191 protein-coding genes, 4 tRNA genes and 2 riboswitches (1 of these 197 cut by a window edge) are annotated in these 230,686 nt (G+C 37.1%); of the genes, 127 read left to right on the top strand and 68 right to left on the bottom strand.

Going from position 1 to position 230,686, the window contains the following annotated elements:
- From P278_RS10780 to murI, 5 genes are all read left to right on the top strand, one after another.
- A protein-coding gene (locus P278_RS10780; RefSeq protein ID WP_038266473.1) for an isoprenyl transferase crosses the window boundary here: on the top strand, positions 1-708 show its 3' portion. It extends 36 nt beyond the left edge of the window; only the last 708 of its 744 coding nucleotides appear in the window; the start codon falls outside the window, past its left edge; it ends in the stop codon at positions 706-708.
- Positions 709-715: 7 nt separating this feature from the next.
- Positions 716-3,301 carry a BamA/OMP85 family outer membrane protein gene (locus tag P278_RS10775; protein ID WP_082436138.1) on the top strand — a complete coding sequence of 862 codons (2,586 nt, stop codon included), beginning with the start codon at positions 716-718 and terminating at the stop codon, positions 3,299-3,301.
- Between the two features lie 110 nt (positions 3,302-3,411).
- Entirely contained in the window at positions 3,412-4,230 is an 819-nt protein-coding gene (locus P278_RS10770; RefSeq protein ID WP_038266470.1) for an OmpH family outer membrane protein, read from the top strand.
- 56 nt (positions 4,231-4,286) lie between these two features.
- Positions 4,287-4,793 carry an OmpH family outer membrane protein gene (locus tag P278_RS10765; RefSeq protein ID WP_038266468.1) on the top strand — a complete coding sequence of 169 codons (507 nt, stop codon included), beginning with the start codon at positions 4,287-4,289 and terminating at the stop codon, positions 4,791-4,793.
- A gap of 72 nt (positions 4,794-4,865) precedes the next feature.
- Positions 4,866-5,651: a glutamate racemase gene (gene murI, locus P278_RS10760; protein ID WP_038266466.1), complete on the top strand. Its 786-nt coding sequence runs from the start codon at positions 4,866-4,868 to the stop codon at positions 5,649-5,651.
- Here the strand turns inward: murI and P278_RS10755 are convergent.
- From P278_RS10755 to P278_RS10720, 8 genes are all read right to left on the bottom strand, one after another.
- Positions 5,648-6,502, bottom strand: a complete 855-nt coding sequence (locus P278_RS10755) for a fructosamine kinase family protein (RefSeq protein ID WP_051413524.1) — start codon at positions 6,500-6,502, stop codon at positions 5,648-5,650. The genes murI and P278_RS10755 overlap by 4 nt on opposite strands.
- Positions 6,503-6,527: 25 nt before the next feature.
- Positions 6,528-7,013: a dihydrofolate reductase gene (locus P278_RS10750; RefSeq protein WP_038266463.1), complete on the bottom strand. Its 486-nt coding sequence runs from the start codon at positions 7,011-7,013 to the stop codon at positions 6,528-6,530.
- Complete coding sequence (locus P278_RS10745; RefSeq protein ID WP_038266461.1) at positions 7,010-7,396, bottom strand: 2TM domain-containing protein; 387 nt, start codon at positions 7,394-7,396, stop codon at positions 7,010-7,012. The genes P278_RS10750 and P278_RS10745 overlap by 4 nt, the downstream gene beginning before the upstream one ends.
- Positions 7,397-7,478: 82 nt before the next feature.
- On the bottom strand, positions 7,479-8,303 hold the full coding sequence (locus tag P278_RS10740; protein ID WP_038266458.1) for a thymidylate synthase: 825 nt from the start codon (positions 8,301-8,303) through the stop codon (positions 7,479-7,481).
- 132 nt (positions 8,304-8,435) lie between these two features.
- The gene (locus tag P278_RS10735; RefSeq protein WP_038266456.1) at positions 8,436-10,130 is read right to left on the bottom strand and encodes a nucleoside transporter C-terminal domain-containing protein; all 1,695 of its coding nucleotides are present in this window, start codon (positions 10,128-10,130) and stop codon (positions 8,436-8,438) included.
- Positions 10,131-10,139: 9 nt separating this feature from the next.
- Positions 10,140-10,763: a bifunctional nuclease family protein gene (locus tag P278_RS10730; RefSeq protein ID WP_038266454.1), complete on the bottom strand. Its 624-nt coding sequence runs from the start codon at positions 10,761-10,763 to the stop codon at positions 10,140-10,142.
- An 89-nt stretch (positions 10,764-10,852) separates the two neighbouring features.
- Positions 10,853-11,821 (bottom strand): electron transfer flavoprotein subunit alpha/FixB family protein, encoded by a 969-nt coding sequence (locus P278_RS10725; protein ID WP_038266577.1) that lies wholly within the window; start codon positions 11,819-11,821, stop codon positions 10,853-10,855.
- 75 nt (positions 11,822-11,896) lie between these two features.
- The gene (locus tag P278_RS10720) at positions 11,897-12,643 is read right to left on the bottom strand and encodes an electron transfer flavoprotein subunit beta/FixA family protein (protein ID WP_038266451.1); all 747 of its coding nucleotides are present in this window, start codon (positions 12,641-12,643) and stop codon (positions 11,897-11,899) included.
- Positions 12,644-12,811: 168 nt separating this feature from the next.
- Between P278_RS10720 and P278_RS10715 the strand changes: the two genes are divergently transcribed.
- The 4 genes from P278_RS10715 (at position 12,812) to P278_RS10700 (ending at position 19,542) form a co-directional block, all read left to right on the top strand.
- Positions 12,812-13,789 carry a pyruvate dehydrogenase complex E1 component subunit beta gene (locus P278_RS10715; RefSeq protein WP_038266449.1) on the top strand — a complete coding sequence of 326 codons (978 nt, stop codon included), beginning with the start codon at positions 12,812-12,814 and terminating at the stop codon, positions 13,787-13,789.
- A gap of 65 nt (positions 13,790-13,854) precedes the next feature.
- On the top strand, positions 13,855-16,347 hold the full coding sequence (locus tag P278_RS10710) for a DUF5686 and carboxypeptidase-like regulatory domain-containing protein (protein WP_038266447.1): 2,493 nt from the start codon (positions 13,855-13,857) through the stop codon (positions 16,345-16,347).
- A 113-nt stretch (positions 16,348-16,460) separates the two neighbouring features.
- Positions 16,461-16,988, top strand: a complete 528-nt coding sequence (locus P278_RS10705; RefSeq protein WP_038266444.1) for an inorganic diphosphatase — start codon at positions 16,461-16,463, stop codon at positions 16,986-16,988.
- A 112-nt stretch (positions 16,989-17,100) separates the two neighbouring features.
- Positions 17,101-19,542, top strand: a complete 2,442-nt coding sequence (locus P278_RS10700; protein WP_038266442.1) for a sodium-translocating pyrophosphatase — start codon at positions 17,101-17,103, stop codon at positions 19,540-19,542.
- Positions 19,543-19,769: 227 nt separating this feature from the next.
- On the opposite strand, the gene P278_RS10695 is transcribed toward P278_RS10700, so the two are convergent.
- Positions 19,770-20,387: a deoxynucleoside kinase gene (locus tag P278_RS10695; protein WP_038266439.1), complete on the bottom strand. Its 618-nt coding sequence runs from the start codon at positions 20,385-20,387 to the stop codon at positions 19,770-19,772.
- A 365-nt stretch (positions 20,388-20,752) separates the two neighbouring features.
- Here P278_RS10695 and metK point away from each other — a divergent pair, with 365 nt between their 5' ends.
- From metK to P278_RS10625, 14 genes are all read left to right on the top strand, one after another.
- On the top strand, positions 20,753-22,009 hold the full coding sequence (gene metK, locus P278_RS10690; protein WP_038266437.1) for a methionine adenosyltransferase: 1,257 nt from the start codon (positions 20,753-20,755) through the stop codon (positions 22,007-22,009).
- A 222-nt stretch (positions 22,010-22,231) separates the two neighbouring features.
- Positions 22,232-23,503 (top strand): O-acetylhomoserine aminocarboxypropyltransferase/cysteine synthase family protein, encoded by a 1,272-nt coding sequence (locus P278_RS10685; protein WP_038266436.1) that lies wholly within the window; start codon positions 22,232-22,234, stop codon positions 23,501-23,503.
- An 86-nt stretch (positions 23,504-23,589) separates the two neighbouring features.
- Positions 23,590-23,702, top strand: a riboswitch (SAM riboswitch).
- A 73-nt stretch (positions 23,703-23,775) separates the two neighbouring features.
- Entirely contained in the window at positions 23,776-27,171 is a 3,396-nt protein-coding gene (gene thrA / locus P278_RS10680) for a bifunctional aspartate kinase/homoserine dehydrogenase I (RefSeq protein ID WP_038266575.1), read from the top strand.
- Complete coding sequence (locus P278_RS10675; RefSeq protein WP_038266432.1) at positions 27,168-28,337, top strand: O-succinylhomoserine sulfhydrylase; 1,170 nt, start codon at positions 27,168-27,170, stop codon at positions 28,335-28,337. Before thrA ends, P278_RS10675 begins: the two co-directional genes overlap by 4 nt.
- 84 nt (positions 28,338-28,421) lie before the next feature.
- Complete coding sequence (locus P278_RS10670; RefSeq protein WP_038266430.1) at positions 28,422-30,512, top strand: HEPN domain-containing protein; 2,091 nt, start codon at positions 28,422-28,424, stop codon at positions 30,510-30,512.
- Entirely contained in the window at positions 30,496-31,281 is a 786-nt protein-coding gene (gene cobA / locus P278_RS10665) for a uroporphyrinogen-III C-methyltransferase (protein WP_038266428.1), read from the top strand. Before P278_RS10670 ends, cobA begins: the two co-directional genes overlap by 17 nt.
- 11 nt (positions 31,282-31,292) lie before the next feature.
- Positions 31,293-31,889 (top strand): precorrin-2 dehydrogenase/sirohydrochlorin ferrochelatase family protein, encoded by a 597-nt coding sequence (locus P278_RS10660; RefSeq protein ID WP_038266423.1) that lies wholly within the window; start codon positions 31,293-31,295, stop codon positions 31,887-31,889.
- Positions 31,890-31,902: 13 nt separating this feature from the next.
- Positions 31,903-32,958 (top strand): NAD(P)/FAD-dependent oxidoreductase, encoded by a 1,056-nt coding sequence (locus P278_RS10655; RefSeq protein ID WP_038266421.1) that lies wholly within the window; start codon positions 31,903-31,905, stop codon positions 32,956-32,958.
- A 144-nt stretch (positions 32,959-33,102) separates the two neighbouring features.
- Positions 33,103-33,223: riboswitch (SAM riboswitch) on the top strand.
- A 131-nt stretch (positions 33,224-33,354) separates the two neighbouring features.
- Positions 33,355-34,356: a homocysteine S-methyltransferase family protein gene (locus tag P278_RS10650; protein WP_038266418.1), complete on the top strand. Its 1,002-nt coding sequence runs from the start codon at positions 33,355-33,357 to the stop codon at positions 34,354-34,356.
- A complete protein-coding gene (gene metH / locus P278_RS10645) occupies positions 34,356-37,034 on the top strand; it encodes a methionine synthase (protein WP_038266415.1) in 2,679 nt (892 codons plus the stop codon). The genes P278_RS10650 and metH overlap by 1 nt, the downstream gene beginning before the upstream one ends.
- A gap of 2 nt (positions 37,035-37,036) precedes the next feature.
- Positions 37,037-37,282 carry a hypothetical protein gene (locus P278_RS10640; RefSeq protein WP_038266573.1) on the top strand — a complete coding sequence of 82 codons (246 nt, stop codon included), beginning with the start codon at positions 37,037-37,039 and terminating at the stop codon, positions 37,280-37,282.
- Positions 37,279-38,235, top strand: coding sequence for a methylenetetrahydrofolate reductase [NAD(P)H] (metF, locus tag P278_RS10635; protein ID WP_038266412.1), 957 nt, complete (start codon positions 37,279-37,281; stop codon positions 38,233-38,235). The genes P278_RS10640 and metF overlap by 4 nt, the downstream gene beginning before the upstream one ends.
- 106 nt (positions 38,236-38,341) lie before the next feature.
- A complete protein-coding gene (locus tag P278_RS10630) occupies positions 38,342-39,436 on the top strand; it encodes an acyloxyacyl hydrolase (protein ID WP_038266410.1) in 1,095 nt (364 codons plus the stop codon).
- Between the two features lie 12 nt (positions 39,437-39,448).
- Positions 39,449-40,195, top strand: coding sequence for a head GIN domain-containing protein (locus P278_RS10625; protein WP_038266407.1), 747 nt, complete (start codon positions 39,449-39,451; stop codon positions 40,193-40,195).
- 359 nt (positions 40,196-40,554) lie between these two features.
- Here the strand turns inward: P278_RS10625 and P278_RS10620 are convergent, their stop codons facing one another.
- The 3 genes from P278_RS10620 to pncB all read right to left on the bottom strand — a co-directional run bounded on the left by P278_RS10620 (position 40,555) and on the right by pncB (position 43,207).
- A complete protein-coding gene (locus P278_RS10620; RefSeq protein WP_038266404.1) occupies positions 40,555-40,941 on the bottom strand; it encodes a group I truncated hemoglobin in 387 nt (128 codons plus the stop codon).
- A 120-nt stretch (positions 40,942-41,061) separates the two neighbouring features.
- Positions 41,062-41,955 carry a gliding motility-associated ABC transporter ATP-binding subunit GldA gene (gene gldA, locus P278_RS10615; protein ID WP_038266402.1) on the bottom strand — a complete coding sequence of 298 codons (894 nt, stop codon included), beginning with the start codon at positions 41,953-41,955 and terminating at the stop codon, positions 41,062-41,064.
- Positions 41,956-42,016: 61 nt separating this feature from the next.
- Complete coding sequence (pncB, locus tag P278_RS10610) at positions 42,017-43,207, bottom strand: nicotinate phosphoribosyltransferase (RefSeq protein WP_038266400.1); 1,191 nt, start codon at positions 43,205-43,207, stop codon at positions 42,017-42,019.
- Positions 43,208-43,609: 402 nt separating this feature from the next.
- On the opposite strand from pncB, the gene P278_RS10605 reads away from it, so the two are divergent.
- The 17 genes from P278_RS10605 to dnaG all read left to right on the top strand — a co-directional run bounded on the left by P278_RS10605 (position 43,610) and on the right by dnaG (position 62,677).
- Positions 43,610-44,437 (top strand): prephenate dehydratase, encoded by an 828-nt coding sequence (locus P278_RS10605; RefSeq protein ID WP_038266398.1) that lies wholly within the window; start codon positions 43,610-43,612, stop codon positions 44,435-44,437.
- The gene (locus P278_RS10600) at positions 44,434-45,579 is read left to right on the top strand and encodes a pyridoxal phosphate-dependent aminotransferase (protein WP_038266396.1); all 1,146 of its coding nucleotides are present in this window, start codon (positions 44,434-44,436) and stop codon (positions 45,577-45,579) included. The genes P278_RS10605 and P278_RS10600 overlap by 4 nt, the downstream gene beginning before the upstream one ends.
- 24 nt (positions 45,580-45,603) lie before the next feature.
- Complete coding sequence (locus P278_RS10595) at positions 45,604-46,464, top strand: prephenate dehydrogenase (protein ID WP_038266393.1); 861 nt, start codon at positions 45,604-45,606, stop codon at positions 46,462-46,464.
- 17 nt (positions 46,465-46,481) lie between these two features.
- A complete protein-coding gene (locus P278_RS10590) occupies positions 46,482-47,564 on the top strand; it encodes a bifunctional 3-deoxy-7-phosphoheptulonate synthase/chorismate mutase type II (protein ID WP_038266391.1) in 1,083 nt (360 codons plus the stop codon).
- A 76-nt stretch (positions 47,565-47,640) separates the two neighbouring features.
- Positions 47,641-48,591, top strand: coding sequence for a ribosome small subunit-dependent GTPase A (gene rsgA / locus P278_RS10585; RefSeq protein ID WP_038266388.1), 951 nt, complete (start codon positions 47,641-47,643; stop codon positions 48,589-48,591).
- 27 nt (positions 48,592-48,618) lie between these two features.
- Positions 48,619-49,071: a D-aminoacyl-tRNA deacylase gene (gene dtd, locus P278_RS10580; protein ID WP_038266386.1), complete on the top strand. Its 453-nt coding sequence runs from the start codon at positions 48,619-48,621 to the stop codon at positions 49,069-49,071.
- 80 nt (positions 49,072-49,151) lie between these two features.
- Positions 49,152-51,068: a DUF3857 domain-containing protein gene (locus P278_RS10575; protein WP_038266383.1), complete on the top strand. Its 1,917-nt coding sequence runs from the start codon at positions 49,152-49,154 to the stop codon at positions 51,066-51,068.
- 20 nt (positions 51,069-51,088) lie between these two features.
- A complete protein-coding gene (locus tag P278_RS10570) occupies positions 51,089-53,101 on the top strand; it encodes a DUF3857 domain-containing protein (RefSeq protein WP_038266381.1) in 2,013 nt (670 codons plus the stop codon).
- Between the two features lie 2 nt (positions 53,102-53,103).
- A complete protein-coding gene (locus P278_RS10565; protein ID WP_038266378.1) occupies positions 53,104-53,430 on the top strand; it encodes a nucleotide pyrophosphohydrolase in 327 nt (108 codons plus the stop codon).
- A gap of 72 nt (positions 53,431-53,502) precedes the next feature.
- Positions 53,503-54,735: a 3-phosphoshikimate 1-carboxyvinyltransferase gene (locus tag P278_RS10560; RefSeq protein WP_038266375.1), complete on the top strand. Its 1,233-nt coding sequence runs from the start codon at positions 53,503-53,505 to the stop codon at positions 54,733-54,735.
- A gap of 85 nt (positions 54,736-54,820) precedes the next feature.
- Complete coding sequence (queA, locus tag P278_RS10555; RefSeq protein ID WP_038266373.1) at positions 54,821-55,870, top strand: tRNA preQ1(34) S-adenosylmethionine ribosyltransferase-isomerase QueA; 1,050 nt, start codon at positions 54,821-54,823, stop codon at positions 55,868-55,870.
- Positions 55,871-55,993: 123 nt separating this feature from the next.
- Positions 55,994-57,034 carry a 23S rRNA (adenine(2503)-C(2))-methyltransferase RlmN gene (rlmN, locus tag P278_RS10550; protein ID WP_038266570.1) on the top strand — a complete coding sequence of 347 codons (1,041 nt, stop codon included), beginning with the start codon at positions 55,994-55,996 and terminating at the stop codon, positions 57,032-57,034.
- Between the two features lie 74 nt (positions 57,035-57,108).
- A complete protein-coding gene (locus P278_RS10545) occupies positions 57,109-58,086 on the top strand; it encodes a polyprenyl synthetase family protein (protein ID WP_038266370.1) in 978 nt (325 codons plus the stop codon).
- Between the two features lie 114 nt (positions 58,087-58,200).
- Positions 58,201-58,788 carry an RNA polymerase sigma factor gene (locus tag P278_RS10540; RefSeq protein ID WP_394331293.1) on the top strand — a complete coding sequence of 196 codons (588 nt, stop codon included), beginning with the start codon at positions 58,201-58,203 and terminating at the stop codon, positions 58,786-58,788.
- Entirely contained in the window at positions 58,769-59,491 is a 723-nt protein-coding gene (locus tag P278_RS10535) for a hypothetical protein (RefSeq protein ID WP_152973929.1), read from the top strand. Before P278_RS10540 ends, P278_RS10535 begins: the two co-directional genes overlap by 20 nt.
- Positions 59,492-59,520: 29 nt before the next feature.
- Positions 59,521-60,624, top strand: coding sequence for a porin family protein (locus tag P278_RS10530; protein ID WP_038266366.1), 1,104 nt, complete (start codon positions 59,521-59,523; stop codon positions 60,622-60,624).
- A gap of 79 nt (positions 60,625-60,703) precedes the next feature.
- Positions 60,704-62,677, top strand: coding sequence for a DNA primase (gene dnaG / locus P278_RS10525; protein WP_038266364.1), 1,974 nt, complete (start codon positions 60,704-60,706; stop codon positions 62,675-62,677).
- Positions 62,678-62,682: 5 nt separating this feature from the next.
- Here the strand turns inward: dnaG and P278_RS10520 are convergent, their stop codons facing one another.
- Together P278_RS10520 and nadE are read right to left on the bottom strand one after the other, a co-directional pair.
- Entirely contained in the window at positions 62,683-63,312 is a 630-nt protein-coding gene (locus P278_RS10520) for a response regulator (protein ID WP_038266361.1), read from the bottom strand.
- A 163-nt stretch (positions 63,313-63,475) separates the two neighbouring features.
- Positions 63,476-64,267 (bottom strand): NAD(+) synthase, encoded by a 792-nt coding sequence (gene nadE, locus P278_RS10515; protein WP_038266359.1) that lies wholly within the window; start codon positions 64,265-64,267, stop codon positions 63,476-63,478.
- Positions 64,268-64,359: 92 nt separating this feature from the next.
- Here nadE and gldB point away from each other — a divergent pair, with 92 nt between their 5' ends.
- The 3 genes from gldB to P278_RS10500 are packed head-to-tail and all read left to right on the top strand — an operon-like array spanning position 64,360 to position 66,174.
- Positions 64,360-65,316 carry a gliding motility lipoprotein GldB gene (gene gldB / locus P278_RS10510; RefSeq protein WP_038266356.1) on the top strand — a complete coding sequence of 319 codons (957 nt, stop codon included), beginning with the start codon at positions 64,360-64,362 and terminating at the stop codon, positions 65,314-65,316.
- Positions 65,316-65,651, top strand: a complete 336-nt coding sequence (gene gldC, locus P278_RS10505; protein ID WP_038266354.1) for a gliding motility protein GldC — start codon at positions 65,316-65,318, stop codon at positions 65,649-65,651. Before gldB ends, gldC begins: the two co-directional genes overlap by 1 nt.
- A 58-nt stretch (positions 65,652-65,709) precedes the next feature.
- Entirely contained in the window at positions 65,710-66,174 is a 465-nt protein-coding gene (locus P278_RS10500) for a DUF4252 domain-containing protein (protein ID WP_038266351.1), read from the top strand.
- Here the strand turns inward: P278_RS10500 and yihA are convergent.
- Entirely contained in the window at positions 66,171-66,779 is a 609-nt protein-coding gene (yihA, locus tag P278_RS10495) for a ribosome biogenesis GTP-binding protein YihA/YsxC (RefSeq protein WP_038266350.1), read from the bottom strand. The genes P278_RS10500 and yihA overlap by 4 nt on opposite strands.
- Positions 66,780-66,782: 3 nt before the next feature.
- Positions 66,783-67,547, bottom strand: coding sequence for an alpha/beta fold hydrolase (locus P278_RS10490; protein ID WP_038266349.1), 765 nt, complete (start codon positions 67,545-67,547; stop codon positions 66,783-66,785).
- Between the two features lie 279 nt (positions 67,548-67,826).
- Here P278_RS10490 and mraZ point away from each other — a divergent pair, with 279 nt between their 5' ends.
- The 15 genes from mraZ (at position 67,827) to P278_RS10415 (ending at position 83,963) form a co-directional block, all read left to right on the top strand.
- Positions 67,827-68,294 (top strand): division/cell wall cluster transcriptional repressor MraZ, encoded by a 468-nt coding sequence (gene mraZ / locus P278_RS10485; protein WP_038266348.1) that lies wholly within the window; start codon positions 67,827-67,829, stop codon positions 68,292-68,294.
- On the top strand, positions 68,275-69,177 hold the full coding sequence (gene rsmH / locus P278_RS10480) for a 16S rRNA (cytosine(1402)-N(4))-methyltransferase RsmH (protein ID WP_038266347.1): 903 nt from the start codon (positions 68,275-68,277) through the stop codon (positions 69,175-69,177). The genes mraZ and rsmH overlap by 20 nt, the downstream gene beginning before the upstream one ends.
- The gene (locus tag P278_RS10475; protein WP_038266345.1) at positions 69,174-69,488 is read left to right on the top strand and encodes an FtsL-like putative cell division protein; all 315 of its coding nucleotides are present in this window, start codon (positions 69,174-69,176) and stop codon (positions 69,486-69,488) included. Before rsmH ends, P278_RS10475 begins: the two co-directional genes overlap by 4 nt.
- 1 nt (position 69,489) lies before the next feature.
- Positions 69,490-71,487, top strand: a complete 1,998-nt coding sequence (locus P278_RS10470; protein ID WP_038266344.1) for a penicillin-binding protein — start codon at positions 69,490-69,492, stop codon at positions 71,485-71,487.
- Positions 71,484-72,947 (top strand): UDP-N-acetylmuramoyl-L-alanyl-D-glutamate--2,6-diaminopimelate ligase, encoded by a 1,464-nt coding sequence (locus P278_RS10465; RefSeq protein WP_038266342.1) that lies wholly within the window; start codon positions 71,484-71,486, stop codon positions 72,945-72,947. Before P278_RS10470 ends, P278_RS10465 begins: the two co-directional genes overlap by 4 nt.
- Before the next feature lie 5 nt (positions 72,948-72,952).
- A complete protein-coding gene (mraY, locus tag P278_RS10460) occupies positions 72,953-74,191 on the top strand; it encodes a phospho-N-acetylmuramoyl-pentapeptide-transferase (protein WP_038266340.1) in 1,239 nt (412 codons plus the stop codon).
- 1 nt (position 74,192) lies between these two features.
- The gene (gene murD / locus P278_RS10455; protein ID WP_038266338.1) at positions 74,193-75,527 is read left to right on the top strand and encodes a UDP-N-acetylmuramoyl-L-alanine--D-glutamate ligase; all 1,335 of its coding nucleotides are present in this window, start codon (positions 74,193-74,195) and stop codon (positions 75,525-75,527) included.
- A 36-nt stretch (positions 75,528-75,563) separates the two neighbouring features.
- The gene (locus P278_RS10450) at positions 75,564-76,781 is read left to right on the top strand and encodes an FtsW/RodA/SpoVE family cell cycle protein (protein WP_038266335.1); all 1,218 of its coding nucleotides are present in this window, start codon (positions 75,564-75,566) and stop codon (positions 76,779-76,781) included.
- Complete coding sequence (murG, locus tag P278_RS10445; RefSeq protein WP_038266332.1) at positions 76,768-77,862, top strand: undecaprenyldiphospho-muramoylpentapeptide beta-N-acetylglucosaminyltransferase; 1,095 nt, start codon at positions 76,768-76,770, stop codon at positions 77,860-77,862. The genes P278_RS10450 and murG overlap by 14 nt, the downstream gene beginning before the upstream one ends.
- 19 nt (positions 77,863-77,881) lie before the next feature.
- On the top strand, positions 77,882-79,228 hold the full coding sequence (gene murC / locus P278_RS10440; RefSeq protein WP_038266330.1) for a UDP-N-acetylmuramate--L-alanine ligase: 1,347 nt from the start codon (positions 77,882-77,884) through the stop codon (positions 79,226-79,228).
- Positions 79,225-79,941 carry a cell division protein FtsQ/DivIB gene (locus P278_RS10435; RefSeq protein WP_038266328.1) on the top strand — a complete coding sequence of 239 codons (717 nt, stop codon included), beginning with the start codon at positions 79,225-79,227 and terminating at the stop codon, positions 79,939-79,941. The genes murC and P278_RS10435 overlap by 4 nt, the downstream gene beginning before the upstream one ends.
- 3 nt (positions 79,942-79,944) lie before the next feature.
- The gene (gene ftsA / locus P278_RS10430) at positions 79,945-81,291 is read left to right on the top strand and encodes a cell division protein FtsA (protein WP_038266326.1); all 1,347 of its coding nucleotides are present in this window, start codon (positions 79,945-79,947) and stop codon (positions 81,289-81,291) included.
- Positions 81,292-81,312: 21 nt separating this feature from the next.
- Positions 81,313-83,262, top strand: a complete 1,950-nt coding sequence (gene ftsZ, locus P278_RS10425) for a cell division protein FtsZ (protein ID WP_038266323.1) — start codon at positions 81,313-81,315, stop codon at positions 83,260-83,262.
- 141 nt (positions 83,263-83,403) lie between these two features.
- Entirely contained in the window at positions 83,404-83,853 is a 450-nt protein-coding gene (locus P278_RS10420) for a GatB/YqeY domain-containing protein (RefSeq protein WP_038266321.1), read from the top strand.
- Between the two features lie 36 nt (positions 83,854-83,889).
- A tRNA-Arg gene (locus P278_RS10415) sits at positions 83,890-83,963 on the top strand.
- A 1,052-nt stretch (positions 83,964-85,015) separates the two neighbouring features.
- Here P278_RS10415 and P278_RS10405 read toward each other — a convergent pair.
- A complete protein-coding gene (locus P278_RS10405) occupies positions 85,016-87,316 on the bottom strand; it encodes an FdhF/YdeP family oxidoreductase (RefSeq protein WP_038266566.1) in 2,301 nt (766 codons plus the stop codon).
- A 206-nt stretch (positions 87,317-87,522) separates the two neighbouring features.
- Positions 87,523-88,692: a DKNYY domain-containing protein gene (locus P278_RS10400; protein WP_082436136.1), complete on the bottom strand. Its 1,170-nt coding sequence runs from the start codon at positions 88,690-88,692 to the stop codon at positions 87,523-87,525.
- A 223-nt stretch (positions 88,693-88,915) separates the two neighbouring features.
- Between P278_RS10400 and P278_RS10390 the strand changes: the two genes are divergently transcribed.
- The 12 genes from P278_RS10390 to P278_RS10335 all read left to right on the top strand — a co-directional run bounded on the left by P278_RS10390 (position 88,916) and on the right by P278_RS10335 (position 107,237).
- Positions 88,916-91,702, top strand: a complete 2,787-nt coding sequence (locus tag P278_RS10390) for a M16 family metallopeptidase (RefSeq protein WP_051413522.1) — start codon at positions 88,916-88,918, stop codon at positions 91,700-91,702.
- Between the two features lie 10 nt (positions 91,703-91,712).
- Positions 91,713-92,159 carry a protein-disulfide reductase DsbD domain-containing protein gene (locus P278_RS10385; RefSeq protein WP_038266311.1) on the top strand — a complete coding sequence of 149 codons (447 nt, stop codon included), beginning with the start codon at positions 91,713-91,715 and terminating at the stop codon, positions 92,157-92,159.
- A gap of 246 nt (positions 92,160-92,405) precedes the next feature.
- Positions 92,406-92,969 (top strand): RNA polymerase sigma-70 factor, encoded by a 564-nt coding sequence (locus tag P278_RS10380; protein WP_082436135.1) that lies wholly within the window; start codon positions 92,406-92,408, stop codon positions 92,967-92,969.
- 82 nt (positions 92,970-93,051) lie between these two features.
- Entirely contained in the window at positions 93,052-94,269 is a 1,218-nt protein-coding gene (locus P278_RS10375) for a FecR family protein (RefSeq protein WP_082436134.1), read from the top strand.
- A gap of 95 nt (positions 94,270-94,364) precedes the next feature.
- Positions 94,365-97,748, top strand: coding sequence for a SusC/RagA family TonB-linked outer membrane protein (locus P278_RS10370; RefSeq protein ID WP_038266304.1), 3,384 nt, complete (start codon positions 94,365-94,367; stop codon positions 97,746-97,748).
- 11 nt (positions 97,749-97,759) lie between these two features.
- The gene (locus P278_RS10365) at positions 97,760-99,184 is read left to right on the top strand and encodes a RagB/SusD family nutrient uptake outer membrane protein (RefSeq protein ID WP_038266302.1); all 1,425 of its coding nucleotides are present in this window, start codon (positions 97,760-97,762) and stop codon (positions 99,182-99,184) included.
- A gap of 12 nt (positions 99,185-99,196) precedes the next feature.
- Positions 99,197-99,964, top strand: coding sequence for a DUF4843 domain-containing protein (locus P278_RS10360; RefSeq protein ID WP_038266299.1), 768 nt, complete (start codon positions 99,197-99,199; stop codon positions 99,962-99,964).
- 12 nt (positions 99,965-99,976) lie between these two features.
- Positions 99,977-101,467 carry a PKD-like family lipoprotein gene (locus P278_RS10355; RefSeq protein ID WP_038266297.1) on the top strand — a complete coding sequence of 497 codons (1,491 nt, stop codon included), beginning with the start codon at positions 99,977-99,979 and terminating at the stop codon, positions 101,465-101,467.
- Positions 101,468-101,619: 152 nt separating this feature from the next.
- Entirely contained in the window at positions 101,620-102,843 is a 1,224-nt protein-coding gene (locus P278_RS10350; protein WP_082436133.1) for a thioredoxin family protein, read from the top strand.
- A gap of 7 nt (positions 102,844-102,850) precedes the next feature.
- Positions 102,851-104,236: a TlpA family protein disulfide reductase gene (locus tag P278_RS10345; RefSeq protein ID WP_051413519.1), complete on the top strand. Its 1,386-nt coding sequence runs from the start codon at positions 102,851-102,853 to the stop codon at positions 104,234-104,236.
- A gap of 102 nt (positions 104,237-104,338) precedes the next feature.
- A complete protein-coding gene (locus P278_RS10340) occupies positions 104,339-105,817 on the top strand; it encodes an aspartyl protease family protein (protein WP_038266292.1) in 1,479 nt (492 codons plus the stop codon).
- 10 nt (positions 105,818-105,827) lie between these two features.
- Positions 105,828-107,237 (top strand): TlpA disulfide reductase family protein, encoded by a 1,410-nt coding sequence (locus tag P278_RS10335; RefSeq protein WP_051413516.1) that lies wholly within the window; start codon positions 105,828-105,830, stop codon positions 107,235-107,237.
- Between the two features lie 81 nt (positions 107,238-107,318).
- Here the strand turns inward: P278_RS10335 and P278_RS10330 are convergent, their stop codons facing one another.
- The 7 genes from P278_RS10330 to P278_RS16515 form a co-directional block, all read right to left on the bottom strand.
- A complete protein-coding gene (locus tag P278_RS10330) occupies positions 107,319-107,813 on the bottom strand; it encodes a DUF192 domain-containing protein (protein ID WP_038266290.1) in 495 nt (164 codons plus the stop codon).
- A 4-nt stretch (positions 107,814-107,817) separates the two neighbouring features.
- Positions 107,818-108,672: a prolipoprotein diacylglyceryl transferase gene (lgt, locus tag P278_RS10325; protein ID WP_038266288.1), complete on the bottom strand. Its 855-nt coding sequence runs from the start codon at positions 108,670-108,672 to the stop codon at positions 107,818-107,820.
- A gap of 99 nt (positions 108,673-108,771) precedes the next feature.
- The gene (yidD, locus tag P278_RS10320; RefSeq protein ID WP_038266286.1) at positions 108,772-109,014 is read right to left on the bottom strand and encodes a membrane protein insertion efficiency factor YidD; all 243 of its coding nucleotides are present in this window, start codon (positions 109,012-109,014) and stop codon (positions 108,772-108,774) included.
- Between the two features lie 48 nt (positions 109,015-109,062).
- A complete protein-coding gene (cysS, locus tag P278_RS10315) occupies positions 109,063-110,547 on the bottom strand; it encodes a cysteine--tRNA ligase (RefSeq protein WP_038266284.1) in 1,485 nt (494 codons plus the stop codon).
- A gap of 121 nt (positions 110,548-110,668) precedes the next feature.
- Positions 110,669-111,349 carry a GTP cyclohydrolase I FolE gene (folE, locus tag P278_RS10310; RefSeq protein WP_038266282.1) on the bottom strand — a complete coding sequence of 227 codons (681 nt, stop codon included), beginning with the start codon at positions 111,347-111,349 and terminating at the stop codon, positions 110,669-110,671.
- 220 nt (positions 111,350-111,569) lie between these two features.
- A complete protein-coding gene (locus P278_RS10305) occupies positions 111,570-113,096 on the bottom strand; it encodes an OmpP1/FadL family transporter (RefSeq protein ID WP_038266280.1) in 1,527 nt (508 codons plus the stop codon).
- Between the two features lie 36 nt (positions 113,097-113,132).
- A complete protein-coding gene (locus tag P278_RS16515) occupies positions 113,133-114,299 on the bottom strand; it encodes a hypothetical protein (RefSeq protein WP_152973928.1) in 1,167 nt (388 codons plus the stop codon).
- Between the two features lie 101 nt (positions 114,300-114,400).
- On the opposite strand from P278_RS16515, the gene proS reads away from it, so the two are divergent.
- The 4 genes from proS (at position 114,401) to rpsT (ending at position 116,506) form a co-directional block, all read left to right on the top strand.
- A complete protein-coding gene (gene proS, locus P278_RS10285) occupies positions 114,401-115,879 on the top strand; it encodes a proline--tRNA ligase (RefSeq protein ID WP_038266270.1) in 1,479 nt (492 codons plus the stop codon).
- Between the two features lie 80 nt (positions 115,880-115,959).
- A tRNA-Glu gene (locus P278_RS10280) sits at positions 115,960-116,031 on the top strand.
- 79 nt (positions 116,032-116,110) lie between these two features.
- Positions 116,111-116,182 (top strand) — tRNA-Glu (locus P278_RS10275).
- Positions 116,183-116,251: 69 nt separating this feature from the next.
- Entirely contained in the window at positions 116,252-116,506 is a 255-nt protein-coding gene (gene rpsT, locus P278_RS10270; RefSeq protein WP_038266267.1) for a 30S ribosomal protein S20, read from the top strand.
- A gap of 927 nt (positions 116,507-117,433) precedes the next feature.
- Here the strand turns inward: rpsT and rho are convergent.
- The gene (rho, locus tag P278_RS10265; RefSeq protein ID WP_038266264.1) at positions 117,434-119,140 is read right to left on the bottom strand and encodes a transcription termination factor Rho; all 1,707 of its coding nucleotides are present in this window, start codon (positions 119,138-119,140) and stop codon (positions 117,434-117,436) included.
- Between the two features lie 188 nt (positions 119,141-119,328).
- On the opposite strand from rho, the gene P278_RS10260 reads away from it, so the two are divergent.
- Positions 119,329-119,739 carry a DUF4293 domain-containing protein gene (locus P278_RS10260; RefSeq protein ID WP_038266262.1) on the top strand — a complete coding sequence of 137 codons (411 nt, stop codon included), beginning with the start codon at positions 119,329-119,331 and terminating at the stop codon, positions 119,737-119,739.
- A gap of 57 nt (positions 119,740-119,796) precedes the next feature.
- Here P278_RS10260 and P278_RS10255 read toward each other — a convergent pair whose 3' ends face one another.
- Positions 119,797-120,294, bottom strand: a complete 498-nt coding sequence (locus tag P278_RS10255) for a metallophosphoesterase family protein (RefSeq protein ID WP_038266259.1) — start codon at positions 120,292-120,294, stop codon at positions 119,797-119,799.
- 143 nt (positions 120,295-120,437) lie between these two features.
- Here P278_RS10255 and truA point away from each other — a divergent pair, with 143 nt between their 5' ends.
- Both truA and P278_RS10245 read left to right on the top strand, forming a co-directional pair.
- Positions 120,438-121,181, top strand: a complete 744-nt coding sequence (truA, locus tag P278_RS10250; protein WP_038266256.1) for a tRNA pseudouridine(38-40) synthase TruA — start codon at positions 120,438-120,440, stop codon at positions 121,179-121,181.
- Positions 121,182-121,184: 3 nt separating this feature from the next.
- Positions 121,185-122,951 (top strand): ABC transporter ATP-binding protein, encoded by a 1,767-nt coding sequence (locus tag P278_RS10245; RefSeq protein WP_038266254.1) that lies wholly within the window; start codon positions 121,185-121,187, stop codon positions 122,949-122,951.
- Here the strand turns inward: P278_RS10245 and cdaA are convergent.
- Together cdaA and folP are read right to left on the bottom strand one after the other, a co-directional pair.
- Positions 122,948-123,733: a diadenylate cyclase CdaA gene (cdaA, locus tag P278_RS10240; protein WP_038266251.1), complete on the bottom strand. Its 786-nt coding sequence runs from the start codon at positions 123,731-123,733 to the stop codon at positions 122,948-122,950. The genes P278_RS10245 and cdaA overlap by 4 nt on opposite strands.
- A gap of 69 nt (positions 123,734-123,802) precedes the next feature.
- On the bottom strand, positions 123,803-124,627 hold the full coding sequence (gene folP, locus P278_RS10235; RefSeq protein ID WP_038266248.1) for a dihydropteroate synthase: 825 nt from the start codon (positions 124,625-124,627) through the stop codon (positions 123,803-123,805).
- Positions 124,628-124,916: 289 nt separating this feature from the next.
- Between folP and P278_RS10230 the strand changes: the two genes are divergently transcribed.
- The 5 genes from P278_RS10230 to tpiA all read left to right on the top strand — a co-directional run bounded on the left by P278_RS10230 (position 124,917) and on the right by tpiA (position 129,069).
- Positions 124,917-125,462, top strand: a complete 546-nt coding sequence (locus P278_RS10230; RefSeq protein ID WP_038266245.1) for a DUF1599 domain-containing protein — start codon at positions 124,917-124,919, stop codon at positions 125,460-125,462.
- A 102-nt stretch (positions 125,463-125,564) separates the two neighbouring features.
- On the top strand, positions 125,565-126,662 hold the full coding sequence (locus P278_RS10225) for a BT_3928 family protein (protein ID WP_038266243.1): 1,098 nt from the start codon (positions 125,565-125,567) through the stop codon (positions 126,660-126,662).
- A 5-nt stretch (positions 126,663-126,667) separates the two neighbouring features.
- The gene (locus tag P278_RS10220) at positions 126,668-127,741 is read left to right on the top strand and encodes an ABC transporter permease (RefSeq protein ID WP_038266240.1); all 1,074 of its coding nucleotides are present in this window, start codon (positions 126,668-126,670) and stop codon (positions 127,739-127,741) included.
- A gap of 75 nt (positions 127,742-127,816) precedes the next feature.
- Positions 127,817-128,323 carry a TlpA family protein disulfide reductase gene (locus P278_RS10215; RefSeq protein WP_038266239.1) on the top strand — a complete coding sequence of 169 codons (507 nt, stop codon included), beginning with the start codon at positions 127,817-127,819 and terminating at the stop codon, positions 128,321-128,323.
- Positions 128,320-129,069, top strand: a complete 750-nt coding sequence (gene tpiA / locus P278_RS10210; RefSeq protein WP_038266237.1) for a triose-phosphate isomerase — start codon at positions 128,320-128,322, stop codon at positions 129,067-129,069. Before P278_RS10215 ends, tpiA begins: the two co-directional genes overlap by 4 nt.
- 171 nt (positions 129,070-129,240) lie before the next feature.
- Here tpiA and P278_RS10205 read toward each other — a convergent pair whose 3' ends face one another.
- Positions 129,241-130,020, bottom strand: a complete 780-nt coding sequence (locus P278_RS10205; protein WP_038266234.1) for a slipin family protein — start codon at positions 130,018-130,020, stop codon at positions 129,241-129,243.
- 171 nt (positions 130,021-130,191) lie between these two features.
- Between P278_RS10205 and prmA the strand changes: the two genes are divergently transcribed.
- Positions 130,192-131,022 carry a 50S ribosomal protein L11 methyltransferase gene (prmA, locus tag P278_RS10200; RefSeq protein ID WP_038266231.1) on the top strand — a complete coding sequence of 277 codons (831 nt, stop codon included), beginning with the start codon at positions 130,192-130,194 and terminating at the stop codon, positions 131,020-131,022.
- Between the two features lie 18 nt (positions 131,023-131,040).
- Positions 131,041-131,316 carry an ATP-dependent Clp protease adaptor ClpS gene (locus P278_RS10195; protein ID WP_038266229.1) on the top strand — a complete coding sequence of 92 codons (276 nt, stop codon included), beginning with the start codon at positions 131,041-131,043 and terminating at the stop codon, positions 131,314-131,316.
- Positions 131,317-131,347: 31 nt separating this feature from the next.
- Here P278_RS10195 and P278_RS10190 read toward each other — a convergent pair whose 3' ends face one another.
- The 3 genes from P278_RS10190 to P278_RS10180 form a co-directional block, all read right to left on the bottom strand.
- The gene (locus P278_RS10190) at positions 131,348-131,956 is read right to left on the bottom strand and encodes a class I SAM-dependent methyltransferase (RefSeq protein WP_038266225.1); all 609 of its coding nucleotides are present in this window, start codon (positions 131,954-131,956) and stop codon (positions 131,348-131,350) included.
- A 2-nt stretch (positions 131,957-131,958) separates the two neighbouring features.
- Positions 131,959-133,362, bottom strand: a complete 1,404-nt coding sequence (locus tag P278_RS10185) for an MBL fold metallo-hydrolase (protein WP_038266223.1) — start codon at positions 133,360-133,362, stop codon at positions 131,959-131,961.
- 69 nt (positions 133,363-133,431) lie between these two features.
- On the bottom strand, positions 133,432-134,229 hold the full coding sequence (locus tag P278_RS10180; protein WP_038266221.1) for a sulfite exporter TauE/SafE family protein: 798 nt from the start codon (positions 134,227-134,229) through the stop codon (positions 133,432-133,434).
- A 258-nt stretch (positions 134,230-134,487) separates the two neighbouring features.
- Here P278_RS10180 and P278_RS10175 point away from each other — a divergent pair.
- The 10 genes from P278_RS10175 (at position 134,488) to P278_RS10140 (ending at position 141,094) form a co-directional block, all read left to right on the top strand.
- A tRNA-Arg gene (locus tag P278_RS10175) sits at positions 134,488-134,561 on the top strand.
- A gap of 524 nt (positions 134,562-135,085) precedes the next feature.
- A complete protein-coding gene (locus P278_RS16430) occupies positions 135,086-135,349 on the top strand; it encodes a DUF1493 family protein (RefSeq protein WP_082436132.1) in 264 nt (87 codons plus the stop codon).
- A gap of 158 nt (positions 135,350-135,507) precedes the next feature.
- Positions 135,508-135,750, top strand: a complete 243-nt coding sequence (locus P278_RS10170) for a hypothetical protein (RefSeq protein ID WP_152973927.1) — start codon at positions 135,508-135,510, stop codon at positions 135,748-135,750.
- Positions 135,751-135,806: 56 nt separating this feature from the next.
- Positions 135,807-136,991, top strand: a complete 1,185-nt coding sequence (locus P278_RS10165) for an RHS repeat domain-containing protein (RefSeq protein ID WP_051413515.1) — start codon at positions 135,807-135,809, stop codon at positions 136,989-136,991.
- Positions 136,975-137,448, top strand: coding sequence for a hypothetical protein (locus tag P278_RS10160; RefSeq protein ID WP_038266215.1), 474 nt, complete (start codon positions 136,975-136,977; stop codon positions 137,446-137,448). Before P278_RS10165 ends, P278_RS10160 begins: the two co-directional genes overlap by 17 nt.
- An 83-nt stretch (positions 137,449-137,531) precedes the next feature.
- Positions 137,532-137,663: a hypothetical protein gene (locus P278_RS16840; RefSeq protein WP_262507901.1), complete on the top strand. Its 132-nt coding sequence runs from the start codon at positions 137,532-137,534 to the stop codon at positions 137,661-137,663.
- Between the two features lie 252 nt (positions 137,664-137,915).
- Positions 137,916-138,479 (top strand): REP-associated tyrosine transposase, encoded by a 564-nt coding sequence (locus P278_RS10155; protein ID WP_038266212.1) that lies wholly within the window; start codon positions 137,916-137,918, stop codon positions 138,477-138,479.
- 358 nt (positions 138,480-138,837) lie between these two features.
- Positions 138,838-139,968, top strand: coding sequence for a saccharopine dehydrogenase family protein (locus P278_RS10150; RefSeq protein ID WP_038266210.1), 1,131 nt, complete (start codon positions 138,838-138,840; stop codon positions 139,966-139,968).
- A 191-nt stretch (positions 139,969-140,159) separates the two neighbouring features.
- Entirely contained in the window at positions 140,160-140,600 is a 441-nt protein-coding gene (locus P278_RS10145) for an Hsp20/alpha crystallin family protein (RefSeq protein WP_038266207.1), read from the top strand.
- A gap of 53 nt (positions 140,601-140,653) precedes the next feature.
- The gene (locus tag P278_RS10140) at positions 140,654-141,094 is read left to right on the top strand and encodes a hypothetical protein (protein WP_038266204.1); all 441 of its coding nucleotides are present in this window, start codon (positions 140,654-140,656) and stop codon (positions 141,092-141,094) included.
- 47 nt (positions 141,095-141,141) lie between these two features.
- On the opposite strand, the gene P278_RS10135 is transcribed toward P278_RS10140, so the two are convergent.
- Positions 141,142-141,441 carry an HPF/RaiA family ribosome-associated protein gene (locus P278_RS10135; protein ID WP_038266202.1) on the bottom strand — a complete coding sequence of 100 codons (300 nt, stop codon included), beginning with the start codon at positions 141,439-141,441 and terminating at the stop codon, positions 141,142-141,144.
- Positions 141,442-141,680: 239 nt separating this feature from the next.
- Positions 141,681-142,064: a hypothetical protein gene (locus P278_RS10130; RefSeq protein ID WP_038266199.1), complete on the bottom strand. Its 384-nt coding sequence runs from the start codon at positions 142,062-142,064 to the stop codon at positions 141,681-141,683.
- 146 nt (positions 142,065-142,210) lie between these two features.
- On the opposite strand from P278_RS10130, the gene P278_RS10125 reads away from it, so the two are divergent.
- From P278_RS10125 to P278_RS10115, 3 genes are read left to right on the top strand one after another with little or no spacing between them, the layout of a single operon-like run.
- Entirely contained in the window at positions 142,211-142,993 is a 783-nt protein-coding gene (locus P278_RS10125) for an MlaE family ABC transporter permease (RefSeq protein ID WP_082436131.1), read from the top strand.
- Positions 142,990-143,775, top strand: a complete 786-nt coding sequence (locus P278_RS10120; protein WP_051413514.1) for an ABC transporter ATP-binding protein — start codon at positions 142,990-142,992, stop codon at positions 143,773-143,775. The genes P278_RS10125 and P278_RS10120 overlap by 4 nt, the downstream gene beginning before the upstream one ends.
- Before the next feature lie 6 nt (positions 143,776-143,781).
- Positions 143,782-144,759: an MlaD family protein gene (locus P278_RS10115; protein ID WP_038266195.1), complete on the top strand. Its 978-nt coding sequence runs from the start codon at positions 143,782-143,784 to the stop codon at positions 144,757-144,759.
- Between the two features lie 5 nt (positions 144,760-144,764).
- Here P278_RS10115 and P278_RS10110 read toward each other — a convergent pair whose 3' ends face one another.
- The 5 genes from P278_RS10110 to P278_RS10090 form a co-directional block, all read right to left on the bottom strand.
- Complete coding sequence (locus P278_RS10110; protein ID WP_038266193.1) at positions 144,765-145,130, bottom strand: arsenate reductase family protein; 366 nt, start codon at positions 145,128-145,130, stop codon at positions 144,765-144,767.
- Positions 145,131-145,147: 17 nt separating this feature from the next.
- Complete coding sequence (locus P278_RS10105; protein WP_038266191.1) at positions 145,148-145,597, bottom strand: hypothetical protein; 450 nt, start codon at positions 145,595-145,597, stop codon at positions 145,148-145,150.
- A gap of 86 nt (positions 145,598-145,683) precedes the next feature.
- Positions 145,684-146,358 (bottom strand): ABC transporter ATP-binding protein, encoded by a 675-nt coding sequence (locus P278_RS10100; protein WP_038266188.1) that lies wholly within the window; start codon positions 146,356-146,358, stop codon positions 145,684-145,686.
- A gap of 11 nt (positions 146,359-146,369) precedes the next feature.
- Entirely contained in the window at positions 146,370-147,632 is a 1,263-nt protein-coding gene (locus tag P278_RS10095; protein ID WP_038266185.1) for an ABC transporter permease, read from the bottom strand.
- Positions 147,629-148,708 (bottom strand): efflux RND transporter periplasmic adaptor subunit, encoded by a 1,080-nt coding sequence (locus P278_RS10090; RefSeq protein ID WP_038266183.1) that lies wholly within the window; start codon positions 148,706-148,708, stop codon positions 147,629-147,631. Before P278_RS10090 ends, P278_RS10095 begins: the two co-directional genes overlap by 4 nt.
- 133 nt (positions 148,709-148,841) lie before the next feature.
- Here P278_RS10090 and P278_RS10085 point away from each other — a divergent pair, with 133 nt between their 5' ends.
- The 4 genes from P278_RS10085 to P278_RS10070 all read left to right on the top strand — a co-directional run bounded on the left by P278_RS10085 (position 148,842) and on the right by P278_RS10070 (position 153,012).
- Positions 148,842-149,678, top strand: a complete 837-nt coding sequence (locus tag P278_RS10085) for a universal stress protein (protein ID WP_038266182.1) — start codon at positions 148,842-148,844, stop codon at positions 149,676-149,678.
- Positions 149,679-149,788: 110 nt separating this feature from the next.
- The gene (locus tag P278_RS10080; protein WP_038266179.1) at positions 149,789-151,021 is read left to right on the top strand and encodes a PAS domain-containing sensor histidine kinase; all 1,233 of its coding nucleotides are present in this window, start codon (positions 149,789-149,791) and stop codon (positions 151,019-151,021) included.
- 5 nt (positions 151,022-151,026) lie between these two features.
- Entirely contained in the window at positions 151,027-152,076 is a 1,050-nt protein-coding gene (locus P278_RS10075) for a response regulator (RefSeq protein ID WP_038266177.1), read from the top strand.
- 84 nt (positions 152,077-152,160) lie between these two features.
- Positions 152,161-153,012, top strand: a complete 852-nt coding sequence (locus P278_RS10070) for a universal stress protein (RefSeq protein WP_038266173.1) — start codon at positions 152,161-152,163, stop codon at positions 153,010-153,012.
- Positions 153,013-153,160: 148 nt separating this feature from the next.
- On the opposite strand, the gene P278_RS10065 is transcribed toward P278_RS10070, so the two are convergent.
- Positions 153,161-153,610 (bottom strand): DUF2267 domain-containing protein, encoded by a 450-nt coding sequence (locus tag P278_RS10065; protein ID WP_038266169.1) that lies wholly within the window; start codon positions 153,608-153,610, stop codon positions 153,161-153,163.
- Positions 153,611-153,779: 169 nt separating this feature from the next.
- Here P278_RS10065 and P278_RS10060 point away from each other — a divergent pair, with 169 nt between their 5' ends.
- Together P278_RS10060 and P278_RS10055 are read left to right on the top strand one after the other, a co-directional pair.
- Positions 153,780-154,640, top strand: coding sequence for a universal stress protein (locus P278_RS10060; protein WP_038266550.1), 861 nt, complete (start codon positions 153,780-153,782; stop codon positions 154,638-154,640).
- A 207-nt stretch (positions 154,641-154,847) separates the two neighbouring features.
- A complete protein-coding gene (locus tag P278_RS10055) occupies positions 154,848-156,938 on the top strand; it encodes a thioredoxin domain-containing protein (protein WP_038266167.1) in 2,091 nt (696 codons plus the stop codon).
- Positions 156,939-157,002: 64 nt separating this feature from the next.
- Here P278_RS10055 and P278_RS10050 read toward each other — a convergent pair whose 3' ends face one another.
- The 10 genes from P278_RS10050 to P278_RS10005 all read right to left on the bottom strand — a co-directional run bounded on the left by P278_RS10050 (position 157,003) and on the right by P278_RS10005 (position 172,560).
- Positions 157,003-160,350 (bottom strand): VCBS repeat-containing protein, encoded by a 3,348-nt coding sequence (locus P278_RS10050; RefSeq protein ID WP_038266165.1) that lies wholly within the window; start codon positions 160,348-160,350, stop codon positions 157,003-157,005.
- 94 nt (positions 160,351-160,444) lie between these two features.
- A complete protein-coding gene (locus P278_RS10045; RefSeq protein WP_038266163.1) occupies positions 160,445-162,019 on the bottom strand; it encodes a RagB/SusD family nutrient uptake outer membrane protein in 1,575 nt (524 codons plus the stop codon).
- Between the two features lie 10 nt (positions 162,020-162,029).
- Positions 162,030-165,116: a SusC/RagA family TonB-linked outer membrane protein gene (locus P278_RS10040; RefSeq protein WP_038266161.1), complete on the bottom strand. Its 3,087-nt coding sequence runs from the start codon at positions 165,114-165,116 to the stop codon at positions 162,030-162,032.
- A gap of 199 nt (positions 165,117-165,315) precedes the next feature.
- The gene (agaR, locus tag P278_RS10035; RefSeq protein ID WP_038266158.1) at positions 165,316-166,107 is read right to left on the bottom strand and encodes a transcriptional repressor AgaR; all 792 of its coding nucleotides are present in this window, start codon (positions 166,105-166,107) and stop codon (positions 165,316-165,318) included.
- A 155-nt stretch (positions 166,108-166,262) separates the two neighbouring features.
- Positions 166,263-167,675 (bottom strand): Gfo/Idh/MocA family protein, encoded by a 1,413-nt coding sequence (locus tag P278_RS10030; protein ID WP_038266155.1) that lies wholly within the window; start codon positions 167,673-167,675, stop codon positions 166,263-166,265.
- 8 nt (positions 167,676-167,683) lie between these two features.
- Positions 167,684-168,691 (bottom strand): amidohydrolase family protein, encoded by a 1,008-nt coding sequence (locus P278_RS10025; protein ID WP_038266151.1) that lies wholly within the window; start codon positions 168,689-168,691, stop codon positions 167,684-167,686.
- A 7-nt stretch (positions 168,692-168,698) separates the two neighbouring features.
- Positions 168,699-169,523 (bottom strand): class II fructose-bisphosphate aldolase, encoded by an 825-nt coding sequence (locus P278_RS10020; protein ID WP_038266149.1) that lies wholly within the window; start codon positions 169,521-169,523, stop codon positions 168,699-168,701.
- A gap of 6 nt (positions 169,524-169,529) precedes the next feature.
- Positions 169,530-170,474, bottom strand: coding sequence for a carbohydrate kinase family protein (locus P278_RS10015; RefSeq protein ID WP_038266146.1), 945 nt, complete (start codon positions 170,472-170,474; stop codon positions 169,530-169,532).
- Positions 170,467-171,390, bottom strand: a complete 924-nt coding sequence (locus tag P278_RS10010; RefSeq protein ID WP_038266144.1) for a 1-phosphofructokinase family hexose kinase — start codon at positions 171,388-171,390, stop codon at positions 170,467-170,469. Before P278_RS10010 ends, P278_RS10015 begins: the two co-directional genes overlap by 8 nt.
- Before the next feature lie 3 nt (positions 171,391-171,393).
- The gene (locus tag P278_RS10005) at positions 171,394-172,560 is read right to left on the bottom strand and encodes an SIS domain-containing protein (RefSeq protein WP_235444279.1); all 1,167 of its coding nucleotides are present in this window, start codon (positions 172,558-172,560) and stop codon (positions 171,394-171,396) included.
- 158 nt (positions 172,561-172,718) lie between these two features.
- Between P278_RS10005 and P278_RS10000 the strand changes: the two genes are divergently transcribed.
- The 14 genes from P278_RS10000 (at position 172,719) to P278_RS09935 (ending at position 199,918) form a co-directional block, all read left to right on the top strand.
- Entirely contained in the window at positions 172,719-175,325 is a 2,607-nt protein-coding gene (locus tag P278_RS10000; protein WP_038266139.1) for an alkaline phosphatase D family protein, read from the top strand.
- A gap of 173 nt (positions 175,326-175,498) precedes the next feature.
- Positions 175,499-177,337, top strand: a complete 1,839-nt coding sequence (locus tag P278_RS09995) for a sodium:solute symporter family protein (RefSeq protein ID WP_038266136.1) — start codon at positions 175,499-175,501, stop codon at positions 177,335-177,337.
- A 248-nt stretch (positions 177,338-177,585) separates the two neighbouring features.
- Positions 177,586-180,771, top strand: coding sequence for a SusC/RagA family TonB-linked outer membrane protein (locus P278_RS09990; protein ID WP_082436130.1), 3,186 nt, complete (start codon positions 177,586-177,588; stop codon positions 180,769-180,771).
- Between the two features lie 11 nt (positions 180,772-180,782).
- The gene (locus P278_RS09985) at positions 180,783-182,330 is read left to right on the top strand and encodes a RagB/SusD family nutrient uptake outer membrane protein (RefSeq protein WP_038266129.1); all 1,548 of its coding nucleotides are present in this window, start codon (positions 180,783-180,785) and stop codon (positions 182,328-182,330) included.
- 21 nt (positions 182,331-182,351) lie between these two features.
- Positions 182,352-183,011 carry a fasciclin domain-containing protein gene (locus P278_RS09980; protein WP_038266126.1) on the top strand — a complete coding sequence of 220 codons (660 nt, stop codon included), beginning with the start codon at positions 182,352-182,354 and terminating at the stop codon, positions 183,009-183,011.
- A 41-nt stretch (positions 183,012-183,052) separates the two neighbouring features.
- Entirely contained in the window at positions 183,053-184,138 is a 1,086-nt protein-coding gene (locus P278_RS09975) for a DUF5007 domain-containing protein (RefSeq protein WP_139226627.1), read from the top strand.
- A 58-nt stretch (positions 184,139-184,196) separates the two neighbouring features.
- Complete coding sequence (locus tag P278_RS09970) at positions 184,197-185,519, top strand: hypothetical protein (protein WP_055725818.1); 1,323 nt, start codon at positions 184,197-184,199, stop codon at positions 185,517-185,519.
- Positions 185,520-185,923: 404 nt separating this feature from the next.
- The gene (locus P278_RS09965) at positions 185,924-188,848 is read left to right on the top strand and encodes a SusC/RagA family TonB-linked outer membrane protein (RefSeq protein ID WP_038266120.1); all 2,925 of its coding nucleotides are present in this window, start codon (positions 185,924-185,926) and stop codon (positions 188,846-188,848) included.
- A gap of 18 nt (positions 188,849-188,866) precedes the next feature.
- Positions 188,867-190,516, top strand: coding sequence for a RagB/SusD family nutrient uptake outer membrane protein (locus P278_RS09960; RefSeq protein WP_038266118.1), 1,650 nt, complete (start codon positions 188,867-188,869; stop codon positions 190,514-190,516).
- A gap of 104 nt (positions 190,517-190,620) precedes the next feature.
- Positions 190,621-192,423 (top strand): DUF3472 domain-containing protein, encoded by a 1,803-nt coding sequence (locus tag P278_RS09955; RefSeq protein ID WP_082436129.1) that lies wholly within the window; start codon positions 190,621-190,623, stop codon positions 192,421-192,423.
- Between the two features lie 217 nt (positions 192,424-192,640).
- A complete protein-coding gene (locus P278_RS09950) occupies positions 192,641-194,227 on the top strand; it encodes an arylsulfatase (protein ID WP_082436139.1) in 1,587 nt (528 codons plus the stop codon).
- 24 nt (positions 194,228-194,251) lie between these two features.
- A complete protein-coding gene (locus P278_RS09945; protein WP_051413512.1) occupies positions 194,252-195,859 on the top strand; it encodes a beta-N-acetylhexosaminidase in 1,608 nt (535 codons plus the stop codon).
- 13 nt (positions 195,860-195,872) lie between these two features.
- A complete protein-coding gene (locus P278_RS09940; protein WP_038266115.1) occupies positions 195,873-199,238 on the top strand; it encodes a glycoside hydrolase family 2 TIM barrel-domain containing protein in 3,366 nt (1,121 codons plus the stop codon).
- Positions 199,239-199,486: 248 nt separating this feature from the next.
- Complete coding sequence (locus P278_RS09935) at positions 199,487-199,918, top strand: CBS domain-containing protein (protein WP_038266112.1); 432 nt, start codon at positions 199,487-199,489, stop codon at positions 199,916-199,918.
- A gap of 11 nt (positions 199,919-199,929) precedes the next feature.
- Here P278_RS09935 and P278_RS09930 read toward each other — a convergent pair whose 3' ends face one another.
- The 8 genes from P278_RS09930 to tamL all read right to left on the bottom strand — a co-directional run bounded on the left by P278_RS09930 (position 199,930) and on the right by tamL (position 210,973).
- The gene (locus P278_RS09930) at positions 199,930-200,907 is read right to left on the bottom strand and encodes a YpdA family putative bacillithiol disulfide reductase (RefSeq protein ID WP_038266109.1); all 978 of its coding nucleotides are present in this window, start codon (positions 200,905-200,907) and stop codon (positions 199,930-199,932) included.
- Positions 200,907-201,566 (bottom strand): ribulose-phosphate 3-epimerase, encoded by a 660-nt coding sequence (gene rpe / locus P278_RS09925; protein WP_038266107.1) that lies wholly within the window; start codon positions 201,564-201,566, stop codon positions 200,907-200,909. The genes P278_RS09930 and rpe overlap by 1 nt, the downstream gene beginning before the upstream one ends.
- 916 nt (positions 201,567-202,482) lie before the next feature.
- Positions 202,483-203,346: a sigma-70 family RNA polymerase sigma factor gene (locus P278_RS09920; protein ID WP_038266105.1), complete on the bottom strand. Its 864-nt coding sequence runs from the start codon at positions 203,344-203,346 to the stop codon at positions 202,483-202,485.
- A gap of 203 nt (positions 203,347-203,549) precedes the next feature.
- Positions 203,550-205,694: a polyribonucleotide nucleotidyltransferase gene (locus P278_RS09915; RefSeq protein ID WP_038266102.1), complete on the bottom strand. Its 2,145-nt coding sequence runs from the start codon at positions 205,692-205,694 to the stop codon at positions 203,550-203,552.
- 189 nt (positions 205,695-205,883) lie between these two features.
- Positions 205,884-206,153 (bottom strand): 30S ribosomal protein S15, encoded by a 270-nt coding sequence (gene rpsO / locus P278_RS09910; protein ID WP_038266100.1) that lies wholly within the window; start codon positions 206,151-206,153, stop codon positions 205,884-205,886.
- 212 nt (positions 206,154-206,365) lie between these two features.
- On the bottom strand, positions 206,366-207,223 hold the full coding sequence (gene accD / locus P278_RS09905; RefSeq protein WP_038266097.1) for an acetyl-CoA carboxylase, carboxyltransferase subunit beta: 858 nt from the start codon (positions 207,221-207,223) through the stop codon (positions 206,366-206,368).
- 81 nt (positions 207,224-207,304) lie between these two features.
- The gene (gene fbaA / locus P278_RS09900) at positions 207,305-208,372 is read right to left on the bottom strand and encodes a class II fructose-bisphosphate aldolase (protein WP_038266093.1); all 1,068 of its coding nucleotides are present in this window, start codon (positions 208,370-208,372) and stop codon (positions 207,305-207,307) included.
- 60 nt (positions 208,373-208,432) lie between these two features.
- Positions 208,433-210,973 carry a translocation and assembly module lipoprotein TamL gene (gene tamL / locus P278_RS09895; RefSeq protein ID WP_038266540.1) on the bottom strand — a complete coding sequence of 847 codons (2,541 nt, stop codon included), beginning with the start codon at positions 210,971-210,973 and terminating at the stop codon, positions 208,433-208,435.
- 148 nt (positions 210,974-211,121) lie between these two features.
- Here tamL and P278_RS09890 point away from each other — a divergent pair, with 148 nt between their 5' ends.
- Entirely contained in the window at positions 211,122-211,853 is a 732-nt protein-coding gene (locus P278_RS09890; protein ID WP_038266091.1) for a TrmH family RNA methyltransferase, read from the top strand.
- Here the strand turns inward: P278_RS09890 and porT are convergent, their stop codons facing one another.
- Both porT and ubiE read right to left on the bottom strand, forming a co-directional pair.
- Positions 211,854-212,558 (bottom strand): type IX secretion/gliding motility protein PorT/SprT, encoded by a 705-nt coding sequence (porT, locus tag P278_RS09885; RefSeq protein WP_038266089.1) that lies wholly within the window; start codon positions 212,556-212,558, stop codon positions 211,854-211,856.
- A gap of 108 nt (positions 212,559-212,666) precedes the next feature.
- Positions 212,667-213,395, bottom strand: coding sequence for a bifunctional demethylmenaquinone methyltransferase/2-methoxy-6-polyprenyl-1,4-benzoquinol methylase UbiE (gene ubiE / locus P278_RS09880; protein ID WP_038266086.1), 729 nt, complete (start codon positions 213,393-213,395; stop codon positions 212,667-212,669).
- Between the two features lie 177 nt (positions 213,396-213,572).
- Between ubiE and trkA the strand changes: the two genes are divergently transcribed.
- Positions 213,573-214,922, top strand: a complete 1,350-nt coding sequence (gene trkA / locus P278_RS09875; RefSeq protein WP_038266083.1) for a Trk system potassium transporter TrkA — start codon at positions 213,573-213,575, stop codon at positions 214,920-214,922.
- 9 nt (positions 214,923-214,931) lie between these two features.
- Entirely contained in the window at positions 214,932-216,428 is a 1,497-nt protein-coding gene (locus P278_RS09870) for a TrkH family potassium uptake protein (protein WP_235444278.1), read from the top strand.
- Positions 216,429-216,516: 88 nt separating this feature from the next.
- Here the strand turns inward: P278_RS09870 and P278_RS09865 are convergent, their stop codons facing one another.
- A complete protein-coding gene (locus tag P278_RS09865; RefSeq protein WP_038266081.1) occupies positions 216,517-217,704 on the bottom strand; it encodes a pyridoxal phosphate-dependent aminotransferase in 1,188 nt (395 codons plus the stop codon).
- Positions 217,705-217,735: 31 nt separating this feature from the next.
- Positions 217,736-218,836, bottom strand: coding sequence for a fatty acid desaturase family protein (locus P278_RS09860; RefSeq protein WP_038266078.1), 1,101 nt, complete (start codon positions 218,834-218,836; stop codon positions 217,736-217,738).
- A gap of 177 nt (positions 218,837-219,013) precedes the next feature.
- Between P278_RS09860 and rsmG the strand changes: the two genes are divergently transcribed.
- Positions 219,014-219,646, top strand: a complete 633-nt coding sequence (rsmG, locus tag P278_RS09855) for a 16S rRNA (guanine(527)-N(7))-methyltransferase RsmG (RefSeq protein WP_038266076.1) — start codon at positions 219,014-219,016, stop codon at positions 219,644-219,646.
- A gap of 3 nt (positions 219,647-219,649) precedes the next feature.
- On the opposite strand, the gene P278_RS09850 is transcribed toward rsmG, so the two are convergent.
- The 5 genes from P278_RS09850 to P278_RS09830 all read right to left on the bottom strand — a co-directional run bounded on the left by P278_RS09850 (position 219,650) and on the right by P278_RS09830 (position 224,542).
- Complete coding sequence (locus tag P278_RS09850; RefSeq protein WP_038266073.1) at positions 219,650-219,925, bottom strand: hypothetical protein; 276 nt, start codon at positions 219,923-219,925, stop codon at positions 219,650-219,652.
- A 153-nt stretch (positions 219,926-220,078) separates the two neighbouring features.
- Complete coding sequence (pruA, locus tag P278_RS09845; RefSeq protein WP_038266071.1) at positions 220,079-221,707, bottom strand: L-glutamate gamma-semialdehyde dehydrogenase; 1,629 nt, start codon at positions 221,705-221,707, stop codon at positions 220,079-220,081.
- Between the two features lie 90 nt (positions 221,708-221,797).
- Positions 221,798-222,184 (bottom strand): Co2+/Mg2+ efflux protein ApaG, encoded by a 387-nt coding sequence (gene apaG / locus P278_RS09840; RefSeq protein ID WP_038266536.1) that lies wholly within the window; start codon positions 222,182-222,184, stop codon positions 221,798-221,800.
- A 4-nt stretch (positions 222,185-222,188) separates the two neighbouring features.
- Positions 222,189-223,295 (bottom strand): DUF3667 domain-containing protein, encoded by a 1,107-nt coding sequence (locus tag P278_RS09835; RefSeq protein ID WP_038266068.1) that lies wholly within the window; start codon positions 223,293-223,295, stop codon positions 222,189-222,191.
- A complete protein-coding gene (locus P278_RS09830) occupies positions 223,292-224,542 on the bottom strand; it encodes a type IX secretion system plug protein (protein WP_038266065.1) in 1,251 nt (416 codons plus the stop codon). Before P278_RS09830 ends, P278_RS09835 begins: the two co-directional genes overlap by 4 nt.
- A gap of 157 nt (positions 224,543-224,699) precedes the next feature.
- On the opposite strand from P278_RS09830, the gene P278_RS09825 reads away from it, so the two are divergent.
- Genes P278_RS09825 through nqrF form a run of 6 tightly spaced genes read left to right on the top strand, consistent with a single transcriptional unit; the run spans position 224,700 to position 230,625 of the window.
- Complete coding sequence (locus P278_RS09825) at positions 224,700-226,043, top strand: Na(+)-translocating NADH-quinone reductase subunit A (RefSeq protein ID WP_038266062.1); 1,344 nt, start codon at positions 224,700-224,702, stop codon at positions 226,041-226,043.
- 14 nt (positions 226,044-226,057) lie between these two features.
- Positions 226,058-227,215, top strand: a complete 1,158-nt coding sequence (locus tag P278_RS09820; protein ID WP_038266060.1) for an NADH:ubiquinone reductase (Na(+)-transporting) subunit B — start codon at positions 226,058-226,060, stop codon at positions 227,213-227,215.
- A 2-nt stretch (positions 227,216-227,217) separates the two neighbouring features.
- The gene (nqrC, locus tag P278_RS09815; RefSeq protein WP_038266057.1) at positions 227,218-227,940 is read left to right on the top strand and encodes an NADH:ubiquinone reductase (Na(+)-transporting) subunit C; all 723 of its coding nucleotides are present in this window, start codon (positions 227,218-227,220) and stop codon (positions 227,938-227,940) included.
- A 5-nt stretch (positions 227,941-227,945) separates the two neighbouring features.
- Positions 227,946-228,668: an NADH:ubiquinone reductase (Na(+)-transporting) subunit D gene (locus P278_RS09810; protein WP_038266056.1), complete on the top strand. Its 723-nt coding sequence runs from the start codon at positions 227,946-227,948 to the stop codon at positions 228,666-228,668.
- Between the two features lie 28 nt (positions 228,669-228,696).
- Positions 228,697-229,311, top strand: a complete 615-nt coding sequence (nqrE, locus tag P278_RS09805) for an NADH:ubiquinone reductase (Na(+)-transporting) subunit E (protein WP_038266055.1) — start codon at positions 228,697-228,699, stop codon at positions 229,309-229,311.
- 21 nt (positions 229,312-229,332) lie between these two features.
- Positions 229,333-230,625 (top strand): NADH:ubiquinone reductase (Na(+)-transporting) subunit F, encoded by a 1,293-nt coding sequence (gene nqrF, locus P278_RS09800; RefSeq protein ID WP_038266052.1) that lies wholly within the window; start codon positions 229,333-229,335, stop codon positions 230,623-230,625.
- The last annotated feature ends 61 nt before the right edge of the window (positions 230,626-230,686 follow it).

Below are 230,686 nucleotides of genomic sequence, written 5' to 3'. Positions count from 1 at the left end.
CCAAAACATATAGCCATTATCATGGATGGTAATGGTAGGTGGGCTAAGCAACGAGGTAAGCTTCGTGTGTTTGGTCATGAAAGAGGTACAAAAAGTGTTAGGGAAGTGGTTGAAGGTTGCGCCGAATTAGGTGTCGACTGCCTTACACTATATGCATTTTCTACAGAAAACTGGAATCGACCAAAGGTTGAAGTTCGGACATTGATGAAATTACTGGTAAGTGCTCTCAAAAAGGAGTACAAAAATCTTAAGAAAAATAAAATACAGTTAAATGCTATTGGCGACCTTAACGCCTTACCTTCAAGTACCAAAAAGGAGCTCTTGGAGGTTATAGAGAAAACCAAGAATAATACAGGTTTAAAGCTTACTTTAGCATTGAGTTATGGGTCTAGGGAAGAACTTAAAACGGCTGTTAAAAGTATTGCGGATAAAGTTAAAAATAATATAATTTCTTTAGAAAAAATTGATGAATCCGTTATAAATAATCATCTTTATACGCATAATTTGCCAGATGTTGATTTACTTATTCGAACTAGCGGAGAGCAGCGGATAAGTAATTTTTTATTATGGCAAATCGCCTATGCAGAATTGTATTTTACAGATACACTGTGGCCTGATTTTAATAAACAACAATTGTTTGAAGCTATTATCAATTATCAAAATAGAGAGAGAAGATTTGGAAAAATTAGTGAGCAACTTAACAACTAATATTAGTATGTTCAAAAGGTATTTAGGGGTACTTTTACTTTTTGGAGTAGTATTTTTTAATAGCGCAACCGCTCAAGAGACAAGTTTAGATAAAGGGAAAAAGTATATTCTCGGTGGTTTGGAAGTAACTGGAGTTAAAAGTTACAATGAGCAAACCGTCGTGACTTTTACTGGATTGCAGATAGGGCAGGAAATTACTGTTCCTGGTGAGGAAATTAGTAAAGTAATTACCAAACTATGGAACCTGAACCTCTTTAGTGATATTAGTTTTTTCATTACAAGAGTAGAGGGAGAGAAAGTTTTTTTAGAACTTCAGATAGAAGAGCTACCTACCTTATCGGATGTTAAGATTACAGGCTTAAAAAAGAAAAAAACAGACGATATTGTAAAGGAGGCCGAGCTTAAAAAAGGTAAAAAGGTTACGGAAAGCTTTATCGCCAACACTAAAAATTATCTTCTTAATAAATATAAGAAACAAGGATACTTGAATACTAAGGTCCTTATCAATACAGTTCCTGACACTTCGGAGGCAAATGCTGTAAAAATGATTGTTAATATCGATACCGATGAAAAGGTAAAGGTGAAGAATATTGAGTTTCTCGGTAATGAAAAGCTGAAAGACAATCAGCTTAAAAAAGCCATGAAAAATACCAAAGAGAAGCAATTTGGAAGGTTTTGGAAAAAGTCGAAATTTATACCTGAGGATTACGATACTGATTTAAGCACCTTAATTGATGCTTACAAGGAAAAAGGGTATAGAGATGCGAGAGTTCTGGAAGACTCGGTTGTTTATAATGATGATCATACCATTGATATTAAAATTTCAGTGGAAGAAGGTGATCGCTATTACTTTGGTGATATCGACTTTGTAGGGAATGCAGCCTATACTGATAATGATTTATCAAGGGTTTTAGGTATTAAAAAAGGTGATGTATATAACGGAGTTTTGTTACGTGAAAGAATAGCGGATGAAACAAAACCCGACGGAAATGATATTACGAATTATTATCAAAATACCGGATACCTTTTCTCAAGAATAAATCCTGTAGAGGTTTCGGCTCAAAATGATACTATTGATTTTGAGATAAGAATTATTGAAGGAAAACCTGCCTACTTTAATAATGTAACCGTAACAGGAAACGAAAGAACGAATGATCATGTTATCTATCGTAACTTACGTACCAGACCGGGCCAATTGTATAGAAAAGAAAATGTGTTCAGAACTATTCGAGAGCTAGGTGCACTTGGGTATTTTGATGCAGAGCAGTTATCTCCTAACATTATAAACCCTGATCCTGATGCAGGTACTGTTGATATTCAATACGGCGTAGTTGAGGCAGGTTCAAGTCAGATAGAGCTTCAAGGTGGTTACGGTGGAGGTGGTTTTATCGGAACCTTAGGATTGCGATTTAACAACTTCTCAATTAAGAACTTATTTAATAAGGATGCTTATAAGCCAGTTCCTATGGGAGATGGTCAGACCTTAGCTCTAAGACTTCAGGCAAGTAAATTCTATCAAACTTATAGTTTCTCTTTCATCGAGCCATGGTTAGGAGGGAAAAAGCCAGTGCAGTTTTCAACTTCATTGTCTCGAACTTTACAGTTCCGTCCAACTGCTGATTATAGAGATGCAGATAAAGATCAAAGATTTGTTATTACCGGTATCAATGTAGGTATGGCAAAAAGACTTGAATGGCCAGATGATACATTCCAGTTATCTCACGCATTGTCTTATCAACATTATGATATCCAAAATTATGCTGTTGGAGGATTGTTCCCTTTTAGTAATGGTACTTCGCAACAGTTAGCTTATACGGTAGCACTTTCAAGAGATAATACATTTACCAACCCAATATTTCCAATGGGAGGGTCTAAATTTGTAATTAGTGCCAAGTTCTCACCTCCTTATTCATTATTTAATGGAGTTGATTATGCGAATCTTGAGAACGATCCGGATTATAAATTGAAGGATGCTAATGGTAATTTTATCGATGCAGAAGGAAATCCTGTTGCTAGTGTAGATGATGCTGCAGCTGATGAAGCTAAAATAGGGCAAGAAAAGTTAAAGTGGTTAGAGTTCTACAAGGTGAAATTTCAAGGAGACTGGTATAAACAACTGGTAGGTCAACTTGTGTTAAGAACCAATGCCGAATTCGGTTTCCTGGGTGCTTACAATCAGGAAAGAGGAGTGGTTCCATTTGAACGATTTTTCGTTGGGGGAGATGGTTTAGGAAATTATGCTTTAGATGGAAGAGAGAATGTACAGCTGAGAGGGTATCCTAATAACTCCTTGTCAAATAGAGATGGATCGACCATTTTTAATAAGTTTTCAATGGAATTACGTTATCCAATAACACTTAAACAAACCGCTTCAATTTATACATTAGGATTTTTAGAGGCAGGTAATGCCTTTGATTCATTCGATGAATATAGTCCTTTTGATATTAAAAGATCGGCGGGTCTCGGGGTGCGTATATTTATGCCTGCCTTTGGATTGTTAGGAATTGATTTTGCTTATGGATTCGATCCGATATATGGTGGAAACACCGCAAACGGATGGGAGACACACTTTATCATTGGGCAACAATTTTAATTTTGGCACGGTATTTTCTATGTAAGATATCATGATCAATAATTAAACGTAAAATTTTTTGTCATATCGATAGAGTTATTACTTTTAAGGTTGATAAAAAAAATTAACGGATGAAAATAAAAGTTCTTTACATATTGTTCTTTATTTCGGTATTCGCTTTGCATGCGCAAAAAGGGGTTCGACTGGGGTATATAGATATGAATTATATCCTGGAGAATGTCGAAGAATATCAGGAGGCTAATAAGCAGTTGGAGAAAAAGGTTCTCAAATGGAAGCGCGAGGTAGAAGATCAGAAAAGAACCATAGCGCAGATGCGTGCTGATTTAAATGCCGAAAAGGTGCTGTTGACTAAAGAGTTGGTAGAAGAGCGTGAGATTGAGATTGATGCTTTGGAGTCAGAGATGATCAAGTATCAGCAAGACCGTTTTGGTCCTGGCGGTGATATGATCATGCAACGAAGCCAATTGGCTCAACCTATTCAAGATCAGGTTTTCAATGCTATTCAGGACATAGCAAAAAAACGAAATTATGATTTTGTTTTTGATAAATCAGCAGATGTTGTGATGCTCTATTCTAATAAAGCCTACGATATAAGTGATATGGTGCTTACGAGTATAGATCGCAATAGAAAAAGAGGTGGTGTTGCAAATAAAAGCGAGCCGGAAACCGAATTGAAGAAGTTTGAAGAAGATCAGGAGCAAGAGCCTACAGAAGCTCAAAAAGCTGCAGAGGCTAAAAAGAAAGAAGCACTTTCTGATCGTGAAAAACGAAAACTAGAAATAGAAGCGGAGCGACAAGCCCGTCTTAAGGATATAGAAGAAAGAAAAAAGGCATACGAAGCCAGAAGAAAAAAAATATTAGAGGAACGTCAGAAGTTGAGAGATAGCTTACGGCGTACAACTCAAAAACAGAAAGATTCGATAAATTAGGATAAACGAAGAGGAAACATTTATTAACACTTAAACAAAAACAATTAAGAGAGACTATGAAACATTTAAAATCATTTTTAGTTGCAATTGCATTGATTGGTGCGGTAAGTTTTGCAAATGCACAGAGTAAAGTTGCACATATTAATGTTCAGCAACTAATGAGCGAAATGCCGGAATTTAAGGCTGCTCAGGCGGAGCTTAAAAAATTAGAAGATAACTACAAAGCAGATTTAACTTCTTCATATACAGAATTGCAAAATAAAATTAAGCAGTATAGTGGCGAAGTTAAGACAAAGACTGAACAAGAGAATGCTGCAAGACAGCAAGAGGTTCAGGGGCTTCAGGCGAACATTGCTAAAGCGGAGCAAGTAGCCCAACAAGAATTGCAAAAGAAGCAAATGGAATTATATGAGCCATTACTTAAGAAGGCTAACGACGCCATCCAAAAAGTGGCTAAGGCTCAAGGATTCGAATATGTTTTTGATGCTTCACCTGGTACGGGTATCATCCTAGCTGATGGTAAAGACCTATTACCAGAAGTAAAGAAGGAATTAGGATTCTAATAGAAACATCCCTTAGATAATAATTTGTTTAAAACCGTCGGTCAACTCCGACGGTTTTTTATTTTTGTAAGTATGAATAAAGGGCCAATTGGTATTTTTGATTCGGGAGTTGGAGGGACAACCATATGGAGGGAGATTAATAAATTACTTCCTCATGAGTCTACTGTCTATGTTGCAGACAGTACCAATGCTCCCTATGGTGAGCTCTCTAAAGATGAGATGCGCGATTTAAGTATCCGAATTACGGACTTCCTATTGGCTCAGGGCTGTAAAATAATAGTGGTGGCGTGTAATACCGTTACTACAAATGCAATTACTTACCTTAGAGAACAATACAATGTGCCTTTTATAGGTATCGAGCCAGCAATTAAACTGGCAGCCTTAAATACCCGATCCAAAATAGTTGGAGTTTTAGCAACTAAGGGAACCTTGACGAGTGAGTTGTTTCATAAAACATCGGGAATCCATGCAAATGGTATTACTGTAATAGAGCAAGAAGGAGAAGGCTTGGTTGAGTTAATAGAGACTGGTAAATTAGATTCAGAAGAACTTAAGAGCTTGCTTCATGCTTATGTGGATCCAATGGTTAAATCTGGTGCTGATTCACTTGTTTTGGGGTGTACGCATTATCCCTACCTCATTCCCCTTTTAAAACGTATAATTCCTTCATCTGTAAATATTGTTGATTCAGGACCCGCCGTTGCCAGACAAACAAAGTCGGTGCTTCAGAAAAACCATCTTTTAAATACCTCGAATTTAAAAGCGACAAATGTGTTTTATACTACCGGAGATGTTGATGTGCTATCTGCTTTTGTTAAGGATGCCAAGGATGCTAGTGTTCGTAAATTAGAGCTTTAAGCGTACTTATTTAATATATGGAGTACTGATGAATAATAGCTTGAGCCGAACAAATTCAGGTGTACTAGAAGGTAGTACAGTTGCCAAATATCTAATCGTTTTTGCCAACCTTTTTCTAAGGGATATATTTCCTGATAACTCTCAAAAAGATGTGCTTCAAAACCACCAAATAAATGCATCATGGCAATATCAGTTTCTCTGTGCATATAACAAATGGCAGGGTCTATCAGGCATGGTTTTCCTTCCAGATCAATTAGGAAATTACCATTCCAAAGATCTCCATGAACTAAGGCAGGTTTTTCATGGGGTATAAGATTTTCTAACTCTTTGTAAAAAGAGTCTGAGTTTTTGAACTCATAACCATTTGTTTTGGCTAAACGTATTTGTGGATCAATGCGCTGAGTGATATAGAATTCATGAATACTGATAAACCGATCATTATGTTGTTTTAGGCTTCCAATATAATTGTCTGAAGAGAAGCCAAAAGTTTCTCTACTGTTATGATGGAGTTGAGCAAGCTGATGTCCAAAGATTTCCCAGAAATAAGGAGCTTTACGACCTTGTGGGATGTATTCCATAATTAAGAAAGAAGCTCCGCCTCCTTGGCCTGTAAAAGAACTTTTGGGTACCCGTATAGTATTGGTGTTTTCAAGTGTTTTTAATCCTATTTTCTCGGCCTCAAACATACCGGGGTAATTCTGGGCACTGTTTATCTTTACAACATAATCATCAGAATCCGTTTTAATAAAAAAGGTGTTATTGATGTCGCCACCATGTAATTGTTTAGAAAATTTGATTTCTGTTTCCAGTAATATTTCTATGGTGTCTCGAACGTCAGGTAAATTAAACACTACACAGCTATTTTTAATAGAAGGTTTATTTTATTCGTTCATAAGTTAGGTAGGTGAATGCAAACCCATGTTTGTCGTCTTTACCATGGTATTCGCTTCTTGTTAATTTCCAGGAATTAAGATCTATTTCCGGGAAATAGGTGTCTGCTTCAAATTCATCATGTACCCTGGTAAGTTCAATTTTGTCAGCCACTGACATGCTTAGTTTGTATATTTCTCCTCCACCTATAATGAATGGGGTTTCGTCGTTTTTTGAGATTTCTAATGCCTTCTCCAGCGAATTAACCACAATACATCCTTTTGGATTGTAGTCGGACTGTCTGGTAATAACGATGTGGGTGCGATTAGGAAGTGGTTTAGGGAAACTTTCAAAAGTTTTTCTTCCCATAATAATATGATGACCCGTTGTGAGTTGTTTGAATCGTTTGAAATCGTCTGGGAGGTGCCAGACCAGATCGTTGTCTTTTCCTAAAGCGTTGTTTTCTGCAGCAGCAGCAATAATGGTGATCATTCGTCGGTTGAATTTTTGTTTGGTTCTGATTTGAGATCTATTTTAACTTCCTGTTCTAGTTGGGCTATTTTTTCTTTTTGTTTTTTTACCAGTTTCTCGCGCTGCGTTCTTTCCCAATCTTTCCCCATGAATTTGCTGGTGAAGAATACATTGATAAAATGAATTACAAGTAAAAAACTCCAGGCAACGATTACCCATACAAACCAGTTTTTTTCTGGTCGAATGTTTAAAAACTTATTGATGATAATAGCAAATAAACTGCCGACTAAAAAAACTATGAAATGATAGTACAGTCTCTTTTTTTGTCGAATTCTTTTTTGAGCATTTTCAACCAACTCATGTTGTTCAACATCAAATGAGGTTTTTTTCTTTTTAAAAAGCATGTCTTAAATATTGTGTAACTCAAATTTAAGGCTTTTTAAAGGATTTTAATCTTTTCTGTATGAAAATAATCGCATACCCGTATTAAATGGCGACTTTTGCCTTAATATGAGGATGAGGGTCGTAATCCTCTAATGTGAAATCTTCAAAAGTAAAGTCAAAGATGCTTTTAATGTTTTTGTTTAATACCATTTTTGGTAAGGCTCTGGGGTTTCTGGAAAGTTGTAGTTTTACCTGTTCTAAATGATTGTTGTAAATATGGGCATCACCGAAGGTATGAATAAACTCCCCTGCTTCATAGCCACAAACCTGTGCCATCATTAGTGTAAGTAAAGCATAAGACGCAATATTAAATGGTACACCAAGGAAGATATCTGCACTACGTTGGTATAACTGACAAGAAAGCTTTCCGTCAGCCACGTAAAATTGAAAAAATGCATGACATGGTGGTAGGGCAGCTTTGCCATTCGCAACATTTTCAGCAAAAGAAACCGTAGTGTCAGGCAAAACACTGGGATTCCACGCCGAAACAAGCATTCTTCTGCTGTTAGGATTGCTTTTAAGTGTTTCTATTATTTCAGAAATTTGATCGATTTCTTCGCTATTCCAGTTGCGCCATTGATGACCATATACAGGTCCCAGGTCTCCGTTTTCATCAGCCCATTCATTCCATATACGAACACCATTATCCTGAAGGTACTTGATGTTCGTGTCTCCCTTTAAAAACCAGAGTAATTCATGAATAATTGATTTTAAATGAAGCTTTTTAGTGGTAACCATCGGAAATCCTTCACTGAGGTCAAATCGCATTTGATAGCCAAAAACGCTAAGGGTGCCAGTGCCTGTCCTATCACCTTTTTGGTTTCCGTTTTCGAGGACATGTTTCAGTAAATCGTGATATTGCTTCATAGTATAAAAGGTAATGAATAATCTTTAAAAGACGTGTAAAAGGGACTTAGAATCCACATGACGAAAATATAAAAAGGAGCTAAAAAATAAATTGAGATTCCTTTAAATTTATTAAAAGGTTATTAACTTATTTTACCCAATGATCATACCCGCAATTGTTGCCGATAGCAGAGAGGCTAAAGTACCTCCAAGAACGGCCTTCATGCCAAATTCAGAAAGCGTTTTACGCTGACCCGGGGCCAAAGAGCCGATACCTCCTATTTGAATACCTATGGATGCAAAGTTTGCGAATCCACATAGCATATAGGTTGCCATTATAATGGATTTGTTATATGTGAAATGCAGTGATGATGTAGCGTTTTTAAGTTCGGCAAGCTGAACATAACCTACAAATTCACTGGCCGCAAGTTTAATACCCAATAATTGACCCATGAGCATCATATCTTCTTTAGCGACCCCAATGATCCACATTAGCGGTGCAAATACAAATCCAAGAATCGATTCCAAAGAGAATGATTCATATGGTGTATGCTGTGCAAGTAATAAGTTGAGGGTAGTCCAGGAGCCAACTTTTCCCAAAACATAATTGATCATTGCTATAAATGCTATAAATACAAGAAGCATAGCCCCTACATTGGCGGCTAACTTTAATCCTTCTGTGGTTCCGTTAGCGATAGCATCCAATACATTGGCACCAATTTTATCTGACGAAACTTCTACATCTGTGTTTGGTTTTTCCTGTTGCGGGTAAAGTATTTTAGATACAACAATAGCCCCGGGGGCAGCCATTACAGAGGCAGCCAATAGGTGCTTTGCATAAACGAGTCTTAGGGCAGGATCATCGCCACCTAAAAATCCAATATATGCTGCTAGTACCCCTCCGGCAACAGTAGCCATTCCGCCGACCATAACTAAAAGTATCTCCGATCGCGTCATCCTTTCTAAATACGCTTTAATCATTAAAGGAGCTTCTGTTTGTCCAAGAAATATGTTTCCTGCTACAGAAAGACTTTCCGCCCCAGAAATACCCAGTAGTTTTGTTAGAACCCAAGCCATACCGCGAACCACTATTTGAATGATTCCGAAATAGAATAGTACCGAAGTTAAAGCAGAGAAGAATATGATTGTGGGTAATACCTGAAACAAAAAGATGAACCCAAAACTATCAACATTCATCATGTCGCCTAATAGAAATTCGCTGCCTGCCTTGGTAAAGTCTAATATTAATACAAATATCTGTCCAACAAATTCGAATGCTTTTTTAATAAAAGACACTTTGAGTACCCCTATCGCCAGGAGTAACTGAGAAGCGAGACCGATAGAAACCGTTTTCCAATTGATGGACCTTCGATTGCTGCTAAATAAAAAAGCAATACATATTAATACAAACATCCCCAAAGCTCCTCTGAGAAATCCATTTAAGGTAAAGCCTTCGCTTGGTAAAATAGAGCTGGAAACAAGAGGTTGATTGTTCTTTTTATTGGTGAATTTATATAAGGTGTTTTTTTCTTTTAAAACAAGGGTGGAATCCGTGAGATTGTCAATTTTGAAGGTTCTGACAGTGTCATTTGGTTTTTCGTAATATAAGATCAAAAGTTTGTTTTGATGCAGGTAATTACCTGAGGCAGTCAAATTGTTTTGAGCTTTCAGAGAATAATTAAAGGTCCCGTCTCCAAGGTTCAATGAGTCTTCCTTATGAATATCAAAAAGCTGAATGTCAGATGATGCTCTGGTAATTGATTCAAATTGCCAATTCTTTTCAATTTCCTGAGCTTTTATGCCAAAAACAGAAAATAAAATGACTATACAGATTAATATTTTCTTCATGGTGGAAGCTTATTTCTTTTCGCGCTTAGAGATTTCATCTCTGATCTTTGCTGCCTTTTCGTAGTCTTCATTGGCAACAGCGCTATCTAACAGGTCGTAAAGTTCTTTTAAGGTGTGTTTCTTGTATGATTCACCTGAACTGGCTGGTTTGCTTTCTCCGGAAAGTATTTCATCAACAACAATACTCTCTTCCTTTTCCTCTTCTTTTTCTTTAGACGAGAATTTTAGGTAGATTCCAGCTTTATCCAGTATGTTTTTATAAGTGAATATTGGAGCGTTAAACCTTAAGGCCAGCGCAATAGCATCGCTAGTGCGTGCGTCGATAATTTCTTCGATTTGATCTCTTTCGCAAATGATACTGGAATAAAAAACGCCATCTACCAATTTGTGGATGATAACCTGTTTAATTACAATTTCAAAACGGTCAGCGAAATTTTTAAAAAGGTCATGAGTTAACGGTCTTGGCGGTTTAATTTCTTTTTCCAGAGCTATAGCAATGGATTGTGCTTCGAAGGCCCCTATAACAATGGGCAGTTTTCGTTCGCCATCAACTTCATTCAGAATCAGAGCATAAGCTCCATTCTGTGTCTGACTGTATGAAATTCCTTTTATTGTAAGCTTAACTAGACTCATATACCGCTATAAAATATCAAGGGCTGCCTGAATTTGGGCTATTTCCCCCCTAATTCAGGCAGCCCTTGAGGGGCACAATTTAGTAAAAATTATGCGTTATTAGCCTTAAATTCTTTCAATTTTTCAATGAGTTCTGGAACTACTTCAAAAGCATCACCAACGATGCCATAGTCGGCAGCTTTAAAGAAAGGAGCTTCTGGGTCATTGTTAATTACAACTTTGACTTTAGAAGCATTAATTCCCGCTAAATGCTGAATAGCTCCCGAAATCCCGACGGCAATGTAAAGATTAGAAGCAACTGGTTTACCAGTTTGGCCAACGTGTTCTTCATGTGGTCTCCATCCCATATCAGATACTGGCTTAGAACAAGCAGTAGCTGCGCCAAGAACTTCGGCCAAATCTTCAATCATTCCCCAGTTTTCAGGTCCTTTGAGTCCTCGTCCTCCAGACACAACAATTTCGGCATCTGCTATAGTGACTTTCCCTGTTGCTTTGTCAACAGCTTCAACTTTAATGCTGAAATCATCTTCATTCAATGTTGGGTCAAATGCTTCTACTGTTGCAACACCTTCACCCTCCTTAAGTCCAAAAGAGTTTTTTGCGAGTCCAATCAATTTAATATCTGAAGTTATTTCGGTGATATTAAAAGCTTTATTAGTAAATGCTGTACGCTTTACCTTAAAAGGAGAGATGCTTTCCGGAAGAGCAACGACGTTAGACGCATATCCTGCATTTAGGCTAATGGCCAGTACAGGTGCTAAATACTTGTCATTTGCACTGGAGTTAAGAATAACCACCTTTGCTTCTTCTTTGGTTGCAGCTTGTTGCAAGACATCGGCATAAGCTTTAACATTGAAGTTGGATAGCTTTTCGTTTTTAACAGAAAGTACTTTGTCTACACCATACTTCGATAGTTCAGAAGTGTCATCAACATTTATGGCTACTGCTGTAACGGTGGATCCAAGTTTTTCAGCTACCTCTTTGGCATAAGAAGCAGATTCAAAAGCTATTTTTTTAAATTTTCCGTTTTCAGATTCGGTATATACTAAAACTGACATATGTTTTTTATGTTTACTTGTTGGTTTCAACAAGATGTTTTTAACTAGTTTTAAATGGGAAGCTAAATAATAGCATTAAATTACTTTAGCTTCATTGTGTAATAGGTTAACCAATTCATCCACATTGTCTGGTGAAATAAGTTTTACTTCGCCTTTAGGAGCAGGCTTTTCAAATTGAACAGCTTTAGTTTCCTGATTCGCTTCAACAGGTTCTAATACAGTTAACTGTTTTTTTCTGGCCATCATGATCCCTCTCATATTTGGAATGCGAAGATCACTTTCTTCAACAAGCCCTTTTTGGGCGCCAATTACAAGGGGTAAGCTAGTTTTAAGAGTTTCTTTTCCTCCATCAATTTCACGGGTAGCGGTTGCAGTTTCTCCATTCACTTCTAGACCAATGCAAGTGTTAATAAAATTTGCATGGGTTAAAGAAGCAAGCATGCCTGGTACCATACCTCCATTGTAGTCGATAGATTCTCTACCGGCAATTATTAGGTCGTAATCTCCATCTTCAACAACTTTTGCAAGTTGTTTGGCTACAAAGAAACCATCGGTAGCTTCGGCGTTTACTCTAATGGCTTCGTCGGCACCTATAGCTAATGCTTTTCTTAATGTTGGTTCAGTTTCTGAACCGCCAACATTAACCACAGTAACAGAAGCGCCCTGTTTTTCTTTAAACCAAATGGCTCTAGTTAATCCGAATTCATCATTTGGATTGATGACAAATTGAACACCATTGGTGTCAAATTTCGTGTTGTCCTCAGTAAAATTAATTTTGGATGTGGTATCCGGTACGTGACTGATGCACACTAATATTTTCATATTCTAGATGTTTTGTTTTAATTAGAGTGCTACGAAGATACTGATATTTTTCACAATATGCTATGCGTGCATAGTAAATATTTCACAAAAAGATGTTTATGTACTTCATACATAATTGCTATTTTTGCTATCCGTTTTGAATACGAATTAAGGTAATAAGAGATATTCATGAGAACAATTCAATTTAGACAAGCCATTGCGGAGGCAATGAGCGAAGAAATGCGTCGCGATGAGTCCATATATTTAATGGGTGAGGAAGTTGCTGAATATAATGGTGCTTACAAAGCCTCTAAAGGGATGCTTGATGAATTTGGTGCCAAAAGAGTTATTGATACCCCAATCGCTGAATTGGGTTTTGCAGGTATTGGTGTAGGTTCAGCAATGAACGGGTTAAGACCAATAGTTGAGTTTATGACCTTTAACTTTTCTTTGGTAGGTATTGATCAAATCATAAACAATGCGGCTAAAATGCGTCAGATGTCAGGAGGTCAGTTCAATATTCCTATCGTTTTTCGAGGGCCTACAGCTTCAGCTGGTCAGTTGGCTGCTACCCACTCTCAGGCATTTGAAAGTTGGTATGCTAATTGCCCGGGACTTAAGGTGGTTGTTCCTTCTAATCCTTATGATGCCAAAGGTTTGTTGAAGTCAGCTATCAGAGATGACGATCCGGTTATTTTTATGGAGTCTGAGCAAATGTATGGGGATAAAGGAGAGGTGCCGGAAGGAGAATACACCCTGCCAATTGGTGTGGCAGATATCAAAAGAGAGGGTAGTGATGTAACTATTGTTTCTTTTGGTAAAATAATTAAAGAAGCTTACATCGCTGCGGATGAATTAGAAAAAGAAGGAATCAGTTGTGAAATTATAGATTTGAGAACTGTACGTCCCTTAGATCATGATACGATCCTTAATTCTGTTAAAAAGACAAATCGTCTTGTTGTGTTGGAAGAGGCCTGGCCTTTTGGTAATGTGGCAACCGAAATTACATACATCGTTCAGGAAAAGGCTTTTGACTTTTTAGATGCGCCTATCATAAAATTAAATACCGCTGATACACCAGCTCCATATTCGCCGGTGTTATTAGAAGAGTGGTTGCCAAATTCAAATGATGTTATCAAAGCTGTTAAAAAGGTTTTGTATAAATAAATTCTTAAATTTTTCGTTATAAAACTTCACTAGGCTATCTTCGCTTGGTGGAGTTTTTTTTGTTTATGAAAAAGTTATTTACCCTGATCGTATTTATGCTCTCTTTTTCTACCTGGTCGCAAACTAAGGTAGAGGGGATTGTCGTAGATGAAAATGACAATCCTATTGCATTTGCTAACGTGATGTTTAAAAACTCTACGGAGGGAACTATCACCAACGATAATGGAAGGTTTTATTTGGAATCAGATACACGATACAAGGTGTTGGTGGTTTCTTTATTGGGGTATACACCTCAGGAAATTGAACTTACTAAATCAATAAATTATAACCTGAGTGTTACCTTAGTGGAAGGGGAGCAGCTCGATGAAGTAGTTCTGTATGTCGGGAAGCAATCTAAAAAGAATAACCCCGCTGTAGAGATCTTGAAGAAAATATGGGCCAAAAAGCGGGAGAATGGACTCTACAAATTTGATCAGTATGCATACGATAAATATGAGAAAATTGAGTTCGATTTAAATACCATTGACTCCTCTGTTATTAAAAGTAAGCTTTTTAAGGGGATGGAGTTTATTTTTGACCATACTGATACATCGAGTGTTACAGGTAAAACCTATCTGCCAATGTTCATCAATGAATCATTTTATAAGGTTTATGGTGATAACAAGCTTAAAAAGGAGAAAGAAGAGTTGTTAGGTAATAAGAATTCAGGGTTTAATACCAATCAGACTATAATAGCCTATGTTAATGACCTTTATTCTGAATATAATATTTACGACAACTATCTCCAGTTATTTGATAAGAGCTTCGTAAGTCCGCTATCCAAAACAGGTGTAGATACATATAATTATGTGTTGGCAGACAGTGCTTATCTAGGAAAGAAATGGTGCTATAAAATTATTTATTACCCCAGAAGAAAAAATGAACTAACCTTTAAAGGTCAGTTTTGGGTAAATGATACTACTTACGCTGTGAAAGAGATTGATATGCAAGCTACAAAAAGCGCTAATATCAACTGGGTAAAGGAAATGTATATTGAGCAGGAATACGAGGTTGTAAACGATTCTGTGTTTTTGCTCAAACGTGATTACATGTTGACAGATTTTAGTATCAACAAAAAAGAAAAATCAAGAGGAGTTTATGGAAGGAGGACAACCGTTTATGATAATCATGTGTTTGACGATGAAAAACCCAAAAGTTTTTACGATAAGAAAATAGATCCGTTCAATCCTCTTGTTTACGATAGAGAAGATGAATTTTGGGAAAATAACAGACTCGAAGTTTTGAATGAAGATGAAAAGGGTATTTATAAAATGCTTGATACCTTGACTACAGTGCCAAAATTCAAGCAACTTTATAAGGCGGCTGAGGTCTTGGCATCTGGTTATTTTGAATTTGACAAGCTTAATTTCGATTATGGGCCGCTTTATTCTACATATGGGTATAACCCCGCAGAAGGTATACGTGTTCGGGTTGGTGGGCGCACTTATAAAACTGCAAACGATCAGTTTAGGCTTCAGGGATATACTGCCTATGGATTGAATGATAGGAAGTTTAAATATGGTATTTCTGCCAAATGGCTGATCGATAGAAAAAACAGGATCATACTTTCTGCGGGTACGAGACGCGATGTAGAACAGATAGGCGTTAACTTGACGAATACTAACGATGTTTTAGGTAGAAGTTTTGCCTCCTCTGCTTTATTTACGGCCGGGGCAAATGATAAACTCACTAATATAAATCTTACCACTGCAGGTTTGGAGTTTGAGATTTTTAAAAATTTAAAATTACGAGGAGGAAGTTCTTTCAGAACAATGAGATCGGCACTTCCGGAAGATTTTAGTTTGAGTTATGTCGACCTTGATGCGCCCGAAGGTGTGTCAGATGTTACAAGGCAATTTGAGACATATCTGACCTTAGATTATCAGCCCGGAAGGGAAACCATTGGCTATGGAGTGGAACGTAGAGACCAAAACGATGACTATGCACATTTATTCGTTAATTATTCGTTGGGGGTTAAGGGAATTTTGGATAGTGATTTTAATTATGAGAAGGTTCAGTTTTATTACAGAAAACCATGGATGATTGGAGGTTTCGGTCGACTTCAGACCATTTTTGAAGCAGGGAAGGTGTTTGGAGAGGTTCCTTTGAGCCTGCTGGATGTTGTGCCGGGGAATCAAACATACTTCTCTATTTTTAATACCTTTCCTAATCTTAATTTTTATGAGTTTGTTACTGACACCTACACCTCTGTGCATTTGGAACACAATTTCAATGGACGTATATTCTCACGGATACCTTTGATTCGAGATTTGAATCTTAGAGAATTAGTAGGTGTTCGTGGTGTATGGGGGGATTTGTCTGAAGAAAACAAATTATTGAATACTCCTGCTAATATACCTTTGATAGCACCTAATGATAAGATTTATTGGGAATATTCTTTTGGTATAGGCAATATATTTAAAGTTTTTCGAATCGATTTTAACTTCAGAGGAAACTACTTTGATTTACCTGAAGCTCGGAGATTCAGTGTAACAGGTTCATTTGGCTTTGAATTTTAATAATGGGTTACTTTTGCGTTAAATCATTAATTAAACAATAACTTAGCAATAGTATTAGTTGTGATTTATTGGAGGATGCGCTACCTTTGCACGCCTTAAATAGATATAGAGAAATGAGTGCAGCAAAATTGAAATCATTTGATGTTTTAGTAGAAATTCCTAAAGGAAGTAGAAATAAATACGAATACGATTTTGAATTGAAGAAGGTTCGTTACGACCGTATGATCTTTTCTTCAATGCATTATCCTGCGGATTATGGGTTTATTCCCAGAACTTTAGCTTTAGACGGAGATCCATTAGATGTTTTAGTGTTACTTACGGAGCCAACATTTCCTGGTTGTGTAATCGAGGTAAAACCTTTAGGAGTTTTCCATATGGCTGATGAAAAAGGTCCTGATGAAAAGGTTATTTGTGTGCCAATTTCAGATCCGATTTGGAATAAACTAGATGATTTAAGTGATATTAATCCACATCTTGTAAAAGAAATTGAACACTTTTTTCAGGTATATAAAGATCTGGAACATAAAAAAGTTGATGTTGAAGGATGGGGTGATGTTAACGAAGCTTGGGCTATTATAGACAAGTGTATTGATAGATATGAAGAGAGTATTCATAAAGAAGCAGGAGATTTTGTAGTATAAAACTCTTAAGAATCAATTATATAAAAAGCACTTCCAATTCGGAGGTGCTTTTTTTTATCTCCTTTATTTTCCTATTTTTAGTGAAAATAACAATAACCAATACTTAAATTTCATGGAAAAACTTATTTACTTTTTACCGCTGGCCGGAGTTTTAGGCTTGCTCTTTATGGCCTTCAAATCTTCATGGGTTTCTAAACAAGAAGTAGGGACCGAAAAAATGGCAAGAATTGCTAAAAACATTTCTGATGGTGCAATGGCATTCTTAAAAGCGGAATATAAGGTTTTGGCAATATTTGTACTGGCGGTAGCAGTACTTTTATTTTTTAAAGGACAATCGGATGTAGATTCAACGCCACTTGTTGCAGTTTCATTCATAGTTGGAGCCTTTTTATCAGCATTGGCAGGTTTTATAGGGATGAAGATAGCTACAAAAGCAAATGTGAGAACTACCAATGCAGCAAGAAGCTCTTTAAATGAAGCTCTTGAAGTGGCTTTTTCAGGAGGAGCAGTAATGGGGCTTGGCGTAGTTTCATTAGGTGTTATAGGGTTAAGTGTCCTTTTTATGATTTTTGGTAATATATACTCAATAGATAATGGTAATGGATTGACTTTGGTCTTAAATGTAATTTCTGGATTCTCCCTTGGAGCTTCATCAATAGCGCTTTTTGCACGTGTGGGTGGTGGTATTTACACCAAGGCAGCTGATGTTGGTGCAGATCTTGTTGGTAAGGTGGAAGCAGGAATTCCAGAAGATCATCCGCTTAATCCGGCAACTATTGCGGATAATGTTGGTGATAATGTTGGTGATGTCGCTGGGATGGGTGCAGATTTATTTGAATCTTTTGTTGGGTCTATTATAGCCGCGATGGTTTTAGGAGGTGCTTATTTTGGGATTGCTGAATTTTCGGACTTTAGACTTGGGGCAGTCTACCTGCCACTTGCTCTAGCCGCTTCAGGGATCATAGTGTCTGTAATTGGAACCTTTTTTGTTAAGGTTAAAGAGGGAGGTGATCCGCAAAAAGCTTTGAATGTCGGAGAATTTTTATCTGCTGGTATTATGATTGTGGTTTCTTATTTGTTAATCACAACGCTTTTGCCTGAAACATGGTCATTTAAAGGGAAGGATTTTAACTCGATCGGTGTGTTTATCGCAACTATTGTTGGACTCGTTGCCGGCTTGGGTGTGGGTAAAATTACTGAATATTATACTGGTACCGGAACTAAACCTGTTAAAGGAATAGTAGATCAGTCTGTAACTGGTGCCGCGACGAATATCATTGCTGGTCTTGGAGTAGGAATGATGTCTACCGCTGTACCAATCCTTTTGATAGCAGCAGCTATTATATTGTCATTTCATTTTGCCGGACTCTATGGTATTGCTATTGCTGCAGTGGGTATGTTATCGAATACAGGCATACAGCTTGCTGTTGATGCCTATGGCCCTATATCTGACAACGCGGGGGGGATTGCAGAAATGGCTGAGTTGCCAGCTGAAGTTCGTGAACGTACTGATAAATTAGATGCGGTAGGTAATACTACTGCTGCAATAGGAAAAGGTTTTGCCATTGCTTCTGCAGCATTAACCGCCTTGGCCTTATTCTCCGCTTTTATGCAGCAAGCCAAGATTTCAAGTATTGATATATCTCAGTCCACCGTTATGGCTGGATTGTTTGTTGGAGGAATGTTGCCTTTTGTTTTTTCGGCACTATCAATGGGTGCCGTAGGTAAAGCTGCGATGTCTATGATTCAGGAAGTAAGAAGACAGTTTAATGATATACCTGCCTTAAAAGATGCATTGGCCATAATGAAAAAATATGATGGTGATATGTCTAAGGCAACTGAAGAAGATAAGAAAGTATTCGATAAAGCGGACGGTGTGGCCGAATATCAGAAATGTGTGGAGATTTCAACCAAAGCATCTATTAAAGAAATGGTATTGCCAGGTGTATTGGCTGTATTTACCCCTGTACTGGTAGGATTTGTTGGAGGAGCTGAAATGTTAGGTGGATTACTTGCAGGAGTGACGGTTACAGGTGTTTTGATGGCAATCTTTCAGTCAAATGCCGGAGGTGCGTGGGATAACGCTAAAAAAATGTTTGAAGGTGGAGTAGATATACAAGGGGAGACCTATCAAAAAGGATCAGAACCTCATAAGGCAGCTGTAGTAGGAGATACAGTTGGAGATCCCTTTAAAGATACTTCCGGTCCTTCTCTTAATATTTTAATTAAATTAATGTCTGTGGCGGCACTGGTAATAGCTCCAAGTATTGCAGTGGTAGGAGATGATGCCGCGGCTATGACATCCGAAGCAAAAGAAATAGTAGTTACTGTTAATGAAGATAACAGTTTAAATACTGCCGAGGAGAGTAAGATCGTTAGGGTGGAAATAACAAAGGGCGAAGATGGTATGGCTAAAGCGGTCATAAAAACTTCGTTAACCAAAGATGGTGAAACGGTAACGGAGGAGGAGATTATTGAAGGTACAAATAGTGAAGTGGAAGCCAGGCTAAAAGAACTAGACAATGGTAAGGTGAAAATAAAAGAGAAATTATAATTTCGTTAACACAAACCAAAAGAACTTAAAAGAACCATATTAACGTATGGTTCTTTTTGTATTTAATTGTGTTATTTTATTGATAATCAATTATATAATTGCTATATTTGAGATAGGGTATACCAATATGAATGTTAATATAATATATTGGATTGTCCGAAAAGATTTGGGGTAGTTAAAGGACTAAAAGTATGATTAGAATAATGATATTTTTAGTCCTTTATTTTTTACTCAAATAATCCATGCAATTCTGCATCTATTCTATTTATGATATTTCCCAGGTCTTCCGGGTTGTCTACGAAGTTTACGTTGTCTACATCAATTACAAGAAGTTTGCCTCTGTCATATCCATGAACCCATGCCTCATATCTTTCATTTAATCTACTGAGATAGTCTATAGAAATCGAGTTTTCAAACTCTCTCCCACGATTATGGATTTGACTGACAAGGTTGGGTATCGAACTTCTGAGATAGATTAACAAATCCGGTGGTTGTACTAAACTTTCCATCAATTCAAAAAGTTCTTTGTAGTTTTTATAATCCCGGTTAGTCATTAGACCCATTGCATGCAGGTTAGGGGCAAAAATATGTGCGTCTTCATAAATAGTTCGGTCCTGAATCACTTTTTTCCCACTTTCTCTTATTTGAAGTACTTGACGAAAACGGCTATTCAAAAAGTAGATTTGAAGGTTAAAACTCCAACGCTCCATTTTAGTGTAAAAGTCATCAAGGTATGGGTTGTCTACCACATCTTCGAAATGAGGGTCCCATTTGAAGTGTTTTGCTAACAATTTCGTTAAGGTAGTTTTTCCAGCACCTATATTTCCGGCAATAGCAACATGCATCTTATTTGTTTTTAATTACTTCGATAAAAATCCTTTGAATTTTATTCGTCACGTAAATATACAAGATATCCCCATTAGCCGAAAAAATCTTTTAAGAACATTATAAGAAAGAATGATAGGGCGTTGATATTCTTGATTTTACCATTGTTTTTTTATATCAAATTTTCAAAAAATCAGAAGTTTGTTTTTCAGTTAAATACAAATCGTTACATTTGCAGTCGATTAGGAAACGAGGAAGGATTTGACTGATTGCAACCTCAAAAAAAAATGCTAAAGCAGTTACTTCCGAAAAATAGTATCGGTTTAGAAACTTCTTCAGTATTTATGCATCGTCGATTCCATCGATAATTTTTAAATGTAACATTATGGCGTATTTATTTACATCCGAATCTGTAAGTGAAGGACACCCGGATAAAATAGCTGATCAGATAAGTGATGCATTACTCGATAATTTCTTAGCATTTGATGCTGAGAGTAAGGTGGCATGTGAAACTTTGGTTACAACTGGACAGGTAGTTCTGGCAGGAGAAGTTAAAAGTGATACTTATTTGGACCTTCAAAGTATTACACGCGAAGTGATTAATGGTATTGGTTACACTAAAGGAGAGTATCAGTTTAGTGGTGATTCTTGTGGGGTTATTTCTCTAATACATGAACAATCTCAAGATATTAATCAAGGTGTAGACAGGGCTTCTAAAGAAGAGCAAGGGGCTGGAGATCAGGGGATGATGTTCGGTTATGCTACAAATGAAACTGAGAATTACATGCCATTGGCATTAGATATTTCACATAAGATCCTTCAGGAACTTGCTAAGTTGAGACGCGAGAATAATGAAATCACCTATTTACGTCCTGATGCCAAAGCACAGGTGACGATTGAGTATTCCGACGATAATGTTCCAAAGCGAATAGATACAATCGTAGTTTCAACCCAGCACGATGCTTTTGATCAAGATGATGAAAAGATGTTAGCTGTCATAAAGAACGATATCGTAAATATTTTAATTCCAAGAGTGATAGCCTTATTACCGGAAGGCCTTCAGAAGTTATTTAATGATGATATAAATTATCACATCAATCCGACCGGTAAATTTGTTATTGGAGGGCCACATGGTGATACAGGGCTTACGGGAAGAAAGATAATTGTTGATACCTATGGTGGTAAGGGAGCACATGGAGGAGGAGCCTTTAGTGGTAAGGATCCAAGTAAAGTAGACAGAAGTGCAGCTTATGCCTCACGTCATATAGCAAAAAATCTGGTAGCCGCAGGAGTTGCAGATGAAGTATTGGTTCAAGTGAGTTATGCTATTGGGGTGGTGGAGCCAACATCAATTTTTATAAACACCTATGGTACGGCTAAAGTGGATCTAAGTGATGGGGAAATTGCTCAAAAGGTAAAGGAGCTTTTTGATATGAGACCATATGCAATAGAAGAACGATTAAAATTGAGGAACCCTATCTATTTCGAAACGGCAGCATATGGTCACTTAGGGAAAGAGCCTAAAACCGTTAAAAAGGTTTTTGAATCACCTTATAATGGGCGTATAGAAAAAGAAGTTGAGTTATTTACCTGGGAGAAATTAGATCATGTAGATCAAATTAAAAAGGTTTTTGGTTTATAACATTAATGGCTGTTTTTGTGTAAGTAGCCGGAATTAAATTTATTAATATTAATTTTAGTCAAAAGAAGTTTCAAATGAAATCAATAATTAACATGATGCCAATGATGATGTGGAAGTTTTCCGCAAGGGTGACTGTTATGTGATTTCTAGATATAACAATAGTTCAGGCCCTTGCTTTTGCAAGGGCTTTTTTTTTGTAAAATAATAATTAATTCAAATAAAATGAGTACAAGATTTTCAACCAATTCATTACATGCAGGATACGATGTAAATGAGAACCGCACGTCAAGAGCAGTGCCAATTTATCAAACAACATCATATGTTTTTAAGGATACAGATCATGCAGCTAATTTGTTCAACCTATCGGAACCAGGGTTTATTTATACCCGTTTAAATAATCCGACTAATGATGTTCTTGAAAAGCGTTTAGCTGCTTTGGAAGGCGGAATAGGTGCAGTGGTAACCTCTTCGGGTACTGCCGCCACATTTACAGCTTTACTTAGTATATTAAAAGCAGGAGACCATATTGTGGCTTCAAATAGCCTGTATGGCGGAACTTATAATTTTTTAAACGTAACATTGCCTAGATTAGGTATAAATACATCCTTTGTAGATCCCTCTGACCCGGAAAATTTCAGAAAAGCCATCGCAGATAATACAAGGGTGGTGTTTGCTGAATCCTTAGGGAATCCAAAATTGGACGTTCTGGATTTAAAGGCTATAGGAGAGGTGGCCCGGGAAGCTGAGGTTCCTTTTATTGTAGATAATACCGTGCCAACCCCATATCTTCTGAATCCTATTGCATATGGAGCGAATATTGTTATTCACTCGCTTACTAAATATCTAACAGGGAATGGAACTTCTTTAGGAGGGGTTATTATCGATGCAGGGAATTTTAATTGGGCTAATGGTAAATTTCCCGAATTCACCGAGCCATCACCAGGTTACCACGGATTAGTATATCACGATGTTTTAAAGGAAGCAGCTTTTATAGCTAAGGTCAGGATAGAAGGATTGAGAGATTATGGAACCACCTTAAGTCCATATAATGCTTTTCAGACTTTGCAAGGATTGGAAACCCTCGAAATTAGGGTTAAAAAACATAGTGAAAATGCTTTGGAGTTAAGTGAATGGTTGCAAAAGCATGAAAAAGTGGAATGGGTTAATTATCCGGGATTAAAGTCTAGCTCTTATTTTGAACTGGCAAATCAATATTTGCCTAAAGGGCAAAGTGGTCTCGTGACTTTTGGCTTAAAAGGAGGTTTTGAATCTGCGAAGAAGGTGGTAGATGGTGTAAAGATATTTTCTTTGTTAGCTAATTTCGGAGATGCAAAATCTTTAATTATCCACCCGGCAAGTACAACTCACCAACAGTTGGACGAGTCAGAACAAGAGTCTACAGGAGTTACTTTAGATTTAATAAGGATATCCGTAGGCTTAGAAGATATTGAAGATCTTAAAGCAGATTTAGAACAGGCCTTTGCTCATATATAATATACCAAATAATATAACTAATGTATTGGCTATTTTAAGAATAATACGTTTCTTTGCATTTCAAAAGTTCAACGACTTACTGAGAAATGTTATCAAGAAAGGTGGAGGGATTAGACCCAAAGAAACCTTAGCAACCCTTTGACTTGTCAGAGAAGGTGCTGCATTCTACCTCAAATTACAACTTGAGGATAGATAACAATAAGAATTTTCTTTTGTGATTTTCTACACCTTTCTTTTTAACCTTTTTCGAAGTCAATAAAATATAATTGACCTTGGATAATAATTTATTACAACTTCAGATAAATAATTTTACGACCGAAAGTGGATCAAGTCAAGAGTTGACTTTGTCATATCAAATATTTGGTCAGCCATTGCATACTGCTCCTGTGGTGTTAGTAAATCATGCGCTTACAGGAAACTCTAATGTTTCCGGAAAAACGGGGTGGTGGAAAGAATTAATAGGAGAAGGTAAATGTATAGATACTAATGAGTATACCCTGCTTTCATTTAACATTCCGGGTAATGGATACGATGGATTTACGATAGATGAATATAAGGATTTCGTGGCACGGGATATCGCGAAGATCTTCTTGTCTGGTCTTGAGATTTTAGGAATTGAAAAACTTTATGCACTCATCGGAGGTTCGCTTGGAGGAGGAATCGCATGGGAAATGGCTGTTTTAAATCCAGATATAACGGAGCACCTAATCCCGGTGGCGAGTGACTGGAAATCTACGGATTGGCTGATCGCGAATTGTCAAATTCAAGAACGTATACTGCTTAATTCTAAAGATCCGGTGCATGATGCAAGAATGCATGCAATGTTGTGTTATCGAACCCCGGAATCATTCAAAGAGCGTTTTCATAGAACAACTAATGATGAATTGCAGGTTTTTAATGTAGAAAGTTGGTTAATGCATCATGGGAAAAAGTTACAGGAAAGATTTCAGGTGTCAGCATATCTTTTGATGAATCAACTTTTAAAAACAATAGATGTTTCAAGAGGAAGAAAAGAGTTGTATCATATTTTGGAAACAATCAAAGCGAATATCCATATTATAGGGGTCGATTCAGATCAGTTTTTTACTCCTGAGGAGAATAGAGAAACCTACAAGCACTTAGCTCAGGCGAAACCAAATGTTGTATATAGTGAGATCCATTCTTTACATGGTCATGACGCTTTTCTAATTGAGCATGAGCAATTGGAAGAAATATTAAGTCCGGTTTTTCAAAAAGGTAAGAAAAGTAATGGGATAAAAGTGCTGAAATTTGGTGGTAAATCATTGGCTAATGGAGAGGGAATCAATAATGTCTTAAATATATTAGAATCCAAAATTCAAAATAATGACCGTATTGCAGTGGTGGTTTCAGCTAGAGGTAGCGCCACCGACGATTTGGAAAATATTTTGAATCGAGCAGCTCAAAATACCGATTATAAGCATCTTCTGGAGGCATTCAAAGCGTATCAAAAGGCAGATTATACTGTAGATTTTAGTAAAGAATTTTCAGAATTAGAAAAGGTCTTTGAAGGAGTAAGATTGTTAGGTGATTATAGTGATAAAATTAAAGATCATGTGCTTTCTCAGGGAGAATTATTATCAGCAAAACTCATTACACATCTTTTAAGTGAAAAGGGGATTAAAGCTGTTTTTACGGATAGCCGTGATCTAATAAAAACAGACAATAAGTTTGGTAACGCTCAACCAATACATAATGTGTCAAAAGAAAATGTAGTAGATTATTTTTCGAAGAATGGTAATTCAATACATATTGTAACAGGATTTATTGGGAGTACATTAAACAATGAAACGACAACGTTGGGGAGAAATGGCAGTAATTATTCTGCTTCCTTAATAGCCAATTTTTTAAATGCAGATGAACTGCAAAATTATACCCATGTAGACGGTATTTTTACGGCGAATCCAGATATGGTTAAAAATGCTGAGCAAATAGAGCAGCTTTCCTATAATGAAGCGAATGAACTGGCAAATTTTGGTGCAAACATCTTGCACGCCAAAACGATCATTCCATTGATAGAAAAAAATATCCCACTGAGAATATTAAATACCTTCAATAAAAATAGTAAAGGAACTTTAATAACAGCAACCCCAAGTCAAAAAGGTATTAAATCACTTTCAGTTTTAGATAATGTTGCATTATTGAATCTGGAGGGTAGAGGTCTTTTAGGGAAGTCTGGTGTTGATGCAAGGATTTTCAAGGCATTGGGAGATGCAGGAATTAGCGTAAGTATAATTGCTCAAGGCTCGTCTGAAAGAGGCATAGGTCTGGTGATAAACGCGGAAAAGGCAGAGGCTGCCAAAAATGCGCTGGAGAGAGAATTTGAAATAGATTTTCACTCGAATGATGTTAGTAAAATATCCTACACGGATGAAGTAGCAGTGATTTCTATTGTTGGACAGGATCTGAGTACTTTTCATAAGCCGTATAATACCTTGATTAAAAATAACATTGTTCCTATTTTATTTAATAATACTGTTACAGGTAAAAATGTGAGTCTTGTAGTAAGTCAAAATGATTTGCACAAAGCTATCAATGTGATGCATGGTGAAATCTTTGGTATATCCAAGAAAGTAAATATCGCTGTATTTGGTCATGGTACCGTAGGAGGAACATTGATAGATCAGGTATTAGCATCTAAAGCTTCTATCGAAGAAAGAAAAAATGTGAACTTAAACATTTTTGCAGTTGCAAATTCTCGAAAAGTTTTGTTTGCAGAAGAAGGAGTTGATGAAAATTGGGAAACAGCCTTGAAACTATCTGAGGTTCCATCGAGCGTTGATGCGATAGTCGATTTTGCCAGAGAACACCACTTAGAGAACCTAATAGCTGTTGATAATACTGCAAATAAGGATTTTGTGGGGCATTATATTGAGTTGGTAGAAAATGGTTTCGACCTGGTATCATCCAATAAAATTGCCAATACTTTAGGGTATGAGTTTTATAAGGAATTAAGAGTAAAATTAGACGAAAGACAAAAGCAGTATTTGTATGAGACAAATGTTGGAGCAGGACTTCCTTTAATTGATACCATACGAATTTTACATTTATCAGGAGAAAATATTACGCGTATAAGAGGCGTGTTCTCAGGAACTTTAAGTTTCTTGTTTAATACTTTTTCTTCTAAAGATAAACCGTTTAGCGAAGTATTAAAACAAGCGATTGATAGTGGTTTTACAGAACCGGACCCTAGAGAAGATCTTAATGGAAATGACGTGGGTAGGAAATTATTAATACTTGCCAGAGAACTTGATTTGCAAAACGAGTTTACCGATGTAAATATCCAAAATTTAGTTCCTGAAGAAATAAGAGAGGGAGGAGTTGAAGATTTCCTAGGGAATTTAAATGCTTTTGATGCTCCTTATAAAAGTATTAAAGAAAGCCAAAAAGAAGGACATGTGCTTCGATATGTAGGTGACCTGCATGGTGATCTACAGCAAGATAAAGGAGTGCTCGATGTAAAATTAACATCCGTCCCTGCAAATAGTGCTTTGGGGCAGGTGAGTGGAGCAGATTCTATTTTTGAAATTTATACAGAATCATATGGAGACCGACCTATCGTTATTCAGGGAGCAGGTGCAGGAGCCGCTGTTACAGCCCGAGGAGTGTTTGGCGATATTTTAAAACTAACCGAAAAAAATAACTCATGAGTAAGAATCATTTTGAAACAGATGCAGTAAGAACACAGCTTAATAGATCTGAATTTTTAGAGCACTCAGTGCCAATGTACGTAACTTCAAGCTTTGTTTTTGAAGATGCAGAAGATATGAGGGCTTCTTTTTCTGAAGAAAAGCAAAGAAACATTTATAGTCGTTTCACCAATCCAAATACCTCTGAGTTCGTAGAGAAGATTTGTAAGATGGAAGGAGCGGAGGCGGGTTATGCATTTGCTACGGGAATGGCTGCTGTTTTTTCTACGTTCGCTGCATTGTTGGATAGTGGTGATCATATAGTTTCTGCACGTTCGGTATTTGGTTCAACCCATACCTTGTTTACTAAATACCTTCCAAAATGGAATATAGAAACATCCTATTTTAAGGTTAATGAGCCTGATAAAATAGAAAGCTTGATTAAACCAAATACAAAGATTCTTTTCGCTGAGTCACCAACAAATCCTGCGGTTGATGTTCTTGATCTTGAGTATTTGGGTGAAATAGCTAAAAAACACAATCTAATATTAGTAATCGATAACTGTTTTGCTACGCCATACTTACAACAACCAATTGAGTTTGGTGCAGATATCGTTATACACTCGGCTACCAAGCTTATTGACGGACAGGGTAGAGTGCTTGGAGGAGTTGCCGTGGGGCGTCAGGACTTAATTCGTGAAATTTATCTTTTTAGTAGAAACACAGGACCGGCCATGTCTCCTTTTAATGCATGGGTCCTGTCAAAGAGTTTGGAAACACTGGCAGTACGTGTAGAAAAGCATTGCCAGAATGCAGTTAAACTGGCGGAATTCTTGGATAAACATGATAAAGTAAACTTTGTTAAGTATCCATTTCTTAAATCACATCCGCAGTATGAGGTTGCCAGGAAACAAATGAAGCTTGGAGGGAATATTGTAGCCTTTGAAATAAAAGGAGGAATTGAAGCCGGACGTAAATTTTTAAATAATATAAAAATGTGTTCGCTCTCTGCTAACCTTGGAGATACCAGAACGATTGTAACGCACCCTGCCTCAACAACGCATAGTAAGTTGAGTGAGGATGACAGAATGGAAGTCGGTATATCTGATGGTTTGGTGCGTGTTTCAGTTGGTTTGGAACATGTTGATGATGTTATAAAAGACATTTCACAGGCCCTAAGTAGTTAAATATCCAAAAAAAAGTATGCTTATCTCAAAAAAAGGTATACTTTTGCCAATAAATCTATTAACCTATAGACTAAGTAGAGTATTATGCAGAGCTTTAGAACTGAGATAGAAAACCCAATAGTGGAGAAGGATATAATCGAATTAGAAAAGAAGATTCGATTGTTTAAAGAAGGAAAAGTTGATGAAGAACGTTTCCGTAGTTTAAGATTAGCACGTGGTGTTTACGGGCAAAGACAGGAAGGGGTTCAAATGATTCGTATTAAGCTACCTTATGGAAAGGTTACAGGAGATCAGTTGCATAGAATTGCTGATGTTTCAGATGAATATTCCACAGGTCGACTGCATATAACCACACGTCAGGATATTCAAATCCATTATGTGAGTTTAGATAGAACTCCTGAACTATGGGCTGATTTAGAAAAGAGTGATGTAACTTTAAGAGAGGCATGTGGTAATACTGTCCGTAACGTAACTGCAAGTGAAGCGGCTGGTATTGATACAGATGAACCATTTGATGTATCCCCCTATGCACATGCTGTATTCCAGTTTTTCTTAAGGAATCCGGTTTGCCAGGAAATGGGACGTAAGTTTAAAATGAGTTTTTCTTCTTCTGATAAAGACACGGCATTAAGCTATATTCATGACCTTGGGTTTATTCCTAAATTGAAAGATGGAGTAAGAGGTTTTAAAGTTTTATTAGGTGGAGGATTAGGTTCTCAGCCACGTCATGCTGATGTCATTTACGATTTTATAGAAGTTGAGCAGATTGTTCCTCTGATAGAAAGTGTTTTAAGAATTTTTGATCGCCATGGAGAAAGAGCAAGAAGGATGAAGGCGAGAATGAAATTTCTTATAAAAGATATAGGGTTGGAAAGTTTTCTTCAATTAGTGGATGAAGAAAGGAAAGCCTTAGCATATCAATCCTATCCAATTGAAACTTCAGGTTTTGACTTGGATCTTTCAAAGGTTGGATTGAAGGTGCCAAATGTAAACATTGCAGATGTTGCGCCATATGAAGAATGGTTAAAAACTAATGTGATTCCTCAAAAGCAAGAAGGGTTTTATGCTATAGGAGTCAAGGTTAAATTAGGAGATTTCTATACCGATAAGGCAAGAAAGTTAGCTGATTTGGTAAAAGAATACGCAGGGGATGAAATCAGATTAACATTGCGACAGGATATTCTAATCCGTCATGTTCGGAAAGAATTACTGCCTTTCTTCTACTCTGAGCTACAAGAGCTGGGATTTACAGAGTTGGGTTATAATTCTACATTAGATATAACCGCTTGCCCCGGAACGGATACCTGTAATTTGGGAATTGCCAGTAGTACCGGTATAGCAGTTGAGTTAGAGCGTGTATTAAAAGATGAATATCCTGAATATGTAAACAATCAGGATGTAACGATTAAGATTAGTGGGTGTATGAATGCCTGTGGTCAGCACAATATGGCTCATATCGGATTTCAAGGAATGTCGATTAAGGCTAATAAACTAGTCGCTCCGGCTTTACAGATTTTGTTAGGTGGAGGAGTTCTTGGAGATGGTAAAGGACGTTTTGCTGATAAAGTAATTAAAGTTCCATCTAAGAGAGGTCCGGATGCATTGAGATTTATACTCGATAATTATAAGTCGAACGCTGAAGAAAATGAAGATTTCCTTAAGTATTACGATCGTCAAGGTGAAAAATATTTTTATGAGCTGTTAAAGCCATTATCTGATACAACCAATCTTACTGAAGATGATTTTATTGATTGGGGGCACGATGAGGAATATGTGAAAGCAGTTGGAGTAGGAGAATGTGCCGGAGTGGTTATCGATTTGGTTGCAACACTTTTATTTGAAAGTGAAGAAAAAAATAATAGCGCAGAAGAATCCTTAGCACAAGGGCGATGGGCAGATAGTATTTATCACGCCTATACAGCAATAGTTAATACTGCTAAAGCACTTTTAGTTGCGGAAGGTTTAAATACCAATTCTCAGGCAAGTATAATAAAACAGTTTGATGAAGTTTTTGTGGAAACAGGAAAGTTTGCTATTGATGGCTCATTTTCAGGATTGGCATATCAAATCAAGAAAAATGAACCAACACAACACTTTGCTGAATCATATTTAAAAGATTCAAAAGCATTTTATCATAAAGCAGATCAATTTAGAAAACATGAAGTGGAATCATAAAGTGCCAAAATTAACAGTAGTTGGGGCAGGACCAGGAGATGCAGATTTGATTACTTTAAAAGGAATTAAAGCGTTACAAAGTGCAGACGTGGTGTTATACGATGCTCTGGTGAATAAAGAATTGTTAGATCATGCACCACATGCAGAGCAAATATTTGTGGGTAAACGAAAAGGATGTTATACATACGGGCAAGATCAAATAAATGAGTTGATAGTAGCAAGAGGACATTCTCACGGACACGTGGTTCGTCTTAAAGGAGGAGATCCATTTGTTTTTGGACGTGGAGCTGAAGAAATGGAATATGCCGCCCTACATGGGTTGATTACCGAATTTGTACCTGGTATTTCGTCTTCTTTAGCGGTGCCAGGCTATCAAAATGTACCCCTGACCAAAAGAGGGAGTTCAGAAAGTTTTTGGGTAATTACCGGTACGACTAAAGATCATAAAATATCTGGAGATGTAGAGCTCGCTGCAAAATCAACTGCAACGGTGGTAATCCTTATGGGAATGGGGAAGCTGGCAGAAATTGTAAAGCTTTTTAAACAAGAGGGTAAACATGAGTTGCCAGTAGCTATTATTCAAAACGGAACAACCCCAGAAGAAAAGGTAGGTGTTGGTACTGTAAATACAATTGAAACCATTGTTAAAGATCAAAATTTGGCAAATCCGGCAATTATTGTTCTGGGTTCTGTGGTAAATCACCGTGAACAAATTTTATCCTTACAAGAGAAAATTAATATAGAATCGTCGTTTGTAGCGGCATCGTAAATCTGAGAATTATGGAAAGAAATGAATTGTATCCGGTTTTTCTTAAAGTGAACGCCTTGAACACCTTGATCGTGGGCGGTGGAAATGTAGCCTTAGAAAAATTAACTTTCATGCTAAAATCTAGCCCAAATGCTCAGATTACAATGGTTGCGCCAATATTCAGGCCGGATATTATTGCGCTTTCAGAAAAACATGGAATCAGGATTATAGAAGATGTTTATGACGCTAAATACTTGATAGGTAATCATGTCGTGATTGCGACCACCGATGATATTGATGTAAATGTTCAGGTGTATTACGATTGTAAGGAACGCAGCATTTTAGTGAATGTAGCAGATAATCCGCCTTATTGTGACTTCTATATGGGAGGTATTGTAACCAAAGGGAATGTCAAAATAGCGATTTCAACAAATGGTCAATCCCCCACAACGGCAAAAAGATTACGCCAGTTTTTTGAAGATGTAATTCCTGATGATGTTGACCAATTAGTTCAAAACCTTAACAGGTATCGGGATACCTTAAAAGGAAACTTTGAAGAGAAAGTAAAACAATTAAATGAAGTCACTAAAAGTTTAGTGTCAAGAAAAAAAATAAAAACTCAATTATAAAAATAAGCCAGAAATGATTAAAACAGATATACTAATTATAGGCGCGGGACCAACAGGATTATTTACCGTATTTGAGGCAGGATTATTAAAGTTGAAATGTCACTTAATTGATGCATTACCACAACCAGGAGGCCAATGCGCAGAGATATACCCAAAAAAGCCAATTTATGATATTCCCGCTTTTCCAGAGATTTTGGCGGGAGATTTAGTAACGAATCTTCTGGAGCAAATCAAGCCATTTGAGCCAACGTATACCCTTGGTGAACGTGCTGACACAATTGATAAATTAGACGACGGAACTTTTATTGTTACCACCAATAAAGGAACTAAGCATCATGCTCCGGTAGTGGTAATTGCGGGAGGTTTAGGGTCTTTTGAGCCTAGAAAGCCCCAGCTTGATAATATAGCAGACTTTGAAGATAAAGGAGTGGCATACATTATAAAAGACCCGGAAGTTTACAGAGATAAAAAGGTGCTAATTGCCGGAGGAGGAGATTCTGCTCTTGATTGGTCTATATTCCTTGCCGATGTAGCTTCAGAGGTGTATTTGGTGCATAGAAGAAATGAATTTAGAGGAGCTTTAGATTCCGTTGAAAAAGTTGGAGAACTTTCTAAAAGAGGAAAAATAGAAGTTATCACAGAAGCTGAGGTTACGAAATTACATGGGGATGATCAATTAGAAGCGGTGACCGTTAAGCATAAATCAAATGGTGAATCGCATATTGCCGTAGATAACTTTATTCCTTTATTCGGGCTATCACCTAAACTAGGACCAATTGCCAATTGGGGATTAGAGATAGAAAAGAATGCTATTAAAGTAGATAATGCATATGATTATGCAACGAACATTCCTGGAATTTATGCCGTAGGCGATGTTAACACCTACCCGGGAAAATTAAAATTAATATTATCAGGTTTCCATGAGGCAGCTATTATGTGTCAGAGTGCCTACCAGCGAATTTTTCCCGATAAGCGCTACGTGATGAAATATACCACTGTTGGAGGCGTTAAAGGATTCGATGGTTCAGTCAAAGAAGCCAAAAAAGAAGTAGTGAAAAGTATTGTTTAATCCACCTTTGTTTTAAATACTTGATCCGGGCGTCAATTTGTGAAATAACACTTAAAGGCGTTCGGATTTCTTTTTCTTATATGCGGAGGTTTGCAGAAAAAACAAATGTGTGTATCTTTGCACCCAAAGTTCATTAAAATGATGTTGTTATCAAGAAAGGTGAAGGGATTAGACCCGTTGAAACCTTAGCAACCCTCTATCCAAGTAGAGAAGGTGCTACGTTCTACCCATATGTTTGAAGATTCATACAGGGGAAAGATAACCAAGCAAATTCTTCGAATTAAGCTTACCTTTCTTTTAACAATCACTATAATAACTTAAAAATGCTGTTTTAATCTGAAAAATGATTAAAAACACGCTGTATTAAAGAAAAAAGGAAGCTTAAAATAGCTGGCGATGAGAGATATTAGAAAAGAACTCGAAAAAAGAATATTGGTAATGGATGGTGCTATGGGTACAATGCTCCAGCAATATAAATTTACCGAAGAAGATTTTCGAGGAGAACGATTTAAAGACTTTGCCTATCCGGTTCAGGGAAACAATGATTTGTTATCATTAACCCAACCTAAGGCGATTGCAGAGGTACATGCGGCTTATTTCGAAGTTGGAGCGGACATTGTAGAAACCAATACATTCTCATCTACAACCATAGCCATGGCAGATTATCATATGGAAGATCTGGCTTATGAACTAAATTTTGAGTCAGCTAGGATAGCCAAAGAGGTTGCAGAGGAGTTTACCCGTAAAAATCCTGAAAAGCCAAGATTTGTAGCAGGTGCTATGGGGCCTACTAATAAAACGGCAAGCATGTCACCGGATGTAAACGATCCCGGTTTTCGTGCTATTACTTTCGATCAGCTACGAATAGCTTATAAAGAACAAGCTGAAGGATTAATAGAAGGAGGATCCGATGTGTTATTGATAGAAACTGTTTTTGATACTTTAAATGCAAAAGCAGCGTTGTTTGCGATTGAAGAGGTAAAGGAAGCCAAAGGAGTAGATATACCAATTATGGTAAGTGGAACGATAACAGATGCTTCCGGAAGAACCCTATCTGGACAAACACCTGAAGCTTTTTTAGTATCAATCTCTCATATCCCACTGTTAAGTGTTGGTTTTAACTGTGCTTTGGGAGCAGATCAATTACTACCGTATGTTAAACAACTAGCACAAAATACACCATTTTATATTTCAGCTTACCCAAATGCCGGGCTACCCAACCATTTTGGAGAGTATGACCAAACAGCTGAAGAGATGCAAGCATTGATTAAAACCTATCTCGATGAGCACGTTGTGAACATTATTGGTGGGTGTTGTGGGACTACTCCCGATCATATCAAATTAATAGCAGACGCAGTAAAAGAATATAAACCTCGTAAAATAGCTGAATTAGTTTAATGGAGGCAAGCGAAAAGAGATATTTGAAACTTTCAGGACTGGAACCCTTAGTGGTTACTCCAGAAAGTAACTTTATAAATGTAGGAGAACGAACCAATGTAACAGGTTCGAGACGTTTTCTTCGTTTAATTAAAGAAGAGAAGTACGATGAAGCTTTGGAAGTGGCCCGATCTCAAGTAGAAGGAGGTGCCCAAATAGTAGATGTAAATATGGATGAAGGAATGTTGGATGGTGTTTATGCCATGACCACATTTCTGAATTTAATGGCTGCAGAACCAGATATCGCAAGAGTGCCCGTAATGATCGATAGTTCAAAATGGGAAATTATTGAGGCGGGACTAAAAGTGGTTCAGGGAAAAAGTATCGTAAACTCTATTAGCTTAAAGGAAGGAGAAGAAGAGTTTATACAAAGAGCCAAACAAATTAAAAGATACGGGGCCGCAGTAATTGTTATGGCGTTTGATGAGGTAGGACAAGCAGATACCTACGAAAGACGTATCGAAATATGTAAACGGTCGTATGATGTCCTGGTCGAAAAGGTTAACTTTCCGCCGGAAGATATCATTTTCGATCCTAATATTTTTCCTGTAGCTACAGGAATGGACGAACACCGAAAAAATGCCATTGATTTTTTTAGAGCTACTAAATGGATTCGTGAAAATTTACCGCATGCCCACGTTAGCGGAGGGGTTAGTAATGTGTCCTTTTCATTTAGAGGGAATAATGCAGTTCGGGAAGCTATGCATTCTGCATTTCTATATCATGCCATAAAAAATGGAATGGATATGGGGATTGTAAATCCACAAATGCTGGAGGTTTATGACGATATTCCTGAAGACCTTTTAGAGCGTGTTGAAGATGTTTTACTCGATAGAAGGGATGATGCTACCGAACGGTTAATGGCCTTCGCTGAAACCGTTAAAGGAAATGGTAAAGTAGCTGAAAAACAAAATCAGGAATGGCGTGATGGAGCCCTGCAAGACAGGATTACCCATGCGCTTGTTAAGGGTATTGATGAATTTATCGAAATAGATGTTGAAGAAGCCCGACAAAATGTAAACAGACCTATTGAAGTTATTGAAGGCCATTTGATGAATGGTATGAACGTCGTGGGAGATCTTTTTGGAAGTGGTAAAATGTTTTTGCCACAGGTAGTTAAATCAGCCAGAGTGATGAAGAAAGCTGTAGCTTATTTGTTGCCATATATAGAAGCCCAAAAAGATGGTAATTCACGTTCAGCCGGAAAAGTTTTAATGGCTACAGTGAAAGGAGATGTTCATGATATCGGAAAAAATATAGTGAGTGTAGTATTAGGATGTAACAATTATGAAGTTGTTGATCTGGGAGTAATGGTTCCACCAGAGAAAATCATTCAGACCGCTATTGATGAAAATGTAGATATTATAGGGCTTAGCGGATTAATAACCCCTTCTCTGGATGAGATGGTCTATCTGGCAAAAGAGCTAGAGAAACAAAATATTAGCATACCAATTATGATTGGTGGAGCTACCACCTCTCGTGCACATACCGCGGTTAAAATAGCTCCGGAATACTCGAAAACGGTTGTTCATGTTAATGACGCATCCAGAGCGGTAACCGTCGCAGGGAATTTAGTAAATCCTAGACTGTTGGCACCATATGCTGTGTCAGTTAGAGCGGAATATGATAAATTAAGAGAAGGCTTTTTAAATAGATCTAAAAAGAAAACCTTTTTAGCCATAAATGACGCCAGAAAAAATAAGTATAAAGTTGAGTGGGAAAAATATACCCCCAATAAACCCAACTTTACAGGGGTGAAAACCATTGAGGTTTCTATAGATGAATTAGAAAAATACATTGATTGGACTCCTTTTTTCCGTTCTTGGGATTTACACGGTAAATATCCTGCAATCCTGGAGGATGGAGTGGTAGGAGAACAAGCCCGTTCATTGTTCAGTGATGCTAAAGAAATGTTTGCTAAAATCAAATCAGAAAAATGGTTGAAGGCAACGGGAGTGCTGGGAATCTTTCCCGCCAATCAGATAAATGATGATGACATTGAAATTTATAATGAAAATGGAAATGTTATTGGAAAGTTTCTAACTCTTAGACAACAATCGCAAAAAACAAAGGGAGCTCCGAACATTGCATTGGCAGACTTTATTGCGCCTAAAGATTCAGGTAAAACAGATTATGTTGGGGCTTTTTGTGTTACTACAGGGTTTGGAGTCGATGAAATTGCCAAAAAATATGAGGAAGCTTTAGATGATTATAGCTCTATAATGATAAAAGCATTGGCCGACCGATGCGCCGAAGCTTTTGCAGAGTATCTTCATGAAAGAGTTAGAAAGGAAATTTGGGGATATGATGCAGGTGAAGAATTGTCGAATGAAGAACTTATTAAAGAATCCTATGCAGGGATTCGTCCTGCTCCTGGTTATCCGGCTTGTCCCGATCACCTGGAGAAAAAGACTATCTGGGAATTGCTGGATGTAGAAAAGAATACCGGGGTTATCTTAACAGATAGTTTGGCTATGTGGCCCGCCTCTTCGGTGTCAGGTTATTATTTTGCGAATCCGGAAAGTAAATATTTTGGTTTAGGAAAAATTAAGCAGGATCAGGTCGAAGATTATGCCGAACGAAGAGATATAAGTATTGAAGAAGCAAACAAATGGCTGAATCCAAATATAGCAGATTAGAAATGGAATCAAGATTTATCGAACTTAGCTTAGGAAGTCATATCATTGTTCATGGCTATGATCAGTTAAATAAAGAAATAACTGAGAATGTGGAAACTGAAGTGTTTTCAAAAAAATTAGTGGCAATATCCAGAATTAAGTCGGTAAGTGAAAAATATATTTTAACAGATTACCTTGGAGGCAGATGGATTTATTGGGAGTACGAAGAAGATTTTGAAGAGGTAAAGAAACTATTATTGCAAAAATGAAAGTTACAGAACACATAGAAAGAGCGAACGGAAAAACGCTTTTTTCATTCGAAATTATTCCCCCTCAGAAAGGGAGTAACATCAACGAATTGTATAAAAATATTGATCCCCTTATGGAGTTCAATCCTCCCTTTATAGATGTTACTACTTCCAGAGAGGAATTTGTTTATATAGATAAAGGAGATGGACTGTTAGATCGTAAAATAACCAGAAGACGACCGGGAACCCTGGGTATCTGTGCTGCGATTAAGCATAAATATGAGGTTGACACGATACCTCATTTATTATGTGGGGGGTTTACAAAAGAGGAAACAGAATACATGCTGATTGACTGCCAGTATCTGGGAATAAACAATGTAATGGCGCTAAGAGGAGATGCAATGAAACATCAGCGTTATTTCGAACCTACCGCCGGAGGACATCCTTATGCTGTCGATTTAGTGCATCAGATTCACAATTTGAGGTGCGGTCAGTATCTTCACGAAACCCTGGAAGAAGGAGACAGAGCAAATTTTTGTGTCGGAGTTGCCGGGTATCCGGAGAAACATTTAGAAGCTCCGTCAATGGATTTTGACCTCAAAAAACTTAAAGAAAAAGTAGACGCAGGTGCAGATTATGTAGTAACCCAGATGTTTTTTGACAATCAAAAGTTCTTTGAGTTTTTAGAGCGGGCTAAAGATTATGGAATCAATGTGCCTATTATACCCGGACTTAAACCAATCGCTGTAAAACGTCATTTACAACTATTACCGCAGGTATTTAAAATAGACTTGCCAGATGCGCTTATTGAAGCTGTAGATAGTTGCAAAAGCAACAAAGAGGTTCGTCAGGTCGGTATCGAATGGGCCATTCAACAATCTCGAGAATTAAAAGAAGCAGGGGTGCCTGTGCTTCACTATTATTCTATGGGTAAATCTGATAATATAAAAGCAATCGCAGAAGCTGTTTTTTAATTTAAGTCAGGGCAAAAATAATTATATCAAAGAAGTAGCGTTATCTCTGCTATGAAAGTTTTTCTTACCAAGAAAATAAAATTATTTTTGCCTCTGATTTTTAGACATGCATAAAAAAATAGTAATACTTCTTCTTTTATTTATCTCAGCCCTTAATGCTCAGGATCGTGAGCAAGAGGCTTCATTCATAGATGTAAATTACTTTACAGGGAATATAGCCCTTCATAATACCGATATCCAGCACTTAATAACAGGACATCCTGAAGGCTTTATTGTAGGATGGAACAAAAAGACCTTCGGTGAAAAAAACTGGGAACAGCACTATAACTATCCGGATTACGGAATCTCTTATTCATATCAGGATTTTAAAAATGAAAATTTGGGTCAGAGCCATGGATTGTATGCACACTATAATTTCTATTTCCTGAACCGAAATTTTATGATCCGCGTAGGACAAGGTCTGGCCTATGCCACGGATCCTTATGATAAAGAAGAAAACTTCAGAAATGTAGCCTTTGGCTCCAGGATATTGAGCAGCACTTATTTAATGCTTAATTATAAAAAAGAACGCATTTTTGATAATGTCGGACTCCAGGTAGGAGCCTCATTACTTCATCATTCAAACGCGAACATTAAGGCGCCTAATACCAGTGTAAACTCCATAGCTTTTAATGTGGGGTTAAATTATAGACTCGATAATAATTCACCTCGTTTAATTGACGATAATTTAAGTAATAAGTTTAAAGAGCGTGTGCGTGTAAATTTTGTGTTTCGAACAGGACTCAATGAAAGCGATCAGGTGCATAGTGGTCAGTTTCCGTTTTATGTATTTTCAGTATATGCCGATAAAAGACTGAACCGTAAAAGCGCTATTCAACTGGGAACCGACGTTTTTTATTCTAATTTTCTAAAACAATATATAAGATATAGGGCAGCAGCCTCTCCGCATTGGGGAATAACCGAAGACGATGATTATAAAAGAGCAGGAGTGTTTATCGGTCATGAGCTGTTTATTAATAAGATTTCAGTGCTAACCCAATTCGGTTACTATACCTACTATCCTGTTGAATTCGAAGGACGTTTGTATCAAAGAGTTGGGCTAAAATATTATCTTGGCAAAAAAATATTTGGGGCACTTACCTTAAAAACCCATGCTGCAAAAGCTGAAGCTCTGGAGTTTGGACTTGGTTATAGATTTTAATGTATTGGCTGTATGAAGAGACTTTTCGTAATTTGTTTACTAATATTCATTTCATGTAATAATGAAAATGCTTCTGATTGTTTTCAAACAGCAGGTACGCTGGTAAAAGAAATTAGAGAAGTTCCTGTTTTTGATAAAATATTGGTTTTGGAGGGAGTGACTCTTGTGGTTAAAATGGGAGATGAACATAAAGTTGAGGTCGAATCTGGCAAGAACCTGATCAATGATATTAATGTTCATGTTGACGAGGGTAAATTGATACTGGCAGATCATAACTCGTGCAATTATGTAAGAGATTATGATAAAACGAAAATTTATGTGACCGTTCCGGATTTAAAAGAAATCAGAAATGCAAGCCAGTTCACCGTTTATTCTGATGGAGTATGGGAGTTCTCAAATTTATTGTTGATATCAGAGCAGTACAGTACAGGAAATTATCAATCTGTTGGTGATTTTGATATCGATATTAATATGGAAACACTCAGATTAAATTTTTCCAATCTTTCCAACTGTTATGCAAGAGGTCATGTTCAGAATCTCGAATTGAGATACACGGCAGGAAACGGCAGATTTGAGGGGGCTGAGCTTATTGCAGAAAATGTTTCTGTTTACCATAGAGGAACGAACGATGTGCTTGTTAATCCTGTCCAAAGTTTAAAAGGACAAATCATCAGTTATGGCGATGTCAGGTCTTTTAATAAACCTCCGATTGTCGAAGTAGAGGAAGTTTTTAAAGGACGACTTATTTTCGAAGATTAGACCAGGAATCGATTGGCGATAAAATATCAGCTTCAAATTCAAGGTGAAGGGGTCAGGGTTTTTTATATACTTCAAGCTGATTTTGAAGGAAGCCATCCCAAGGGCTGTTTTTAATGGAGGCAAAGACTAATGTTAAATACTCTAGGCCCGGTGCAAAGGCATAGATAAGCCATAGATAAAGCATAGATAAGGCATGGTTAAAGTATATTCAGAACCTATTTGATAGTATGTGGTAGTTGAAAACTCTAAATCCGGATTGATTGAAAACGATATTCAGCCCGATCAGTAGAATAAGTACTTGTAATCAATTCCCTGATCAAAATATTTCTACCAGAAATTACTTTTAAAACTATCGAAGATTATACTCCAATGATTTGTTCCCTCAATGAATAGATGATGGCTAAAACATCCTTTTTAGTCGGTTCATCAATGTTGTGTTTTTCAAGAGCACCCATAATATCATCCATTACGGCTAAATATTCACCTTTGCTAATATTCATACCTTTATGAGCTTTTAACATATCCATGCCCTTGTAATCAATATTTCCACCAGCACCTGCGGCAAAAAAATCGATTAAGTGTTGACGGACTTGTTTAAAGTGATTGGGATCTTCAAGTAGTGGCGTAAACCTTGATTTTACAGTTGGATTCGTCATGTGCGCATCAACAGCGTCATCAACGATAGCTTCAATGCCTTTGAGTTCTCCTAAACGATGATAAAGAGAGTTTTTGTTTGCTGATTCCATAAGATTGATTGGTTTTTAAGGTTATAATGGAAACACAGCATAAACCCTGGCTAAGTATGAATGGTAGTATTCTAATTTCTACTCCTAAAAATACAAAAAATAAGATTATACTTTTTATTTTTAAGAGGTTAGTTCTTTGAATAACGTTTCCAAGCTTCTGTGTTTATGGTTTAATTGAAGGGTTTTTAAACCATTATCATGCGCAAAATCAAATACTACAGAACGCATGTCTCGATCTGATTTGAAATGAAGCTCATACGAAAAGCCGGCAATGTTATGAACATGTGTAATATTAGGTAATTCTTTGAGTAAAACTTCCTCCACGCGGTAATCAAACTCAACAAATATAATTTGTTGCTTGTCGTCATTTAACTGAGCTAGATTTTTATCTGCAACGATCTGTCCTTTATTAATAACGATTACCCGGTCACATATCGCCTCCACCTCTTGCATGATATGTGTAGAGAGTAAAACAGTTTTATCCTTTCCTGCACTTTTTATGAGTTCGCGAATTTCAACCAGTTGATTAGGGTCAAGTCCGGTAGTCGGTTCATCCAATATTAAAACTTCGGGGTTGTGCAACATGGCTGTAGCTAATCCCACTCTTTGTCGATACCCCTTAGAAAGCTGATCTATTTTTTTATGCGCTTCAGGAGTTAATCCGGTTAGAGAAATGATCTCATCAATACGATCTTTATTAACCTTGTAAATATCCGCATTGAAAGCAAGATATTCTTTAACATACATATCGAGATAAAGAGGATTGTGCTCAGGTAGATACCCTATACTTTTTTGAACCTTCTTTGTATCCTTATTAATATCGTATCCGTTTATTGAAGCTTCACCTTTGCTTGGTTTTAAGTAGGTGGTAAGGATCTTCATCATTGTTGACTTTCCAGCACCATTCGGACCTAGAAATCCAACGATCTCTCCTTTGTTGATGGTAAAGGAAACCTCATTAAGCGCTTTTTGCTCTCCGTACGTTTTGGTAATATTAGATACAACTATTGACATAATTTTATTTTGCTCAAAAATAATAAAATAGACCAGTTCAATAAACGAAGTCTTTTATTCTTTAGTCTTTTATTCGAAGCAATTCTTTGGCTAATGATATCATTTTTTCTTCACCAGTATGTTTATTTGGTTCGTCAGAAAGCTTTACCGTTGGAATCCATTCGTTATCATTAGTAAGCACATCAGTAAGTTTAATGACAATATTCATAGGCTTCAGTCCGACATCATTGGTAAGGTTGGTTCCTATACCAAAAGAGATGCCTATTTTACCTTTGCATGAATGAGTAATGGTTTCGACCTTTTCAGGATTTAAACTATCCGAAAAGATGATGTATTTGTACATAGGGTTGATACCATGTTTTTTGTAGTGAGCGATTGTTTTTTCTGCAAATTCGACAGGATCTCCACTATCGTGACGGACTCCATCAAACAGTTTGGCGAATTTTGTATCGAACTGTTTAAAGAAAACATCCGTAGTATAAGTGTCAGACAAAGCAACCCCCAAATCACCTCTGTAAACATCTACCCAATGTTCTAAGGAAAGTGCATTGGCCATTTTAAATCCATATTCTGCCGCATGAAACATAAACCATTCATGGGCATGCGTTCCGATTGGTTTTACCTTATAGAGCATAGCCATATGAACATTACTGCTACCTATAAAGCTCTTTCCTTTATAAGTAGATAACGTATGCATCACTTCGCGATGGGTCCGGTATGAGTGTCTCCTACGTGTTCCGAATTCAGCAAAAGTAACCCCTAACTCATTATAGAGCCTGATTTTCTCTAGCGTATTACTGATAACTCTTTCTTTCGGCCATCGTTCTTGCTCTGTTAGCTCATAATATAATTCACAGATTAAAGAAAGTAATGGCACTTCCCATAAAATAGTTCGATACCAATACCCGGAAACATAAACTTCAAGATCTTCACCTGTTTGTTTAATAGTCACTTCCGAGGGATCGAATCGATATCCTTCGAGAAAATCTATATATGCAGGGTTAAAGTAATGACATGTGTCTGTTAGAAATAACTTTTCATCTCTGGTTAGTTGTAATTTAGCCATGTTGTCCACAGCGCTCCTCAAGGCATGACCAAATCCTTTTGGAAATTTATGTTCTCCGCGATTTATGAATTTATATTTGGCCTTTACCTCAGGAAAAAGTTTCACAACCGCACATTGCATTGTAAACTTGTAGAAGTCGTTATCTAATATAGAGTTGAAAATAGCGTAATTATTTTCATCAATCATAATAGTAAGTCTTGTAATTTTTCTGAAAGGTAATTGATTAATATTATAAATGGAAGAGGTTTATTAAATAAGTACCAGCCTGTTCTTGGTAGTATGGTCCCTCAAAATATTCATTTTAAAATTCATGAATATCTGTGATATTTTATTCGAATTTCAAAAAAAAAGTAAGGAAAATATGTTTTTTTCAAAAAAATAAAGGTTAGAGGTTTTATATTTCAAATTAATATTTACATTAGCGTCAGATTTAAGACAAACAAATGATTACAACGACTTATAACTGGAACTTTTTTTATTTCTTCTTTTATTTCTTTAAGAGAGGAACGGGACTGTTATAGGTATAAGTGAAAACAATATAATATAAAGTCCCGAGCAATCGGGACTTTTTTTTTACAGAAAATTTAAATGAATAATAAGGTAGCAATACAAGGGATTAAGGGTTCTTTTCACCATTTGGTGGCACAAGAGTATTTTCATGAAGATATTGAAGTTCATGAATGTCTCTCGTTTGATAAATTGGTAGAAAGCCTTTTAGATAAGACTTGTAATATGGCTGTTATGGCTATTGAAAACTCTATAGCGGGCTCCATCATTCCTAACTATGCACTCATCGATGCGAATCAATTGCATGTAATAGGAGAATATTATATCAATATTCATCAAAACCTGATGGCATTGAATGGTCAGAGGATTGAAGATATTACAGAGGTTTATTCACATCCCATGGCATTGTTGCAAACGAAAGAATTTTTTAAACAATATCCTCATATTAAACTAATTGAGGATGCTGATACTGCCGAGGTTGCCCAACGCATTCACGAAAATCAATTAAAAGGTGTTGGTGCGGTAGCCAGCTATGCAGCCGCTAAGCTATATGACTTAAATATATTAGGATCAGAAATACAAACGATCAAGAATAATGCTACGCGCTTTGTAATAGTGCAAACAAAGAATTCGGCTATTCCCGAGGAAGATATAAATAAGGCCTCTTTAAAATTCGAACTGGATCACAAAAGAGGAAGTTTGGCTACCATATTAAATGTGATGAGTGATTGTAGAATGAATTTAACGAAGATACAATCCCTACCAATTATTGAAACTCCCTGGAAGTACTCATTTTTTGTAGATGTTACTTTCGATAAATATTCAGATTTTGTAAAAGCAAAGTCTGTTTTAGAAATAATGGCGGAGCATTTTAAGGTGCTTGGCGAATATAAAAATGCTAGAATATGATTCAGAGTGCAAAAAGACTAGAAACCGTTCAGGAGTACTATTTCTCAAAAAAATTACGAGAAGTAAATGGTCTAATAGCTGAAGGTAAACCAATTATTAACATGGGAATTGGAAGTCCTGACATGGCTCCTGCCAAAGAGGTTTTAGAGGCCTTGACCACCTCATTGACCGATCCCAAAGCGCATCAATATCAAAGCTATGTTGGATTACCTGAATTACGCAAGGCAATAGCTGATTTTTATAAGAGGCATTTTAAAGTTGATGTTGAATATAATACTGAAATTTTACCCTTATTGGGATCAAAAGAAGGTATTATGCATATTAGCATGGCCTTCTTGAATGAAGGAGATGAAGTGCTGATTCCTAATCCCGGATATCCGACGTACACTTCAGTTACGAAATTGGTGGGTGGAGTGCCAAATTATTACGATCTTAGAGAGGAAAATGATTGGCTTCCGGATATAGAAGCTTTAGAAGCTCAAGATTTATCTAAGGTGAAGTTAATGTGGTTAAATTATCCACATATGCCAACCGGTGCCAAGGGTAATTTAGAAATGTTTAAAAAATTAGTGTCTTTTGCTAAACGCAATGATATTCTTTTGGTAAATGACAATCCATATAGTTTTGTACTTAATACCGATCAAATCAGTATTTTAAATATTGAAGGAGCTAAAGACGTTGCTCTTGAATTGAATTCATTAAGTAAGACCTTTAATATGGCAGGATGGAGAATTGGATTTGTTTTAGGTAGCCAAGAACATATTCAAGCCGTGATCAAGGTAAAAAGTAATATGGATAGTGGTATGTTTTACAGTTTACAAAAAGGAGCTGTTAAAGCATTAGAGCTATCAAATGATTGGTATGATAGAATTAATGAACAATACCAGAAAAGAAGAGAGCTCATCTATGAATTAGCCGATAGGCTGGATTGCGAGTATGACAGAAATGCTGTAGGAATGTTTGTGTGGGCAAAGGTTCCGGATCATGTTGAATCAGTAGAGGCTTTTATAGATGAAGTGCTATACAATCAAAGTATATTTATCACTCCCGGAAGCATTTTTGGTAGCAATGGAGATCGATTTATTCGTTTTTCTTTATGCGTGCCTGAGGATAAAATAAAAGAGGCAATCAATAGGTTTTAGTTTTAAAACCAAAAAAGAATAAAAATGAATGTATTTATAATAGGCTTGGGACTCATAGGCGGATCAATGGCAATTGATATTAAAAAGACCAATCCATCGGTTAAGATGTTTGGGGTTGATGCTGATAAAAGCCATGTGGAACAAGCTTTAGACCTTGGCATTATTGATGAGGGCGCTGAAATGATTGACCTGACAGCGGCCGACGTGGTAATTGTTTCCATACCGGTAAATGCTGCTATTAAGGTTGTGCCTGAGGTTTTGGACATCGTAAATGATGAAACCTTGGTTTTTGATGTAGGTTCTACTAAGTCGTTAATTTGTAGTGAGGTGGCAAGTCATCCTAAGAGAAGAAATTTTTTAGCCACGCATCCAATTGCAGGTACCGAATTTTCAGGACCAACAGCCGCAATAGCAGATTTGTTTAAGGGCAAAACGAATATTGTTTGTGAGGTTGAGAAAACCGCTTTTAAGTTGCAAGAACGAGCCATGAAGATTTTTTACGAATTAGGAATGAGGATTCGCTACATGGAACCAAAAGCACACGATAAACATATAGCGTATGTTTCTCACCTATCACACATTAGTTCTTTTATGCTGGGAAAGACAGTAATAGAAAAAGAAAAGAACGAACGTGATATTTTTGACATGGCTGGGAGTGGATTTGAAAGTACGGTAAGGTTAGCCAAAAGTTCACCAGCTATGTGGACTCCTATTTTTGAACACAATAAGGAGAACGTCATTGAAACCCTGGAAGAATATATTAATAACCTCCAGAGGTTTAAAGAATTAATGGAGCAAGATAATTTTTCTTCAATTTATGAAGAGATGCAGAATACCAATAGAATTAAAGAAATATTAGCAGGAATATCAATCAAGACAAATTAAATTAGAAAATTTAAAAAATGGAAAATTCAAAGGAGTTAAGAACGTGGTTAGATGATCTCGGATTAGATCACCCACTGGTAATTGCAGGGCCATGTAGCGCAGAAACAGAAGAACAGGTGTTGAAAATAGCACATCAATTAAAAGATACTGATGTGAATTATTTTAGAGCAGGTATTTGGAAGCCACGCACACGTCCTGGAAATTTTGAAGGAGTAGGAGCTCTCGGACTTAACTGGTTGAAGAAAGTAAAAGAAGAAACTGGAATGAAAACTGCTACAGAGGTAGCAAATGCAAATCACGTTGAACTTGCTTTAGAAGCAGATGTTGATCTTTTATGGATCGGTGCAAGATCTACAGTGAGTCCTTTTATTGTTCAGGAAATAGCGGATGCTTTACAAGGAACAGATAAAGTGGTCTTGGTAAAGAATCCAGTGAATCCAGATCTTTCATTGTGGTTAGGAGGGATCGAACGTCTTTATAAAAGTGATATTAAAAGATTAGGAGTAATTCACAGAGGGTTCTCTACTTATGAAAAAACAAAGTACAGAAATATTCCGGAATGGCAATTAGCAATTGAATTACAAAATAAATTCCCAGACCTCCCACTTATTTGTGACCCTTCACATATTAGTGGTAAGAGAGATTTGATTTTTGATGTTTCTCAGACTGCATTAGATTTAAATTATGACGGCCTGATGATTGAGACTCATTTCGATCCGGATAATGCATGGAGTGATGCTGCTCAACAGGTTACTCCTGAAAGCCTGGTGCAGATTATGAAAGATCTAAAGATTAGAAAAGAAACTGATGCAGAGGCTGAATATAATAACAAGTTGAATCAACTGCGTGCACAAATTGATGTTATTGATAATTCTATTATAGATACCTTAGGTAAGCGAATGAAGGTAGCAGATGAGATTGGTGCATTGAAGAAACAAAAGAATGTTGCTGTACTTCAGTCTAAACGTTGGAATGAAATTCTTGGCAATATGATTTTAGAAGGTGAACAAAGAGGATTAAGTGAAGAATTCGTCTTAAAAATGTTTAAGGCTATTCACCAGGAATCGATCAACCATCAGGAAAAGATTTTGAAATCTTAAATAAAAGGAAGCCCTGAAAAGGGCTTTTTTTATTTTATTGGCGGAGATTTACTTATTTTGCCATAAAATAGCTTTAATGACAGGAACGGTTTATAAATCTACCGGTAGCTGGTATACAGTGAAAACTTCAACAGGAGAAGTTTATGAATGCCGTATAAAGGGGAAATTCAGGATTCAAGGGATTAAAAGTACAAATCCGGTAGCAGTAGGTGATGTGGTGGAATTTGATCTGGAGACTATCGGTGACGACAAAATTGGCGTTATCAAAGAAATCCATGACCGCGAAAACTACATCGTCCGTAAATCTGTAAACCTTTCCAAACGAACCCATGTTATTGCAGCAAATATCGATCAGGTATTTTTAATTGTTACAGTCAGTAACCCTGTTACCTATACATCATTTATAGATAGATTCTTAGTGACAGCTGAGGCCTATGATATTAAAGCCATTTTATTATTTAATAAAATAGATACCTATTCGGATGAAGATAAGGCACAAGCCGGGTATTTAACCGAAATATATCGCAAGATTGGATATGAGTGTTTAGGGGTTTCCGCCAGAACAGGGGAAAATGTCGATAAGGTTAAAGAAATGATGAACGGAAAAACTTCCATGTTCTCAGGTCATTCCGGCGTTGGGAAATCCACTTTAGTCAATAAAATTGAGTCTGGTTTAAATATAAAAACTGCAGAAATTTCAGAGTATCATCAACAAGGTCAGCACACAACCACATTTGCAGAAATGTACGACTTGAGCTTTGATGCTCGTATTATTGATACCCCTGGTATCAGAGGTTTTGGAGTGGTTGATATGGATAAGGATGAAATAGGAGATTATTTCCCTGAGTTTTTTGCTTTAAAAGGCAATTGTAAGTTCAATAATTGTTTGCATGTCGATGAACCAAAATGTGCTGTTAAAGAAGCTTTGGAGAAGGATGAAGTCTCGTGGTCTCGATATAGAAGTTATTTACAGTTGCTGGAAGGGGATGACGAACCCTATCGTACTGATATTTATGGGGAGGAGTAATAATAACCGTTTAAATTTTATATTGTAATGCGAGCAGTAATTCAACGTGTCAATGAAGCTAGTGTCACTATAAATGGTGCAGTGAAATCCGCAATAGATAAAGGGGTGCTCATTTTGTTAGGGATTGAGGAGGAAGATGGTAAAGATGATATAGAATGGCTTTCCAGAAAAATATCGAACCTTAGAATTTATAATGATGAGAATGGTGTAATGAATCGATCGCTAATTGATGAAGGAGGGGATGCCATTGTGGTTAGTCAGTTTACTTTGCATGCATCAACAAAAAAAGGCAACAGGCCCTCCTATATTAAAGCAGCTAAGCCTAATGTTGCAATTCCAGTTTATGAAGCTTTTGTGACTCATCTTGAAAAGGATTTGAATAAAAAAGTTGGAACAGGTGAATTTGGAGCCGATATGAAAGTGGCTCTTATTAATGACGGACCGGTAACCATAATCATAGACACCAAGAATAAAGAGTAAGGTTCAAGGCTGTAGGAATTTCTTCTTTTTTAGATAATTTTGGTTATATTTAACACGATTTTAAGATAAATCTGTTAAGTATGTTTAGGAAAATTCTTCCTTTTTGTTTTTTTATATTCGTAGGTCTTACCGCTTTATGGGCGCAACAAAGTAAGTATTATCAGGCCAGTACAATTCCGTTATCGCTTAAAAAAGAAGCCAATGCGGTCATTCGATTTTCTGAGATGAAAATAGAACTCGAATCCCAGAATTTAATGAATGTTAAAGGTAAAAGAATTGTTGCCGTTTTAAATAAATTAGGTAACAATGATTTAGGAGTGTATTTATATTATGATGATAATGTTAAAATCAAAAATATAAAAGCAGTCATTTTTGACGCATTCGGAAATGAAATTAAAACAATAAAACAAAAGCATTTTAAAGACGTAAGCGCAGTAAGTGGAGGTACCTTATATTCAGATTCCAGAGTGTTATATTTAGAATATACTCCAGTGTCATTTCCTTTTACTGTTGCCTACGAATATGAATACGAAACATCCAATACGGCTTTTATTCCAACATGGAGTCCTTTGGAAGGCTTTAGAGTAAGTACTGAATTAAGTACCATAGCAATTACGGACCCGACAGGTTTAGGATTAAGGGCAAAGGAGAAAAACTTTCCTGACTTTCCTGGAATTGAAAATCAATCTACTGAAGAAACAATTACGTATACAGCAAAAAACTTGCAAGCTGTCGAATATGAAGAATTTAGCCCGTCATTGAGGTCTTATAAACCTCAAGTGTTATTCGCAATATCTAAACTTCATTTGGAGGGAGTAGATGGAGAAGTTCACAATTGGGCAGATATGGGAAAATGGCAATATGATAATTTGCTTGTCGGAACGGATGAATTGCCGGAAGATACAGTCAATAAAATGAAGGCTCTAACGGCAGACCTGAAGGACCCGCTTGAGAAAGCCAAGGTTGTCTATCAGTATATGCAGGAGAATACAAGGTATATAAGTGTTCAAGTGGGTATTGGAGGGTGGAGGCCAATAAAGGCAGAAATAGTTGATAAGGTTAAATATGGAGACTGTAAAGGATTAACAAATTACACAAGAGCTCTTTTAAAGGCGGTAGGAGTAAAGTCTTATTATGCCGTTGTTTATGCCGGATCTGATAAGAGAGGGATGGAAGAAAATTTTGCTTCCATGCAGGGAAATCACGTCATACTCAATATTCCTTCGGACAATGGAGATGTCTGGCTTGAATGCACTAGTCAGATACATCCTTTTGGATTTTTAGGTGATTTTACAGATAACCGAGACGTTCTGGTGGTAACTGATGAAGGTGGGGTTATCAAGCGAACACATGCCTATAAGGACGATAGCAACCATCAACAGATATATGCGGAATATAAATTAGATGAAACAGGGAGTATTAGTGGTGAAGTTTTAATTAAAACTAGTGGAATACAATACGATCAGCATTTTGTTATTAACGATTATTCGAAGGACGAAATTGAAGAACATTACAAAAGTTATTGGAGTAATATCAATAATTTAAACATTGAAAGTTTTAATCTTGAAAATGAAAAAAGCAATATCAAGTTCATCGAAAAAATTCAAATATCCGCTACGAAATATGCCTCCTTGGCAGGTGAAAGGATGATTTTTGCACCAAATGCTTTCAATAAACTAAGTAATATTCCAAACAGGTATAGAAACAGAAAAATGCCGCTGGAGATTGATAGAGGATTTTTTGATGAGGATGAATTTAGTGTTCATTTACCAGAGGGATATGAAATAGAGGCAATGGCCGAAAGTAAATCAATAGAAAATGAATTTGGAATCTATAAGGTAGATCTTATAAAGAATGGCGATAATTCTATTAAATTAAAACGTAGTTTGATCATTCATGAAGGTAAGTATTCGAAAGAAAAGTATGCTGCATTTCGTGAATTTTTAATGAATATAAATAAACACGATAATGCCAAAATTGTTTTAATCAAAAGTTAACCGCTACCAAATAAATCATTATGAAATTTAAAATTACAATTGTTTTAATCTTAACCTCATTCTATTTTTCAACAGCACAGGATTTTGATTTTGGAAAAGTTTCCAAAGAGGAAATTCTGGAAAAAGTTCATCCTGGAGATTCTTCAGCTCCAGCAGCTATTTTATTTAAAAAAGGACGTTTAACCATGGAGTATGATAATGGATGGTATTATAATTTAGAAGTAGAGGCCAGAGTTAAAATATACACAAAAGAGGGGTATAGTTATGCTACAATGGCTGTGCCATTATATGCAGGTAAAAACCGTTCAAATGATGAAGAGATGAGAAGCCTGAAGGCAATTACATACAATTTGGAAAATGGCAAAGTAACGGATGAAAAAATGAAGAAAAGTGGTGAGTTTTTAGAAGAAGTTAATGATTATTGGAATCAAAAAAAGTTTACCCTGCCTAATGTTAAGGAAGGTTCGGTGATAGAATATAAATATCGAATTCGCTCTCCGTATATTCATAGTTTGCCTGAATGGAAGTTTCAGTATGATATACCTGTTAATCATATAGTGTATAAGACTGAAATTCCCGAATATTTAGGGTATAAAGAATTTAATAAAGGATATTTTGCTATTAAACGTAACACAACAGCTTTTAAGAAAACGATGAGCATGAGGTATCAGTATAGTGAGCCAGGGAAAGTGACAACGAGTGCGCATAAAACTCAAACATCTAATTTAGAGGTTTTGTGTAACATTACTGAATATGAGGGAACTTCAGTGCCAAAGTTAAAAGATGAGAATTACGTAAATAACATAGATAATTACAGAAGTGCTGTAAAACATGAGCTGGCTTATACCAAAATGCCTAGTTCACCAATTGAGTACTTTAACCAAACCTGGGAGCACGTTACAAAAACGATATATGAATCATCAAACTTTGGCGGACAGTTGGTGAAATCAGGTTATTTTGAAAATGATATTCAAGACTTGGTTAAGGAAGTTCAAAACCCTATGGAAAAGGTAGCATTAATTTACAACTATGTTAAACAAATAATGAATTGGAATCAATACACCGGCGTGTATTGTAGCGATGGAGTTAAAAAGGCATATAGTACAAAAACTGGTAATGTGGCGGAGATTAATTTAATGCTTACTGCAATGTTGCGTTCCCAGGGTGTCAATGCGAATCCGGTCTTGGTAAGTACACGAAATCATGGAGTTCCTTTTTTTCCAACGAAAGATGGATTCAACTATGTCATTTGTGCCATTGAAATAGATAACTCTTTAATTTTGTTAGACGGTACAAGTAAGTATAGTGGGCCAAATATACTCCCTGAAAAGACCTTGAATTGGTTTGGAAGATTGGTAAGAGAAAATGGTAGTTCAGCAGAGGTGAATCTCATGCCTTCGAGCCCTTCTAAATCCTTAGTGAATATGATGGTTGATTTAAATGAGGATGGTACTTTGAAAGGAAAATATAGAAGACAACTTACCAAACATAGAGCCTTGACTTATCGTCAAGTCTATTCTATTATGGCAGAAGACGAATATGTAGAAAACATTGAAAATGCTTTTGAAGGTATTGTTGTCGAAAACCATGAAGTGAAAAACATGGAAGATCTTTCTAAACCAATCGTTGAAAGTATTGATTTTAAAAAGGAAGGTTCTGCAGATGTAATAGGTGATAAAATATACTTCTCTCCACTGTTTTTCTTTACCCGTAAGGAAAACCCGTTCAAACTGGAAAAAAGAGAATTTCCAATTGATTTTTCGTACCCAAAATCAAATCGGTATATGGTAAATATAAATATCCCGGAGGGGTATAAAATTGAATCTTATCCCGAACCAATGATTTTAAAGTTGCCAGAGGATTTGGGAATGTTTAAATTCGTTACGAAAATATCTCAGAATGTAATTCAATTAAGTATTAGTACCGATATTAATAGTGCAATAATTAGTTCGGTATATTATGATACAATTAAGGAGTTTTATAAGCAATTAGTTGCAAAGCAAACGGAAAAAATAGTGTTGACTAAAGTATAATCATGAATATTAAGGATTCTCAATTAGCCGTAGATCAGTGGATAAAAAAACACGGAGTTCGTTATTTTAACGAATTGACAAATATGGCACAACTAACTGAAGAGGTGGGCGAAGTAGCAAGAATAATTGCTAGACGATATGGAGAGCAAAGTGAAAAAGAGAGCGATAAGGAAAAGGATTTAGGAGAGGAACTGGCCGATGTGGTTTTTGTGGTGCTGTGTTTGGCAAACCAAACCGGGATTGATCTTCAAGAGGCCTTTGATAAAAAAATGGATCATAAAAGCAGACGCGATCACGATCGACACCATAGTAACGAAAAGCTTAAATAATGTTATTTAAAGATTCCCGCAATTGCGGGAATCTTTTTTAAATTTACACCTTATTTAATAAATAGTTTTAAAGTGAATTTACACCTTCATTCTTCGGTAACCAAGCTAATAGAAAATATAGAGATAACGGGGTCTAAAAGCGAAAGTAACAGGGCATTACTATTACAGGCTTTATATCCGGCATTGCACATAGAAAATATATCTAATTCAGATGATTCTGAAGTAATGCAAAAGGGATTGAAAATTTTAAATGGGGAGGTAGATATTCACCATGCAGGAACAGCTATGCGCTTTTTAACTACATTTTTTGCTACCCAAGAAGGTAGAGAGGTGGTGCTTACAGGTTCTCAACGTATGAAAGAACGTCCAATTAAAATTTTAGTGGATGCCTTAAAACAATTAAATGCTTCTATCGAGTATACTGACAATGATGGTTATCCACCATTAAAAATAGTGGGAAAAAACCTTTCAGCTAATAAAGTAACCATGGCGGCCAATGTGAGCAGTCAATATATATCTTCGATATTGCTTTCAGCGCCGTTTCTTCAAAACGGTATTATTTTGGAGCTTGAAGGTAAGATAACCTCTGTGCCTTATATAAATATGACCTTAGGATTACTGAGTCAAATTGGAGTGACCTCTACTTTTGAAGGAAATGTAATCAAGGTTGAACCTATTGCTGATATAGAAAAAGCCAAGACAATTGTTGTTGAGTCTGATTGGAGTTCAGCCTCGTATTTCTATAGTATAATCGCTTTGTGTGATGTAGGATCAACCATTAAACTTTCCAGTTACAAAAAAGACAGTCTTCAGGGAGATTCGGTTTTAGCAGAGATTTATAAAGATTTTGGAGTGGCTACTACCTTTGAAGATAATACAATTAGTATAACCAAAGAGAGAGCGGTAGCCAGGGATACTTCCATTCAAATAGACTTAAGTAATGCCCCGGATATAGCACAAACAATAGCTGTGACTTCTTTTGGATTAGGGATCGCATGCGATTTAAGTGGATTGCATACCCTTAAAATTAAGGAAACAGATAGACTGGAAGCTTTAAAAGCGGAGCTTGGTAAGTTAGGCGCAGAAATTGAAGTTACGGATAAGGAGTTGCATCTTAAGCCTTCTGATTATATCAATCCTGATATAGCTATTGATACCTATAACGATCATAGAATGGCTATGGCATTTGCACCATTGGCATTAAAAACTTCTATCATTATAAACGATGCAGAAGTGGTGTCTAAATCATACCCGGATTTCTGGAATGATATGAAGAAATTACATTTTAATTTAAAGGAATTATAAGCCTAAATTAGAATTAATTGCCTATTTCCTTGACAACCCCTGTTTTAGGATTGTATATTTGCAGGCTTAAAAAATACTTTTTTAGATGAAATTATCTCATTTTAACTTTGATCTTCCGAAAGATTTGTTGGCTGAGTATCCATCAGAATCGAGAGATGAAGCTCGCTTAATGGTGGTGCACCGAGAAACAGGAGAAATTGAACATAAACTTTTCAAAGACCTTATCGACTATTTCGACGAAGGGGATGTTATGGTGCTTAATAATACCAAAGTATTTCCTGCTCGTTTGTTTGGTAATAAAGAGAAAACAGGTGCGCGTATCGAAGTGTTTTTGTTAAGAGAACTGAATGCAGATCAGCGTTTATGGGATGTTTTGGTTGACCCGGCAAGGAAAATCAGAATCGGAAATAAATTATATTTTGGTGAAGATGAAAGCCTTGTTGCAGAAGTGATTGATAATACTACATCAAGAGGTAGAACCCTTCGTTTTTTATATGATGGTTCTTATGATGAGTTTAGACAAAAGCTTAGTGAATTAGGGGAAACTCCATTGCCAAAATATATCAAAAGAGATGTTGAGCCAGAGGATGAAGAGCGTTATCAGACGATTTATGCAAAGCATGAAGGAGCAGTAGCTGCACCAACGGCTGGACTACACTTTTCAAAGCACTTGCTGAAACGTTTAGAGATTAAAGGAATTGATTTTGCGGAAGTAACCTTACATGTTGGCCTGGGAACTTTCAACCCTGTTGAGGTTGAAGATCTTTCTAAGCATAAAATGGACAGTGAAGAGCTTTATATCGATGATAAATCTGTTGATACTGTTAACAGTGCAAAAGCTAAAAAACATAAAGTATGTGCCGTTGGGACAACCGTAATGCGAGGTCTGGAAAGCTCAGTTTCTTCGGAAAGAACTTTGAATACATTTCAAGGTTGGACTAACAAGTTTATATTCCCTCCTTATGAGTTTAGCATTGCGGATTGTATGATCACAAACTTTCATACACCGAAATCAACATTGTTAATGATGGTTTCAGCATTCGCAGGGCACGACCTTATGATGAAGGCCTATAAAGAAGCGGTAAAAGAAAAATATAAATTTTATTCATACGGAGACGCAATGCTGATTTTGTAATCCCTCAGGATAATTGAAAATATCGTAGGGTCCTGCTGAAAAGCAGGACCCTATTTTATATATAAAAGGAGGTATTTTAATAATTCGTATTTTATTAGATATCTTCACTATTTTTGCAATATGATGGAAGTAACTAAAAAAGATATAAGAGCACTTACCAAAGAAGAACTAAGAGCGTTTTTTGTTTCCAACGGAGATAAGGCTTTTAGAGGAAATCAGGTATACGAGTGGTTGTGGAATAAGGCAGCTCATTCTTTTGAAGATATGACCAGTATTTCCATAGAAACTCGTAAAATGCTGAATGATAACTTCGTAATTAATCATGTGAAAGTAGATCATATGCAGCGAAGTAATGATGGTACCATTAAAAATGCTGTAAAGCTTTATGATGGATTGATCGTAGAATCGGTTCTTATTCCTGCAGCAACTCGTACCACCGCATGTGTTTCAAGTCAGGTAGGTTGTAGTTTGGATTGTAAATTCTGCGCCACAGCAAGGCTTAAACGTATGCGAAATTTAAATCCTGATGAAATATATGATCAAGTCGTAGCTATAGATAATCAGAGTCGTTTGTATTATAACAGGCCTTTGTCAAATATAGTATTCATGGGAATGGGAGAACCACTTATGAATTATAAGAATGTTATTAAGGCTATAGATAAAATCACATCCCCGGAGGGGTTAGGAATGTCACCCCGAAGAATTACGGTTTCAACCTCAGGTGTCCCCAAAATGATCAAAAAACTTGCTGATGATGAGGTTAAATTCAAATTAGCTGTTTCGTTGCATGCAGCCTTAGATGATGTTCGAACCTCTATAATGCCATTCAATGAAAAGTTTCCGCTGGATGATCTAAGGGAGGCCTTGGAATACTGGTATGCGAAAACAAAAAGTAGAATCACATATGAATACGTGATTTGGAAAGGTATTAATGATTTACGTAAGGATGCAGAAGCTTTAGTCCGTTTCTGTAGGTTTGCACCATCTAAAGTTAATTTGATCGAGTATAATCCTATTGGAGATGATCAATTTAAGCAGGCTGGTAATGATGCAATAAGTATGTATCAGGATCTGCTTGAGCGAAACGGAATAACTGTTACCGTTCGAAGATCTAGAGGTAAAGATATAGATGCTGCATGTGGGCAATTAGCGAATAAATCTTAATGAAGTTGTTCCTAATTATTCAAGCGAATTTTTTGCTAATATTTTTTTAGTAAATACTATCTTTGAAACCGCGAATGAAGATAGTAGAGCAAATTAAATCACCAATAAGAGAGGAAATGGAACTTTTCGAGAAAAAGTTCTACGATTCTATGTCCTCAAAAGTAGCCCTCCTAAACCGTATTACCCATTATATAGTTAATCGAAAAGGGAAACAAATGCGTCCAATGTTTGTTTTTCTGGTTTCCAAATTAGTTTCAGGTGGTAAGGTCAATGAACGAACCTATAGAGGTGCATCTGTTATTGAATTGATTCACACAGCTACTTTGGTACATGACGATGTTGTTGATGATGCAAATCTTAGAAGAGGTTTCTTTTCAATCAATGCTCTTTGGAAAAATAAGATTGCAGTATTGGTTGGGGACTACTTATTGTCAAAGGGGTTGTTACTTTCTATAGATAACAATGATTTTGATCTGCTCAAAATTATTTCCGTGGCCGTTCGTGAAATGAGCGAAGGTGAGTTACTTCAAATAGAGAAAGCGCGTCGACTGGATATCACAGAAGAGGTTTACTACCAAATTATTCGCCAAAAAACAGCAACGCTTATCGCAGCGTGTTGTAGTCTGGGAGCCTGCTCTGTAAAACCAGATTCTGATGACGTTGAGCGTATGCGTAAGTTTGGTGAGCTTATTGGAATGGCATTTCAGATAAAAGATGATTTGTTTGATTATACCGACGGGCCAATAGGTAAACCTACTGGCATTGATATTAAAGAGCAAAAAATGACGCTCCCCCTGATATTTGCCTTGAATAATTGTACTAAGAAGGAAAAGGACTGGTTAATTAATTCGGTAAAAAATCATAATAAGAATAAGAAAAGAGTAAAAGAGGTCATTAGCTTTGTTAAGAGTAATGGTGGACTTGAATATGCTGAAAAAAAGATGATTGAATTTAAAGAAGAAGCATTGTCTTTGTTGGAGCAATATGAAGAATCAAACTATAAAGAATCTCTTAAGCTAATGGTAAATTACGTTATAGAGCGTAAAAAATAATTTCTTTCCCCCAATTTTAAATCCTCAACCTACACTTTGGTTTTGTTTTTGAAAAAAAATAGTTGTCAGGCAACCTTTTTAATTTTAGATGCGTCTATGTAAATAGAAACACCAATGAAACAGATCTTGAAGGTCATACAGCTTCATACCAACGAAAATAAACTTATAAAACGAAGTATAAGAGGAGATAGGGAAGCGCAACATAAACTATATGTGCGTTATGCACCGAAGATGCTATCCGTTTGTCGCTTTTATATAAAAGATATTCATTTCGCTGAAGACACCATGATCCAAGCGTTTTGTAAAGTTTTTACAAATCTTGAATCATATAGGAATGAAGGAAGTTTTGAAGGCTGGATTCGTAAGATTATGGTCCGAGAGTGCCTGTCATTTTTAAGAAGTAAGAATAGGGTGTTGTTTCTTGAAAACGAAAGTATTTATTCAGACAGTGAATGTGTTCAGGATAATTATCAGCAATTAATTGATGCTGAAGATATTCAACTAATGATAGATGCATTGCCAGATGGATATAAAATGGTTTTTCTCCTTTTCGCTGTCGAAGGATACTCGCATAAAGAAATAGCTGAAAAACTGGCTATCAAAGAGAGTACTTCAAAATCTCAGTTATTTAAGGCAAGGAAAATGTTACAGGAAAGAATTAATGAATTTAAAAATCAAGAATATGAAACGCAATCATCTTGATGAACATATAAAAAAGTCGCTGGAAGAGCGATCCATTGAACCTAGTGAAAGAGCATTGAGCAGGTTGAATGAAATGTTAGACGCAGAACAAACAGTAGTTCCATCAAAGAAGAGAGCTTACTATTGGGTAGCTGCATTATTAGTAGTGGCACTTTTAAGTAGTGTGTTTTTGTTTAAACCTACAACAGAAGAAGGTGCTATAGAAGTTGTTGATGTTACTGAAGATGTACCTGCAGGAACAGATTCGGCAAATGAAAAGATGAAAGAGGTTCCCGTTAAAGAAAGTGAATTTGTGGTCGTTGACACTAAGGATGGCAAATCACCAATTGAGCGTAAAAATCAAAAATTAAAATCTAATCCAAGAGTTCCAAACAAAATAATTGACACCTCCAAAGAACTAGTTGTAGCTGTTGAATATGAACAATCTGAAGAGGATAAAAAAGTAGATGAGGTGGTTTCAAAAATTCTAGCAAAGAGTGAAAATAATGAAGTTACCGATGCAGAACTTGAAGCTTTGTTAATGCAGGCTCAGAAAGATATACGCAAAAATCATATAATAAAACATACAGATAGCCTAAGCGCAATGGCACTTCTACTTGAAGCCGAGACTGAATTAGATCAATCTTTTAAGGAGAAAGTCTTCGATGCCTTAAAAGAAAGTTTCGTGAAAGTAAAAACAGCTGTCGCTGAGCGAAATCAGTAGTTCATTCATCAATCAAAATTTTATAAATCATGAGTAGGATTATAGTTTATATCGCGATAGCGATACTAGTGAGTAGTGTTCAGAAATTATCAGGACAAGTTAAATCTGATAGTACAAAAACAGAATACATAACAAAAAAAATTGAACTGCTTGAGTTTCAAAAGGAGCAAATAGTAAAAGCAGAAAAGGAAAAGTTGAAATTAGAAGTACAGCGTATTTCTGATTTGGAAAGTAAAGGGAAGATATCTAAGGAGCTAGCGCAAAAGGAAAAAGAAGCAGCAGCTAAAACCGCAGCCTTGAATATAAAAAACAAAACTGCTATTATAGATAATAAAATTGCCTTGCTAAAAAGAGGGGAGGAGCCAACTGCTGATGTGATTAAGGAAAAAGAAGATGAGGACTACTCGGTAGTATTTAGTGTTGGAGATGATATTGATGGATATTATCAGGGATGGCTCAATATTAAGTGTAAAGAGGGGTGTGAAAGAGTTTACGATAGACGTACCTATTCTGATTTAATAGTGGCTTTTGGATTAAATCATTCATTAATCGATGGTATTTCGTTTAATGATAGTCCAAACAAAGTAGGAGGGAGTAAGTTTTTTGAATTAGGGTGGCAATGGAAAACTCGAGTGTTTAAAAATAGCAACGCGGTTCGTTTTAGTTATGGAATCTCATATCAATCTAACGGTATTAAAGCGGATGATAATCAGTACTTTGTTAAAAATGGAGATTTAACGGAATTAGAAAACTTTGATGGCGATGTAAGAAAGGCAAAATTAAGAATGGATAATCTCGTTGTGCCATTGTATTTAGAGTTTGGTCCCTCGAAGCGTATAGATCGTGAAGATTATTTTAGATATTCAACCCGTCACAAGTTTGTATTTGGTATTGGAGGATATGCAGGATTGAATTTGAGTACCCGACAAAAACTTAAATTCACTACAGATGGTGATAAATCAAAAGAGAAAATAAAGGATAATTACAATACTGAAAACTTTATATACGGTATAGCGGGGTACATTGGTGTGGGTGATATTTCTTTATACGCGAAATACGATTTGAACTCCATGTTTAAAGATCCGAATACAGATCAGCATAATATTTCACTTGGATTACGTTTAGAACTTTAGTCCTTCAGCATTATTCATTACTTTTGATTCCCGTTTTTTTAAGCGGGAATTATTATTTTTATGCAAAACAGTCAGGGATTTGATTTCTAAAGAAACCATAGATAAAGTATTTGAAACTGCTCGATTAGAGGAGGTAATAGGTGATTTTGTTCAATTGAAAAAATCGGGTGCTAATTTTAAAGGATTAAGCCCGTTCACCGATGAACGAACGCCAAGTTTTATGGTCTCTCCTGTAAAACAAATTTGGAAGGACTTTAGTAGTGGAAAAGGGGGGAATGTTGTTTCCTTTTTAATGGAGCATGAACATTTCACCTATCCGGAGGCCGTTAAATATCTTGCTAAAAAGTACAATATTGAGGTAGAAGAGACTGAACTTTCCAGTGAGGATAAGGAGCAGGCTAATGAGCGTGAAAGTATGTATTTGGTTTCTGAATTTGCACAAAAGTATTTTGCAGAAACTTTATGGGAGTCAGAATTGGGAAAAGCTATTGGCCTGACTTATTTTAAGGAAAGGGGATTTAGAAGCGATACCATTAAAAAGTTCCAGTTGGGGTACTCACTGGATGAATGGGAAGCTTTTACCAAAGAAGCCCTGGACAATGGTTATAAAATTGATTATCTCGAAAAAACGGGTCTTACAATAGTCAAAGGAGATAAGAAGTTTGATCGATTTAAGGGCAGGGTGATGTTTCCTATTCATTCGATGAGTGGAAGAGTGCTAGGATTTGGAGGTAGAATACTAACCAATGATAAAAAGGCCGCTAAGTACTTGAATTCTCCTGAGAGTGATATCTATCATAAGAGTAAGGTTCTTTATGGGTTATATCAAGCGAAACAGGCAATAGCCAAAGAAGATAATTGCTATTTGGTAGAAGGGTATACAGATGTTATTCAATTTAATCAAACGGGGATTGAAAATGTAGTATCCTCTAGTGGAACTGCATTGACCCCCGAGCAAATAAGGTTAATTAATAGATTAACTAAAAATATAACCGTTCTTTTTGATGGTGATGCTGCGGGATTAAGAGCTTCTTTAAGAGGTATTGATCTTATTTTAGAGCAGGGGATGAATGTAAAGGTCTGTACCTTCCCGGAGGGTGAAGACCCAGACAGCTTTGCTCGTAAAAATGCTTTGGAGGACCTAAGCTTATACCTTCAGGAAAATGCTCAGGATTTTATTCAATTCAAAGCTTCTATACTTGTAAAAGACGCAAAAGGAGATCCTGTTAAAAAGGCTGATACCATTCGAGACATTGTGAATAGTATCGCAAAAATCCCGGATAGAATTCAGCGAGAAGTGTATATACAGGAATGTTCACGTATTATGGATATTTCTGAAGATGTACTATTTAATACTTTGGCGCAAATTGGAAAGCATGAGTTGCGGGAAGCGGGAAAACAGCATAGGCAAAAGCAGAAACAAAAAGCTTTTGATGTTGTAAGGAACGATGAAGATAAGAATGTAAAGAAAGTTGATTTTCAACAGGAACTAGAAAGGCAAATCATTCAGTTGTTACTGTTGTATGGGACGAAGACAGAAGAGTTTGAGGATTTGTTGCTAAAAGAGAATGAGAAGGGAGAGTTAGTTTTAGAACCTGAGGTACATAGTGTAAAGGTATTTGAGAAAATATATGTCGATCTTCAGCAAGATGAAGTTGAACTTACAAATCCTATATTCAAGGTTATTTTTGAAGAATTGGTTGTTCATTTAAGTCAGGGAGAAGAAGATTTTAGTGTTGATTCTTTTATTAGTCACGCGGAGCCTCAAGTCGCTTCGGAAATCACCTCGATTTTAATGGAGGACGAAAAGTATATGTTGCACAATTGGGAGCGTAAAGATATTCTGGTGAAGGGTAAAACAGCTTCATTATCTCAGTTGGTGACAGAGACAATTCTTAACCTACGGTGCCATTTGATTGAAAAGAGGGTAGAGCAACTCCAGGATGCCACAAAACAAAAAATTGATGGTAACAATCATGATGTTTTAGAGGAAATCATGAGCTACCATCAATTAAGAATGTTACTGTCAAGAAAACTCAACAGGGTATTGTAATTAGATTAGTAGAGTTCTAATGCTTTAGCTTGTTGTAGTAAATCAACTAAGTTGTCAACATTAAGTTTACGCATTAAGCGAGCTTTATAGGTACTTACCGTCTTTTCATTAAGCCCCAGTTCTTGTGCGACAAATTTATTTCGCTTTCCTGCAGCTAGAAGTTTAAGTACTTCAATTTCTCGGGTAGAAAGCTTTCTGAAAAACCTTCTTGGTTTGTTGGTGCTCTCGTCAAAAGCCAGTCTTTGCGCAAGTTCGTTGGTGATGAACATACCGTTATTAGAAACTTTTGAAATAGCCTCATAAAGCAAATCTGTATCAGCATCTTTTGATAAGTATCCATAGGCACCTGCCTTAATAGTGCTCAAAGCATATACATCTTCTGGTTGAGAGCTAAACATTAAGGTTTTTGTGTTCGGATACTCCTGTTTGATTTTTCTGAGGGCTGTTATACCATTTACTTCTGGTATATCCATCTCCATCAGAACAATATCTGCTTGCTTTTTAGACAAGAATTCAAAAAGCTCGCTGGTCGAGCTAACATTGCCGACGATTTTAACGTCTTTATGTTCGCCCAAAACAGCCTCAATACCTTTTTGAATGATAGGATGGTTGTCAGCCACTAAAACTTTAATCATAATAATTTTGTTTAAGGGTTAGATTTTAGCAACCGTACATAATAGGTCAAGCGTAAAGATGTAGAAAACACTTTAGCTATTGTCGGCTTGGGGGTATAATATGTAAAGATAGTTAATAAAATTCTCACTGCAAAATTTACACTTGAAACAATCTTCGAAATGACTATTCTTTTAGATGAAGAGGTATTTCGCAAACTGGAATAGGAATCATTTTGTGTTTATTAGTAGTGTTATACTTAATATAGATTTCAAAAACTTCTCGCTGTCTACCTTCAAATTCTGATGGATTCCTACCTTCTTTATCCATTTTCATTGCCCATTCAAGTTCGGGGTATGAAGCGCCTATCTGATCTTCATCTGTTCGGTTGTCGCCCCATAGTCCATCAGTAGGTGCAGCGTCTATAATTTCTTGATTAATTCCCAGTTCTTTGGCAATTGCATATACCTCAGTTTTTAATAGATCAGCAATTGGACTTAGGTCTACACCTCCATCACCATATTTTGTGAAAAATCCGACGCCAAAATCTTCAACCTTATTACCGGTACCTGCAACTAACAGTTTTTCCAACGCTGCGAAGTAATAAAGGGCTGACATTCGAAGGCGAGCTCTCGTGTTGGCAAGTGCTAAAAACCTTTCCTCCTCCTCTTCCACTTGTGGGAAAGCATTAACCATTGAGTCAAAGACGTTAGTTAAATTAACTTGCTCCATCTTAATGTGGTCAAAGTTAGCCTTTAGCCAATCAATATGATTTAATGCTCGGGTAACTTGTTTAGGGGATTGATGAATCGGCATTTCAAGACATAGTACCTTTAAACCTGTTTTAGCACATAGGGTTGAAGTGACAGCAGAATCGATCCCTCCCGATATCCCTATGACAAATCCATTCATTCCTGAATTATCGGCATATGTTTTAAGCCAATTTACTATGTAATCAATCACCTCCTGGGTTTTCATAATATCAAGTTTACATTAACTTTGCACGCAAATTTAACTTATTCACGCAATTATCAAAATATATTGTAGCTTAAGCTCGTTAATTTGTATCAATGAAGAAATTTTTAAGCGTTTTTTTTGCAATTTATGCAGTAGGTTGCAGCCCGGAGAATAATAAAGAGGCAGAAATATCGAAGATAGATGTTTCGTTTGAGGTGGAAAGGTTTGATAAAGTACTTTCCAAATCAGATCTTTCCGATCTTCCAGAATTGAAGAAGGAGTACCCGATGTTTTTTCCTGATAGTTACCCTGATAGTGTCTGGCAACAACGTTTTAAGGATGCGTTGCAGAGGGATCTTATAGTTGAAACGGTGAAGATTTATGAGAATTTCGATAAGGAAGCATTAGCTTTAAAATCGTTATTCCAACATGCTAAATATTATTTTGATGATTTTATCGTTCCCAAGATAATTACCCTGACCACTGAAGTTGATTATCGCAACAGTATAATTTATTCTGATACGTTATTGCTGATTGGTTTAGATAATTATTTGGGTAGTGAACATAAGTTTTATCAAGGAATCCAAGCGTACATAAAGGATGATTTTGATAGAAGTGCTATTGTGGTAGATGCCGCGTCAAAAATTGCCCGAAGTCAGCTGGCCTTACCTTCTGATCGAACCTTCTTATCGACGATGATCCTGTATGGAAAAGAACTGTTTTTAAAGGATCTTTTAATTCCTTCAAAAACAGATGCTGAAAAAATAAAATATTCTCCAGCAGAATTTAATTGGGCTAAAGAAAACGAGGAATACATTTGGAGGCATTTTGTAGAGAATAATATGCTGTTCTCCGCAGATCAATCGTTAAAAATTCGATTTATAGAACCAGCGCCATTTTCTAAGTTTTATTTATCATTTGATGCTGAATCTCCAGGTCGAATAGGTCAATTTATTGGTTGGCAAATTGTTCGTTCGTATATGGAAAACAATGACGTATCTTTGCAGCGAATGTTGCAGGCATCAACTGAAGAAATTTTTAATAATTCAAGATATAAACCAGGTAAATAATGGGAAAAAATCACACATCTAATATAAATTTAAAAGTAGAATTAGACGAAAACAGAATTCCTGAAAAGCTGCAGTGGACCGCTGAAGATGGAGGTGTTTCAGAGGAAGAAGCAAAAGCTTTATTATTGTCGGTATGGGATAGTGAAAAGAAGGAAACCTTAAGAATAGATTTGTGGACGAAAGAAATGACCGTTGACGAAATGAAAATATTCTTTCATCAAACTCTTTTGGGGATGTCTGACACTTTTTATCGCGCAACTCAAGATGAGAAAATGACAGCAACCATGAAGGATTTTTGTGAGTATTTTGCAGAGAAGTTGGAAATAAAAAAATAAAACTGTTACAAAATCAGCTTTGACTCGTCTTTTATGTAGAACCAATTATAAAAGAATTATGAGAAAGCTGATTTTTGTTTTTGTTGTCCTGATCGTTTTTGCTTCTTGCGGTGTAAAGACACCATATGATACCTTCAGGGAGGAAAATCAAGACGACGTTGTGTTTTCCTTAGGGGCATCCAGATTTTTGACACATCTTTTTATGGATAAAGATGATTTGGATGAATATAAGCAGATAGTAGATGGTGTGTCTAAATATAGAGTAATGGTGTTCGATAGAAGGGCAAAAGGTCTTAATAAGCGTTTTGATGATTTTGTTTCTAAAAAAGGGTATGAACAACTGTTTTATTTAAAAGATGACGGAACCCTGGTTAACTTATACCTGTACAATCGATTTGGCAAAACCAAAGAGGTGATTTTCAGAGTTCATGATGGAGACGATTTGGTGGTCATCAGCGCAGAAGGAAAAGATATTAAAATAGGGAATATTCAAAAAGAACTCAATAAGGTAGTTCGGAATTAAGAGCCTTTAAGTTCGTTGTTTATGTTTTCTATGTAGTTTAAAACATCATCTCTTCCCGCACCTGAAGAAGAAGAGGTGATGAAATGATTTGGGGCTTCTTCCCAAGCATCTTCTGTGAGTTTTTGAAGATAATTTTCAGCATTTCTTTTGATGGCTCCGGGTTTTAATTTATCAGCTTTTGTGAAAATAATGGAGAACGGAATGCCATGTTCTCCAAGCCATTGCATGAACTCTACATCTACCTTTTGTGGTGAATGTCTAACATCAATTAAAACAAAAGCCGAGACCAGTTGTTTTCTCTTTTCGAAATACTCCACTATGAATTTCTGAAACTTACTTTTGACGGATTTCGAAACTTTTGCATAACCATATCCGGGAAGGTCAACCAAAAACCATGAATTGTTAATTTTGAAATGGTTGATGAGTTGAGTTTTCCCAGGTTTCCCCGATGTTTTTGCCAGGCTCTTTCGTTGTACTAACATGTTGATTAGTGACGATTTACCTACATTGGAACGGCCAATAAATGCATATTCCGGGATGAGGTCCTTTGGGCATTTATCAACATTAGTATTGCTAATAACAAACTCAGCCGATTTGATATCCATTATCTAAAAGTTTCTTTTTTGTAACCAGTGTTCCAGTATATCGTTAAAGTCATTTGGATGTTCCATCATTGGAGCATGACCACATTCGTCAATCCAATAGAGGTCGGAATCAGGTAATAACTCATGAAATTCAACGGCTACATTTGGAGGTGTAACATTGTCCTGCTTTCCCCAAATTATACAAGTTGGTGTATGCATGTGAGGTAAGTCCTTGGCCATGTTGTGTCTTATGGCGCTTTTGGCAATAGCCAGAGTCTTAATAAGTTTGTTACGATCATTAACGGTTTCGAAAACTTCATCAACGATTTCCTTGGTAGCTACCTTTGGATCGTAAAAAACATCTTCGCTTTTCTTCTTGATAAACTCATAGTCACCTCTTTTAGGGTAACCATCACCCATTGCGTTTTCATATAATCCTGAGCTGCCGGTAATGACAAGGGCTTTCACTTTTTGAGGGTAAAGTTTGGTGTGTAGAAGGCCAATATGACCTCCTAGGGAGTTTCCAAGTAATATAACCTCGTCAAGTTGTTTAAATTCAATGAATTGTTCTAAATATTTTGCAAAGCTCTTAACGTTAGTTTTTATAAGAGACATGCTGTAAATGGGTAATTCCGGGATAAGAACCTTGTATCCTCTTTTTGAAAAATATTCTGTAACGCCATTGAAGTTGCTTAGCCCTCCCATTAAACCATGTAGAATAATCATTGGGGTGCCTTCGCCAACCTCTAAATAACTGAATTTTCCTTCTTTCTTAATATCGTGAACCATAGTGGTTATTTGCATTTCCTGAGAAACAAATATAGGGATTTCGATATTATATCAATCAAAAATTAAAAATAGCTGTAAAATCAGATTTTAAGAGGAAAAATATTAAAGAAAAATCTTGTTAAATAGTGTCTTTGTCGACTTTTTAATGTGTTGATAGTCTATGTTTTAGTGCGTTTTATCTAGTATTGGACAAAATTTATTAACAAAGTGGTAGAAAGTGGTAAAAAGTGGTAAATAAATCTTTATATTTGAACATTGAAGGGAAAACTGTATTCAGTAATGATCAATTTCATCGGAACATATGAGTGTAAGGCAGATGCAAAAGGAAGAGTGATGCTTCCTGTTGCATTAAAGGGACAATTGTCTCCCGTCTTACAGCAGGGTTTTGTGTTGAAGCGATCCGTTTTTCAGCCTTGTCTTGAGTTGTATCCGATGGAGCAGTGGAATTTACTGATGCAAAAAATGAACAAACTTAATCGCTTCGTTAAGAAAAACAATGATTTTATAAGACGTTTTACTGCCGGTGTAAAGATGGTAGAAGTAGATAACACAGGTAGGTTGCTGATCCCGAAAGACTTGGTTGGATTTGCAGAAATTCAGAAAGAAGTTGTGCTTTCTTCTGCTATCAACATAGTTGAGATTTGGGATAAAAATAAGTATGAACAGGCTATTGATGATGCTGCAATTGATTTTGCTGATTTGGCCGAAGAAGTTATGGGAGGAGACAATGAACAAGAGTTATCATAATCCGGTTTTATTAAATGAGACTGTTGACGGTCTGGCTATCAGAGAGGATGGCGTTTATGTGGATGTCACTTTTGGTGGTGGAGGTCATTCCTGTGAGATATTGAAAAGGTTGGGGCCGAATGGAAAGCTGTATGCTTTTGATCAGGATGAGGATGCTTTAGCAAATGCCATTGATGATGATAGATTTGTATTGATCAATGAGAATTTTAGATATATAAAAAGGTTCTTAAGGTTTTATGGAGTTAAACAGGTAGACGGGATTCTTGGAGATTTTGGGGTTTCATCACATCAGTTCGATGAAGCCGAAAGAGGTTTTTCTACTCGCTTTGATGCTGATTTGGATATGAGGATGAGTAAAAAGAATGCCTTGTCAGCATATGATGTGGTTAATGAATATGAGCAAAAAGAACTAAGGATGGTTTTGAGTTTATATGGAGAATTAAGGAATGCTCCTAAGATAGCCAGGTTAATTGCAGAGGCAAGAGAAAAATCACCTATCGAAACAACAAGTCAGTTAAAAGAGGTTTTAAAAAGTTTGTTGCCTAAGCATAAAGAACAAAAGATTTTGGCTCAGATTTATCAGGCGATACGAATTGAGGTTAATCAGGAGGTTGAGGTGTTGAAGGAATTTTTATTGCAAACACCAGAATTACTACCTGAGGGCGGAAGGCTTAGTTTGATCAGTTATCATTCATTAGAAGATAGGTTGGTGAAACGATTTATAAGAAGTGGGATGTTTGAAGGAGAGCCGGAAAAGGATATGTATGGTAATATAGATGTGCCATTTAAAAAGGTTGGAAAGCTGATTATTCCATCAGCCGATGAGATTAAAGAAAATAACAGGGCAAGAAGCGCAAAATTGAGAATTGCTGAACGCATATGAAGAAAAAAATTCAGGAAATATTAAAAGGTGAATTTTTAGTGAGCGATGATGCCGCTAAGAACTGGAAGTTTATTCTTTTTGCTTCTATTCTTGCTGTGGTCATGATTACAAGTTCACACAATGCCGACAAGAAGGTTTTTGCTTTAAACGAATTAAGTAAAGAGGTTCTTGAACTTAGAAGCGAGTTTGTTGACGTAAGAGAAAAAGTTCAGCAAATGCGTTTAGAGAGTAATGTGACGCAACAATTAAGTGAGAAAGGTTTGTATCCATCAACTATCGCCCCTAAAAAAATAAAAGTAGTTAGTCAATAATATGCCAACAACAGAGAAGCACATATTAAATAGGTTATATGTTATAGCAGGGCTCATTTTTGTCTTTGCTGTTGCGGTTGTTGTAAAGTTGGTTTCGATTCAAACTGTCGATGGGGATAAGTATCGTGAACTAGCCAGTGAACGAACGGTAAAGAATTTTACCATTGAGCCTAATCGAGGGAATTTGTATTCTGATGACGGTAGTTTGTTGGCGACCTCGGTAGCTAAATATGATATAAGGTTTGATGCCCTGGCTCCAAATTCTGAAAATTTCGAGAAACACATTAAGCCGTTGTCTGATTCTATGTCTGTTATGTTTGGTAAAAGTTCGAGTTATTACCAGAATTTATTCAGAAAAGCGAGGGCCACTAAGAACAGGTACATGTTATTATCAAGAAACCTTGGGTATACAGATTACATAAGAGTAAAAAGTTTTCCATTATTTAATCTGGGGCCTTATAAGGGAGGTATTATAGTTGAGCAAGAAACAAAAAGAGAATATCCGTTAGGTAAAATAGCTAAACGAAGTATTGGTTATGACCGTTTGTCTAATCCAGTTGGGCTTGAGGGTGCTTTCAATCAATACCTCGAAGGTAAAGAAGGGCACCGTCTTAAGCAAAAGATAGCCAAAGGGCAGTGGAAACCAATTACTGATTATAATGAAGTGGAACCGCAGGATGGTTATGATGTGGTTTCTACCATTGATGTGAATATACAAGATATAGCCCATCACGCTTTATTGGCGCAATTGGAAAAATATAAGGCCGATCATGGGTGTGTGGTGGTGATGGATGTTGAAAGTGGTGAGGTGAAGGCTATTTCAAATTTAGGCCGTACCGAAAATGGAAAGTATTATGAAAAGCTAAATTATGCTGTCGGAGAATCACATGAGCCAGGTTCAACATTCAAATTGATGTCAGTAATTGCTGCTTTGGAAGATAAAGTGGTAGATACAAATTATGTCGTGGATACGGAAAAAGGAATACTAACCTTTTACAATCGATATAAAGTAAGAGATTCGAAATGGGGAGGGTACGGAAAGATTAGTCTTTCAGAGGCCTTTGAGCGTTCTTCTAACACGGGAATTGTTAAGGTTATTGATAAGTTTTATGGGGATGATCCTAAGCGTTTTGTAAATCGTCTTTATAATATGAGGCTTAATGAGCCTTTAGGTTTGGCAATTAAGGGGGAAGGAGAACCGTTTATTCCGCATCCAAATGATAAGGAACGATGGAGTGGTATTGCCTTACCATGGATGGCTTATGGTTATGGGGTTCAAATGACACCTTTGCAAATTTTAACTTTTTATAATGCAATCGCTAACAATGGAGTGATGGTAAAGCCGCGTTTGATCAAGGAAGTTAAGGAGTGGAATCGTACGGTGATGAAGTTTGATAAAGAGGTGATCAATTCTTCTATATGTTCTCAGGAAACTATCGACAAGGTGAAGGCTTTATTGAAAAACGTGGTCGAGAAGGATCATGGAACAGGTCATAAGTTATACTCACCAAACTTTTCTATGGCGGGAAAAACGGGTACGGCTCAAAAGAATTATGCAGCAAAGGATCGTCAGAAACTGCAGTACATTTCAAGTTTTGCTGGTTTCTTCCCGGCTGATGGCCCAAAATACTCTTGTATTGTAGTAATTCATGAGCCTGATAAAAGTGTTGGTATATACGGAGCGGATGTATCCGGGCCTGTGTTTAAAAGAGTAGCTCAGAAGATTTATACGGATTCGCCAGTAATTGATACGGTAAAGGATTTAGAGAAACCCAATCCTTCGGTGGAGGAAAAGTACCGTGCTTATTATTCGAAAGTACAGAATCATAGCAATATTATTCCTGATGTTGAGGGAATGAGCGGTATGGATGCGGTTTCAATACTTGAAAACCTGGGAGTTAAAGTGAAGGTGGTAGGGAACGGTAAAGTAAGAAAACAATCCGTTAAGAGCGGATCGAAAATAAATAAAGGACAAACTATAGTATTGCAACTTTCATGATGCAGTTAAAAGACATATTGTATAAAGTAAACTTGAATGCGGTTACTGGTAATACTACTGTAGCCATTAATCAGGTGCATTTTGATTCCCGAAAGGTATCTCTTAACGATGTGTTTGTGGCCGTAAAAGGAACTGTCGTTGATGGGCATGATTATATAGAACAGGCTACCAATAATGGGGCTATTGCTATAGTGTGTGAAAAACTGCCAAAAAGCGTAGTTAACGGAGTAACCTATATTGAGGTAGATGATGCACAAAGTGCACTGGCGTTAATTGCTGCTAATTTTTATGGTAATCCTTCACACGATTTAAAATTAGTTGGAATTACCGGCACCAATGGTAAGACAACGATATCAACCTTGTTATATCAGTTGTTTAAGAAAGCCGGTTATAAGGTGGGCTTGCTTTCTACGGTTAAGATTTTAGTCGATAATAAGGAGTTTAAGGCGACGCATACTACACCAGATTCATTGACCATCAATAGCTATTTAAAAATGATGGCTGATGCCGGAGTTGAGTTTTGTTTTATGGAAGTGAGTTCCCATGGAATTCATCAGAAAAGGACAGAAGGGCTTGAGTTTGCCGGTGGTGTGTTTACCAACTTGTCACATGATCATTTGGATTATCACAGTTCATTTGCGGAATACAGGGATGTTAAAAAGACATTTTTTGATCAGTTGTCTAAATCAGCATTCGCTATAACGAATGTAGATGATAAGAACGGACTGGTAATGTTGCAAAATACAAAGGCTGAAAAGTTCACCTATGCCCTTAAAAATTATGCGGATTATAAAGCTCAGATTTTAGAGAATCAGTTCGATGGATTGTTGTTGAAAATTGAGGGTAATGAAGTGTGGACAAAATTAATAGGAAACTTTAATGCCTATAATCTATTGGCGATTTACGCAACGGCCAGGCAATTAGGTCTTGAGCAAATAGATATTTTGCGTTACCTGAGCGAGCTGGAAAGTGTTAGTGGAAGGTTCCAATATGTTGTATCTCCTTCAAAAATAACAGCTATTGTTGATTATGCTCATACCCCGGATGCCTTGAAAAATGTATTGGAAACCATCAATAGTATACGAACCAAGAATGAAGAATTAATTACGGTTGTTGGTTGTGGCGGTGATAGAGATAAAACCAAGCGTCCGGTGATGGCGAATATTGCGTCAACCCTCAGTAGTAAGGTGATTTTTACTTCAGATAATCCTCGTACGGAAGATCCTGTGCTTATTATTGAGGATATGGAAAAGGGAGTTTCTCCAGAGAATTATAAAAAGACAATGTCAATTACAGATAGGAAACAAGCTATAAAAACAGCATGTCAACTGGCCAATTCGAAAGATATTATTCTAATAGCAGGAAAAGGGCATGAAACCTATCAAGAGGTAAACGGAAAGCGAACGGATTTCGACGATTTTAAAATTGTAAAAGAACTATTAAACCAATTAAATAAATAACATAAATGCTTTATTACCTGTTTCAATTCTTAGAAGATAATTACCAGATACCTGGGGCTGGACTATTTCAGTTTATAACCTTCAGGGCAGCCATGGCGGTTATCTTGTCATTATTGATATCAACAATATATGGTAAGCGCATTATCAACTATTTAAGAAGAAAGCAAGTTGGGGAAACCGTTAGAGAGCTTGGTTTAGAAGGTCAGACAGAGAAGGCTGGGACACCAACAATGGGTGGTATTATAATTATTTTGGCAACCTTAATACCGGTGTTATTATTCGCAGCTTTAGATAATATATATATCATTTTACTCATTGTTGCCACAGTTTGGATGGGTGCAATTGGTTTCGTGGATGATTACATTAAAATCTTTAAAAAAGATAAGGAAGGGTTAAAAGGCCGGTTTAAGATTCTGGGTCAGATAGGCTTGGGTATTATAGTAGGGGTTACCCTGTATTTTCATCCCGATGTAACCATTAAGGAGAAGTTAAAAGATATGCAGCCAACGCGACCTGAGTTTGTGGTTCAGGAAGACCAGCAGCATTTCTTCAAAGAGGAAGAGAAGTCTACAAAAACTACGATTCCTATGTTTAAGAATAATGAGTTTGACTATTCTGAATTGATTGCCTGGGCAGGAGATAATTATAAGAGTTATGCATGGATCATTTTTATTCCGTTGGTGATCTTAATTGTAACCGCAGTGTCAAACGGGGCAAACCTTACCGATGGAATTGATGGTTTGGCAGCGGGTTCATCGGCAATAATAGTACTCACCTTAGGAATATTTGCCTGGGTTTCTGGTAATATAATATTCTCAGATTATCTGAATATTATGTACATCCCCAGGGCAGGAGAAATTACGGTCTTTATAGCTGCCTTTGTTGGTGGGCTTGTAGGATTCTTGTGGTATAATGCCTATCCAGCTCAAGTTTTTATGGGTGACACAGGTAGTTTAACCATTGGAGGAATCATTGCTGTTATAGCCATTGCCATTAGAAAAGAGTTATTGATACCGATTTTATGTGGGATTTTTTTAGCGGAAAATCTTTCGGTGGTCTTGCAGGTTAGTTATTTCAAGTTTACCAAAAAGAAATATGGAGAGGGAAGAAGGATTTTTCTAATGTCTCCTTTGCATCATCATTATCAAAAGAAGGGGTATCATGAGAGTAAGATAGTGACCAGATTTTGGATTGTTGGAATTGTATTGGCGATCGTTACCATTGTAACGTTAAAGGTGAGATAGTATGAAGCGATTGGTTGTTTTAGGAGGAGGTGAAAGTGGTGTTGGAACAGCCATCTTGGGTGTAAAAGAAAATTATGAAGTTTTTGTTTCTGATAGCGGAAACATCAAAGAGAAATATAAAAACGTTCTTAGAAATCTTGAGATAGACTGGGAAGAAGGTCAGCATACAGAAAGTAAGATTTTAAATGCTGATTTGGTAATGAAGAGTCCGGGTATTCCTGATCATGTCCCATTGGTTAAGAAGTTGAAACAAAAAGGGATTTCTGTAATCTCAGAAATTGAATTTGCATCAGCATACACCAGGGGAGTGGTGGTTGCTATTACAGGTAGCAACGGTAAAACAACAACCACCGAACTCACGTATCACGTGCTTCATAATGGTGGGTTAGATGTAATAAAAGCCGGGAATATAGGTGATAGCTTTGCTCAGATCGTGGCAGAAAATGATCATAAACATTACGTGTTGGAAGTGAGTAGTTTTCAGCTCGATGGAATTAGCAATTTTAAGCCACACATTGCTGTAATTACCAATATTACTCCAGACCATTTAGATCGATATGATTATCAATTCGAAAATTACATTGCCTCAAAATTTAGAATAGCAATGAATCAGACGGAAGATGATTATCTGATTTACGATGCAGACGATGAGGTAATCATAGGGTGGTTAGAGAAACATCCGGTAAAATCAAGATTGTTGCCATTTTCACTTGAGAAAGAATTCGAAAATGGCGCTTATATAAAGAATAACGAATTAGTAGTAACAATAGATAATAACCTATTTAGTATGTCAACAGATACTTTAGCCCTAGAAGGTAAACATAATGTAAAGAATACCATGGCAGCATCAGCTGTAGCACAATTGTTAAAAATAAGAAAGACGACCATAAGAGAGAGTATGCAAAACTTTCAGGGGGTTGAACATCGATTGGAAAAGGTTTTAAAAATAGGAAACGTTCAGTATATCAATGATTCCAAGGCTACTAATGTGAACTCTACATTTTATGCATTAGATAGTGTAAAGTCACCGGTGGTTTGGATTGTTGGAGGACAGGATAAAGGAAATGATTATACCCCATTAATGCCTTTGGTTCGTGAAAAAGTAAAGGCCATTGTGTGTTTAGGGGTTGATAATACTAAAATCAAGGATTTCTTTGGGAATGTTGTAGAGGTTATGGTGGAAACCACTGCTATGGAAGAGGCTGTAAAGATTGCAAATAAGATATCGGAGCAGGGTGATGCTGTTCTATTGTCTCCTGCTTGTGCGAGTTTTGACTTGTTTGAAAGCTACGAAGACAGAGGAAGACAATTTAAAGAAGCCGTAAGAAAACTATAGAAGAGATTTATACGTACAAAGTAAGGAAGTTTATTTATGCAGCAATTGTTTAAAAATATAAAAGGTGATAAAGCTATATGGGCAGTAGTATGTCTTTTGGCGTTATTTTCTTTCTTGCCAATTTATAGTGCAAGTACCAACCTGGTTTACGTTGTGGGTAATGGTACCACTATAGGGCATTTGATTAAGCATGCTGCTCTGTTGTTTATCGGGTTGTTTATAATCTACGGTGTTCATAAAATTCCTTACAGGTATTTTAGGGCTTTGTCGATTATTGCTATGCCGGTAGTGATTTTGTTGTTACTGATTACCCTTGCCCAGGGAACTACTATAGGAGGGGCAAATGCCAGTAGATGGATTCGAATTCCGTTCGTAGGTATTAGTTTTCAGACATCTACATTAGCTGCCCTTGTGTTGCTAATACATGTGGCTCGATACCTTACCAAAATAAAAGATAAAAAAGTTGCTTTTAAGGAGACATTATTGCCTTTATGGTTGCCGGTATTTGTTGTTTTAAGCTTAATTTTGCCGGCCAATTTTTCGACCACTGCTATCATTTTCGGAATGGTGATGTTGTTGTGTTTTATAGGAGGGTATCCTTTAAAGTATTTGATGAGTATTATTGGTGCAGGCGTAGTGTGTCTGGCATTGTTTGTTTTAACAGCAAAGGCTTTCCCCGGATTATTTCCTAATCGTGTTGACACCTGGATTAGTCGTGTGGAGAGTTTTATGGATGATGCGGATACCGAGTCTGATTATCAAATTGAAAAAGCTAAAATAGCCATTGCTACAGGAGGTGTTGTTGGATTAGGAGCAGGAAAAAGTGTTATGAAAAACTTTTTGCCTCAAAGTACATCCGACTTTATTTATGCCATCATTGTCGAAGAGTATGGATTGGTCGGGGCATTGACTTTAGTGTTTTTGTATTTGCTCTTGTTGTTTAGGATTGTGGTTGTAGCCCATAAGGCTGAAGATGTTTTTGGAAAATTGTTGGTTTTAGCCGTCGGCCTGCCAATTATATTTCAGGCGTTTATTAACATGGCAGTAGCGGTTGAGTTATTTCCTGTTACCGGGCAAACGCTTCCGCTGATCAGTAGTGGGGGTACATCAATTTGGATGACCTGTCTGGCTATAGGTGTCATTTTAAGTGTAAGTGCGAAGAGAGAAGAAGAAGTTGTTGAAGCAAGTGCGAAAGCAACTCAAAAAAATAAAGTAGAAGAAAACCCATTAGAAGTATTAAGTGAGCAATTATAAGTTCATATTATCCGGAGGAGGAACAGGAGGACATATTTATCCTGCCATTGCCATTGCTAACGAACTAAAAAGTCGTTATCCCAATGCAGAATTTCTGTTTGTTGGTGCAAAAGATAAAATGGAAATGGAAAAAGTTCCTCAGGCTGGTTATAAAATTAAGGGCTTGTGGATATCAGGGCTTCAGCGAAAATTGACTTTTAAAAACCTGATGTTTCCAATCAAGTTAATCAATAGTATGATTGAGGCCAGAAAAATAGTCAGGACTTTTAAGCCGGATATGGCTATTGGAACCGGAGGGTTTGCCAGCGGTCCTTTGCTTAAAGTGGCTTCTTCAGAAGGGGTGAAATGTGTTATTCAAGAGCAGAATTCCTATCCGGGAATTACAAATAAATTGTTAGCTCCGAAAGTGGAGAAGGTGTTTGTGGCATATGATGACCTTGATCGATTTTTTCCTAAAGATAAAATTGTAAAAACAGGAAACCCGGTAAGGCAAGACCTTTTGGGTGTTGATGATAATAAGGAAGCCGGATTAAAGTTGTTTGATCTGGATGCACATAAAAAGACCTTGTTGGTTTTAGGTGGAAGTTTAGGAGCTCGAAGAATCAATCAGTTGATAGAACGAGAACTGGAATTCTTCAAAGCTCATGATATTCAGGTTATTTGGCAATGCGGAAGGTTTTATTATGAAGAATACAAGCATTATGAGAGTGAAAGTGTAAAGGTGTTGGCTTTTTTAAATGAAATGGATAAGGCCTATGGTGCAGCCGATGTTATCATATCGAGAGCAGGGGCAAGTTCTGTTTCTGAACTATGTATTGTAGGGAAGCCGGTCATTTTTATTCCTTCTCCCAATGTGGCTGAAGATCATCAAACAAAGAATGCAAAATCGGTAGCTGATAAAGGAGGGGCGTTACTTATCAATGAGAAGGATTTAGATAACGAATTTCAACAGGGGTTTAAGGCACTGATTACGTCTAAGGATCGAATGGAGGAGTTAGGGGTGAATATAAAGAAATTGGCTTTGCCAGATGCTACAAAGCATATAGTAGACGAGATTGAAATTATTTTGAATAAAAATTAATAGCTCTTTTTAGGGAGAAATGAATATAAATAATATACATAACATCTATTTTCTGGGTATCGGAGGTATCGGTATGTCTGGGTTGGCTCGTTATTTCAAAGTTTTAGGGAAAAACGTGGCAGGTTACGACAAAACACCGAGTAAGATAACTGATGGTCTCAGAGAGGTTGGTATAGCTGTTTATTTTGAAGATGAACTAAGTAAGATTCCTGAGGCATTCAAAGAGGTTGAAAATACTTTGGTGGTGTATACACCTGCAGTTCCAAAGGACAATGTACAATATCAGTTTTTTGAAACATCGGGTATAGCTATAAAAAAGCGAGCAGAAGTGTTAGGGATTATCACTAAGGATACATTTTGTTATGCAGTGGCAGGCACGCATGGTAAGACTACGACCTCTGCTATATTGGCTCATATTTTGAAAGAATCAGGTCAGGATATAACGGCTTTTTTAGGAGGTGTCTCGGAAAATTTCAATAGTAATTTTATAATTGACGGTACAGATGTAAGCGTTGTTGAAGCTGATGAATTTGACCGATCGTTTTTGAGTCTCTCTCCCGACGTAGCCTGCATTACCTCAATCGATGCAGATCATTTGGATATATATGGCGAGGCTGCAGAATTGGAAAGGACTTTTAAGGAGTTTACAACAAAATTAAAGCCTGGAGGTAAGCTTATTGTAAGGAATGGATTGTCATTGCAAGGACTTACCTATGGTATAGAAGACGAATCAGATTATTGTATACGAAATATAAGAATTCAAAACGCGACCTACTGTTTTGATATGGTGACTCCTAAGGGAGAATTTTTTGATGTAAAGTTTAACAAGCCAGGACAACACAACTTGTTGAACGCATTAGCAGCTTTCGCGATGGCGGTCGAATCTGGTAACCCCACCAGCCGCCTCGTTGAAGCGCTAAGTACTTTTAAAGGTGTTGAAAGAAGGTTTTCATATCAGATTAAGAGCGAGAACCTGGTTTATGTTGATGACTATGCGCATCATCCTACAGAAATTGAGGCTGTATTTCAGGCCGTAAAGGAAATGTATCCAAATGAAGAGACTTTGGTCATTTTTCAGCCTCATTTATTCAGTAGGACTAAAGATTTTGCAGATGATTTTGGAAGGGTGCTTTCGAAATTCAGTGAAGTCGCATTATTGGATATTTATCCAGCCAGAGAAAAGCCAATCGATGGAGTGACATCAGACTGGTTGCTTGGGAAAATAGCTAATAAAAACAAAAAGAAAATTACAAAAGAAGAAATTATAGGTACCGTAAAAGCTTCTAAAGCAAAGGTTGTTTTAACGCTGGGAGCTGGCGATATAGGGCAAGAAGTAGCAAATTTAAAAGCTGCATTATTAGTATGAAAGTAAAGTGGATACATATCAAATTACCACTGCTGCTATTATTGGTGGTGTTTCTGTTCAGTTTTACTGCCAATCGAAATGCTGCCAGAAAAATGTCTGGAGTAGAAATAGAATTTGCCGATTCCAATCAGCTTTTTATAACCTATGAAATGGTTAATAAGTTGTTAATACAAAATCGGGCAGACACTTCGGGTGTACGAAAAGATGAACTAGATTTGAATATATTGGAGCAAGCCCTAATCTCCAATGACATGATTCAAAACGCTCATGTATATCTTACTGTGAACGGGCAACTTGGTGCTAAAGTTAAGCAACGAAAACCAATTGCTCGCGTAAATACCACTGTGCCCTTTTATATCGATTCAGAAGGAAAACCGATGCCATTATCCGGCGTGTTTTCGGCAAGAGTTCCGATTATAACAGGCGATGTTAATAAAAATGATTTAGACGAAACCTTTGAGTTGAGCGAATATATACAGAATGATACATTTTTAAAGAAGCATGTTGTAGGTATTCATAAAACAGGAAAGAGTTTTGAATTGGAACTGAGGGTAGATGAATTTGTGGTAAAGTTAGGAGACTTAGAGAATTTGGATAAAAAGTTTTTCAATTTCAAGGCGTTTTATCAGAAAGCAATAAAAGACAAATCATTGTCAGAGTATGAGGCAGTGAATTTGAAGTTTAATAATCAGGTAGTGTGCACCAAAAAGTAGGATATGGAAGTTACTAGATACGCTGTAGGACTGGATATAGGGACCACTAAGATAGTTGCCATGGTTGGACGATTAAACGACTATGGTAAGGTAGAGATATTGGGTATAGGAAGATCTAAAAGCTTGGGAGTACACAGAGGTGTAGTGAATAATATAACGCAGACCATTCAGTCTATACAACAAGCCGTACATGAGGCAGAAAGTGCCTCCGGGGTTAAGATTGGTGAAGTGGTTGTGGGTATTGCAGGACAGCATATAAGAAGTTTACAACACAGTGATTATATCACCAGGGCTGATGCAGAAGAGGTTATCAAAGATGAGGATTTAGACAGACTGTGTAACCAGGTTTATAAGCTGGTTATGTTGCCGGGAGAAGAGATTATTCATGTGCTTCCTCAAGAATACAAGGTTGACGGACAGAGTGAGATAAAGGAGCCGATCGGAATGTATGGAGGCAGGCTGGAAGCTAATTTCCATGTCGTTGTAGGTCAGGTATCTTCGATTCGGAATATTGGCAGATGTGTGAAGAATGCCGGTTTAGAGCTGGGAGGAATAACTCTTGAACCAATGGCTTCGGCTGATGCTGTATTGAGTCAGGAAGAAAAAGAAGCTGGGGTAGCCTTGATCGATATTGGTGGAGGTACGACCGATTTGGCCATTTTTAAAGATGGCATTATTCGTCATACAGCAGTAATACCTTTTGGTGGTAATGTAATCACTGAAGATATAAAGGAAGGTTGTTCGATCATAGAGAAACAGGCGGAGTTACTTAAAATAAAGTTTGGTTCTGCATGGCCGGGAGAGAATAAGGACAATGAAATTGTTTCCATTCCGGGCTTAAGAGGCAGAGAGCCAAAAGAGATCACTCTAAAGAACCTTTCAAAAATAATTCATGCCCGTGTAGTTGAAATCGTAGAGCAGATTTATGCTGAGATAAAGAGCTATGGTCATGAAGAACAGAAGAAGAAATTAATAGCCGGTATAGTTTTAACCGGAGGAGGAAGCCAATTAAAGCATTTGAAGCAATTGGTGGAATATATAACAGGAATGGATACCCGAATCGGATATCCAAACGAACACTTAGCTGGTGATTCAGATGCCGAAGTCGCAAGTCCGGTATATGCAACTGCTGTTGGTTTAGTTATGAATGCATTAAAACAACAGCAAAGAAGAATTATACCTGAGGCAGCTCCGGAAGTTAAGGAAGTACTATCTGAAACGCCAGAAGAAGAAAACAACGAACAGACCGAACCAAGCGAACCGCAAGTTTCGACCCCTTCGAGTCCTAAGAAGTCATTTTTAGAGAAGTGGTCAGAAAAGTTAAAAGATTTTTTAGACAACGCAGAGTAAACAAACCAGTAAAAGAGTATTATGAGCAACAATAAAGATTTTGGAAACATTTCATTCGATTTGCCAAAAAATCAGAGCAACGTTATAAAAGTGATCGGTGTTGGTGGTGGTGGAAGCAACGCAATTAATTACATGTTCCAGCAAGGGATTAATGGGGTTGATTTCGTAGTGTGTAATACCGATTCACAGGCCCTGGAAAACAGTTCAGTCCCTAATAGAATTCAATTAGGAGTCTCTTTAACTGAAGGCTTGGGAGCTGGTGCGAATCCTGAAATTGGAGAACAAGCGGCTATTGAAAGCCTTGAAGATATTAAGACCATGTTGGATAAGAATACCAAAATGGTTTTTATTACCGCCGGAATGGGTGGTGGAACGGGTACTGGAGCAGCTCCAATCATTGCTAAAATGGCAAAGGATATGGATGTGCTTACCGTAGGAATTGTGACTATTCCTTTTCAGTTTGAAGGAAAGATGCGTAATGAACAGGCTCATAGAGGTGTAGAGAATTTACGTGCGAGTGTTGATTCACTTATTGTGATCAATAATAACAAACTAAGAGAGGTCTATGGAAACCTTGGTTTCAAAGCTGGTTTCTCAAAGGCAGATGAAGTCTTGGCAACTGCTGCCCGAGGTATAGCCGAGGTAATTACTCATCACTATACACAAAATATTGACCTACGTGATGCTAAAACCGTGTTGGCTAATAGTGGATCTGCGATCATGGGATCAGCTACCGCAGTCGGAGGTAACCGTGCTCAGGATGCCATCATGAATGCGCTGGACTCTCCGTTATTAAATGATAATAAGATTACAGGTGCAAAGAATGTATTGTTGCTTATTGTTTCTGGTTCTGAAGAGATTACTCTTGATGAAATAGGAGAGATCAATGATCATATTCAGGCTGAAGCTGGAAACAGTGCAAATATTATTATGGGTGTCGGTGAAGATGATGCATTGGGTGATTCAATCTCTGTTACTGTTATTGCCACTGGTTTTAATGCAGAACAACAACATGAGATTGTAAATGTAGAAGCCAAGAAAATTATTCACACCTTGGAAGATGAGCAAAAGGCTGAGCAAAACCTTTCTGCAAAGTCAACAATGGCATCTGTAGCGAAGCTTCCTTTAAACGAAGAGCTTAAGAGCGAAGTCCCAAAAGAAAAGAAGGTGGTTCGTCACACTTTAGTCGATGAGGAAGCCGAAATGGAGTTAATCCCGACGTCAGAACTCATTAAAAATATTGATGTTTCATACGAAGAGGTAAAGGCAGAAGAGGAGGACTTTGTAATTATCGATACTACAGCTAAAATAAGAGATATTGAGGTTATAGACCCTGAAGTTTTAAAAGTTGAAGATGAAAAACAGCAAACTACGTTGTTGTTTGATATGCCGGTAGAGGAAGAAGAGGTAAGTTCAACGCAGGAGAATGTGGTTACCTTTAATTTGGATGACGAGATTTCGGATGATGTCAGAGATTATGAGGTGAAGGATTACGTAGAGGTAGTTCCTGTAACCGAACATTCAGAAAATGGTGAAAAGCGTTATAGTCTGGATGATTACATGCAGATGGAGGACAAGTTAAACAAGGCAAAACCTCAAAATGAAAAAGCAGTAGTAAAAGAAGAAGAACTGATTATTGAGAAAAAGGTTGTTGTTAACAAGGAGGTAAAAGAGCAACCGGTGGAAGATAAACCTGCCACCAATGTCGATCCTTTTAACAGTCCGATTGAGGAAACTTTGAAAAAACGTGTTGAGGAGCGCAAGAAGAAACTAAAAGATTTTAATTATAAGTTTCACCATAATAATTCTAAGATTGAAGAGATCGAGAAAGAACCTGCGTATAAGCGTATGGGTGTTGAGTTAGAAGATAAGCAACACGAAGATCCTTCCCGTATGTCAATCGGTGTAGATAGTAATGATGAGACACAATTAAGGTCTAATAATTCATTTTTACATGATAATGTAGATTAAAGAATAACACAACCCGTAGTCTATATTGATTAATAGCATATTCATACTTAGCCTACGTTTTGTTAAATTACCCGGAACCATAGTCAATGGTTTCGGGTTATTTTTTTATATTCGCATACCTTTTTTAAATGGGATACTGTTATGAGTTTACAAAGTAACATAATGACTGAAATGAAGGCTGCCATGAAAGCGAAAGATCAGGTGGCTTTAGAAGCTTTAAGAGCTGTTAAATCTGCTTTATTATTAGCGAAGACAGAAGCAGGAGCAGGGGATGAATTATCGGAAGATGAGGAGATAAAGCTTTTGCAGAAATTAGTAAAACAACGTAAGGACAGTGCTGCTATTTTTATTGAGCAGGGCAGAGAAGATCTTGCTGAACCGGAATTAGCGCAAGCGGCTGTGATAGAGAAGTTTTTACCAGAGCAATTATCAACCGACGAAATTGCTAAGATTGTTGACGATATTATTGCTAAAACCGGAGCTGAAGGCATGAAAGACATGGGGAAAGTAATGGGAATGGCGTCAAAAGAAATGGCTGGTAAAGCTGATGGAAAGGCAATTTCAACGATAGTTAAACAAAAATTAGCCTAATAAAAGAATTAGAATCCTGTAAACACAGGAATTCTTGGCCCCGTAGTTCAACTGGATAGAATATCAGATTTCGGCTCTGAGGGTTGGGGGTTCGAATCCTCCCGGGGTCACTACAAGCAACAGGTCCGGTAACGCAAGTTACCGGATTTTTTATTTCCGGATAAATCCAAACGAAGTTTGGGGATTAAGCAGGAAATGAAAAAGGTAAAGCGCCAGCTTTGCCGACCTGTTATTTGCAAAGGGGAGCGTTATGAGGATCACGGAGTAATCCATTTGAAGTTTGGAGATTTAGCAGGAAATGAAAAAAGTAAAGCGCCAGCTTTGCCGACCTGTTATTTGCAAAGGGGAGCGTTATGAGGATCACGGAGTAATGCATTTGAAGTTTGGAGATTTAGCAGGAAATGAAAAAGGTAAAGCGCCAGCTTTGCCGACCTGTTATTTGCGAAGGGGAGGATAAAGAGGATCACGGAGTAATGCATTTGAAGTTCGGAGATTTAGCAGGAAATGAAAAAAGTAAAGCGCCAGCTTTGCCGACCTGTTATTTGCGAAGGGGAGCGTTATGAGGATCACGGAGTAATGCATTTGAAGTTCGGAGATTTAGCAGGAAATGAAAAAAGTAAAGCGCCAGCTTTGCCGACCTGTTATTTGCAAAGGGGAGCGTTATGAGGATCACGGAGTAATCCATTTGAAGTTTAGGGATTTAGCAGGAAATGAAAAAGGTAAAGCGCGAGCTTTGCCGACCTGTTATTTGCAAAGGGGAGCGTTATGAGGATCACGGAGTAATCCGAATTGTTGCCGTGTGAATAATCGATATCAATTATAATTACCTTGTTTGATCAAACCTCCTGAAACAAAACGTACTAAAATATATTGATTTAGACCTGCTCATACTTTATCCATACTTTAACCATGCCTCAACCATACTTAAACTATGGGCTATCTGAGGGGTAAATAGGAAGTTTTTAGGTGTCGAGTCGCAATAGAATAACTCTTTTATATCATTTTGTACCCATTTGTACGACGCGGCAAAAAGTTGCAAAAACGGCTAAAAAAGACCTTTGTTCTCGAAGTTCTTGGGAGAAATCAGAAGTGCAATCAGAGTATTTATAACATTTAGATTTATAAGGTAAATCACTACTAATCAAGTTTAAATTTTCTAAAATCACTCACTTCGCTCCACTCTCACTTTTATAGATTTGCTAATATGCTGTCTACTCCTCGGATCAAATTCGTCATGTGGTATTAAAACATTGGTTTCGGGATAATAGGCGCCAATATTTCCTTTAGGTATTTTATAAGGAACCACCAAAAACTGTTTAGCAGTCCTTGTTTTACCATGGTAGGTACTGTAAATATTTATAATGTCTTGAGCCTTAAGGTTTTTTTCAAGCATGTCTTCCTGATTCATGAAAACCACACGGCGTTCATTGTAAATGCCTCGATAACGATCGTTTAAACCGTAAATAGTGGTGTTGAATTGATCGTGAGCCCGGAAGGTCATCAGTAATAATTCGTCTTTTTCTAATCGATGTTCCGACAATGTGTTTATCGTGAGTTTGGCCTTTCCCTGTGGTAACATACTGAAATCGCGAATACGTGCATTATTGGGCAGGTAGTATCCAAAGCCTTTAGAACGTTCACTTGTGTTTTCAAAGCCCTTTACAGTTTTATCAATAGCATCACGTATGAGGTTATAGTCCTGTCCCATGGCCTTCCAATTCACGGCATGATTCCCATTAAAATAGGTGTGCGCTATGGAAGCGATAATTTCCGGTTCACTTTTTATAGCCCCCGAAGCAGGCTTCAGTAGGCCTCTGCTTTGTCGGACCTTTCCGGTGCTGCTTTCCATAGTAAGGAATTGGAGTTGACCATTCTGATAGTCTTTTTCAGACCTTCCATAGGTAGGTAAGATTAATGCTGTCTGTCCGGTAATCAAATGACTTCGGTTTAATTTAGTGCTTATTTGTACCGTCAGCTGGCAATTTTGAATGGCCTGTGCGGTATATTCCGTGTCGGCGGCAGCCATGGCGAAGTTACCTCCCAAACACATAAAAACCTTTGCTTCTTTACGATGCATGGCGCTGATGGCAGCGGCTACATCATAGCCTTTTGTTGTTGGTGGAGCGAACCCCAGATGCTTTTGAATCCGCTGATTAAATTCTCTATTAACAAAGTGCATGATGCCGACACTGCGGTCTCCCTGAACATTACTATGTCCCCGAACCGGAAAAGTACCTGCTGAAGGTTTTCCGATAGCACCTTTGAGGAGAAGGAGGTTGACGAACTCCTGTATGGTTTCCACTCCATTTTTGTGCTGGGTAAGACCCATCGCCCAGCAAACTATAATTTTTGATTTTGAAGCCAGGAGGGCTACGGTTTTATCTATATCGTTTTCTGAAACTCCTGTACGAGCAAGTAGTTTTGAGGAGTCGTATTTGTTCAGGTCCTCCATAAGTTCCTGATAACCGTTTGTGTATTGCTCGATAAATTCCAGATCAAATACATTACCTTTCAGTGTTTCAATGGCCACTAGTTTTTTTAGAATCAGTTTTACCAGGGCGATATCTTCATTGACTTTAACCGGGAGGTGGATATCCGCAATGGGAGTTCCGCTTCCCAACATGTCACTAATGTTTTGAGGGTTTTTAAAGTTTACCAAGCCTAATTCTTCTAACGGATTAATACTTATAACTGATCCCCCGTTATTTTTACATTTTTCAAGAGCGGCTAACATTCTCGGATGGTTGGTGCCCGGGTTTTGTCCGACTGTTAAAACGACTTCTGCCTCGTGCAGATCTTCGAGGGTTGTCGATCCTTTACCGATACCCAGGGTATTGGAAAGTGCGACTCCTGAAGCTTCGTGGCACATATTAGAGCAGTCAGGCATATTATTAGTGCCAAAAGCGCGAGCGAACATTCCATAAAGAAAAGCTGCTTCGTTGCTCGAGCGACCGGAGGTATAAAAAATGGCTTCATCCGGATTGTTTAATTCATGCAGTTCTTTTGCTATGATTTTATAGGCATTTTCCCAGCTTATGCTTTCGTAATGCAAAGAATCAGGGCGAAGTAGTAAAGGTTCTGTAATACGGCCTAATTTATTGAGTTCAAAATCTGTTAGTTGAGATAATTCTTCAACCGAGTGGGATGCGAAAAAATCGGCATTTATGTGTTGTGTGGTCGCTTCATCCGCTAATGCTTTTGCGCCATTTTCGCAATATTCAGCTACTTTCGAAGGTTTTAATGGTACTGGCCAGGCACAACTCGGACAGCGAAAACCATCTTCCTGGTTCATTTTCATTAGGGCCGTAGTGGCACGAATAATACCCATCTCCTTAAAAGTGTGATTTAATGCTTCTTTAACTCCTAAAAATCCAGCGGAAGAACTAAGAGGTTCTTTGATTTGTATGCCTGAAAATTTGATTTTTCCTGTATAAGAAATATTTCTTTTAACCCCATTTTTCATGACCTTGATAAGTTTCTTTGTTGCTTTTAAATTTTTAAACATGCCGAAATAAGTGCATGATTTAGTAGGTGAATTGTTTTACTTAACACCTTAAATTACCACTTTTTTAGATAACAATATAAAAATTGCGATCTCTTATCCCGGTACGCTTTGATTATGATGTAGGGGTAGTTTAGTGAATATACCCCATAACGATGCCTCAAGGTTTATTTTTCCAGAAGGATTTCATCTCCCCGATAGGTGTGGTTTTTATCTCTGTACAATAAAGAATGTTTGTTTTCTGAGGGGCCAAAAGTTGTTACGTCAGCTTCCTTCAGTGGCTTTCCGTAAGCGAAAATTTGGTCTTTATCCTTTGCGTATATTTTGTTTTCAAAAACTTCAAAGGTGTTAGTGTCAGCTGACTCCATAAGAGTTCCATAGTAAAAAACGTGGTTTTTGTCTTTGGTATATGGATGTTCGATAATTTCAAATGTGCCTGCATCCGCCTTGTCAATAAGAACACCATCGTACACCACTTTTGAGTCAAATATCAGATATTGATCCATTAAAATTCTCAAGTCCTTAAGGCTTTGATATGGGATAGTGCTAAGGGAATCGGTGATTTTCTGATTTTGATATTCCTGAAAGTCATAAACAGCATTTTTATCAGCTATATATCTGTCATTGATGACAATGGTTGAAGCAGGATCTGCCGAGGTAATCGATAAGAGTTGATAGCTTTTTAGTGCATATACACTGTCTTTGTCCTTAGCAAAATTGCTGTTAAGGATGGTGAAAGTAGGATAATCTACTGCTACCGGCTTGTGATTGTAGAAATAATGTGCATTATCTTTTGCCCAATTGTGATCTATCCGAGTGAATGTTTTTGGATCGGCATCGGTTATTTTCCACAGATGTTTATTTTCTTGATTCGCATCTCTGAAAGCAAAGGATGAATAACTGAAGGCAACATAAACATTGTTTTTGTCAAAGCACAAGTAATCGTCATCGCTTACCCGGAAGGAGGCTGTATCCACTTCGTTATCAATGATGTGGTACTTAAAATATAAATGATTTTTGTCCTTGCCAAAATCCCGGCCAATAACGCTGAAGCTGTTAACATCGGCATTCAGTTTAGTGTTGCCCAATTCGAACCAATTTCCCATCGGACTATAACAGATATCCTTTTTCGTCTTTGAATAGTAATAAGAGTCGGAAACAGATTTGTCAACGGGGCCGGAGAAAGGACTGCAAGCTTGCGCCAGAATTGAAATGCAAAATAGCCATAACTGTGCAAGAGGTGTATGTTGGGAGCGTGTAAACTTTTTAATTGCAAAATTCAAAATAAGAATGAATGCAGTTAATGATAAATACGGGTGGTTTGTTATGAAAGTCATATCGCAAATATAATAAGTAATCTTAATCTTACGTATGTGCTAGATTAAATCTTAAGAAGGTGTTTGATTAAAATTATTTAATGCCGAGGTATGTCTTGTTATTATAGTTTGGGGATTAGGCTGTTGAATTAATAAAAACGTTAAATAAATGTCAAAATGATATTTTGGTTACACCCTTTTTAGCATTTATATTGTTCTATAGGTATTAAAAACATTAAAACTTATGAGAACATTTACCTTAGGATTATTCATGCTATTCATTGTGTTTAGTATTCCTGTTCAATCCCAGGATGTTGTTCCGTTTGATACTTCGATACGTAAAGGAGTGTTGTCTAACGGAATGCATTATTATATTAAGCATAATGAAGAGCCAAAAGAGCGGGCCTCTTTTTATTTTGCACAGAATGTAGGATCGGTATTGGAGAAAGAGACGCAACGTGGATTAGCGCATTTTTTAGAGCATATGGCTTTTAATGGAACGGAACATTATCCGGAAAAAACCATGCTTGAATATTTAGAGAAGAATGGTATAAAATTCGGATCTGAAATTAATGCATTTACTTCATTTGATAAAACCGTTTATAATATAAGCAAGGTACCAGTAACCAACCCCAGGCTCATCGATTCTACATTATTGGTTTTGCATGATTGGTCTGGAAATTTGTCGTTGACTGATGAAGAAATAGATGCTGAAAGAGGTGTTATTAATGAAGAGTGGAGAACCAGAAACACACCAGGTTTTAGAGTTTCTGAGCGCATCTGGACCGAGGCCGTTCTGGCTGGGTCGGTATATAGCAAGAGAATGCCGATAGGATTAATGTCGGTTGTAAATAATTTTGAGTATGATGAATTGAGAGATTATTACAAGCGATGGTATCGACCAGATCAGCAAGCGGTTATTGTTGTAGGAGATATCGATGTGGATGAAATGGAAGCCAGGATAAAGACATTATTTTCTACCATTCCACTTAAAAAGAACTTGCCGGTACGACCTGAATTTGATATTGAATTTGATGGTGGAACAAAATTTATGACCTCTACAGATAAGGAAATAGGCACTGTTGGGATTCAGTTTTACGTTCGAAATAAAGCTAAAGACCTGAAGGAGTTTGAATATGTCGATAACGGAATTAAAAAAAGTCTTGTATCATATATATTGAATAACAGGTATAGAGAAATGACGGTTAAACCTGAATGTCCTGCATTAAGTGCAGGTTATTCATATTCGAATTTCGTAAGACCTTTGGATATTCTAGGCTTGAGTATACAGCCAAAAACCGGAAAGGAGCTCGAAAGCTTTGAATTCGCACTCACAGAATTGTTAAGGTTTGTAAAGTTTGGAGCAACGGAGAGCGAATTGGAAAGAGCTAAAAAATCTATAAAGAACAGCCAGTTATCGAGATTAAAAAATAAGGATAAAATTAGTAGTGATTCTTATGCTAATAGTATTTACAGCTATTTCTTCAGCAAAGATCCAATGCCGGATATTGATTGGAGTGTTAATTATTTGGTGGAACGGTTAGCGACTATTTCTAATGAAGATCTTATTAATCATGTGGCTTCTCAATATAAAAAGGAAGATCTTGTTATAGCGGTTACCGGTCCGGAAGATAAAGAATACCCGACCAGAGAAGCCTTTCTTGAAGTTTATGAAAAGGTGCATAAGTCTGATTTAAGTCCTTTTAAGGATACAACTTCAGATGAACCTTTAATAGCAGAAGATTTAAAAGAACAAGCGGTTGTAAAAACTGAAAAGCTTTCAGGAATTGATGCTAATATGTACACCCTTTCAAATGGGGCGAAGGTGGTAATTTATCCTACCACTTATGATAAAGATGTCATTTACATTAAAGGGTATAGTCCTGGAGGAACGTCGTTGTTAGATAAGGAAATGCTTCCTTCTTCTAACGCAGTAACCTACGTGGCTTCTCAATCCGGATTAGGAAACTTCAATAAAATAGATTTAGGTAAGAAATTGGCCGGTACCAATACATCTCTGGGCATGGGCTTGGGTGAGTTGTCAGAATCAGTATCCGGACGTAGTACCAAATCAGATATTGAAGTGTTATTTAAGAAGTTGTATTTAAGTTTTGAAGCACCTCGGTTTGAGCAAGAAGCTTTTGACCTGGCGATAGAAAGATTTAAAAAAGGGATTGAGCAAAAGAAAAAGAATAAGAAGAGTACTTTGCAGGATTCAATTTCTTTGGCATTATCAAACCACAATGAGAGAACATTGATTTTCGATGAAGAACTTTTAACTGAAATTAACTTCAATAAAATACAGGAGATATATAAGGACCGATTTAATGGTGTCGACGATTTTACCTTTGTTTTTGTTGGAGATATAGATGAAGCTCATGTTTTAAAACTAGCACAAAAATATATCGGTAATATTAAAGCTTCGGGAGCAAAAGAATCTTATGTAGATCATGAATATAATCCTGCAAAAGGAAAAACCACTGTTAGAGTGAAGGAAGATATGGAGACTCCACAAACCACAGTAAGGGTTATTTTTAACGGAGAACTTTCTTATAATCTTAAAAATGGATTGGTCGTGAATATGGTAGGTGAATTATTAAAGAAAAGCTGTCATGAAGTCATTAGAGAAGAAGAGGGAGGCAGTTATGGAGTTGGAGCCTCGGGAAGTTTAACAGATATTCCGGATGAAAGGTATACCGTAAGTGTAGGTTTTGATTGTAACCCTGATAAGACTGATCAGTTAATAGCAGTCGTTTACGATGAATTAGAAAAAATGACTACTGCAGTGAATTTGGACGACCTGAATGAGGTTAAAAAGTCTTTGATCAAATCAAGAACAGAGGCGGTTAATAATAATGGATACTGGATGAATGTGATCACTTCTAATGTCTTTTATGGAAGAAAAGTATATTCACTTGATGAATATATTGCTTTGGTCAATGCTATAACCGAAAAGGATATTAAGAAAGCGGCTGGAACCATTGTTAAAAAATCTGATATTGTGGAAGGGGTATTGGTGCCTAAAAATTAAATCTTAAAAAATGAAAAAGTATATATTTCTATTGCTTGTATTTATTGGGCTGGGGGCTCAGGCTCAAATACATGAACCGGTAAAATGGTCTGCATCGATCGAAAAAATAAGTAATACTGAAGCCTATTTAGTTGCTACAGCAACTATTGAAAAAGGGTGGCATTTATATTCACAGGATGTACCTGATGGTGGACCGGTTGCAACAAGCTTTGAGTTTGATACTTCATCAAAGAAATTTAAGTTAATTGGTGAGACCGAAGAAGGAGAGGGTCATGTTGTAGATGATAAGATCTTCGAAATGAAAATTAAATACTTTGATAACAAAGCTGTTTTCAAACAAAAAATTAAGTTTCCCCCAAACCTTAAAATTAAAATCACCGGAGGGGTGGCGTTTATGGTATGTGATGATGCTAATTGTTTACCACCAACTACTGAAGAATTAGAGTTTAGTTTATAGTTTTTTTGATTAGTTAATGAGGCCCGGATGTATTCCGGGCTTTTTTTTATGAGTGCAATTTATTTAAATTAAAGTGTTGTTATGAGAATAATACAGTCGTTTGTATTTGTTTAGGTGGTGTTGGTGGGTGATGGGGTGGATTTTATATAAATAATTGTTGAATTTTAACATTTCAGCCTCGGTTTTACAAAAAGATAATTTATATTTAACGCCGTTTTAAAAAATTAGTAATCAAAGCGTTAAACAATCATTAAGCCCAAGACGGAACATATTAAGATTACTGCCGGTTCTTATAAAGAAATATTTTACAGCTTCTATCCGAGGTTGCTTTCATTTTGTGAGAAGTATGTAAAAGACACTTATGCTGCTGAAGAAATAGTAGAAGAGTGTATGCTTTATTTATGGGAACGCAAAGGAGATATGAATAAGATTGACGATTTAAAATCTTATTTATATACCATGGTGAAGCACAAGTCTTATGCTTATTTAAAGCAAACCCAAAAAGTCGTGTCTTTGGATGCTTATAAAGATGATGCTTTGAGTCAGGAAGATGCTTATATTATAGAAGAAGAAGTGCATGCGATATTAATATCAGCACTTGAAAAGCTGCCGGAAAGATGTAGAAAAGTATTTGAGTTATCTTGTTTGGAAGGGTTGAAATATAAGGATATCGCAGAAGACATGGATATTTCTGTCAATACTGTAAAATCCCAACGCGCCAGAGCTATTGAATTATTAAAAATACAATTAAAAGACCACCCAGTTCTCTTAGGATATTTGGCTTTTTTGTTAAAAAATCAAATTTTTTAAGATTTCTTTCCACCCACTTTACATGTTTTTTACTCATAGAGTTAAATGATGTGAAAATAACATGTTTTAAAAGAACTTGTTAATGCCCAATATGAATAATACATACAGATCTAATTATACCATTGCCGAACTTATCTCTAAGTCGATAACCGGAACTTTGAACCCAGATGAAGAGCAGGATTTAAACGAATGGTTAAAAACTAAAGAAAATAAAGATTTATTCGATAGAATTTCTAACGCAGATGCTATTAGTGAAAAGGAGGAGTTCTACAAGAGGATAGATCGCCATAAGGTTTATGACAGGTTATCATCTAAGATCAGTCAGAATGAACAACGCAAACGCAGAAGAAAGATCATTAATCTTGCTAAGTATGCTGCTGTTTTTGTTGGACTGATAGCGATTTCGACCCTGTGGTACAATCATAAGTTACAACAAGATATCCTTGTTACTGAGAAGACGTTGTCTGAGATAAAACCAGGTTATGAAAAAGCCACCTTAGTATTAGGAGATGGTCAAACAATTGAATTGGAGTCTTTTCAAAATCAACAGATACAATCGAGTGGAAGCGCAAAAATTCAAAACCTTAATAATGTTTTGGCTTATGAGGCTTCAGCTGTCGGATCCGGTAAAAAAGAGGTGAGAAAAAATACCCTGCATGTACCGACCGGAGGTATTTATACGCTAAAACTTCCTGATGGGACCATGGTGTGGCTCAACTCAAACTCTTCCATTACTTATCCGGAGGCTTTTGTTGAAGATAAAAGGGAAGTGGAGTTACAAGGAGAAGCCTATTTTGAGGTTGTTAAGGACGCAAAGGAGTTTATAGTGAAGACGAATCATCAGGATGTAACGGTGTTGGGTACTTCATTTAATGTGAGTGCTTATCGGGACGATGTTTTTTTTGCCACCACATTAGTAGAGGGAAGTGTTCGCTTGCAATCTGAAAAAACCAAGCCTGTACTGCTTAAGCCAAGTGAGCGAGCGGTTTATCATTTTGATGAAGAAAAAGAGATTGAGGTACAGCGGGTTGATGTACGATATTATACCTCCTGGAAGAATGGTAAGTTCTATTTTGAGCACCAGTCTTTGGGTGAGATTCTTAAAAAGGTTGGGAGATGGTATGGCTTTGATGTAAAGTTTGACGACCCTGAGTTAGAAAAAATATCTTTTACCGGCGTGGCCTTAAAAAGTAATGATGTTCAGGATCTTTTGCAAATGATAAGTAAGACCGCAAGGGTTGAGTATAGTGCAGTAAAAACAGAAAATGGAAAATATGAAATTATAATATCAAAAAAATAACAATGAAAAAACCGGCTAGTGTTGCCGCACAAACCGGTTTGTCTTGTTAGTTAACTAGTACTCTTAAATAATTAATCAACTAAACACGTAAATGTATGAAAAAAAATCTATCGTGGGAAACCCATGGGTTTCTCCAGCGGTATGAGCGACAAATTGTTTGGATTATGAAGCGATCGCTATTTATGTTCTGTATTCTTTTTTTGAATTTTACCGCTTTTGCCTTTTCGCAAAAAGTAACTATTAACTTAGGGAGTGTGACGCTCCACGAAGCATTAAAAGAGATTGGCAAGAAAACAAATGTAGACTTTTTCTATAGTGAGGAAGAGCTCGATGCCAACCGAAAAGTATATGTGAGTTTTAAGGATGAAGACCTATCGAATGTTGTTTCTACTTTAATTGGTGAGAACTTTAAATTAGAAAAACAGGGAGAAGGCCTATACTTAATTATTCCTAAAGAAGTATCTGATTTTCAAGATCAATTTATCGTAAATGGGGTGGTTACGGATGAGAATAACCAACCGATGCCCGGAGTAACTATCATGGTAAAGGGTACCAGGGTTGGTACCAGTACTGACTTTGATGGTAAATTCCGAATCAGGGTAGCCGAAGAAAATACCTTGACTTTGAGTTTTGTGGGGTATTTAAAGCAGGAAATTGTAATTAAAGACGATAAGGATCTCAAGATTCAGCTGAAACCTGATGTAGCCGAGTTAGACGCTGTTGTTGTTACGGGTATTGTGGAGCGTAAAAAGGAAACGTTTACCGGTACTGTAAATACCATTACAGGGGATGAAATCAGAGAGATCGGTAATTTGAACATTATTGAAAGCGTTAAAACTTTAGACCCTTCTTTTATTGTTTTAGAAAATAACCTTCAGGGTTCGAATCCTAATATATTACCAACCATTGAAGTTCGGGGTAAAACCAGTGTATCTACAGATGATTTAAGAGATTCTTATGGAGCAGACCCTAACAGCCCGTTATTTGTACTGGATGGTTTCGAAACGAGTCTTCGCAGAATTATGGATTTGGACATGAACCGTGTGGCTTCTATTACGATCTTAAAAGATGCAGCTTCTACAGCCTTATACGGTTCTAAAGCAGCAAACGGAGTAGTGGTTGTTGAAACGAAGCGACCTAAAGAGGGAAAGTTACAGGTGAACTATATTGGGGATTATAATATACAGTTTCCGGATCTTTCTGATTATAACCTGATGAATGCCGAGGAAAAATTGGAGTTTGAAAGGCTGTCAGGAAGATGGACTTCATCATTACCGGAATTGGAGAACCAAATTCGAATGGATACGCTGTATGCAGAGAAATTAGCTGAGGTACGCAGAGGGGTTAACACCTATTGGTTAAGTGAACCAACTCAAACAGCTATATCCCAAAAACACTCTGTTTATGTAAGTGGAGGAACTGATGAAATCAGGTTTAATACAGGGGTTAGTTACAGAGCTGCTGAAGGTGTAATGAAGGGTTCAGGGAGAGATACCTGGAATGCGAATGTGGATCTCACCTATAGAAAAGGGAAGTGGAACGTTTCTAACAGGTTATATCTTGGTGGGTATGATGCAAGAGAATCTAACTATGGTTCTTTTAGAAATTTCGCGGAAGCCAATCCTTATTACCGGAAGTATGATGAGTTTGGTGAAATCACGCGTTATTTTGAAAGTGTAAGAGTTAAGGATTTTTATGGATTTAATGTGGTGAATCCACTTTATTACTCTACGCTCAACAGTAAAGACGAAACGAATAATTTTAATATTACCAATAACTTTGGGATCAACTATGATATCAGCTCGGTATTGCGTTTTCAGGGACAACTACAGATCAATAAGGTTATGGTTGATCAGGAAGTTTTTGTAGATCCGGAAGATCCGATATTTGACGATGTTAACTTTTTTGAAAGAGGAGAATATCGAAGAAGCCAGGTGAATAGTTTTGGTTACCGAGCTAATGCCGGCGTAGTGTATCACGATCTGTGGGGTGAGAAACACATGATTAACGGGAATGTGCGATTTGATATTGAAGAGCAGAATAATGAAGCTTACAATACTACCACTGTAGGTTTCCCTGCAGGTTCTAATGGAAATCCGGGATTTGCCTTTAGTTACAAGCCAGATTCAAAACCGGGATATAATATCACAAAATACAGACGTAATAACATTTTAGGATCGGTAAACTATGCATATGATAATAGATTTTTGCTAGATGCAACATACCGTATAGATGGGTCTACTGCCTTCGGTTCTAATGAGAAATATAGTCCTTTCTGGTCTGTAGGAGCAGGTTGGAATTTGCATAATGAAATGAAGGTAAAGAGTGATGTTTTAAACTTGTTCAGAGTAAGACAAACGCTCGGATATACCGGAAATCAGAATTTGGGAAGTATTGCTTCTACCTCTATATATACGTATTTGAATAGAGTCAATGGTTTCGGAACGGGCTTAGGGTTAACAACCTTGGCTAATCCTGATTTAGAATGGCAACGTACCTATGACACCAACTTAGGGATCGACTTAGCTATGTTTAAAAATCGTTTTGATGCCCAGTTTAATATCTATACTAAAAAATCTGAACCATTGGTGGTTCCGGTCGATCTGGCTTCTTCAACAGGCTTAGTTTCATATCCTTTAAATGTAGGTCGCTTAGATGTTAATGGTCTTGAGGTAATTGCCGGATATAAGGTAATTAACGATTTGGAAAATCGTATTACCTGGAGGTTAAGAGCTACTGCCGCTATGGTTAATATGGAATATGGCGGATTTGATAATACCTTAAGAAGTTTAAATGACCAGGCGGTAGCTGATGGTGAAGAAAGTTTTCTGGAAGACAAACCATTGAATGAAGAATCTCTGAGAAGGTATAGAGATGGATACAGTCCTGATGATATTTGGGCGGTACCTTCATTAGGGATTGATCCGGCTTCTGGTCGTGAAGTGTTCCTAAAGAAAAACGGACAAACAACCTATGAATATGACAATGATGATGCAGTGGTAGTAGGAACCTCTCGTCCGGATGTGGAAGGAGTAATTTCCAGTTACTTTAACATTAAAGACTTTAGTTTTAACTTAAATGTTAGATACCGATTTGGAGGTCAGAATTTTAATAATGCACTTTATCAGAAGGTAGAGAATATATCAGTTCGCGATATCACCCTGAACCAGGATAGACGTGCATTGTATGACAGATGGCAACAGCCGGGAGATATCAGTCAGTTCAAGGCAATTGGTCTTACTGGTTATACGCCAATTTCATCGCGATTTGTTCAGGATGAAAACGTACTTATCGGAGAATCTATTAATGTAGGATACAGAGCGAGTAATAAGAAGTGGTTAAGCGCTATTGGGATTAGGACCTTACGTCTGAATGCTTATATGAATGATATTTTCAGAATATCTTCGATTCAGGCAGAAAGAGGAATTGATTATCCATTTGCTCGTAGCGTTTCATTTAGTATTAATGCAATGTTTTAAAAATTTAGTTCATGAAAAAATACATATATAATATAGCATCGATATTGTGTTTGGGACTCGCGGTAGTTTCATGTAGCGATTATCTTGATGTAGAACCGGAAGATAAACTAGTTGAAGAACAGGTGTATGGTGATGAGACCAATATAAAAAGTGTTTTGAATGGCGTTTATCTCGAATTGACAGATGGAAACTTATATGGTGAAAGCCTTACCATGTCTCATTTAGAAGTCCTGGCTCAGAATTTCAATGCTGATGATGGTCATGACTGGGCGAATGTTTACGCTACCTATCAGTACGACCAGGAAAGAGTGATGCGAAAATTTGATGTCATCTGGAGTGCCATGTACCAGGGTATTTTAAATTTAAATGACCTTATTGAGAATTTAGAAGAATATAAGACACTTGATCCCAGAAAAGAAGCCATCGTAAAAGGAGAGGCTTATGGATTAAGAGCATTATTGCATTTTGATTTACTTCGTTTATTCGGACCTGTTTATATGGAAAACCCGGAAGGAATGGCGATTCCTTATTATATGAAGGCTGAAGCAGTCAATGGAGAAATCCTGGCAGCAAACGAGGTGATTACAAAAGTAATTCAGGATTTGGCCATGGCTGAAGAATTGTTAATGAATGATGCTATTAATCCTGAGGGGGCTTCAGAAATTGAAGAGCATTTTTATGCAGGAAACAGAAACCTGAGACTCAATTATTTTGCTGTAAAAGCGCTTCAGGCCCGTGTGCATTTATATGCAGGAAATACAGCAGAAGCAAATACTGCTGCTAAGTATGTTATTGAAAATGGAGCGGCTGAATTTGAATGGGCAAAACCGGAAGAGATTTTAACCAACGATGACCCGGATAGAAACTTTTCATCAGAGGTGATTTTCGCCTTGCAGAATACGAATCTGTATTCTATTTCCAGAGATTTGTTTGGGGAGTCGAATAGAGATTCCGATATATTATTCACCAGGACTGCCAGAATCAATGAGATGTATGAGTCTAATATTAACGATTACCGATACAGATCTTTCTATGAATTAAGAGAGGAAAAAACGTATCCGATTTTTGTAAAGTATGAGGACGTAGAAGATAGCAGAATGCCATTCCGATTCATGCAACCTATGATACGTATTTCTGAAATGTATTATATCGCTGCTGAAACAGAAACCGATTCGCAACAAGCCCTTAACTATCTTAATACGGTTAGAGTGAACAGAGGGCTACCTGAGTTAGCAGAAGGGGTAGAATTAGCAGAAGAAATTAAGAAAGAATACAGAAAAGAATTCATTGGAGAGGGACAGCTATTTTATTACTATAAACGTACCAATGCAATAACGATCCCAAATGGATCTTCCGATCAGACTTCTAATACTGTTAGTATGGGGCCGGAGCAATATGTGGTGCCACTACCTTACTCAGAAATTAATTACCAGTAAAACTTAAGTGCAATGAAAACGATTTTAAATTATTTAGTAGTTATAGTTGTATTTGTGAGTGCAATCTCTTGTAGTGAAGATGCCATAGATACTTATAAAGGGAAAGATAGTATTTATTTTACCTGGGCTGTTGATGGACTCAAATCAGGTTCGATTGTTACCTATATGGATAGCACGGGTTATTCTTTTGCCTTCGACCCAATAGATGTGCAAAGTGTGGTTTATAAACTGCCAGTTTCCGTTCAGGGAAATGTGTCTGATAAAGATAGAGTTATAAATGTAAAAGTAAGTGAAGCATCTACTGCTGTGGAAGGCACGCATTTTGAGCTTCCGGAACAAGTTATATTTCACGCGAATCAGGCTGTAGATTCAATCCCATTAACCTTATTCAGATCACCAGATTTAAAGATAGATACCCTTCGGGTTGTTTTGGAATTGCTTCCAAATGAAAACTTTGATATCGATATGAAGAATAAGGTGACCGATGAATTAACTCAGGAAAAAAGGGATTTTACGGTTTTTGAGCTGGCTGCCGATGATATATTTAAAACTCCTTCGTATTGGTTTGAAACTTACCTGGGAACTTACACCCTTAAAAAAGCTGATTTGATGCAAGAGCTTTTAGGGATCCCTTACGATTTTTACGAAAGTAGGGATGCACTGCAATATATATTCTATCATGCCAAGTTTATGAAACGATATTTAGAGGAGAAGAAGGCTGCGGGTGAAACAATTTATGAAGAAGATGGAACCGAAATGCAAATGGGTAAATATGCTTAATTACAAAAAGTTATGAGAAGATATTTAAAAACAAAATACATTTTAGGCCTTGTACTAGTCTTATTTTTAAGTGCTTGTGCTGAAGATCTGGGTAATTATGATTATTCGGAGATCAATGAAGTGACCATTAACGGAATAGAAAGCGAGTATGAAGCTTTAACCGGAGAACCGTTTAAAATAACTACTGAACTTCAGTTTACCCTTGATAGTGATGTTGATGATCAGAATTATGAATATAAATGGAGTGCCATCAATCCTAGTTTAGTGCCGGCCGATCAGGAAGAATTCCTGTTAGGTGATACGAAAAACTTAGACGTAACCTCTTTAAAGCTTACTCCTGGTGAGTATAGTGGGTATTTCCGCGTCACCGACAAGGAAACAGGCGTGTATTGGGTGAAAAAGTTTAAAATTACCGTTAAGACCACGATCTATGAAGGGTGGTTGGCGATGAGTGATGTTAATGGAGCGGCAAGACTTGATATGTTGTCGTATATAGATAACCAGTATAAATTTATTCCGGATGTTTTAGATTATGTAGGTTCTGAACTTACCCTTAAAGGGGCACCTGAGAATGTGTATTGTTTCCCATACGATGCTCAAAAATACGGTATTTATCTAACCAGTAGCGAAACTGGTACGACCAAGATTGATCCGGATACATTTGGATGGGCTCTTGAAGATTACTTATCTTTTGAAATGTTGTCTAATGTTCCTACAGATTTTAAAGCAGATTTTATTGAAGAAGTGGGGAGTTGGTCAAGCTTGATGCATAGTGATGGTAATTTCTATTACTGGTTTAGAATTTACAGATGGAATTATGATCTTCCTATTAATATCGTGAACGGTGAAACGCAATATTTTGAGGCGGCACCATTCCTTGGAGCTGCAGATGGGTATGGATCTGATGTACTTTACGATAATACCAATAAGCGTTTCGTAAGACACCCGTATAATACGAAGGAATGTTATGAAATGGCTGATGGTTCATACTTTAGTTACCATACCGGTAACAAGGAGTTAGTTTACATGAAAAGGACTGATTATAATGGAGGAGAGGTTTTTGCACTTTTGAAAGATCCGGATAACAACGATCTTTTCCTTGCGAGAATGGCATCCCGACGTTGGAATTCTGTGATATCTCAGGTAGGTTATGATCAGATTCCGGCTGAAATAGCTGCTGATATGGTAAATGCAGATAATTATGCCATCGATCCTACGTTTGGATATATCTTCTATAATGTGGGGAGTAAACTCTATCAATATGACTTAGGTTTAAAAACGTCTAAACTTATGTTGGATAAGGGAGCAAACGATATTTCATTGGTTACCTATATAAAGAGGTCTCCGGTTTCGAAAAAGTTAATTGTGGCTAGCTATGATGCTGGGGCTGCTAATGGTACTATGGAAATTTATAGTGTTCCTGCAGTTAACGGTGATCTTACTTTGGAGCAGTCATATGAAGGCTTCGGAAAAATAGTGAGTCTTTCTTATCGTCAGCGATAATAGATATAAAATTAAGAGAGAAGGTAAAACCTTCTCTCTTAATTAATAATACGGTTCTTTAAAGATATCCTCGTTATTTAGGATTGTTAGTATAAGCTGCTTTTGAAAAAGTGGACAGGAACGTCCATGTCTAAATTATAACACTGAATCAAATGAAAATATTAAAGGAGTCATATGGTATTTGCTTTATAATGATGTTGTTATCATCAATGTTGAGTGCCCAAACCAAATTTTTTACCGGATCTTTTACGGAGTTAATGGCTAAAGCTCAAGATGAAAATAAGCCTGTTTTTATCGATCTGTATTTTACGGGATGTATGCCCTGTAAGCAGATGGATGAGAATGTGTTTCCAAAGGAATCTGTAGCTAAACTATTAAACGAAGATTTTATAGCTTATAAAATCAATGTGTTTAAAGAAGGTGAAAAGGAATTAGGTTTAAAAATGATGAAGAAATTTGCGATTACCGGATTTCCTAGTTTTTTAATACTGTCGCCAAAAGGTCAAACGATTAATGTGTTTGGCGGGTTTCAGGGAGAAGATAATCTGACCGGATTTTTAAATCAAGCTTTGATAGATTATCATGCAGGTAAATACCTGGTCTATTCAAATTCTTTCGAAATAAATTATCCTTCATTTTATAAGGGGTTTTTTGAAACAAAAAAGCTGACAGTTTCTCAGGCAGAATTAAATCAATTCCTCGAAGAACATGAAGATCATATGGATGAGATTTCTTTTTTGATCATGATGAAGTTTGTAAGAGAAGGGGCTTTCGCCAAGTTTTACCTCGATCATTTAATCGAATTTGCAGCCATGTATGGAAATACCAGGGTAGGAATGAGTACCCTGCAAAAGGTGTCTTATGCGAAAACTTATGCTGCCAACTCAGGGGATATGAAGTTTTACGAAAACTTTTTAAGTAATGTAAAAACATTAATGCCTGAAGATAAATGGCAAGGGCTTAGTGTGAAACAATATTACCTGCCACTGTATGAAGAAACCGAAAATATAGACTGGCTATTGTTGAAGCTTCAGAATTCAGATAGCCATTGGGTGGAGATAAGTAATGCCTGCGGAGCTTTAATCAATACGTATAAAAGTGATCAAAAAGTCTTGAAAGAATTGCTAAAACTTTATCAAGGGAGTAAGGTTGATAGGTATAGTCAGGGAGATCGATATAAAATGGCTGCGATTTGGTTATATCTAGGTGATTATAAGCAAGCGAAGGAGCACTTAGAAGGTATTGAAGAGTATCGGAGTTCTTTTGGTTTAAATGAGGACAATATTGAAGAACTACGCTTGGCTATAGCTGAGAAGGCTCAGGAAACCTTTGAAGTAAAAGCTGTAAAGGATTTTAAACCGTTTAATTTTAATTAATAAGGCAATGAAAAAACAATTATTTGCACTGTTTATTTTGGTATCAGTGCTAACAGGGTGTTCGAAGAATGATAAGGTAAAGATATCAGGGGAGTATAGCACCTCAAAGGCTGATGAAGAAATTGAAGAAATCTTTATTTATGAGGTTCAGGCAGGAAAGTTTACTCCGATGGATACCATAGCACTGAAAGAAGGCAAATTCACCTACGAATATGCGCTATCGGAACCGGGGGTTTATGCAATTGGGGAGCGCTATCCAAAGGATAAGATATATTTAATGCCTGGAGATATCTTAAGTGCTCAGTTTGGAAAGGAGTTCAAAATTACAGCTTCTAATAATCCGAAGGTTCACGAACACTTTACCAAATGGCAAGAAGAAAATACAGCCGTATTTAAAACTCCTGGTTTTAGGTTGTCTTCGTTTGAGGAGAAGTTGAAGACCGTAAAAAACTTTTTCAAAACATCAGATTCTTTGAGTACAAATCTTCCGGAAAGTAAGGAATATAGCGAGTACTTTACTACGATGATGCCTTTGGAAAGGGATTGGTTTTTATTGCATATATGGATGAATCCACAAGGGATTTATCCTGCAAAAAATGAACTTCCAGAAGAGTATAATGGACTTTATAAGGACGATAAATATAAAAACGTTGTCTTGAGCAACTTTTACAATGGCCATAATCTATCATTAAATTATTTGAGGTATGCCTTTATTTACAAATATGATTATCGTAATAATCGGTCTACATTAGATTATGATACTGTTTATGCAAATGAGTTAAAGGCGCTTCATGATCCTCAAATAATTTCAGCACTGGCATTAGAGGAATTGGTAAACAGAAAGTTATTCGGAGAGATATTTTTCAATAAAGAGAAGATCTATGGTCCTTTAGTTTCATCCGAATCAGACTTGAAAACGCTGGAGCAATATAAAGAAGAGCAAATAAATCCTTACCTGCCGGGAGTAAAAGCTCCAGATTTTGTATTTATTGATAGTAGTGGTAAGGAAGCCACATTAGAAAGTTTTAAAGGAAAACCCATCCTTATCGATGTTTGGGCCACCTGGTGTAAACCATGTAAATATGAGGCTCCATTTTTTGCTAAGCTATATGATCAATATAAAGATGACTTCCACTTTATGGGAGTGTCTATTGATAAGGATAAACCAGCCTGGGAGAAATTCATAAAAGACCCAAAAAACCCACATGGTTGGTTACAACTATATGCAGGAGGAGAATGGTATACAAAGAATAAGTCCTTTTTTGATTTCTATCAAATCGCCGGAATACCGCGATTTATTTTGATCGATAGTGAAGGGAACTTATTAATGTATGATGCTTACAGGCCTTCTAGTGAAGATTTAGAGAAGAAATTAAAGAGTTTAAAGGTGTAACATTTTTTAATTATTTGAATTAGTCAGAGTTAGTAATTAGCACAATACCAGGGGTACGTTGCACCACCTTTTAAACCCCTGGTATCTTCTTAAAAAAATATCATGAAACATATATTTTGGATTTTCCTGCTTGGAATGCAATGTGCCCTTGGGCAAACCAGTGGCACAGCGCCATGGCGTCAGACCCTCAATGCATTCGAAAAGGGCTTTAAACTTAAGAGTTTTAATGAAATTAAACCCTTATTGAGTGCGGAGTTTAGTATTGGGGTATATCAAAACCCTACCACCGATCCGATGCTAAAAAGTATTGTTGAAAATTATTTTCAATTAGATTCCTTGCAGCTGATAAGCAATACGCTTTCGAATGGCTTGTATAAGGTTAAAGCGAAGTATTTCTTTAAAGGTCAAAAGGATTATGCTTCTTACATAGTTTTTGATAAAGACGGTAAAATACAATATACAGATTTGTTCGACCAGCTATACAAGGTGAATCGTTATGAGAAATCTGAGATGGTAGCCAAAGTTCCTTTTGAGATAATAAATGGAGCGATCGCTGTAAAAGCCAGATTCAATGATAGTTCGGAAGAATTCACCATGCTTTTCGATACCGGAGCTGATGGAATTGCCCTTACTGAGGAGATGGCCGAAAAAGTAAATATAAAGAATGTCGTAAATCGTTCTACTTCTGTGGTAGGAGCATCTGCCCAGGTAAAGTATTCTAAAGGTAATATTATGCAGCTTGGAGGTGTTTCCATAGACAAGCAAAACCTTGTGGTTTTTCCAACGATCAGAAAGGGATTTGATGGTTTATTCGGAGGAAATTTATTGGCAAGGTTTATTACTAAGGTGAATTTCGATACTCAGGAAATAGAACTCTATAGCCTCGGCGAATTTAATGGCCAGGGAACGGCATTAAAGATTGATTATTCCGGGATGCTTCCGGTTATTAGAACAGAAGTGTCATTAGCGAATGGCAAGGCTATAAGTGGGGAATATGTATTTGATACGGGAGCCGGGTACAACATAATCTCTTTTGGACCATTTAGTCATCAACATGGACTATATCAAGAAGTAAAAGCAGACTACTACTCAACTAATTTTAGTTTTGGACACCAATCCAGGATCAAGTTGGGGAACTTTTCTAAAATAGCGTTGGGTACATATGTATTTAATAATGTTCAGGGAGCAGTACAGGAATACGATGAAACCAATAAAGAGTGGGCTAGTCATGATGGTTCAGTAGGGTTTGAAATCATCAGAAGGTTTAATTTCACTATTGATGTTCTCCATAACCTCATTTACCTCGAACCCAACCAAGGATACCATCAGCCTTTTGGGTTTACTATATCAGGAGTCAATATCTTATTTAAGGATGAGGAGATGGTTGTGAATTCAGTAGTGCGCGGATCGAAAGCAGAAAGACAAGGAATAAAAAGCGGGGCATTGGTTCATACTATTAATGGAAATTCTGCTGCAGAATTGATGGAGGCTGATAAAATGAATGCCTTAAAAAATAGTGAGCCTAATCCTGTCACCTTTAATATTACACAGGATGATAATTCAAAACAGATAACACTTTAAACCAATAATTATGAATAGAAGAATTTTATTTACCTGGTTGTTTGCGATACTTATAACACACCTTAGCATTGCTAAAAACAAATCAGACATTGTTACTATTGAGGGGCACTTTAATTTTGACGTAAAGCAAAAGGAGGTTGTGTTAAACCATGTGGTAGACGGTCAGCCGGAAACCCATACCAGTACACTAATAAACGAAGAGGGGGTTTTTGCATTTTCGCTACCTGTTACTACCCCGGGCTTTTATTATATTGAATATGGTCAAAATAATGCTAGAAACAGAGAACAGTTAATCAGGTTGTATCTCGAACCAGGCCTGCAAATTCAAATTGCGATTGATGAGTCTGATTACGAATTAAAAGGAAAAAGAATAGGGCACAACAAACTAGTGCAAAAAGCTAATGAAATTAACGATGTCTTTGCTCAGTTTAATTTGTTATCCGTGCTTAAAACTTACAAGGATTTTTATCCTTTTGTTGAGAATGAAGGATTGAAAATGGTGAATGATTTTAAAAATAGTATCAACACCAAAGACGAAGAGTTCAATGAATTTTTGAAACTTGCTGTTCAGGTCGATTTTGAGCGAGAGTTGTTTCACTTTTTTAGATTGCCACGAGTAAGTCATCCGAAAGGTGATGAGAAACCGGAGGCTTATGCTCACATAGTTACGGATGGAGTGAAGTTTTCTGATAAAGATATTTTAAGATTAGGAAACGGATTGAGTTATATACATGATTACTTTTTCTATTACAACTTTCTTCATTTAAAGAAGCGAATTGCCAAGGTGGATATTATTAAAACCAACCTGGAAGCCATTTCGGACGCCAGGATTAAAGAAGTTTATGCTTTGGAAGAGCTTAAAAGATTAAGGTTGAATGAAGAAGAGTACAAGGTTGTTATACCGCCTTTATATCAATACTTAACTTCTGAAAAAAGTAAGGCATATTTGCTCGAATATGAGAAGGTATTGCATAAAGAAGTGGGTCAGCCAGGTTTTGAATTTACGTATCACGATATCGAAGGTAACCCGGTTTCATTCTCTGATTTCAGGGGGAAGTATGTTTACATTGATGTATGGGCTACATGGTGTGGACCTTGTAAAAAAGAAATTCCATTTCTAAAAGAAATTGAACACGATTACAAGGATAAGGATATTGTATTCATGAGTATTTCAGTAGATGCTATTAAAGACAAGCAGAAGTGGAAGGATTTCGTTAAAAACGAATCTTTAGGGGGTGTTCAATTAATGGCCGATAAAGCTTTTAAATCGGGTATTGCCCAGAATTATGAAATAAATGCCATTCCAAGATTTTTGTTGTTCGATAAAGAAGGTAAAATTATATCAACAAACGCTTCAAGACCCTCAAACCCTTTGCTTAGGAAACAATTAGATCGTCTACTTGGTGTCAGTACCAAGTAATTTCCAACCATAGCTGTTTTTGAACGCCATCTATAGTTATAGATGGCGTTCTTTATTCAATATGTTTAGTTTGAATAGTTGTTAGTCTCGGGTGAATTTGATGTGATTACCTTCCTTTAATCCCCATTGATCTACAAGACCCGCATTAACTTCTAATACGTATTGGGCAGGAGCTTTTGAAGGCAGAGAGGTTTCATCTTTAGGTTTCGCATCCTTAATAATACTGACGATTTTAAGATCTTTGTTAAGGTAAATGATGTCCAGTGAAATGAGGGTATTTCTCATATAAAAAGAACGGGGTTCTTCATCCTTAAAAATAAAGAGCATGGCTTGTTTTTCTTGCATGCTTTGTCTGTACATTAAGCCTGTTTGCCGCTCATATTCATTCTCTGCTATTTCAATATCTATATTATCTACCAAAAGGGAGTCGTTATCATAAATTTGAAGGGTTCCCTCTTTGGTGAAAGTGATTTCGTCCGAAATTATTTTTTTGTCTTCGGCCTTTTTACATTGATAGGTAATACCTCCAATGAGAAAGGAGGCAGATACAATATAAAGGGTTCTTCTGATGTTCATATTCTTAAACTATTTTTTTGTTGGCACGCATCATCATAAAGATACCAAGTGCTATAAATGGAATACTTAGCCACTGTCCTGTCGATAAAATATTTCCTAAAGAAGACTCGAATCCACCCTGACTTTCCTTAACGAATTCAACAAAGAATCGAACCGTCCATAGAAGCACTAAGAAAGTTCCGAACAAATACCCGGGCTTATCTTTTTTATCAGTTTTCCAGTAGAGGTAGTATAATATGCTGAACACAAAGATATACCCAAAAGATTCATAAAGTTGAGCAGGATGTCTTGGAAAATCTTCCCCGAGTTTTTCGAAGATGATACCGAAGTTAGAATTCGTTGGTTTCCCTACGATTTCAGAATTAAAAAAGTTTCCAAGCCTTACAAAAATAGCACCACAGGCTACAGGAATTACAACCCTGTCTAATATCCACATGATGGACTTATACTGATACTTTCTTCGGTATAAAAACATTCCTACAATGATGCCGATAGCGGCACCATGACTGGCTAATCCTCTAAACCCGGTAAATTCATAGCCTTCAATGAAACCAAATATGCTTTTGCCCGGTGCTTCCCGGATAGGGAGTAATATTTCAACCATGTGGTCTTTATAATAATCCCAGCTGTAGAAAAATACTTCACCAAGCCTTGCTCCTAGCAACGTAGCCACGACCACATAAATGAATAAGGTGTCTAAATATTCCAAAGGAACCTTTTCATTGTTATAGATCTTTTTCATTATATAATAGCCTAACGAAAAAGCGATCACAAACATTAAACTGTAATAGTGTATGGCAATGGGGCCAATTTGGAACAATACATCATCGGCATTCCAGGTAAAACTTAGAAAGTGCATATAGGTTAAATTTCAGTTTATGTAGTAAATATAGGTATTTTGGTTGGAAAATTTTTGGGATTTGAAATAAGTGCAGAACAAAATCTCATAGTGTTAATTTCAGTGCTTATGTTTTTTTTCCGGAACCGGATCATAACCACTTCCTCCCCAGGGATTACAACTTAATATTCTTTTGGTAGCCATCCACCCTCCTTTAAATAAACCATGGATTTTTAATGCCTCCAGGGTATATTGAGAACAGGTGGGAGTATAGCGACAGGCAGCAGGAGTTAATGGAGAAATAACTACCTGATAAAACCGTACCAAAAAAATAAAAGGTGCTATGAGAATTTTTTTCAACATAAGTATTGCCTGAAAATCGTTTGCCTAACTTTCCGGCCAACAGTCCTGTTAATTGACCGTAAAGGTTGTTCCGTCTTTACCGTCTTTCAGCTGAACTCCTAAAGCCGCTAATTCGTCTCTTATTTTATCTGAGGTAGCAAAATCCTTATTGGCGCGAGCTTCAGCTCTTAAGTTAATTAGCAAGTCTACTACTCCTGATAATTTATCAGATTGATCGTCTCCGGTTTCTGCTATATCCTGTAAGCCAAGAATATCAAATGTAAAAGCATTTATCCTTTCTTTGAAAAGCTTCAGATCTTCAGCTGTAATTTGTTCTTTCCCCTCTTTGATGAGATTAATATGCCTCACAGCCTCAAATAACTGAGCGATGAGAATAGGGGTGTTAAAATCATCATTCATGGCCTGATAGCAGGAGTCTATCCATTCCTGAACGTTTAAATCAGACTGATCACCAGTAGGCAATTGATCCAGGAAGCTGATAGCCTCCATTAAGCGGTTAAAACCTTTTTCAGAGGCAAGTAATGCGTCATTACTAAAATCCAGAATGCTTCTGTAATGCGCTTGTAATATAAAAAAGCGGGCTACAGTTGGACTAAAGGCCTTGCTAAGGATATTATTATCACCGCTAAAAATTTCATTTGGCAGGATGTTGTTACCTGTCGACTTAGCCATTTTTTTTCCGTTAAGCGTAAGCATATTGGCATGCATCCAGTAGTTTACCGGTGAGGTGCCTTTGGCTGCTTTATTTTGTGCAATTTCACATTCGTGATGCGGGAATTTTAAATCCATTCCCCCGCCATGAATGTCAAAATGTTCACCAAGATATTTGGTGCTCATGGCTGTGCATTCCAGATGCCATCCGGGGAAACCATCACTCCATGGTGAAGGCCAACGCATGATGTGCTGAGGTTCTGCCTTTTTCCATAACGCAAAGTCCTGAGGGTTCTTCTTATCCGTTTGTCCGGCAGTCTCTCTCGTGTTGTGAATAAGATCTTCGATCTTCCTGCCACTGAGTTCACCATAGTGATCGGATTCATTGAATTTTAAAACATCAAAATAAACAGAACCATTTACTTCGTAAGCAAAACCATTGTTTATAATGTCTTTAATGATTTCAATTTGTTCTATGATATGGCCGGTAGCTGTTGGTTCAATACTAGGTGGAAGGAAATTGAATTTATTCAGGATGTTATGGAAATCAACAGTATAGCGTTGTACCACTTCCATAGGCTCCAGTTGTTCCAACCGTGCTTTTTTTGCAATTCGATCTTCTCCTTCGTCTGCATCGTTTTCTAAATGTCCGGCATCGGTAATATTACGGACATAGCGTACCTTATATCCAAGATGTTTCAGGTAGCGATAGATCATGTCGAAAGACATAAAGGTTCTGACATTACCTAAGTGCACATTGCTATATACCGTTGGGCCGCACACATACATTCCAACATAACCTTCATTGATAGGCTTGAAGACTTCTTTTTTACCGGAAAGTGAATTGTATATTTTAAGCTCGTTTTTTTGGTATAATTGCATTGTTTATGTCTTTATCGGATTTGATCTGTTAAATAGCTTCTTTTAATAAATGAGACGATGAGGAGGTGAGTCCTTATCGCCTTAAGTTTATATTTTCAAGAAGTGAATTTAATTATAAAAATTAAAATTCAGTATCTAATTTGATGTAATCTAAAAATTCTCTTCGAACAGCCGGGTCTTTAAACTTACCGCCAAATTCTGCAGTAACAGTACTACTTTCAATATCTCTGATACCTCTTGAATTTACACAAAGGTGTTTTGCGTCAACAACACAGGCAACATCTTTAGTGTTCAATACTTTTTGTAGTTCCTGAACAATTTGCATGGTCATTCTTTCCTGAACTTGCGGGCGCTTTGCAAAATAGTCAACGATACGATTCATTTTAGAAAGTCCAACAACTTTCCCGTTAGAAATGTAACCGACATGGGCTCTGCCCACAATAGGGAGTAGGTGATGCTCGCAGGTAGAGTAAACGGTAATGTTTTTTTCTACCAGCATTTCACCGTACTTATATTTGTTTTCAAATGTCGATGCATTTGGCTTCTTTTGAGGATGTAATCCTCCAAATATTTCTTGAACAAACATTTTAGCTACCCTTCTTGGTGTTCCTCTAAGACTGTCATCTGTAAGGTCTAAACCAAGAGTTTCCATAATACTATAAACATCCTGTTCTATGCGTTCTATTTTTTCACTGTCTGATAGGTCAAAAGCATCATCTCTCAATGGCGTTTCTGCCGAAGACATAGCATGTTCGTTGCCAAACTCTTCATACTGCTCTTCTAGTGCTTTATCTATTTTCATTCACTAAAGTTTAATGCCTTAAAAGGCTGTTTTCTTAATTTTCAACCAGTTACTTTTATAAAGTGCTGGCAAAGATACATATTTATAGTGTTAGTAGGTAATGATTGCGAATCCTTGCAAATTATTTTAGTAATTAATTAACGGAATCATCAAAAAAGCCAGGAAAATAAACATTTTCCTGGCTTTTTTAATCCCGATTTTATGATCGGGAAATGATGTTTTAAAGTTTAATTGTTGCCGAAAGAGTTACATTTGTTGATTCTTTGTCTAACCGTGTGGTGTTGGTTAGCCCTGTATCGTAAAGCTGATAGTCATATTCTCTTTGTAGCTGACTAAACCCGGCATCAAAACTTACGGCCCCGAAATTATATCCCAAACCTAATGAATAGCCGGTTAGGTCTCCAACCGTGTTCCCGGACTTATACGGACTTTCCTCAAATTGATAACCGGCTCTTAAACTCAATCTGCTAATTCTGTATTCACCCCCCAGTCTAAAGGAAGAAACTCCTTTAAGGTTATTGGAGATTCGAGTGTTTTCATTTGCGAAATAAGGATCTTGAGTTGGTTTTAGTTTGGCACGAGACATGTCTTGATAGCTATAATCAAGGCTAAGCAAACCGTGTTTTCCAAAAACCATGGCAAGGCTTCCGGTATACTTCGAAGGAAGTTGTACATCATAATCAGGAAATACAAAAATGACTCTTGGGTCGACGGTAATATATTCGAGGTTATTATCGATGTACACATCGGTTTCTACATATTGTTGTAGTTCATCTGTAAGATTATACCAGGTAGGAGATTGGTAGCTCAGTCCGACACGCACCATGTCGTTTAGTTTGGCTATGGCACCTACGTTGAAAGAAAAAGCATTTCCAAAAGTGCGCAATAAATTTTCAAAGTAAACACTTTGTAAGTTGCTATTGGTGTTATATCCGTCTTCATACAACCAATTGTAACGCTCTCTGTCAATATTATAGAAGTTAAGATTTGCCCCCAGGTATATGTTGTCATTGAACATGGTAGCCATGTTAGCCGTGAATTTGCTGTCTGCGCTTCTTCTGCTTGAATAGTATTCCTGGTTTACATTGGTGTAATTGGCATTACTGAAATAGGAGGTGTTATTCGGGTCGTTTTCATCGACACTATTAACGATATAACCTTCATATCCTAAAAGACCTTGCAGCGCCGGATATCCCAGATTCGGATCCGAGCCAATTTCGTAATAGGCATCTGAAACGGATTCGCCAGGCAAGGCACTGATTTCATCCAGGTAAAACCCATTGGCGTTGTTCAAAAAGTATTGATCGATCGATTGATTGCTTAACCCATTTGAAAAGAACTCGGTGTCTCCGTTATTTAAGTATTCATAATTGAATGCTAATGCTAGTTTATTCCAATTGCTATTCGCCTGAGTGCTATTGAAAACCATAACACCACCGATTTGATTAAGTCTGAAATCATTTTCAGTGCTTTCGTTAAAGGTGTTGAAATAGCCGCTTCGAATTTTGTTATTATAGCTGGTTCCGGAAAAGGTGACGGCTCCATGGTTGAAAACTGCAGAACCTGCAGGATTAATATTGAGGCTCGAAAGATCTCCTCCAAGGGCTCCAAAGGCGCCACTCATACTCTGATAACGAGCAGATCCGTTGAGCGTGGTTGTTCCGTAGTCTACTACATCATTAATATTTTGAGCAGACCCCATCCAGGCGGTTGCACAAACCGCGAATAGTGTTGTTATTTTTTTCATAATTAAATGATTGAGTTCAAAAGTTTAGATTGATTATTAACGGCCTCCGCCTCGGCGACCACCACTACTTCTTCCTCCTCCGCTACTTCTGGAGGAACTTCCGCTGCTGCTTCGTACACTACCGCTGCTTCTTGAAGAAGAAGATCGGCTAGGAGTATAGCTGCTGCCTGATCGTCTGGAAGATGACGTCGGAGCCGAATAAGTACGACTGCTGGAAGAAGACCTGTTCGAATAATTACCTGAACTTCTGTTGGTTCCTGTACTGTTTCGATATACCCTTGAACGATTGCTAGGAACATAGCCATCTGTTCTTCTTGATGAAGTTCTGTCTACTCCAACGCGTGAAGAATTGCGATATCCTCGTGTATTGATAGCAGATCGATCGACACTTCTTCGGTTTACACTTGATCTGTCAGTACTACGTCTGTTACTCGTTGTGTATTCTCTGGAAGAGGCTCCTCTTCTTATGTTTCTTGAGTTAATGTCAGAGGTTCTGGTACGTCGGGTGTCATAGGAACTACGACGTGTACCGCTATATGCATAGGTTCTTCCGTATGGATAGTTGCCATGGTAGTAATTTGGGTAGTATGGGTAATAGGGATAATAACCACCCCAGCCCCAGGTCCAGCCACCATACCAGCCGCCATACCATCCACCGTAGTATGGACCCCAGTATCCGCCCCAGTATCCACCCCATGGGTAATACCAGTCCCAGTAATAATTGTTCCAGTAATAATTGTTCCAGCCATATCCGTAGCCATAACCCCAACCCCAATATGGAGATCCCCAGTAATCATTGTAAACATTAATAGAGATGTCGTCTGGTTCATCTCCCCATCCTGCCTGGGCGTATTTATAAGTTAAATTGTTACCGTCAGAATAATCTAAAGAATCATTAGGATCTCTACTTGCATAACTATCAATATCAGTAAAGATTTCACTTTCTGCTCTTTGGTTTTGAATGTATTCAAGTTGCTCACCTGTTCGTTGAAAGTAATTTTCGTAGTTAGTGATGCTGACATCTTCATTTCTGGAATTATTGGCCTCTTCAGTTTGTTGGTAAGCGCTGGAAGAGGTACCGTAAATGCCGTCATTGTTATAATATGAAGCTTCCTGGTACGAACCACATGAATATAGCAATAACGCAGCCATAACAGCTCCAAAGGGTAAGCCTATTTTTTTTAGTGTGATCTGCGTTCTCATCATTGCAAATTTTTATTGTTGAACATAACAAAAATAGTTAGTTTTGCCAAACTATTCTTTTTATTAATCTAAGTCGCAAGATTTGTGCCAAACTTCCATATATGAGTAAAAAGTTAACGAAACGTAGTGAAGATTATTCTAAATGGTATAATGAATTAGTAGTTAAAGCGGATTTAGCTGAAAATTCAGGAGTTAGAGGGTGTATGGTTATTAAGCCGTATGGATATGCCATTTGGGAAAATATGCAAGCGGAACTCGATAGAATGTTTAAAGAAACGGGGCATGAGAATGCTTATTTTCCTTTATTCGTTCCTAAAAGTCTTTTTGAAGCAGAAGAAAAAAATGCAGAGGGATTTGCAAAGGAATGTGCAATTGTAACTCACTACAGGTTAAAAAATGATCCTGATAAGGAAGGGAAGTTGATGGTAGATCCTGAGGCTAAACTTGAAGAAGAGTTAATTGTCAGACCGACCAGTGAAGCGATCATCTGGAATACTTATAAGAATTGGATACAATCGTACAGAGATCTTCCGATTATGATCAATCAATGGGCAAATGTCGTTCGTTGGGAAATGCGTACGCGATTATTTTTGCGTACAGCTGAGTTTTTATGGCAAGAAGGGCATACCGCTCATGCAACCGAAAGAGAGGCTATAGAGGAGGCGGAGCAAATGATGCATGTATATGCTGAGTTTGCTGAAAACTTTATGGCAGTTCCGGTGGTTAAAGGATTAAAAACCGAAAGCGAACGTTTTGCAGGTGCGGTTGAGACATATTGTATAGAAGCTTTAATGCAAGACGGGAAGGCTCTGCAGGCAGGAACCTCTCATTTCTTAGGCCAGAACTTTGCAAAAGCTTTTGATGTTAAGTATGCTAATAAAGAAGGTAAACAAGATTATGTCTGGGCAACTTCATGGGGTGTTTCAACACGTTTAATGGGGGCGCTTATTATGACGCATAGCGATGATAATGGTTTGGTCTTACCGCCAAGGTTGGCGCCAATACAGGTGGTAATTGTACCAATCTATAAAGGAGATGAGCAATTAGATGCGATTTCCGAAAGGGTGAAGCCATTAATCAAAGAGTTAAGAGCTAAAGGTATATCGGTAAAGTTTGATAACCGCGATACCCACAAACCGGGATGGAAGTTTAATGAATATGAGTTAAAAGGGGTTCCGGTGCGCCTTGCCATAGGGAAACGCGACATGGAGAATAATACATTTGAAGTAGCGCGTAGGGACACCTTGGAAAAAGAGATTGTTCCGGCAGATGAGGTCGTGGATAAAATAGCGGCTTTGTTAGAGGATATTCAGGAGAATATATATAACAATGCCTTAAATTATAGAAAAGAGCACATAACGAAGGTAGATACTTTTGAAGACTTTAAGGAAGTTCTGGAAGTTAAGGGAGGATTTGTTTTGGCTCACTGGGATGGTACCCCAGAGACTGAAGATAAGATTAAGGAGCTTACAAAAGCAACAATTCGATGTGTTCCTCTAGATTCTCAAGAAGAAGCGGGAACCTGCGTATTTAGCGGAAAACCATCGAATAGGAGAGTGCTTTTTGCTAAGGCATATTAAATTTTTTTAAAAAAATTATTTTCAACTATTGCATCGTTTAAAAATAGTTGTATTTTTGCATCCGCAATTGAGAAAATAATGGCCCGTTCGTCTAGGGGTTAGGACGCCAGGTTTTCATCCTGGAAACAGGGGTTCGATTCCCCTACGGGCTACAAGTTCACTGAAATAGTTAAAAAGAAAAATACATGAAAAGATTCAAAGTTCTTTTTTATGTTTATCTTTATTAACGATGGCCCGTTCGTCTAGGGGTTAGGACGCCAGGTTTTCATCCTGGAAACAGGGGTTCGATTCCCCTACGGGCTACAGAATTTATTTTAAAATTTTAGGATGTAGGATAGAATTTATTCTACCGCTGTAATAAAAATTAAGAAAATGGCAAATCACAAGTCAGCATTAAAGAGAATTAGAAGAAACGAAGCTGTTCGCTTAAGAAACAAATATCAGCATAAAACTGTACGTAACTTAATCAAGAAGTTAAGAGGTACAGAAGATAAGAAAGCTGCAGAAGAGTTGTTGCCAGGTGTGATCAGTAAGATAGACAAGTTGGCTAAAAAGAACATTATTCACAAGAACAAAGCTGGTAACTTAAAATCTAGCTTAACGAAAAGAGTGGAAAGCTTAGCGTAATTAGAACAGACGCTGTAATAATATTTAAAAGCGCCTTGCAGGTATTGCAAGGCGCTTTTTTGTTTGTACTACTCAACTGGTGAGGAGTGTTGTTTTTATAAGGACTCCTTGTTATTCTTTCCTTTTTAATAATGCCTTTATAGTATTTAAAGTGTAGTTCGTTTCATTTTAAACGGTTGCTTTACTCGTTTTAGGTGTAATATCCACAGATGTGTTTAGAGCGTTTGTTATGGCTCTTTGTGGAGTGTTTTGATGGATCAATCTCAAAAGTTGTGTGTGGGTTGAAAAATGGATTAAGATCTTTGGAAAAAAATAATAGCATTGAACTTGTCTTTTAGACTGCTTCCGTCTGGTATTGCTCACAGTATTAATTGCACACTTCGATCTGTCATTCCGCACCCAATGTCATTCCGCATTTATTGCGGAATCCATGTTCCGCTGATCACTCCCACCTGTCATTCGGCATTCGTTATGGAATCTTTTGATGCTATACTTAATCCATTAATACAGTAACAGGAATCAGACCATTTTATTCTGATGCCATTCCGCATTTATTGCGAAATCCATTCCCTTCCGAACGTTCTCACTCCCAGTCTCGTTCCGCACCCAATGTCATTCCGCATTTATTGCGGAATCCACGTTCCACTGATCACTCCCACCTGTCATTCGGCATTCGTTACGGAATATTTTGATGCTGTGATAAAGATGGTTGAACTCATCATATAAGATCCGGCTGTTTAGCGGCTGTTATTTGAAGGTGGAAATCACAAAGGAGCAGGTGTGATGGTTTGTGGTGGAAAGCGTTTGTCAGGAGCCTGAATGGTGCCGGTTGATTCTTCAGTATTACGTTAAGTGCAGATATAAAAAAAATCCCTTGCCAACGCAAGGGATTTTTTTACTTCTATATGAATAAAACTGATGTTCTTATTACTGATTCATCGTAAGTAAAAACTCCTCGTTGTTTTGTGTTTGTTTAATTCTTGACTCCATGAACTCCATGGCCTCAACAGGATTCATATCTGCTAAATACTTTCTAAGAATCCACAAGCGCTGAACGGTTGTTTCGTCAAGTAGCATATCATCTCTACGTGTAGAAGAAGAGATAAGGTCAATGGCAGGGAATATACGTCTGTTGGCAATTCTGCGATCCAACTGAAGTTCCATGTTACCTGTTCCTTTGAATTCTTCGAAGATCACCTCATCCATCTTAGATCCGGTTTCTACAAGAGCAGTAGCGATGATCGTTAAAGATCCACCACCTTCAATGTTTCTGGCTGCACCAAAGAAACGTTTAGGTTTGTGAAGAGCGTTAGCATCAACACCCCCACTCAAAACTTTACCTGACGCAGGTTGAACTGTGTTGTAGGCACGTGCTAATCTGGTGATCGAGTCAAGTAAAATTACAACATCGTGTCCGCATTCTACCAGACGTTTTGCTTTTTCGAGAACTATATTGGCAACCTTTACATGTCGATCTGCAGGTTCGTCGAATGTAGAGGAGATTACTTCACCTCTTACATTACGCTGCATGTCGGTAACCTCTTCCGGACGCTCATCGATTAATAATATAAGTTGGTAAACTTCAGGATGATTTGCAGCAATGGCATTAGCGATGTCTTTTAGAAGCATCGTTTTACCTGTTTTAGGCTGTGATACAATCATTCCACGTTGACCTTTTCCTATTGGTGAGAATAGATCAACAATTCTGGTAGAGATCGTACTTTGTTTGTCTGCTATATTAAATTTCTCCTGAGGGAATAACGGGGTTAAGTGCTCAAAAGAGACACGGTCCCGAACCACTTGAGGGTCTAGGCCGTTTATTTTACTAACTTTTATTAAAGGGAAATATTTTTCACCTTCCTTAGGAGGTCTGATACTTCCTTTAACCGTATCACCTGTTTTTAATCCGAACAATCTGATTTGCGATTGCGATACATAGATGTCATCAGGAGAAGAAAGGTAGTTGTAGTCGCTGCTGCGTAAAAATCCATATCCATCTTGCATAATGTCTAGGACACCTTCGCTTTCTACAATTCCGTCGAATTCAAAATCAGGGTCGCGATAACGTTGCTTCTTGTCTTTATCGTAGTTGTCACGGTCTTGGTTTTGGTTATGATGAGATTGCTTTTTGTGTTGTGGCTGAGGTTTAGACTTCTGCTCTTGTGGTTTCTCTCTCTTTTTTTGAGGTTCTTTTTTGGTTTGGGTCTTTTTGTGCTCCTTTCGGTCTTCCGGTTTCATAACAGGTTTTTCTATTTTTTCTGCATCAGCTCCTGTTTCATTAGGTTGCTTCCTTGGAGCCTCCTTTTTAGGGGCTTCCTTGGTAGGTTGTTCCATTTTGGGAGATTCCTTTTGTGGAGTTTCTTTTTTAGTATTGTCAGCAACACGCATGGTGGTACTTTTCTTTACCCGCGTACGCTTTTTGCGTTCTTTGGGTTCGTTGGTAGTTCTGGCAGGTTTATGTTCATTAGATGAAGGTTCCTTACTTACTACTTCTGGACTAGATGCTTGCACATCAAGTATTTGGTAAATCAGATCGTCTTTTTTTAAGGACCTGTATTTACTAATACCAGCTACTTTTGCGATTTCATGTAACTCGGCAAGTTTCTTTGCTTTTAAATCCGAAATATCAAACATGTAAACTAATATGAATTATTGGTTCGAGGTAATTATGAAACAAAAATGATGAATATGATTTATTCGAAGTACAAAAGTGTTTCGTAATGTACTAATTGTGAATTGTTACCGCAATATTACAAATTAATTTTAAAAAACAAACATTGTTTTTAAAAAAGAACTGTTATTTTTGCCGGAGACTTAAAGAAATGATACAAAGAATACAAAGCCTATATCTTTTAATGGTATTACTCGTAAGTGGAGTTTTGCCTTTCTTTCTAAATCTGTGGACAGATGCGAAAGGAATGGAGGTGTATGCGTCTAATGAAATTTTATACAGTAGTCTGTTTGGAATTTCTGCAGTATTGGCCGTAGTGAGTTTATTTAAGTATAAGAATAGGAAAAATCAATTTGTTTTAAACAGGTTGAACATGATATTAAACCTTTTTTTACTAGGATTTTTCGTTTATCGATCACTAAGTTTATCCGGAGAAACTGGAGTTTCTGAGAAGGGTATTGGGATGCTTCTCCCGATTGTTTCTATCGTTTTATTAGTGTTAGCCAATAGAGCCATTAAGAAGGATGAAGATCTTGTAAAATCAGTAGATCGGTTGCGATAAGCCTAACATCTTAGTATTATTAGTGCGTAGAAAGTCCGGAGTTATTTCCGGACTTTTTTATTTCCGTTTTTCTAATTCGATAATCTCAAGATTCTTAATTTGATCACCATCAATAACAAATCTCAGCATGGTTCGAACGCTGTGAAACCCATGTTTGCCGGCTGCTCCCGGGTTCATATGAAGTAAATTTAATTTTTTGTCCCACATAACCTTCAGAATATGAGAATGGCCGCATATAAAAAGCTTGGGTGGGTTTTTGGTAATTTCTTCTTTGATTCTTCGGTCATATCTTGCCGGATAACCACCGATATGTGTAATCCAGACATCTACGGCTTCACAAGTAAATCGATTGTTTTCAGGAAACTCTAATCGGGCCTTATCATTATCAATATTTCCATAAACGGCTCTAAGCGGCTTGAGTGACTTTAAAGTATCTGTGACCTGTAGGTCCCCAATATCTCCTGCATGCCATACTTCATCGGCCTGGGCGACATATTTAAGTATTTGATTGTCGAGATGGCTGTGCGTGTCAGAGAGTAATAATACGTTTGTCATTAATTAAATTTGAAGATTTCTGAATTTGTGATTTCAAAGTTAAAGAGAAATGAAGGTTCTGTGAATTAAATGTTCGTATAAATGAAGAATCAAACTTCCAACTTCCTTTGTATCTTTGCCATTTGAAATAAAAATAAATTCAATTGAGGTATTTTTTAGAGTTCTCATATAATGGAAAGAATTACCATGGCTGGCAAATACAGCCTAACGGAATTACCGTTCAGGAAATGCTGGAAAAGGCATTGTCGACATTATTGAGAAAGGAGATCAAGGTGATAGGTGCAGGTCGAACCGATACAGGGGTGCATGCTAAACAAATGTATGCACATTTTGATGTTGACGAATCTCTTGATGTATTAGTCCTCCAAAAGAAATTGAATTCATTTTTACCTGCCGATATTGCGGTTCATGATTTGTTTTTAGTGGACGATGAGGCACATACGCGGTTTGATGCCATTGAAAGAACCTATGAATATTGGATCACAGCAAGAAAGAATCCCTTTTTAACGTATGCTGCTTATTACTTAAAGTATGATCTGGATGTGGAGGCGATGAATGATGCTGCCAAATTGTTATTTGAGTTTAAAGACTTTCAGTGCTTCTCCAAATCTAATACAGATGTGAAAACATATTTCTGTGATGTGAAAGAAGCTTACTGGAAGTACGATGGTGAAAAATTGGTATTTACAGTAACCGCAGATCGTTTTTTACGCAATATGGTACGGGCAATTGTTGGGACCTTATTGGACGTGGGAAAGGGTAAAATTTCTAAAGATGATGTTAAAAAAATCATCGAAAGCAAAAATAGAAGCAAAGCAGGGGTTTCAGTTCCTGCACATGGTTTATATTTGGTGAAGGTTAAATATCCATCCTCAATTACAAAGTAATACATGAGTAAAGAAAAAGGAAAAGCATTCGATTTATCGCTGTTCAATCGCTTGATGAAATATTCCAGCCCATACAAGCTGATATTTTATGGAGTTGCTTTGGCGGCAGTTTTACTTTCTGGTTTTGCGGTAGCAAGACCTTATTTACTTATGATAACAGTCGATGATTATATAGTTACCAAAGACGACTACGGACTGTTGATTTTCTCCTTATTGATGATTGGCCTGTTGTTTTTTGAAGTGGTATGCCAGCTTTTGTTTGTCTACTATGCGAACCTATTAGGGCAGTCGATTATTAGAGATTTAAGGATTAAACTCTTTGAACATTTACTGAGCTTTAAGATGAAGTATTTTGACAACTCATCGGTAGGGGTTTTGGTAACCAGGGCAGTTAGTGATATTGAACGTATCGCTGCCATATTCAGTGATGGTTTGTTTATGATCATCAGTGATCTTTTGAAGATGACCGTTGTTGCCGGGGTAATGTTATATGCTGACTGGAAAATGGCCTTGATTGTTTTTGCGGTAATGCCTATCATTCTTTATGCGACAAGACTCTTTCAAAAAGCGATGAAGGTTGCTTTCATTGAGGTTAGGGCACAGGTTTCTCAGTTAAACTCTTTCGTACAGGAACGACTTTCCGGAATGAAGATCGTTCAGCTGTTTGGGAGAGAGAAAGAGGAATATGAACGCTTTAAACAAATTAATGAAAAGCATCAGAATGCCTGGTTGAAAACAGTTTGGTATAACTCAATATTTTTTCCGGTAGCTGAATTGATGTCTTCGGTAACGATAGGACTTATAGTTTGGTATGCGGTTTTACAGGATGCACAACAATCAAGTTTTACTCCGGGGGTGATCTTTATGTTTATTCAGTTAACGCAGATGTTGTTCAGGCCACTTCGTCAGATAGCTGATAAGTTTAACACCCTTCAAATGGGGATGGTGGCTGCCAACCGCGTATTTGGTATTTTGGATACAGACAGTAAAATAGAAGATAAAGGAGATTTAGAAGCCGAGGTCATTAATGGTGATGTGGCATTTAATGATGTGCGTTTTGGTTACCTTGAAGAAGAAGAAGTATTACATGGTATATCTTTTGAAGCCAAAGCCGGACAAACCATTGCTATTGTAGGTGCGACCGGAGCAGGGAAATCAACAATCATAAACCTGTTAAACCGATTTTACGATATTAATTCCGGTGAAATTACCGTTGATGGTGTTTCGGTGAACAATTATACCCTTCCTTCCTTGCGAAAGCATATTGCCATCGTATTGCAGGATGTGTTCTTGTTTGCGGACACGATTTTTAATAATATCACTTTAAAAAATCCGGATATCACGGAAGCTGAAGTTGTGGAGGCAGCCAAGCAAATTGGAATTCATGATTTTATTATGAGTCTTCCGGGTAACTATCATTATAATGTTAAAGAAAGAGGAGGGATGTTGTCTAGTGGACAGCGACAACTGATTGCGTTTTTGAGAGCTTACGTAAGCAATCCGAGTATTTTGATATTAGATGAAGCTACTTCATCTGTAGACTCCTATTCTGAAGAATTAATTCAGGAAGCTACAAAGAAAATAACCGAAGGCAGAACCTCTATTATAATAGCACACCGTTTAGCTACTGTTAAGAAGGCAGATAAGATTTTAGTGATGGATTCCGGGAATATTGTTGAAGAGGGGACTCATAAAGAATTGCTTAAAATTGAGGGCGGCTACTATAGAAACCTTTATGAGGTGCAATTTATGCAGGAAGAAGTGGTTTAGGTTAGATCTTTGGTGATTGTATTTGCTAATTCCGACAGGTCTTTAAATAATACAAACTCTCCATTTTTGATATAAGAAATTTGGCCGGTTTCTTCACTCACAACTAAAGCCAGTGCATCTGTTTTTTCTGTAATTCCTACTGCAGCTCTGTGTCGCAAACCAAATCGTAGCGGTATATTACGTTCGTTAGAGACAGGAAGGATTACCCTGGTGGCTACCACATAATTATCCTGAATAATAGCGGCACCATCGTGTAGCGGACTGTTTTTAAAGAAAATGCTTTCCAGGATTGGAGCGGTTACTTCAATATTCATTTTGTCTCCGGAACCTTTCACAAAATCTAAAGAGTTGTTTCGCTCTAAAACAATAATGGCCCCTGTTTTTGTGTTGCCCATTTTTTCACAGGCTGTGAGAATGGCATTAACATCAGTCAGCGTCGTCAGTTGTTCATTTTTTAAGAATTTAAAATGACGAACAAAATTGCGCTTACTGGCGAAGTTGGTCGATCCGACCATGAGGAGAAATTTTCTGATCTCCTGCTGAAATACTACAATAAGGGCAAATACACCACCACTGATAAAGGCTCCGAAAATATTGCTGAGCAACTCCATCTGTAAGGCTTTGGTGAGCAACCATATTAAATACACGATGATGATGCCTATAAGAATATTAATGGCTACGGTTCCTTTAACAAGTTTATAGACATAATAAAACAAGAATGCCACCAAAACGATATCGATGATGTCTATAAGCTTGAAGTCTAAAAAGTCGAGAAAATCCAAATGCTTTGTCTTTTATGTAAAAATAGAAAAATTAGTTGGCAACGAGGTGTCGATGTTTAAAACAAACTTTTAATCCTTTAATTGATTGTATATTTTAACAGCTTCAACCGCCTCTTTTACATCGTGAACCCTTAGGATGTTTGCTCCTTTCATCAATGATATTGTGTTTATAACTGTGGTGCCATTCAACGCTTCAACCGGACTGGAATTGAGCAATTTATAAATCATCGATTTTCTGCTTACCCCAACTAATATAGGTAGTTCCAGGATGTCAAAAAGCTCAAGTTTATTTAAGACCTCATAATTTTGCTCAAGGGTTTTAGCAAATCCAAAACCTGGATCAATAATTAGATCGTTAATTCCATAAGATCTGGCTTCAGAAACTTTTTCCGAGAAATAATAAAGCATCTCTCTAACAATGTCCTGATATTCCGTATGCTTTTGCATATCCTGAGGCGTTTGCTTCATGTGCATCATAATGTATGGAACCTGTAGTTTTCCGACAGTAGGAATCATCTGTGCATCCAGGCTTCCGGCGGCAATATCATTAATTATGGAGGCTCCGGCTAATACATTCTCTTTTGCAACTTGACTTCTGAACGTATCTATTGAAATAATGGTTTCAGGAAAGTTTTTTACAATGAGTTCAGTTACCGGAACACTTCGGAACAATTCTTCTTCAGTGGTAACGTCTTTAGCACCGGGTCTTGAACTGTAAGCGCCCAAATCTATTAAATCGACCCCATCTCGCATCATTTTTTCTACACGTGAGAGTATTTCCGATTCATTTTTGTATTTTCCACCATCGTAAAACGAATCGGGAGTAATATTTAAAATTCCCATCACCTTTGGTGAAGACAGGTCAATTAAATTGCCTTTACAGTTTATAGTCATAAGTGTCTGTTACTTTTTGTAAAATGTATTTTCTGATTGCCTGTAAAATGTCATTTTAAATTGTTTTTGTCATGCCAGACTTGTTTCGGAATCTCATAATGTTTGCAGATCAATGGTTTTTGATGAGCTTATGAAATTGATTCAGGGGTGACAAATAACCTAATAACATAATACGTACAATCAATGTGTTTTAAAGTGAACTATGATAAACATAAAAGGGGTTCTTTAAAACATCAACTTTGAACTTTAATTTATTTAGGCGAAATTTACGCAAATTTGAAATAATCGCATGAGCAATACATCAAAACAGTATGACGAGGTCATTAAGACGTGTCGTGATTTGTTTATTAAAAAGATGAAAGATTATGGAAGTGCCTGGCGAATTCTGAGACTTCCATCTCTTACGGATCAGATATTTATAAAAGCACAACGTATTCGAAGTCTTCAGGAAAATGAGGTCAGAAAAGTAGATGAAGATGAATATCCGGAATTTATCGGCATCATCAACTATTCCGTTATGGCATTAATTCAACTCGAGAAAGGGGTGGTAGAACAACCAGATTTATCTGTCGAAGAGGCCACGGAACTCTACGATCATCACCTCTCAATTACAAAAACCTTGATGGAGAATAAAAACCACGACTATGGAGAGGCTTGGCGCGATATGCGCATTAGTTCGCTTACCGATCTTATTCTGCAGAAAATTCTGAGGGTGAAACAAATTGAAGACAATAAAGGAAAGACTTTAGTTAGTGAGGGAATTGATGCTAATTATCAGGATATGATTAACTATGCGGTTTTTGCTTTAATCCATTTAAATGAACAGAAATCATAATTATAAGGATCGATTTTTTTAGAAAAAGATCTTCCACTGTGATTAGCTTTTTTACATCACATCAATTGACTTAAATTTTAAAGCTTTAAATGTTTTAAACATATGAAAATATTAGTTACTATTTCCCGAATCATTGTTGGACTTTTATTTATTGTTAGTGGACTTATAAAACTTAACGATCCGGTTGGGTTTTCATTTAAGTTGGAAGAGTATTTTAGTCCGGGCGTTTTAAATCTTGATTTTTTAACCCCTTACGCACTTGCAATCGCTATTGTTTTGGTGATTTTTGAAACCTTATTGGGCGTAATGCTTTTACTCGGGTATAAGCCAAAGTTCACGGTTTGGAGTCTGCTTTTAATGATTGTGTTTTTTACATTCCTTACTTTTTATTCCGCGTATTTTAATAAGGTTACTGATTGTGGGTGTTTTGGTGATGCCATAAAACTTACGCCATGGGAGTCTTTCTCTAAAGATGTGGTGCTTTTGTTTTTTATTCTCATACTCTTTTTTGGGTATAAGCATTTGAAACCATTTCCTTCGAATAAAATAGCACATTGGGGTTCTATTATTACCTTGGTTTTTTGCATTTGGTTTGCTAAACACGTGTATAGTCACTTACCGACAATAGATTTCAGACCTTATAAAATAGGAGCAAATATTGAAGACGGGATGAGCATCCCGGAAGATGCTCCAAAACCGGTGTTTGAGTATGCCTGGAAGTTTGATGTAAACGGAGAGGAGAAGATTATTACTACCAATGGTGATTACCCTACGGTGGATGGTGATTTTATCGATGTGGAGACAACAGAGGTACAGAAGGGCTATGAGCCGCCTATTCATGATTATACTATGGAAAGAGATGGAGTCGATCATACCCCGGAAATTATGAGTTGGGAACATGTTCTTGTAGTAGTTGTCCGAGATATTCAGAAGGCAAATGAAAATGGATTGTCTAAAATTAAAGCTGATGTAGATAAGGCCAGGCAAAATGGATATAGGGTTATAGGGATGTCAGCATCCAATGAAGAGCAGTTAGCTCCCTATAAAGAAAAATATCATCTCGATTTTGATTTTTATTTCTGTGATCTGACCACGCTGAAAACTATTGTAAGGTCGAATCCTGGATTCCTTGAATTAAATGAAGGGACGATTGTAAAGAAATTGCATTATAACGATACTGAGAAATTATTTAAGGAATAAAGCGATTGTTCAGGTATATTTTAAATAAGATTTTTTATGCGATCCTTACGCTTTTTGGTGTTGTAACCGTCATTTTTGTATTGTTTACGGTTTTACCGGGAGATCCGGCGCGAATGATGTTGGATCAGAATGAAGATAGTGCACAGCTGGCAGCCATTAAAAAGAAATATGGTTTTGATAAACCGCTAAGCACACAGTATTTATATTACCTTAATGATTTGTCACCCGTTTCAATTCACTCAGAAAGTAAGGATGACTACACCTACTTCTCAAAGGATAAGTATTCAGGGATTACATTGTTTTCTGTTGGTCATAGCGATGTGGCGCTCAAGTTACCTTATTTGAGAGAATCATTTCAAAAGAATGGTAAAAAGGTTACTGACGTTATAGCTGACACATTGCCAAACACTTTTGTGCTAGCTGTATCAGCAATTGTGTTAGCAATAATTATTGGAGTAGTTTTGGGTGTTGTTTCAGCATTGATGAAGGACAGCTGGATAGATAAATCAATTCAGATTATTAGTACCCTGGGGATGAGTGTTCCTTCATTTTTTAGTGCTATTATATTTGCCTGGGTTTTTGGTTATGTTCTTCATGAGTACACCAATTTGAATATGACAGGGAGTTTGTATGAGGTAGATGACTTTGGAGAGTCAGTATACATACAATGGAAAAATTTGATATTACCTGCCATTGTCCTTGGGATAAGACCATTGGCTGTAGTAATTCAATTAATGCGCAATTCGTTATTGGAGGTGTTGAACCAGGATTATATAAGGACAGCCAGAGCGAAAGGATTGAGTGAGTTCCAGATCATCAAGAATCACGCAGTGAAAAATGCCATGAATCCTGTTGTAACAGCTATTTCAGGATGGTTTGCCAGTATGTTGGCCGGGGCGGTATTTGTTGAGTACATTTTTGGTTGGAACGGTTTGGGTAAAGAAATTGTAAATGCATTAAATACGCTTGATTTACCGGTTATCATGGGAGCTGTTTTAGTGATAGCGACCATGTTTATTATAATTAATATTTTTGTGGACTTAATCTATGGATGGTTAGATCCGAAAATAATAATGTGATTTTTTGGTATAAAGAATGAAAACTTTTTCAGTTGACTTCGACTGATACGTTTCAAACAATTTTAAAAAAGAATTATGAAAAAATTATTGATACTAGCCCTATTGGCAGTAGGTGTTACCTTAGGCGCAAACGCACAAACAAATAAGTTTAGTGATGCAGCTTTAAAGGATGTATTTGCAACCCTGGATGGCACAGATGTTACCTTTGAATCTGTTTTAAACAAGCATGCGGGAAAAACAATTTTTATAGATCTATGGGCCTCGTGGTGTAAAGACTGCAGAGAAGGGTTGCCTGGGGTTAAAAAATTGCAGAAGAAGTATGCAGAAGACGATGTGGTATTTGTGTTCTTATCTTTAGATAAAAATAAGGATGCCTGGAAGAAGGGAGTTGAGAAACTTGCCATAACGGGAGATCATTATTTTATAAACAAAGGGTGGAAGGGAAGTCCATTTTGTCAAGACATAAAATTAGACTGGATTCCACGTTATATGATTGTAAATCCAAAAGGTGAGATTGAAGTTTATAAATCAATTAAAACCGACGATAAAACGTTATTAAAAACCTTAAAAGTTACAAAATGAGAAAAAAAATTGTTGCCGGAAACTGGAAAATGAACAACGATTTGGCAGAAACTCAGTCATTGATTTCTGATTTGCAGAATGAACTACCTGAAACCGAAGCAGAAGTAATGATAGCTCCGGCATACACGAATTTATATCCAGCCTTTGAGGCCTTAAAGGCATCGAAGATAGAGGTTATTGCTCAAAACATGCACTTTGCTGAAAGCGGAGCATATACCGGAGAGATATCGGCTTCGATGCTTAAAAGTGTAGGTGTTGAAACCGTTATCTTAGGGCATTCGGAACGCCGTGCTTATTTTGGAGAAAATGATGAAATTTTAGCCAAAAAGGTGGATGCTGCACTAGCGAATGGAATGCGTATAATTTTCTGTATAGGAGAAGAGCTAGCTGACAGAAAGAGTGATAACCACTTTAAGGTTGTGGAAGAGCAATTAAAGAATGCATTATTTCATTTAGGAGCTGCAGCCTGGAAGAATATTGTTTTGGCTTATGAGCCGGTTTGGGCAATAGGAACAGGAGAAACTGCTTCACCTGAACAAGCTCAGGAAATTCATAAGTTCATCAGAGAAACCCTAAGCTCACAATATGATGTTGAAATGGCAGATAGTATTTCGGTATTATACGGAGGTAGTGTAAAACCTAATAATGCTCAGGAAATTTTTTCTCAGCCGGATGTGGATGGTGGTTTGATTGGTGGTGCTTCTTTGAAGGCTGCTGATTTTTCAGCGATAGTAAAAGCTATTTAGTAATTCCATATTGAGATAAGGGCTGTCTGAAAGGTAGGTATTTTCAATGGGTCTCAGGTTATACACAGTCGAAATGTAATTGTTTTCAATAATTTCATTTCCCGATTGTCATGGCACCCAACTTCAAGGGTGTCAGATCTGTCCATTAATAATGCTTTTTAGACAGCTTTTTTATTTTTTAGATTTTCTTTTTTTTGTTCCCTTATTATTCCTTTTATCGGATTTCTCTTTCTGATATAATACTTCCTCCGGGAATGGAAAAACAATGGTTGAATTCTTTTCTGCCGCAATATCTGCCAGTGTCTGATACAATCTAAGTTTGATGGAAGATGGTGATTTGTCGATGAGTTCTCCAGCCTCCAGCAGGGCATGTGCTGCTTGCTTTTCTGCATCAGCCAGGATGATACGTGCTCTTCTCGAACGTTCTGCCTCTGCTTGATTAGCCATGGAGCGTTTCATGTTTTCAGGAAGTTCAATGTCTTTGATCTTCACGTCTAAAATGGTAATCCCCCAGTCTTTGGTTTCGGCATCGACAATTTCGCGGATATTATTTCCGATTTCCTCTCTTTTGGATAAGATAGTATCCAGCTCTACCTTACCACAGACGTCGCGAAGCGAAGCTTGAGCTAATTGAGAAATTGCAAAATCATAGTTTTCAACTTCAAGGATCGATTGGGTTGCATTGATAATTTTATAGAATAGTACACCATTTATCTTACACGGAACATTGTCTTGTGTCATAATTTCTTGGGTGGTAATATTAATGGTAATGACCCTCATGTCTACAAACTGAGTAGTTTCAACAAAAGGTATAATCCATCGGAAACCGGGGTTGAGAACTTTTATATAACTACCAAATCGGAATTTTAAAGCTCTTTTATATTCAAAAACGATACGTATTCCTGATAGGAAAATAGCAATTAAGAATATGAGAATAATATAACTGGACATGATATTGATGATCTATTACTACAAGTTAGTGAATAAAATGTTCTAATTCAATAAATTATATTCATATTTAACTGTTTTTGAATATGTTATGTTCTTTCGAAGAATGTACCGTTTTCAAAGTGATAACTCATAAATCATCATTATTTTTGTGATATTCATATTTACACAAACATGGTTACATATATCGGTTATGATTTTAAGGTATCACCTATCAATCCTGGCAATGAAATTTTAATTGCCGAATTAGGTAGTATTGGTTTTGAAAGTTTTGTTGAGACTGAAGATGGGTTACTTGCTTACATAAATAAAGACGAGTGGTTTGAAAACATATTAGATGAGGTTTACATTCTTAATAACGATGAGTTTTCTATTTCTTATTCGTTTAAAGATATTGAACAGGTAAACTGGAATGAAGAGTGGGAAAAGAACTTTGAAGCTATTGAAGTCGATGGTGTTTGTACTGTAAGAGCACCTTTTCACGATACTCCAAAAACCGAGTTTGACATCGTTATTGAACCTAAAATGAGTTTTGGTACCGGGCATCATGAAACAACTCATATGATGATTCAGCATTTGCTTAAAATGGATCTGGAAGGAAAGAAAACTCTAGATATGGGATGTGGTACAGCGGTGTTGGCAATTCTCGCTGAGAAAATGGGAGCACAGCCTATAGATGCTATCGATATAGATAACTGGTGCTACTTAAATTCACTTGAAAATGCTGAACGTAACAATTGCAAACATATAACGGTCTATGAAGGCGATGCTTCCTTATTGAAGGGTAGAGCTTACGAACTGATCATCGCTAATATAAACAGAAACATTCTCCTCAGAGATATCCCTGTGTATGTTAAAAGTTTACGTAAAGAAGGTGTTTTATTACTAAGTGGTTTTTATAAGGAGGATCTTGATCAGGTTAAGGAACGTTGTGCGGAATTTTCGTTAAAATTTGTTGAAAATCTTGAAAAGAACCATTGGGTTGCAGCAAAATTTTTATTTTAGCAGTGTAAATAGTTGATGATGAGTACGAAAGAAAGAATTTTAGAGGAGTTATTACTAGAAGAGGAGGTTCAAAATCAGAACGAAATTGTGCTTTATAATGATGATGTGAACACTTTCGACCATGTTATTGAAACCTTAATATATGCGTGTGATCACACACCGGTACAAGCAGAGCAGTGTTCACTAATTGTGCATTACAAAGGGAAATGCACTGTAAAAACCGGCGATTATGATGATCTGAAACCGCGATGTTCAAAATTATTAGATGCCGGTTTATCGGCAGAAATTATATAAAAAAAACCGGTGTATCACCGGTTTTTTTATTTTAAATATTTTTAAAGGTACAGAATATGAAATTTTGATTTTTTTCAGATGGAGTCGTATGATTTTCTCTGAAGCATTCAATCTTTTCAAAGAAATTAAACTTGTCAGGGAGTCCATGCTCGTCATACTGGGTGATCTCGATACCGCTACATTTGGTGGGTCCATCTGTAGAGAATGTACCAATAAAAGCAATTCCGTTATGATTTAACCCCTTTTTTATTTGTTGTTGATAAGAGGCAATATCCGATTGGGTATTTAAAAAGTGAAAGGTGGCTCTATCGTGCCAAAAATCATATTTTTCTGTAAACTCATAATCTAGAATATCACTAACGATCCATTGAACATTATGGGCAAGTTCACCCAAACGATCTTTGGTTTTTTGAATAGCCTCCTTTGAAATATCCAGTACGGTTACATTCGTATAACCTAGCTTTAAAAGGTTATCTACCAAAAAACTCTGTCCACCTCCAATATCAATAATTTGCGCATCCAGGGGGATTTGAAATTTATCGATAGCCTTCAAGGAGGTTGTGGGCTCTGGTTGATACCAACTCACCGAATCATGCTCCTTGGTGCTGTAAATGTTATTCCAATGATCTTTACGTTTCATCTCTATTTTGAGCTTGGACAGGCAAAATTTGTTTTCGGAATATCAGTATTTTTTAAAGCGCCATAACCTCCGGCGATATCAATTAAATTATTGAACCCTCTCGCTTTTAAAATAGAGGCAGCAATAACTGATCTGTATCCACCTGCACAATGAACATAATATTCTTTGTCTTTATCTATTTTATTCATGTTCTCACTCAAAAAGTCCAAAGGAAGGCTCATGGCTGTTTTCAGGTGAGTGGAATCAAACTCTCCGGGTTTTCTTACATCGAGGATTGATAACTCGGGTGAATATCTTTTTTCGAACTCATTGGCATCAATTGAAGTAATGCTTTCAACTTCTTTCCCGCTTTTCTTCCATTGATCCATACCGCCTTTCAGGTAGCCTAAGGTGTTGTCATAACCAACGCGAGATAACCTTGTAACAGCCTCTTCCGACTTTCCTTCCGGTACAACTAATAATATCGGTTGCTGTAAGTCGGTAATTAAAGCACCTACCCACGGAGCAAATTGTCCTTTAAGGCCAATAAAGATAGAGTTTGGAATATGTTCTTTTACAAATTCTTCTTGTGTCCTAACATCCAGAACAAGAGCACCTTCGTGATTTGCAAGAGCTTCAAATTCTTCAGGATCTAAAGGTACATTTCCTTTCTCAAGCACAGAATCAAAGGCTGCATATCCTTCTTTATTGAGCATCGCGTTTTTAGAGAAATATTGAGGAGGTGGTAAAATACCATCCAGAACCTCCGCTACAAACTCTTCTTTTGACATATCAGCCCTCAAGGCATAGTTTGTTTTCTTTTGATTCCCCAGTGTGTCTACCGTCTCTTTGCTCAGGTTTTTACCGCAGGCAGATCCGGCTCCATGTGCCGGGTATACTATTACATCATCAGCAAGCGGCATTATTTTATTTCTCAAAGAATCAAACAGCATTCCAGCTAAGTCCTCTTTCGTAAGATCTTGTTTGATAGCAAGATCCGGACGTCCAACGTCACCTAAAAATAAGGTATCTCCTGTAAAGATAGCATGGTTTTTACCTTGTTCATCAATTAATAAATAGGTAGTAGATTCTAAGGTGTGTCCTGGAGTGTGAAGTGCTTTAATGGTAACTTTACCAAGTTTAAACGCTTCCTCATCTTTCGCACTGTAAATGTCATAACTGGTTTTCGCATTCGGACCGTAAACAATAGTGGCGCCGGTCTTTTTAGCCAAATCAATATGCCCGGAAACAAAATCAGCATGAAAATGCGTTTCAAAAACATATTTTATTTGAGCATTTTCTGCTTTAGCCTTATCGATATAAGGTTGAGTTTCACGTAATGGATCAATGATAGCTACTTCTCCTTCAGATTCAATATAATAAGCCCCTTGGGCTAAACATCCGGTATATATTTGTTCAATATTCATTTTTTCTCTCTTTTCTTTAAAGTGCAAATTTACAAATACTTGATCTGTTTGTCTGTGACAAATGTCACACTAAAAATTAAAAATTTCTTTACTAAGGATATAGATACTCATTAATAGAATGAGCCAGCCAAATCCTTTTTTCAATCGTTTATTAGAAACATATTTCGATAAATATCCACCCAGTAAAATACCAATAACGGTTATACCAGAGAATATGAGTAAAAAGCGCCATTCGATATCCAGGGTTTGCATATCACCGGTAAAGCCTATTAATGAATTGATAGCGACAATAACCAGAGAAGTGCCAACAGCTTTTTTCATGGAAAGACCGGCCCAAAGAACCAGTGCAGGCACGTATAAGAAGCCTCCTCCGGCCCCTATTAAACCTGTAACAGTCCCTATGATTAATCCTTGTATGAATGTGTTATAATAAGGCTGCTTTACGGTTGTAATTTCAGTATTCTTTTTATTCCTGATCATAGAGGTCGAGGCAATGAACATAATGCAGGCAAAGAATATCATTATCGCCATTTCTTTTGTTAGCGAATAATTGCCGATTGAAAAAAGTATATCGGGAATATTTGGCACCATAAACCTTCTGGAAAGGTAAACGGCAAGAAATGAGGGAAATGAAAAAGCCAGCCCGGTTTTAAAGTCAACGAGTCCTTTTCTTTGCTTTTGAACCACTCCCACAAGTGAAGAGGAACCTACAACGAATAAAGAATAGGCAGTTGCAACCACTGGGTTATAACCAAGTAAGTAAACTAATAGTGGAACTGTTAGTATAGATCCGCCTCCTCCAACCAAACCGAGAACCAGTCCAATAATCAGGGCGGCAATATATCCTAGTATAATTTCAATGCTCATTTTAGAGTAAAAGAATTGTCAAATCGAGACAAAGGTGACAAAATTTAACTCGAAATGCACATCATTTTTTAAAAAAAAATGGTTTTTAACGTCTTTTTTAGAATATAGCGGAAAAAGCCGCTAAGCCCCATAAACCCATGGTTTTAGTGGGGTTTTTGTCAGGTATTTAAATGGGGTGCGGTTGTAAATTTGTTTTATTTTTTTAAAATAAATTTTGGATCGTTTTTAAAAATTACCCTATATTTGCACCCGCAAAACGGCTTCGTAGCTCAACTGAATAGAGCACTTGATTACGGCTCAAGAGGTTGCAGGTTTGAATCCTGCCGAAGTCACTACAAGCAAGAAACCACGCCAATCGGCGTGGTTTTTGTTTTTCTAAAAAAAGCCAAACGCAGTTTGAGGTTTTGCAAGAAAAGCAAAAACCAAAGCAGCGCTAGCTGCTGGTTTCTTATTTGCAAAGGGGATTTTACTCAGGATCACACAGTAATCCTAAGGAAAACAAGAATAATTCATAAACATTTATTTAGAGTTTCCAGCTGCTGGTTTCTTATTTGCAAAGGGTACTTCCCCAGCTACCGCACGAATCCTTTCGTGTGGTATATTAAGCTAAAAAGGCACAAAAAATAATGTGGAAGATTTATAATAGCCCCAGCTACGGTTCTGTCGCATTAAATATCAAAGATTTTAAAAAGTATTATTTTAGGATTTTCTAAAAAGATATTTTTTGCTCAATGGTCGCTTAATTCAGAAATTTTAATAGCTTTTTATAATTGTAATGGATTAATGCGACATAACCTATATTAGGGCATAATAACAGAATCAATTAAAAATGAATAAGTAAAAGCTTTTAAACCAGATATATGATTTTATACTCGATGAACGTGGTTTATATCGATTTGAGATTCAAGAACAACATTCTTTACAATCAGATTTGAATATATATGGAATGGATGCTGTTGAATTTATTTTAAGCTTTGGAAATAAGTTTGGAGTAGATGTATCAAATTTTGATGCCGAAAAATATTTTAAGCCTGATGGATATAATTCTTTTGAAAAGGACTATCAAAAATTAACTATTAGTAACCTGCTTGAATCTATAGAAAAAGGAATATTATTATAGGAGAAATTGTTAATCAGTTGATCTAAAAACTCTGTAAGCGTCCTAAAATAAAACTACTTAAAATTTAAGCATCTTCTTAGAATTGTAATCGATTAATGTGGCACAACCAAAGAATGAGTAATTATAAAATAAAATTGGGGTTAAAAATTTTTGCTGGGATGGCTTTCTGCGTTTTTATTTTTGTTCTTTTTCATAAGAAAAAATTAGGTGATGAACAATGGGAAGATCCATTAGTTAAAAAAGAACAAGTGGAAGCTATCATTGTAAAAATATACTCAGGAGCCAGAACGAATCCTAGATTTCATTATAAATATGAGTTTAAGAATAATTCATACACCAATTCAACAAATTTCCCAAAGGATTTATGGAATCATAGTAATGATTCCCTTTTTACATATTAAGGAAAAAAAATTAAGGTAAAATTGATTGTTAATAACCCAAAAAATAGTAGGGTATTATGGTAGTAGCAGGTAATACCACAACCACAGACTATGCGGGTAACTATATATATGAAAATGGTTCTTTGAAATTTTTTAGCCATGGTGAGGGATATGTAGATGCCGATAATGGATATGAGTATGTATACCAGTATAAAGACCACTTGGGGAACGTTAGACTATCCTACAGCGACCTCGATGGCAACGGCAGTATAGATGCGTCCGCGGAGATTTTGCAGGAACGAAATTATTATCCCTTTGGCGGGCTCCATAAGGGCTACAATGGAAATATCAACGGTAGAGAGAACAATTACCAGACTTTTCAAGGGCAAGAAATAAACAAAGAACTTGGATTGAATTGGATGGCTTTTAGATATCGTAACTATGACCCTTCTATTGGTAGATTTATTCAGGCAGACCCTTTAAGCACAAGTTTTCCTTATCAATCACATTATAATTTTGCCGAAAACAGAGTGATAAGTGGTTTGGATTTAGAAGGGTTGGAGTATCTTGATGCGAATGTTGCTAGGATAAAAGTTATGAGAGGAGAAGTAAGATTGAAGGTTAAAAATATGACCAGAACGACTCAAAGGAATATAAGGAGTATGAATAGTAATCCTGCATATTGGACTAGATCTGGTTATATGGGTGTGGATACTAGAGTTTCTTCACTTGCGTTAAGTAGTATGCAAAATGAATCGCAGAAAGCGGTACCTCTTGCGACCAAAAACGGAGTTCCTATAAGTTCAAGCGAGATAGGCAGAACTAGAACGAAGCATGAAAATGTGCCCATTGCCCAATCAACTGGAAAGCCAGATAGAAGGTTTAAAGGAAGGTCATTAGGTGGAATTAGCGTAAGGGCAAAAGGAGCAGCGGGAATATTGGCCTTGTATAATCTTGCGGTTACAGGGTTGAATTATTTGGATATTTACAATGTGGAGAAGGATAAGAGTCTAACTAAGGAGCAAACAAATGATGTACTTCCTTTGGCGTTAGCAGATATGAATTCAGCACTATCAGAAGGTCTTATCCCCGAGGAGTTTATAAATGAAGGTGATCTGTCTGATATTCTTAATGTGGTTCTGCAAGGTGTTATTGATGAACCTAGTGCTGATAAAAATTCTCTTGAATATTGGGAAAAGATGTCCATAGGACTTGAAATATATAATAAGTACAACAAAGTAGAAGATGAACAACAAAATTGATTTTGCGAGATTATGGGTGTTACTGTTTTTATTGATCGTGGTTGCATCATGCAAAACAGAAGGTGACTTGTTCGTTGAGAAATTAGATGGAGGCTATACGTTGGATAAAATGACGTACAAAGGAGAAGATATTATGCCCGAAGTATTGGCGGCGATGCTTTCCTTTGACAACAAAGAAGGGCAGTTGTTCAAACCTCCTATAATCAAAGAGCAAATCGGGAAGTATGAAAAATATCCGTGGGATTTTTCAAGGGATAACGAAGGAAGCTATTTGATAAGTTTTGATACAAATCATCCATACTTCAATGATGATTTTAGAGTTGAGTTTAAGGTGGATTATGAAAGTAGACAATTGATTCTATTGTTGACCTCAGAGGTAACCCAAATAGAATGTACAAGACTATATATTTTTGAAAACTTTGACGAACTCAAAAATAGTTGGATGGGTTCAAAATAGATGAAACGAAGCCACCCTAATAGCATAACTGAAAACCAACTAATTACATAAGTGGTTCGCAAAATCCCAAAAAAGATCAAGTGATGAAAAAATTAAAGCTGAAAAATAGAAGTTATAAAATATTGGTAGCCAATTACAAGGAATGGTTGGACATCCTCGGTTTTGCCGAAAGTAGCGTTTATACATTCCCAAATTATCTGCAAGAGTTTTTATAATACTTGGAACGGCTGCTCAACATCAACAATATAGATTATATCATCAGGGATATTGTAAAACGCTACTATAAATATCTAACAGAAAGACCCAATGAAAGACGAAATGGAGCATTGAGCAAAAGTTATCTTAGCTCGCTGCTGGTTTCTTATTTGCAAAGGGGGTTTTACTCAGGATCCCCAGCTACCGCACGAATCCTTTCGTGTGGTATATTAAGCTAAAAAGGCACAAAACATTTTTATTATATTTAGAGTATGAGCAGGAATTATAAATTTCATAATCCCGAAGGCTTATATTTTGTAAGTTTCGCGGTAGTAGGTTGGTTAGACGTTTTTACCCGTAATGAATACAAAAATATTTTATTGGATAGTCTGTCATTTTGCCAACAAAATAAGGGCATGGAAATTATTGCATGGTGCATCATGTCAAACCATGTGCATTTAGTATTTAGAAGTATAAATGGAGAAAAACCAGAACAGATATTAGATGATTTTAAGCGCTTTACAAGCAAGACAGTTGTTGAAGCTATAAAGGATAATATTCAGGAAAGCAGAAAAGAGTTTTTGTTAAATGAATTCAAGAAAGCAGCAAAAAGGTCATCTAATGTTAAGAATTATCAATTTCGGAGACATGACAACAAACCTATTGAACTATGGAGCAACAAGGTTATCAAAGAAAAGATAAATTACATTCATCAAAACCCTGTAGAGGCTGGATTGGTATTTAGACCAGAAGATTATGTCTATAGCAGTGTGGTGGATTATGCGGGAGAAAAAGGTTTAATAGAAAATGTAGTTGTCTTTAAATCTTATGATTAAATTATAATTCAGACCACACGAAAGGATTCGTGCGGTAGCGAGGGAGTAAAAGTATAAATAATCCATATATTGATTGTAGTATTTATATGTAATAGATGTTATAATTTTCTTAACGGTGTTAATTTTTTACAGTCATACTTAATTGATAATAAATATGAATGATATTAAATATAGTATGCTAATTGATTATTTTTTTAAACCGGAATATCTGTCCAAATAATAATCACATTTAATTTATTTTCAAAGATTGTCTGCCTGTATTTGTATAAATTTGTGATAGTCAGTGTATTCTTGATCAAGAGAAAGGAAGACAGGAATTATTCCTTGATATTTAGAATAAGGTTCTAATAAAAGCATTATGAATAAGCATCATAAAATCGTTATTATAGGTGCTGGGGGTATCGCCCGGGCTGTAGCCTTAATACTTACCGAATGGAGTACAGTCACTCCTACAATTTTTATTGGAAACAGAACACTTTCTAAAGCGCAAAACCTTGTAAAATGGATTGAAGATGGGCTAACCAGGCCATGTGCCCTAAAGTCCTTTCCTCTTTCAGAATCAGGTTTTTCTAAAGAAATGATAGATGTGTTTAAGCAAGGAGATATCCTACTCGATTGTTTACCGGGAACAGAAGCACCAAGAATGGCGAGTTATGCTAAGAATTATAATTTACACTATGCCAATCTAACTGAGTATGTGGAAGAAACCGATAAAATCAAGGATATAGCCAAAGATGCATCTACAGGTTTTATTTTGCAAACCGGTCTTGCACCGGGCTATATCGATGTACTTGGTAATTATTTATTTGAAGAGTTTTGCAATGATTTTGAAGTAAATACGGTTGATCGTTTAGAGTTAAAAGTAGGGGCGTTGACTAAAAATGCTGTCGCTCCACATTTCTACGGGTTCACATGGAGTCCGGTTGGGGTCGCTACCGAATATTTAGAGGAGGCTGAAGTGATTCGCAATTATAAAAAAACAAAACTACCTTCGCTATCTGAACGCGACACCATTATAATTAACGGTATGACTTATGAAGCTGATCTAACCTCTGGAGGTGCGGCAGATTTACCTGATGCCTTAGCTGGAAAAGTGGCTTCAATGGATTATAAAACCTTAAGATTTCCAGGTCATTATGCATGGGTAGAAGAGCAAATAAAGAACGCATCCGATATTAAGGAGCTGCAAGCTATAATGGAGATTCAAGTACCTCATATAGAAGATGACCAAATCATCATATATGCAGCGGTGCAAGGGAAAGACCGCAAGGGTATACTGAGAAGACGGGAAATTGCAAAACAAATCCTTCCACAAAAGATAGGTAAGTATCAATTACGAGCCATCCAGACAACGACCGCCACTCCCTTAATTCAATCAGCACAACTATTACTGGAAACCAATATTAAAGGAGTTTTATTGCAGAGTAAATTAGACACCCGGTCTTTTTTAAATGGAGGATTTATAACCCCTGTATATGGTAATATATAAACGGATTGGTTATATGCGACTTCCATAAATAGGTTGGGTCTGATGCTTAAATAAAGGTTGTGATTAGAGATGTTTGTAAATCTACTTTTTTGTGATTAAAACACTGTTTTTAAATGACTTATATCATTTTATTCCATCACTAATCTGGGTAATTTTAAGGGTCCTTTGTTTAACATTAAAAAAGTAGAATTATGGCACTTATTAAATTTAACAACAGATTGCCATGGCTTAATTCCGAACTGTCTGACTTTTTTGATACCGATGATTTTTTTAAAGATGCATTTTGGACCAAAGCCATGATTGAACAACCAGCCTTAAATATTAAGGAGAGTGAGGAAAGTTTTGAGTTGGAAATGGCAGCTCCCGGATTGTCAAAAGACGATTTTAATATTTCAATTGACGATGGTTATCTGAATATTTCTGCAGAAAAAAAGGAAACCAAAGAGGAGGAAGAAGCCAATTATACGCGAAAAGAATTTAATTATAATTCTTTTAAGCGGTCATTGTTATTGCCTGATAGTATTCTGGAGGATGATGTAGATGCTACTTACAATGAAGGATTACTTCGTATAAAGCTGAATAAAAAGGAAGACGCTAAGAAACATACCTCTAAAACTATCAACGTAAAATAATCATTCAGGTAAAAGTGATTCGTCACTTTTACCTGTTTTAAAAATTGAGTATTATGGTACTTTATTCAAACCCGAAATATCTTGAGTGGAAAGGTGTCGAGGAAATGCATCACGATGCGACAAGATGGATGTCTGAGCTACAGTTTTTGGAGAATGAACACCGTTTTTTGGAAGACTTATTGGGAACATACTTTTTAAAATTAAGTTCTGAAAAGTATTATGATGAGGGAAAGAGCATAGCTCAGGAATTATCGGTGATAGGTGATCAGATAAAGCCTTACATTGATGAAGTTCGGAGTCATAATAATGAACTGGAAGTTCTCATTGATGGTGTAGATCAACCTTTTGAGGAAAAGGAAGTAAAAGCTACACATAGAATGCTACAAGATAAAATTGTACACTTCATTTCTCAGTTTAATGAACTAAAATTGAAGTTATATGTGGTGGTTCAGGAGATTATGAAAGAATCTAAAGCGAAACATCTTTTAAAATAAAAAGCCCCCTATTTTAGCATAGGAGGCTTTCTTTAAATATATCGAGATTAATGTGTGCTCATCTGAGTTTTTCTCTTTCTGATTTGTCGTTCCAGATCTTTTAATGTTTCAGCTAAAGCTATTTCAAAAGACTCTTGATCTGAAGATGCGAAAAGGTCATAACCTGGAACTCTTAATCGGATTTTGCAAATTCTCCCTTTACCCTTAGTGTCATTATCTTTTTTGAAAAAGACATTAGCGTTCAAAATCCAATCGTATTTTTCACCTAAATCCTTAAGCTTTTTGGTTGCTAATTTTTCTACATAACTATTTGAGCTCATTTTTTCAAATTGAATATCTATTTTCATAGTAAGCGTATTTTTAGGTTATACAATAGGTTTCGGAGACTTAATATAAGTCCTTCAATTCGATTTAGAAGTTACGGATTTATATTGACATCACCTTGAATATTTATAAATATCTATAAGTAAAATAACAGGAAAAATAATATTTATAAAATGACCAAAATCATGCTTTAAATAAATTATCAAATACGTAATTTTAATAGCTTGATTTTCTTTTACTTTGCGTTTAAATTGTCTTCAGATCATAAGTATTTAGAGAGATATTCAAAAAATCTTTTTTTCAAGTCATGGTAGATTTGACGTTGCGTTTCCATGCGGTCTCTCATTTCCATGTGATATTTCAAACCTACCATATCTATAGCTTCCTGATTGGCTTTTAGTTGGTTTGAAATGCCATGCTCATGGGTTCGTATATCATCTTTAAGTTGATCTATTTTTTCTAGTTGTATGATGAATTGATTCTCATACTGATCTAGCGCTGATAAAACCGTATCATCGGTCCAACGCTTTTGAATCTCAGAGAGCCTGTTTTTAAATGATTTTATCTCATCTTGCCAGAAGAGTAATTCTTTTTCCCATAAAGAATGCTCAAAATGTAAATCGGAATTTTTTATAATTGTTTTCATGACTACCAATTAAATTATGTTCGTAATTCATCAATTTACTGGATAGTAATGATAATTAGAATGATAATTATCAGTAACTTAGGAATGATTTATATCATTTTAATTCGTTCTTAAGCAACATAACTTTAAGAACCTAAAGGTTTATGATGTTATCAGAAAAGTCTATAGGAAGCTTAATTAGTAGTTTCTTTAAACAAATAGGAGCGCTTACCTTTTTTGCAGGACACTTCTTTAAAGAAGCAATTCAGCCTCCTTATGAGTTTAATGAATTATTGAAGCAGTGTTATAGTGTAGGTAACAGATCATTACCATTGGTAAGTTTAACAGGGTTCATAATTGGGTTGGTACTTACCTTACAAACTCGACCGACTTTGCAGGAATTTGGAGCCGTTTCATGGATGCCGTCCATGGTTGGAATATCCATAGTAAGAGAAATTGGTCCGGTTATAATTGCATTAATATGTGCTGGAAGGGTGGCCTCAGGGATTGGGGCTGAACTTGGTTCTATGAGAGTTACGGAGCAAATAGATGCCATGGAAGTTTCGGGTACAAATCCTTTTAAATTTCTCGTAGTTACCAGAATTACCGCAACCACCCTTATGGTTCCGTTGTTAGTGATTTATGGCGATGTTTTGGCACTGTATGGATCTTTTTTGGTAGAACATTTCAAAGGAGATGTTTCGGCCCGCCTTTATTTTAATCAGGTGTTCAACGCTTTAAACTTTAGTGACTTAATCCCGGCCGTAATCAAGTCGGTGTTCTTTGGTTTTGCCATAGGCCTAGTAGGATGTTTTAAAGGATATTATTGTGAAAAAGGAACGGTAGGGGTAGGTTTAGCGGCTAATACGGCTGTGGTAATGTCATCCTTGTTAATATTCATCCTTGATTTTATAGCAGTGATAATTTCTGATATTTTCTACGATTTATGAAGCCTTTTGAAAACATACAGGAACAGGATAAAGAAAAGCAACTTGATAGTCAGGAAGTAATAATAATAGTGGAAGATCTTGAGAAAAGTTTTGCCTCAAACCATGTTTTAAATGGTTTTAATATGAAGCTCTTCAAAGGAGAGAATTTAGTCATCATGGGAAAATCCGGTTCTGGAAAATCTGTGATGATTAAATGTTTGATTGGTTTGATGAAACCAGACAGGGGCGTTATTAATATAATGGGTAAAGATATAGTTCACCTCGACCAGTCTTCCTTAGATGAATTAAGAGCCGATATCGGATTCTTATTTCAGGGAAGTGCGTTATACGATTCTATGACGGTTAGAGAAAACCTTGAATTTCCCTTGCGTCGCCATCGTGAGCGTTTTGGGAAAAATATAGAAGTTGATCATATGGTGTTAGAGGCGCTTGAGAGTGTCGGCTTGGCTCATACTGTAGATTTAATGCCCGGAGAGTTGTCAGGAGGGATGCAGCGAAGGGTGGCCTTGGCACGGACCCTAATTATGAAGCCGAAAATTATTTTCTATGATGAGCCTACCAGTGGTTTAGACCCCATCACCTCTAAAGAAATCATTGTACTAATGAAAAAGATCCAACAACAATATAAAACATCTGCACTAATCATAACACACGATGTTGATTGTGCGAGAGTGATTTCAGATCGTATGATATTATTGGTTGATGGTATCAATTATGCGGAGGGAACTTATCAGGAATTAATAAAAGTAGACGATCCGAAGGTAAAGGCCTTCTTTAAATAAAAAATTATGGCACGTTCAGCATCAGAAAGATTAAGGTTAGGAATCCTGGTTACCGTAGCTACTGCATTCTTAGTGGTGGCAGCCTATTTAATTGGCAACAATGAGAATATGTTTAGTAAAACATTTTCGATTGGTGTTCTTTTCAACAATGTAAACGGATTGAAGGAAGGGAATAATGTGCGTTTTTCCGGCGTTAATGTAGGTACGGTTAAAAGCATAACCATGCAAAACGACACCACGATTAAAGTGGTAATGGTTTTAAAAGAGGAAATTCAACCATTTATTAAGAAAGATGCTGTTGCTACGATCGGAACTGATGGCTTGGTTGGAAATATGATTATTAATATCATTCCAGGCAAAAATACCCACCAACCTGTGCAAGATGGTGATCAGATAAGGTCATATAGTAAAATAGGAGCAGACGACCTATTGAGCACGCTGAGTGTAACCAATGAAAATGCAGCCTTGCTTACAGCCGATTTGCTCAAAGTAACGGAAGCCCTTACAGAGGGAAAAGGAACCCTGGGGAGACTTTTAAACGATACCGCCATGGCTGAAGATTTGAGTAAAACCTTAACAAACTTAAAATATGCCAGTTATAAGGCAACGACTTCTTTAGAACAGCTTAGTGCGACCTTAAATGGGGTGGATAGGGAAAATAGTATCGCTAATGTATTATTTAAAGATACCCTATCAGGAATGAGGTTAAAAAGTGTAATCAGGGATTTGGAGAATTCGGGAGAAAATCTTGATTCGCTGCTAACAAACCTTAACCTTATCGTATATGATATAAAAGGAGGGAAGGGAGCTTTAAATTATTTAACAACCGATACGGTATTGGTGCAGCAATTAGAGAAGACCATTCAAAATATAGAATCAGGGACAGAGAGCTTCAATCAAAATATGGAGGCGTTAAAGCACAATTTTTTATTTCGAAGATATTATAAGAAACTCGAAAAAGAACAGGAAAAGCAAAATGATTAACCGTTTTAAATCTTAATAATATCAGAGGGGGTTTCAACAAGTATCGATATATCACCTCTGATGGCAATGGGTTGCTTCATTATATCAGGATGGTGTTGTATTAGCTTAATCCAGTCTTCCGAAGAAAAGTCCTGTCGTTGAAATTTAGATTTATAAGCAGGGTGATCCTGGTTGATTAAATCTTTGATTTTTATATTTAACCGGTCTGCTATTTCTGCTATCTGAGTCCCGGTCAGTTTCGTTTTAAGAATATCTACTTCCTGGATCGGAATTCCTTCTGCCTTAGCATAGGCCAATGTTTTTTTAGCTCTCGTAGAATTTGAACTATAGAATAAGGTAATCTGCCTGTTTGATGTTGCAATTTCTCCCATGACTGTAATTTTGATGATTAATCTTTTAACAGATAAGATAATTTTTCGCTGTCAATGACATATTCGGTAATGGCAAATGCTGCTTTTCTGCTTTTTCTGAATTGTTTTATAAAATCACTGATCGCATCCTCCAATAATTGATGTTCTTCCCTGAATTTTTGAGCATCGTAGGTGAACGGATCACTCATGATCTCTTCAATATGCGTTAAGTGTTTTGAGGTCTGGCCTAACAGCGATTCACATTTTTTGGTTATTTCCAATAAGTTCACTTCCAGATCTCTTACCTTATCAATATGCTTTTTGTCGGTTAGCCATATAAAATACTTATCTATCAAATGATTTAAAAATTTTAAATCATCTTGATAAAATTCTAAATCTGATTGCCAATGTTCCGTAAGCACAAAAAGTTCTTCCCAATTGGCTTTTGGGATATAATCGTCTTTTGGCCTATATCTAAAGTCATTCATGACGGAATATTTTAGTATTTAAAGGTAGTGAATGATGAGGTTTTTTTAAATGACAAAAATCATTTTAACATCTGTTTTACAGTTGTTTATGATATGATGGTTCCATCTTCCATTTCAATGATGCGGTCGGTTTCATTAGCAAAATCAATATCATGTGTTACGATTAATAGCGACATGCCCCGTTCTTCCTTTAATTCTTTAAATATGTTTAGAATGTTATTCGAATTATAGCTGTCTAAATTTCCAGTTGGCTCATCACCCATAAGAATTGATGGATTATTTATAAGGGCTCGTGCAATAGCGACACGTTGTTTTTCACCACCGGAAATTCTGCTGGCTCTTTTTTGAGCAATGTGTTCAATGTTGAGCATTTTTAGCTTTAGTATAGCATCGTGTTCAATTTCTTCAGAGGTCTTAATACCCAGTTTTTTAGCAGGTAACATGATGTTTTCCAGTACGCTGAATTCAGACAGGAGGTAATGAAACTGAAAAACGAACCCAATACTTTCGTTTCTTAAATGAGCCAGTTCCTGCTGATTTTTACCGGTAACCAATTCGTTATTAATGAATAATTTTCCTTCGTAAGCAGTGTCGAGGGTAGAAAGAATGTAAAGAAGCGTAGATTTTCCACAGCCTGACTTCCCCATGATACTCACAAATTCTCCTTTTTTTATTTGTAACGAGATGTGATGAAGTACATGAAATAGTACGGGCTTTTTAAAATATTTATCAATGTTATTTGCTTCTAAAACCAATTCCATATCGTTTAATTCTAAGTGCCCCTGATAATTCGTACCGGGTCTATTTTTTTTGCCTTTTTAGATGGAAAATATCCTGCTATAAAAGTGGAGATTAATGCAAAGCCTGAGCCGATAATATAATACCATATGTTATAATTAATCGGATAGGTACTTATAGTAGGTAACGCTTCCGTTTCAAAAGCAATAGTATCTATAATTCTTGACAGGATATAACCGATTGTAAGGCCTAATACGGCTCCAATGATGCCAATAATGATAGCCTGACTCATGAATATTATTTGTACATCTGTACCCGAAAATCCTGTGGCTTTTAAAATAGCAATGTCTTTCATTTTTTCATAGATCAACATATTCAGGATATTGTATATCCCAAAACCTGCAACGATTAGTAATGTAATCGAAACTGCATAGGTGATCAGGTTTCTGATATTTGATCCTGTCTCAAACTGAGCGTTGGCTTGTTTGATATCTACGGCCTTTACTTCAAATTGTTTTTCTAGCTTATCTGCTAATGAAACTGCAAGATCGATGTTCTTGAGTTTAATGTTAATATCGGTAATAAAATTTTCAGCCTCTCCCTCTAGTTTTTGTACTGTTTGTAAATTAGCAAAACTCTTTATGTTGTCAATGTCAGCAATACCGCTTTGGTAAATTCCAACGATTTTTAAAGGAGATATAACACCATTTACCGTACTTACCTGAACCCTGTCACCCAGGCTCAAGGACATTTTTTTGGCTAAACCGGCTCCAAGTAAAATACCATTAAGGTTGTTCTTAAGGTCTTCAGGGCTCCCCTCCACAATGTAATCGGCAAGGTTAGATAACCTAACCTCCTCCATAATGTCTACTCCTGTAAGTTGCCCTCCTAATTCAATTGAACCGGATAAGTAAAATATTTGAGCTTGTAATTGTGGGGTGGCACCCAGCACATTGGGATCTTGCTGTAAACTCTTTAAAATGGGTAATGCATTGTGGATTTTACGCTGACTTTGTTTTGGTTTTACAGAATGGGTAATTTGAAGTGCATCTTGAAACTCTTTAAAGTAGGCCACAGGCTGTTTTTTTGAAGGCTCAATTTCATTGTAAAGATGTATGTGTGGGGTTTGATTCAGAATGAGATCATCCAGCATATTATTCAGACCCGTCATAAAACTAACAAGAGTAATATAGGCACCGATACCAAAGGTAACTCCTAATGAAGCAGTTACTGTAGATTTCATCTTGGTTGTCAAATGCGTTTTAGCTATTGCAAGTAATACCCTCCAGTTAATCATGTCCCTGGTTTTAAAAGTATTGAATTTTCACTGAGTCCTTCGAGAATTTCCACTCGATCTAAACTTTCTAATCCGGTTTTAACTTCAACCTTTCCTTCTTTGGTGAGTACCTGATTTTGTTCTATGAGGTATTCCTTAGGAATGGTAAGCACGTTTTTCTTTTGAGAAATAATAATGTTTCCCTCTCCGGATAAGCCGGGGTATAATACATCGGGGGGATTCTTAAACAATGCTTCAACCAAAAAAGTTTGGGATCTGTTATCCTTCGTTGGATAAATCTTATCAATGCCAGCTTCGAAGATCTGGTTTCCGTATGCGTCCAGAGTAATCAGTGTTTTTTGTCCCTTTTTTATGTGTACAATATCAACTTCATCAACCAACATTTCGATGATAAACTTTTCTTTACAGCCAATTGTTCCTAAAGATTCCTGAATTGACACCAATTCTCCGGGATTCTTATAAAGCGCATATACCTTTCCGTTTAATTTACTTTTTACAGTGAAGTCTGTCGTGTTTATTTTTGAGGTTTTATAATTGTTCTCTGCTTGAAGTAGTTGAGTGTTCAATTCATATTTAGTTCGGTTGAATTTATTCTTTAGTAAGGATAATTGATTTTTTGAAAGTTGGTAATTGAGCTCCTTGGTATCGTATTCCAGTTTAGAACCAATTTGTTGCTCCCAGAGATTTTTTTGCCGAAAGTAATTGATGGAGTCGTTCTTGTATTTTAAAAAGGCGGTTTGAATTTCCTCTTCTATGGCATCGAGAATGGCAGCACTCCCTTCTAGGTTTTCTTTTGCAAGTTCATAGGCGAGTTTGGCGTTTTTTGTGTTTAAGAGAGGGGTGTTATTAATAATTTGAATAACAGGCTGGCCAGCTTTTACGATCGTACCTTCCTCAACGTAATTATAATCCAGTATGCCGCCAACAGCCGAATAGATGTTATAAAGGCTATCCGGCTGAATAGTTACAGAAGCATAAACGGATTCAACAATGTCTGATCGGGTAGGTGATATTTTATTGTTATCTGAGCTACATGAAAGCAGGAGGGCAATAATAAAATAAACGCAATGTTTCATGATGCTCAGATTTTTTATTAAAAATCTAATTTCTATTACATTTTTAAAATGATATATATCATTTATCATCTGCCTCATCCATAGTACATTAGTGATGTAGATCCACGTCTTTAATATGTGAAAAATTAAGAAAATGAAAAAAATATTAGTACCAACAGACTTTTCGGAACATTCAAATTTTGCACTGCAAGTAGCGGCACAAATAGCTGAAAAATCTAATGCTAAAATTTTATTGTTCCATATGATGGGCATTGCTCAGTCCGTATTTATTTCAGAAGAAGATCAAAAACAAGCGGAAGCCATTTATTATCTGGAACTCACCAGGAAACGTTTTAATGAACTGCTTGAAAAGGATTTTATGAAAGGTGTCGAGACTGAAGTAGTGGTTCAGAATTATAAGATGTTTTCAGAAATGAATAATCTGGCACATGATAAAGGAGTAGATTTTGTGGTTATGGGATCTCATGGATATACTGGACTTTCTGAGATGTTTGTAGGTTCTAATACGGAAAAAATTATAAGAACTTCAGACTTCCCGGTGATGGTTATTAAAGAACCTTGTGAAAACTTTAATATGAAAAAGGTCGTTTTTGCTTGTGATTTTAAACCTGATGCCTTGAAAGCTTATAGAAAAGCAATGCACTTTTTTAATAATTTCGGTAGTGAAGTTCATTTACTTTATGTGAATTTACCTAATGAAGAATTCAGAAGTACTTCCGAATTAGATCAACGGGTAAATGAATTTTTAAGTGTGGCTAATGAGGGGGTTATAAATCCAAATCATAAGGTTCATTATTATAATGATTATAATATTGAAAGTGGGATTTATGCATTCAGTAAAGCTATCGAAGCAGATGTTGTTTCCCTGGCCACTCATGGTAGAAAGGGAGTATCGCACTTTTTTATGGGAAGCGTTGGAGAAGACATAGCTACTCACGTTAATTTACCTGTAATTACATTTAAGATATAATTGAAAATTCCTTAGTATTACAGCTTATTTTATAAAAATATTGTACCTTTTTCTTTTCTTTTGAGCGGAGGGATAAATAACTTTGTAATTTTAAGCTGTGTTTCCAACCTATGAGGTTTTTTCAAGAAGACAAAGACATTTTTAATATACTTTCAGAGGCTATTTCAGAAGGGATTCTGGTGGTCGATGAGCATCAAAATATAGTAGCCACCAATAGTCCGATGGAGCAAATGTTTGGTTACGAAAAAGATGAACTCAAAGGCCAAAATCTAAACATACTTATTCCGCAAAGTTACCATCAAAAACATGTCGGCCACTATGATGGTTATTTTGCAGAATCCAGCCAACGTAAAATGGCAGAAGGAAGGAAGTTAAGTGGAGTTAAAAAGAATGGAGAAGAGTTTTATGTTGAAATCGGACTGAACCCATTTCATATTTACGATAAGGTATATATAATGGCGATTGTGATGGATGTTACCAAGCGTATAGAGTCAGAGAACGTCATAAGAGAACTCAATGAACACCTTGAAGATAAAATAAAGCAGCGTACCAAAGCACTGCGAGATTCTGTAGCTCAGCTCACCAAGGAAGTTAGGTTGAGAATTGAAGCAGAGAGTCAGGCCAAAATTGCATTACAAAAGGAAAAAGAACTCAATGAGTTGAAGACTAAATTCCTGTCGATGGTTTCTCATGAGTTCAAAACCCCACTGAGTAGTATTCTAACTTCTTCAATGCTCTTAGGTAAATATACGGAGGGAGAGCAACAACCAAAAAGAGATAAACATATAAATACCATTAAAGGAACCGTTAGAAATTTAAACGGTATTTTAAACGATTTCCTTTCAATCGAACGTATCGACTCAGGTAAGATTGATTATAAATTTGCCAAATTCAACTTAAGTAAAGTTTTTAATGAAATCTTATACGATGCGAACATGACGCTTAAGTCTGGTCAGAAAATTCAGTTTCCGGATGATATTGATGAGTATGTAATTGCTCAGGATGAAAAGATTTTTAAACTTATACTATCCAATATTATTGGGAATGCCATAAAGTACTCCCCTGAAAATTCCACCATTTTTATAGAAGTTGCCTTCAAGGAAAATAACAATTTCCTCTTTACCGTCCGAGATGAGGGAATTGGGATTCCAAAGGAGGACCAAAAACATATTTTTTCGCGTTATTTTAGGGCCCAGAATGCATTAATTACCCAGGGAACTGGTATTGGGTTAAATATTGTGAAAAGTCACGTAGAAGATCTGGGAGGAACTATAAGCTTTGAAAGTGAACTCGAAAAAGGATCAGTTTTTAAAATAGAATTACCAAATAAAACCAAATCATAAGGCTCATGAAAAAAGTACTGTTAGTTGAAGATGATGTTATACTAAGAGAAAATACTGCAGAATTACTGGAATTGTCTAATTATAATGTTGTTACCGCATCTGATGGTAAAAAAGGGGTGTTGTTGGCTGAGAAGGAATTGCCCGATATTATTGTATGCGATATTATGATGCCTGAATTAGATGGCTATGGGGTGTTAGAGGCTTTGTCTAAAAATGACCGAACCAAAAGAATCCCATTTATTTTTCTTTCGGCAAAAACGGAGCGAAATGAGGTAAGAAGAGGAATGAACCTCGGAGCCGACGATTATATTACGAAACCATTTGAAGAAGAGGAACTTATTAACGCAATCGAAAGTAGACTTGCTAAAGTTCGAATTTTAAGTGATATGAATCAGGTTGAGGCGTCTAATGGCGATCGTGAAGATGAGATCGCTAATATTAATCAGCTTAAAAATTACTTTTTAGACGAAGGAGAAATGTTCACCTATGAAGAAGGAGCCTTGATTTATTCCGAAGGTAATCACTCTAACTATATGTTCCTGATAGAGGAGGGAATGGTTAAGTCTTTTAAAATAGACGAACAAGGAAAAGAATTGATAACAAAGGTGAGTAAAGAAGATGACTTTTTTGGATACAGTTCTTTTACTCAGAATATCCCCTATAAAGAATATGCCAAGGCGATTAAAAACACAACCGTCTACGCAGTGAAAAAAGACATACTCTCTACGATCCTTAATGATAATAAAAAGCTATCTATAGAAATTGTTGATTTCTTAGCGGAAGGATTAACCGAATTTAATAACCAATTACTTCAAATGGCCTATGGTTCGGTAAGAAGGAAAACAGCTGCTACCATTCTTCAATTCGTAGATCAGTTCGATAGGAACAAAAGTGAAGGGATAAAGATTTCACGTAACGATTTAGCAAGTGTTGCCGGAATTGCTCCTGAAAGTTTCATAAGAACGTTGTCAGAACTTAAAAAAGAAGGGTTGATTGCTGTAGAAGGACGAAACATTAAAGTCCTGGATATTGAACGTTTGAGAAATGTAGATTAAGATCATTTTTTTATAGAGGTTTGATATATATCATATTTAACGGTTAAGAGTTTAGATAATTTTGTTATTGTAATAAATAACAAAATGAAAAACATATTAATACCTACTGATTTTTCCGATAATTCATGGAATGCAATCGTATACGGGTTGACGCTTTTTGAAAAAGAAAGGTGTCAATTTTATTTGCTTTATGTAGAAGATCTGGGTATGTATGCTTTTAATGATACCGCTACACTTCCGTATAACTCGACCATTGATAAAAAACAGATTGATCGCTCAAAGGCTAAATTAAAAAGTCTGCTTGGACGAATCTATGAGAAATTCCCTGGTACAAATCATAGCTTCGGGATATTGGTAGAGTATGATTTTCTTGTAGATGCCATTAAAAAACAGGTGAGTGAGAAAAAAATAGATCTCATTATAATGGGAACCAAGGGAGCCTCTAGCCTTAAAAAAGATATTGTAGGAAGCCATACCAGTGATGTGATTACCAGGGTGAAATGTCCGCTACTGGTGATCCCTGAAAAGGCGAAGGCAAAGATCCCTGAGGAAATAGCCTTTCCAACGGATTACAGAATTTTTTATCCACTCAATGTATTGGTAACCTTGATGGATTTAGCACAAAAACATGGTGCTTCTATTCGCTGCTTACATGCCGTTAAAGAGCACTTTGAACATTTAGATCAGGAGCAGTTAAAGAATAAAGAATTATTAGATGATTATTTCGATAAGTTCAATCATAGTTTTCATCAGGTAACCAGTAAGCGACTAGATAAAGCGGTACAATGTTTCACGGAAAGCCGGGATATTGATATGATAGCCATGGTGGCAAAGAATCTTAATTTCTTTCAACAAATTCTCTTCAAACCTACGGTTGCGGAAATTAGCTATCATACCCACATACCATTTCTGGTATTACACGAACAAATAAGTTGATCATGCATGATAAATATCATGTTATCTAAACCTTCGAAGCAGTAATTTAGCACTGATAAAAGATTAGTTCTTTGAGTTAATTAGTATTGAGGTATACTTAAAAGAAAGAGGTGTCAAAAGACACCTCTTTCTTTGTTTTTAGTTCATGCTAAAACATGATATTGTGATATACCATACTTTTAAGATCCTTTGGAAGTCCTGTTCTGATATCTTCCAGCTCTCCCAAAGAAATGTATTGTCGTAAGGAGATAAAGGTCGTGATTATATATTGTTCGGCCTTTTCATCAGACCCTAAATCATGGATCGAGGAACTCCCGTCAAATGAACGTACCAGATCGATAAACGCCGTCATGTTTTTGATCCGTTTATGTTTGGTTCTTGTAGACCATCCGTTAACATAAACAGCCTTTAAAAACATAGGAAACTGAGCAATCAGCTGAAGCGATTCTTCGAAAGAGATTATTTCTCGAAGACCATGTAAAATAGCAGATAAAACCCTTCCCGCTCTATCCGTGTCAGTACCCATGTCTAAATCTTTAGCATATTTCTTTAAAAAGCTGTTTCCTTCGGCTGCATATGCATTAAAATTGAGTGCCATAATTTCCAGAGTTTAATTCAACAACCACTACCTAACACTAGATCCAAATATTTTAATAAGTTACGTATAAAATAGCTAATTATCAATGATTCAGTTGGTTATGATGATTATTGTCATTTTTTTTTCTTCGAAGCAACCGTATTTTTATAAGACACAAAAGTTCGGTAAAATGAAAAAAGTATTATTTCCCACTGATTTTTCTGATAACGCCTGGAATGCTATAAGTTATGGAGTCCAGTTGTATAAGGATATAGCTTGCGATTTTTTTGTGTTACACACCTACACACCTCCTTTTTACAGGGTAGATTATGCTTTAGGAGGTCCTGTATTTAGTGCGGTTAATGATCCTGAAGTTGATATTGTCCTTGAAAATATGGACCATACCCTTAAAGATCTATCCAAATACTATTTTAACGAAAAGCATCGGTATTATTCGCGTAATGCTTTTAATATTTTAACAGATGAAATAAATAAAGTGTCTGATAAAGAACAGGTCGATATTATTGTAATGGGAACGAAAGGGGCAACAGGAGCAAAACGAATTCTATTTGGTTCCAATACCGTTTATACCATTCGGAAGGCAAAAATTCCAATATTAGCAGTGCCGGATGACTATCAGTATGCTGAGGTAAAGCAACTACTCTTTTTTACCGATTATTTGCGTCCTTATAGAGAAGATGAATTGGAGCTTTTAAAAGAAATCGCTCGATTACACAACGCAACGATTACCATACTTTATGTTTCCGAAGGTTATGATTTAACGAATGGTCAGTTATCAAATAAAGAAAGCTTGAAAGAGGCCTTGGAGGGATTGACCTATGAATTTAAAGAGAACACTAACACTAAGGAAACAATGACTGAAACATTAGAAAGCTACCTGAAAGATTCGCAATATGATATGCTGGTAATGATGAACAGGAAGCATTCGTTTCTGGAGCGATTATTGACCAGGCAACAAGTGGAAAAAATTGGTTTTAATTTGAAGATCCCTTTTTTAGTTTTAAGAAGTAACGAAGCCATTAATTGGTAAAAACTCAACTACCATAATTATCAAAACATAGCATTTATTAAAATGCTTATTTTATTTTTTAAAAGAACCGGAATCTTATTCGATGGTTATTTCATTGAAGTAATCTTTCCATGGAGGTTTACGATGATTTCTTTTATCTTTTTTCTGATCGGTATTAACAAATAAAGGTTCTTTTTTTCGATTATATTTGTTCAAATCTTATCAGGTGTGAGTCAAAAATATATTATTATCTGTCTTTTTATGTTGGCATTGGTGGGGTGTGGTGATAATCAATCAAAACCTTCTAAAGAGCCAAAATTCACGAATAATTTAGTTAATGAATCGAGTCTGTACCTTAAACAGCACGCACATAATCCGGTACATTGGGAGCCATGGAATGATAGCCTGTTTAACACAGCTCAGGATGCAAATAAATTATTGGTGATTAGTATTGGTTATGCTTCTTGTCATTGGTGTCATGTAATGGAAAGAGAGACATTTCAGGATACGCTGATCGCTGAATATATGAATGAAAAGTTCATTAATATTAAAGTTGACAGAGAGGAGCGCCCTGATATCGACCAATTATACATGACGGCGGCTCAAATAATGAACAGGAATTCAGGATGGCCTTTAAACGTGGTGGCACTTCCGAATGGTAAGCCATTATATGCCGGTACTTACCATAGTAAAGACGAGTGGGAAGTAGTGCTGAAGAAAATGGTGAGCTTTTACAATCAATATCCTGATAAGGCCAACGAGTATGCCAATTCAATTGCCGCTGGAGTTAAACAAATAAATGCTATTATCGACATTCCAAAAGAGCAAATCACCTTAGAGGATGTTAAACAAGCTGTAGATAGCTGGTCTGAACAATGGGATCTCTTGTATGGTGGTGATAAGGGAGGTCAAAAATTTATGGTTCCTGAACGGATAAGTTTTCTTATGAAATATGCTTTTTTATCTGATGATCAGCTGGCGAACACACATGTCAAAAACTCTTTGGATAAAATGGCACTCGGAGGCGTTAATGATGTTGTTGGTGGAGGCTTTTTCAGATATAGTGTCGATTCGCAGTGGAAGGTACCTCATTTTGAAAAAATGCTTTATGATAATGCACAGTTAATGAGTTTATATGCACAAGCCTATAAAAACTATCAAAATGAATTATATAAAGAAGTTTTGGAAGGTCTCATCGAATTTACGAAGAATGAAATGCATGATGAGAATGGGGGATACTTTGCCTCTATAGACTCTAATAGTGAAGGTAGGGAAGGGGGCTATTACCTATGGACCAAACAGGAGTTGAAAGAAATTCTTAATGACGATTATGAACTGTTTGAATCACTTTATGGAATAGCGAATGAACCATTTGAGGGAGCCTATTATAACCTTTACAGGTCAATGAGTTTAGAGGATTATGCCAAACAAAACAACCTTGAACTCGCAAACGTGAAGCAACGAATTGAAGGCTGTATTAATAAACTTGCAAAAATCAGGGAGGAACGTGTTAAACCGGTGGTAGATGAAAAGAAGATTACCTCCTGGAACGCATTAATGATTAATGGATTTGTGGATGCATATAAAGCCTTAGGGGATGAGAATTTATTGAATAATGCCATGAATACAGCGGCATTCATTTTGAATAAGGGTATGGATGCCAAAGGTGAATTGAAACATACACTAAATGATAATGTAAAATCAGAAAGTGGATTTTTAGACGACTATGCATTTACTATCGATGCCCTGATCGAATTGTATAAAGTTACTCTCGATGAAATGTATATTGATAAGGCTAGCGGACTTATGGATAAGGTGATGAAGCTATTTTATGAGCCTGATTCAGGGATGTTTACCTTTAATCAGGGTACTGTTGTGTTCTCAGAACTCGTTAAAACAGATGATGGTGTTATACCATCACCAAATACTTTAATGGCAAAGAACTTTTTCCAATTATATCATATCAAGGGAGAAAATGCATATGAATCATATTATGAAAAAATGCTTTCCAATATGAAGCCTTCTTTAATTAAACACCCTGCCAACTATGCGAAATGGCTCAACCTTTCTTTAAATGAGGCCTTTCCTTTTTATGAAATAGTCATAGTTGGAGAAAATGCCTTTTCAAAGGTTAAAAAAATAAATAATAATTATTTGCCTAATAGTATTGTGATTGGCACTAAAGAGCCTTCGACTTTGAGTCTTTTTGAAAATAGATATGTTGAAGGGCAGACATTTATTTACGTGTGTCAAAATAAGACCTGTAAATTACCTGTAAAAGAAGTAGAGGTAGCTTTAGAGCAAATGAGCGATTTTTAGCGCTTGATATAAGAAATAAAAAAACCCGATTTTGAGCATACTCAAATCGGGTTTTTTTATTGGGTTAGTTTATTGAAATCAATGAAAGTTCATCGTTGTTCCTGGCGATTAGAAGTGCCTTTTTATTCCCAACAGTAATAATTGAAGCATCTTTTACATCTCCACCGGCCCATAAATTAATATCATTGTTTGGTATTACTTGATAATTTCCGTTTTGGGATAATTGTAATAACTGTCCATAACTTGCATCATTCCTTGGGGTTTCCACCTCAGAGCCATAAAGATTACCTAATAGCAAGATTTCTTTTTCTTTGTTGTCAGTAAAGTGGTCAACTATAATTTTGTTAACCGACGATAACTGGGCGTGATTTTCTAAAGGTTTAAATTCAAATGAAGTGCCTTTATTAATCAATAGACTGGTAGCAAAATTATTTGCTTCATAGGATATACCTTTCTCAAGTTCCTGACCATAGATGTCTTTGATATTCGCACTTCCGTATTCGTTGTACGTCTTGAATTTCTTCTTAATAAAAGGCATTTGTCCGGAAGAACACTCTCTTCCTCTTACAGGATAAATTTCATTTTTTTGTTGATACCCTAAAACGATATCGTCGGTATCGTTCTTGTCAAAATCGTTAACAAACATAAAGAAAGGCTCATCTTTTGTCGCTTTATATTTATAATTCAGTCCTAAGTTACCGGCTATAATATCGGCATCGCCATCCTGGTCAATGTCCTCAACAGCTAAGCTGCTCCACCAACCAATTTCTTTGTCAAGGCCATAGTCAGAAGTTTTATTAATAAATCCGTCCTTTTCATTAATAAATATTTCAATCGGACCCCATTCATTGGCCACAATAAGATCGGCGACATCGTCATTATTTATATCGTGCCACAGGGAAGCAGTAATCATGGTATGGTCTAACATATCCGGTATTTTACTTTCCGTAACATCGACAAATTTAATTTGGTCTGCACTGCTTTGGTTTTCTAATAAGTAGCTTTTTGAATAGCGCCCATAAAAACCTGGTTGTACACGAGTCCCTATAAACAGGTCTATATCTCCGTCGTTGTCGTAATCATTAGCACTAATTCTTAAGCCACTACCTGTTATCTCCGGTAAAGCTGAAATATTTTTACTGAAATTACCTTTACCGTCATTTACATATAAGCGATCTTGATAGTAAGGATGGTTGGGCTCATATTCATAGCCGCCGCTAATAACATATAGGTCCATATCGCCATCCTGGTCAGCGTCAAAGAATAGTGCACCCGTATCTTCATGATTTGAATCACCGGTGAACGGAGTAACCTTCTTTTCAAAGGTGCGATTTGATGTCTGCAGGTAAATGGCACTAGCCTGATCTTTGGCTCCACCTATAAAGAAATCTTCCAAACCATCACCGTTAACATCAGCAATAGCCAGGGCAGGTCCTAATCTTGACATCCTATGAGGTAGAAGCGTTTCCTTATAGAAATCGTTAAAATCATTTTCAGTATGGGTATAAGCGATTCCGGTTTCCTCGGTAATGTCTTTAAATAACCTGTTATTTGGATTTTCAGCCACTGCCTCATCGCTTGTTCCCTCAGGATAGCTTATTTCTAATTCTTGTCCACCCTTTATATTCGTTAGAGCAGTTATTTTGTTATCAGGCCATATAACGCGAATGCTATCAATATCTGGGGTGTTTCCAAGACCAAAATGTATTTTATCAGCGGTAGCAGATTGAAACCCTCTGGAAAAATAATTCTCAGCAATTTGTTTCCCGTTCTCACTATACAATTCAATACGTGAACCAACCGCAAAAACGTTGTCTTTAGACCCTTTAAGTTTAACCTTTATGTAATTGTTTTCGGAAATGGTGTTGTTTTGGTAAATAAAAGACATGCTAGCCGAATTGTTCACCACGATATCCAGATCACCATCATTATCTAAATCGGCATAAGCAGCTCCATTTGAATTCGACTCAGGTTGCTTGAGCTTTAATTTTTTAAAGCTTAGGTCCGAATTGTTTAGATAAAAGTAATTCTCCTTTTTTCTTAATGGCATTTTATCCATTAAGTCTTTTATGTAACTCTGGGTTTCAATTGCTTCGTTCTCAATAACTTCCTCTTGTTTTTTCTTGCGATATCGTACAAAATCGTTATTTCTAAAATCTCTTTTTATACCATTAGAAACAAAAATATCTTTATACCCGTTATTATCCATGTCAAAAAATAATGGGGCCCAGCTCCAATCAGTGCTCGATACATCAGCTAACTGAGCTATATCGGAAAACATCGGATTTCCTGTTTCAGCGTCAATTCCATTGTTGAGCTGAAGTGTATTATACATGTATTGATGATGTAACCCGAGATTGACATGCTTGTAAAAACGCTCAGGGTTCATCCCGCTCATACTGGTTTTCTGGGTATAATTATCCTCTGCCATCATATCGACAGCCATGATGTCCAGAAGGCCATCATTGTTAATATCTGCAATGTCATTACCCATTGAAAAATTAGACACGTGTCCGAATGATTGTAAAGAAACCTCTCTGAAAGTTCCATCCTGATTGTTGATGTATAAATGATCTTTCTCAGAAAAGTCATTGCCGACGTAGATGTCAGGCCATAAGTCGTTGTTGAGGTCACCGATGGCTACACCCAATCCAAATCCAAGCATATTGTTGATAATACCAGCTTTATCAGATACATTAACAAATTTTCCATTGTTGTTTTGGTACAAGCGTTCACCTCTGTAAGTGCTGTTTTTATCAATGAGTTGATCGATCGAATTTTCATCGTACAATTCGATCCCATGGTTGATAACAAACATGTCCAGATCCCCATCCTTGTCGTAATCTAAAAAGGCTGTTTGTGTAGTAAAATCAGGAAGATCTAAACCGTATTCTTTAGCCTTATCTTCAAAGACAGGAATACCGTTTTTATTAAGTCCGGTGTTAATAAGAAGTTCATTACGTCTCTTTTCAGCATCTTTTATTTTACCTGACTTACTGTAGTAAATATCCATGAGTCCATCATTATTTATATCTACTACGGTAACTCCTGTACCAAATCCATATCCTCCTTGTGCATTTGCTTCCTCAGTTACGTCCTTGAACTTCATATCACCTTGGTTCAAATAGAGTTTGTTCGATTTTAAACAATCGACAAAATAGATGTCCAGAAGATCATCGTTGTTAAAATCTGCCACCGCAACGCCACCGCCATTGTAATAATATTCATAAAACAACCCGTTCATATAGGTAGTTTCTTTAAGCTCATTATTAAAATGGATGCCAGTAGTATTATCAGAAAGAACAGTAAACAGCTCCTGTGTTTCGACTGCTTTTTCCGGTTCTTTTGTTTCTTTTTCTTTGCAAGATGCAAGAAATGTAAGTATAAAACTTAGTGTGATTACTTTTTTCATTCGTTTATCATTTTCGGTGAAAAAGATAGAAAACCCATCTGATAAAACAAATGGGTTTTCTTTTAATTAATCTTATGAGTATTGATAATTACCGTTAATCATAACCTGGATTGTTTGGTTTTAGATTAGGGTTTTTGTCAATCTCACTTTGTGGGATAGGGAATAAGTAATCTCGATCGTTCCAGGTACGGGTTTCCCAAACTTCTTTTCCATCGTCAATTAAGTCGCCATTTGCATCCATGTCGACTCTGTAAATGGTTAAGACTTCCGGGTCTCCTGCAATTCCCCATCTTCTGATATCCCAGAAACGATGTTCTTCAAATACGAGTTCTATTCTTCTTTCGTGTCTAAGCTTCGCTCTTAATTCATCCTGCCCGGCTAATGCAATTGGTGGCATGTTAGCACGGTCTCTTACAGTATTGATAGCTTGTACAGCCAAATCTAGGTTGTTACCCGATTCGATAAGAGCTTCTGCATAGTTTAAATAAACTTCAGCAAGTCGGATATAAATCCAATGCTGTGTGCTTATTAAATTGTGGTTTCTGTCTTCCTGAATGAATTTTTTCAATGAGTATCCGGTTCTGGTAAAGTCACCACTTGTAGCAATGCTTTCTCCTCCTCCTGGACGGTGCTCTATTGTGAAGCCTTTCCACTCAGCACCATCGTACAAGATAGAAGCGTAAAATCTAGGATCTCTACCTTCATATGGGCTTGCCGGATCATAACCTGATCCTGCTTCTTCAGGACGCAAACCAGTAGCTTGCATTTCATATTGATCAACTAAATTTTGAGTTGGTCCTGTTCCTCCCCAACCACTAATTTCTCTGGTTGATTTAGGAGTGTTGAATAGGTTCGCATAGTGCCCTTTATCTGGATCTTTAAACTGAACATCAAAAATCACCTCTGGGGTATTATCATCCAAAAATACATTTTGATAATCCGGATCCAGAGAGTGTGTTCCTAAATCAATAACCTGCTTAGAAGCACTGGCAGATTCCGCATATTTTTCTTGATATAAAAGTATACGACCTTTCATGGCTAATGCTGCAGCTAAACCACCTCTCGTTGAAGCAGCGCTTTCGGCATTTTGAAATAATGAAATAGCAGTATCGAATTCTTCAACTATAAAGTTCAAGGTTTCTTCTTCTGAATTTCTGGATACCAATAGGTCGTCGTCCAGTTCCTGAGGTTCAGTTATAATTGGCACACCACCAAAAGTTCTTAGGAGGTATGAATAATAGAAACCTCTAAGGAAATGTGCTTCAGCCTTTAAACGGTTTACTAAACCTTCCGATCCTTCTAATTGGTCATAATTAACAATAAAGTTATTTAACCTTCTGATCTGGCTGTAGCTGTTTGACCACAAACCATTAAAAGGTGAATTACCCGCAGTGATATTAGAAGGGTTGAAAATCGTATTTGAAGCTGGCCAAGGGTATGAGTTCTCTGCATCATCAGTGGCAGCATCTAACATATACCATCCTCGGTTAAAACCATTAGGAATACCAGAATATACTTTGTTTAAATACGTCTCAGCAAATGCCGGATCTGTGAAAATTACATCAGATGAGATGGCAGTCTGAGGTTCCAGTTCAATAGAGTCCTTGTTACAAGAATATAACAACGACAATGCTATGGTTAAACAAGATAATATCTTTATTTTTTTCATTGTAAACGTTTTATAGTTGAATGTTAAACCCTAGGCTATAAACCTTTTGTTGTGGATAAAACCAACCTCTCTGTTGTGGGTTTTCAGGATCAAGTTGTTTAATATCAGAAATGGTAAATAAGTTTCTCCCATTAAGATATACTCTAAATTTATCAAGTCCAATTTTTTCTGCAATTGAATTTGGTAACGTATAACCTATTTCTAAGTTTTTAAAACGTAAATAGTCACCAGCTTCTACCCAGTAAGATGAAACTCTTTCGTTTACGGCATTATTAGCTAACGTAAGTCTTGGATAACTCGCATCAGGATTAATAACATTTCCATCAGTTCCTATTTGCGCACGCCCAAGGTGTTTATCGAATACTTTACCTCCGTTAAAGAACGCCCAAGACGCCTCCTGAGATAAATACATATCGAAGTTAGCAGCTCCCTGGAAAAGCGCAGAGAAATCAAATTGCTTATAGCTGAAGCCAAGGTTAATACCATAAGATATCTCTGGAGTAGTTCCACGTCCGATCACGGTTCTGTCATCGGCGTTTACGATACCATCTCCGGTTACATCAACGTATTTGATATCTCCCGGTTGTGGGTTTTGTGTTTGGTAAACCGCACCGGCATCACCTGTCTGCTGTTGAGCATTTGCATTAAGATCGTCAATCTCTTGTTGTGTTAAAAACAATCCGTCAGCTAAATAACCATATCTGGTACCTAGAGATCTTCCTGTTTGTCTAAGTAAATCACTTACTGATTCTGACTCGGCGATATCTATGATTTCGTTTTTAGCATATCCAAAATTGAAATTCACAAAATAAGTGAAGTCCTTGATGGTATTGTTGTGATTTAAAATAATATCAATCCCTTTGTTGTCTACAATACCAATATTTTCAAGTGGTAACTGACCTCCAAATGTAGAAGGTACCTCTAAAGCTCTGCTTGTTAAAATATCAGTAGTTCTTTTATAGAATAAATCAGTTTCTAAGCTGAAAAGGTTGTTCCATAATCCTAATTCAATACCAAGGTTGTAAGTTTCTGCTTTTTCCCAGGTTGTCAATGGATCAGGGATACCGTTACTTGAAAGCGTTTTAGAAACGTTACCATCATCGATAAAGGCCTCGTTAAAAGAGAATACTTCAATATATCTGAAAGGTTCAATACGGTCATTACCTAACTTACCGTAAGAAGCTCTTAATTTAAGGTTGTTAACAACTTCCGAATTTTTCAGGAATTCTTCCTGAGATAGTCTCCATCCTAAAGAGAAAGACGGGAAGAAGTCAAATCTTGAATCCTCACTGAATTTGTAAGACCCATCATATCTACCATTAAATTCAAATAAATACTTATCAGCATAAGAGTAAGTAAACCTTCCGGCATAACCCATAATAGCAGTTTCATAAGTAGCATTTGAGTTGGTTCTTGTAGCTTCATCACCTGCAACAAAGAAGTCTACTGATGTTCCAAGGAAGTTGGTTCTACCAGCAGATAAGATGTTGTATTCAGTTGCTGTTCTCGAATAGATAAGTTTAGCTCCTAAATCGTGTTCACCAAAACTTTTGCTATAGTTTAAGATAGCTTCAGTAGTTAACTGATAACCCTGTGCCATAGATTCAGAGAGACTGGCAGTTTCTCCTCGGTCAGCCGGAGTACTAAGGTTAAATTCCCCGGTATTGGCATTATAAGAGGTATAAGATGTTGGAACTGTAAATATTTTTCTTCTTCCAACGAAGTTATCGCGATTTTCATTGCTTCCACCGGCAGATCTGTCATAAGCTACCTGACCTGTAAAGTCTAAACCGTCAACAGGTAGGTCAATGTTTAAAGCAAGTCTTGATTGAAATGCGAAATCTTCAGACTTGTTATATCCACCTTCGTTGATTGCTGGATATAAACTGAATTGCGAATACCCGCCATTTGAAAACTGGTTTACCTCTGTTGGTGGAGTTCTCATGATTCTTGAAAACAGAGTACCTGCAGACATTGCCGGACGCTCGGTGTTTTCGATATCACCACTAAAATCAGCTTGTAAATTGATGCTGTTACTGATGTCTACATCAATATTAGATCTGAAATTAAAACGGTCATATCTGTTGTTTTCATATAAACCATCCTGGTATAAATACCCTAATGAGGTAAAGTAACGTACTTTTTCGTAGCTACCGCGAACAGAAAGGTCATGAGATTGAATTAAAGAATTAGATTTTAATGTTTCATCAATCCAATCAGTGTTTGGATGGGTGTCAGGCGACGAACCATCTCTGAACAGATCAAGATCTGTTTGGTCGTAAGCCGCTGCAGTTCCATCATTAGCGTTAGCTTCATTTAAAAGCCTGGCATAATTGTAAGAATTTAAAAAGTCTGGCATTCTGGTTGGAACCTGAATACCTGAGTAAGAGTTTACACTAAGCTGAGGTTTAGAATCACCACCTCTTTTAGTGGTAACTAAAATCACCCCGTTAGCAGAACGCATACCGTAAATAGCTCCGGCAGCCGCATCTTTAAGGACACTGATACTTTCAATGTCATTCGGGTTAATACTATTTAAATCTCTTGGAATTCCATCTACTAATACTAATGGTGAATTCGAGTTTAAAGAGCTTAGACCTCTAATTCTGATCTGTGCGATATCAGCACCAGGCTCACCAGACGATTGTACGGTTACCACACCGGCCATTCTACCTGATAAAGCACTACTTACATTAGAGGTAGCATTTTTAACAAGGTCTTCTGATTTTACGGAAGAAATGGAACCGGTTAAGTTAACCTTTTTCTGTTTTCCATAACCCACGACTACCACTTCGTCTAATTCCGCGGCATCAGATTGTAATTGAACGTTAAAACTGGATTGATTTCCAATTGAAAGTTCTTGAGTTTTGTAGCCTAAATAGCTAATTTCCAGTACATCACCGGATTTTGCTTTAATGGAAAATTTTCCATCAAAATCCGTCGCAACTCCTACGGTAGTATTTTTGATCATTACGGAAGCTCCAGGGATGGGAACCTTCGTTTCTGCATCAACAACAGTACCTGAAATGTCTCTTTCTTGACCAATAGCAAGGTTAAGAAAGAAAACCACAAATAAAAAGCTTAGAATTTTTTTCATTCAGTTGATTAAGTTGGTTAAACAAAATGATTCAAAGGTAAAACTAAGAAAATTTTAAACTGGTAGAACGTGAGCCCTACCAGTTTGTAAATAAACAAAAGTTTTTTATTTTCTTTTTATTTGCTAAAATTTTCGATTCGGTGCATAAAAAAGGCCCTTACGCTATCGTAAGGGCCTTTTTTATGTTAAAATGTGTTTTTTATTTTTTCACCATAATAACTTCAACGTTATTTTTTTCTAAAGCAATCAGGTGTTCTTTTTCAAGTTGATCATCAGTGATTAATTTGTCTATTTTCTCAAAAGACGAAATAAAGGCAAGTCCCGACCGCTTAAATTTAGAAGAATCAGCAACCACAATTACCTCTTCTGCAATATCGATCATAATTTGATTAAGATACGCTTCTTCCATATGATGAGTGAAAACTCCCAGTTCAGGCTTAATGGCATCTACTCCTAAAAATAATTTGTTACAGTAGAGCTGTCTGAAATTGCGCTCCGCCATTGGTCCTACCAGAGACATTGAAAATTCCTTAAGATAACCTCCTGGCATAAAAACATCCAGGTTTTCGTATTTAGAAAGATTGTTTACAATGTCAAGTGCATTACTGATTACCGTGAGTTTGGTAAAATCATTAAGGTTGTTAGAGATCTCAAAGGTAGTCGTCCCGGAATCCAGAATGATGCTTTCTTCCTCTTCGATCATCGAAGCAGCTTTTTTACCAATAAGGCGTTTAACTTCCAGGTTGATTTTTTTCTTTTCAGTTACCGTTAAAGCAATATTACTGGTCTTAAAAGCACCTCCATGAGCACGAATTAAAAGTTTGCTTTTTTCTAGTTTGTCGAGGTCATTTCTGATAGTTACTTCACTAACTCCAAGTTCCTGGCTGAGTTCATTAACGTTAACCTGACCTTTAATGTCAAGGATTTCAAGTATCTTAGAACGCCTTTCGGCAGTTTTCTTTACTTTTCCTTTAGTTTCGATTTCCTTCATGTAGTAGAAGATGTAATTATTATCTCTTTTGATTTAAAATTAATAAAATACTTCGTAATATTTTAGAAACTATCAATTATTTCGATATAAAAAAAGGAGTGAAACAATTTCACTCCTTTTAAAAACTACTTAAAACAAACTAACAAACTAACTAACTAGCTCTTTAAAAGAACATTAGTATTTCCTGCTCCCTGAAGAGAAATATCTACAGGGGTATTGGTTTTCCAGTTACCATCCGTAAAGTCAGGGAAGTCGATTGATTTAGATCTGTTAGCAACTGAAACTTCACTAAGCAATCCAACAGCACTCCATGAAGCAGCATCATAAACGTCCTGATCTAGAGGAAGTCCATTTCTCAAACAATCGATCAATCGCCAGTCCATGATGAAGTCCATACCACCATGACCTCCAACTTTCTTAGCCAATTCACCTACTTTTTTAACGATCTCTGGTGTATATTTTTTTTCTATTTCTTTAAATTCATCTTCTTTCATCCAGCTATGTCCAACAGCAATTCTTCCTGGGCTAGGCCATTTTCTGGCAAAAGCTTTAGATCCGCTTACTAGATGAATCCTTGAATAAGGACGAGGCGAACTCACATCGTGCTGAATCATCATAGTGCGACCCTTTTTAGTGCGGATCATAGTGGAGTTCATATTCCCTCTGAATGGATTATTTACATATTCTGAGAAGAAATCATCATCAGTAGCCAACTCTCTGGCGCGTGATGCCATGTTAAAATCATTGCTGGACATTGATGATAAGTAATCCATCTGGTCTCCACGGTTAATGTCCATGATCTGACATATTGGACCAAGACCGTGAGTAGGGTATAGGTTACCATTACGTTTAGCATTTTCTTTAAGCCTCCACATGCTTTCGTAACCTTTCTTATTAAAGTTTAAACCAACAAGATCATGGATGTAAGCACCTTCTCCATGAACGATGTCGCCAAAGAATCCTTGTCTTGCCATGTTAAGAGTAAGAAGTTCGAAGAAATCATAGCAACAGTTTTCAAGCATCATACAATGCTTCTTAGTGCGCTCTGAAGTTTCTACCAATTGCCAGCACTCATCCATGTTTTGAGCAGCTGGAACTTCAACCGCGGCATGTTTACCAGCTTCCATAGCATAAACTGCCATTGGCGTGTGCCATTCCCATGGGGTTGCAATGTATATTAAATCAAGATCGTCACGATCACACATTTCTTTCCAGGCATATGCTTTACCATAGTAAAGATCCGGATTGTGCTTAGTGCCTTTTAAAAGTTTCTTGGCTTCTTTTGCCTTGTCTTCTCTAAGGTCACACAATGCTTTTATTTCTACACCATCAATATAACTCATTCGTTTAACTGCACCGGGACCACGCATACCTAAACCAATAAATCCAACTCTGACTTTATCAAGTTTTGGAGCAGCATATCCTGACATATTGAAACGTTGCCCGAGATTCCTGTTCTTGATGATAACTCCATTCTCTTGAGCAAAACCAGTTATTGTACTTCCGGCTAGTCCGATACCCGCAAGTGATGATAGCTTTAAAAAGTTTCTTCTATTATTGTTTTTCATAACTAAGATTAATTTGTTGATTTGTTTATATTGAAACCGTAGGTGTCAACGGCATTCTGAACGAATATTTTGTAGACCACTTCTTCCGGTAGTTCCAGGCCTTTGAAAGATCCCTTAAACTCAGGGGCGCTTAGGGTTTTGTTAGTAGCAAAGAAATCGTAATGATGTTGCCATAAGCTTTCAAAACGCCCTACGAGTTCTTCGTCATTCATAGAGCCATCATCTATAACATCGGTACCATAAATAATACGATCCTGATATTTAATGAAAAACGCTCGTACTTTTTCCCAGTTCTCCTTCGCTTGTAACTCAACATGGCATATCCGTTCTGCTAAATCGGTTTTAGTGTTTGGATAAAGGTCCAGACGCTTAGCAACTTCATCAATACTCCACTCCATACTGAACAGGTGAAGTCCGACGTATTTCAGCTTAGGGAATTTCTTTAAAACATTATCCCTGGCCTCCATCTGTTTTTCATAAGATGGGAACTCCGGATGTAAATACATATGGTATTCCGGGTGACCAGAAAAATAGTCCCTGTCTGAGTCAACAGTCATTTCATTCAGCGGAAGCCAGCAATTTTTAGGCTCTCCCTGATGACCGATTAAGAGAATATCGTTGTCAATTAAATATTGATAAATAGGGTCAAATCGTTCATCATCCAGCATTACAAAGTTTCCATCAAGATCCTTTACGCTTTCATCCATTCCGATGTTTTTCCAGATTTTTACCCCAACCGCTCCTCGGGAAATACCATCCTTTATTTGTTGTAAAGCATGAGGTAACCATTTGTCCGTATTCCAATATTGGGTGTCGAAAGACGTAATTTGTAATATTCTATCCGGATATTTTTTTTGTAAAGCATGAACCGTAGCCTCTTGTTCATCTAAATTTTGAAAAAAAGGAATGTCCGTATTGATGGAAAGAAATGACACATTTCGCTCCAATGCTAATTTCATCTTAGCATCAGAAAGCGTATTTAAATGTACATGAGCATCAATAAATTGCTTTAACATAATTCTTTTATTTTCCGTTTTTTACCATTTCTAATTTCCCGGAAACCAATGCTGTTATTTTATTGGTTGCCTGCGGGAATACCTTACGCAAATCAATCTCCTCATTAGAAATAAGGACTTCTTTTAAGGTTTGCATAAAAATATTCTTGATCTCCGTTGCAAGGTTTACTTTGCAAATTCCATTAGAGATTGCTTCCTGTACCTGAGCGCCCGGCACACCAGAGCTACCGTGTAGAACTAAAGTAGCTGGAGTTACTGCTGCAATACGCTTTAACAACTCAATATCTAAGTTAGGCTCTTCTTTGTAAAATCCATGAGCAGTTCCGATGGCAACAGCTAAGGCATCCACGCCGGTAGCTTCTACAAAACTTTTAGCTTCTTCTGGTTGAGTGAAACCCTGTGTACCGTGAGATTGTCCTAATTTTGCAACATATCCAAGTTCAGCTTCAACATGCGCACCATACTTTTCAGCGCGTTTAACAACTTCTTGAGTGATTTTTATGTTCTCTTCAAAAGGAAGTTCACTACCGTCGATCATAACCGAGTCGAAACCAGCGTCCAGACATTGTTGAGCCAATTCCACAGATCCACCGTGATCAAGGTGAATCCACCCTTCAACTCCAAATTGTTCCAATCCCGATCTACCCAGCTTTACAGCTGTATCTAATCCCATATAGTCAATTGAACTCTTCGTTAATTGAAGAATAATAGGTTCGTTTAGATTGGCAGCTGCCTGTAATACGCCATGTAAAGTTTCTACATTATAGAAATTAGTGGCTAAAAGCCCTCTCTTTTGTTCCGTAAATAACTGTAATTTTTCTTTCAGCTTCATTTTAACTTAAATAGCAACGTTGAAAATTGATTTAACTTTTTGTTTGATCTCTTCAGGGTTTTTGAAAGCACCGGTTCCTCCCGGAGCGGTAGTGTTCAAAGCGCCCATCAGATTTCCGTGAGACAGGCACTCTTCCAAAGATTTGCCTGCAATATATTGTTTGATGAAACCGGAGTTGAATGAGTCACCGGCTCCTATTGAGTCTACATGATTAGGATTTGAGAAAGAGGTTATCTCCAACTTAGTCCCTTCTTTAATTCCTATACTTCCCTTGGCGCCCATCTTAAGTGCAATGGTATTCGCATAGGGTGTTACTTTTTCTAAAGCCTCTTCAATAGAACTAGTGCCGGTTAGTGCTTTGATCTCTGCCTCATTTGGCATAAAAACATCCACATATGGTAAGCATTCTTCATAATTAAAATCCCATTGATTTTCCGGATCCCATTGTAAGTCTAAAGAAGTGGTAAGTCCAGCCTCTTTGGCTTTTTTGAAAATAAGGGTAATGTCTTTTCTTATCCCTTTTTGAATAAAGAAATTAGATAAATGAAAATGCTTAAACTCAGTTAATTCTTCCCATGGAATATCATCTATGGTTAATAATTCCATAGCTCCACAATAGGTTACATTGGCACGATCTTCATCGTAGTTCATAACGATGGTGATCCCCGTTTGATGGGTTTCAGAAGTGCTGATATAATTAGTGCTTACCTGTTTGGCATTTAATTCTTTAAGTACAATATCTCCAAACATATCCTTTCCGATTTTCCCGCAAAAAGATGTGTTTACCCCCATAGCTGCCGCATTGGCCGCCATAATTGCAGATGAACTACCCAGAGTTAGGTTCATATCATCAGCAATGATCTCTGTTCCTATTTTAGGAAAACCATCAATGTTGTTGAGTATAAGATCAACATTTAATTCTCCTACGACTATGAGTTCTTTTTTAGACATTTACTATTTCGTTTATTTTAACTTTCGGAAGTAAGGCATTAACGTCCTCAAGTTTTAATATTCCAAGATCTTCATTTAGACAATTAGCTGCACCGCAGGCTACACCATAACGGGCAATGTCTTCCAATGACATATTTTTATTAACGGCATAAGCAATACCCGCTGTAAGGCAATCACCGCTACCAACTGTACTGATAACATTGTCAATCTCTACATTAGCATGAATGGTTTTACCTTGATAATGTAGCCATAAACCTTGTTTGCCTTTGGTTAAAGCTATGAGGTTGACTTTTTGACTTAATTTACTTAAAATAACACTAAAATTATCTGTTCCGCATAAACTTTTGGCCTCATGCTCATTAATGTGTAAACCAAAAAAACAAGCTTCCAGGGCTTTTTCAAGTTGTGCACCCGAACAGTCTAGTATAATTTTATTATTGCTTTTGTTGGTCTCCTTAACAAGACGCAGATACGCATCTTCAGGAGCTCCTTTGGGCCATGAACCAGATGCAATAATTAAATCAGCATTTTGAGCCTCAATATTAAAGACTTCCAGAAACCCAGTCCAGTCATTCTTGTGCATGAGTGGTCCGGGTTCTAAAAGTTCAGTATTGAGAAACAAAGTATTGGTGGTTCTAAACGTATAGCACTTTCTGTTTGATCCTTCAATATCCGGACCTTTAGTTTGTATATCCAGTTGATTGCATTGGTCTTTGATCCATTGCCCTGTAGCGCCTCCCCAATTTCCTAATAGGGTAGTTTTAGAGCCTAATTCATTAACCGCCATTGCAACATGAGTAGCTTTTCCTCCCGGGTATTCCTTTAACCTGGAAATCCGGTTGACATCACCTGCCTTGATTTCATCTAACCAGGCATAGGTGTCAATAGAAGGATTAGGACAAACACTCAATATCATTTTCTAACTGTTTTTATAAATGTTTACACCTTGCACAACTCTGCTGATGGATCCTGAAACTGATGGGTTGTCAGGGTTTAATCCGAGTTGTAATGACTTGTTGTACCCTAGTAACTGCCCAACTACGGTTGCAGCCACTATATGCAAATCAGTGTTGGTATTGTTTTTTATAGTGAGATCGCTTTCAACTCCGTCAATATCACCATAAGCTATGGTTTTAATATTTCGTGGGTCTGTGGCAATATCTTTTACCAGGTCTTTTTCATATTTCAAAACGTGTTCATCTGTAGCGAACAAATAAACAACTAATGTTTTTTCATTAACTACGGCTCTGGGTCCATGTCTGAAGCCTAAGAAAGAATCATGTTTGCAGATCACTTGACCGTCAGTCAGTTCCTGTAGCTTCAGATGACTTTCGCGGGCAACCCCAAGCATTGGTCCCGATCCTAAGAAAACAACTCTTTCAAATGGAGTTGAAGTAAGCTCCGCTAGGGCATTATTGTTCTCTAAAACGAATGACCCTTGAGAAGATACCTCCTTAACCGATGCTTCTTTTTCATTAATATTTTGAATATCTGAAACGAGAAGAATACTCAATAGCATAGAAGTGAAACTTCCTGTCATTGCTAAACTTTTATCGTTACTGGCTTCCGGGAGTACCAGAGAGCAACTATTATCGGTGTTTTCTTCCCCGTATTTCGCTAATTTACCATCTTTATTACAGGTGATAATTAAGTGGTAAATATCATCACAATGGGTATTAGCCAGGTTAACAGTCTCAACACTTTCAGGGCTGTTCCCTGATCTGGCAAACGAAACTAAGAGTGTAGGATTATTCTTTAGTAAGAAAAGTTCAGGATGCGTAACGATATCTGTCGTTGCAATCGCCTGAGTAGATCTTTTAGTGGCCTTTTGAACCAAACCTTGGGCTGCTTCCCCTATAAAAGCAGAAGAGCCGGCACCGGTCAGAATGATTTTTAGATTTTGCTTTTCAAGCAGTGGAAGCAGGAAGTTTTCAATCTTAGATTTTTCTTCCTTAATCAGGTTGTATGTAGTCTCCCACAAAGTCGGCTGTCCAAAAATCTCTGGTCCAGTATAAAGATCTATCTTGTTAATCGTATTTTCACTCATTATAATATGCCTCGTTATAAATTCTAATAATTTCTTCAAAGAAGACCATAGGTTATTCAATGAAGTAAAAGTTGAAAACAAATATAAAAGAAATAAAACGAAATAAAAAAGGTTTCGTTATATTTTATGTATATTTACCCTTTAAGAAAAAGTTAAGTTAAAAAGATAATTGTATAATCATTGATATAATTTGAATAATGGATAGGAGAAAGTGCGTTAAAACTATAGTATTGGGATCAGTGTTGCCGATGGTTTCACCTGGTGTTTTAAAGGCAATGTCTGTTAATGATATGTTTAAACCTGCAAGTGTCGATTTTGAAAGTGAGTGGCATTTGTGGGGAGATATGAGTTGGGCCGGACCCGAATACTGGGGGAATAGACTCCAGGATTGGGAGATAAATAATGGAAAGTTGGTGTGTAATGTAAATGGTCGGAATAGGAATTTACATTTATTGACTATCCAAAAGCAAAAGAAAGCAATAGATTTCAGGGTGAGCCTGGAGGTGGAACCTAAAAAAGAAAACCTTCAAGGTGATTATTGCCTTGGAATAAGACTTGGTGCCAAAGGTGAGTTTGAAGACTATAGGTCTGCTGCTGTTTTTGGTAAAGGGGTGGATATTGGATTAAATCAGGACGCAAAACTCGTGGTAGGCGAGAGTGTATTTGAAACAACGTTGACGGAAGTCCCTGAGTTGTACAAATTAGAAGTGTTTGCAGAAGCGTACAACGATAATAGATATAATTTGTCGGTGGCTGTCATTGATCCCAAATCAGGAGCTCAGCTTACCGGGGTAAGCAATCAGTTGGTTGATGCCGAAAGCTTAGAAGGTAATTTTGCCATATTAGCGGATTGTAATCAGAAAAGAGTTGCCGATGCGCCTTCAGCGGCGTTTGCTAAATTTAAAATCAAATCAAGTGAATTACATGTAAAAGAGGACCAGGTGTTTGGTCCGATCTGTTTTGCTCAATATACCTTGCATCAGAATAAATTGAAGCTAACAGCGCAATGTGCGCCTTTTGAACGTATCAACCGACATAAATTGTCCTTGCAGTTTAATGTGAATGGAAAATGGGAAGAATTTGATAGCGTTGTTTTAAACCCTGACAGCCGTGCCGTTAATTTTACTGTTGAAGACTGGAAGTATAAGGAGGATGTTCCATACCGTTTGGTAGCAGAAATACCACTCGAGAATGAAACACGAAATTATCAGTACAACGGAACAATCTCCAAAGAGCCAATAGAGAAAGAAGAGGTGTCCGCTGCAGTTTTTAGTTGTAATTTCCATTTTGGTTTTCCTGACAATGATATATATAATAATGTGTCTAAACTAAATCCTGATATTATCCTGTTCTTAGGAGATCAATTTTATGAAGGAACAGGAGGCTTTGGAGCTGATTACGTAGGTTCTTATGATAAGAGATGTTTAGACTACCTGAGAAAATGGTATATGTTCGGATGGTCTTATCGGGAGATTTTCAGACATAAACCTTGTGCAATTATACCTGATGACCATGATGTATATCATGGAAATGTATGGGGAGAAGGCGGAAAGAAAGCCGATGTTTCTAATGGGTATGGGATGACTGCCCAGGATTCTGGTGGTTATAAAATGACGGCAGATTGGGTGAATATGGTTCAGTTTACACAGACGAGTCATTTGCCTGACCCTTATGATTCCACCCCTGTGAAACAAAATATTGGAGTGTACTATACTTCCTGGAATTATGCGGGACTTAGTTTTGCCATTCTGGAAGATCGAAAATTTAAATCTGCGCCAAAAAATGTCCTTCCGGAAGAGGCTCAGGTTAGAAACGGGTGGATTCAAAACAGAGACTTCGATATTAAAAAGTATAAAAATATTGAAGCTAGTTTACTTGGTGAAAGACAACATGATTTCCTGAAAGACTGGGTGGAGGATTGGAAAGATGCTGAGATGAAAGTAGTGTTGTCTCAGACAAATTTTGCAACTGTAGCTACCTTGCCGGAAGATGCAATAGACGATTCAGTTGTTCCTTCCTTGTATATTCCTCAAAAAGGAGAGTATGTCGCAGGTGATAAGCCGACAGTAGATATGGATTCAAATGGATGGCCGCAAAAGCAACGAGATGAAGCGCTGGAAATCATAAGGAAAGCTCATGCCTTTCACATAGCAGGAGACCAGCACTTAAGTACCTTTGTAAAATACGGTGTTGATGAGTATGGTGATTCCGGATATGCTTTTGCCGGACCGGCACTCAATAATATATGGCCAAGAAGATTTTGGCCGCCTGTTGATGCTGCAAATCATACTTATGAAGATCCGGCCTATACCGGAGATCATATTGATGGTTTTGGGAATAAGATTACGGTGAAAGCTGTTGGGAATCCGTTTCAAACAGGTAAAACCCCAAAGAGAATACACGATAGAGCCACCGGGTATGGACTGGTGACCTTTAATAAGAATAAAAGAACTATTAAGACCGAATGCTGGCCAAGGTATGTAGATGTAGCGGTGAATCGCGATCAGCAATTTGCCGGTTGGCCGATAGAGGTTACCCAGGAGGATAATTTTGGTAAAAAGGCAGTTGCCTGGCTTCCGGAAATTAATGTGGAAAATGCCAATAAACCATTGCTGAAAATTTATAATGAAAGCGATGTGTTAGTTTATGTCTTGCGCTTAAAAGAAAACAGTTTTAAGCCGAAGGTGTTTGCAGAGGGGAAATATAAAATTGTCGTTGAGGAAACAGCAACAGGTGTTGAGAAGGTGTTGGATAAGGTGAAAGCAAAAGAGAAACAACGTAAATCAATTACACTGAAATTTTGATGTTTGTTGTTTATCGGCTGTTCTTGGTCGATAAAATTTTGTTTTCCGTGCTAAAAAGTGAAACTAGCTGTGAAATTTATAACAATCATTAAAAAAAATAAACAATTTTGATGCTTAAATATAAAGCTGAGTAAAAAGATATAAATTTAACCTCGAGGAAAAGAGAAATAAATATGATTACATTAACTACCCTAGACTACATTTTAATTTTTAGCTTTTTCGCGATAACACTGTTCATAGGAATTTGGGTTTCGAAAAAGTCAGGTAAAAGTTCTTCTGAGTATTTCTTGTCAGGAAGAACAATGCCATGGTGGCTGCTTGGTTTATCAATGGTTGCTACAACATTTTCAACGGATACGCCTAACTTGGTGACAGATATCGTTAGAACAAACGGTGTGTCTGGAAACTGGGTTTGGTGGGCATTTCTGATAACAGGATTGTTAACCGTGTTTGTTTATGCTAAACTATGGAGAAAGTCAAATGTTTCTACCGATATTGAATTCTACGAATTGCGGTATGGAGGAAAACCGGCTAAATTTTTAAGAGGATTCAGAGCTGTCTATCTCGGAGTTGTTTTTAACATCCTGGCTATGTCCGGAGTAACGCTTGCCGCTATAAAAATAGGTCAGATCATGCTAGGACTTTCGCCGCTGGAAACAGTCGGGTATGCCGGGTTGGTGACCGTTGTTTTTAGTGCTGTCGGAGGTTTTAAAGGAGTTGTATATACCGACTTTATTTTGTTCTTTGTGGCGATGGTTGGTGGTATAGGAGCCGCTTACTATTGTGTTAATTTACCTGAAATTGGAGGGGTTGCCAATTTAGTCTCTCATGAAAATGTGATAGATAAATTGAGCATTTTACCATCTTTCGATAATAAAGAACTATTTATTACAGTGTTAATTATACCATTGGCAGTACAGTGGTGGAGTGCATGGTATCCGGGTGCTGAACCTGGAGGTGGTGGATATATTGCGCAACGTATGTTGGCTGCTAAAAATGAAAACCATGCGATTGGTGCTACATTTTTCTTTAACATAATGCATTACGCTTTACGTCCTTGGCCGTGGATTATAGTTGCCTTGTCTTCGTTGGTATTGTTCCCGGATATCGCAAGTATCCATGAAGCATTTCCTAATGTGGCAGAAGATAAGCTTGGGCACGATTTAGCATACTCAGCGATGCTAACAAAGCTCCCTGCAGGATTGTTAGGTTTAGTGTTGGCTTCATTGATTGCTGCCTATATGTCGACAATTTCAACCCACTTGAACTGGGGATCTTCTTATGTAGTATATGATTTTTATGCGCGTTATATAGAGAAGGATGCTTCTCAAAAAAGATTAGTGGCAGTAGGTAGATTATCTACAGTATTGTTGATGGTTGTAAGTGCTGCTATTGCTTTGTTGCTTACCAATGCGCTTCAGATTTTTGATTACATATTAACCTTCGGTGCAGGAACCGGGTTGATATTTATCTTGCGTTGGTTCTGGTGGAGAATTAATGCATGGAGTGAGATTGCTGCTATGTTTTCTTCGGGAATCATATCGCTGTTAATCAACTTAACTCCGCTTGGATTAGTGTTATTCGGAGGTTTGGATGAAACAACCTCAGAGACCGTAGTTGGCTTAATGCCTGCATGGGCCAAATATCCTTTCGTGGTATTGGTGACAACCGTAATCTGGGTGGCGGTAACTTTCTTAACCAGACCGGAGAAAAACAGTACGTTGTTTAATTTTTATAAAAGAACACAGCCCGGAGGACCTGGTTGGGATAAGGTTGTTGGAGAAGCAGTTACTGAAGGTGAGGATATTGTAGATGCAAGAGAAAAATGGAGTGTTCCTTCAGGTATTTTAGCTATGTTGTTGGGGTGTGTGGTTATTTATTCAGCATTATTCGCAACAGGGTACTGGATTTACGGAAAACAAACCATGGCCATTGTATTAACGATTGTTGTGTTAATCGGGTCCTATTTGCTTAGTAAATTATGGAAAAAAATTAAAGCTACTATTTTTTAGTACCTATAAATAGTATTTACTGGTTTTGAAAACCCGTCCATTTTTGGGCGGGTTTTTTTTGGTTTCAATATTTTCGTCGACATATATTGAAAAAGAAACAAAACGAAAGATTTAATTTTGCATTCGTTTGGATTATCTAAAATAAATGTTAATTTAGCCAATAATATGAAAGATTCTTATTTGTGTAACACTTTTTTTGTTATTAAATCAAGGATTTCATAGCTAATATCAACCAAATTATTTTATTTATGAGAAAATTGTTTTGTTTCGCAATTACAATGCTTGCGATTACTTTCTCTTTTGCACAAGAGGAAGTCATATCGGGTAGTGTGGTTGACGGTGCTACAGGCACTCCGCTCCCGGGAGTGAATGTCCTTGTTAAAGGAACCCGAATAGGAGTGGCGGCAGATTTTGATGGGAATTTTAAACTGAAAGTTCCTAACGATCAGGTAACCCTGGTTTTTACCCTTATCGGCTACAAAAAGCAAGAGGTAAAACTGGAAGGGAGATCATCGATATCAGTATCGATGGCTGAAGATTTAACAGAGCTGGATGATGTAGTTCTTATTGGTTATCAAAAAGTGCATAAACGTGAAGTGTCTGGGGCGGTCTCCAGCGTTCGAAGTGATGCCATTGAAGATATTCCGGTACTGAACGTTTCCGGCTTAATTGCTACCCAGGTAACAGGGATGCAAAATGTGACCATGACGGGAGCTCCTGCAGGAAGGGGTTCACTGGTAATTCGTGGTAATACGAGTGTCGGTGCTAATATCGATCCCGATTTAGCATATAGTAACCCTTTATACGTAGTAGATGGTGTGCAAACATCATTACAGGATTTAGCAGGTTATGGAGTTTCGAATACCGATTTCTTAGCTTCTTTAAACCCAAATGATATCGAAAGTATCGATGTCCTTAAAGATGCTTCAGCAGCGGCTATCTATGGTTCGCGTGGTGCAAATGGGGTGATCATTATTGAAACTAAAAGAGGGGCTGCTTTAGATAAACCTGAATTCTCTTTTTCTACCAGTATGGGGATTCAACCGGAACCAGAGCTAGTTCCGATTCTGGTTGGTTCAGCAGAAAGACAAGCCAAAATGGATATGATCCAGAAATGGTGGACTACCAATGAATTACAAGGTGGACAAACGCCTTTAATGTTGACGGATAGTTTAAACCCGGCCTTTAATAACAACATCGATTATCAGGGCTTGTTCTATAAAACTGGTCTGGCTCAAAAGTATAACTTTAGCGTAAGAGGCGGAAGCCAGGAAACTAATTATCGTATTTCGATGGGTTATGATAACATCGAAGGGGTTGTACAGGCTACCGGTGTAGATCGAATTACCTTTAATTCGAATGTAAACTTCAAAGCAGGATCAAAGTTCAATAACCAATTGATCACAAGATTTACGTATACAGATCAACAAACAGGACAAGGAAACCCTTATCAGGGATCGTTTAACCTGAATAATTCCCTTCCTGTAAATCCGGCACAGTTGCAATCCTCATTATTCTATGTGTCTGATGATCGTATTAAATCGCTAAGCGGAGAGTTAAACGAAAAGATGAATCAGGACAGAACCGTGAACTTTACTATATCTAACTTTGCTACTTTAGATTTGTTAGACCAGTTGAGTATTAATTCACAAATAAGTTTTGTGTATGATAGCAATAAGAAAAATTTCTACGAACCATCAATCGTACGAAATGAAGGTGATGGTTTTGCAAGTTATGCACTTTATACCCGAAAAGGGGTTACCGGAGAGACCTATTTAACATATATGGATGACTTTGGAGGCGGAGATCATGAAGTGACAGCAATCGTAGGTAACCGTTTAGATTATAATCAGTACGAAAATATGCTGATGTCTGCATTCGGATTTGGTAGTGATGCTATTAAAGTAATCAACGGTCGCTATACACAAGATCAGATTTCTGGATCGACAGATATTAGCGCTAACTCATTGGTGTCATTCTTCGGTAGAGGTACATATAGATTTAAAAATAGATATCAGGTCGACTTTAACTACAGTTTAGATGGTTCGTCTAAATTTGGAGAAGATAACAGATGGGGTAAATTTTACTCTGCTACTGGTTCCTGGATAATTTCAGATGAGCCATTTATGGAGTCCTTGACTTCAGACTTTTTAGACTATCTGAAATTCAGAGCAAGTTGGGGTGTTAACGGTACCCAGAATGTTGGTAACTACGCTCGATTCGGAGCATACAACCTTGGGTATGGAGGGAACGCTTATTGGTCAAACCAAATGAATGTTTCCAGCTATGGAGGTGTAACCGGTGTAATTCCGAACTTCAACAGAATTGGTAATTCATTATTAGGATGGGAAGAAACTGAACAATGGAACATTGGTTTTGACCTTGATATGTTCAACAGAAGAGTAAGTTTAACTTTCGATGCTTACCACAAGGATACAGATCAGTTGTTCTTCGATGTGAATTTCCCAGCTTATTCAGGATATAATGCAGCTTTAACTAACATTATGGGGGTAATCAACTACGGTTGGGAAGCAATGTTAAGATATCATGTGTTTCCGCGTAATAACGATTTGCGCCTGGAGTTAATGGCTGGTTTTTCACAAAACAAAAACTATGTATCAAAACTTCCTAACGGTAACAGAGATTATATTGGTGGAGATTACGGATATGTAGTGGGTAGACCATTGAATCTTTACAAGATGTTCATCAATGATTACATCATAGATGATTTGAGTCAGTTACCTGTGAATCCATTCACTGGAGAACCATTAACGGGTAAGAGTGCATGGGCACCAATAAGACCAGGATTTCCAATTTGGCAAGACTTAAACGGAGATTACCTCTTAAATGAACAGCACGACCTGAAATTAACTACTGATTTCTCACCGATACCGGATATTCAGGGATCTTTCAATATTAATATGCAATACAAAAAATTCTATTTCCAGATGTATAGCCAATTCTCATTTGGCGCGGATATAAAGAATACTGTATTGAACAGTTATATGGATGCGTATGACAGAGGAGGAATCAACTGGGCTGTTCGTGGTTTAGCAGATTTAAGCGAACACACCTTCTGGGAGCAACCTGGAGACGGTGCAGCGGGTGTAGACTTCCCGGCATTGTACCCAGCAAGCCCGAGCTTAGGACCATTCTACGGGTTTAGAGGAAATCAGACCCTTTGGATCGATAGTGGCGATTACTGGAAGGTAACCAATGCTTCGATTGGGTATACATTCGATCAAAAAGATAAATTCATGAGAGATATTGGTTTATCAAGATTGCGTTTGTTTACCTCTGTATTGAATCCATATCAGTGGCAAAAATCTAAGAAGGTTGTTGATGCATCGATGGTAGATGCAAAGGGGAATACCTATGGAAATGGATATCCTCAGGCGAGAACAATTTCAATTGGTATTGATACAAGATTTTAAAAAATAATGTTATGAAAAAATTAAAAGGTTATAAAATATACGTACTGATCTTATCGCTTTTCGGAGCGGTGGGTTGTTCGGATCTTTTGGATCAGGAGCCGGTGACTATTACGCATCCAAACGTGTTTTGGACTAGTCAGGCAAATGCTGAGCAGGCAGTTGCAGGGGCATACGGATTACTTAAAAATGCTTTGACCCATCAGGCGAACTTTTTGTTCTGGGGAGAATGGACCGGGATGACTTTTATGGATAGTCGTTTTTGGATTACTAACTACATAGAAGGAAGTGGTAATTTTGTACTGGCCTATAGAGACGAATCAAGAAACTGGAAGAATTTCTATCGCGCAGCGAACTGGGCATACACTACAGAGCAATATGTGCAAAACATGTCTGATGATCTGTTTGACTCCAAGGAGGAAAAAGATAGGATATTAGGTGAAGCGGCCTTTGTTCGTGGATTAACCTATTTCTATATCGCAAGAATCTGGGGAGATGCTCCAATTGTTGAAGAATCAATAGAAAGTTCTAGTCAGTTAGTAGATGATCAGGGGTACATTGTTAGTATTCCAAGAAATGATGAGTTAGAGGTGTTGGATTTTGCTTTAGAGGCAACGAATAAAGCTATTGATTTGTTAGAGTACTCATCACCAGGTGCAGAAGGTTGGGCTATCACGGCTAATAAAGCAAGTGCAGAAGCATTAAAGGCGCATATAACTTTATGGTATGCGAGCAGAGATAATGATAATGCAGCAATGATTCAGGAAGCAGTTTCAGCTACCACCTCTGTAATCAACAACAGTGGAGCAAGCTTAATCGACTATGTTGCTGAAGGTGAAGATGGATTTAATAGAATGTGTCTTGGAGAATCTGAAACTGGCTTGTTCGAAATTAATTTCGATGCCGGAATGAGTGAGTCTTTTAGAATTGCTAGCAACGCAGGGAATCACGCCGGAGCAACCCTGAACTATCCTTATGCGTATTCCAATGTTAATACAGGAAATACTCCTAGGTTTAATCCTGATTTTTATGGAAATGAGATGATGGCCAACGATCCGGATCGAGTAGATGATATCCGAAAGGAGTTGTTCTTTAATGAATACGAAGATAGTAACGACTTCTTCTTAATGAAGTATTCACATTCAAGCCAGGATCAGGCTGCACCTGATAATCCGTATGCGCAGTTTTCAGAATCAAATATCTTGATTTTCCGTTTGGCAGACATGTACTTATTGAGAGCTGAGGCTTATGCGCGTTCAGGAAATACTGGTGCTGCTATTCAGGATTTAGATATGATCAGAAGTAAAGCGGGAGTTCCTAATTATACGGGAGCAAGCGATAGAGAATCGTTGATGAAAGCTATTTTCGATGAAAGAGCTATCGAGTTCGTTGGAGAAGCGCAATCAGGTTTTGACCGTATCAGAATGGATTATTTCGAAGGAATATCTTGGGCAACCCAATCCAGATTGGATAAAGAAGGGTATTTCTGGCCTGTTCATCCGTCGATCATTTCAGTAAACCCTGAAATTGTTCAGACCGAGTTTTGGAGAGGTAAATTGTAATTAACATTAAAGGAATTTAAGATGAAAAAAATACTAATAATAGGACTGGCGCTTTTGGGCTTCTACGCCTGTGAAGGTGGCGATGATTACTTAGTCGACGGAGGCTTAAGTCAGCAGGAAGTGGGAATGTCTACTGTAGATTTTTTCAGATCTCACAGTCAGCTGGATACCTTGGCTTTGATCATCGAAAGAGCCGGGATGGAAGATGTTTTTAACGGTCAGAACACGGTGTTTGCCCCGAATAATATGGCGATACAGAATTACGTAAATAAACGTTTGACAGATATTCGTGAAACAGATCCGACAGCGGAATTTACAGTGAACGATATCGAAGTAGATACCTTAACAAAATACCTTGGAGGCTATGTTTTTGACGAATCGATTAAAAGAGAAAACATGGTGAAAGAACAGGGTGTAATTTATACCGCTGTTAATGGGGAAGAGCGTAGAATTTCTTTGGAGCCATCGGGAGATTATGGAAATCAACTCGAGTCGAAGCCTGAATACGTGTACTACACCGCTATGGTAGGCGCCGACTGGGACGAATGGAATGCGACTGTTAATAATTCCGACGAAAGAGATAAAAAGACAGTAGTAAAAACGTCTAACCTGATCTCTACCAATGGAGTGATTCATGTTTTGCAAGGAGGACATACCTTGTTTAATTATGAAAGAGATTAGTTTTAGTTAGTCTAAAAAATGTTAATTAAAAGATACAACAAATGAAAAATTTAATATATATATGTTTAGCTGTCCTGTTTGGGTTCATGGCTTGCCAGCCGCCTGAGGTAGGGTACTTAAGTGATGACATTCATGCATTGGAAGACACTATTTTCGTGCCGCGAGGAGTATTTACGAAAAGTGCGCCACCGGCAATAGAAGGGTCGACGTATCCGTTACATTGGGAGATCACCGGTATTACTGATGGTCAGGGGAACTTTACCGATGCCTTGTTTGAGGAGCATGAGATCTTAACCTGGAAAGAAGGGTTCAACCCCGATACCGATACGACCCTGGCATTGGTAGAGGAAAAATTAGAGCTTACGAATCAGCCTTCCATTTTGATAAACAGTGTGAGCGGGGAATTTGCTTTTACGCAGGCAACTCGAATGGTCACAGACAATGATATCTACCATCTAAATGTGAAAGCCTCTAATATGAGAGGGGAGCGCCAGTTAGATGATTTTGTGGTAGCCAAATTAGGACCCTTTCAACCAGTCGAGTTTCCGGTAGAAATGCGCTCTCGTCTGCAATTAGGAAAAGTAGATGGTGGTTACGACATCGGGTATACTTCTAAAATTGTAAATGGGGAAGATGAAAATATTCCGAGTGTGTTAGACGGAACCCATCCGTACATCAATATTACCAAGATTAGTGATGAGCCATCTTTAGGAATAAAGGTAAAAATGGTCATTACTGATAGTTATGATAATCCGTTAGACCCTGAGAAAGTGGTGTTTTATCCTTCAGGAGCGGGTTACTTGCAGAATTATCATGATAACTCCATCGAAACGACAACCGATGCGGAGGCTACTTATTTTGAATTGCCGGCACCTCCATTCCCGCAATATGGTAGAACTTATTCAGGCAACAACTCTTATTTAATGTATTACCTTACTTCTGGTGATGCTTTCACTGTAGATCAGGAGGCATTTGAAGCAGACAATGGGGTGCAAGACTGGACGCCATATACAGACCCTGATACAGGAGAGATCATGAACAGGGCTTATATCAGATGGGGGATTAAAATCAATGACTCAGGTACCTGGGAAATTAAAATGCGAATTCCTTATACCAAGGTTAAATAATAATATAATAAAATTAAAAATTGGCTGGTAATACCAGCCAATTTTTAATACCTAAAAAATGATGAAAATAAAAAATATTGCAACCCTTTCTTTTTCAGTTTTATTTATGGGCCTTAATGCCGTAATTGGTCAGGAAGGAAAATCCATGCATGCGTCACGGTCGGAGGTAATTCAGCCTATAGTGAAGTCCGAATTCAGAGCAACCTCATGTCCGCAACGTATAGAGGGAGGTGGTGCCCAAATGGTAAATGGATATCAGGTCTTTCCGGGAGCCAAAGATGGTAACAGACAAGTAGATCCTCAGATTGCTGTTGGGGGTGGTTATGTGTTGCACGGAACCAATAAAGGTTTAGTGATATACGACAAAGAAGGGAATTACATTGATGGGGCTTCACAAAACTGTTTCAATAAAGGCATCGATCCCAAAATGTTCTTCGATCCGCATAACAATGTGTTTGGTTTCGACTTGTGGAATCCATGGGATAAGGAAAAAAAGAAGCCGGTGAATATAGCTGTGTCAAAATCGGATAACCCTACCAAAGAATGGTTCGTATATCCGGTGCCTGCACCCAATGGAAGAGATGGTGGAGGAATAGGATTTAGTAAAAAATGGATCGGCTATTCATTTCCTGGAGGTGAAGAAAGAACCTTTGTGCTAAAAACCAAAGAAGCTAAAAAAGGAAAAGAAGCTACCGTATATCATTTTAAAGGGAGTTTGGGTCATCCTGTGTTTACACAAGACAAAACCAATGACCTCTATTTCTTTAAAATTGATCGCGATAGGTTTATCATAACCAAAGTTACTGAAGGTAAGAACGGAGAACCGGTTGCGGAGGTGGTAAGTGCTAAAGCACATAACCTCGGACGTATTCAGTACCCGCCAAAATCCCCTCAGAAAAACACCGATCAGGTAACCGCTTCAGGAGACAGAAATCCTAAGAACCTGGTATTGCAGAACGACTGTATTTGGTTTTCACATGCAATCAATCACAACGGTCGTGCCGCCGTTCAATGGCATCAGGTAAAACTGGATGGAACCATCGTTCAAACAGGATTGATAGCAAGCCCTGAAACAAGTTATATCCAGACAACGATTGCGGTGAATAAGAACAACGATGTCGTGATTGGGTTCCAGGAAACAAATGAAAACATGTATATCAGTCCGCGTTTTGCATACAGATATAGTAATGATCCATTAGGTTCTATACGTGAAATAATAAGTGCAGGAGAAGGAAAAGGAGCTACAGATGGAGTGTCTTGGGGAGATTATAGCGGTAGTGTGATTGATGGAGATAATTTAAAAGATCTGTGGACTATTCAAAGTATTACCAATGAAGAGGGAAGAGGAGAAACAGTAATCGTTAAAGTGCCTTTTGAATAATTAAGTTCTTAAAGGTTGTATGATAATAAGGGGCGGTAAGCCCCTTTTTTTTATGCCTCAAAAACATATAAGCTGAGTTGGCGAAACGGAATAAGTTTTAAAGACCTTAGGTGGGGGTTTTTATTAGGTTATTAAATAAAACTATAACGTTTTCGAAAAACTGTTTTTAGATTGTCTAAAGACAGTTTTTTTATTATTTATAAACTTTCCTTGTGTATATGTAAATTTTAGTGTTGTAAAAACAATGAAACGAAAGGAAAAATTCGCCATTCGTTTTTTTTTGTGATTTTAAATTTTATATTAGCAAAGAATATGAAAGTTATGTGTGTATTTATCCTTATGGATTGTGTTTTTTTGGATATCTATTATGCATAACATTATGTCAACCAAATTAAATTAATCTTATGAGTAGATCTTTATTTATGTTGGTTGCCTTTCTGTTATTTAATTTTTCTTATGCACAAGAAAAAACAATAACAGGACAGGTGACCGACTCAGAAACAGGTATGCCTATACCTGGTGTCAATGTGTTGGTTAAAAACACAACGAAAGGAGTGGCGACAGATTTTGATGGTAATTATTCCATCGATGTGGACGCCACAGCCACACTGGTTTTCAGTTTTGTGGGCTACGAAACAGTAGAGAAGACTGTTGGTAGCAATTCAGTTATTAATGTATCATTAGCCATTTCTGCTTCTGAACTAGACGAGGTAGTTGTGGTAGCTTATGGTACACAAAAGAAATCTGATGTAACTTCCTCTGTAGCGAGTATCGACGCAGAAGAACTTACCGATGTAACTTCACCTGATGTTTCTACAATGCTGCAGGGAAAAGCTGCAGGGGTACAGGTTATTCAAGGTTCCGGACAACCCGGATCTGTACCTGATGTAAGAATTAGAGGTATTTCTTCTATCGATGGTAGAGTGAGTCCACTTTGGGTGGTAGATGGTGTTATTATGCACGGTACACCGAACCTAAACCCAAATGAGATTGAATCAATCTCTGTATTAAAAGATGCCTCTGCAACTTCATTATATGGTTCCAGAGCTGCCAGTGGAGTTGTTGTTGTTACAACCAAACAAGCTAAAATTGGTAGAAGCGAACTTACCCTTTCTTCAAGAGTTGGTTTTACACATTTTAATCAAGGGAATTTTGATGTGATGAATTCTCGCCAAATGTTTGATTACTACAATGCTTTTGGAGATACATTTGATCAAAATGCAAACACATGGTTTAATGAAGACCTCCTGGATCGCGACTACGACTGGATCGATAACGGAACTCAGCAAGGATTAGTACAAGACTATAACCTTGTGTTTACAGCAGGTTCTGAAAAGTCAAAAACCTATATTTCACTTGGGTATTACGACGAAACCGGTACCATAGAAGGATATGATTTTGATAAGTTAAGCTTCAGACTTAACCATGATTACGACGTAAGTGATCGTCTTACCCTGAAGCCAAAGATCGGAGTAAACTATAGTACCATTGATGATAAACAGCATTCGCTTTATGCTATGCTTACCTACATGCCGTGGGATCTTCCTTATGACGACGAAGGTAACGTATTGAATCCACAAGAAAATGGTGTTGACTGGGTAGGTAGAGACCAAAGCAACTACTTGTATGACCTGCAATGGAATTACTCAGAGAATCAGGAGTTTAACTTGTTTGGTAATTTCGATTTCGATTTCGAGATCTTGAAAAACCTTAACTTTATTTCTACTAATGGCTATACCCTTTACAGATACGATTCAATGTCGTATACCGATCCAGCTTCAAACAGCGGTTTAGCAGATAACGGTCGTTTGTATAACTATACTGCAAGAAGAATTACCAGGTTTACAAACCAGATGATTAAGTATAATAATACTTGGGGAGATCACAGTGTTACGGCTTTAGCAGCCTACGAATACAACGATTATAAATATGAAAACTTTTCGGCTACAGGAAGAGGGATTGTTGCTGGAACGGAAATTTTAAACAATGCTGCAGAACCCAGAGCGGTAAGCGGTTTTAAAAATGATTATGCCTTGCAGTCATTGCTATTCAATGCTAACTATACCTATTCTGATCGCTATTTGGCACAAGCTTCAATCAGAAGAGATGGAGCTTCAAACTTCGGGGAGAATAATCAATATGGTACATTTTACTCTTTAAGTGGTGGATGGAACATTCATAATGAAGACTTTTTTGAGTCTGAAATCATTGATCAATTGAAATTACGTGCTAGCTACGGTTCTGTCGGTAACAGACCAAGTTCATTGTATCCTCAATACGATTTATATAGCTTAAGTAATACCTATAATGGAGTGCCGGTAGCTACGCCATCGCAATTAGGAAACGAAGATGTGGCCTGGGAAGTATCGTACCAGTCAAACTTCGGTCTGGATACGAGATTATTCGACAGAGTGAGTTTGTCATTTGACTATTACATAAAGAATACTTCTGATCTCTTATACTTCGTTAAGATTCCTGATGTAACGGGTTATAGTGGATATTGGGAAAATATCGGAGGTGTTAAAAACACCGGATTCGAACTGAATTTAAATGCTGACCTAATTACGCAGGAAGACTTTACATGGAGCTTTAACTTCAATATGGGAGTTAATAAAAATGAGGTGACAGAATTGTTCGAAGGAGAGCCGATTATCTCAGGTAGAAAACGTCTGAACGAAGGCGATGATATCAATACCTGGTATATGCGTAAGTGGATGGGTGTAGACCCTGATAATGGAGACCCTTTATGGGAGGTAGTTGATGCCGATACCGGAGAACGTACCCTCACCAATAATTGGAACGAAGCTACTTTACAAGATGTAGGATCAGCTTCTCCTGATTTCTATGGTGGTTTTGGTACTGTTTTAGATTATAAAGGAATTAATTTATCCGCAAACTTCTCATTTTCAAAAGGTAACGAAATTTACAACGCCAGTAGAGAATTATATGATGCTGATGGAGCATACCCAACATACAATCAACAAGTGTTAGCTGACGGTTGGAGCCGATGGACGCAACCAGGCGATAATGCTACCCACCCAAGACCTGTATATGGAGGTAATAATTTATCGAATAAAACATCTTCAAGATATTTAGAAGATGGTAGCTACTTGAGAATGCGTAATGTTAGACTGGGCTATAACGTGCCAATGACAGGATGGGCTGAATCATTAGGGTTGAGCAGATTGAACGTGTTCCTTTCAGGTGATAATTTATGGACGATTACTGATTTCTCCGGGATGGATCCGGAAGTTGGTTCAGGAGGAGTTAACAGTACATTGTATCCTGTTTCGAAGCGTATAACATTTGGTTTAACCGCATCATTTTAATTAAAAAAGCTTATCAAGATGAAAAAAATAATATATGGAATAATGATGGTCGCTACCTTCACGGCATGTGACCTTGACAGATTCCCTTACGATTCCGTTGCAACAGATGAGTTGTTTGCCGATGAAGGAGGTTTGTTGGCAGCAACAGAAGGAACCTACTCGCTTTTAAAGGGAGATGCTAATGGTGGTGGTTTTTCACCTCAATTACACAGAATAACGGAATATCCGGGAGATAACGTAGCATTGAGTGGAACTACAACAGATCCATTGTTTTATACTTATAATTATAATAATATTACTACCAGCGGGCGTGTTAATGATATCTGGAGTTCTGGTTATAAAGCTATTGTTGGTTGTAATAAGGTAATTGAACTTACTACAGAAGGAGAGTCTTTAGACTCAGATCAACTAATTGGTGAAAACTATTACTTAAGAGGGTATGTCTATTTTCAATTGGTAAATGTTTTTGGAAGACCATACGTTCAGGGAACTTCAAATCTGGGAGTGCCATTGAAATTAACATCAGATATTGATGATATTCCGGATAGAAATACCGTAGGGGAAGTTTATGACCAAATTGTTACTGACTTATTAAAGGCGGAAGCTTTAATGTCTCAGGATAAAATCAATGCCTATGCAACCAAAGAAGCAGCGCAGGCATTATTATCTCGTGTATATCTTTACATGGGGCAAAACGATAAGGCTATTGAATATGCCGATAAGGTAATTAACTCTGGAAAATTCAGTTTAGTTTCAACCGGCGAATTCTCTAAATATTTTCAAAAAGTTCCGGAAGAAAATCCGGAGACAATTTTCTGCTTCAGATTCGTAGAAGAATCAGATTATAACCATGGTTGGTATACTGTAGGTTCTTTATATGCAAATATCCAGGGAGCTGGATGGGGTGAGATGTATGCCTCTAAATCGTATTTAAACTTAATCAATGAGCATCCTGAAGATGTTAGAAAAGGATTTATAGTTCCACAATACGAATTGGATGAAAACGGAGATAAGATTCCTGCCGTGTATTGGGTGAATGATAATTATAAGTATGAGTTCCGTAGAACTTTTGAAGAAGGTGGAAACACATACTTTACACAAGACGGAACGAACTATCAGGTAATGTCCGAAATCCAGAACGGTAAAACACTGTATTATTTCAATAACAGTGCTAATGAAAAAATATATGTTGATAACGATTTTGACATGTATAAGCGTAATGGATATCCAAAGTTCTTTATCACAAAAGCGTCTTTGCAAGAAGATGTACCTCACCTTTGGTCTCCGGTAATTTCGAGATTGGCAGAAATGTATCTGAACAAAGCAGAGGCATATGCTAAAATGGGAAATGAAGCTGAGGCCCTGGCCAATGTGAATATCATCAGAGACAGAGCAGGTATCCCGGCTTATAACAGTAGCGCTGATTTTCCTGCAGGTAAGACTTTGTTGGATGTAGTGTTGGATGAAAGAAGGTTGGAGTTTGCCTACGAAGGACACAGAAAGTTTGATGTGTTTAGAAATAATATGACCATGGATAGAAGATATCCTGGAACACACCTAAATGGTAGCAACCCTTATTATGAGGTGTTGCCAACGGATAACAGAGTTATTGAGTATATCCCGGAAAGCCAGATCAATGCCCAGCCATCATTAATCCAGAATGATTAAGAAGGGCCACCGAGTACAAAAAACACAATTTTAGATGAGAGGGGAGTTTGAAGAATATATTTTTCAGACTCCCTTTTTTAATTATTAACCAAAACTATATAACAATGAAAACAGTAAAAAACACAATCCTGACCAGGTTCTTGCTACTTGGCGTACTATTATTTGCCTCCTGTAGCGGAGATGAAGCTACTACCGAACCGGATGAAATTGTTTCGGAAGACGCTAAGCTGAAATACAGCTATAAGATTCCACCGGGAGGGAATAGCTGGGTTGTGAATGACATTTCTCAAAATGGATCTCTGATATCTGATACCGGAATACATAACTGGACTGACCTTAACACCGTGATTAGAACTTTTTTCAGGGTAGAAAGTGCAGGAGAGTTAAAAGTCGGATTAAAAATGAAGGTGGCTGAAGGAACTTCAAAAATTAAAGTAACGGTAGGGGGAGAAAGTCAAACCATTACCGTGAACAGTAGCCCTAATTATAAAGATGTAGCCGTAGGTACATTTAACCTTTCTGATGCAGGGTATCAATATGTTGAAATTCAAGGGGTTGAAAAATCAGCAACTTATATAGCAGATGTAGAAGAAGTATTAATCGACGGAGCGGCTACCGCTAGTGGAGTTACGTATGTTCAGGATGAATTTTACTGGGGACGAAGAGGTCCTTCAGTACACTTGAGCTACACGCCTCCTCAGAATACAGATATCAAATGGTTCTATAATGAAGTGACCGTGCCTGAAGGGGAAGATGTAGTAGGTTCTTACTTTATGGCTAATGGATTTGGTCAGGGATACTTTGGTATGCAGGTCAATTCGGATACCGAAAGACGAATTCTTTTTTCCGTTTGGAGTCCTTATGAAACTCAAGATCCTTCTCAAATTCCTGATGATTATAAAATTATTTTATTAGGAAAAGGTGAAGGCGTAACTACTGGTGAATTTGGAAATGAAGGATCCGGAGGACAGAGCTATAAAGTTTTTGACTGGCAAGCCGGTAATACCTATAAGTTCTTGCTGAAAGGAGAGCCATCGGTAAATAATTCAACAGACTACACCGCTTATTTTTATGCTCCTGAGGAAGGTGCCTGGAAATTGATCGCCAGTTTCAGAAGACCTTATACAAGTACCTATTTGACCAATCAACATTCGTTCCTGGAGAATTTCAGAACAGAAGCCGGAGTACTTTCAAGAAAAGGGTTCTATGGCAATCAATGGGTGTACGATACGCAAGATGTATGGCATGAACTAACGGAAGCTAAATTTACTGCCGATGCAACAGCAAGAAAAGGAGCACGCCTCGATTATGCAGGCGGATCAGATGGCAATAAATTCTTTATGAAAAATTGTGGTTTCTTCAGTGATAATACAACTATTGATAGCTACCACCAGAGAACGGCCAATGGAGTAAGTCCGAATATAGACTTTTCTCAATTGGAAGTTCCGAGTCTTCCGGAAGAACCTACATTATTGGATAGATCTGGCTGGGTAGTGACCGATTTTAGCACACAAGAAGACAATGGGGGTGAAGGAGATACCGGAAGAGCCGCAGATATTCTGGATGATGATTTAAACACATTCTGGCATTCTTGCTGGTCTGGATGTACAGCTACCCCTCCACACCATATTACAGTTGATATGGGTGAATCAAAGCAAATAGACGGATTTAGATTCTATCAAAGACAAAACCTTTCAAGAACCGTTAAAGATTTAGAAATTCAGATAAGTGACGACGGATCAACCTGGGAAAGTCTTGGGGAATTCGTATTGCAGAATACAGCTGCAGCAATAGATGTAGATTTGTCGGAAACTAAAACATTTCGATATTTTAAATTCATAGCAAAAACCGCCCATGATGGTACCGATAATGCCGCCATGGCCGAAATAATACCATTTACGCGATAGTATCAATTAGATGAAATTAAAATCAAAGCCGAAGCAGTTCCTGTTTCGGCTTTTTTTATGCGTTATTTTTTTAAAAAGAAACGAATCGTAAGTTATATATTTTCAATACTCCTCTTTTTTAAGTAATTATTGATATATTAGCAATGAGCTTATAAATTTTGTAAAAAAACTAACTTTTATTAAGATGGGTGTAAAAATTGATAGCAAATATGTTCCGATGAAAAAATGCATATTTCAATTAAAAGCAATGAGTAGTGTATTACTGTTATTATTGCTTTTTACGGCATGTAAAGACCAACCTAAAGAAGAGTCCGTGACGGAATTAAATTCAAGTAAACCGAATATTATATATATCCTTGCCGACGATCTTGGATATGGTGAACTTGGTGCCTATGGACAAGAAAAAATAGAAACTCCTAATATCGATGCGTTGGCAAAAGAAGGTATGACTTTTACCCAGCATTACACCAGTGCTCCGGTTTGTGCTCCGGCAAGATGTATGTTATTAACCGGAAAACATTCAGGACGTGCCTTTGTTCGTGGAAATCATGAATGGGGCGAAAGAGGTAAAGTTTGGGATTACCGTGAAATGGCAAAAGATTCTACCCTCGAAGGACAGCTGCCTATGCCCGATGGTACTATAACCTTTGCTAAAAAATTACAGGAGTCAGGGTATAAAACGTCAATGTATGGAAAATGGGGACTGGGAGCACCTCATACCAATTCAATTCCTACTAAAATGGGATTCGATGAATTCTTTGGATATAATTGCCAAAGACAGGCTCATACCTATTATCCGTTATTCCTCTATAAAAATGAAAAACGTGTACACCTAAATAATGATACGATTGCACCTAATACGCGTTTAGCAAAAGGAGCAGATCCTTATGATATGGAGAGCTACAAAGATTTTAATCTGAATGATTATAGCCCGGACTTAATGTTTGATGAGATGACCTCTTTTGTAGAGAGAAACAAAGAAAATCCTTTCTTTATTTACTGGGCATCACCAATTCCTCATGCTCCTTTACAAGCCCCTCAGCGTTGGGTGGACTACTACGTGAAAAAATTTGGGGATGAAGAACCGTACATAGGTAACAGAGGATATTTCCCAAATAGATACCCGCATGCTACTTATGCAGCAATGATATCTTACCTCGACGAAAATATCGGAAAATTGGTGCAAAAATTAAAAGATGAAGGGATTTATGAAAATACCCTGATTGTATTTACCTCCGATAATGGTCCTACCTATAATGGAGGTGTGGATCCGGAATTTTTCGATAGCGCTAAACCTTTTAAATCTACCTATGGATATGGTAAAGGTTTTGTGAACGAAGGAGGAATAAGAGTACCTATGATTGCTAGCTGGCCAGGTAAAATAAAAACTGGTAGTAAAACAGATCACGTTTCTGCACATTATGATATGTTTGCTACCCTATCTGATCTGGTAGGGTATGAGAATACTGAAAATGACGGGGTAAGCTTTTTACCGACACTGTTAGGGCAGGATAACCAGGAAGAACACGAATTTATGTATTGGGAATTCCCTTTATATGATGGTCAGATCGCTATAAGAATGGGTGACTGGAAAGTGATCAGAAAAAATATTAAAAACCCTAAAAAAGAACCGACACTCGAGCTTTACAACCTGAGTACCGACCCGACAGAGTCCAATAACGTGGCTGATCAACATCCGGACATCCTGGAAAAAGCAGCTAAGATTCTAAAAGAACAACATACGACTCCAGAGGTAGATCGTTTTAAAATTCCAATGTTAGAAAAAGGACTTTTAGCGGAATAAAAACTCTTATTAAGTATAGATATAATGAAATTAGTAAATAATTTATTGGCTTGTGTTTTGGTACTCTTTACAGTTACTTTACATGCGCAACACACCAGAGTAATACCACAACCCTTAAAGGTTGAATCAAAAGAAGGTAGTTACACCATAACACCAAAGGTTAAAATTATAGCCGATAAAAATGATTATAATGCGCAATTCCTTAAAGAACTCCTTGAAGAAGAATATCAGTTAGATCTAAAAATAGCTGGTAAAGGAAAAAAGGGAATTATACTGAAGCTCGATACTGCACTTTCAAATGAAGTAGGTGAAGAAGGGTATACCCTGGAGGTGTTAAAAAATAAAATCGAAATTAAAGCGCCTAATACAACAGGGGTGTTTTATGGTATTCAGACCTTAAGACAACTCATTAAGAACAATGGTGAGGTCGCCGCAGTGAGTATTACAGATAATCCGCGATTTGCATGGCGCGCATTCATGCTCGATGAAGCCAGGTATTTTAAAGGAAAAGAACAGGTCAAAAAATTACTCGATCAGATGGCTTTGCTTAAAATGAATGTGTTTCACTGGCATTTAACCGACGATCAGGGTTGGAGAATTGAAATTAAAAAATATCCAAAACTTACCGAAGTGGGAGGGTTTAGATCCAATACCCAAATTGGAGGTTGGAACAGTGAGAAAAGATCTGGAGAACCACATGGAGGGTATTATACCCAGGACGAAATCAAGGAAATTATTGAATATGCCGCAGCCCGACATATAAAAGTAGTGCCTGAAATAGAAATGCCCGGACATGCCTCAGCGGCCATAGCTGCTTATCCATGGTTAGGGACCATCGGAGAATTAAAAGAGGTGCCGGTAGTGTTTGGGAAACTTCCGGATTCATATAATGTAGCCGACCCTAAAGTATTTCAGTTTTTAGAAGATGTGCTTCTTGAAGTCATGAACCTGTTTCCTGAAAAAACAATCCATATTGGTGGCGATGAGGTAAAGTTTGATGCATGGAAAGAAAGTGAGTTTGTACAGAACTTCATGAAAGAAAATAAATTAAACACGCCAACCGATCTTCAAATATTCTTTACCAATAAGATTTCTAACTTCCTGGATAAATATGATCATCGAATGATGGGGTGGAATGAAGTTCTGGGAGGAAATGTTCATGAATGGCAAAAGAAAGAAGATATGGAGACTAAAGAAGAATTGGCTCAAAGTACAATAGTGCATTTTTGGAAGGGAAACCTCGATATGGTTACCGATGCTGTGAACAGAGGTTATGATATCGTAAACTCCTATCATGTGTTCACATACCTGGATTATAACTACGGGTATACGCCAATTGAAAATTCCTATAGTTTCGATCCGGTTCCCGAAGGCTTAGATGCAAAGTACCACGAGAAAGTACTTGGCCTGGGATGCCAGATGTGGAGTGAATGGATTCCAACCGTTCAGGATATGGATCGAATGGTGTTTCCTAGATTAGCTGCCTATGCTGAAGTCGGGTGGACAGCCAAAGACAGAAAAAATTTCGATGTGTTTATTGAAAATTTAAATCCTATCTTGGATCACTGGGAAAAGAAAGGCATCAAATATGCTGATAAATTTAGAAAAGCAGATTTTAAAGAAGTAAAATAACAAGAATTAAGCTATGATGAAAAAGAAAGGGGTGTCCCTGGTAGGATTACTGGTAGCTGGGTATCTGGCGCAAGCACAGCAGCTCCCTAAAGAATTGAATCATTATATTGAGAATCCACAGGTGATTTCTGAAAATAAAGAGGAAGCACATGCTACCTTTTATTCCTTTTCAAGTGAAGAAAAAGCACTTGAAAATAACTGGAAAACATCAGGTAATTATTTGTCATTAGACGGAACCTGGAAGTTTAAATGGGTAAGAAAACCTTCAGATCGACCACAAGACTTCATTAACCCTGATGTGAATGTAAGTAATTGGGACGATATTCAGGTTCCTGCGAATTGGGAAGTTGAAGGCTTTGGAGTGCCAATCTATGTAAACCATCAATATGAATTTGCAGATTATAAAGCACCCGTTTCGGAAGAAATGGAATTTGTGGATAGAATCTATCCCGCAAATCCAGGGGATGTACCTTCCGATTATAACCCTGTAGGATCTTATAGAAAAGAATTTACTATCAATGATTCCTGGTCAGCCAAAGAAGTGTTTCTACATATCGGCGCCATGAAATCAGGTGGATTCGTATGGATCAATGGAACCTATGTAGGATACTCTCAAGGGAGTAAACTTCCTGCAGAATTCAATATTTCAAAATATCTGAAACCGGGAAAAAATACGATTGCATTACAAATTTTCAGATGGACCGATGGTTCGTACCTCGAATGCCAGGATTTCTGGAGAATAAGTGGTATCGAAAGAAGTGTATACTTGTATGCACAACCAAAGGTTCGTATCAAGGATGTGGAAATGATGGCAACCCTGGACGAGACCTATAAGAATGGTGTGCTGGATTTGGCTATCGATCTCGAGAATAAAACAGAAAAAAGAGAAAAACTGGAAGTATCCTATAAGATTCTGGATAAGTATGGGATATTAGTGGCTAATGATACGCAGCCACTCAAGATGGAAGCAGGAGAAAGTACCACATTTAATTTTGCTGCTTATGTACTGCAAGCAATGCCGTGGACAGCAGAAACTCCGGATCTTTATAAGGTAATTGTTACTACAAAGACCAAGAGAGGGGATGTACTTGAGGTTACCTCTGCTAATGTAGGCTTCAGAACCGTTGAGATTAAAAATGGCTTACTGAAGATAAACGGACAAACCGTTACCCTCAAAGGCGTTAATACACAAGAACATAATCCGGAAACAGGACATGTGGTAAGTGAAGAACAGATCATTAAAGATATTCAGCTTTGGAAAGAGAATAATATCAATGCAGCTCGTTTAAGTCACTATCCGCAATCGGAAAAGTTTTATGAGCTGTGTGATAAATACGGAATTTATGTGGTTGATGAAGCGAATATCGAATCACATGGAATGTATTATGGCGAGCATTCATTAGCTAAAAAACCTGAATGGGAAAAAGCCCATGTAGACCGAATGATTCGTATGGTGGAGCGTGATAAAAACCATCCATCCGTGATTATCTGGTCAATGGGGAATGAAGCAGGTAATGGGATTAACTTTTTCAATGCATATAATGAAATAAAAGCCCATGATCCGCAAAAGAGACCGGTTCAATACGAAAGAGCTTATAAGCCTGAAGACGGAAACCTGTTTGATATGGATACCAATACCGATATTATTGTGCCACAATACCCATCGCCGGGAACTTTCGAATATATCGGAACCTCTAAAACAGATCGACCATTCATCCCAAGTGAATATGCCCATGCTATGGGGAATAGTACAGGAAATTTCCAGGACTATTGGGATGTGATCGAACAACACGATAATCTCCAAGGAGGATTTATATGGGATTGGGTAGATCAGTCAATTTGGAAAACCAATGAGAAAGGACAAAAGTATTATGCCTACGGAGGTGATTATGGAGAAGGTATGCCTTCTGATAACACGTTCCTGAATAATGGTATAATCTTCCCGGATAGAACTCCACAACCTGCATTACACGAAGTTAAAAAAGCACACGAGTTCATTAACTTCAAGAATAAAGGAATTAACAGAGACGGACAAATAAGAGTATTGGTTGAAAACTTATACGACTTTATCGATCTTAACAGGTTTGATTTAACCGCTCAAATAAAAGCAGACGGTGAGGTGTTAAAGACAATCCCGATGGGAAGTATCGATGTAGAACCACATACCGGGAAATTGATCAGAGTGCCTTTAGACGGTGTTACCTATAAGCCAAACACAGAATATTTTGTCGAGGTTTCAGCAACCCTTAAAAAGGATTGGGGAATATTGAAGGCCGGATATGAAGTAGCTCATGAACAAATCTATTTAGATAGAAAGGTAAATTGGAATCCTGCTAAATTAGAAAATCAGGGAACCGTTAATATAAAACAGAACAAAGAAGAGCTGACGCTTTCCGGTGAAGGTTTTGAGATGCTGTTTGATAAGGCTAAGGGTAAAATGACTTCCTATGTTTATGAGGGTACAGAGTTGATAAAAGATGGCAACGGACCTAAGCCGAATTTCTGGAGAGCTCCAACAGACAACGATTTCGGTAATAGAATGCAGGAAAGAAATATCGAGTGGAAAAGAGCTTCGTTAGAGGCAGAGGTACAATCCTTCAAAACAACTAAGAAGGATGATGGTAGCGTTGAGGTTGCAATAACTTATTACCTGCCTGGTGTAGAAACTACCTTCGAATCGGTATATACAATCATGACTAATGGAGTGGTTAAAATAGCAAATACCTTAAATACGACAACCTATAAGGCCGATATTCCAAGAATCGGAATGCGCATGCAGTTACCAAAGAAGTATGAAAATATGACTTATTTTGGACGCGGACCTTGGGAGAATTATCAAGATCGAAAAGCAGCAGCTTTTGTAGATCTGTATACGTCAAAAGTTAAAGATCAATACGTACCGTATATCCGTCCACAGGAAAATGGTTATAAGACAGATGTGAGATGGGTGGCACTAACCGATAATTCAAACAGTGGATTGCTGGTAGTTTCTTCTAAAAAGAACGCAAAAGATCTTGGTGTGAGTGCATTGCATATGTTGAACGAAGATTTTGATGCAACTCCTGGTATCTCTTATAAGCAGGATAAGAAAGCAGTAGAGAAACATGCAACCAAAGATGATAATTACAGTGATGGAATGCCGGAAGTTAATATCAGTAAACATACAATTGATATTGTCGAAAAAGACCTGGTACAACTAAATATTGATCTTGAACAACGTGGCGTTGCAGGAGATAATAGTTGGGGAGCGAGACCTCAGGAAAAATACCAGTTAAAAGGAGACCAAAAGCATGAGTATGCTTTCTACCTCATTCCTTTCAAAGGTGGAAATACTGCAAATACCATCAACACGGCTAAGCAATATTACACTGCTGAGTAACATAAAGATTTAATAGAATCTAAAACGGGAGTATATTCATATACTCCCGTTTTTTTTTTGATCCATGTAGAATGATATTTATCATGGTAAAATAAATAGATATCATTGAAATTTATAGTCCCTAATAAATACTAAAGTTGTGAAGCAAAATTAAATAGCCATCATTTCTGATAAGAGGGAATGATTGAAGCTGTTTTAAGAAACGCTAAACGGAAACAATTTGGTCGTTAAACTTAAACTTTAAAGAAATGAAAAACGAAGTTCCAGTATCAAAAATAATGTCAACTAACCTGGTGAATTTAAATCTTGATGATAGCTTGTACAAGGCAGAAGAACTTTTCAAGAAGAATCAAATCAGGCACCTTCCCGTAATAAAAGGTAAGAAATTGGTAGGAATTTTGAGCTATACGGATTTATTGAGACTGAGCTATGTCGATAGTATAGATGATAATCTCGATGCCGATAATTTTGTTTATGATACCTTGTCAGTAAAGCAAGTAATGATGGGAAAACCAGTATTTGTATCAACTGATACTTCGATCAGAGAAGTCTCTAAAATTCTTTCAGAAAGAGAATTTCATGCCCTTCCGGTAGTGGATCAACATAAAAATTTAGTGGGAATTATAACAACCACTGATCTTATAAAATATTACCATAGCCTGTTATACGAACAAGAGTAATCCAAGCAGATTTATACCTCTGAATGTTGCTTGCTGATAATGTGGTTTAAGATCATTTGGGCATGTATACGGGAGTTTTCAATAAACCATAGGTGTGTGTCCATTCCACCACAAATAACACCTGCCAAATAGAGGTTGTTGATGTTGGTCTCCATGGTCTCTTCATTATATTGAGGGTAGAATTTACCATCATCAGACAATTGGACTCCTATTTTTTCTAAAAACTTAAAATTGGGCTTGTAACCCGTTAAGGCAATGACATAATCATTAGGGATAGAAACAATACCCCGGTTGGTATTAAGAACGATTTCTGAATCTTTGATTTCCTGTACCTCCGTATTGTAATACGCCTTGATGCTTCCTTCCGCAATACGATTTTCAATATCCGGTTTTACCCAATATTTCACACGCCTGCCAATTTCAGGACCGCGTATGAGCATCGTTACATCAGCTCCTTTTCGATAACACTCAAGAGCAGCATCTACAGCTGAGTTGCTGGCACCAATAACCGCCACTTTTTGCATGGCGTAAAAATGAGGGTCTTTGTAATAATGAGAAACCTTAGGAAGATCTTCCCCAGGTACATTGAGGAGGTTTGGAATGTCGTAAAAACCAGTAGCGACAATAGCATATTCCGATTGATAGGATGTCTTGTCGGTAGTTATGGTGAAAGTGTTGTTATGTTTGGCGACCTCCGTAACCTTTTCAAAAAGATGAATGTTTAATTCATTGGAAGTGACGATACGTCGGTAGTATTCTAAAGCCTCATCTCTTTTTGGTTTAGCCTCCTTACTAATAAAAGGAACTCCACCAATTTCCAGTTTCTCCGATGAAGAGAAAAACTGCATATTAATAGGGTAGTTGTATAAGGAATTTACGATAGGGCCTTTCTCTATGATTAAATAGTTAAGGCCCTTTTTTTTAGCTTCTAAAGCACATGCAATTCCAATAGGACCACCGCCAATAATGATGAGGTCTAAATGCTTCATTAAGAAATAACTTCTTTTAATTCTTTTATCGTCTTAATCTGATCTTCACTGCTAAAAACAAAGTTTCCTGCAACTAAAACATCAGCTCCGGCATCGATAAGATCTTTTGCATTGTTGGCATTAACACCACCATCGATCTCGATGATTGTAGATGCATTTTTCTCTTTGATGAGCGCTTTCAGTTGTTTTACCTTGTTGTAAGTGTTCTCGATGAACTTTTGTCCCCCAAATCCCGGATTCACACTCATGATGATCACGAGGTCAATGTCTTGAATGATATCTGCTAATACAGATACGTTGGTGTGTGGGTTAAGTGCTACTCCCGCTTTCATGCCCTCGGCTTTGATGGCCTGCATGGTTCTGTGTAAGTGATTACAAGCTTCGAAATGTACCGTTAGGTTCGCTGTACCAAGATCAGCAAATGCCTTGATATAACGATCTGGGTCTACAATCATTAAATGCACATCCAAAGGCTTTTTAGCATGTTTGTTGATTGCATCAAGTACAGGCATTCCAAATGAGATATTAGGAACAAAAACACCATCCATAATATCGATGTGAAACCAATCAGCATCACTCTGGTTAACCATCTCAATATCTCTTTGAAGATTGGCAAAATCTGCCGCTAATAATGAAGGGGCTACTAATTTGTCGTTCATTGTGTGTCGTTTATGATGCTGCAAAAATAATTATTTATAAAGAAACACAACGAATGATTAAGAAAGGTTTATTACTTATTGACGATTCAGGGTCAATTTGAAGGAAGGAACCACGAGGGAGTAACCTGAAAGGAGCTTTTTAGCCGCCATGTTTAAAATGATATAAATTATATCATTTCCTTTCTTCCGAGAACTTTTTACTTCACAATTTCCTGTGGTTTAAGCCATACTTTAGGCATAGATACGGTATGGTTAAAGTATGGATAGAGTATGAGCAGGTATAGATTGGTTTATAACTGTATAAATTGTATCCGGTATGTAAGAAAAAAAAGGGGCAACCTCAAAAGTTGTTTCTTGAAGAAAATGATTTAGCATACATTCACCTGTCATTCCACACCCATTGTCATTCCGCACCCATTGTCATTCCGCATTTATTGCGGAATCCATTCTTCTCCGAACACTCTCACCCTAATATTATTCAGCCCCCATTGTCATTCCACACCGTATGTCCTTCCACACCGTATGTCATTCCACATTTATTGCGGAATCCACACTCCACTCATCACTCCCAATATCATTCCGCACCCAATGTCATTCCGCATTTATTGCGGAATCCATTTTTCTTCGAACACTCTCACCCCAATATTATTCAGCACCCATTGTAATTCCGCACGCTATGTCATTCCGCATGTACAGCATATGATTAGGCATAGATTGGTTTTTAACTGTATAAATGGAATCCGCTATGTAAGACAATAAAAGGTAGTGTGAGAGAATACCTGTTTGTAAATAAAAAAAACTCCGGTAATCAGCCGGAGTTCATTCATCAATCAAAAAACGAACAGTTATCCCGTTATATCGGAACTGTTGTACTACAAAAATAGTGAATTTTGAGTAAAATCACTACTTTATTAACTTATCCTAAATAGGTCTTCAGAATTTTACTCCTTGAAGTATGTTTTAATCTTCTGATAGCCTTTTCTTTAATCTGACGAACGCGTTCACGTGTCAAATCAAATGTTTCTCCAATTTCTTCCAGTGTCATAGGGTGCTGATCACCTAAGCCAAAATAAAGTCTGATAACATCAGCCTCACGTGGTGTAAGAGTTTCAAGAGCACGTTCTATTTCAGTACGGAGTGATTCATGTAAAAGGTCCTTGTCAGGATTTGGTGATTCGCCACTGCGAAGTACATCATAAAGGTTTGAGTCTTCTCCTTCTACTAATGGTGCGTCCATCGATACATGACGACCAGAATTCTTCATTGACTCCTTTACATCATTAACAGACATGTCAAGCTCCTTCGCAATTTCTTCTGCACTAGGCATACGCTCATGAGCTTGCTCTAAAAATGCATACGTCTTATTGATCTTATTGATTGAACCAATTTTATTAAGAGGTAATCGAACAATACGAGATTGTTCCGCTAATGCCTGTAAAATAGACTGTCTAATCCACCATACTGCATACGAAATGAACTTAAAACCACGAGTTTCATCAAAACGTTGAGCAGCTTTAATAAGACCAAGATTTCCTTCGTTGATCAAATCAGGTAATGTTAAACCCTGATTCTGATACTGCTTTGCTACCGAAACAACAAAACGTAAGTTCGCTTTCGTTAGTTTCTCTAAAGCTCGTTGATCTCCTGCTTTAATACGTTGTGCTAATTCTACTTCTTCTTCTGCGGTAATTAAGTCAACCTTCCCTATTTCCTGAAGATACTTGTCTAATGAAGCAGTTTCTCTGTTAGTTACCTGCTTCGTAATTTTCAGTTGTCTCATCTATTTTACTCCCGAGTTTATTATAAATAATAGCGTGTGAATGGTTATACGTAAGAAAAGGGCAAAAGGTTACAGAAAGTATAGAAAATTTTATTTTTTTTCCGGTTTTTCCCGGTTAGGAGCTTGTAAAATAGTTAGTTGCTTTTTGAATTTCTTAAAAATAAGAATAAAAAAAAGCCCTGAATTTTCAGGGCTTTGATGATTTATTTATTTTCTTGTGGCTTCTTTTTCTCCTGTCTTGGAGGTCGAGGCAACAAGGCTTTTCTTGAAACTTTAGGTTTCTTGGTACGCGGATCTAAACCAATGTATTTCACTTCGATCTCATCCCCAAGGTTCACATAATCTGTAACCTTTTCCACACGTTTCCAGTCAAGTTCTGAAATGTGTAGTAAAGAATCTTTACCAGGTACAAATTCGATAACAGCACCAAAGTCTAGTATTTTAACAACTTTAACCTTGTAAGTTTCGCCTTCAACTGGAGCAAAAGTAACGTTTTGTACCGATTGAATCGCTTTATCAATACCATCCTGATCTACACCTAAGATTTCAACAATTCCTAAATCGTCTACTTCGTCGATAACGATTTCAGTTTTTGTTTCTTCTTGTAGTGCCTGAATGTTTTTACCACCAGGTCCGATAACGGCACCGATAAATTCTTTTGGAATTTCAACTTTAACGATTTTCGGAGCATGAGCTTTTACATGTTCAGCGGCAGTAGGGATAGTTTCGGTAATCTTACCTAAAATATGCATACGTCCATCTCTTGCCTGCTCTAAAGCTTGCTCAAGAATTTCATAGCTCAAGCCTTTAATCTTGATGTCCATCTGACATGCTGTAATCCCGTCCTCAGTACCGGTTACTTTAAAGTCCATGTCACCCAGGTGATCTTCATCTCCTAATATATCAGATAATACAGCAAACTTAGCACCATCGGAGATAAGTCCCATAGCAATACCTGATACAGGTTTTTTCAATGGTACACCGGCGTCCATTAAGGCCATAGTACCGGCACAAACAGTTGCCATTGAAGAAGAGCCATTCGATTCAAGTACCTCAGATACTACTCTTACCGTATAAGGGAAATCTGAAGGAAGTACTTTTTTCAAAGCTCTTTGTGCAAGGTTTCCATGTCCTACCTCACGTCTTGATGTACCTCTGATAGGTCTTGCTTCACCTGTTGAAAAAGGAGGGAAGTTATAGTGTAAATAGAATTTTTCTTCACCTTGTTCCGTCGGACGGTCAATTACGTTTACTTCTCTTGAAGTACCAAGGGTAACAGTTGCTAACGCTTGAGTTTCTCCCCTGGTAAATATAGAAGAACCATGTGTAGATGGTAAATAATCTATCTCGCACCAGATTGGTCGAATGTCAGTTGGTTTTCTACCATCCAAACGAATTTTTTCGTCAAGAATAAGGTTTCTGACAGCTTCCTTTTGAGCTTTCCCGAAATATTTGCCAATAAGATCGCCGTTCTCTTCAAGCTCTTCTTCTGTAAATAATTCCTGGCAAGCCTCCTTCACAGCAGCAAACTGCTCACCTCTTTCACTTTTAGAAGTACCATCTTTAGCTATGTCATAGCATTTAGAGTATGCGAAGTCATAAATCTTCTGAGCCATTTCTTCATTTTCCTTCTCAGGCTCATATTCTCTTGTTTCTTTGGCTCCAACCTGCGCCACAAGACTGTTTTGAGCTTCTATCTGAACTTTAATAGCTTCATGGGCAAACTTAATAGCCTCCGCCATTTCCTTTTCAGAAACTTCATCCATTTCACCCTCTACCATAGAGACAGAATCAATAGTAGCACCAACCATGATGTCCATATCACAGTCTTCAAGCTCCGCTTTGCTAGGGTTGATAATGAACTCTCCATTTAATCTACCAACTCTGGTTTCAGAAATTGGTCCGTCAAAAGGGATGTCAGATAGCGCTAGACATGCTGAAGCAGCCAATCCTGCTAAAGCATCAGGCATTACATTTTCATCATGCGACATTAACTGAATCATTACCTGCGTCTCAGCATGGTAATCTTTTGGGAATAAAGGACGTAAAACACGATCCACTAAACGCATCGTTAATATCTCCTGATCACTCGGACGTGCTTCTCTTTTTAAGAAACCTCCCGGGAACCTACCTGCAGCAGCAAATTTTTCTCTGTAATCTACTGTTAACGGTAGAAAATCAATGTCAGGATTAGAAGTGCGTGCCGAAACAACTGTTGCAAGCAACATAGCATCACCCATTCTAACAACTACAGAACCGTCAGCTTGTTTGGCTAACTTTCCTGTTTCCAGGGAAATGGATCTACCATTCCCTAAATCAATAATCTCTTTTTTTACTTCAGGGATCATAAATTATTTTAATTAATTAAACAAAGGGCGTTGTGTTGTTGTGTAGTTGTTGTCTTTCTACCCAATGAAAAACTAATAATTCCAGCTTTTTTACAATTCTTATTTCGTTGAATATAAGAATTTAGCATTAGATACTTATAAAAGTACGGTAAAAGCTATAAAAAAAAGAGGCACGTAGCCTCTTTAAATTTACTTTCTTAATCCTAGTTCCTTAACTATCGAACGATATCTTTCGATATCTTTATTTTTTAAATAGTCTAGTAAACTTCTTCTTTTACCTACCAATTTAACTAGAGCGCGCTCTGTGTTAAAATCTTTACGATTCTTTTTAAGGTGCCCAGTTAAGTGGCTGATTCGGTGAGTGAACAATGCAATTTGTCCTTCTGTTGAACCAGTGTTGTTTTCAGCTCCACCGTGCTTTTTAAAGATCTCTGCCTTTACTTCTTTAGTTAAATACATTCCAATATTATTTAAATGATTTTTATGTACCCCATAACAGACCTTCTGTTACAGGCCGCAAATATAGAAATATTTTCGCTAACTGATCCGTTTTAATCAAATTAAATCTTTTCAATTTAAAGGCAATAGGGCTTTAGCATTCAGGAAGTTGTATGCATATCCGAAAGAAGTAAGGGGCTTGAAATAAAAAAGCCCCGGATCCGGGGCTTTTATTATGCTCTGTAAGGTTGATTTGTTACCAAATCAATATATAAATTAACCCGGTCTTTTAAATCTCTTCTATGAATGATGAAGTCTAAAAATCCATGTTCAAGTACAAATTCCGCAGTCTGAAATCCATCAGGTAAATCTTTACCAGTAGCCTCTTTTACAACTCGCGGACCAGCAAAACCAATTAAGGCACCAGGTTCTGCAATATTTATGTCTCCTAACATTGCATACGAAGCTGTCGTACCTCCGGTAGTCGGATCCGTACATAATGAGATGTATGGAATCTTAGCCTCTGCAAGTTGTGCAAGCTTAGCAGAAGTCTTAGCAAGCTGCATTAAAGATAGGGCAGCCTCCATCATTCTGGCTCCTCCTGATTTTGAAATCATCATGAAAGGAATCTTGTTCTTTAAAGAGTAGTCAATCGCTCTTGCGATCTTTTCTCCAACAACACTACCCATCGAACCACCGATGAATGCAAAATCCATACAAGCGATTACGAGCTTTTTACCTTTAGATTTTCCAACTGCAGTGCGAACTGCATCCTTTAAGCCTGTTTTTTCCTGAGCTTGTTTTAGACGATCAGAATACTTTTTAGTGTCTTCAAACTTAAGAGGGTCTTTCGATATTAAGTTAGCATCCAATTCCTTGAATTTGTTGTCGTCAAAAAGGATTGAAAAATATTCGTTACTCCCAATTCTAACATGATAATCATCCTCCGGACTCACATAAAAGTTTTTGGCAAGCTCTTCAGCTTCAACGATCTTCCCCGTAGGAGATTTATACCATAAACCTTTTGGTGTGTCTTTTTTTTCTTCGGTTTTGGTTTGAATACCTTTTTCTTTTCTTTTAAACCAAGCCATTAGTTATTAGTTTTAGTATTAAGTATGTTAATAGCCATCTTTCAAAAAGTATAGATGGCTATTAACAATAGTGTGTTCTATTTATAACGTGTTAACGTTATTAAGGTCTTCAAAAGCCTTTTTTAATCTTGCGATGAAAGTCTTTTCACCTTCACGTAACCATACACGTGGATCATAATGCTTTTTGTTTGGAGCATCATCTCCTTCAGGGTTACCAATTTGTGTTTGCAAATATGCAGATTTATTTTGAATGTAATCTCTAACACCTTCTAAAAATGCATATTGTAAATCAGTGTCGATATTCATCTTTATAACTCCGTATCCGATTGACTCTCTGATTTCTTCTAAAGAAGATCCTGAACCACCATGGAAAACATAATCAATAGTGTTGTGAGGAACACCATATTTTTCAGAAATATACTCTTGAGAGTCTTTTAGGATGGTCGGTTTTAACTTTACGTTACCTGGCTTGTATACCCCATGTACATTACCAAAAGCAGCTGCGATGGTGAAACGCGGACTTACCTTCATTAATTCTTCATAAGCATACGCTACTTCTTCAGGTTGGGTATATAGGCGAGATTCATCTACATCAGTATTGTCTACTCCATCTTCTTCTCCACCTGTAATACCTAACTCTATTTCAAGAGTCATTCCCATTTTGCTCATACGAGCTAAATATTGCTTACATGTTTCGATGTTTTCTTCAATTGGCTCTTCAGAAAGATCGATCATATGTGAGCTGAATAATGGTTTACCTGTCTCCGCAAAGTGTTTTTCACTTGCAGATAGCATTCCATCAACCCATGGTAGTAGTTTTTTAGCACAGTGATCCGTGTGAAGAATTACTGTTGCACCATATAATTCAGCTAGTTCATGTACGTGCTTAGCACCTGCAACAGCACCTGCTACAGCTGACTTCTGATCTTCGTTTGATAGTCCTTTCCCTGCGTTAAACTGTGCACCTCCATTAGAGAACTGAATAATTACAGGAGCGTTAATTTCTGCTGCAGTTTCTAATACTGCATTAATGGTATCCGTACCTATCACATTCACTGCGGGTAGGGCAAACCCTTTTTCTTTTGCGTAGTTAAAAATCGCTTGTACTTCGTCTCCAGTTGCTACACCCGGTTTGATGTTGTGACTCATAATTTAAAATAATTTATTATTTCGTTTTGTGTTGAAAGGCAAAAGTAATAAAAACATGGCTTAGAACGGATAATTTATTCCAATATTCAAAACTGCATTTCGGAAGTTATATTCGTTAAACCACCTTTTGTCTTTTTCTAATGCCGGATTGTATGTTTTGAATCCGGTGTCTAATCTGATTACAAAGAAACTGAAATCATATCGAACTCCAAAGCCAGATCCAATAGCTAGTTCTGATAGTGATTTGAACCCTTCAAATACCCGCTCTTCACTTTCAACTTCATCTAACACGTTCCAGATGTTACCGGAGTCTACAAAAAGGGCCCCTTTTAAATCTCCTAAAATGTTAAATCGGTATTCTAAGTTAAAGGCTATCTTGAAGTTAGCTTCGTTGTAGTCTTCAAGATTGTCCGTTCTTCCAGGCCCTAAAGAGTAGGGTTGCCAGGCTCTGTTATCATTAGATCCACCAGCAAAGTAACTTCGTATAAAAGGTATGTTGTTGGAATTGCCATAAGGAATAGCAATACCTGTGAATGCCCTGAAGGCAAGCGTATTGGTTTTAAAAACACGCCAGTGTTTTATGAAGTCAAATTCAGATTTTACGTATTGTGAATAGGGAACTCCAAATACCAGATTGTTGCCGTTTTCATCCTCGTCGAAAGGAAATATAGACGCAATTCCTGATAAAAGATTCCCGGCTAATTCAATTTTAGTTCTAAATTGATAGAAATTGTTATCGGTGTAACTCTTCCTGTTGTTTTTAGTGTATGTGAAGTTCGAAGCAAAAATTAAATTGTCGGTCGTAAGCCGCTCCTCTTGTTCGGCAATGCTGCTGAACTCTTCCTGATCTTCTATGTTGTTTAAAACAATATCACCATTGTCTACAGCATTTATAAAAGCATTGGTTCCTTCAGGAATGACAAGTTGAGGCGATTCGGTATCAGGTTTGTAAAATTCAGGATATTGATTTTCATAAGGTGCAGCTAAATCGTTTAAACGATCATAGCTGTTGCGGTATACCAAATAATAGCGCTCTGGATTCAGGTTTTTAACAAATTGAATATTAATGAGTTCGAATATGTTCTTCTGATAACTCGAAGGATCCCAGGTGTACCGCAATAAACTGTTTAAGCTCTGTTTGTCTAATCCAATATTTTTTTGGGTGGTGATACCTGCCGATAAGCGTGTATTTGGATTCATGTATTTTGGAACATACTTGTCTGTGTTAAACGGTAACAGGAATCTTGGGAAGTTTAAGTTGATGTCTCCTCCAAATTCAAGAATATTAAAGAATGGGTCATCCTCATCTCTGAGCTCCCGCGATGATCCTATCGTTCCTTTTAGGGCTAACTCCAAAGTTTCAGCACCTCTGAAAACATTTCTGCTTAAAAGCGACGTTCCAAAAGACATTCCAATGTCTTGGATGTTCGAATGTGATATATCTGTATTTAGACCTAAAGAGAATTTAGGTCTTGAAGTAATATAAATGTTTGAATTTAATTTAGAATCCGAACTGTCTGTATAAGTATATTCTATCGTCGGATATCTGAAAATTTTAAGGTTGCTTATTTGCCGGTAGGTTAACGTTCTGTCCTGGTCCTTGTATATGTCTCCCGGAATAATAGCAACCGCATCGGTCAATGCTTTAGGTTTGTAACGAAGCTCGTCCTTGTAGTAGATGGTGTAATTATCGTATTGTATAGTGTCTGTATAGGCGCCGATGTTGGTGTCCGTAAAAATGTTTACGTTATTAATACTGTGTACCTTATAAGGTATTTCTCTTAAAGAGTCACCAACGCGTTCATAGGCATTGTCAATTATGATTGTGGTAGGCATTTGGTAGTCCTCATTGGCCACAATAGTATCTCTTTGGATATCGTAGGTTATGGAGGTTCTTTGAAAACGATATATACCGGAATTGAGATATAGGTCATTCAGTCGTTCCCGTTCAGCACTGAAATTGTTTAAGTTGAATTGATCCCCCGATTTGATTATGGATAGATTCTGATGTGCCCTATAAATAGAATCCAGAACATCTGAAACGATCTCTGTGGTTAATGAATCAATGATGTAAGGTTCACCCGTGTTAATTTTATAAGAGATTTCGGCTCTCTTTCTTTTTCGTTTTGTGGTGTCGATCTCAAAAGAAGTAGTGTTGTTGAAATAGCCAAAATTGTAGGCGTACTTGCTGAGCCTTTCTGAAGACTTTTCAGCTTCTTCTTCGTTAATAATTACAGGAGCTTCCCCAGAGTTTCTCAACCAATTATTGAAATCTATTTTGTATTCAGCTAAACGAATTAATTGCTTTTCCGAAAGCACACTCTTCCAAAAGTTTGCAGAATCTAATTGTTTCTGTAATCGGGCAAGGTAGATAGAGTCTGAGTTCTTCTTGGCAAGATTGTAAATGGCTAGCCTTAAAGGACTGTTGGGTTTTTGCGAAATAAGTCCATCGAGTTCTTCGTTTTTGATTTTCTCGTCATTAATATAAATGGTGTTTTTAGTAAGGAGTAATTCACCATCTTCAACACGTTTTACCGCATTACATGAAGAAATCAGTAATATTATCAGGAATACCGTTATTTTTGAAAAAAAGTTTTTCAAGCAGATCTTAGTTTTGTCATTAGAGCTTTTGGTTATGTATTTCGATAATTTAATAACGATAAAAAATGTTAATCGGAATAATAGTGGCAAATTTGCAAATTATTTTCAATAGTTAAGTGCTTTTAATAGCTGAAAATACATTATTTAAATGGTTGCTAAAAATGAAATTAAGCTTGTAAAGAGTTTACAGCAAAAAAAGTACCGAACTTTAAACGGCCTGTTCGTAGTTGAAGGAATAAAAGGGATTGATGAATTTTTAAACTCTGATTATAAGCTGGAACGGCTTTATGTAACAGATGATTCCCTTTTTGAAAATGTCGACGATGAAAAAACACCAATAAAGGAGGCTGATTTAAAGCGTATGAGTTCCCTTAAAAACCCGAATAAAGCGCTTGCGTTATTCCAAATGAACAAGGTAGTTGAGGAAATAGGTGAAGAGGGATTGGTGCTGGCACTTGATGAGATAAGGGATCCTGGGAACCTCGGAACTATCATTCGTCTGTGCGATTGGTTTGGAATAGAGCATTTGGTGTGCAGTGAGGAAACGGTGGATTGCTTTAATTCAAAAGTTGTACAGGCAACAATGGGGTCGTTGACTCGTGTAAATATTGTTTATACAGATCTTTTAGATTTTATAAAGAAAACTAATTTGCCGGTTTTTGCTGCAGATATGCATGGCAGCAATGTCTATAAAACCGAGTTGCCTGATACAGGAATTTTGGTGATGGGTAATGAGGCAAACGGGATTTCTGAAGCCATAATGGATTCGGTTCAGTTTAAGGTAGCAATCCCTCAATTTGGAGCATTCCAAAAAACAGAAAGTTTGAATGTAGCTACAGCAACAGCAATTTTATTGAGTGAATTTAGACGTACACTTTAATTATTCGAAAGTAAAGTTTACGAACACTCCTCTGGAATACATATTGTTCAAATTTGAAGTCCATGGACTGTTAGGGTCGTTGTCCGGAATCAGCTCATCCGATAAAGCAAAAACTCCTCTGACCGATGGGGAAAATTTAAAGTAGGGAAGGTAGAAGTCTACCCCAAATCCCAGTTCATAGTATAATGTGTTCTTCTTCATTCGGAAAGTGCCACCCGAATTATCTTCCTGACTGTCAAATTCACTGCTTAAATTGATGGAACCGGATACACCGCCAACTAAATACGGTTTAAAATTACCCAACCTTTTAGTGCCGACTTTAAGAAGGAGCGGAAAATGAATATAGGTAGAAGCAACCTCTCTTTTGTAATCGTTAATGTCTGAGAACCCCGGAAAGCCTAAATCACGCTTGTTGTAATATAGTCCGGGCTCCAGTCGTAAATCTAAATAATCGTTGATTCTCAAATTTCCAATTAATCCAACATTAAATCCTATAGATTTGGCGACCAAAACATCTCCTTCGTCATTAATGTAGTCGAATTTAAAGTCGTATTGATTAAACCCTAAGAAGTATCCCCAATGAACGGTTTGCTTGTCAAAGTTTTCCAGGTTCATAATTGGGTCTTCATTAAAAATTCTAAGTTGGGCAGTTCCCTCAGTTAAGAAGCAACATATAAAAAGGAGGCAAAAAAAATATTTTTTCATTCGTTCTTGCTTTTTTAGCCCTGTGAAATAAATAAAACTTTTATCATTTCGAAAGTAATTTTGTCAAAAATTGAAATTACTGATAAAGGTTTGCCTTTTCCACATGGTTTATTTAGAGGCTACATAAATAGATGCTGCCCCAAAAGTTTGTGGTTTATCTTCCACATTAATAAACCCGATTTTTCTTAAAATATTGTTGAAAGCTTCACCATGAGGAAACATACTTGCTGATTTAGATAAATACGAGTATGCCGATTTATCTTTTGAGAATACTTTCCCTATCACTGGAAGAATAGCATTGGTGTAAAATTGATACCCCTGTCTGTAAGGTGTTTTGGTGGGTACAGAAGTTTCCAGAACAACAAAAGTTCCTCCAGGTTTTAGTACCCTGTATATTTCAGAAAGGCCTTTTTCAAGGTTTTCAAAATTTCTAACTCCAAAGGCAACTGAAACGGCGTCAAAACTATTATCATCGAAAGGAAGTGCTTCACTGTCTCCGATAACCATTTCTATCTTGTCGTCCAGATTAAGTCTTGAGACCTTTACTTTACCAACCTCGAGCATTCCTGGAGAAAGATCCAATCCTACGATTTTTTTTGCACTGGTGTTTGCAAAGCTTATGGCTAAATCGCCCGTTCCGGTAGCGATGTCTAAAATGCTTTCAGGTTTTGTGTCACCTATTATTTTTACGACTTTCTTTCGCCATTTAATGTCAATGCCAAAGGAGATAACACGATTAAGCCCATCGTATTTTCCCGAGATATTATCAAACATTTGGGTAACTTGCTCCTTTTTGCTTAAGGAAGAGTCTTTATAAGGGTTGATTTTTTTAGACATGCTTTTTTAAACTTTCGGCAAAGATAGTATATTGATAACTTCTATTCACGTTTTATACCCATTAGGTTTCTATTTTGGTTGGTTTATTTACTTAAGTTATAAACCCTTGGTGAGTAGTTTAGTGATAATGTATTTTTACTATATATTTGCATAGAATAATTGTGTATTCATTCATAGATGAAAATTATTATAGCAGGTGCTGGTGAAGTAGGTTTTCATTTGGCAAAATTATTGTCATACGAATCCCAGGACATCACACTTATAGATACAAATAAAGAAAGTCTCGCTTACGCAGATACTCATTTAGATATTAAAGTTTTAAAGGGTGATGCAACCTCTATAGCCGTACTTAAAGATGCCCGTGTAGAAAGTTCCGATTTGGTAATTGGAGTTACAGCAACCGAAACTACCAATATAACCTTGTGCTTGTTAGCGAAACAATTAGGGTGTACGCGTACTATTGCGAGAATTTCAAACACGGAATTCATTCATAATAAGAATGAAATCGGTTTTGCTGAATTAGGAATTGATGAATTGATTTCGCCTGAGCAATTAGCCGCTGAAGAAATTCAATTATTGCTGGATCAATCTGCATTCAACGATAGTTATGAGTTTGAAGGTGGGGCCTTAACCATGGTAGGAACCTCATTGCAACATACAGCTCCGTTTATAGGGAAAACAGTTAAGGAAGCGGCTTCTATTTTTCCCGAACTGCATTTTGTTCCTATAGCCATTCAGAGATTTGGAACTCAATATACTCTTATTCCAAGAGGAGATACTGTTTTTAAAGAAGGAGATCAAGCATATTTTGTTACTTCTGAGGCAGGAGTGAAGGAATTGTATAAACTTACCGGGAAAACGAAAGAGGAGATAAAAGATGTAATGATCCTTGGGGGGAGTAAAATCGGTTATAAAACCGCCAGAGATCTTTGTATTAATAAGTTTAGGGTGAAGCTTATTGAAAAAGATAAAAACAAATCATTCGACCTTGCCGATTTATTACCAAATGCCCTTATTATTAATGGAGATGGTAGAAATGTTGAGTTGCTGGAAGAAGAAGATATTGAAGAAATGGATGCTTTTATCGCTGTAACAGGTAATTCCGAAACCAATATCATGTCATGTTTGGTGGCTAAATCCCGAAATATTAAGAAAACAATTGCCTTGGTTGAGAACATGGATTATTTCCAGCTTTCACAATCAATAGGTATTGATACGCTGATTAATAAAAAGCTTTTAGCAGCGAATAATATATTCAGACATATACGAAAAGGAGAAGTAGTAGCACTAACCCGATTAAATAATCTGAATGCTGAAATCCTGGAGTTTATTGTAAAAAGAACTTCAGAAGTAACAGGAAAGAAAATAAAAGAGCTTGATTTTCCAAGGTCTGCTGTTATTGCCGGTGTAATTCGCGATGGAAAAGGAATGATAGCCTTAGGTGATTTTCAGATTAAGGATGGCGATCGTGTAGTGGTATGCTGTTTACCGCGATCAATAGCTCGTATTGAAAAACTATTTTTATAATTCTAGGTAATGGCAAAAAGGCTGAATACCAAAATCATTTTTCACTTAATGGGATTGTTGATGCTCTGTAATGGAGTGTTCATGCTGTTGGCCTCTGTTGTCAGCGCTATCTATAAGGATGGGGTTACCCTGGAAATGTCTTTTGCCGGAATAAGCACCACCCTTTTGGGTACGCTTTTTATGTTTGCTACCAAAGAGCATAAAAAGGAGATTAAAAAGCGTGAAGGGTATATGGTAGTGACCTTTGGATGGGTTTTCATGACAATTACCGGGATGCTTCCCTATTTATTTACAGGAGCAATTCCCGATATTACCAATGCGTTTTTTGAGACCATGAGTGGTTATACCACTACCGGAGCATCAATACTGGATGATATTGAGTCTTTGCCGGAGGGTATTCTATTCTGGCGTAGCATGACTCATTGGATTGGGGGAATGGGGATTATTGTACTGGCAATTGCGATTTTGCCGTTGCTGGGGATAGGAGGAATGCAGCTCTTCGCTGCAGAAGCACCGGGTCCAAGTGCCGATAAACTGCACCCCAGGATTACGGATACAGCAAAGCGTTTATGGTTGATTTATGTTGGCTATACATTGGCGGAAACCTTACTGTTAAAACTGGCTGGAATGAGTTTCTTCGACGCTGTTAATCATTCGATGGCAACCTTGTCAACAGGTGGTTTTTCTACTAAGAATGCCAGTCTTGCTCACTGGAATCATAGCCCAATTATCCAATATATAGTAATACTTTTTATGTTTTTGGCAGGTACGAACTTCGTCTTGAGTTACTTTGCCTTTAAAGGAAAAATTCAAAGGGTTATTAAGGATGATGAGTTTAAATACTATTTCAGATTTATAATTGCATTTACTGTTATTTCGGCATTAGTGGTATATTTCCAGGCTAATGTAGAGTTAAGTGAATACCATCCGATGGTCTGGGGAGAAGGAGAGAGTGCCTTTAGACATGCCTTGTTTCAAGTAATTTCTGTGGTGACGACTACGGGCTTCGTTACCGCTGATTTTACCAGTTGGACTACCTTTTTAACAGTGTTTTTCTTTGGCCTGATGTTTTTGGGAGGGTCTGCAGGATCTACCTCAGGAGGTGTTAAGGTGGTAAGGCACATGTTGATGATAAAAAATGGATTGCTGGAGTTTAAAAGAACATTGCATCCAAATGCCGTGATTCCGGTTCGTTATAATCGAAAAATGGTTACAGAGAACATCATATACAACATATTAGGCTTTTTTATCTTATATATGTTATTGTTTATAATAGGTGCTCTGGTGCTGGGATTTTTAGGTCTTGATTTTGAAACGGCGATCGGTGGTGCAGCTTCTTCCTTAGGAAATGTTGGTCCTGCCTTTGGTCAGTTACACCCTTTGGCTAACTTTAATAGCTTACCGGACCTGGGCAAGTGGTGGTGTTCATTTTTGATGTTATTGGGTAGGCTTGAATTATTTACAGTGTTAATACTGATGACACCTTATTTCTGGAAACGAACATAGTAATAGAGAGATAGCTTCTTAAGAGTATATATAAAAAAAGCCTTGTTTCGTAGAAACAAGGCTTTTTTAATTTTATAAGATCCGGAAACTATGACAATGCTTCTTTAATTCTGCCAATTGCTTCTCTTAATTCTTTTTCTGAAGCAGCATAAGATATTCTAATGCAATTTGGATCACCGAATGCTTCACCTGTTACGGTCGCTACATTGGCTTCCTCAAGAAGGAGCATAGCGAAATCAGATGCGTTGTTTATTTTTCTTCCTTTTACCGTTTTACCAAAGAAGGATGAGATGTCAGGAAATACATAAAAAGCACCTTCAGGTACATTAAGTTTAAATCCTTCGATTTCTTCAAGAAGTCCTAAAACTAAATCACGTCTTTTCTTGAATTCGTCTATCATGAATTGGATTTTACTTACCGGAGCATCAAGAGCTGCAATAGTAGCTCGTTGTCCGATAGCATTTGCGCCACTGGTTACCTGTCCTTGTATTTTATTACAAGCTCGGGCAACAAACTCAGGAGCACCGATAAAACCAATTCGCCATCCGGTCATAGCAAACGCTTTAGATACACCATTAACAGTAATGGTACGATCGTACATCCCGTCAATTTCGGCAATACTCGTATGACCTTCTCCGAAATTAATATGTTCGTAAATCTCGTCAGAAACGATATAGATGTCCGGGTGCTTTCTTAAAACAGCCGCAATGGCCTCCAGCTCTTCCTTACTGTAAACCGAACCTGATGGATTACAAGGAGAGCTATACCAAAGCATTTTAGTTTTAGGGGTAATGGCAGCCTCCAATTGTTCCGCTGTCATTTTAAAATCATTTTCTATAGAAGTTGAAACTTCTACAGGAATCCCTTCGGCTAACTTTACAATTTCAGAATAACTAACCCAATAAGGTGCAGGTAAGATAACTTCGTCTCCTGGATTGATCATTGCAAGAGCTACATTCGCAAGCGATTGCTTAGCTCCTGTAGAAACAACAATTTGGTTAGGAGTGTATGTTAGATTGTTATCTCTTTTAAATTTATTGATAATAGCCTGCTTAAGGTCAGCATATCCATCTACCGGTGGGTAGCTGCTGTAATTTTGATCGATAGCTTCTTTAGCAGCTTCTTTGATAAATTCCGGAATATTGAAATCCGGTTCACCTAAACTTAAGCCTATAATATCTTTTCCTTCAGCTTTAAGTTCTCTGGCTTTTGCAGCCATAGCTAGCGTAGCAGATGTAGCCATATTTACTACACGCTCTGATAAATGCTCTTTCATTGGTGGTTAATTCAGCTTTAATTTGATTTAATTAATATGCCATCTTTGGCTTTCTACCTAATTCTTTAAGGTGTTTGAAATGCGAAATTATAGCTTTTCTTGTACTTCTGTACTCGTTGTAAGGTAGATTGAACTCTTTCGCTGTTTCTCTAACAATTTTAGAAATATTTGTGTAATGTATATGACTGATGTTAGGGAAAATATGATGCTCTACCTGGTGGTTAAGACCACCTGTAAACCAATTAACGATTTTGTTCTTGGTAGAGAAGTTTGCTGTGGTAAATAACTGGTGAATAGCCCAGGTATTTTGTATAGAACCATCTTCCTCAGGAAGAGGGGTTTCAACTTCTTCAACAACATGTGCCAATTGAAAAACGATACTTAAGATCAATCCTGCAGTATAGTGCATAGCAAAGAATCCGATAAGAACCTTCCACCAGGCAATGTCGAGGATAAGCATTGGTAATACGATCCAAATAGTCATGTAAATGATTTTGGTGATAACAAGTACACTCCATTCTTTAGCCGGACTTGGGAACTTACCGTATGAAAGTTTTCTCTTAAGATAGTTTCTCATTTGTTTAAAGTCCGTTGTGATAGCCCAATTAAGAGTTAACAATCCATATAAGAATACGGAATAGTAATGTTGAAACTTATGGAATCTATGCCATTCGGCATGTTTTGTAAAACGAATAATTCTTCCGGCATCAAGATCCTCATCATGTCCGTGAATGTTTGTGTAAGTATGGTGTAATACATTGTGTTGTACTTTCCAGTTGTATACATTTCCTGCCAGGATGTAAATACTGCTACCCATTATTTTATTAAGCCATGGTTTGGAAGAATAAGAGCCGTGATTACCGTCGTGCATAACGTTCATCCCAACACCGGCCATTCCAATACCAATTACAATGGTCAATAGTAATTGTAACCATTGATTCATGTCTATGGTTAAAATTAAAAAGTAAGGAGTAAGGAAGATTAAGAACATGATAATGGTCTTAAAGTATAACTTCCAGTTTCCTGTTTTCTTTATATTCTGTTCTTTAAAATAACTGTTTACTCTTTTGTTAAGCGTTTTAAAAAACTGCGTCTTGTCTCTTCTTGAGAATCTAATTGTGGGTGTATTCATAATAATAAGTTAATCTCTTCTTCTACAAATCATTTTCAATATAACGCATCTGCCAGATTATTATTGACCGGTCTAAATGTATTATGGGGCCAAAAATAAAAATTATAACTGGTTAATAAGTATATTTTATTCTAAACTTAAGCCAACAAAATGGTACTTTTGTTAAAATTTTCATGCATGTCTACAGAACTTATATTAAAATACTTTCCTGAAATAACGGAAATTCAACAAAATCAATTCAATCAGCTGGAAGATTTATATAAAGAATGGAACGCTAAAATAAATGTAATTTCGAGAAAGGATATAGATCAGTTGTATGAAAGGCATGTGTTGCATTCACTGGGAATCGCAAAGGTTCAGCCATTTGTGCCAGGATCTAAAGTGCTGGATGTTGGAACCGGTGGAGGTTTTCCGGGAATTCCTCTGGCAATTCTTTTTCCGGAAACTGATTTTTACCTGATAGATGCGATAGGTAAAAAAATAAAAGTAGTTCAAGGGGTTGCAGAAGCGCTGGGGTTGAAGAATGTCAAAGCAGAACATATCAGGGCTAATAAAGTGAAAGCTCAATTTGATTTTATCGTGAGTAGGGCGGTTACCAATATGCCTGATTTTGTAAAATGGGTAAGAGGGAAAATAGCGAAATCCCAGAAACACAAATTGAAAAACGGAATACTATACCTGAAAGGAGGCGATTTGACTGAAGAATTGGAGGTGTACGAAACGGTGAAGCTGTTCCAGCTAAAGGATTACTTTGATGAACCTTTCTTTGAAACCAAAAAAGTAGTATACCTGCCTATGAAATATAAATAGGTTTTAAATTTTCAACAACTCATAGTATTCATTTTTCCAGGTATAAAGATGATGCCTGATGTACTTTTTTATTCTGGAAAACATCGATGTAGCTTCCTTTTGATGTTGTTTTTTAAGGAAGTTTTCTATTTGTTGAAACTCTTCATTGATGTCCTTAATTGCGTCGGAAAGTACTATTTTTTTTGAGTTTTCTTCTATGTGGAAATCTTCGCCTTCCAAATTTTTTTCAAAGACGGTGTATTTAATGTTTACAATACAATATTTGTCATTTGTTTCCATAATTAAGGGATTTTTCAACACCTTTAAATTACGTAATAAACATTAAGTTTACAATTAATTAACGTTAAATTTACATAAGAAGATCTTGATTATGTTTCCTTAAATAAAAAAAAGCCCGGTTAAACCGGGCTTTTTTGAAATGAATTTATGTTTTTATTCTCCTAAGAAAGGATATCTGTAATCTACAGGTGTAACAAAGGTCTCTTTAATTAATCTAGGAGAAACCCAACGTAAAAGGTTCAATGGAGAACCAGCTTTGTCATTGGTTCCTGATGCTCTCGCTCCACCAAATGGTTGTTGTCCTACAACAGCTCCAGTCGGCTTGTCATTAATATAAAAGTTACCAGCGCAATTTTGAAGTGCCTGAGTCGCTTCCTCTATTGTGTAGCGATCATTGGAGAAGATAGCTCCCGTAAGGGCGTATTCAGAAGTCTGATCAACCAATTTCAAGGTTTCACTCCATTGATCATCCTCGTATACGTAAACTGTTACAACCGGTCCGAAAAGCTCAGTTGTCATTGTTTCATACTGAGGATTCGTGGTTAATATTACGGTTGGCTCAACAAAATAACCAGTAGATTTGTCGCAATGACCACCGATAATAACATCAGCTTCATTACTCTCCTTGGCTTTGTTAATGTAGCTCTCAAGTTTATTGAAAGAACCTTCGTGGATAACAGCAGTAATAAAATTACTCATGTCTTCTGGTGATCCCATTTTGAAAGAGGCTACATCTTCTTTTACGAAATCTAATACTTCCTGAGCTATTGACTTAGGAAGGTAAACTCTCGATGCGGCACTACATTTTTGTCCCTGAAATTCAAAGGCACCTCTGGAAATGGCAGTTGCCACCTGCTTAGGTGTTGATGAAGGGTGAGCAATGATGAAATCCTTACCACCAGTTTCACCTACGATTCTAGGATAAGTCTTGTAGTTGTGAATGTTGTTTCCGATTTTTTGCCAGATGTTTTTAAATACTGTTGTTGATCCGGTAAAGTGGATTCCAGCAAAGTCAGGACTTGCCAATACCGTATCTGTAATCATTTCAGGATCTCCATATACAACATTGATAACTCCGTCAGGAACACCAGCTTCTTTTAAAACATCGACGATCACTTTTGCTGAGTATATCTGACTGTCGCTAGGCTTCCATACAACCACACAACCCATCAACGCTGCACTTGTAGGTAGGTTACCCGCAATAGCAGTAAAGTTGAATGGAGATACAGCGTAAACAAACCCTTCTAGTGGACGGTATTCAACTCGATTCCAAATTCCTTCCGAAGAAATTGGTTGATCGTTGTAAATTTGAGTCATGTACTCAACGTTGAAACGTAAAAAATCAACGATCTCACAAGCTGAGTCTATTTCAGCCTGAAAAATATTTTTTGATTGCGCAAGCATGGTTGCAGCATTCATTTTGTCTCTGTAAGGACCCGCGATTAAATCTGCAGCTTTTAAAAAGATGGCAGTTCTTTGCTCCCATGAAAGGTTAGCCCATTTTTCTCTGGCTTCAAGCGCAGTACTTATAGCTTTATCTACATGTGATTTTTCAGCAAGATGATACTCGCCTAATATATGTTGATGCTCATGTGGGGGAGACATGGTCCTGGTATTACCTGTTCTAATTTCTTCTCCATTGATATAAAGCGGAACATCTACTTTACTGTTGTAGAATTCTTTATATTGTTTCAAAACGGACTCTCTTTCAGGAGTACCCGGAGCATATGACCTTACTGGCTCGTTTACAGCCTTAGGAACATGGAAAAAACCTTTTGACATAATTAACTCTATTTTTACTGTTTATATAATTTTGGCCAAAGGTAATAAACCTCAAACGTTTGAAAAACAAAAACAACCAAAAGGTTGTGGTTAGTTTAAAGCAAAAGGAGCGTAGAGCTTAAAGGTGGGAATGTAAACCCGGAATTTTCTGGTTGATGTGAAATTTACCATATCGTAATAGCCTCGCATAGAGCCAATTGGAGAGATTAATAAGCAGCCGGAACTGTAGGTGTGGGTCTCGCCTGGTTTTAATACAGGTTTTTTTCCGATAACTCCCTCACCATCTACCACTTCAATGTCATTGAGTGAATCAAAAATTTGCCAGTGCCGGGCAGTGAGTTGAACCGTGTCTTTACCTTGATTTTCAATGGTGATCTTATATCCAAAGGCAAAGTTAATGTGCTGGTTTTTGAAGAAGGTTCCTTCAAAACTAGTCTCTACAGAGATTTTAATGCCTTTTGTGATCTGTGTAACCATCATTTTAATAGGTAATTGCGCTTGCTAAAAACAAGATAGTTATAGCAATAACTGCTAAAATAAAAAAAAATGAGTTTAAAATGGTGAATTTAACAATAGTTTTAAATCTACCTTGCTGATAAAAGTTTCGCATGGCCTTATAAAGGTATAAGAGAAACAAGATCAGGGCAATAGATATCGCTGAAAGTTCTGCGATATTGTCAATTATAAAGGCAATCGTAATAAGTATGATGAAAGTGGTTTGAGTGTGAAAACTAAAAACCAAATGATCCATATAGGTGAAATTTCTTCTTAAATATAGCAACCAGATGAATACCGCAAACACCGGAAGGAAAAAGAATATCATAAACGGAACTCTTGAAATAAGAGTGTTTACAAAAGTTCCGGGTTGTCGCTCTATTCTTACGATGCTATGGGCTACGTTAAAAGAGAGCTTGTTCTCAAAACTTGAATCTATTTGTAATGTATCTAATGCTTTTTGGTAGGTGAAAAAATATTTATTATTAATTCCTCTTTCAAACAGTCCTGCTTTATAGATAAAGCGATTTAATGAAGATGGCATGTTGTTGATAGAGTCGAAGGTTTTTTTCGGATTTTTAAGCGTGATAAAGTCTCTCTTTTTTAGATTAGAGGCTAATAGAGTGCTTGCTTCCTTTAATGGTTTTTCATCTTTTTCAGCAAAAATTGAATCTCTTTCTCTGGAATCATTTGAGTTAACAATGTTGATAAAGTTTTGGTCTTCCATTGCGAGATCTAAATCAGAGAAATCCCTGGTGAACCCAAAAACAAAGGCATATATAATGGCCGCACTAAGAAAAAACCTAAATGGGTTGGCGTAAGTCATACGCTTTCCTGAAATGTACTCCCTGGTAATCTTACCTGGTTTGAATAGTAGGGAACTCATAGTTTTTCTGAATCTGGAATCGTAAGAGATAATAGATCCGAAAAATTCTATGATTAAATCTTTGAAGGTGATCTTCTTGGTAGAATTCATTTGAGAGCAATGCGGACAGTATTTATCACTCAAATCAAGTGGATGATTGCAGTTTAGGCATTGGTTGCCTCTGTACTTTAATTGGTATCTCCCTTTGTATTCTGAAGGTATGCTCATTGTTTGGTTATGTTAGTTGAGTTGGCTGATCCGATTCCAATGACACTGTCATAATTCTGACCAAAATTACGATAATAGACAATAACTAAATATTCGTTTTCCGTTTCTGAATGATTTCCACTAAAATAATGGAGATCTTTTTTTCCTTCTTCATCAACGAGAATATATTTATAGTTGTAAAACCCTTGTTTGAGTAGGATGCTACCCTCCATTAAGTTGTGCTCCTCATTGTACGCTAACTTGTTTTCTTCTGACAATTCATAATTATTAAACTTCCCGTAAATATACACCTGGTTAAAGCCAAGTTTATTCTCGTAAGGGATGCTGAAATGAACATTGGCATAATCTGCCTGGTAGCTGTTTTCGCTTTCTAAAGACGAAATTCTATAGTCTCCGTTAATGTCAGGATTGTAGGTGTAGAGTTGATTGCTGCGATCTTCGTCGGTATATAGGTGATGTTCGTAAATGTCGTTTAGTTCAACGTGTCTGATTTTATTCGCAGGAACCCGTATGTCCTTGTTTTCAAAATATAAATATTCATTACCGCCATTAAATGCAGTTTCCTTATCGTATTTATAGGTGTATTGATTTCCCGATATAAACTGAGGTTTGATGTTTTTAATTGCGGTGTCCCAATGGTAGTTTTTAAGAATCACGGTTTTAAGTTCTTGTTGTGGGTTTACGATGTTTAGGTTGTTGGTGTTGACCGTATATTGTACTACTTGTTTTGAATTGATGAGGTTTAAATCCCGCGATGTTTTGATCGTAACCCCTACGCTAACAGCGTTTTGATACACGATGAATCTTCTCGAAAACATGAGTTCGTCATAACTGTTAAATATTTTTAAAATGTAGTTGCCACTCCGTGTTACCCTGGTTTGCTGGTTTGGGATTTTTAGTTCGTAATGCGTGTAGGGTTTTAGAGTTGCAACAGAATTACGGTAATTTGTGATGCGCTGGTTGTCAAGGCCTTTTAAGTATTGAGATTTCACAATGTCAGAAGGCTTCCAGTCGAAGTCGCAATGTTCAATTTTATAATAGTAGTCCGCTTCGTCAGCATACAGGTCGTCAAAAGTGAGGGTGATTAGGTCGTTTAGCCTCACTATGGGAAACTGGTCAGCCTCGTTACTTCCTTTAAATATAATGGTTTTGATGTAATCGGGAGGTGCAACTTCTTTTTGTTTTTGAGCTTGTGTTAATAGGGGGTTATGAAGGGTGAATAATAGTATTATCAGTAGGTGTTTCATGATTTTGAACTTTAACTGTCAAATATAGTTAAAAAGAATACTTTGATAAGCTGTGTTGTCGAACCCGAAAAATGTAGCCTTTTATTATGGAAAGAATCTTTTAATTCATAAATTTGCAGCGATTTTGAATTAACCTGATTTCAATTAGACGAGTAGTATGTCAAATGACATTAAGATTAAGAAAGGCTTAAATTTAAAGCTTAAAGGCGAGGCAGAAAGACTGATTTCTGATGTGCCTAGATCTAAAACCTTCGCTATAAAACCTACCGATTTTCACAATGTAACTCCTAAAATGGTTGTAAAACCAGGTGATGCTGTTAAAGCAGGAGATGTGATTTTCTTTTCTAAGTATAGCGATTCGGTAAAATTTGTAACTCCGGTGAGCGGAACGATCTCCGAGGTAAAAAGAGGAGCTAAAAGAAAGATTCTTGAGGTGATCATCGATGCAGATGCAACAGATGATTACAAAGAATTTGGGGTGAAAAACCCAGCTGATCTTTCTTCAGAGGAGATAAAGACTCATTTGTTAGAATCCGGATGTTGGCCGTTTATCAAGCAACGTCCGTATGATGTGATTGCTAATCCTGAAGACAGTCCTAAAGCTATCTTTATTTCAGCGTACGCTTCTGCTCCTTTAGCAGCAGATATCGAGTTTATTCTGAAAGATAGAAAAGAAGACTTCCAGGCAGGGATAGATGCATTGTCAAAACTAACAACGGGTAAAACCCATTTGTCTGTAGACAAAAATGCTAATTCATTTTTGAATGAAGTTAGCGGGGTTGAAATCCATAAAGTTTCCGGGCCACACCCTGCGGGGAATGTTGGAGTACAAATACATCACATAGATCCTATTAACGCAGGAGAACGTGTATGGGTTGTTAACCCTGAAGACGTAGCAATTATTGGATCCTTATTCAGGACCGGTAAATTTGAAGCTACCAGAGTTCTTGCTGTAGCTGGTACTGAAGCTCCTAAAGCACAGTATTTCAAAGTTAAGATAGGAAGTAACGTTAAAGATGTTATTGGAGCTGTTCCTGCTTCTGTTAGAATTATCAGCGGAGATGTTCTTACAGGAGATAAAATAGGAAACAATGCTGCTGTTGGCTATTATCATAATACAGTTACACTGATTCCTGAAGGGAATGAGTATCGTATCTTCGGTTGGTTGCCATTTAAGGACAATAATATTCCAAGTATGTCCAGAACTTCTTTGGCATGGTTATTCCCAAATAAGAAATATAAGGTGAATGCAAACCTGAACGGAGAAGAAAGAGCTTTAGTTGTTACCGGAGAAATGGAACAAGTAATGCCTATAGATATTTACCCGATGCAACTGATTAAAGAATGTATGATTGGGAATATCGAGAAGATGGAAAATCTTGGTATCTATGAAGTTGCTCCTGAAGATTTTGCATTAATTGATTATACATCTACTTCTAAGTTAGAGGCACAATCAATTATTCGAGGAGCGTTGGACTTAATGATCAAAGAAGTTGGTTAAACAAATAAGTAACTATGAGTTTTTTAAGAAATAAATTAGATCAACTTAAGAAGCCTTTCGGAAAAGGCGAAAAGTGGGAGAAGTTTGCGCCAGCCGTAAATGCATTCGATACTTTTCTTTTTGTACCTAATCATACCACTAAAAAAGGTGCTCACATAAGAGATGCAGTAGACTTAAAAAGAACGATGATTACAGTGGTCATCGCCTTATTACCTGCATTGATTTATGGAATTTATAATACCGGATATCAACATTTCACCCAATTAGGAGAGTCATTCACTTTTATGGATGCGTTTCTTCATGGAGCTGCCAAAATAGTTCCAATGATTGTTGTTTCTTATGTGGTAGGTTTAGCAATAGAATTCGCTTTTGCAATTTATAGAGGTCACGAGGTTAATGAAGGGTATTTGGTTACCGGGTTGTTAATTCCGATGATCATGCCAGTTGATATTCCGTTATGGATGGTAGCTGTATCAGTTGCATTTGCTGTTTTAATCGGTAAAGAAGCCTTCGGTGGAACAGGAATGAATATTTTGAATCCTGCACTAACGGCAAGAGCATTTGCATTTTTTGCATATCCGACTTATATGTCTGGTAACAAAGTATGGGTTTCAGAAGCAACGAATGTAGACGCAATTTCAGGAGAAACTATTCTTGGTAGTTTGGCAGCCGGAAGAGATGCAGGTTATGATATGTGGAGCATGTTTGCCGGATCTATTCCAGGTTCGATAGCAGAAACGTCAACCTTATGGATCCTTGTAGGTGCCGCTATATTAATACTTACCGGGGTAGGTAGCTGGAGAATTATGATAGGAGGAATTATAGGAGCTGCATTTATGGGACTTCTATTCAATCTTTGGGGTGTTAATGCATTAATGAGTTTCCCTTGGTATCAACACTTAATGGTAGGTGGTTTTGCTTTTGGTATTGTATTTATGGCAACAGACCCTGTGTCTGCCGCACAAACCTTTAAAGGGAAATGGATCTACGGGATATTAGTCGGAATCTTTTGTATCATGATTCGAGTATTTAACCCTGCGTATCCGGAAGGTGTAATGCTTGCTATTTTATTAATGAATGTCTTTGCTCCAACAATCGATCATTATGTGATTGAGGCAAACGTTAAAAGAAGAAAGAAGCGTCTGGAGGCAGCAAAAGTTAAAACAGCATAACGATGAACAGAGATAGTAATATATATATATTTTCATTTGCGGCGATAATGGTTGTGATAGTGGCTTCCGTATTATCATTTACAGCAGTGTCATTAAAACCACGTCAGCAAGAGAATGTAAGAAACGAAAAAATGCAAAGTATTTTGCATACCATCGGTGTCGAAGTTGAAAGAGATGGAGCTCAGGCTAAATATGATGAATTCATTAAAGAAGAGCTTTCTCTTAAGGCAGACGGAACGGTGGATGAAAGTGTAGATGCTTTTAAAATAGAACTTAACAAAGAGCTTAAGAAGCCTGTGGAAGAGCAAAGATTTCCACTGTTCGTAGCTGATGTAGATGGTGAGAAATTTTATATCGTGCCATTGAGAGGAGCTGGACTTTGGAATGCAATCTGGGGTTATATATCTTTAAAAGAAGATATGAACACCGTGAAAGGAACAATTTTCGATCACGCAGGTGAAACACCAGGACTTGGAGCTGAAATAACTCAATCTTGGTTTCAGGAGCGTTTTGTGAATGAAAAGATTTTTAATGCTAATGACGAGCTTGTCGGAATAGCTGTTCAAAAAGGATATAGTGGTGGTAATGATAAAGATGATAATGCAGTTGATGCTATTTCAGGAGCAACCATTACTGGAGATGGAGTGACAGATATGATTAAAGAGCGTCTGTTACATTACGTACCGTATTTTGAGAAAAATAATTCTAAACTGGCTATAAAATAATTGTCATGGGAAAAGATAAAAACAAGACTTCAAAATCTCCGGTGGTTCTTTTTGTAGGAGAAGAAAAGGAACCTCTTTTTTCGAAGAAAAACAGAGAACTGTTATCAGATCCTTTAAATGATAACAACCCGATTACTGTACAGGTCCTTGGGATATGTTCTGCCCTGGCAATCACAGTTCAATTAAAACCATCAATAGTTATGGCTATTGCCGTAATGTTTGTGATGGCATTTGGTAACATTATCATATCCCTTATCAGAAATTTGATACCAAACCGAATTCGAATTATCGTTCAGTTGGTAGTAGTGGCTGCATTGGTAATTCTGGTTGATCAGATTCTAAAGGCTTTCGCTTACGATGTTAGTAAACAACTTGCAGTATTCGTTGGTTTAATTATTACCAACTGTATTGTAATGGGACGTCTGGAAGCATTTGCCTTGGGTAATGGTGTGTGGAAATCATTTTTGGATGGTATAGGTAACGCTGCAGGATATGGTCTGATTCTAATTGCTGTTGCATTTTTCAGAGAACTTTTGGGTTCTGGTAAATTGCTAGGGTATGAGATATTAGGACATAAGGGTGTTACTATGGCAGAATCTACCGGTTTATATGCATTGGGTTACGAAAACAACGGTTTGATGTTGTTATCTCCAATGGCATTGATTACTGTAGGGGTTATTATATGGGTTCAGCGTTCTAGAAACAGAAAGCTAATCGAAAAGAACTAAAGTCTCAAGACATTAAAAATATTTAGTAATGGATTACGTAAATTTATTTGTTAGGAGCATATTTATCGAAAACATGATTTTCGCCTATTTCTTAGGAATGTGTTCTTACTTGGCAGTATCTAAAACAGTTAAAACTGCAGTTGGTCTTGGGGCGGCTGTAATATTCGTTTTGTTTGTAACTGTTCCTTTAAACTATTTATTGGATAATTACCTGCTTAGACCGGGTGCATTAGCATGGTTGGGTGAGGAATACGCTAATATAGATCTTAGCTTCCTTTCGTTAATTATGTTTATTGCCGTGGTGGCATCAATGGTGCAGTTAGTAGAGATGATTGTAGAGAAGTTCGCTCCGGCACTATATGGAGCGCTAGGGATATTCCTTCCGCTTATCGCCGTTAACTGTGCAATTTTAGGAGGTTCGTTGTTTATGCAACAAAAAGACTTCAGCGCAGTTTCGGAAGCAGCAGTATATGGATTAGGATCTGGGATCGGATGGTTTTTAGCGATTTTAGCGATCGCTGCTATTCGTGAAAAAATCACCTATTCAAATGTTCCTGCTCCTTTAAGAGGGTTGGGTATAACCTTTATTATTACAGGGCTTATGGCACTTGGTTTCATGAGCTTTATGGGAATTAAATTATAAATCTGTTTATAGAAAGAAAGTATGGATTATTCAGTAATCTTAGCCAGTCTAGTAGTATTCTTAGTATTGATTTTTGCTTTAGTGGCTATTCTTCTAGGGGCAAAGGCCAAATTGGTTCCTTCTGGTCCTGTAACATTAAAAATTAATGGAGAAAAAGATGTAGAAGTATCTTCCGGTGGAACCTTACTTACTACACTTGGAAATAATAAAATCTTCTTGCCTTCTGCATGTGGTGGAGGAGGTACTTGTATTCAATGTAAGTGTGTGGTAACAGAAGGTGGTGGAGAACCACTTCCTACAGAAGTACCGCATTTTACAAGAAAAGAACTTGCTGAAGGTTGGCGTTTAGGATGCCAGGTAAAAGTGAAGCAAGACATGGTAATTGAAGTGCCTGAAGAAGTATTTGGTGTGAAAAAATGGGAAGCTGAGGTTGTAAGAAACTATAACGTGGCTTCATTTATTAAGGAATTTGTAGTGCGTATTCCTGAGGATATGGATTACGAGCCAGGTGGATATATTCAGATTGAAATTCCTCCTTGCGAAGTTAAATATGCCGATGTTGATATTACTGCACACCCTGAGGAACACGACGATCCTAAGAAATTCCAAATGGAATGGGATAAGTTCAACCTTTGGCCATTGGTAATGAAAAATACCGAAACCGTAGAACGTGCATACTCAATGGCCTCTTATCCTGCAGAGGGAAGAGAGATCATGTTGAATGTTCGTGTTGCTACACCGCCATGGGATAGAAATAAAAATGGATGGATGGATGTTAATCCTGGTATTGCTTCATCTTATATTTTTGCGAGAAAACCTGGAGATAAAGTTACTATTTCAGGACCTTACGGTGAATTCTTCATCAATCCTAGTGATTCTGAAATGCTTTATGTTGGTGGTGGTGCAGGTATGGCACCGATGCGTTCGCACTTATACCACCTTTTCAAAACCTTAAAAACAGGTAGAAAAGTTACCTATTGGTATGGAGGTCGTTCTAAACGTGAATTGTTCTACATGGAACACTTTAGAGAATTAGAAAGAGAATTCCCGAACTTTAAATTTTACATTGCGCTATCTGAACCTTTAGAGGAAGATAACTGGAAGGTTAAAGATGGTTTAGATGGTGAAGGTGATGGTTTCGTAGGATTTGTTCACCAGGTAGTAATTGATAATTATTTAAATCATCATGATGCTCCTGAAGATATAGAATTCTACTTCTGTGGACCACCACTTATGAATAAAGCAGTGGAAAAAATGTGTGATGACTTTGGAGTACCACCAGAAAATGTTCGTTTCGACGACTTTGGAGGATAATAAAGTCAAAGTATAAAATATAAAAGCCGATCGTCAGATCGGCTTTTTTTATTTGGTATGT

Source organism: Zhouia amylolytica AD3 (assembly GCF_000511935.2).
GTDB classification, from domain to species: domain Bacteria; phylum Bacteroidota; class Bacteroidia; order Flavobacteriales; family Flavobacteriaceae; genus Zhouia; species Zhouia amylolytica.
This window is presented reverse-complemented; position numbering and strand designations above follow the sequence as displayed.

Coding starts and splice junctions, on each gene's coding strand:
- accD (WP_038266097.1), bottom strand. CDS start 207,223: ATGGCTTGGTTTAAAAGAAAAGAAAAAGGTATTCAAACCAAAACCGAA.
- P278_RS10045 (WP_038266163.1), bottom strand. CDS start 162,019: ATGAAAAAAATAAAGATATTATCTTGTTTAACCATAGCATTGTCGTTG.
- P278_RS10115 (WP_038266195.1), top strand. CDS start 143,782: ATGGCACGTTCAGCATCAGAAAGATTAAGGTTAGGAATCCTGGTTACC.
- porT (WP_038266089.1), bottom strand. CDS start 212,558: ATGAAAAAATATTTTTTTTGCCTCCTTTTTATATGTTGCTTCTTAACT.
- P278_RS10260 (WP_038266262.1), top strand. CDS start 119,329: ATGATACAAAGAATACAAAGCCTATATCTTTTAATGGTATTACTCGTA.
- P278_RS10620 (WP_038266404.1), bottom strand. CDS start 40,941: ATGGAATCAGCAAACAAAAACTCTCTTTATCATCGTTTAGGAGAACTC.
- rsgA (WP_038266388.1), top strand. CDS start 47,641: ATGACAGGAACGGTTTATAAATCTACCGGTAGCTGGTATACAGTGAAA.
- P278_RS10565 (WP_038266378.1), top strand. CDS start 53,104: ATGAATATTAAGGATTCTCAATTAGCCGTAGATCAGTGGATAAAAAAA.
- P278_RS10305 (WP_038266280.1), bottom strand. CDS start 113,096: ATGAAAAAAATAACAACACTATTCGCGGTTTGTGCAACCGCCTGGATG.
- P278_RS10500 (WP_038266351.1), top strand. CDS start 65,710: ATGAGAAAGCTGATTTTTGTTTTTGTTGTCCTGATCGTTTTTGCTTCT.
- P278_RS10375 (WP_082436134.1), top strand. CDS start 93,052: ATGCCCAATATGAATAATACATACAGATCTAATTATACCATTGCCGAA.
- ubiE (WP_038266086.1), bottom strand. CDS start 213,395: ATGTCTAAAAAAATCAACCCTTATAAAGACTCTTCCTTAAGCAAAAAG.
- P278_RS10520 (WP_038266361.1), bottom strand. CDS start 63,312: ATGATTAAAGTTTTAGTGGCTGACAACCATCCTATCATTCAAAAAGGT.
- P278_RS10165 (WP_051413515.1), top strand. CDS start 135,807: ATGGTAGTAGCAGGTAATACCACAACCACAGACTATGCGGGTAACTAT.
- P278_RS10725 (WP_038266577.1), bottom strand. CDS start 11,821: ATGTCAGTTTTAGTATATACCGAATCTGAAAACGGAAAATTTAAAAAA.
- rpsO (WP_038266100.1), bottom strand. CDS start 206,153: ATGTATTTAACTAAAGAAGTAAAGGCAGAGATCTTTAAAAAGCACGGT.
- trkA (WP_038266083.1), top strand. CDS start 213,573: ATGAAAATTATTATAGCAGGTGCTGGTGAAGTAGGTTTTCATTTGGCA.
- P278_RS09955 (WP_082436129.1), top strand. CDS start 190,621: ATGAAAACAGTAAAAAACACAATCCTGACCAGGTTCTTGCTACTTGGC.
- P278_RS10630 (WP_038266410.1), top strand. CDS start 38,342: ATGCATAAAAAAATAGTAATACTTCTTCTTTTATTTATCTCAGCCCTT.
- P278_RS10170 (WP_152973927.1), top strand. CDS start 135,508: ATGGCTTTCTGCGTTTTTATTTTTGTTCTTTTTCATAAGAAAAAATTA.
- P278_RS10600 (WP_038266396.1), top strand. CDS start 44,434: ATGATTCAGAGTGCAAAAAGACTAGAAACCGTTCAGGAGTACTATTTC.
- murI (WP_038266466.1), top strand. CDS start 4,866: ATGAATAAAGGGCCAATTGGTATTTTTGATTCGGGAGTTGGAGGGACA.
- P278_RS09890 (WP_038266091.1), top strand. CDS start 211,122: ATGGTTGCTAAAAATGAAATTAAGCTTGTAAAGAGTTTACAGCAAAAA.
- folP (WP_038266248.1), bottom strand. CDS start 124,627: ATGACTATAAACTGTAAAGGCAATTTAATTGACCTGTCTTCACCAAAG.
- P278_RS10050 (WP_038266165.1), bottom strand. CDS start 160,350: ATGAAAAAAGTAATCACACTAAGTTTTATACTTACATTTCTTGCATCT.
- rsmH (WP_038266347.1), top strand. CDS start 68,275: ATGAACAAGAGTTATCATAATCCGGTTTTATTAAATGAGACTGTTGAC.
- cobA (WP_038266428.1), top strand. CDS start 30,496: ATGAAGTGGAATCATAAAGTGCCAAAATTAACAGTAGTTGGGGCAGGA.
- P278_RS10355 (WP_038266297.1), top strand. CDS start 99,977: ATGAGAAGATATTTAAAAACAAAATACATTTTAGGCCTTGTACTAGTC.
- P278_RS10670 (WP_038266430.1), top strand. CDS start 28,422: ATGCAGAGCTTTAGAACTGAGATAGAAAACCCAATAGTGGAGAAGGAT.
- P278_RS09825 (WP_038266062.1), top strand. CDS start 224,700: ATGTCAAATGACATTAAGATTAAGAAAGGCTTAAATTTAAAGCTTAAA.
- P278_RS09835 (WP_038266068.1), bottom strand. CDS start 223,295: ATGAGCATACCTTCAGAATACAAAGGGAGATACCAATTAAAGTACAGA.
- rlmN (WP_038266570.1), top strand. CDS start 55,994: ATGGAAGTAACTAAAAAAGATATAAGAGCACTTACCAAAGAAGAACTA.
- pruA (WP_038266071.1), bottom strand. CDS start 221,707: ATGTCAAAAGGTTTTTTCCATGTTCCTAAGGCTGTAAACGAGCCAGTA.
- P278_RS10245 (WP_038266254.1), top strand. CDS start 121,185: ATGAGTAAAGAAAAAGGAAAAGCATTCGATTTATCGCTGTTCAATCGC.
- rpsT (WP_038266267.1), top strand. CDS start 116,252: ATGGCAAATCACAAGTCAGCATTAAAGAGAATTAGAAGAAACGAAGCT.
- P278_RS10135 (WP_038266202.1), bottom strand. CDS start 141,441: ATGAAAATAGATATTCAATTTGAAAAAATGAGCTCAAATAGTTATGTA.
- P278_RS10180 (WP_038266221.1), bottom strand. CDS start 134,229: ATGAGCATTGAAATTATACTAGGATATATTGCCGCCCTGATTATTGGA.
- P278_RS10390 (WP_051413522.1), top strand. CDS start 88,916: ATGAGAACATTTACCTTAGGATTATTCATGCTATTCATTGTGTTTAGT.
- P278_RS10195 (WP_038266229.1), top strand. CDS start 131,041: ATGAGTACGAAAGAAAGAATTTTAGAGGAGTTATTACTAGAAGAGGAG.
- P278_RS10130 (WP_038266199.1), bottom strand. CDS start 142,064: ATGAAAACAATTATAAAAAATTCCGATTTACATTTTGAGCATTCTTTA.
- P278_RS10025 (WP_038266151.1), bottom strand. CDS start 168,691: ATGTTAAAGCAATTTATTGATGCTCATGTACATTTAAATACGCTTTCT.
- P278_RS10205 (WP_038266234.1), bottom strand. CDS start 130,020: ATGTCCAGTTATATTATTCTCATATTCTTAATTGCTATTTTCCTATCA.
- P278_RS09940 (WP_038266115.1), top strand. CDS start 195,873: ATGATGAAAAAGAAAGGGGTGTCCCTGGTAGGATTACTGGTAGCTGGG.
- queA (WP_038266373.1), top strand. CDS start 54,821: ATGAAATTATCTCATTTTAACTTTGATCTTCCGAAAGATTTGTTGGCT.
- P278_RS10420 (WP_038266321.1), top strand. CDS start 83,404: ATGAGTTTACAAAGTAACATAATGACTGAAATGAAGGCTGCCATGAAA.
- prmA (WP_038266231.1), top strand. CDS start 130,192: ATGGTTACATATATCGGTTATGATTTTAAGGTATCACCTATCAATCCT.
- gldA (WP_038266402.1), bottom strand. CDS start 41,955: ATGTCAATAGTTGTATCTAATATTACCAAAACGTACGGAGAGCAAAAA.
- P278_RS09930 (WP_038266109.1), bottom strand. CDS start 200,907: ATGAAGCATTTAGACCTCATCATTATTGGCGGTGGTCCTATTGGAATT.
- apaG (WP_038266536.1), bottom strand. CDS start 222,184: ATGGTTACACAGATCACAAAAGGCATTAAAATCTCTGTAGAGACTAGT.
- P278_RS10655 (WP_038266421.1), top strand. CDS start 31,903: ATGATTAAAACAGATATACTAATTATAGGCGCGGGACCAACAGGATTA.
- murD (WP_038266338.1), top strand. CDS start 74,193: ATGAAGCGATTGGTTGTTTTAGGAGGAGGTGAAAGTGGTGTTGGAACA.
- fbaA (WP_038266093.1), bottom strand. CDS start 208,372: ATGAGTCACAACATCAAACCGGGTGTAGCAACTGGAGACGAAGTACAA.
- P278_RS10730 (WP_038266454.1), bottom strand. CDS start 10,763: ATGAGTCTAGTTAAGCTTACAATAAAAGGAATTTCATACAGTCAGACA.
- P278_RS10370 (WP_038266304.1), top strand. CDS start 94,365: ATGAAAAAAAATCTATCGTGGGAAACCCATGGGTTTCTCCAGCGGTAT.
- P278_RS10060 (WP_038266550.1), top strand. CDS start 153,780: ATGAAAAAAGTATTATTTCCCACTGATTTTTCTGATAACGCCTGGAAT.
- P278_RS09830 (WP_038266065.1), bottom strand. CDS start 224,542: ATGAAACACCTACTGATAATACTATTATTCACCCTTCATAACCCCCTA.
- P278_RS09850 (WP_038266073.1), bottom strand. CDS start 219,925: ATGGAAACAAATGACAAATATTGTATTGTAAACATTAAATACACCGTC.
- P278_RS10160 (WP_038266215.1), top strand. CDS start 136,975: ATGAACAACAAAATTGATTTTGCGAGATTATGGGTGTTACTGTTTTTA.
- P278_RS10765 (WP_038266468.1), top strand. CDS start 4,287: ATGAAACATTTAAAATCATTTTTAGTTGCAATTGCATTGATTGGTGCG.
- P278_RS09965 (WP_038266120.1), top strand. CDS start 185,924: ATGAGTAGATCTTTATTTATGTTGGTTGCCTTTCTGTTATTTAATTTT.
- P278_RS09870 (WP_235444278.1), top strand. CDS start 214,932: ATGGCAAAAAGGCTGAATACCAAAATCATTTTTCACTTAATGGGATTG.
- P278_RS10625 (WP_038266407.1), top strand. CDS start 39,449: ATGAAGAGACTTTTCGTAATTTGTTTACTAATATTCATTTCATGTAAT.
- P278_RS10695 (WP_038266439.1), bottom strand. CDS start 20,387: ATGCATGTTGCTATTGCCGGAAATATAGGTGCTGGAAAAACTACCTTA.
- P278_RS10040 (WP_038266161.1), bottom strand. CDS start 165,116: ATGAAAAAAATTCTAAGCTTTTTATTTGTGGTTTTCTTTCTTAACCTT.
- P278_RS10085 (WP_038266182.1), top strand. CDS start 148,842: ATGAAAAAAATATTAGTACCAACAGACTTTTCGGAACATTCAAATTTT.
- P278_RS09970 (WP_055725818.1), top strand. CDS start 184,197: ATGATGAAAATAAAAAATATTGCAACCCTTTCTTTTTCAGTTTTATTT.
- gldB (WP_038266356.1), top strand. CDS start 64,360: ATGAAGAAATTTTTAAGCGTTTTTTTTGCAATTTATGCAGTAGGTTGC.
- P278_RS10090 (WP_038266183.1), bottom strand. CDS start 148,708: ATGAAACATTGCGTTTATTTTATTATTGCCCTCCTGCTTTCATGTAGC.
- P278_RS10190 (WP_038266225.1), bottom strand. CDS start 131,956: ATGAAACGTAAAGATCATTGGAATAACATTTACAGCACCAAGGAGCAT.
- P278_RS10450 (WP_038266335.1), top strand. CDS start 75,564: ATGCAGCAATTGTTTAAAAATATAAAAGGTGATAAAGCTATATGGGCA.
- P278_RS10350 (WP_082436133.1), top strand. CDS start 101,620: ATGAAAATATTAAAGGAGTCATATGGTATTTGCTTTATAATGATGTTG.
- P278_RS10030 (WP_038266155.1), bottom strand. CDS start 167,675: ATGAAAAACAATAATAGAAGAAACTTTTTAAAGCTATCATCACTTGCG.
- P278_RS09865 (WP_038266081.1), bottom strand. CDS start 217,704: ATGAAAGAGCATTTATCAGAGCGTGTAGTAAATATGGCTACATCTGCT.
- rho (WP_038266264.1), bottom strand. CDS start 119,140: ATGTTTGATATTTCGGATTTAAAAGCAAAGAAACTTGCCGAGTTACAT.
- P278_RS10540 (WP_394331293.1), top strand. CDS start 58,201: ATGAAACAGATCTTGAAGGTCATACAGCTTCATACCAACGAAAATAAA.
- P278_RS10215 (WP_038266239.1), top strand. CDS start 127,817: ATGAAAAAATTATTGATACTAGCCCTATTGGCAGTAGGTGTTACCTTA.
- P278_RS10150 (WP_038266210.1), top strand. CDS start 138,838: ATGAATAAGCATCATAAAATCGTTATTATAGGTGCTGGGGGTATCGCC.
- P278_RS09945 (WP_051413512.1), top strand. CDS start 194,252: ATGAAATTAGTAAATAATTTATTGGCTTGTGTTTTGGTACTCTTTACA.
- P278_RS10010 (WP_038266144.1), bottom strand. CDS start 171,390: ATGATATTGAGTGTTTGTCCTAATCCTTCTATTGACACCTATGCCTGG.
- P278_RS10710 (WP_038266447.1), top strand. CDS start 13,855: ATGAAAAAGTTATTTACCCTGATCGTATTTATGCTCTCTTTTTCTACC.
- P278_RS10105 (WP_038266191.1), bottom strand. CDS start 145,597: ATGAATGACTTTAGATATAGGCCAAAAGACGATTATATCCCAAAAGCC.
- pncB (WP_038266400.1), bottom strand. CDS start 43,207: ATGATTGATGAAAATAATTACGCTATTTTCAACTCTATATTAGATAAC.
- metF (WP_038266412.1), top strand. CDS start 37,279: ATGAAAGTTACAGAACACATAGAAAGAGCGAACGGAAAAACGCTTTTT.
- P278_RS10490 (WP_038266349.1), bottom strand. CDS start 67,547: ATGGTTCACGATATTAAGAAAGAAGGAAAATTCAGTTATTTAGAGGTT.
- P278_RS10650 (WP_038266418.1), top strand. CDS start 33,355: ATGAGAGATATTAGAAAAGAACTCGAAAAAAGAATATTGGTAATGGAT.
- murC (WP_038266330.1), top strand. CDS start 77,882: ATGAATATAAATAATATACATAACATCTATTTTCTGGGTATCGGAGGT.
- mraY (WP_038266340.1), top strand. CDS start 72,953: ATGCTTTATTACCTGTTTCAATTCTTAGAAGATAATTACCAGATACCT.
- P278_RS09820 (WP_038266060.1), top strand. CDS start 226,058: ATGAGTTTTTTAAGAAATAAATTAGATCAACTTAAGAAGCCTTTCGGA.
- P278_RS10775 (WP_082436138.1), top strand. CDS start 716: ATGTTCAAAAGGTATTTAGGGGTACTTTTACTTTTTGGAGTAGTATTT.
- P278_RS09960 (WP_038266118.1), top strand. CDS start 188,867: ATGAAAAAAATAATATATGGAATAATGATGGTCGCTACCTTCACGGCA.
- P278_RS10155 (WP_038266212.1), top strand. CDS start 137,916: ATGAGCAGGAATTATAAATTTCATAATCCCGAAGGCTTATATTTTGTA.
- P278_RS10740 (WP_038266458.1), bottom strand. CDS start 8,303: ATGAAGCAATATCACGATTTACTGAAACATGTCCTCGAAAACGGAAAC.
- proS (WP_038266270.1), top strand. CDS start 114,401: ATGAGTAAAAAGTTAACGAAACGTAGTGAAGATTATTCTAAATGGTAT.
- P278_RS10360 (WP_038266299.1), top strand. CDS start 99,197: ATGAAAACGATTTTAAATTATTTAGTAGTTATAGTTGTATTTGTGAGT.
- P278_RS10605 (WP_038266398.1), top strand. CDS start 43,610: ATGAATAATAAGGTAGCAATACAAGGGATTAAGGGTTCTTTTCACCAT.
- P278_RS10015 (WP_038266146.1), bottom strand. CDS start 170,474: ATGTCTAAAAAAGAACTCATAGTCGTAGGAGAATTAAATGTTGATCTT.
- P278_RS10000 (WP_038266139.1), top strand. CDS start 172,719: ATGGATAGGAGAAAGTGCGTTAAAACTATAGTATTGGGATCAGTGTTG.
- gldC (WP_038266354.1), top strand. CDS start 65,316: ATGGGAAAAAATCACACATCTAATATAAATTTAAAAGTAGAATTAGAC.
- P278_RS10685 (WP_038266436.1), top strand. CDS start 22,232: ATGAGTACAAGATTTTCAACCAATTCATTACATGCAGGATACGATGTA.
- P278_RS10575 (WP_038266383.1), top strand. CDS start 49,152: ATGTTTAGGAAAATTCTTCCTTTTTGTTTTTTTATATTCGTAGGTCTT.
- P278_RS10770 (WP_038266470.1), top strand. CDS start 3,412: ATGAAAATAAAAGTTCTTTACATATTGTTCTTTATTTCGGTATTCGCT.
- P278_RS09990 (WP_082436130.1), top strand. CDS start 177,586: ATGAGAAAATTGTTTTGTTTCGCAATTACAATGCTTGCGATTACTTTC.
- P278_RS10595 (WP_038266393.1), top strand. CDS start 45,604: ATGAATGTATTTATAATAGGCTTGGGACTCATAGGCGGATCAATGGCA.
- P278_RS10080 (WP_038266179.1), top strand. CDS start 149,789: ATGAGGTTTTTTCAAGAAGACAAAGACATTTTTAATATACTTTCAGAG.
- P278_RS10465 (WP_038266342.1), top strand. CDS start 71,484: ATGATGCAGTTAAAAGACATATTGTATAAAGTAAACTTGAATGCGGTT.
- P278_RS10345 (WP_051413519.1), top strand. CDS start 102,851: ATGAAAAAACAATTATTTGCACTGTTTATTTTGGTATCAGTGCTAACA.
- P278_RS10745 (WP_038266461.1), bottom strand. CDS start 7,396: ATGCTTTTTAAAAAGAAAAAAACCTCATTTGATGTTGAACAACATGAG.
- P278_RS10335 (WP_051413516.1), top strand. CDS start 105,828: ATGAATAGAAGAATTTTATTTACCTGGTTGTTTGCGATACTTATAACA.
- P278_RS10230 (WP_038266245.1), top strand. CDS start 124,917: ATGAGCAATACATCAAAACAGTATGACGAGGTCATTAAGACGTGTCGT.
- lgt (WP_038266288.1), bottom strand. CDS start 108,672: ATGCACTTTCTAAGTTTTACCTGGAATGCCGATGATGTATTGTTCCAA.
- nadE (WP_038266359.1), bottom strand. CDS start 64,267: ATGAAAACCCAGGAGGTGATTGATTACATAGTAAATTGGCTTAAAACA.
- ftsA (WP_038266326.1), top strand. CDS start 79,945: ATGGAAGTTACTAGATACGCTGTAGGACTGGATATAGGGACCACTAAG.
- P278_RS10330 (WP_038266290.1), bottom strand. CDS start 107,813: ATGAACATCAGAAGAACCCTTTATATTGTATCTGCCTCCTTTCTCATT.
- folE (WP_038266282.1), bottom strand. CDS start 111,349: ATGAAAATAGATAAAGCACTAGAAGAGCAGTATGAAGAGTTTGGCAAC.
- P278_RS10660 (WP_038266423.1), top strand. CDS start 31,293: ATGGAAAGAAATGAATTGTATCCGGTTTTTCTTAAAGTGAACGCCTTG.
- P278_RS10120 (WP_051413514.1), top strand. CDS start 142,990: ATGAAGCCTTTTGAAAACATACAGGAACAGGATAAAGAAAAGCAACTT.
- P278_RS10095 (WP_038266185.1), bottom strand. CDS start 147,632: ATGATTAACTGGAGGGTATTACTTGCAATAGCTAAAACGCATTTGACA.
- P278_RS10700 (WP_038266442.1), top strand. CDS start 17,101: ATGGAAAAACTTATTTACTTTTTACCGCTGGCCGGAGTTTTAGGCTTG.
- P278_RS10470 (WP_038266344.1), top strand. CDS start 69,490: ATGCCAACAACAGAGAAGCACATATTAAATAGGTTATATGTTATAGCA.
- mraZ (WP_038266348.1), top strand. CDS start 67,827: ATGATCAATTTCATCGGAACATATGAGTGTAAGGCAGATGCAAAAGGA.
- P278_RS10145 (WP_038266207.1), top strand. CDS start 140,160: ATGGCACTTATTAAATTTAACAACAGATTGCCATGGCTTAATTCCGAA.
- cysS (WP_038266284.1), bottom strand. CDS start 110,547: ATGCAATTATACCAAAAAAACGAGCTTAAAATATACAATTCACTTTCC.
- P278_RS10570 (WP_038266381.1), top strand. CDS start 51,089: ATGAAATTTAAAATTACAATTGTTTTAATCTTAACCTCATTCTATTTT.
- P278_RS09860 (WP_038266078.1), bottom strand. CDS start 218,836: ATGAATACACCCACAATTAGATTCTCAAGAAGAGACAAGACGCAGTTT.
- P278_RS16840 (WP_262507901.1), top strand. CDS start 137,532: ATGAAAAAATTAAAGCTGAAAAATAGAAGTTATAAAATATTGGTAGCC.
- P278_RS10405 (WP_038266566.1), bottom strand. CDS start 87,316: ATGAAAAATGGGGTTAAAAGAAATATTTCTTATACAGGAAAAATCAAA.
- P278_RS10020 (WP_038266149.1), bottom strand. CDS start 169,523: ATGAAGCTGAAAGAAAAATTACAGTTATTTACGGAACAAAAGAGAGGG.
- P278_RS10365 (WP_038266302.1), top strand. CDS start 97,760: ATGAAAAAATACATATATAATATAGCATCGATATTGTGTTTGGGACTC.
- P278_RS09935 (WP_038266112.1), top strand. CDS start 199,487: ATGAAAAACGAAGTTCCAGTATCAAAAATAATGTCAACTAACCTGGTG.
- P278_RS10750 (WP_038266463.1), bottom strand. CDS start 7,013: ATGATCACCATTATTGCTGCTGCTGCAGAAAACAACGCTTTAGGAAAA.
- nqrE (WP_038266055.1), top strand. CDS start 228,697: ATGGATTACGTAAATTTATTTGTTAGGAGCATATTTATCGAAAACATG.
- P278_RS10530 (WP_038266366.1), top strand. CDS start 59,521: ATGAGTAGGATTATAGTTTATATCGCGATAGCGATACTAGTGAGTAGT.
- P278_RS10340 (WP_038266292.1), top strand. CDS start 104,339: ATGAAACATATATTTTGGATTTTCCTGCTTGGAATGCAATGTGCCCTT.
- P278_RS10125 (WP_082436131.1), top strand. CDS start 142,211: ATGTTATCAGAAAAGTCTATAGGAAGCTTAATTAGTAGTTTCTTTAAA.
- P278_RS09995 (WP_038266136.1), top strand. CDS start 175,499: ATGATTACATTAACTACCCTAGACTACATTTTAATTTTTAGCTTTTTC.
- yidD (WP_038266286.1), bottom strand. CDS start 109,014: ATGTTGAAAAAAATTCTCATAGCACCTTTTATTTTTTTGGTACGGTTT.
- P278_RS10535 (WP_152973929.1), top strand. CDS start 58,769: ATGAAACGCAATCATCTTGATGAACATATAAAAAAGTCGCTGGAAGAG.
- P278_RS09950 (WP_082436139.1), top strand. CDS start 192,641: ATGAAAAAATGCATATTTCAATTAAAAGCAATGAGTAGTGTATTACTG.
- P278_RS10400 (WP_082436136.1), bottom strand. CDS start 88,692: ATGACTTTCATAACAAACCACCCGTATTTATCATTAACTGCATTCATT.
- P278_RS09920 (WP_038266105.1), bottom strand. CDS start 203,346: ATGAGACAACTGAAAATTACGAAGCAGGTAACTAACAGAGAAACTGCT.
- P278_RS10140 (WP_038266204.1), top strand. CDS start 140,654: ATGGTACTTTATTCAAACCCGAAATATCTTGAGTGGAAAGGTGTCGAG.
- rpe (WP_038266107.1), bottom strand. CDS start 201,566: ATGAACGACAAATTAGTAGCCCCTTCATTATTAGCGGCAGATTTTGCC.
- rsmG (WP_038266076.1), top strand. CDS start 219,014: ATGTCTACAGAACTTATATTAAAATACTTTCCTGAAATAACGGAAATT.
- P278_RS16515 (WP_152973928.1), bottom strand. CDS start 114,299: ATGAGAACGCAGATCACACTAAAAAAAATAGGCTTACCCTTTGGAGCT.
- P278_RS09975 (WP_139226627.1), top strand. CDS start 183,053: ATGAAAAATTTAATATATATATGTTTAGCTGTCCTGTTTGGGTTCATG.
- metK (WP_038266437.1), top strand. CDS start 20,753: ATGGCGTATTTATTTACATCCGAATCTGTAAGTGAAGGACACCCGGAT.
- P278_RS09985 (WP_038266129.1), top strand. CDS start 180,783: ATGAAAAAATTAAAAGGTTATAAAATATACGTACTGATCTTATCGCTT.
- P278_RS09915 (WP_038266102.1), bottom strand. CDS start 205,694: ATGATCCCTGAAGTAAAAAAAGAGATTATTGATTTAGGGAATGGTAGA.
- P278_RS10385 (WP_038266311.1), top strand. CDS start 91,713: ATGAAAAAGTATATATTTCTATTGCTTGTATTTATTGGGCTGGGGGCT.
- P278_RS10705 (WP_038266444.1), top strand. CDS start 16,461: ATGAGTGCAGCAAAATTGAAATCATTTGATGTTTTAGTAGAAATTCCT.
- P278_RS10545 (WP_038266370.1), top strand. CDS start 57,109: ATGAAGATAGTAGAGCAAATTAAATCACCAATAAGAGAGGAAATGGAA.
- P278_RS09980 (WP_038266126.1), top strand. CDS start 182,352: ATGAAAAAAATACTAATAATAGGACTGGCGCTTTTGGGCTTCTACGCC.
- P278_RS10640 (WP_038266573.1), top strand. CDS start 37,037: ATGGAATCAAGATTTATCGAACTTAGCTTAGGAAGTCATATCATTGTT.
- P278_RS10075 (WP_038266177.1), top strand. CDS start 151,027: ATGAAAAAAGTACTGTTAGTTGAAGATGATGTTATACTAAGAGAAAAT.
- P278_RS10435 (WP_038266328.1), top strand. CDS start 79,225: ATGAAAGTAAAGTGGATACATATCAAATTACCACTGCTGCTATTATTG.
- tpiA (WP_038266237.1), top strand. CDS start 128,320: ATGAGAAAAAAAATTGTTGCCGGAAACTGGAAAATGAACAACGATTTG.
- P278_RS10735 (WP_038266456.1), bottom strand. CDS start 10,130: ATGAAGAAAATATTAATCTGTATAGTCATTTTATTTTCTGTTTTTGGC.
- P278_RS10675 (WP_038266432.1), top strand. CDS start 27,168: ATGAGTAAGAATCATTTTGAAACAGATGCAGTAAGAACACAGCTTAAT.
- yihA (WP_038266350.1), bottom strand. CDS start 66,779: ATGGATATCAAATCGGCTGAGTTTGTTATTAGCAATACTAATGTTGAT.
- P278_RS10100 (WP_038266188.1), bottom strand. CDS start 146,358: ATGGAATTGGTTTTAGAAGCAAATAACATTGATAAATATTTTAAAAAG.
- nqrF (WP_038266052.1), top strand. CDS start 229,333: ATGGATTATTCAGTAATCTTAGCCAGTCTAGTAGTATTCTTAGTATTG.
- P278_RS10590 (WP_038266391.1), top strand. CDS start 46,482: ATGGAAAATTCAAAGGAGTTAAGAACGTGGTTAGATGATCTCGGATTA.
- P278_RS09810 (WP_038266056.1), top strand. CDS start 227,946: ATGGGAAAAGATAAAAACAAGACTTCAAAATCTCCGGTGGTTCTTTTT.
- agaR (WP_038266158.1), bottom strand. CDS start 166,107: ATGAAGGAAATCGAAACTAAAGGAAAAGTAAAGAAAACTGCCGAAAGG.
- P278_RS10255 (WP_038266259.1), bottom strand. CDS start 120,294: ATGACAAACGTATTATTACTCTCTGACACGCACAGCCATCTCGACAAT.
- dtd (WP_038266386.1), top strand. CDS start 48,619: ATGCGAGCAGTAATTCAACGTGTCAATGAAGCTAGTGTCACTATAAAT.
- P278_RS10110 (WP_038266193.1), bottom strand. CDS start 145,130: ATGGGAGAAATTGCAACATCAAACAGGCAGATTACCTTATTCTATAGT.
- ftsZ (WP_038266323.1), top strand. CDS start 81,313: ATGAGCAACAATAAAGATTTTGGAAACATTTCATTCGATTTGCCAAAA.
- nqrC (WP_038266057.1), top strand. CDS start 227,218: ATGAACAGAGATAGTAATATATATATATTTTCATTTGCGGCGATAATG.
- P278_RS10185 (WP_038266223.1), bottom strand. CDS start 133,362: ATGAATATTGAACAAATATATACCGGATGTTTAGCCCAAGGGGCTTAT.
- P278_RS10065 (WP_038266169.1), bottom strand. CDS start 153,610: ATGGCACTCAATTTTAATGCATATGCAGCCGAAGGAAACAGCTTTTTA.
- P278_RS10475 (WP_038266345.1), top strand. CDS start 69,174: ATGAAGAAAAAAATTCAGGAAATATTAAAAGGTGAATTTTTAGTGAGC.
- P278_RS10720 (WP_038266451.1), bottom strand. CDS start 12,643: ATGAAAATATTAGTGTGCATCAGTCACGTACCGGATACCACATCCAAA.
- P278_RS10715 (WP_038266449.1), top strand. CDS start 12,812: ATGAGAACAATTCAATTTAGACAAGCCATTGCGGAGGCAATGAGCGAA.
- P278_RS10225 (WP_038266243.1), top strand. CDS start 125,565: ATGAAAATATTAGTTACTATTTCCCGAATCATTGTTGGACTTTTATTT.
- metH (WP_038266415.1), top strand. CDS start 34,356: ATGGAGGCAAGCGAAAAGAGATATTTGAAACTTTCAGGACTGGAACCC.
- P278_RS10070 (WP_038266173.1), top strand. CDS start 152,161: ATGAAAAACATATTAATACCTACTGATTTTTCCGATAATTCATGGAAT.